A 229,685-nucleotide genomic window follows, 5' to 3' on the forward strand; every position below is an offset into this window, starting at 1 on the left:
ATGACGGACTACCTGTACCGTATGCAGCAGCGCAATGACCGCGCCAAACAGAGCCGCCGCCAGCTTTCCGAACGGGTGCGCAATATCACCTCTGCGTTACCCGACGGCATCATGACACTGACCCCTGACCGTGTTCTGGAATGGTGGAATCCCGCGGCAGAGGCCTTACTGGGCCTGGAAAAGGGGGACCGGGGCCAGTCCATAATCAATATTCTTCGCGACCCACGCTTTGTGGCCTTTATCCAGCACAACGAACTGCCGCCACCTACAGAATTACCCTCCCCGGAAGACCCGAGCAGAACCCTGCTGTTCAGTGCAGCCGAGTTTGGCGACGGGAATATTATCCTGATGGCGCAGGACATCACCCGACTGCGCAACCTGGAACAGATGCGGCAGGACTTTGTTGCCAATATCTCCCACGAACTGCGCACCCCGCTGACCGTACTCTCCGGTTATCTGGAAACCCTGCAAGATAACAGTGATCAACTGCCGGGCACCTGGAAAAAAGCCCTCAATCAGATGGACCAGCAGACCGAACGCCTCAACGCGCTGGCCAACGATCTGGTCATGCTGTCGCAGCTGGAGTCGAACCGAAAACCCCCACCGCGCTCTACCGTTGATATTGCCACGTTGCTGCAACAGGTCGTGCAGGATGCCCGCATGGTCTGCACCGAAAACCACCATATTTCGATGGAGCTGGTGGAAGAAAAACTGGAGGTCAGAGGTGAATACAAAGAGCTGTACAGCGCCATTTCCAACCTGGCCATCAATGCCATCAAACATAATCCCGGTGGCGTGGATGTTAGCCTGACCTGCCGCAGCACCGAAAATGAAGTGATTATTGAGATCTGTGACGATGGCTACGGCATAGATCCCAAACACATTCCGCGGCTTACCGAACGCTTCTACCGCGTCGATAACAGTCGCGCCTCAAGCACTGGCGGAACCGGCCTCGGTCTGGCCATTGTCAAACATGTTCTCATGCGCCACGGCGGCACCCTGCAGATTCGCAGCACCCTGGGTAAAGGCAGCTGCTTTTGCTGCCACCTTCCAAAACCGACTGTAGTAGCATAGTCCCCTGTTGACGATTACCGACCCTATCGGGGTCCGTAATCACTGTCGGTGCCACTCAAGATGGATCAGTTTTTTGGATATTCGGGTTCTAAACAGCATTGATGAATGCGATGCCAGTGTTTGGGATGGGCTATACAACAGCTCTTACCCATTTTTGCAGCATCGTTTTCTCTCGCTTCTGGAACACTCCGGCAGTGCCTCCACCGCCACGGGCTGGCAACCCTGTCACCTGCTCCTTACGGAGAAAAGGCGCACCATTGGTGCCCTGCCGATGTACCTGAAACATCACTCCTGGGGAGAATACGTTTTTGACTGGACCTGGGCTGAGGCCTACCAGCGTCAAAACATGGCGTATTACCCCAAGCTGCTCAGCGCTGTTCCCTTCACCCCCGCGGTGGGGCCCAGGCTGGCCCTGGCACCCAATATCGAGCTTGCCAGGGTAGCGCCGTTGTTGCTTTCCGCCATCCACAAGCTGGCCGACGACAAAGATATCAGTAGCTGGCACCTACTGTTTGCGGAGCCCACTCTGATTCAGGCCATGGGGAAGGCCGGCGCTCTGCTGCGCAGCAATGTGCAATATCTTTGGGAAAATCGGGGTTATCGGCATTTCGATGATTTTCTCGCTGCGTTATCGTCCCGCAAACGCAAAAATATCAGCCGCGAACGCCGCGAACTGGCCAATAAAGGGCTGGCTGTCAGGCGCCTGCGCAACGGGGAAATCACCCCCGAATGGTGGGAGTTTTTTTACCAGGTCTACCACAGCACCTATCACAAACACAGCGGCAACCAGGGCTACCTGACAAAGTCATTTTTTGACCGCCTGGGCGAGGTGATGGATGGCCAGCTGATGATGGCCGTAGCCGAGCGCGATGACGAAAAGGTGGCCGCAGCACTCTTCTTTTACGACGATGAAAGTCTCTACGGTCGCTACTGGGGTTGTATCCAGGAATATGATTTCCTGCATTTTGAACTATGTTATTACCAGGGCATAGAGTTTGCCATTGAGGCTGATCTTGCACATTTTGATGCCGGTGCCCAGGGTGAGCACAAGGTACGCCGCGGCTTTGAACCACGGGAAAACTGCTCGGCCCACTGGATTCGCAATGTGGATTTCGCCATAGCGATCAAACGTTTTGTCACCGAAGAACGACAATATGTGCTGGACTATATTCAGGACACCCGGCGACAGTTACCATACAAAACCGATAACGGTGGTTAGACCCGATTCCGAGGAGGAAGTTAGCCGTGAAGAAGTCCGTTTGGTTATTCATGCTGGGATGCCTGTTTTTCTCTGCATCAGGCCAGGCTGCCACTAAGCTGGAAATCGACCTCTATGTGCAGGAAGCACTGGCCGAGTTACATAAACAGTCTCCTGCCGCCAGGGAACTGACCTCACAGGCCAGAGGTATCCTGGTTTTTCCCAAGGTCTACAAAGCCGGTTTCTGGGTGGGTGGTGAGTACGGCGAAGGCGCGCTGCGCATTAGCGGCAATAACGTCAAATATTACAACATTGCCTCTGCCTCCCTGGGCTTTCAACTGGGCGCACAGATCAAATCTCAAATCATCCTGTTCATGACGGACAGCGCCCTCAACAAATTCCGCAATAGTGAGGGCTGGGAAGCGGGAGTCGATGGCAGCGTCGCCATCGCCAGCTTTGGGGCCGGTGGAGAAATTGATACCCAGACGGCACAGCAGCCTATCATTGGTTTCATCTTTTCCAACAAGGGCCTGATGTACAACCTCACCATCGAGGGCTCCAAAATCACCCCCATTGTTCGCTGATCGTCAAAGCCAGCGACGCACAGTGCCGCAGTAACTCTGGTAACTGTCGCCAAACTGGCGAGTGAGTATCCTCTCCTCGGGAATGATCTGTAGCAGTGTTATCGTCGCGACAAACAGCGGTAATCCCGGGGTCGCGTACAAGCTGTCCAGATACAGGTTCCAGGCCAGCAGCATCACCAGCAGCCCCAGATAAACAGGGTTGCGGGAATACCCGTAAATACCCTGGGTGATCAATCGCACTGTCTTGTGGGGGTAACGTGGATCGATAGTGGTTTTCGCCAGATACAGTGTGAGCACTGACAGGGCGACCACAGCCACACCCGCCACCAAGACCAGTATCACCAGTAAACTCCAGAACGCGCTATAGGAGGTATCGGCTCCAAACCCGCGGGCCAGCAGCCACATTAACACCCCGATCAGAAGCCATTGCGCCAGGGGTGGAATTTTCAATCCGAGGTTGTTGAGCGCTTTTTCCATATCAGTAACCGGTTGTTGGCAGGCATTGCATTGTCCTCTGCCAGCCTAAACCCGGCGGTCTCTGCCAGTCTGTTAACCGCTTCAAAGTCTCGTATGCCCTGGTGGGGCGCCTGCTGTTTCAGCCACTGATCGAAACGTGCGTTGCTGTCACTGGTAAAACGACCCCCGTAGTTGAAGGGGCCATAGATGGCCAGGGTCGCATCTTCAGGCATGAGTATTTCCAGTTCCGCAAACAGGTTTTCCACCGATGACCAGGCCATGATGTGGCAAGTATTGGCCGTGTACAGCGCATCAGGCTGATAATCATCGAGCTGCCAGGGGCGCTGGTCTGCATTGACCAGCAATGGCCGTCTGAGGTTATCCGCGGGGAACTCGTCGATCCAGGCGTTGATGCCTTCGTGATTAACCGCCAGATCTGTGGTTTGCCAAGTTAAGTGGGGCAGACGCGGCGCAAAATACACCGCGTGCTGACCTGTACCACTGCCCAGCTCCAACACCTGCTGGCGGTCTGCAAGAGCCCTCTGCAGAATATCCAGAATCGGCTGACGATTGTTTTCGCAGGCCTGGGAAAAAGGTTTTTCAGGATACATGCTTATTAAATCTATGTTTCATCGCGAGTGAATACCCACTCACGTGCTGAGGACATCGCAGGCTGGTAGGCATAACCCGCCGCATCAAATTCCTTGAGGCGTTCAACATCGTCAATGTGATTTTCGATGATGTAACGACTCATCAGCCCCCGAGCCTTCTTTGCATAAAAGCTGATGATTTTGTATTTACCACCCTTCCAGTCCTTGAAGACGGGGGTGATGACGTCCCCATGGAGTTCTTTCGGTATCACCGATTTGAAATACTCGTTGGATGCCAGGTTGACCAGTACCGGCGTGCTCATAGTATCCAGTTCAGCATTCAGCCCTTCCGTAATTTTGTTCCCCCAGAAACCGTAGAGATCCTTGCCCCGCTGATTGGCAAGCCGTGTGCCCATTTCCAGACGATAGGGTTGCATCAAGTCCAGCGGGCGTAGCAGGCCATAAAGACCGGATAGAATGCGCAGGTGGTCTTGCGCCCATAACAGGTCTGCTTCTGAAAGGGTTTCGGCTTCCAGCCCGGTGTAGACATCACCCTTGAAAGCCAACACGGCGGGACGCGCATTATCGGGAGTAAACGCCTTCTGCCAGTCCTGAAAGCGGCCATAATTGAGCGCACCCAGCTTGTCACTGATCCCCATCAGGGCAGACACTTGCGGTGGTGATAACTGCCGCAGCTCCTCGATCAATACTGCGGAATCATCCAGGTAGTCGGGCTGACTGTACTGGGCAGTATTCAGCGGCGATTCATAATCGAGGGTCTTTGCAGGGGAAATTACTGTCAACATACGTTGTCCAACCGGGTAGTCATTTACACATCAAGGTAGTTCATTATACTCATTTCACCACTGCCGCTTGCCAGGAGTAAACATGCGCCGGTTTCACCGAATTTCATTTCCCCTTCTCGCACTGCTACTGACCCTCACGGGCTGCTCGGTGAACCCGGTCACGGGCCAGAGTGAATTTTCCCTAGTATCTCCCGAGCAGGAAGTGGCGATCGGCGCCAACAACTATGCACCTTCCCAGCAATCCCAGGGTGGCAGGTACTATCTTGATCCGAACCTACAGGTCTATGTCAGCTCGGTAGGCCGGAAACTGGCCGCTGTCAGTGATCGTCCCAATCTGCCCTATGAATTTGTTGTACTGAACAATTCGGTGCCCAATGCCTGGGCACTGCCGGGAGGCAAAATCGCTGTCAACCGTGGCCTGCTCACCTACCTCGAAGACGAATCGCAACTTGCCGCCGTGCTCGCCCATGAAATTGTTCACGCCGCGGCCCGCCATGGGGCTTCTCAAATGACTCGCGGCACCTTGCTGAATATTGGAGCGGCCGCTGTGGGCATTGCCGGCGCCAATTACGGCCTCGGTCAGGCCGGTGCCCAGGTGGCACAACTGGGGGCCGCTGCCTGGATGGCCCGTTACGGCCGAGAAGACGAACTTGAATCTGACCGCTACGGTATGGACTACATGGTCAAAGCTGGCTATGACCCCTATGGCGCCGTGAAGCTACAGGAGACGTTTGTGAAGCTCAGTGAGGGCCGCCAGCAGGATTTCATCAGCGGCCTGTTCGCCAGTCACCCGCCTTCTCAGGAACGAGTCAATGCCAATCAGGCCAAGGCTGCGACTCTCCCCAAAGGCGTAACCAACCGCGATATTTACCAACGAAAAATCTCCCGGCTGAAACGTGACGAACCGGCCTACAAAGCTCAGGATGAGGCCATCAAGGCGCTCAACAACAAAGATGCTAAAGGTGCGCTGGCCGCACTAGACAAGGCGATCGCCATACAACCCGGTGATGGCTATTTCTGGGAGCTTCGCGGCCACGCTTGGGAGATGCTGGATAATGCTGCCAACGCCGAGAAAGCCTTCACCACCGCCATTGGTAAAAACCCTGACTATTTCAGCCATTACCTGGCCCGCGGCATGCTGCGCTATGAAGAGGCGAATAAAACAGGGGCACGGTCTGACCTCGAAAAAAGCTACAACATTCTGCCCACTCCCTATGCTAGTTACTATCTGGGGGAAATTGCCCTGGACAGCGGCGATCAACAGAACGCCATTCGCTATTTTCAGACCGCCGCTTCAGGCAGTGGCGAGATTGCCAAAAAATCTCAGGAGCGGCTAGCGGTACTGGAGTTGGAAACAGCGCCCCACAAATATATTCCCAGCAAGTTGGTACTGGGTGACGACGGCTATCTGATTATCGTCATTAAGAACAACAGCCCGGTGACGGTGACGAATGTAGAGCTGCAACTGACGAAAATGCTCAATTCATTTATCGCCGATAGCACTTCCAGCATCAATGGCCCAAGCAAGCTGGCCCCCGGCCAACAAGTCAGTCTGCAAACCCGTATCGGCCCCTTTAAGGAAAGCGCCGAAGCCAGCGCTTACCGTATCAAAGTGTCCAGGGTACAGATCGCCGCGCAGTAACTCTCACGTATCCGAAAGCCGCTCCGCCAGAAATCGGCTACAGGCCAGCACCCGGGCATTGCTCCGCAAATCCGGGTGCGTCAGTAGCCAGAGCGGCGATTCAAATTGCCGTTCAAACTGACCGATAGGCTGAAGACCGGGTGCGACATCTTCTGGCAAAAAAGCCAGCCCCAAACCCGCACGGGCCAACTCGGCCATACCGATCAGGGTATTGGCGCGGGCAGCCACGGCGAAATGATGAACACACCGACAAACTATGGAACGACGCTACTGCGTATTAGCCTGGGCGTGATCTATATCGCCCACAGCCTGTACCTGAAACTGGTGATTTTTACCCTCCCTGGCACCGCCGCCTTCTTCGAAAGCCTCGGCTTGCCAGCTTTCCTGGCCTACGCAACCTTTGCTGCAGAAGCCATTGGCGGTGTCGCCTTAGTGCTTGGCTACCAAGCTCGCTGGGCTGCACTGGCGCTTTTACCGATAGCTCTGGGTGCTACCTGGGCCCATAGCGGCGCCGGTTGGGTCTTCAGCAATGCCGGAGGTGGCTGGGAATACCCCCTGTTTCTCGCCATTGCGACGGCGGTCATTGCTCTGCAGGGAAACGGCAGCCTGGCATTACAACAGGAAAAAGTTGTCTTAGAGTAAAGGGACTATCTTCGATAGGGGGTGTGCTATGGATAAATTTTTCAAAGCCAAAGAGCGTGGCAGTACCCAACTGCCCTGGCTCAGCAGCTACCACAGCTTCTCCTTCAACCACTATTACGACCCGGCGCACATGGGTTTTGGGCCGCTGCGGGTACTCAACGAGGACCATGTCGCACCCGGCGGTAAATTTGACACCCACGGCCATCAGAGTGCGCAAATTATCAGCCTGGTGACCTACGGCACCATGTACCACGAGGACAGCAGCGGCCATACCTCGCTACTGCAACCTGGCGACTATCAGCTGATGAATGCTGGTAGCGGTATTACCCACAGTGAGGCCAACGCAAAAGGCAATGAGCCGATGGGATTTATCCTGTTGTGGGTGCTGCCCAGACACCATGGTGGACTGCCCAACTACCAGTACAAACGCTTTGAAGAAAGCGCTCCCCTGCAACTGGTCGCCAGTGGTGCACCCGATGCCCAGGCCTTCTTGCTGGATCAGGATATCCATATCTGGCAATTGCGCCTCGCCAACGGCGGTGAGCTGTTACACCCGCTACAAACGGGCTGGATACGCCGCCTCCAACTTATCGAAGGGTCACTGACCATTGACCATCAAACACTAGGTCCCGGCGATGGAATGATTCCCGCGCCCGGAAACGCCACTGAATACCTAGCCGGGCAAGATAGTCTGGCCCTGGTCTTCGACGTACCCCAACATCTTTACCAAGGACATATTGATGAAACCCATTGAACAACACAGCATCGAGCAACTTTTCACAGAAGCACGCACCTACAGCCACTGGCAGGATCGTGGCATTGCCGCCGATACCCTTCGTCAGCTCTACCAACTGGCAGCCATGGGCCCCACCAGCATGAATGCCCATCCGGGACGGTTTGTATTTTTAACCACCCCCGCCAGCAAGCAGCGGTTATTGCCGGCTTTGGCTGAAGGCAATCGGGACAAAACCCTGTCGGCACCGGTCACCGTTATCGTCGCCCACGACCCGACGTTCTACCGCCACCTGCCAGAACTGTTCCCTCACATGGACGGCGCGGAAAAGATGTTTGCCGACAACGAAGAGTTATCCAACAGCACGGCTTTTCGCAACGGCACCCTTCAGGGTGCCTGGCTGATTATGGCCGCCCGCGCCCTAGGGCTGGACTGCGGGCCCATGTCCGGCTTTGATAACGGCAAAATCGATGACATTTTCTTTGCTGAAAACGGCTGGCAATCTAACTTTCTGATCAACCTGGGCTAGGGCGATCACGACGCACTGTATGCACGGGGCAAGCGGCTGGATTTTGAAGAAGCTTGTCTCCTGCTCTAGCGCGTTCTCCTTACACCTCGGCAAACCCTTGGATATCGAGACAACACCCAATCATTTATATTTAAGCGTGATCAATGACTGTGCCACCATTTTGGTGGCACAGTAGCCTAGAAATTTTTGTTGCCATTTCGCTTAAACCAACTACCCACGTTGAATGCCCGTTATGATTTATCAGATTCTCGACCAATCAAACCATGCAGCGATAACTGAACTGTTCACTAGTGTATTCACTGCATCTGAGGGCGAGAAGGAAGGAACATTGATTGGCAAACTTGCTTCAGAGTTGGCATCAACGATCGACAATGACGAAACGATCAGCGTCGGTGCATTTGAAAACAACACTCTCGTTGGCGCTATTTTTTTCACTCGTCTGCATTTTAAGCATGCTATCAGCGTTTATATGCTGGCACCGGTAGCCATAAGTGACGAACACCAAGGCGAAGGGATCGGGCAGGCGCTAATAAAATCTGGACTTAACGAGCTCAAAAAACGCTCTGTTCATGTTGCCGTAACCTATGGCGACCCTGCTTTCTATTCAAAGGTAGGGTTTCAGGCACTTTCAGAAAATGTCCTTCAGGCCCCGCAGAAGCTTTCCATGCCGTTTGGTTGGCTTGGTCAATCTCTGACCTATGAGCCTATCCCAGTAATTAATGAACGTCCCATGTGTGTTAAAGCCTTCAACAACCCTGTTTATTGGTAAGCCTAAAAAATATCTGATTGCCCGATAATTTTCGAAAAAAAACCAGAGTAAAAACTCCGGTTTTCCAATAGCTATTCTCTTTTATTTTTTTATGCAGATTCCAGTTCCTGCGCTTTTAATGTCACATTATCACTACAGCGATTAAGCCCATTAAAGATGGCCTTTATGGCTGCACTGATAATATTGCGGTGCACCCCCACGCCAAACATGGCCGGGCCGTCGTCAATCTGCATTTCCAGATAACAGACCGCCTCCACTTCCGAGCCGGTGCCCAGGGCGTGTTCGTGGTAGTCGATGACGCGGATATTGCCGCCCAGGGCTTTGACCGCCGCGTCGATGGTGCCGTTGCCAATGCCGTTGACGGTTCTGGCTGCGCCGTTCTCCATAAACTGGATCTGGACCTCGGTGGCACCCTTGTTGCCGTGACTGTGGATGGTGACATCCGCGTCGGCCAGGCTGTAGGCACCGCTATCCTGTAAATATTCCTGTTCAAACAGGGCAAAGATATCCGCACTGGTCGCCTCTCGACCTTCCCGGTCGGTAAAGGCTTTTACCACACGGCTGAATTCAATCTGCAGGCGACGCGGCAGTTCCAGGCCATACTGTTGCTGCAACAGGAAGCTCACCCCGCCCTTACCCGACTGGCTGTTGACGCGGACGACAGCCTCGTAACCCCGGCCCAGATCAGCGGGATCAATGGTCAGGTAGGGAAGCTCCCAGATTTCGCCATCCCGCCGCTGTGCAAAACCTTTCTTGATGGCATCCTGATGGGAACCGGAAAAGGCGGTGAATACCAGTTCGCCAGCATAGGGGTGACGGGGGTGCACGGGAATCTGATTGTATTCCTCCACTGTATGCCGAATCGTATCGATACGTGTAAAGTCCAGGCCCGGGTCCACTCCCTGGCTATAGAGATTCAGGGCCAGCGTGACGATATCCACATTGCCGGTGCGCTCGCCGTTACCAAACAGGCAGCCTTCCACCCGGTCGGCGCCAGCCATTTGTGCCAGCTCTGCCGCCGCCACGGCGGTACCGCGGTCATTGTGGGGATGTACACTGATAATAATGCTCTCCCGGTTAGCGAGGTTCCGGTCCATCCACTCGATCTGGTCAGCGTAGACATTAGGCGTGGCCATCTCCACCGTGGCAGGCAGGTTGAGGATCATCCTGTTCTCCGGTGTCGGCTGCCAGATGGCAGTTACCGCATCACACACCTCTTTCACCACTTCGAGTTCTGCACCGGAAAACACTTCAGGGGAGTATTCATACACCCATTCCGTCTCAGGGTACTGGCTGGAGTACTGCCTGATCCAGCGGGTACCCTGCTCGGCAATGGCTTTCACACCGGCGATATCGGTGTTGTAGACAATGCGCCTGAACTGAGGTGCCACGGGGTTATACATATGAATAATCACCCGCCGGGCACCCTGCACCGCCTCAACGGTGCGCGCAATCAAGTCCTCCCGCGCCTGGGTCAACACCTCGATGGTGACGTCTTCGGGGATACGGTTTTCCTCAATCAGGCGACGTACAAAATTAAACTCTGTCTCGGAGGCAGCGGGGAACGCCACTTCAATTTCCTTGAAGCCGATCTCAACCAGCATGTCGAAAAAACGCAACTTGGTTTCCACCGACATGGGGTCAATCAGCGATTGATTGCCATCACGCAAATCGGTGCTCATCCAGATGGGTGGTTTTTCGATGGTGCGACCGGGCCAGCGGCGGTCATGCATTTGTACCGGGTCAAAGGCTCGGTATTTGCTGGCAGGGTTACTGATCATAATGCTCTCCAAAGGCGGTTGTTTAACCCCTGAAAAAAAGCCGGTACCTGATTGCAGGCAAAGCGGGTAACCAGCCATTAACGGTACCGGTGGGCTTCTGGCCCATTTCTTTTTCTCAGGACAGGGTCAGTTTAATGCGCACGAAGAACAATTTTATTGCCATTTATATGTTGATTTATCTTGTTTGCGCAATAATATACTTCATATACAAACTATTGAGCAATTTATGGAATACGATCACTTTGACAGGGCAATTCTTCGCAAGTTACAGCGGGATGGCCGCATCTCCAATCAGGACCTGGCGGAATCCGTTAATCTGTCCCCTTCCCCCTGCCTGCGCCGGGTGCGCCGCCTGGAAGAGGAAGGTGTGATTGTGGGCTATACCGCGCGTCTTAACGCCCGCAAGCTGGGGCTTAAATTGATGGCGTTTATCCAGATCAGCATGGACAAGCACACACCTGAGCGCTTTGCCGGGTTTGAGTCCGCCGTGGCCAATTACCCTGAAGTTCTTGAGTGCCACCTGATCACCGGCCAAGCCGCAGATTACCAGCTGAAGGTGGTAGTGGAGGATATGGATGGGTACCAGCAATTCCTGCTGAACAAGATTACCCGAATCGAAGGCGTTACCGGTGTTCAGTCCTCATTTGTGCTGAAATCACCTCAAAATACCTCTGTGTTACCGGTGTAAGCCAAGAGCATTTGTTCGACTTCTAGCACCGTTTCAAACACTTATAATTTCAGTCTCTTTGGTGTTTCTGCCGTTTATCAAGTGAGTTTTGCCGGTAAATCCTGTCGAAACCTGTCTCAACCCGATCCATACTAAGTTCATGTTACCTGCAAGTATGGGCACGTATGTCTCTCACTGATCTCAGAACCCGGATACAAGCAGCGACCTGTGCTGACGAACAGGCCTGTGTTGATGAGCTGATCGCTTCAACCGTGATGGATGATCAGCAACAGCAGGCGTCTCTGGCCATGGCCCGCCAACTTGTCGCTGCCTGCCGCAAGGATGAACAGCGTAAGGGTACGCTGGAATCGTTTCTTCAGGAGTTTGGGCTGTCAAACCGCGAAGGCATCGCCCTGATGTGCCTGGCCGAAGCTCTGTTGCGGGTTCCCGACGAGGCCACCGCGGATAAATTGATCGCGGAAAAATTGCGAGAAGGGGACTGGGCCAGCCACCGAGGGCACTCCGAGTCCCTGTTTGTTAACGCCTCTGTGTGGGGGTTGATGTTAACGGGCGACGTATTAACCCTGGAGCAAGAGATCACGGAAGATCCACCCGGGTGGCTGAAACGGCTGGTCAACCGCCTTGGAGAGCCAGTGGTCCGGAAAGCCATGGTACAAGCCATGCGGATCATGGGTAGCCAGTATGTAATGGGACGCACGCTCCCGGAGGCCATGTCTCGAGGCCACAGGGAATCATCCGTCTGTGTACGCTTCTCCTTCGATATGCTTGGCGAGGGCGCCAGAACCGAGGCCGACGCCAAGCGCTATTTTGAGGCGTATGCAGAGGCCATTCGGCAACTTGGCGAAGCGAGTGGTGGGGACTCCCCCGACCGGGCAGATGGTATTTCCGTGAAATTATCTGCCCTGCACCCACGCTACCAGTTCAGTCAGCGCCAGACCGTTATGACGGTTCTACTGGATCGCTTGCGCACCCTGGCCCTGGCCGCCAGAAACTACCAGATTGGCCTCAGCATCGATGCAGAAGAAGCCTCTCGCCTGGAGTTATCTCTGGATCTTTTTGAAGCCTTGGCACGGGATCCGGCATTACAGGGCTGGCAGGGTCTTGGCTTTGTGCTTCAGGCTTATCAGAAACGCGCTCCACTGGTGGCCCAGTGGCTGATCCAACTGGCAAAGGATACCCATCGCCAGTTTATGGTGAGACTGGTCAAGGGTGCCTACTGGGATACCGAGATCAAACTCGCCCAGGAAGCCGGCCTCGCTGATTACCCGGTATTCACTCGTAAGGTGAATACCGATTATTGCTATCTGCATTGCACCAACGTGCTGCTGTCCAGCCCCGACTACATCTATCCACAGTTCGCCACTCACAATGCGCAAACGGTCGCAGCCATACTGCAACTGGCGGGTGAGGCTCGATTTGAATTGCAGCGGCTGCATGGCATGGGTGATTTGCTCTACCGTCAACTGCAGCAGCACCTTGAGCACGCGGGAGGCCAGATGCCTCCAGTGCGGGTTTATGCGCCGGTGGGCCAGCACCGGGAATTACTACCTTACCTGGTAAGACGGTTACTGGAAAATGGCGCCAACAGTTCGTTTGTAAACCGCCTGCTCGACCAGAAGGTCCCCGTTGAGGAACTGGTGCAGCCCCTGTTGCCTCAGGTGCTATCGTCGGCCACCCGCAGGCACCCCCATATACCCAGGCCGGTTGACCTGTACCAGAATTCAGCGGCACACCGCAGCAATTCCCCTGGCATTGACCTCAACAATCCCCTGGAAGTTAACGTCCTGCTCGAAGCCATATCAGAGTCAGATACCGTTGATTGGCGTGCCGGACCCATCATTAATGGCCAGCTGCGACCGGGATCTCTGCAACCCCTGCACTCCCCCGCTGATGGAACAACCATTGGTTTCGCCAGCGACAGCACGGGCGAAGATGTCGAGAATGCCCTTGAGTCAGCGCGCCAGGCTCAACCCCGCTGGGACCTTCTGGGCGGCCGGGCACGGGCCGACACACTGGAGCGGGTTGCGACGGTGCTGGCAGAAGCGTTCTATTCTCTGGTGACACTGATCGTGCGAGAAGCCGGTCGAACCCTTGCCGATGCCATTGCCGAGGTGCGAGAGGCGATTGATTTCTGCCGCTACCATGCCCACCAGGCCCGGCAACAGTTTGGCGAACCAGTCACGCTGGCAGGGCCCACCGGCGAGGACAATCGGCTCAGTCTCCATGGCCGCGGTGTGTTTCTCTGCATCAGTCCGTGGAATTTTCCACTGGCCATCTTTACAGGACAGGTTACCGCCGCACTGGCTGCTGGCAACGCAGTGATCGCCAAACCGGCCTGTCAAACACCCTTGGTGGCGGCGCTGGCCACACAACTGTTTCACCGGGCGGGAGTTCCAGGGGATGTGCTTCAGCTATTGCCCGGTGATGGCAAAGCACTTGGCGACCTTCTCTTACCCGACCCGCGCATTGCCGGTGTCGCGTTCACCGGTTCAACGGCCACAGCCCATATCATTCAACGCACACTGGCGGAGAGAAATGGGGCGATTGTTCCCCTGATTGCTGAAACCGGTGGGCAGAATGTCATGCTGGTGGATTCCACGGCGCTGCCAGAACAGGTCGTTGATGACATCATTCGCTCCGCCTTTCTCAGTGCCGGACAGCGCTGCTCAGCACTTCGTGTGCTGTTTGTGCAGGACGATATTGCCGATACGCTTCTGCATACACTGACCGGAGCGATGCAGGAACTGCAGTTGGGAGATCCGAGCTTGCTGTGTACCGATATTGGCCCGGTGATTGATCGGGTGGCCCGGGACAGACTCCAGGCCCACATTGAACGAATGACCAAAGAAGCCAAACTGCTCGCCAGGTTGTCACCCCCATCAAACCTAAGCGGATACTTTGTGGCACCTCACCTGTTCGAGATTGAGCATCTGTCACAGTTAAACGAAGAAGTATTTGGCCCGATTCTGCATGTGATCCGTTACCGGGCAGAAGCACTGGACGAGGTAATCGACCAGATTAATGCCTGCGGCTACGGGCTGACGCTGGGAATCCACAGCCGAATCCGCGGCTTTGCCGAGCAGGTATTCCAGCGCACCCAGGTGGGCAATACCTATATCAATCGTAATATGGTGGGTGCAGTTGTGGGCTGCCAGCCTTTCGGTGGTTGCGGCCTGTCCGGAACCGGCCCGAAAGCCGGCGGGCCTCATTACCTGACTGCGTTCGCCATCGAAAAAGTACGCAGTGAAAATATTACCGCCCGAGGAGGAAATACCGCACTGTTTGGTTTACCCGACGATTAGCTCCGCCCATCAGCGACTGCTAAACGTCGGGTCACGACCCTCGCGACGCGCCAGTAATCCTTCTTTCAGATCACCGGAGGTATGACAGCGCTCAATCTGAATCAGCGCCTTGGCCAGGTCCAGATTGCCATCGGCCATCTGATCACAAAGCTGCTTCATGGTTGCAACGGTCAGCGGGGATAATGGCAACAGACTTTCCACCAGCTTCATGGTTTCCGTCTCCAGCTGATCCTGAAGCACCAGATGGGTGAGGTAACCCACCCGCAGCAGCGTTTCCGACTCCAGTATTTCCGAAGAGATCAGAATGCGCTTGGCCGTGGTCACACCCAGCCGCTTCACATACCGGCGAATACCGTTCATGGGATAGCAGAGGCCGATTTCCGCTGCCGGCACCTTGAGACGCATGCCGTGCACACCGATACGATAATCGCAGCACAGGCCTAGCTCGGAACCGCCACCGTAGACACTGCCGTTAAGCGCACAGACCACCGGCATTGGCATCTCAGCCAATCGATCGGTTAGGGTTTCGAATTTTTCGCCCGTCATATCACCGGAAGACATCTGCCCCAAAGAGGCACCGGCACAGAAGGTTTTTTCACCCTGGCCCGTAATTACCAGCACGCGGATGTTCTTGTTGGCTTCCACACGATTCAGGCAGTCGATAAAGAGGTCAATGCCCTGGGCCGTCAGCGAATTGTGTTTGGCGGGATTGTTGAGAAGGATGCGGGCTACCGCTCCATCCATGGATAATAAAACCGGGTCATCTGAATTACTCATTTTACAGCCTTCCCAATGTAGGATTCAGGAGTGTTCAGCTTGATGTTGCATAGCGGTGTTTAATTTTTTCCACCGCTGCATGGTAGACGCTGCGGATTTCCTCGCGGCAATTAATATTAACTTCCAGATCCCGCAGCAGTCCATCACCAATGCCGTAGATCCAGCCGTGCACCGTCAGTTCCTGGCCGCGTGCCCAGGCATCCTTGATGATGTTGGTTTTGGAAACATTCACCACACCTTCAATCACGTTGAGCTCGCACACCTGGTTGATCATGGCGTCCTTGTCACAACCATCGCTGAGGTAGGTCTGATGGATGTACTGAACATCCTGCACATTCAGTAGCCAGTGGTCGATCAGACCGAGGTGTTGTTTTTCAACCGCCGCTTTAACACCGCCACAGCCATAGTGACCACACACTATCACGTGTTTTACCTTGAGATATTCCACGGCATATTGCATCACTGACAGGCAGTTGAGATCGCTGTGAACCACGATGTTGGCCACATTACGATGGACAAATAGTTCGCCAGGCATCAGACCGACAATTTCATTGGCGGGTACCCGGCTGTCGGAACAGCCGATCCACAAATATTCTGGAGCCTGCTGTTTGGATAGGCGCTCAAAAAACGTGGGATCTGCCTGAGTCATGGCTTCAGCCCACTCTATATTCTTTCTGAACAATTCTTTCAACGGGATTTCTCCAGGCAGGACAATCGATGGGAGGCTCAGTTTACGACCTATTGAAATACAAAAAAACCGGACAATTTGTCCGGTTTTTGTCTGGCGAAAACAGGGTTATTGCTAGGCGTCTGGGCCCCGATGGCGGATATCCCGCCCCTGTACCAGGTAAACAATGTGTTCACAGATATTTTTAGCATGATCACCCACGCGCTCCAGTGAGCGCAAGGCCCACAGAATATTCATGGATCGGGAAATACTGCGAGGATCTTCCATCATATAAGTGATCATTTCCCGCAATGCCGACTTGTAGTCCATGTCCACCTGCCGGTCCTCTTTCATGGTCGCGATAGCCGCTTCGGCATCAAACCGGGAAAACGCATCGAGGGAATCATTAAGCATTTTGCGCACGCAGTTGCCGATATGCCGCACTTCGGTATAGCCCCGGGGGGCCTCACCCTCCTCCGAGAGCTTGATGGCCATTTTGGCAATTTTCTGGGCCTCGTCGCCTATGCGCTCCAGATCACGGATGGTTTTTGATACTGCTGTCACCAGTCGCAGATCGCTGGCCGCTGGCTGACGGCGGGCGATCAGCGTGGTACAGGTTTCGTCGATATCCATTTCCATTTCATCAATGCGTGATTCCACTTCAATCACTCTTTCCGCCAATCGGCTGTCCGCATCTTCCAGAGCGCGGATGGCATCACCCACCTGCATTTCCACCAGGCCACCCATTTCCAGCATGCTGGTTTTGATTTCCTCCAGGTCTTCATTGAATTGCCTGGAGATATGCTGGTCGAGATTTAATTTGTCCATTGATCGCTCCTGTTAACCAAAACGCCCGGTGATATAGGCTTCTGTCAGTGCATGTTCCGGTGCGGTGAAGACTTTTTCCGTGTCGTTGACTTCGACCAAGTGTCCGAGGTGAAAATAGGCCGTGCGGTGGGAAACACGGGCTGCCTGCTGCATTGAGTGGGTCACAATGGCAATGGTGTAATTTTCTGACAATTCGGCAATTAACTCTTCAATTTTTGCAGTGGCAATAGGGTCCAGTGCCGAACAGGGCTCATCCATCAGGATCACTTCCGGGCTGATAGCGATGGCACGCGCAATACAGAGACGCTGTTGCTGACCACCGGACAGGCCTGTGCCCGGTTGATCCAGGCGATCTTTCACTTCTTCCCACAAACCGGCTCGACGCAGGCTATTTTCAACAATTTCATCCAACTCTGCACGCCGACTGGCCAACCCGTGTAAACGAGGGCCATAGGAGACGTTGTCATAAATGGATTTAGGGAACGGGTTAGGTTTCTGGAACACCATGCCGACTCTTGCACGCAGTGCCACCGGGTCCATTTTGGCGGCGTAAATATCTTCTCCATCCAGGCTCAATTCACCATGAACCCGACAGCTTTCCACCGTGTCATTCATACGGTTAATACTGCGCAGGAAAGTGGATTTACCACAGCCCGAAGGACCAATCATGGCAATCACTTCATTCTGGCCAATATCCACATTGACATTGTAAATCGCCTGCTTATCCCCATAGAACACATCCACGTTGCGCATGGACATTTTGGGATTTTTGACGAAAGGCTCACCAATGGCCTGTTCGGGATAATCCATGGCATCCGGCCCGGTCTGCTTGGCTGTAGCCTTTTTTTCTAACATTGTTGCTGTGTCTGTTACCAATTTGCTCACCATTATCAGTCCGTCCTGAATAGGTTACCAGCGGCGCTCAAGTTTTTTCCGAAGCACCACGGCCAGTGTGTTCATCATGATAAGAAATGCCAGCAATACCATGATTGCTGCAGAGGTCTTCTCAATAAAGGCGCGTTCCGGGCTGTCTGCCCAGAGGAAAATCTGCACCGGTAGCACCGTTGCCGGGTCAGTAAACCCGCCCGGAATATCCACAATAAAGGCCACCATACCAATCATTAGCAGGGGCGCTGTCTCTCCAAGTGCCTGAGCCATACCAATAATGGCGCCAGTCAACATGCCGGGCATGGCCAGTGGCAGAACATGGTGAAGCACTACCTGCATCGGAGAGGCACCCACACCAATGGCGGCCTCACGAATGGAGGGAGGCACAGCCTTGATAGCCGCTCGACTGGAAATAATGATGGTAGGCAGGGTCATCAGCGTTAGCACCAAACCGCCCACCAACGGCACCGAGCGCGGCACCTGGAAAAAATTAATGAAAATAGCCAAACCCAGCAGACCAAAAATAATCGATGGGACCGCTGCCAGATTATTGATATTGACCTCAATCAGATCGGTCCAGCGGTTTTTTGGCGCGAATTCTTCCAGATAAACGGCCGCCGAAACGCCGATGGGAAAGGACAGAGTCAAGGTAACTACCAGCGTAAACAATGAACCCATGGCGGCGCCCCAAATACCTGCCTGCTCCGGCTCCCGAGAATCACCGGAGGTGAAAAAGGTGGTATTGAAACCCAGCCTGATAGCGCCATCCTGCTCCAACTGGTCAATCCAGCCCTGGCGCAATTCACTGGTCCGTCCGGTAAAGGCTCCGCCCTTGCTACCGATGCTCTTGTAATAGGTGTCGACATCATCGTCGGCTATCAGCCACAGGGTTTCTGTCTGACCCATCAATTCCGGGCGGCGGAGTAGCCGTTCACGCAGCTCGTAACCGGCACCACTACTTATCAGGGAGAACAGCTCACGCTTTTCCTTGCGCTTGCTGACATCGGGAAACCTTTTCTGTAAGGCTTTTTTCACCAGGCCCTGGAAATCCGCCAGTGCTACCTGCTGCTTGTTCTGCAGGTCCGTGATACCCAGCACTTCCGCGTCATAGGTCACATCAACCTGGATGGAAGTTTCCAGGAAGGCCTTGTGACCTTTGCCAATAATGTCGACGAATAGCAGGGCTACACAGAGCAGACCAAAGGCGATGGCCATCATGCCATAGGCACGAAAACGTTTTTCCGCACGGTAGCGTTTGCTCAGGCTGCGCTGGATGGTTTCAGCATGTGAACGTTTTATCTCAGTCATATTGTTCCCGATATTTCTTAACGACGCGCAGGGCAATGAAGTTGAGCACCAGTGTTACCAGGAACAGCATTAGTCCCAGCGCAAAGGCCGCGAGTGTTTTCGGACTGTCGAATTCCTGGTCACCCACCAGCAACGTAACAATCTGTACCGTTACGGTGGTCACGGTTTCCAGCGGGTTCAGTGTGAGCTGCGCAGCAAGTCCGGCCGCCATCACTACAATCATCGTTTCACCGATGGCCCGGGAAACTGCCAGTAGGACGCCTCCCACGATACCGGGTAGCGCAGCAGGAAATATCACTTGTTTGATGGTTTCCGATTTGGTGGCACCAAGGCCGAGGGAGCCATCCCGCAGGCTTTGAGGCACCGCGTTGATCACATCGTCAGCCAGGGATGAAACAAAAGGAATAATCATCACCCCCATCACCAAGCCCGCAGCTAGCGCACTTTCCGAGGAAACCTGAAGGCCCATACTTTCGCCACTCTGGCGAAGGAATGGCGCCACAGTGAGTGCCGCAAAAAATCCGTACACCACGGTGGGAATACCGGCGAGGATTTCCAGTGTCGGCTTTGCCAGGCCACGAAACTTCGGGGAAGCATATTCCGCAAGGTAAAGGGCTGACATCAGGCCCACTGGCACCGCCACTAGCATGGCAATCATGGAGATCAACAAGGTACCCACAAACAGGGGAATGGCGCCAAAACTACCGGAAGAGCCCACCTGGTCGGCGCGAATGGCCATTTGCGGACTCCACTCGGTGCCAAACAGGAAGTCTGTCACCGGTATACTTTTGAAAAACCGCATGGATTCGAACAACACCGACAGCAAAATACCGAGAGTGGTGAAAATCGCCACGCAGGCGCATGACAACAGCATGATTTTGAACACTTTCTCGACCTGCTGCCGGGCCCGCAGTTGCGGGGAGACTTTTACCCAGCCCCAGCCAAGTCCAAGCACCCCGAGTGACAACACTACGGCCGTTGCCAGATAGCTTCCGATATTGCGCATTTTGGCCAACTGGTCGGCCGCATGTACCAGCACAGGGTCAGCCCCTTCACGGCTCAGTGCACCACTGGCAATATTTTCAATACTGTTAAGCAACAGGTTGTGGTCGGCCACCGTTACCGGTTGGTGGCTTTCCGGCAGACCATTCAGAAGTGCCGCACTGATGACCGGGTCATCGAACATCAGCCATAGTGCCAGCAACAGGATTGCAGGCAAGGCACACCAGATCGTCGCGCGCATTCCGTAGTAAAAAGGCAGGGAGTGCAAATGCCGAATCCCGCCCAAAGGACGAGATAGGGAGACAGAACGGTTGTGAGCCAGTAGGTAGGCCACTGCACTCAGTGCAAGAAGGACAATTACCAGGTTAGCTGTCTGCATAGCGGTGTTACCAACAAGGACCTGTTAAAAAGAAAAACAGGGCCTGACTTGCGCCAGGCCCAAATTCATCAACTTGTGGGAGAAGCCACGTATTGTCGATGTGAAACTTACAAACCATCTGCAGTCATTGGCTTCTGGTTAATCACATCAGCACCAATTGAAGTGCGAAGTGCTGCCGGCATCGGGATCATGCCTTTTTCCGCCAGGTAGCCGTCTTCACCCCAGGCTTTTTCAGATGTAAATTCTGCCAGGTAGCCATCAATGCCGGGGACAACACCGATGTGGGCTTTTTTCACGTAGAAGAACAGTGGGCGTGAGATGCTGTAGGACTTGTCAGCAATGGTTTCAAACTCCGGATTCACACCTTCGATGGTAGAGCCTTGAACCACGTCGCTGTTCTGATCCAGGAAAGAGAATCCGAAGATACCCAGCGCTGCATGGTTGGCTTCCAGTTTCTGGATAATCAGGTTGTCGTTTTCGCCGGCTTCAATGTAGTGACCATCTTCACGGATAGCGTGAGCCACAGCTTTGAATACTTTTTTGCCTTTCTTGTTAAAGGCATTCTCGGGGATACCAAGTTTAGCCATCAGCGATTTGATTTCCGCTTCGTCTTTGGAACCACGCAGAGTCGCCAGATCGGCATACTTCTTCGCACCACCTTCCATTGCCAGCTCGGCAAATGCGTCGCGGGTACCGGAAGTTGGGGGCGGTCCCAATACTTCGATCTTGGTCGCAGGCAGAGTCGGGTTAACCTCTTTCCAGGTTTTGTAGGGGTTGGCCATCAGCTTGCCATCTGGGCCGGGAACTTGTGCAGCCAGCGCCAGGTACAGATCCTTACGGGTCAGATTCATGTGTGGCGCATCAACCGAGTTGGCCACAACAATGCCATCGTAACCAATTTGTACTTCGATAATGTCTTTTACGCCGTTTTCCTGGCACATTTCGAACTCTGATTTTTTGATACGACGTGACGCGTTGGTAATGTCAGCATGCTGGGTACCTACACCGGCACAGAACAATTTCATGCCGCCACCAGAACCGGTGGATTCAACTTTAGGTGTGGGGTTGCCGGTAGACTTGCCAAAACGCTCGGCCACTACAGTGGCAAACGGGTAAACGGTTGAGGAGCCGACTATGCTCACATAATCACGGGCGGCGGCAAACACGGTGGTGCTGGCCATAGACAGTGCCATGACGGCACCGGCAATTGCTAATTTCTGGGTGTTTTTCACTGTTGCCTCCAAGGCTTATCGTTAAACATCGAACGACATGCTATTCCGACTTCGTGACAACTATATGAATACAATATGACAATTATGTTACAGCTGCTTTCTCAGCTCAAACGGGCTTTCTTCGTGTCCCTTTATATATACCCTTATAATGGGCAGCTGTTGCTGGGGAGCTGAAAATTACCATGTCCAAACCGATCCGCTTACTGGAATCAATGGCCAGAGGCATCGACTGCTTTACCGAAAAAACCGGTCAACTGATTGCCTGGCTAACCCTGATCATGATGGTGTTTACCTGTGTGATCGTCGTGATGCGCTACTTTCTGGAAACCGGTTCTATCGCTTTACAGGAGTCGGTGACCTATCTGCACAGCCTGTTATTCCTGCTGGGTGCGGCCTACACCCTGAAACGGGGTGGTCATGTACGGGTGGATATCCTTTATCAACGCTTCAGTGCCCGAACCCAGGCTCTCGTGGATGCACTGGGCACCCTACTGTTTTTGATTCCGGTCTCTCTGCTGATTCTGATCTTTTGCTGGGATTACGTGGCCAGCAGCTGGGCCATTGGTGAGGTGTCAAAAGAAGCCCGGGGCCTGCCCTGGGTCTACCTGCTAAAAACCCTGTTGCTGATTATGCCGGTCACCCTGTTGTTACAGGGCATTGCTGAGTTCATCAAAAATCTGCTCTTTTTCTGTGGTATCGGTGGCGACCATACCGGCACACAGCATGAGGGGATGATCTGATGGCTGAATACATACCGCTGTTCATGTTTGCGGTGGTCTGCCTGGTGCTGATGGCTGGCTACCCCGTCGCTCTCACCCTCGCCGGCACGGCGCTGTTGTTTGCACTGGTGGGCAGCGCCAGTGGCCACTTTGACATGTCCTTTCTGCATGCGCTCCCCAACCGCCTGTATGGCACCATGGACAACACCACTCTGATCGCTGTGCCGTTGTTTGTACTGATGGGGGTGATGCTGGAGAAATCCAAACTCGCCGAAGACCTGCTGGACAGTATGGCCCTGTTGTTTGGCAAGTTTAAGGGAGGCCTGGGTATTTCCGTGGTGATTGTGGGTATGCTACTGGCCGCCAGCACGGGGATTGTCGGGGCCACGGTGGTCACTATGGGACTCATGTCCTTACCCACCATGCTGAAACGCGGTTACGACCCGGCACTGGCAACCGGTGCCATTTGTGCAACCGGCACCCTAGGGCAGATTATTCCACCTTCCATCGCACTGGTTTTACTGGGGGATATCCTCTCCAGTGCCTACCAGCAGGCACAATTGAGCCAGGGCATATTTACACCCAAGACGGTTTCCATTGGCGATCTTTTTGTCGGTGCCATTGTTCCCGGCCTGGTGCTGGTCTCAATGTATATCGGCTACTTGCTGTTTATTTCCCGGCTGAAACCGTCATCCGCTCCGGTAGCGTTTACAACCGACGATCATCAAATTAGCGCCGCCCGGTTACTGCGCAGTCTGTTGCCTCCGGTCATTCTGATTGTTGCCGTGCTCGGTTCTATCCTGAAAGGGGCCGCCACGCCTACCGAAGCTGCAGGTGTCGGAGCAATGGGAGCAACCCTACTGGCCATCTGGCGTGGGCAACTTGACCTGCCTCGCCTTAGGGAAGTGACCCGTTCCACCACAGAAATTACTGCCATGGTGTTTCTGATTCTGATTGGCGCAGCGGTTTTTTCCCTGGTGTTTCGTGGCTTCGGTGGTGAGGAACTGGTAGCACATCTGTTTGATCACATCCCCGGGGGGGTGATTGGCGCGACGCTGGTGGTCATGCTGGTGATTTTTCTGCTCGGGTTTATTCTCGATTTTATTGAAATCACCTTTGTCGTGGTGCCCATCGTGGCGCCGGTTCTGCTAGCCATGGGGCTGGACCCCGTCTGGCTGGGCATTATGATCGCCATTAATCTGCAGACGTCTTTCCTGACACCACCGTTCGGTTTTGCACTGTTTTATCTGCGCGGCGTTGCGCCCGCTTCTGTAAAAACCAGTGATATTTATCGCGGTGTGATCCCCTTCATTATTATTCAGTTGCTACTCTTATTGATGCTCGCGCTATGGCCGGGACTCGCCACATGGCTACCCAATGCCATTTTCAATGGCATTACGTTTGACTTATAACCTATAAAAAGAGGAATTGTCTGTGAGCACCATCAATCAACCGCCCGCTCCCTGCGGGGAATTGACCCTGCAAACCATAGCCATGCCCAAGGATACCAACGCCAGCGGTGATATTTTTGGTGGTTGGCTTATGTCACAGATGGACCTTGGCAGTGCCATTATGGCCCAACGTATTGCAAAGGGCAGAGTCGCCACGGTAGCTATCAGTGAAATGGCTTTTCTACGCCCGGTCCCCGTTGGCGCCATCGTCAGTTGCTACTGTGAGCTGGTGGAAGTAGGGCGCAGCTCCATGAGCATCAATGTGGAAGTGTGGATCAACATCGAATCCACAAACGAACCCGCCAAAGTCACCGAAGGCCAGTTTGTATTTGTCGCCATTGACGAAAATGGAAATACCCGAAAGGTGGATCAACAGCTTTCGGGTAGCAAGGAAGACTAACCAGGCGGTTAATCAGGCCCCGTTTTCCTCTTTCAGGGTCTCCAGGTATTTAGTTAGTTCCTGATAACCGCCAATGTACTCTTCGCCATGAAAGATTTGCGGCACGGTGTTCACAGGTTTGCCGATGGTTTTCGCCAGGTCGGCCGGTGTAATGCCTTCTTCATGAATATTGACATAACGGAACGGCAGCTCTTTGGCCTCCATGACCGCCTTCGCCTGGCGACAGAAACCACATGCGTCATGTCCAAAAATTGTGAAGCGCTGCATGATGAACCTCCTCTTCGTATGTCATCAATAGCTGTCACTATAGAACCTCTGCATTCCATAGTTCCATTTGATTAAATTTATGCTTTTGATAGGCAAGTGCTATTTTTTGCCCGTCGACAGAAAAGCATCCTTAAAAACACCGCCAACCCCAAGGCCACAAACAGATGCTTCAGAGTATGTCCGCTGACGAACCCAGACCATTGGTAAATGTCACGATCGAAAGCCTCAAAGCATTTTGCCAGTAGGTAACAGAAGAGTACCCACACAATATCCCCATACCTGGTGAAGCGGGATGGCTGCATCAACATGATCACCGGTATACCTACCAGAGGAAGAAACTGTACCAGTAGATAGGCACGCAGATCTCCACGACCCATCTGCTCCGTGATATGCCAGTAGCCAACCGACATAACGCCGATCAGAATCAATGGATACAACCACCGCTGCAAGGCGCGATGGCTATGTTCTGACACCAACCCACAGGCCAGAGACATGAATGCAACACTCATGGGCAACCGGTCCCAAACTAATCGATCATTATCTGGCGCTGCATGAAAATAACCGGAACCCAGGCCGATACAAAATACAGCGTAAAAAAAGATCTGGTAAACGGGTGTAGTTGAAAAATTATCGTGAACCAGTTTTCGAGTTTTATCCAAATAAATACCGACCATTCCAATGACTAAAAAGGGTAGGCTGGAAATAATATTCAGAAAATGATTAATCCCAAAAAAATTTCTCTGATCTGAAAAAATATTGTAATTTTCTGGTTGTGGTATTGGATCTGTTGCAGCAAAGAATATGGCTATTATCAGGACAAATATAACTACAAAAAATATTCCTGATAATCGAAGTTTTTCAGCCATTTATTTGCTCAAATTTTTTATCATTAAAATGGCATCACCCGTGTAGTGAATCAGTGGGTGTGGCACTATTTTCTCCCGTTGAACTTCCTTGTAACCAAGCTTTTCGTATAACCTGACTGCATCCGTATTCTCTTCAAATACCACCAGACTCAGGATATTAAACTTGCGTATTTTTGCCTGTTGTTCAGCCAGTTGCATTAGTTCAGTGCCTATACCCAATCCACGATATTCCGAAAAGAGCGCAACTCCACAAATATAGAAACTGTTGTCGAATTCCAGCTGGCTATAGGGTGCCAACACCGGATCATCGGAGACAGCTCCATCACTGATCATTGGAAATGCCACCAACATGCCAATTATTTTTTTATCTTTTTCAACAACAATACAATTTTTATAGCTGAAGACACTGTCTTCATTTTCATAACGCCTCTGTCCGACGTGATAAACATTTTCTTTGTCCTCCGCCAGTTGAGTCCAGATATAATCAGCTACACCATCAGAGGAAATACTGTACAGCTCTGCAATTGTTCGGCAGTCTTCTTTCTTTGCGGCACGAAACTCCAGCATTTTTCTTAATTTCCCAAGCCACTATAAATAATGCCAAGCCATTGTTCCGTTGTCAGGAACTCGTCACCCCACTCTGCTTCGTAAGATTTTATGGGGTGCATGGCTATCACCTCCTGCAGTGATTTTCCCTCCGCTTGCAACGCACTGAGCGTGTTGAAAACACCGACCAGCATATCTCGGTAGGCCATCAGTTCAGCCCTATTCCCCACTGGCCCATGCCCGGGAATGATTTTTGTCTGTGCATCCGAGAGGGCAATGATCTGCTCGGTAGCCGCGATAACTCCTGCCAGGCTGCCGCCGTGTTCAACATCAATAAACGGGTAGAACCCGTTGAACCAGATATCCCCGGCGTGAATCACATTGGACTGCTGGAAGTGCACCACAGCATCGCCATCCGTATGGGCATTGGCCACATGGAAGACGTGGATGGTTTCCTGATTGAGATGAAACGTCGTATCGTGGCTAAAGGTAATCATCGGCAAGCCCTCACTGGAGAGCGCCGGAACATCCCGATTAAAGGCGGAGATATGGTTGTCACGGGAAAGCAGCTTTCTGACATTATCGTGTGCGATGATCAATGTGCCTTCGGCACCCAGGTTTTCATTTCCCCCGGTGTGGTCAAAATGCCAGTGGGTATTTACCAGAAACCTGGGTGTACCACCCCCCAGTTCACCGATCTGCCACAACAGTTTGCGCGTCAGCGGGGCAAACTGATCGTCAATCAGAAACGTGCCATCTTCTCCAATGGACACACCGAGGTTGCCGCCCTCTGCTATCAAGGCATACAGATTTTCACCAACCCTGGTGGTCTCAAAGTTGATGTTTTCCCAGTGATGGCCTGCAAGCGCCATGTTTCCACAACTCACCACTGCCGCCAGTACAAAGGTTTTCAGCACCCTGCTCATAAATCACTCCATTTCCATTAATTGTAGTTGCTGCTTGTCCCAACGATAAAAAAAGCCCCGGGGTTAAGGGGCTTTTTCTTATTAGATTTTAACGATCAGATGGCGGGCGCTAAAAGAGATCTTCTATGGATAGGTAGCGTTCACCGGTGTCGTAACTGAACACCATCACCTGACTACCAGGAGGAATCTCCGCCAGTTTCTGACTGACAGCGGCCAAACTGGCTCCGGACGAGATGCCGACGAAAATGCCCTCTTCCCTGGCACACCGCCTTGCCATTTCAAAAGAATCTTCCTCGGAAACCAGAATCGTCCCATCCAGAATGTCCGTGTTGAGTACTTGGGGAACAAAGCCGGCACCAATACCCTGAATGCGGTGAAGCCCTTTTTCTCCGCCACTGATGACCGGTGATTTCTCCGGCTCCACCGCCAATACCTGTGTATTGGGGAATTTTTCCTTCAGCACTTCAGCGCAACCGGTAATATGACCGCCAGTACCGACACCCGTGATCAGATAATCGATGCCCTCGGGGAAATCAGCGAGAATTTCCTGCGCAGTGGTTTCCCGGTGTACCTTGACGTTGGCGGGATTGTTGAACTGTTGTGGCATCCAGGCATTATGTGTTTCTTCCAACAGCTCGTTGGCTTTGGCAATAGTACCGCCCATACCCAGCTCTTTGGGTGTCAGCACCAGTTCTGCGCCGAGCGCCTTGAGGTATCGGCGCCGCTCAACAGACATGGATTCCGGCATGGTCAGCACCAGGCGGTAACCTTTCACCGCGCAGGCCAGCGCCAGACCAATGCCCGTGTTGCCGGAGGTCGGCTCAATGATCACCGTATCCTTATTGATCAGGCCTTTCTCCTCCGCGTCTTCCAGCATGGCCAGCCCGATCCGGTCCTTGATGCTGGAGCCAGGATTAAAGCGTTCCACTTTCATCCAGACGCTCACATCCCCCGGAAAAAGTTTTCCCAAGCGTACATGGGGCGTATTGCCAATGGTTTCGAGAATGTTGTTGTATTTCATGCCGTGGTTCTCTGCGTTTGGTTATGTCTGGGTTAGTTCTGGATTCTATCTATAAACAGGTTAGCCTCATCGATAGATTTCTGCATATCCAGAATAAGTCGGTTTACATCGCCGCTGATGCTATTCAACTCTCCCTTGAGTGCATCTATCGCTCTGGCGTTCAGGTTGTGCTTGAGATAAAGCACCTGGTCGCGCATGGCAGTTAGCACCGGTTTGATACTTTTCTCGGCGCGACGCATGGCCGCCAGCAGGTGTTTGTATTTATACCGGGTGTCATGCAATTTTTTTGCACTGTCCTCACGCAGTGTCCGGTTCTCAATAAGCTGCAGCTCGTCTTCCCATTCATCAAACAGGTCTTCAGCGACATCTTCCACCGCCGCGATGCGCTCTGAGATCAGGTTCGCGGCTTCCACGCTATCCTGATATTCACTGTCCAGGCGGGTATATTGTTGCTCCAGATCGCCGCCATCAAAGTTAACCACGGCTCGATACTGTTCCAGTGCATCCCGGAATTGTTCTTGGGCATCTTCCTGTGCCGTTCGCGTATCTTCTATCCGATCAACCAGAATATCCCGCTTGTGAACGCCCACCTTTTCCCATGCGCTGTAATAGGCTGACTCGCAACCGAGCAGGGTGAAAAACAGAAAAAAGACACACCAGATTTTTTTCACTCGTCATACTTCCTTGATCTACAGTCCACGTTATTTTCTACCATTACCGAACACCATACCAATCCACCAGCATCAATCCCACATCCGGTCAGCGAACAGGGGGGAAACCCCTTACTATTCGTGGGTTGCAGCCTTATAATTGCCAGCTTTGCACGCCAATAGGGGAAGCCAGGTGTCACAGGCATCAGCGGACGTTTCAACATTTCAGGGGCTGATTCTGGCCCTGCAACAATTCTGGGCTCAGCATGGCTGTGTCATTCTGCAACCACTGGACATGGAAGTGGGTGCCGGCACATTTCATCCCGCTACCTTTTTAAGGGCTATCGGGCCGGAAACCTGGAATAGCGCCTATGTTCAGCCCTGTCGCCGTCCCACCGATGGCCGATACGGTGAAAATCCCAACCGGCTGCAGCACTATTACCAATTCCAGGTAGTACTCAAGCCGTCCCCCGACAATATTCAGGACCTGTACCTTGAGTCGCTTCGCATGCTGGGTATTGATACCGCCATTCACGATATCCGCTTTGTTGAGGACAACTGGGAATCACCAACCCTGGGCGCCTGGGGTCTGGGCTGGGAAGTCTGGCTAAACGGCATGGAAGTTACCCAGTTCACCTACTTTCAACAAGTTGGCGGTTTGGAATGCTACCCGGTCACCGGTGAAATCACCTATGGTCTGGAGCGTATTGCCATGTACCTGCAGGGTGTGGACAGTATCTATGATCTGGTGTGGACCCATGGCCCTGAGGGCGATGTCACCTACGGCGATGTGTTTCACCAAAATGAAGTAGAAATGTCCACCTTCAACTTTGAGGAAGCCAATGTCGATTTTCTGTTCAAGAGTTTCGATGTCTACGAACAGGAAAGTCAGCGGTTGATTGAAAAGGGACTGCCCTTACCGGCATACGAAATGGTTATGAAGGCCTCCCACGCGTTTAACCTGCTGGATGCTCGCCACGCTATTTCAGTCACCGAGCGCCAGCGTTTTATTCTGCGGGTTCGCACCTTGGCCCGCGCCGTAGCACAGGCTTATTTTGATTCACGCCTTGCCCTAGGCTTCCCTCTGGCGCCTAAGGCCCTGGCAGAAGAAGTTACCCGTCTGGCTGCGGAGGTTAAGATATGAGCGCTGATTTTCTGGTTGAAATTGGTACCGAAGAACTGCCACCCAAGGCGCTGCTGAGCCTATCTGAAGCTTTTCGCGATGAAATCCTCGCCCAGCTTTCAGAACGCGAGCTGACCTTTGGAGAGGTAACAAGTTACGCCGCACCCCGTCGACTGGCTCTCTGCATCAAAGCACTGGATGAACAAACTCCGACCCAGGAAATCATCGCCTGGGGTCCACCGGTCAATGTTGCCTTCAAGGATGGCCAGCCAACCCGTGCCGCCGAAGCCTTTGCCAGTAAAAACGGCATTGCTATTGACGAACTTTCCAGCAAAGTGGAGAACGATGGCAAGCAGGACAAGCTATGTCACCGCGCCACCCAGGCAGGCGAAGCCACTGAATCCCTTCTCGGTACTATCGTGGAAAAAGCCCTGGCTGCCCTGCCTATTCCGAAACGCATGCGCTGGGGTGCCCGCCGCGAAGAATTTGTCAGGCCGGTTCATTGGGTGCTGATGTTGTTGGGCGACCGCGTGGTGCCAGCGAAAGTTCTCGGCCTCGATGCCGGGCAGCAAACCCGCGGACACCGTTTTCACGCACCGGCAGCCATTACCATTGATTCTCCCTCAAGCTACGCGGAACAGTTGCGCAGTGCCTACGTGATTGCGGACTTTTCCGAACGCCGTGAACTGATCCGGAAAGGCGTTACTATCGCCGCCAAAGAAGCCGGCGGTAACGCAGTCATCGATGACAGTTTGCTGGATGAAGTCACCGCGCTGAATGAATGGCCGATTCCGCTGGTGGGTCGCTTTGAAGAACGCTTCCTGCAAGTACCGCCTGAAGCACTGATTTCTTCCATGAAAGAGCACCAGAAATACTTTCATGCAGTAGATGCTGAGGATAATTTGCTCCCTCTGTTTATCACGGTGGCAAACATTGAGAGTCGCGATCCCGCACAAGTGGTGGATGGCAATGAGCGCGTGATCCGTCCACGGCTCAGCGATGCCGCCTTCTTCTATGACACTGATCGCAAAACATCTCTGGAATCACGCCGGGATGCCCTCAAGTCCATTGTCTTCCAGGCGCAACTCGGCACGCTGTATGACAAAACAGAGCGGGTAGCCCGACTGGCTGAATCGCTGGCTGGCAGCACCGGTGCCGATCCAAAACTGGCGGCCCGCGCTGCCCAGTTGTGCAAGTCGGATTTGGTCAGCGAAATGGTCGGCGAATTTGATGATTTGCAAGGCATCATGGGGCGCTACTATGCCGTTAATGATGGCGAACATGCCGAGGTAGCGGAAGCATTACTGGAACAGTACCTGCCCCGCTTCGCCGGTGACCAACTGCCGCAAACAGCCACCGGTGCTACACTGGCCATCGCCGATCGCTTGGACACATTGGTTGGCATCTTCGGTATTGGCCAGCCACCGACTGGCTCCCGCGACCCTTTCGCCCTGCGTCGTGCCAGCCTGGGTGTGCTGCGCATTCTGGTTGAGAAAAAACTGGACCTGGATTTGCGCACGGCCCTAACCCTTGCCGCTTCGGCTCACGATTTACCATCAATCAAGACGGGCTCTGATAAAGTCGTAGAGCAAGTACTTACTTACATGGTTGACCGCTTCCGCGCTTGGTACGAAGATGAGTCTATCCCCGTAGAAGTTTTCCTGTCCGTTGCAGCACGCCAGCTCAGTAACCCCCTGGATATTCACCTGCGGGTACAGGCTGTTAATGCCTTCAACCAGCTTCCGGAAGCACAGGCATTGGCCGCTGCGAACAAACGCGTTTCCAATATTCTTACCAAACAGGACACGGCATTTAACAACACGGCCATTGATAACACGCTGCTCAATGATCCTGCTGAGCAGGTACTGGCAAAAACACTGGTGGAACTCAGTAATCAGGTTAAACCTCTACTGAAGACCCGCGACTATACCGATGCCCTGAAAAAGCTGGCCTCCCTCAGGGAACCTGTGGATCGCTTCTTTGATGACGTGATGGTCATGGTGGATGATGTTGCTGTTCGCAATAACCGTCTGGTGTTGCTACAGCAGCTGCGGGAACTGTTCCTGGAAGTGGCAGATATTTCACTGCTGGTTCCCGCCAAGTAAGCCATGAAGCTTATTATTCTCGATCGGGACGGTGTCATTAATCAGGACTCCGACAACTACATTAAATCATTGGAAGAATGGGTGCCGATCCCCGGCAGTATCGAAGCCATCGCTCGTCTTTCCAATGCCGGCTATACCGTGGTGGTTGCCACCAACCAGTCCGGCATTGGTCGCGGCCTGTTTGACCTTGACGAGCTGGAAGCCATGCACGCCCGACTGAACGAGCTGGTACTGGAACAGGGCGGCGAGTTATCCGGCATTTTTTATTGCCCACATACGCCAGATGACCAGTGCCTCTGTCGCAAACCGGCCCCTGGTTTACTGGCTGCAATTGCAGAGGAGTTTTCTACAGACCTCGCTGGTGTGCCATTAATCGGCGATAGCCTGCGGGATCTGCAAGCCGGACTCAAATACCACTGCTCTCCGATTTTGGTCAGAACCGGCAAGGGCGCAGCAACGGAAAGCAAGTTGGCACAACAGCCCGAATCCGAACTGGCAACTGCGCCGGTTTTTGACGACCTGTCGGCTGCCGTCACCAACCTGCTTGAGACAACACAGGACAGCTAACATGAATACACCCATCATGTATCTGCGCTCCATTTGCTTTTATGTGCTGTATTTTCTGATCGTTATTTTTTTCGGTGTTTTGTCTTCCCTGTCTGGACCTTTCCTCAGTTACATAAACCGTCATCGCATGCTGACGACCGCCGGTATGCTGATTGTTCGTTCCCTGAGTCTGACCTGCGGGGTAAAAATCAAAGTAGAGGGCCTGGAAAACATTCCCGATGGCCCCTGTGTTGTACTCAGCAAGCACCAGTCCACCTGGGAAACCTTTTTCCTGCAGCGCCTGTTTATGCCAGTTAGTACCATATTGAAGCAGGAACTGCTGAAAATCCCTTTTTTTGGTTGGGGTATTCGCCTTATGCACCCCATCGCTATTGATCGCAGCAATCCCAGGCAAGCCATGGTTCAGGTGATGCAACAGGGAAAACAGCGTATTTCCGAAGGTAATCGCGTTGTGATTTATCCCGAGGGCACGCGCACCCCTTACGGCAAAGTAGGGAAATACGGACGCAGCGGTGCGGCACTGGCCATTGCCTCCAAGGTCCCTGTCGTCCCCATTGCCCACAATGCCGGATACTGCTGGCCATCTCATCAGTTACTGAAGCGTTCCGGTGTGGTTCATGTCGTCATTGGCAAGCCTATCAGCACTACCGATAAGGAAAGCCAGGCGCTTACCGAAGAAGTGAAAGAATGGATCGAAGGGCAGCAAGACAGGCTTGATGTGCGTTAATAGCCAAGATAACGTTCTGTATATGGCGGGTGTTAGCGGGTTAGCCTAGACTGTATCAATAATATTCAGGGAGAGAAAACCTATGTCACCGTTAGATAATGGTACTTACACAGGCCCAGAACGCCGCTCCGACCAACGTCGAAAAAAAACAGATCGGCGTGAAGATATTCGTTTTGAGCCAAGCAAGGACGATCGCCGGCAGGGTAAGGGTCGTCGTAAATCCGATGGTGATCTCTGGCGTCAGCGTGAAGAGTAATCCTTGCTGACAAGTATACATCCCGTCATAAAAAAACCGGCCTTTAAGCCGGTTTTTTTATTTATATCAATGGGTTAGACGTCAAGATTCGTCACAAGAAGCGCATTGCTCTCAATAAATTCTCGACGCGGTTCTACCTGGTCACCCATTAGGGTATTGAACATCTGATCTGCCGCTATGGCATCTTCCACGGTCACCCGCAACATTCTGCGGGTTTCAGGGTTCATGGTGGTTTCCCACAACTGCTCCGGGTTCATCTCACCCAGACCTTTATAGCGCTGAATATTGTAACCCCTCCGGGATTCCTGCATTAACCAGTTGATCACCTCACTGAAGCTGCTCACGGGTTTACTACGCTCACCGCGTTGAACGTAGGCACCCTCCTCTAACAACCCCTGGAGTTTCTCCCCCAATGATCGAATAGCGGCATATTCGCCGGAAGCAAAAAAGTCATGGCTGATACGATACGTGGTTGGTACGCCATGTGCCGTAATTTCGATAGATGGCCGGTAGATATGCCGTTCAGTATCTTCCTCCACTTCCACTCGATAACGGTGTCCTCCGGCAATATTATCCAGCTCCAAGCTGGCAGACAGCTCACTGCACCACTTTGCAACAGTTGCGCGGTCTGACAGGGCCTGCGTATCCAGAGCCGGCAAGTACACCATTTTGTGTAATACTCCCTCTGGATAAACCCGGGACATTCTCTCAATAATACTCATCACACGGCGGTATTCCGTCACCAGTGACTCCAGAACAGTACCGCTAATTCCCGGCGCCTCAGCACTGACGTGCAAACTGGCATTTTCCAGTGCTGACTGGGTGAGAAAGTCTGTAAGTGCCTGATCATCCTTAAGATATTGCTCCTGCTTACCTTTGCTGATCTTGTAGAGGGGCGGCTGGGCAATGTAGATATGACCACGCTCCACTAGCTCCCGCATCTGTCTAAAAAAGAACGTCAGCAACAGCGTGCGAATATGAGAGCCGTCCACATCGGCATCGGTCATGATCAGAATGGTGTGATAACGAAGTTTTTCTGGGTTAAATTCCTGAGCCCCGATGCCGCAACCCAGAGCAGTAATCAGTGTTCCCACCTCTGCACTGGACAGCATCTTGTCAAAACGGGCTTTTTCTACGTTCAGAATCTTACCTTTCAAAGGCAGAATCGCCTGTGTGCGTCGATCCCGCCCTTGCTTGGCAGACCCACCTGCAGAATCACCCTCCACCAGATAAAGCTCTGACAATGCCGGATCCTTTTCCTGGCAGTCTGCCAACTTACCCGGCAACCCTGCGATATCCAGAGCACCTTTGCGGCGCGTCATTTCACGGGCTTTACGGGCGGCTTCCCGAGCGCGAGCTGCTTCAACCATTTTGGTTACAACACTTTTCGCATCCTGGGGATTTTCCAGCAGGTAATCGCCAAACTGGGCGCCCATTTCCTGTTCTACAGCGGTTTTTACCTCAGAACTGACCAGTTTGTCCTTGGTCTGTGACGAGAATTTCGGATCCGGCACTTTGACAGAGATAATCGCGGTTAAACCTTCGCGTGCATCATCCCCCGTAGTGCTGACCTTGGCATTTTTGCCAATACCTTCCTTTTCTATGTAGTTATTCAGGGAGCGTGTCAGCGCGGCACGAAATCCTGCCAAGTGAGTACCACCATCTCTCTGAGGGATGTTATTGGTATAGCAGAAAATATTTTCCTGAAAGCTGTCATTCCACTGCAGGGCAACTTCCACACCAATACCGTCATCCCGCTGCATATCGAAGTGCATGACTTGGTTGATGGTATTTTTGTTAACGTTCAGGTACTCAACGAAGGCTTTCAGACCTCCCTCATACTCAAACACATCTTCTTTTCCTGTGCGCTCATCCATTAGCACAATGCGCACGCCTGAATTCAGGAAAGACAGCTCCCTGAGCCGTTTAGCGAGCATTTCAAAGTGAAATTTGATGTTGCTGAAAGTCTCTGGTGAGGGGATAAAGTGAATCGCAGTGCCAGTTTCTTTGGTTTCGCCAACAATTTTCAATGGTTCCTGGGGTACGCCGTGATGATAGGTTTGTTCGTAAACATTACCTCCACGACGGATAGTGAGACGCAACACAGAGGACAGCGCATTTACTACCGAAACACCAACACCATGTAAGCCACCTGATACTTTGTAAGTATTATCGTCAAACTTACCACCAGCATGAAGCACCGTCATAATGACTTCTGCCGCAGACACCCCCTCTTCGTGAATCTCTGTGGGTATACCACGGCCATTATCAACCACCGTGACTGACTCATCCGGGTGAATGATAACTCTGATTTCTGTGCAATGACCGGCTAACGCCTCATCGATAGAGTTATCGACTATTTCGAACACCATATGGTGCAGGCCTGTGCCATCATCAGTATCACCGATGTACATTCCTGGCCGCTTTCTTACCGCATCGAGACCCTTTAGGACCTTGATACTGGACGAGTCGTAATTCTGTTCTTCGCTCATGGTTTGTCCTGTAACGACATTAATAGCCCGAATATGGGCTCAATCACCAGCCTCTTCCGTGATTTCACCCTGTTCCACGTGGAACAATTTTATGGCCTGTGGCGGCGACCCTTCCCACAACCCCAACAATACGTGTTTGTCGACACCTGTTATAAACACCTGCGCCCCAAGCCGCCCTAGCAGCCGGGTCACTAACATGCGGTGCCTCAAATCCAATTCCGCTGCTAAATCATCTATTAGATATAAGCCATGCCGCCCCGTTTTCTGGTGGTACAAGTACCCCTGAGCAACCAACATGGCTATAGCCAGTATTTTTAATTGTCCTCTGGACAGTACATCACTGGCATTATGTCTATCTATACGTATTCTCAAATCTGCCCGGTGTGGCCCGTGATGCGTTGTCTTAAACTGCTGGTCTCGACTTCGGTCTTCCAACAGAATCTCTGATAGGGTCTTATCTTCATCCCAACCCTTGAACAGCGCAAACCTGATATCCTGCAACTCTGGCGACAGCTCCTGCAACACATCATTCAACACAGGAAGAAGTCGCTCTAGGTAACCTTCTCTTGCCGCGGTTATCTGCTCCGCAGAATCGACAAGCTCTTTGTCCCAAGTAGCCAGTAAATCAGTGTCTATTCTAACATGCCGAAGGAGTGAATTGCGTTGCTTAAGGGTGCGCTGGAATCGTTGAAACTGTCGCTGATAGCCTTGTTCCACGTGGAACACACCCCAATCAAGGAAGCGACGGCGATGTTGCGGTGAGCCCTCCAGCAGATTAAAACCATCCTGGTTGATCAGCAGAATGGGGAGAGCCTCTGCAAGTGATGATGCCGTATTGACTGATACCCCGCCCACTTTGAAGATTCCACTACCTTGCCGATAGCGTGTTACACCTAGAGGAATTTCCCTGCCACTCGACTCCCTCGACAGACCAAAGACCGTACACTCGGTCTGGCCCTCATTGATCACTGCCTGAATTTGTCGATTTCTAAATGAGCGCCCTCGCCCCAGTAAAAAGGCAGCCTCCAGAAGACTGGTTTTACCACTTCCGTTGCTACCGTAAAACAGGTTGAGTGTTGGGCTGAGATGGAGCTGGATCGGCTTGAGATTTCTCAAGCCGCTAACATCCAGTTTTGTCAGGGGCATAGTGTGCTACACGGACCCACTTTTTTAGAGACGCATGGGCATGACAACATAAGCCGCGCTTTCGTCTTCCGGATCCTGCATCAATGCACTGCTGTTGGCATCTGATAACACGAATCGTACATCCTTGCCTTTCAGCACATTGAGAACATCTATGATATAGCTGACATTAAAGCCAACCTCGAGCTCGCCGGAGTTGTAGTTAACCACCACTTCCTCCTGAGCCTCTTCCTGCTCAGGGTTGTTAGCCGTCATGGTCAATACGCCATCTTCGAGTACTAAGCGTACGCCACGATATTTTTCATTGGAAAGAATGGATGTGCGACTGAAGGCATGGCGAAGATCTTCACGATTACCAGTTAATGGCTTGTCTCCACCCTTGGGTAAAACCCTCTCATAATCCGGATAGGAGCCATCAACCAGTTTTGAAGTAAAACAGCACTCTGGGGTGGTGACACGGATATGGTTATTACCGAGAACTACCGTAACCTCTCCTTCTCCACCCATCAGCCGGGATAACTCTATAACTGCCTTGCGCGGAACAATGACCTGGATCGGGGACTGATCAACTCCCGGCAATGAAGCATCTTTCATGGCGAGGCGGTGGCCATCTGTCGCCACTGCCCTGAGACGGCCGTCGCCCACTTCGAGCAACATGCCATTAAGGTAGTAGCGGACATCCTGCTGTGCCATGGCAAATGCTGTACTGTCCAGCAACTGCTTAAAAAGGCCCTGATCAATGTTGAACTCGCAATTACCTGGACCACCATCAACACTGGGGAATTCGCTGGCTGGGAGTGTGGACAAAGTAAAACGACTGCGACCACTAGTAATGAGCAAACGGCCCGCAGCTTCTTCCTGCAGGGACAACTCACTTCCATCGGGTAGTGAACGACAAATATCCATCAGCTTTCTTGCTGGTACGGTAATTTCTCCCTCGTCGGACATACTCTCCATCTTGAGTTGGCCGATGATTTCCACTTCAAGGTCAGTACCTGTTAAAGATAGCCGACCATCTTTTAAGGAGATCAAAACATTGGACAGGATTGGCAGTGTCTGACGGCGTTCTACTACACCAACTACCAGCTGAAGCGGCTTTAAAAATTCTTCTCGCGATACGCTGAACTTCATCCGTTATTCATCCCAACTATTAGAAGAGTAAAAGTAAAGAGGTTGCTTATTATGAGCGATAAATGTACCAAAGACAGGCGTTAATTTAATCAGCTTTTTAGGTCGTTAATGTTCTCATCAACTGCTTGATATCATCGCTGATTTCTCGACTGGTTTCCTGCAATTCTTTCACCTTGCGGCAAGCATGCAAAACCGTGGTGTGGTCGCGGCCACCAAAAGCTTCTCCGATTTCCGGAAGGCTGTGACTGGTGAGCTCTTTGGCCAGAGCCATGGCAACCTGCCGAGGCCTGGCAATGGAACGACTACGCCTTTTCGATAATAGTTCTGACAACTTTACCTTGTAGTATTCAGAGACTACTCGTTGAATATTATCAATCGTAACCAACTTGTCCTGCAGCGCCAGCAGGTCCCGCAACGACTCCCTGATAAGATCTATATCAATGGGCCTGCCTGTGAAGTGAGCGCTTGCTATCACCCTTTTTAGTGCACCCTCTAGCTCTCGAACATTAGAACGCAGACGCTGGGCAATAAAAAAAGCCGAATCCGTGGGTAGCTCAACTTTAGCCTGCAGCGCTTTCTTGATCAGAATAGCCACCCGGGTTTCCAGCTCGGGTGGCTCTACAGCTACGGTTAGGCCCCAACCGAAACGAGACTTCAGCCGCTCTTCCAAGCCATCTATTTCCTTGGGGTAGCGGTCACAGGTGAGGATCATTTGCTGCCCGCCTTCCAACAAGGCATTGAAGGTGTGAAAGAACTCTTCCTGGGATCGCTCTTTGCCAGCAAAAAACTGTATGTCATCAATTAGCAGCGCATCAACGGAACGGTAAAACCGTTTGAAATCATTGATGGCATTTAACTGCAGAGCTTTTACCATATCGGCAACAAAACGCTCTGAGTGAAGATAAATAATTTTTGCGTTGGGCTTTTGCTGTCGAAGCGCATTCCCTACCGCGTGCATGAGGTGCGTTTTACCGAGCCCAACACCTCCGTAAATAAAGAGCGGGTTATATGAACTACCCGGGTTCTCTGCCACCTGACGGGATGCCGCTAAAGCCAACTGGTTGGATTTACCCTCCACAAATGAAGAAAACGTGAACGTTTCATTTATATTGCTTTGGTGATTTAGCCCACCTTCTACTCCCGAATTTCGGGTGTCAGGAACGACCTGGACGCGAGTTGTACTTTCAATTACGGGCGCATTTACCTTTGGAATGTCCACCGGTGGCAGTTTCACCGCCGGTGAGAGCGTTCCGGATTCCACGGTCACTGAGCAACGCTTACCGCTAATCTGCTGGAATAGCTCAACAATGCGATCAAGGAACTTGTCGGATACCCAGTCTTTGACGAACCGGTTCGGGGCAAGGAGTTGAATGTTGTTTGTGCTGTCTTCGGGTGCGGCCGGTTGGCCATCAGGAATATTCAGCGTCAGGGGTCTTATCCAGGTATTGAATTGTTGGGCGGGTAGCTCTTCCTGCAAGCAACCCAGACATTTTTCCCAAAGTACTTGTGCCAAGCCCAACCCCTTTTTTGTTTTATCCGTTCGATTGTCGCTAACTGCTACGCTCTTTTTTGTGCCGATAGTCTATCGGGAATAACCCTGCTTATCCACACCTGTTCATAATTTTTTCGAAGGAACACAAAATAATAACTTGTTGTTTATCATTGGGTTACCAAATATCAATTGACTTATATTATGCACAGATAAAAATAATTTTTTGATTGTTTTTTGACCACATCCTGTGGATAACCTGTTGGTATCTGGTGGACATGCAGGGGGTTATCTGTCGAGAAACTTCTAAGGTATTGTTCTTGCTAGGTTCTTAGAATTTGGTGACCGAGCCTCTAGCAAGAGTCACTTGCCAATACAAAAACTGGAAAAAATTCTACCCAGCATATCATCTGCGGAGAACTCGCCCGTGATTTCGCCCAGGGCCTGCTGGGCCAGCCTGAGATCTTCCGCCAACAGCTCCCCTGCTCCTGCCTCCTGCAGCTGGGTATGGCCTGCTACCAGGCTGGTTTGTGCCCGGTGCAAAGCATCAAGGTGTCTGCGTCGTGCGAGAAATGTTCCCCCACCTCCACCGGTATAACCCATACAATCCTTGAGGTGGGTAATTAAGGCGTCTAGCCCCAAGCCCCCTTTGGCCGACAACGCTATTACCGGGGTAGCGGCACTTTCATCCAGACCACAGGGTAACCCCGACAGGTCAGCCTTGTTCAGAATAAAACTGATATTGGTTTTATCAGGATAGCGCTCATAAAACTCTGGCCAGATCTGCTTAGCCTGCAGGGAATAGTCTTCCGTACTATCGATAACAAAAAGCACCCTGTCTGCATTTTCGATTTCCTGCCAGGCTCTTCGTATGCCCTCCATCTCGACGATATCCCCTGTCTCCCGCAGGCCCGCAGTATCAATGACATGCAATGGCATGCCATCAATACTGATTTCCTCCCGCAACACATCGCGAGTAGTGCCGGCAATATCGGTGACGATGGCACGCTCCCTACCCGCAAGCGCATTGAGGAGGCTCGATTTGCCTGCGTTGGGTTTGCCGGCAATAACCACGGTCATCCCATCGCGCAATAAACTGCCCTGTTGGGCCTGTTTAAGCACTTCACTCAGCTTTTTATTTAGGACGCAGAGCTGCGTCAATACCTGACCATCGGCAAGGAAATCGATTTCCTCCTCTGGAAAGTCGATAGCGCCTTCAACGTAAATCCGAAGGGATATCAATCCCTCAACCAGTTCATGTATTCGGTTTGAGAAAACACCCTGCAAAGATCGCACAGCGCATCGAGCCGCCTCACTGGAAGAAGCATCAATTAGATCAGCAACCGCTTCTGCCTGAGCCAGATCAAGCTTGTCATTAAGGAATGCCCGTTTAGTGAATTCACCCGGCTCTGCCAATCGCGCACCCAGAGATAGCGCGCGTCTCACCAGAAGGTCGAGGACTACCGGCCCCCCATGTCCCTGGAGTTCCAACACATCCTCGCCGGTAAAGGAGTTTGGCGCCTTGAAATAAATGGCTAACCCCTGATCAATTACCTCTCTACCTGAATCCAGGAAATCACAAAATGTGGCGTTTCTCGGATCCAGATTTTTTCCTACAATAGACGATATAAAAGGCAGGATGTTCTTGCCGGATAGCCGCACAATACCAACACCACCCCTACCGGGGGCCGTGGCAACTGCGACAATGGTATCTTGATCCAAAACCCAACCTCCAAGAAAAAGGGCTCCCGAAGGAGCCCCTATCTTATTTTTTTGCCGGTGCGCCCTCAATCTGCCGTGTGATGACCCACTGCTGAGCAATGGACAGCAGGTTGTTCACCGTCCAATACAAAACCAGGCCGGCTGGGAAGAACATGAAGAAGAAAGTAAATGCTATTGGCATCATCTGCATGATCTTCGCCTGGGTGGGATCCGGTGGCGTTGGGTTCAATCGCATCTGTACAAACATGCTGGCACCCATTAACAGTGGCAGGATGAAGTAAGGGTCTTTGACTGACAAATCACTAATCCAGAGAATCCACGGCGCGTGACGTAACTCAACACTTTCAAACAGCACCCAGTAAAGGGAAATAAAGACGGGCATCTGAACAAGGATAGGCAGGCAGCCACCCATGGGATTTACTTTTTCCCGTTTGTACAGATTCATTGTTTCCTGGGAAAGTTTTTGCCGATCATCTCCATAGAGGTCTTTTAAACGTGCCATCTCTGGCTGCAGCTTCCGCATATTAGCCATTGAACGATAACTGGTTGCCGACAGCTTGAAAAAAGCCAACTTGATAAGAACTGTCAGCAGAATGATCGACCAACCCCAATTACCGATGAGTCCCTGTATATGGTAAAGAACCCAGAAGATGGGTTTGGCGACCCACCAGAGCCAACCATAATCGACGGTGAGGTCCAGGTAAGGTGATATTTCCTCCAACCGATACTGATCCTTGGGACCAGCATAAAAAGAGGCTTTCAGTTCACCTGTTGTGCCGGGGGCTACATCAATCTGCGGAGAGGTAAAACCTAGCGCATAGAGATCCTGATTACCAAGCTTGCGCAGATTAAAGTGGTTGACGGCCGTCTGATCAGGAACCCAGGCACTTATGAAGTAGTGCTGGATCATCGCCACCCATCCTCCGGTCAGGTTTTCCTTGAAAGCCTCTTTTTGCAGGTCTTCAAAATCCAACTTTTTGTAGTTTTCTTCGGTGGTACGCAACGCCGCTCCCAGGTAGGGGCTCATACCCATACCATTAGTGGCCTGGGGTTGATGGCTGTCGCGCTTTATTTGACCAAATAGTGCCGCCTTCCAGGGCTGATCACTCTTGTTGTCCACCAGATAGGAGACATCAAGCAGATAATCACCACGGTTGAGGGTATAGCGCTTGATGATAGAAACGGCACCCTGCTGATAGGTCATATCGACCTGAAGACTTTGTTGATCGGCAGCGATGGAAAAACTGTCTGATGTCGCCGCGAAAATCGGGCGATTTTTACTGGTATCAGTGCCATTGGGACCAATCAGCCCACTCTGGGCAATGTAGGTAGTGGTAGCAGTGCGATTAAGCAGAATAAACGGGTCTGTGCTGTTTTCCAGTTCCGTCAAATGCTTGAGTAGTTCTATACGAACAATATCACCACCATGGGTATCAACGATGACTTTCAACACATCTGTAGTGATGGTAACGAGTCGGCTTTTTGTCGGCTCAACTGAAAGGGTTGGTGTTTGCGGGGTGTTGGAATCGACAACAACCTCCGGCAGGTCACTCGCCGATTCTGCCGCGGGAGTCAGGTCCGGTGTTTCCGGTACCAACGCCTCAACCATACTATTGTCTGGTTGGGGCTTATGGGCTTCCTGAAATGTGTTCCATTCCAGGAACAGCATGTAAAGCACCACGAGCATGGCGCCAATAAGCAGCGAACGTTGCCAATCCATAGTTATTTCAACTCTGAGTTTGTTCTGGTTCTGGTACCGGGTCATAACCCCCGGGGTGAAAAGGGTGACATTTTATAAGCCGACGCAGGGTTAGATAACCCCCTTTTAATGTTCCGTGGTGATTTACTGCTTCAATGGCATAACAGGAACAGGTCGGGTGAAAGCGACAGCGATTACCCAGAAGCGGGCTGACAAGGTATTGATAACCTCTGATTAAAGAGATGATTGCAGCACGTATCATTTTTCCGCTTCCAGCTTTCGGCACAGGCGCTGCCAGCTTTGATTAAGCAAGCTGGTTTGCTCACTGTGTGTCAGTTGATCGAGACCCTGACGTGCTAGAAAAATGATATCAAGTGAATCTAAATAACCTTGGGCAGAGCGAAATGTCTCGCGCGCCACCCGTTTTACACGGTTGCGATCTACTGCGTGACGGATATTTTTCTTGGCGACCACCAGACCCAGCCTGGGGTATGAGAACTGATTGGGCCTTGCCAGCAGCAACAGGTTTGGGTGAGCAACCTTATAGCGCGTGTCACCAAAAACAGCCCGGTAAGACCGGGCTGTCAGTAGGCGTTTATTTCTTCCAAAAGTAAACTCGGGCACATGTCTGCCCTGATAGATGATATCTATCAGGCCGCTAGGCGCTTACGACCTTTTGCACGACGGCGGTTAATCACCTGACGGCCATTTTTGGTGGCCATACGAGCGCGGAAACCGTGAGTACGTTTACGCTTGAGCACGCTGGGCTGAAATGTTCTTTTCATGACTGACTTCCGTTAACTGTGTAATACCTTGCAAAGGGCGGGCGATTTTAATGAAAAACCTGCCCAAGATCAACGAATCATATGGGGTTGGCAAAAATATCTCCTCCACCCTGGTTATACACAAAGTTATCCACATATGAACACAGGTTACCCACACCACTGATTAACTTGTGGGTAATAGGGGGCACAAACCCCTGAATAACCTCAGGATGAAATTGTGTATAACTCTGCATCTGGCTTTTCTGGGGATAAAGTGGCCTTTTATCCACGACTAACTCAAGGGTAAGAGGCAGCTTTCATGCAGGTTACTACGAGGGTTTTAAGTGGGATAAAAGATTGTTTTTATTAGCAAAAAAAGTGTTTTACACAGAAAGTGTTCCCTCTATATATAACTATAAGTTTAAGAACTTATATATCTATACATATATATCTATTTATTTTTCTTTGCTCATAATCTTACTCACATCATCAGTTCATCTCCTTCATACTGAAAAAACCTTCAACGAAAGGCGATTATTTTTTAGTCAATCTTTCGTATAATGGCGCCCCTTTTTCACTTCCCCTTGAGGTGTTACCCACAATGGACTATCCAGACAACTTTGATGTCATTGTCATTGGGGGTGGCCACGCCGGAACGGAAGCCTGCCTTGCAGCAGCTAGAATGGGCTGCAAAACCCTGTTATTGACGCACAACATCGAAACGTTGGGGCAGATGTCCTGTAATCCCGCCATTGGTGGTATTGGGAAGAGCCACCTGGTTAAAGAGGTGGATGCTTTGGGTGGTGCCATGGCGAAGGCCACCGATCTAGGTGGCATACAATTCCGGGTTCTTAACTCTCGCAAAGGGCCTGCAGTGAGAGCAACCCGGGCTCAGGCTGATAGAGTGCTCTACAAGGCGGCTATACGGAGTATTTTGGAAAACCAGCCCAATCTCTGGATTTTTCAGCAGTCAGCCGAAGATCTCATCGTTGACGATCATCGCGTCACCGGGGTTGTAACCCAGATGGGCCTGCGATTTATGGCTCAGGCGGTGGTATTAACGACAGGAACATTTCTGGGCGGAAAAATTCATATCGGGCTGGAAAACTATGCCGGTGGCAGAGCGGGTGACCCGCCATCCATTGGTCTGGCGAAACGACTGCGTGAGTTACCCTTGCGTGTCGACCGGTTGAAAACAGGCACCCCGCCGCGTATTGATGCACGGAGCGTAGACTTCACTGGGTTGCAGGTACAGTGGGGTGACCAGCCGGAACCGGTCATGTCTTTTCTCGGTTCGGTCGATGAGCACCCGGAACAAACCTGTTGCCATGTGACTTACACCAATGATCGCACCCATGACATTATTCGCAGCGGCATGGATCGCTCACCCATGTATACCGGCGTGATCGAAGGCATTGGCCCCCGTTATTGTCCATCCATCGAGGACAAAGTCGTGCGCTTTGCCGATAAGGAAAGCCACCAGATTTTCATTGAGCCGGAGGGTTTGAGTACCCACGAATTGTACCCTAACGGTATTTCTACCAGTTTGCCTTTTGATGTGCAGATGCAACTGGTGCGCTCAATATCCGGATTTGAAAATGCCCATATCACCAGGCCCGGCTATGCCATCGAGTACGATTTCTTCAACCCTCAGGATCTGAAGTATTCTCTGGAAAACAAGTTTATCAACGGACTGTATTTCGCAGGTCAGATCAATGGCACCACCGGCTATGAGGAAGCGGCGGCACAGGGGTTACTGGCAGGCATCAATGCGGGTCTTCTGGTTCAGGGAAAAGAGCCCTGGTGTCCCCGCCGGGACGAAGCCTATATCGGCGTGCTAGTCGATGATCTTATTACCATGGGTACCCGTGAACCCTATCGGATGTTTACCAGCCGGGCCGAATATCGTCTTTTACTGCGTCAGGATAATGCGGATCTCAGATTGACAGAAACCGGGCGGCAACTCGGTGTCGTGGATGACAGCCGTTGGCAGGCCTTTGCAAAAAAACGCGAACAGATAGAGCGTGAGCAGCAACGCCTGCGAACCACCTGGGTACAACCGGGCAGTGAGCAAGCTGGTGTGCTGGAGCAAAAAACAGGGGCAACCTTAAGCAGGGAGTACAGCCTGCATGACTTGCTGAAGCGTCCGGAACTGGGCTATAGCGATATCAGTACAATGAACGAAGAAATGATTCCTGGTGATGTGGCGGAACAGGTTGAAATTGATGCCAAATACGCTGGCTATATCGACCGCCAACAGGAAGAAATCGAACGCATGCAGCGCCAGGAAAATACACCGATACCGGCAGATTTCGACTATGACTCGGTGAAAGGATTATCCAACGAGGTCAAGCAGAAACTGACGGCGGCGCAACCGGATACCTTGGCCAGAGCGTCCAGGATTCCTGGCGTAACCCCAGCGGCCATCTCATTGCTGCTGATTTACCTTAAAAAGAAATCCGTATCCGAGCAGAAAATAGCCTGACGTATGGCTGATTTGGCTTCTAAATTGCGGGCAGGCCTTGATGCGCTTGAACTTCCCCTCTGTGATCAGCAGGTTGCATTACTGCTGGACTACCTGTCGCTGCTACAAAAGTGGAACAGGGCATATAACCTCACGGCTGTGCGAGATCCGCATGAAATGTTATACCTGCATCTACTGGATAGCCTAAGTATTGCCAAATATATTCAGGGCAATGAGCTGATCGACGTAGGGACAGGGCCGGGCCTTCCTGGTATCCCTCTGGCGATCTGTTTTCCAGACCGCAAGTTCACTCTGCTGGACAGCAATGGCAAAAAAACCCGCTTTCTGTTTCAGGCAAGAAATAGCTTGAACCTTGATAATGTCCGAGAAGTGCAGAGCCGGGTTGAAGCTTACCAACCAGATACACACTTTGATGCTGTGATCAGCAGGGCTTTCAGCAGCCTGCTCGATATGGTGGAAAATTGTTCACACCTGCTGGCAACTGGAGGTCGCTATTACGCGATGAAGGGCCAATACCCCCAGCAGGAGTTGAGTGAGTTGCCAAAACACTATAATGTCATTGCCTCACATCGGCTAGAAGTGCCAGGGGTGGAGGGTCAGCGACACCTGGTAGAGATAGCACCTGCTTGAGGACCCCGCTTTGACCAAGACATTTGCCATCGCCAACCAGAAGGGAGGCGTGGGTAAAACCACCACCAGTGTCAATTTGGCAGCATCCCTTGCCACCTTCAACAAAAGAATCTTGTTGGTGGATATGGATCCCCAGGGTAATGCCACCATGGGTTGTGGAATCAACAAAAACCTGCTGGCGATCAGTGTACTCGATGTACTCACGGGCGATACAGTGACAGAAAAGGCCCTGCATCGCTGTGAGTCGGGAGCCTTTGACGTACTGCCAGCAAATGGTGATCTTACTGCAGCCGAGGTAGAGCTGTTGAAACTTCCTAGCCGGGAGAGTCGATTGCGCCACGCCCTGGCTAGAGTGAAACAGAACTACGATTACATCATCGTCGATTGCCCCCCATCCTTGAGTCTGCTCACAGTAAACTCGCTGGTGGCTTGTGATGGCGTGATTATCCCGATGCAGTGTGAGTATTATGCCCTGGAGGGTTTATCGGCTCTTGTAGGAACCATCGGAAAAATAGGCCAGTTCCTAAACCCGGGATTGCAGGTCCAGGGCATACTTCGCACCATGTATGACCCACGCAACAGTCTGACCAACGAGGTGACAGGCCAGTTACGCCAGCATTTTGGCGATCGTGTATACCGCATCGCGATACCCCGCAATGTACGTTTAGCGGAAGCGCCTAGTTACGGACAGCCGGCACTGGTTTACGACAAACATTCAAAGGGAGCGCTGGCTTACCTGGGGCTCGCCGGAGAAATCATTCGTAGAGAAAAAGCCGCCAGGGCGCAAACGGGAACTACAGGTTAAGTTATGGTCAAGAGAAAAGGTTTGGGGCGCGGTCTGGATGCTCTGCTTGGGGTAGAGGAGAGCTCATCCACCAGCGAGGCTGGTCAGGACAACGAGCATCTGAAAGAGCTTCCGGTTGAATTCATGCGTCGTGGCAAGTATCAGCCACGCAGGGATATGCACCCGGAAGCCTTGGAAGAACTGGCAGACTCAATTCGGGCACAGGGCGTCATGCAGCCGATCGTGGTTCGCTCCCTGGGCGAGGACAGCTACGAAATCATCGCTGGAGAGCGTCGCTGGCGCGCCTCGCAACTGGCCGGTCTGGAGACCATTCCCGCCCTGATCAGAAATGTTTCCGACGAATCGGCTATGGCCATGGCGCTGATTGAAAATATCCAGCGCGAAGACCTGAATGCCATGGAAGAAGCCCAGGCGTTGATACGCCTTCAGGAAGAGTTCGGGCTAACACAACAGCAGATTGCACAGGCAGTGGGTAAATCCCGGAGCAGCGTAGCCAACTTTCTGCGACTGACGGCTCTCACAGAAGAAGTACAAAAATTACTGGAACACGGTGATCTGGAAATGGGTCATGCAAAAGTGCTGCTCGGACTGGAAGGAGATCGTCAAATAGAGGCAGCCCGCCAGGCTGTAGCGCGTGGCATGTCTGTTCGACAGATCGAAGACCTGGTGAAGCGCATGCAGCACGAGCAGAACCAGCCGGAAAAAACGAATGACAAGAAAACGGATCCAGATATCAGGCGCCTTGAAGAGCGGCTTGAAGGACAGCTGAGTGTTCCTGTGCGCATTGAACACTCTACCAAGGGAAAAGGTAGACTGGTTTTGAAGTACAACAGCCTCGATGAGCTCGAAGGGATACTCGACCATATCAAATAGTGATCATTGGTGATTAATCATAAGTTACATCAATTGCCATTATTTGCTGCAAAGGTGCTGGAACTGGCCAGTAGTGGCAAAGATTTGTTGAATCTGAAAATTGGACTACCTATAATTGCCGCCCGTTTGGGTCGGTGAAATTATGGGCTCAGGCAAACAACGCGGATGGGGGGTAGCTACTTTATGAAAGCTACCATCAAGGTACCACCGGTAGGGCGCGTAGCGCTGATAGAACTGGCAATACTCATGGTTGCCACGTTGATCACACTACCGATAGATGTAACCTTATCCAGCTCTCTGATGATTGGCGGCATTATTTATGTGTTGCCCCATGCCTACTTCACGCGATGGGCATTTCGTTATCAGGGAGCCAGACAGGCCCCTAAAATACTGCGAGCCATATACTGGGGAGAAACGGGCAAGTTGTTGCTCACGTTGGTTTTGTTTGGCCTCACATTTAAGTATGTTGAGGAATTAAACTTGCCAGCATTGTTTCTCGGGTATGGCGCTATGGTAATAGTGCAGTGGTTTTATGCCGCTAAGGCATTGAACGCTAACAGATAGACCTCGCTGGTTTGAGAGACAAGAAATGGCAGGCGACACGCAACAGACGGGTACAGAATATATTCAGCACCACCTGACCAACCTGACGTTTGGTCATACGGAGCACGGTTGGGGATTTGCGCACAGTGCTGCAGAAGCCAAAGAAATGGGCTTCATGGCAATCAATGTGGACAGCTTGGGCTGGTCAATTGGTCTGGGTTTGGTTTTCGCTTTGTTGTTCCGTTGGGCAGCCAAAAGAGCGACCACAGGTATTCCTACCGGCTGGCAGAATTTTGTAGAACTGATGGTTGAGTTTGTGGATGGGACTGTTAAAGACAGCTTCCATGGCCGCAACCCCTGGATTGCCCCGATGGCGCTGACCATCTTCGTTTGGGTGTTCCTGATGAACCTGATGGACTTGATACCGGTAGATGTTGTGCCGTATTTGATGAGCCTGGCAGGTGTCCACTTTCAGAAAATCGTACCTTCGACTGACCCCAACATCACCCTGGGCATGGCCTTGGCCGTATTCTCGATGATTATCTACTACAGCATCAAAGTGAAGGGTGTTGGTGGATTCCTGGGTGAACTGTCCCTTCAGCCTTTCAGTGCAAAAAACCCACTGGTACAGGCGATATTCGTCCCTATTAACCTGGCCCTTGAGCTGGTTGGCCTGCTGGCCAAGCCCTTCTCTCTGGGTCTGCGGCTCTTCGGTAATATGTATGCCGGGGAAATGATTTTCATCCTGATTGCCATGATGTATAGCGCGGGATTGATACTGGGCACGTTCGGTGGTGTTTTACAGTTGGGGTGGGCGATATTCCACATCCTGGTCATCACCCTGCAGGCATTTATTTTTATGGTTTTGACCATCGTGTACCTGAGCATGGCGCACGAAGATCACTGATTTACGTTTAACTTTATAACTTACTCTAGTATTAGGAGAAAAAAATGGAACTTATCATGATCGCAGCCGCAATTATGGTTGGGTTTGGCGCACTGGGTGCCGCTGTTGGTATGGGCCTCTTGGGTGGCAAGCTGCTGGAAGGCACCGCACGTCAACCGGAATTGGGTCCCATGCTGCAAGGTAAAATGTTCCTGCTTGCTGGTCTGATCGATGCGATCCCCATGATCGGTGTGGGTATCGGCATGTACCTGATCTTCGCTGTTGCTCCAGGTGTCGCAGCTTAATTTTGACATCCCGATTCTTTTACTTAACTCCAAGAACGAGGTGTTGGTGTGAATATTAACCTGACCCTATTCGGGCAGCTGATTTCTTTCCTGTTCTTCATATGGTTCTGCAAGAAATTTGTATGGACTGCCCTTATCGGTGCAATGGAAGAGCGGCAAAAGAAGATTGCTGATGGTCTGGATGCTGCTGACCGTGCCTCTCGAGATCTCGAGCTGGCACAGGAAAAAGCGGGTGAGCAACTCAAGGAAGCCAAGCAAGAAGCGGCGGTTATTCTTGAGCAGGCTAACAAGCGAGCAAGCCAGATCGTAGATGAAGCGAAGCAACAGGCGAAAGCTGAAGGCGATCGTTTGAAAGAAGCTGCTCAGGCAGAGATTGACCAGGAAGTTAACCGTGCGAAAGAAGAGCTTCGCAAACAGGTTTCTGTTCTGGCACTTGCGGGTGCTGAAAAAATCCTGCAGGCAAACATCGACGAAAACGTTAATCGCGAGCTGGTCGATAATCTGGCAGCACAGCTGTAACCGAGGTTTGACATGGCTGAATTGAGCACTCTGGCTCGGCCCTATGCAAAAGCGGCGTTTGAATTCGCCGCCGACGCGGGTGATCTGCAAGGCTGGTCTGACAGCCTTGCGGTTGCCGCTGCCGTAGCACAACAGGATGCAGTGGAAAAACTGCTGAGATCGCCCAGTTATACGGCGGCGCAGCAGGCAGAAAAAATGGTACAGATTTGTGGTGATTCCCTATCGTCAAAAGCGCTGAACTTTGTTCAGGTTTTGGCTGAAAATCGCCGTCTGCAACTACTGCCAAATATTTATCAGCAGTTCGAAGTACTGAGAGCCAATCGCGAGAAAACCCTTGAGGTGACTGTGACCGCGGCTGCAGCTATCAGTAACGAACAACAAGAAAAGCTGGCCAGTGCGCTAAGCGCGAAACTGGAACGTACCGTCAATATGCAGGTGTCTGTAGACAGCAACCTGATAGCTGGCGCAGTGGTACGGGCTGGGGATACCGTCATTGATGGATCCATACGCGGACGTTTGGCTAAACTCGCCGAAGCATTAAATTCCTAGGATTGAGGACCAGAGCAAATGCAGCAACTGAATCCATCCGAAATCAGTGAGATCATCAAGCAGAGAATCGATAATCTTGATGTTTCATCTGAAGCGCAAAATGAAGGTACTATCGTATCGGTATCCGACGGTATCATCCGCATCCACGGCCTTGCCGATGTGATGTATGGTGAGATGATCGAATTCGAAGGTGGTGTCTATGGTATGGCACTGAACCTGGAGCGTGACTCTGTCGGTGCCGTAATTCTCGGTGACTACCAGTCACTGGCAGAAGGTCAGAAAGCCCGTTGTACAGGTCGCATTCTTGAAGTACCGGTTGGTCCGGAACTAGAAGGACGCGTCGTTGATGCACTGGGTAATCCGATTGATGGCAAGGGTCCAATCAACGCAAAAGAAACTGATGCAATTGAAAAGGTTGCTCCAGGTGTAATTGCACGTCAGTCGGTTGATCAACCAGTACAAATTGGTTTGAAGGCCATTGACTCCATGGTGCCGATTGGCCGTGGCCAGCGCGAGCTGATCATTGGTGACCGCCAGATTGGTAAAACAGCGATTGCTGTTGATGCGATCATTAACCAGAAAGATTCTGGTATCAAGTGTATCTATGTGGCTATTGGCCAGAAAGCCGCTTCTATTGCTGCAGTTGTGCGCAAGTTGGAAGAGCACGGCGCCATGGAGCACACCATTGTGGTTGCCGCGACAGCATCCGATCCTGCAGCGATGCAGTTTCTGGCACCATTTGCTGGCTGCTCCATGGGTGAGTACTACCGCGATCGCGGTCAGGACGCATTGATCATTTATGATGATCTGACCAAGCAGGCTTGGGCCTATCGTCAGATCTCCCTGTTGCTGCGTCGCCCTCCGGGCCGTGAAGCATACCCGGGAGATGTTTTCTATTTGCACTCCCGTTTGCTGGAACGCGCAGCCCGTGTAAATGCCGACTACGTAGAAAAATTCACCAACGGCGAAGTTAAAGGTCAAACTGGTTCGCTGACGGCACTGCCGGTTATTGAAACCCAGGCTGGTGACGTTTCTGCCTTCGTACCGACTAACGTAATTTCTATTACCGATGGTCAGATCTTCCTCGAGGCAGATATGTTTAACGCGGGCATCCGCCCTGCCATGAACGCAGGTATCTCTGTATCTCGGGTAGGTGGTGCGGCTCAGACCAAGATCATGAAGAAACTGTCTGGTGGTATTCGTACCGCACTCGCACAGTACCGTGAACTGGCGGCATTTTCCCAGTTTGCCTCTGATCTTGATGAGGCCACCAAGGCCCAGCTGGACCATGGTGAGCGCGTAACCGAGCTGATGAAACAGAAGCAGTATTCACCTCAGAGTGTGGCCGAGATGGCGCTGATGGTATATGCAGCAGACAAAGGCTACCTGAAGGAAGTTGAAGTTAACAAAATCGGTGATTTCGAACAGGCGCTGCTTTCTTACATGAAAGCGGAGCATGGTGATCTGCTGAGCAAGGTTAACGAGACTGGTGACTGGAACGACGATATTGATGCCAGTTACAAGGCGGCGCTCGAAAAATTTGTGAGCACCCAAACCTGGTAATTTCTAATGGGGACAGCGGAAGCTGTCCCCGACTGAAAGGCTTAAATTATGGCAGTCGGTAAAGAAGTCAGAACGAAAATCAACAGTATTCAGAGCACTCAGAAGATTACGAGTGCAATGGAGATGGTTGCCGCCAGTAAAATGCGGCGCGCTCAGGAACGCCGCGAAGTCAGCAAGCCCTACGCCGACCGTATTCGCTCAGTTGTTGGCCATATCGCCAATGCCGACTCCGAATACAAGCACGAATACCTCGAGCAGCGTGAAATAAAACGCGTTGGTTATATTGTGGTGTCTACTGACCGTGGATTGTGCGGCGGCTTGAACACAAACCTGTTCAAGGAAGTTATCCGCTCCATGAAGAGCTGGTCGGAGCAGGGTGTAGAAATCGATCTGTGTGTGCTTGGAAATAAGGCTGCGTCATTCTTTGGAAGTCTGGGTGGTAATATCGTCGCGACAGTGCGTGATCTGGGTGATGAGCCATCTACTCAGGATCTGATTGGTGGTGTGAAGGTTATGCTGGACGCCTACGAAGGCGGAAAAATCGACAAGCTTTATGTGGTTTCCAACGAATTTGTAAACACCATGACGCAGAAGCCGACAGTATTGCAGTTACTGCCACTTTTACCTATCGAAGACGACAAACTGAAGCATCACTGGGACTATATCTATGAGCCCGATGCCAAGGAGTTGCTGGATGGTCTTCTGGTTCGCTATATCGAATCACAAGTCTACCAGGGAGTCGTTGAAAACAAGGCTTGTGAACAGGCCGCCCGGATGATCGCAATGAAAAACGCCACCGAAAATGCTGGCGATCTGATCAACGAGTTGCAACTGCTTTACAACAAGGCACGTCAAGCTGCGATTACCCAAGAGCTGTCAGAAATTGTCAGCGGTGCGGCAGCAGTTTAACGAAAGATTTTAAAGATTAAGTTTAAGAGGAATCGGACATGAGTAGCGGACGTATCGTGCAAATCATTGGTGCGGTAATTGACGTGGAATTTCCCCGCGATCAAGTGCCCAACGTATATGACGCATTGAAGGTTGAGGAGAAAGGTCTGACCCTGGAAGTTCAGCAGCAGCTGGGTGACGGCGTGGTTCGTACCATTGCTATGGGTTCTTCAGAAGGTATGAGCCGTGGTCTCGGTGTCAACAACACCAACGCACCGGTTAATGTTCCTGTAGGTCTTGAAACCCTCGGTCGCATCATGGATGTACTGGGTAACCCCATTGATGAACTGGGACCCATCGGCGAAAAAGAGCGCGCCTCCATTCACCGTAAACCACCGGCTTATGACGAACTGGCGGCTTCAACCGACCTTCTGGAAACAGGTATCAAGGTAATCGACCTGGTATGCCCGTTTGCGAAGGGCGGTAAGGTTGGCCTGTTCGGTGGTGCCGGTGTGGGTAAGACCGTAAACATGATGGAATTGATTAACAACATCGCTACCGAGCACTCCGGCCTGTCAGTATTCGCAGGTGTAGGTGAGCGTACTCGTGAGGGTAACGACTTCTATCATGAAATGCAGGAAGCCGGTGTTGTAAATGTCGAAGAGTTTGCCAAGTCAAAAGTGGCGATGGTTTATGGCCAGATGAATGAGCCGCCCGGCAACCGTCTCCGTGTTGCACTGACCGGCTTGACCATGGCTGAGAAATTCCGTGATGAAGGCAAAGACGTGCTGCTGTTCGTGGATAACATCTACCGTTATACACTCGCTGGTACTGAGGTATCTGCACTGCTGGGCCGTATGCCATCTGCTGTAGGTTATCAGCCGACTCTGGCGGAAGAAATGGGTGTTCTTCAGGAGCGTATTACTTCTACTAAAACTGGATCGATTACGTCGGTACAGGCGGTATACGTACCTGCGGATGACTTGACTGACCCGTCTCCAGCAACCACCTTTGCTCACTTGGATTCGACCGTTGTACTTAGCCGTGATATCGCTTCCAAGGGTATTTATCCTGCGGTAGATCCGCTGGATTCCACCTCTCGCCAGCTGGATCCACTCATTATTGGCCAGGAGCACTACGATACCGCTCGCGGTGTACAGTCAGTGCTGCAGCGCTATAAAGAGCTGAAAGACATTATTGCCATTCTGGGTATGGACGAACTGTCCGAGGAAGACAAGCAGGTCGTAGCTCGTGCTCGTAAGATCGAGCGTTTCCTGTCTCAACCTTTCCACGTGGCAGAAGTATTTACCGGTTCTCCAGGCAAGTATGTTTCTCTGAAACAAACCATTGCGGGCTTCCAGGGCATTCTTAACGGTGATTACGATCACCTGCCGGAGCAGGCTTTCTATATGGTTGGTACCATTGATGAAGCTATCGAAAAAGCCGGGAAAATGAAGTAAACGCGATAATATAGGCGTTAAGATATGGCTATGACTGTACACTGCGATATTGTAAGCGCAGAACAATCCCTGTTTTCAGGTCTTGTTGAAATGCTTGTTGCCTCGGGTTCTCAGGGTGAACTGGGTATTACCTTTGGCCACGCGGCGTTGCTGACAGATCTGAAGCCTGGGCCGGTTCGCATCATCAAACAGGATGGCGAAGAAGAGATTTATTATCTCTCCGGAGGCTTCCTGGAAGTGCAACCCAACAGGATCTCCATTCTTGCGGATTCAGCGCTGCGTGCAGATGATCTGGACGAAGCTGCAGCCCTTGAAGCGAAGAAACAGGCAGAAAGCGATCTCACCAACCAAACTGGAGAGTTCGATTATTCACGTGCTGCTTCACAACTAGCAGCAGCAGCAGCGCAGCTGCGTACGATCGAGCAACTGCGTAAGAAAATGGGTGGCAAGAAATAACACACCCGAAACTCGCTTGAAAAAGGTGGCATATGCCACCTTTTTTTTGCTCAAAAACTATCCACAGAGCTGCCATTTGCCGGGACTGACATGGCAAAGAGCACGACTTCCTGATTAAATACCTGCATTCAAAAAGGGGGGTACGATGGCCACGGACATAATAGTTTTAGCAGCGGGCAAAGGTACACGCATGAAGTCTGCCCTGCCCAAAGTGCTTCACCCTCTGGCTGGCAAGACGCTCTTGCAACATGTATTGGATACCGCTTCTGCTTTGCCGGATAGCAAGATTACAGTAGTGACTGGCCATGGGGCTGACGAGGTTAAAAACAGCGTTGGTCAAGGAGCTGTTACCTTTGTCGAGCAGATGCAACAGCTTGGCACAGCTCACGCCGTGATGCAGGCAGTTCCAAATCTGCGCGATGAGAGTACAGCCCTAATTTTGTACGGCGACGTACCCCTTATCAGCCATGACACGCTGTCATCGATGATTGCAACAGCCAAAGATAGTATCTCCCTGCTGACGGTCATACTGAATGATCCCACCGGATACGGCCGAATACTCCGCGACGATCAGGGTAAAGTGGCAGCCATTGTTGAAGAAAAGGATGCATCGGACGAACAGCGCTTAGTCTGCGAGGTAAATACAGGCGTACTTGCTTTGCCAGCCCGCCAATTAAAATTGTTGCTGCCACAGATCGGTAACAACAATGCACAGGGTGAATACTATCTCACCGATATTATTTCTCTGGCCGTAGAAAAGAGTATTTCCATCAATACCCAGCAGCCGACACTTATTGAGGAAGTCCTGGGAGTCAATGATCGTCAGCAATTGGCATCCCTAGAGCGCTTTTATCAGCGACAGCAAGCAGAACGCCTGATGAAAGAGGGTGTCACCCTGGCGGATCCAACTCGCTTTGATGTGCGGGGTGAGCTAGTCTGTGGTACGGACACATCCATTGATATAAACACCATATTTGAAGGGCAGGTTGTTCTCGGAAGTCACGTCACCATTGGGCCGAACTGCCACATAAGCAACAGTATCATCGCCGATCATGTGGAGATTAAAGCCAACAGTATTCTTGAGGGTGCTGAGGTTGCCATGGGTTCAGTGGTGGGTCCCTTCGCCAGGTTGCGTCCCGGAACGATCCTAGAAGACGGTGCCAAAATCGGCAATTTTGTTGAAACCAAGAAAACCCGTGTGGGGAAAGGCAGCAAGATAAACCACCTGAGTTACGTCGGCGATGCGGAGCTTGGAGAGAGCGTCAATGTGGGCGCCGGAACCATCACCTGCAACTATGATGGCGTCAACAAACACCGTACCGAAATTGGCGATCAGGCTTTTATCGGTTCAAATACCTCTCTGGTTGCACCCGTACGGGTTGGCAATATGGCAACCGTGGGAGCCGGATCGACCATTACGAAAGATATTCCCGACGGAGAGCTGGGCTTGACCCGAGCTTTGCAGAAAAACATTACAGGCTGGCAGCGTCCGGTTAAGAAAACCTAAAGTCAGGGAAGTCATAGCGGATAACAGTATGTGTGGAATTGTTGGCGCCCAGGCGCAGAGAAACGTCACCGGAATTCTGATTGAGGGGTTAAAACGTCTCGAATATCGTGGTTATGACTCAGCCGGTATCGCTGTACTAGACAAAAGCGACAGCCTTCAGGTGCGCAAAAAGGTTGGCAAGGTTGCTGGACTAGTTGACTGCATCGTCGAACAACCGGCACGTGGCTCACTGGGCATTGCCCACACCCGCTGGGCAACCCATGGCGTCCCCAATGAAAAAAACGCCCACCCACACATCTCGGGAGGCGTTGCTGTTGTACACAACGGTATCATCGAAAATCACCAGCAATTGCGTCAGGAACTCACCGAGCAGGGTTACGATTTTGTTTCGGATACAGATACGGAGGTGGTTGCACACCTGATTCATCACCTGTTGCCTTCAGCAAGTTCACTTAAAGAGGCCGTGCAGCGGTCCGTGCAGCGGCTGGAGGGTGCGTATGCGCTGGCTGTGATCTGTACCACAGAACCCGATGTGCTGATTGGCACGCGCAAAGGCAGTCCGCTGGTGGTGGGTGTCGGTATTGAAGAAAATTTCCTGGCTTCTGATCAGATGGCCTTGCGTCAGGTTACGGATCGCTTTGTGTACCTGCTTGATGGCGATCTGGTAGAGCTGAAAGGAGGCAAATACAGTATTTTCGATCAGAAAAATACCGTAGTAGAGCGTGATATTGTGAAACTATCCGGCGACGACACGGCTACGGACAAGGGTGGGTATCGTCACTATATGATGAAAGAGATCTTCGAGCAGCCCGCTGTCCTGGAGGGTACTCTGCAAGGTCGAATCAGTGACAGCCACGTGCTCCCGGAAGCCTTTGGTACACACGCCAGTGCCATATTTCCTAAAGTGCAGGGAGTTCATATCGTGGCCTGTGGTACCAGTTACCATGCTGGACTGGTAGCGCGTTATTGGCTGGAGGAATGGGCTGATATTCCCTGTCAGGTGGAGGTCGCCAGCGAGTATCGCTATCGTCAGGTGGTTGTGCCAGAAAACACACTGTTTGTCACCATATCCCAGTCCGGTGAAACGGCAGATACCCTGGCAGCGCTGTCTGCAGCTAAACAGGCTAATTATCTGGCGAGCCTGGTGATTTGTAATGTGGCCAACAGTTCTCTGGTGCGGGAGTCGGATATGTCGCTGATGACCTACGCTGGCCCTGAGATCGGTGTAGCATCAACCAAGGCATTTACTACCCAGTTGGTAGCACTGCAATTGCTGTGTATTGGCCTTGGTAAACAGCGAGGGCTGCCTACAGAGAAAGAAAAGCAACTGGTACAGGCATTACACCAATTGCCTTCCCTGTGTCGTGAAACGCTGGCGCTGGATAAGGATATTGAGCGGACTTTTGAATGTTTTGCAGAGAAGCACCATGCGCTCTTTTTGGGACGCGGGGTTCAGTATCCGGTAGCTCTCGAGGGGGCGCTGAAGCTCAAGGAAATTTCCTATATACATGCCGAAGCCTACCCCTCCGGTGAGCTAAAGCATGGGCCGCTGGCACTGGTTGACAATGATATGCCGGTGGTGGCAGTCGCACCCAATAACGAACTCTTGGAAAAACTGAAGTCGAACCTTCACGAAGTAAAAGCTCGTGGCGGGCAGCTGTTTGTATTCGCTGACAAGGCGGCTGGTTTTGAAGATGAGGACGACGTTACCGTGATGAGCATCCCCCATGTGCCGGAAAGCCTGGAGGCCATCATCTATACCCTGCCCCTACAGTTGCTGTCCTATCATGTTGCCGTACTGAAGGGCACGGACGTTGATCAGCCCCGTAATCTTGCCAAATCGGTGACAGTCGAATAAGCCGTCAACGCACGGTTTGCTTTAGGTGACCCGGATGCAGAAGTCGTGGCTTACGGAGCACATTGGTTATAGATGACCTACATCATCGGATTTTGTATTGGTGCCATTCTCGGCCTAACGGGTGCAGGAGGCTCTGTGGTGGCCTTGCCGTTACTGGTTGGGTTACTTGCACTACCCGTACAGACTGCAGCAGGAATGTCTCTGGGTGCAGTCGCCATGGCGGCGATCATTGGCCTGATGGCCCGCCTGCGCAGCGGAGAAATTGTCTGGTTGCCTGGACTGTATTTTGCGCTGATCGCCATCGCAGCCCTTCCCCTGGGCAGCTATCTGAATCACCGCTTACCGGAAACCCTGTTGCTCGGCCTATTTGCTCTACTGGTTATTACGGTGGCAGTCCGCCTCTGGCGCCAGGCCACTGATCAGCCTGAGGCCACTGCAGTGGTCAGGGCTGGTGGTGGCAGCGCAGAGGTGAAGCCACCCATTTGTCGTTTTACCCATGGAAAACCCGGTCCCCGCTGTTTTCTGCAACTCGGACTAGCTGCCATCCTGGCAGGTGTGTTATCCGGTGTGTTCGGCGTCGGTGGTGGTTTTGTTATTGTGCCGGTGTTGATTTTTCTCACCGGAATCAGTGTCCATCAGGCGGTGGCAACTTCAATACTGGTAATTTCACTGGTGGCGGGGTCAGGTTTTGTGCTTTTTGTTGTCAGCGGAGGGTCCACCGACCTGAACCTGTTACTCCCCATCGCCGTTGGCGGCATTGTTGGTATGCTCGCGGGCACCGGGTTGGCGCGCTATTTGGCAGGGCCGACATTACAGAAACTATTTGCTGTGGTAATGGTGTTACTCGCGATCGGCGTTCTAATACAGACTCTAGTGAAAGGATAAGTCATGTTATTAAGACAACTGTTTGATCGGGAGACCTGGACCTACACCTACCTCGTTGCTGATGAGAAAAGCCGCGAATCGTTGCTGATCGATCCGGTGGTAGAGCGGATGCCTTGCTACCGGCAACTGTTAAAAGAACTGAAGCTGAAATTGGCGTATGCACTGGATACCCACGTTCATGCTGACCATGTGACAGCTCTGGGTAGTCTGAGGGAAGAATATGGTTGTGAGACCCTGATCAACGACCATGCATTGATGAACTGTGCATCGAAAAAAATCACTGATGGCGACCAGATCCCCTTGGGTGAGTTGGCATTCACTTCTATTTATACGCCCGGCCACACAGACGATTCAATGTGTCTCTACGTTAAAGCGGATGAAGAAGGCTATCTCTTTACGGGGGATACGCTGTTTATCCGCGGTTGTGGCAGAACGGATTTTCAAAATGGTGATGCAGGTCAACTTTATGACAGTCTTCAGACTTTGCTGGACAACTACCCGGAAGATACCTGGGTGTATCCGGCCCACGATTACAAGGGCTGGACTCGCTCTACCCTGGGCGAAGAGCGCCGCTTCAACCCTCGCCTTCAGGTGGCAGATAAATCAGCATTTATAGAGCTTATGAACAACCTTGATCTGCCAAACCCCAAGTTCATGGATGTGGCGGTGCCAGCTAACCTCAGTTGTGGAAAATCTCGGCCAACAAGCACCGACTAAGCTTCCGGAGATTCCCGCAACTCTTCCAGGCCGCGTTGCATTTCCAGCAGGTGCTCCTGCAGCTGGCCACCCTTGTGCTGGGCAATGCCAATAGCCAGTACATCAATCAGGACAAGGTGGGCAATCCGAGACGACAGGGGCGTGTAGATCTGGAAATCTTCCTTGGCATCCACGGTCAGTGGAATGGTGGCGGCATTGGCCACCGGCGAATCGGATGGTGCGATAGCGATCACCACAGCGCCGCGTTTTTTTACCAGCTCGATGGCATTCAGCAGAGTAGTAGTGCGGCCGGATTGGGATATGGCAATCACCACGTCGCCAGGGGACATAAAGGTGGCTGACATATTCTGTAAATGGGGGTCGGCATAGGCAGAGGCAGATACCTGCAGCCGGAAGAACTTGTGCTGACCGTCGAATGCTACCGCAGCAGAGGCACCAAACCCGTAGAACTCGACACGATTGGCGGCGCAGATGGCTTTTACTGCTCGGTCCAGCATCACCAGGTCCAGGGAATCCCGAACTTTGAGCAGCGTATCTACGGTGGAATCAAATACCTTGAAGGTATATTCGGCGATGGAATCCTTGTCGGTGACGGCAATCTGTCCGTAGCTGGGACTGGAGGCCAGTTGCTGGGCCAGTGCTAGTTTGAAGTCCTGGAACCCCTCACAGCCCACAGCGCGGCAAAAACGCACCACGGTGGGTTCGCTGACTTCCGCTTTTTCTGCCAGGTCTACAATGCGCATACGGATCACATCGGTCAGGTTGGCCAGAATATACTCGGCGACCTTGCGCTCTGATTTGCGCAAGTTTGGCAGGCTGTTACTGATGGCCCAGGTGAGTTCGGCGGGTTTCATGGCAGTTACCAATAGGTCAGGAACTGTATTGTAAATAATTTACAGAAAATTGGAATTTTTGTAGTAAAAACGCCGGTAACTCCTTAACCGCCCGAAGGGGCCATCTGGTAGAATCTTCGGCCATGGATGTAACAGCAATACTTGATCCCCTGAACTCTGCACAACGTGATGCGGTTTCCAGCCAAGCAAAGCATTTACTGGTGTTGGCGGGTGCTGGCAGCGGCAAAACCCGTGTGTTGGTTCACCGCATTGCCTGGTTGATCCAGGTGGAACAGATCTCCCCCTACAGCCTGCTGGCAGTGACCTTTACCAACAAGGCAGCCCGGGAAATGCGCGCGCGCATAGAGGACCTTCTGGGATATTCCGGGCAGGGTATGTGGGTGGGTACCTTCCATGGCATTGCACACCGCCTGCTTAAAATGCACTGGCAGCAGGCCGGACTGCCCGAAAATTTTCAGATACTGGATTCCGATGATCAGTTGCGCCTGGTGAAAAGGGTCTATCAGACCCTTGGCATAGATGACAGTCGCTGGCCATACCGTCAGGCGCAGGGATTTATCAATGCACAAAAAGATGAAGGGCTACGTGCAAGGCACCTTCAGCCTGCACAGGACCCCTATCAGCGCACGATGCAACAGATCTACACCGCTTACGAGGAAGCCTGTGAGCGTGGCGGCATGGTGGATTTTGGTGAATTGTTACTGAGAGCCCATGAACTCTGGTTACAACAACCGGAACTGCTACAGCATTATCAGCAGCGTTTCCGGCATGTGCTGGTAGATGAGTTTCAGGACACCAACGCCATTCAGTACGCCTGGCTGAGAATGTTGGCTGGCAATCAGGTACCGTTAATGGCGGTAGGTGACGACGATCAGTCGATCTATGGTTGGCGCGGTGCCAAGGTGGAAAACATCCTTAATTTTTCCCGCGATTACCCGGATACCCAGACTGTTCGCCTGGAACAGAATTACCGGTCCAGTAAAAATATCCTCGATGCAGCCAATGCGGTCATTTCACGCAATGTTGATCGCCTGGGTAAGAACCTGTGGACTGACGATCCAGACGGTGAACCCATCGCATTGTACGCTGCATTTAACGAGCACGATGAAGCACGCTTTATTGCTGACCGTCTACAGGACTGGACATCCCAGGGAAACCTGAGGGAAGAAGCGGCGATACTCTATCGCTCCAACGCCCAGTCCCGGGTACTGGAAGAAGCATTGTTACGCGCCGGTATTCCTTACCGCATTTACGGCGGTCAAAAATTCTACGAGCGACAGGAAATTCGCAATGCCCTCGCCTATCTCCGTTTGCTAGTAAATCGAAATGATGATGCCGCGTTTGAGCGTGTGGTAAACACCCCGACCCGAGGCATCGGGGACAAGACTGTGCAGGGCCTGCGAGAGCTGGCTCGGGACGAGGGCATGTCATTGTGGCGGGCTGCGCAGAAAGCCGTTGATGAAAGCCTACTGCCCGGTAGGGCCAGCAATGCTGTCGCCGGTTTTCTGGCATTGATTGATGAACTGGAAGAAGGCGTCGTCGAATTGCCACTGGCGGAGATTGCCGATCACGTCATAGCTCGAAGCGGACTGATTGATTTTCACCGTCGTGAGAAGGGTGATCGTGGGGAATCCCGAGTGGAAAACCTACAGGAACTCATCACTGCTTGCCGGGGCTTTGAGCCGGAAGACAAAGCGTTATCGGCCCTGCCCCAGTTTCTTGATCAGGCGGCGCTGGATGCCGGTGACCGTCAGGCAGATGCGGGCGCGGATGCGGTGCAGCTGATGACCCTGCACTCCGCCAAGGGGCTGGAATTCCCGCTGGTGATTTTGGCCGGCATGGAAGAAAACCTCTTTCCCCACCGCATGTCGGTGGAAGAGCCAGGGCGCCTGGAGGAAGAGCGTAGACTCGCCTATGTAGGCATCACCCGGGCTATGCAAAAACTGTATCTGACCTTTGCCGAATCCCGTCAGCAGTACGGGTCCGAAAGTTACAACGCGGTATCTCGTTTTGTGCGGGATATTCCCGCAGGTTTGATTGAAGAAGTTCGTTTGCGAACCCACGTCCAGCGTCCGACCAGTTATGCACAAAAACCCACTGTATCCCTGAGCGATAGTGGCGCGGATACAGGGTTGTCACTCGGCCAGCGGGTGACACACCACGTATTCGGCGAGGGAGTAGTGTTAAACTTTGAAGGCAATGGTGCCCATGCCCGGGTGCAGGTCAATTTTGATAACGAAGGCAGCAAGTGGCTGGTGTTGAGCTATGCCAAACTGACCCCGCTGTGTTAAGGAAAAAGGCAAAATGAAACTGACTCGCGTATTACCTTTAATGGCTTGCTTGTTGCTGGCCGCCTGCGGTGGCGGAGAAAGTGCCGATGAGGCATCCGTTCAGGTGGAAAAGGCTAAGACCTATCAATGGAAGCTGGTGACCACCTGGCCGAAAAATTATCCCGGCCTGGGCATGGCGGCTGAAAATTTTGCCGTGATGGTGGACAAAATGAGCGCTGGCCGACTCAAGGTAAAGGTTTATGGCGCGACCCAGCTGGTACCGGCACTTGAAGTGTTTGATGCGGTCTCCCAGGGCACGGCGGAAATGGGCCATGGCGCTGCCTACTACTGGAAGGGCAAAACACCGACGTCGCCGTTGTTCACCAGCGTGCCCTTTGGTCTCAATGCACAGGAGATGAACGGTTGGCTGCATTATGGCGGGGGTATGGAGCTATGGCGCGAACTCTATGAGCCTTTTAACCTGGTACCGTTGGCCGCAGGGAATACCGGTGTCCAGATGGCGGGGTGGTTCAATCGTGAAATCAATTCCCTGGAGGACTTGAAAGGGCTAAAGATGCGTATTCCCGGCTTAGGCGGGGAAGTGATGAGCCGGGTTGGTGTCGAGGCGGTCAATATCCCCGGCGGCGAGCTTTATACTTCCATGCAGACTGGGGTGATCGATGCCACCGAATGGGTTGGACCGTACAATGACCTGGCATTTGGCTTCCACCAGGTCGCCAAGTATTACTACTACCCCGGGTGGCACGAACCCGGTCCAACGCTGGAATTGATCGTTAACAAACCCGCCTATGAATCATTACCCGCTGACTTGCAGGCAATTGTGGAGGCCGCGGCGCGGGCAGTAAATCAGGATATGCTCGATGACTATACGGCGCGTAACAATGCCGCACTCAATGAGTTGGTGAATACCCATGGTGTGGAATTGCGTCAGTTGCCGGACGATGTGTTGGCCGAACTTAACCGTGTAACAGATCAGGTCCTGGACGAGATTGCTGAAAGTGACCCGATGTTCAAGAAGGTCTATGCCTCACAGAAAGCCTTCAAGACAGAAGCTATGCAATACCACAAAATTTCAGAAGAGGCTTACTATCGGGCTCGCGAACTAAAATAGTTTCGGTAAAGTACGACCCCAAATTAAAGGGGTTCCTTGAAGTTCTCGGGTTCCGGCTCATTATCAAAATGCTCGCGAAAGGCCTCAACACTGTCGGAGGCCTTCCTCAGCGTGCTGAATTCTGCAATATGGAAAAGAGCCTCACCCTCATTCACCAGAGGTATTTGTGAGACGGCAATCACGATGCCGTCACCTCGGGACTTAAGCGCCTTCTCGGAACCACCAAAAGGTGATGCCAGGTTAGCCAGCAACTGCCCCTCCTTGACCTGCTGCCCCAACTTTATTTTGGTGCTCACAATGCCATCCCGCTCGGCCCGCAGCCAATAACTGCGTTTCGCCTTGACCGGCACCAACTTGCGAGGAGTAGTGACCTTTTTGGTTTCCGGCAACATTGCCAGGTGACGCATCACGGCAATAATTCCCCTGACGCCCGCCCGAATCGAGCGCTCATCAAAGCGCAAAGCCTCACCGGCTTCATAAATGATGGCGGGTATACCCAGCTCACTGGCGGCAGCTCGCAAAGAGCCATCGCGTATTTTGGCATCCATAATCACCGGGGAGCCAAAGGCCTCGGCCATGCCCAGTGTGGCTGGATCATCCAGATTGCCCCGCACCTGGGACAAGTTTTTGCGGTGAATGGCACCAGTGTGGAGATCGATAACATGGGTGCAGTGGCTGAGCAGTTCATGATGAATCAGATACGCCAGACGACTGCCCAGTGTCCCCCGAGGAGAACCGGGAAAGCAGCGATTAAGGTCTCTTCGGTCCGGTAAATAGCGGGACTGCTGCAGGAAGCCAAACATATTAACAATGGGAACAATGAGTAAAGTTCCCTTCAGGCGTTTAAGTAAACGCTTACCAACTATGCGACGGCAGATTTCGATGCCATTGATTTCATCGCCGTGAATGGCGGCGCAAACCAATAGAACCGGACCTGGACGACGGCTGTGAATGACCTCTACCTGGAGGTCCACAGGCGTATCGGTATACAGCCGCGCAGCAGGTATGGAAATGAGTCGCGTTTCACCGGGTTTTACAGTTGTTCCCGCCAGGGTGAAAGCGTCAACAGTCACTGTCTAGCCCCTGCCCCGGGTTTTGGTTCGTGACTGGCGGGCATTTTTTTCGATAAAACTAATGATGGCACCCGCCACATCCTTGCCGGTGGCAGTTTCAATACCCTCCAAACCCGGCGAAGAATTTACTTCCATCACCAATGGCCCATGGTTTGAGCGCAGGATATCGACACCGGCGACATTCAGCCCCATGGTCTTAGCTGCGCGTACAGCGGTGGCCCGTTCCGCAGGAGACAGGCGTACCAGTGATGCTGTGCCGCCGCGGTGGAGGTTGGAGCGAAACTCGCCGGGGGCGGCCTGGCGCTGCATCGCGGCGATTACCTTGTCGCCGATGACAAAGCAGCGGATATCTGCACCACCAGATTCACCAATATATTCCTGAACCATAATGTCGGCTTTTAATCCCATAAATGCTTCGATGACGCTTTCCGCCGCTTTGCGGGTTTCTGCCAGTACCACGCCAATGCCCTGTGTTCCCTCCAGCAATTTAACGACCAGTGGTGGGCCGCCGACCATATCAATAAGGTCGGGGATATCGCTGGGCTTGTTGGCGTAGCCGGTGACAGGCAGGCCGATGCCCTTGCGAGAAAGCAGCTGCAGGGAGCGCAACTTGTCCCGGGAGCGGGTGATGGCCACGGATTCATTGAGTGGGTAGACCCCCATCATTTCAAATTGGCGCAGTACGGCTGTGCCATAGGTGGTCACCGATGCGCCAATCCGGGGAATCACCACATCGAAGGCAGGTAGTTCGGCCCCCTTGACATGAATACTGGGGTTTTGAATATTGATGTTCATGTAGCATTTCAGAACATCAATGATTTTCACCTCATGTCCCTTTTCCATGGCGGCTTCTTTGAGACGGCGCGTGGAATAGAGATCCGGGTTTCGGGAAAGAATGGCAATTCTCATTAAAGTTTTCCGCAACAGTAGGATCGGCCGGGATCGACAGTAAAGCGGTCAACCATGGCTGACCGGCCCAGCAACATCCTGAATTTCATAGCATCCCTGTTGGTCAGGGTCATTTCAATAGGCCACTCTTCCGTGCCCAGAATCGCTGTGGTCTGAATGACCAGGCGACGTTCCCGGTGTCCTCCGGAATCGGAGACCACGCGTTCATCCACAATGGGTGCAGCACAGCAAAGGCTTTGCGTACTACGTTGCAGGGGGTGTACCCAAATCTGGACCCAGGGCGCGCCACGCTCAGTGAAAGGTTCTAGTCGGTGAGCATGCAGGCAGGAGGTGCGGGCGCCAGTATCTACCTTGGCCTTGATCCGGGCAATACCCAAATCAGGCAGTGACAACCATTCCCGCCATCCAACTAATAACGACATTCTGTCCTCGATGATTGATTGGTTAACCGTGAAGCCTACGCTTCATTCTTTTTTAGAAATGTCCGAATTTCACGCTCAATCTGCTTGTCACCGGAAGCCAGCGCTTTTTCCAGACCGATTTGCAGCACGTCATAAGCCTCTTCAGGCTGCCCCTGTTTTTGCAGTGAGCGACCGAGCAATTTGTAGGCGGCAGTATAGCCGCTGTCCAGGGTCAGGCAGTGTCGTAGGTGGGGGATAGCCTCATCGTAACGGCGCTCATTGAAATAGGCGCTGCCCAGCCCAAAACGTAACATGGCGGAATCCTTACCCTGGGCCAGCATGGCCTCCAGATTTTCAATCAGGGCCATGGTCGGTCAGTGAAAGATCATGAGCGGGGTTTGTTCATCCATGGCAATACTTTAACGGCGCCAGAACATGGGTGTAAACAAAACGAGAACGGTGAAAATTTCAAGGCGGCCGATAATCATCGCCGCTGAAAGCAGCCATTTGGCCGTACTGTTAATTTCACCGTAGTGAGCGGCAGCATCGCCCAGACCAGGGCCCAGGTTGTTGAGTGCCGCTGCTGTACAGGACCACGCTGTGAGGTAATCGAGACCGGTAAACTGCAGCAGCATGACCAGAAAGTAAAAGATGGCCAGATAGATACCAAAAAAAGCCCAAACACTGTCTGCAACCCGTTCGGGTACGGTGCGGTTGCGAAGTTTGATGGGAAAAATCGCACTGGGGTGGATTAGCCGATAGATTTCCCGCAGCGACTGCTTGGCCAGGATCAGCATCCGTCCCACCTTGATGCCGCCGCCAGTAGAGCCCGCACAGGCACCAAAGAAAGACAGCACAATCAGGAACACAGGTAGGAAGGTGGGCCAGTTACTGAAATTGGTAGTGGCGAAACCGGTGCTGGTCATAATGGAGACCAGTTGGAACACCCCGTGTAACAGGCTGTCGGTCAAAGACAGCGATCCGCTCAGAAACAGGTAACCACAACAAATGATGCTGCCGCCAATAATCATGTTGAGGTACATCTTTGATTCGGAATTGTGCCAGTAATGGAGGACACTGCCCTTCACCCAGGCATAGTAGTGCAGGCCAAAACTGATGCCGGAGATGATCATGAAAAAGACAGCCAGCATCATGATGGTGGGGCTGTTGAAGTAGCCAATACTGGCGTCGTAATTGGCAAAGCCGCCGGTAGCAATGGTAGAAAACGCATGGGTGATGGCATCGAACGTGTTCATGCCAGCCAACCAGTAGGCGAAAGAACAAATGATGGTCAGTGACAGATAGATGGTGAACAGTGCCTTGGCGGTTTGGGTAATGCGCGGCGTCATTTTATTGTCTTTGACCGGGCCCGGGGTTTCCGCCTTGTAGAGCTGCATACCACCGACGCCCAGCATTGGCATGATCGCAATGGCAATAACAACAATTCCAATACCGCCCAGCCAGTGAAGCTGTTGTCGATAGTAGAGAATAGACTTGGGCAGGTAATCCAGCCCGGTAATTACCGTCGCCCCGGTGGTGGTGAGGCCGGAAATAGACTCAAACACTGCATCCGTAAAATGCAGGTGGATGGCGTCCACCAGAATAAATGGCAGGGAGCCCACCAGGCTGAGGACTGTCCAGAACAGCGTGGTGATCACAAACCCGTCTCTGGTGCGAAGATCACCCTTCATGCGGCTGTAAGGAAGCCATAGCAACATGCCAAGGGAAAAAGTGATGGCAAAAGAGAAGAAAAATGCCTGGTGGGTATTTTCGCCGTAGATGGCTGCTATGGCGATGGGTGTCAACAGCGTCAGGCTGAAGATCATCATCATCAGCCCGAGTACTTTTGAAATAATCCGAAATTGCATCGCTGTAAACCAGGCCCCTAGAAAAAGGTAAAGCCGACAGAGAACAGTTTTTCAACTTCCCGGGTTCGGCGCTTATCCACCACAAAAACAATGGCGTGGTCATTGTTTTCCACCACGGTGTCGTGGTGGGCGATCAGTACTTCGCCATTCCTTACCAGGGCTGCCAGCGTGACTCCCGGCGGCGATTTGATCTCTTCAATGGCGCGACTCACCACCTTGGATGTTTTACTGTCGCCATGAACAATAATTTCCATGGCTTCAGCTGCGCCGCGCCGCAGAGAGTGGGCGGATACGGTATCACCGCGTCGCACATGGCCAAGCAGGGTGCTGGTGGTTGCCTGCTGCGGGGAAATAGCGATGTCGATTTCACCACCCTGCACCAGATCGGCGTACACCGGGTTATTGATCAGCGTCATGACCTTGGCCGCTCCCAAACGCTTGGCCAGCAGGGAGGCCATGATATTCACTTCATCGTCGTTGGTGAGCGCCAGGAAGACATCAGTTTTCTCGATGTTTTCTTCCAGCAATAGATCCTGATCGGTGGCGGAGCCATTCAAAACTACGGTTTTATTCAGGCGTTCAGAGATATATTCGCAGCGGGTCGGTGAAAATTCGATGATCTTGATGTTGTAGCGATCTTCAAGGGCTTTTGCCAGGCGATAACCGATATTGCCACCCCCGGCAATCACCAGCCGGTTGTAGGGTTTTTCGAGGCGTCGCAATTCTCCCATCACCTTGCGAATATTTTTCTTGGCGGCGATGAAGAAAACCTCGTCATCCTCCTCGATCAGTGTATTCCCTTCGGGGAAAATCGGGCGGTCGCGCCGGAAAATGGCAGCTACGCGCGCCTCCACATTGGGCATGTGTTGTTTGAGAAAACGCAGCTCCTGGCCTACCAGGGGGCCGCCTTTAACGGCCCGAACCGCAACCAGCTGAGCGAGTCCGTCTGCAAAATCCAGTACTTGAAGCGCACCCGGCTGTTCAACCAGGCGGTAAATATAGTCGGTGACCACCTGCTCAGGAGTAATCAGATGATCCACCGGAAAATTGTTCTCGCCAAACAGGCGTTCACTCAGTTTTCCAGAGGTGTAGGCGCGGTTGCGTATGCGGGCGATCTTGGTGGGGGTGCGGAATAGGGAGTAGGCGACCTGGCAGGCGACCATGTTTATTTCATCACTGTTGGTGACCGCCACCAGCATGTCGGCATCTTCAATGCCTGCACGCAATAGTACATCCGGGTGAGATGCCATGCCCTGTACGGTACGAATATCCAGTCGATCCTGGAGTTCCCGCAGGCGCCGTTCATCAAGGTCTATGACCGAAATATCGTTAGCTTCACTGGCCAGGTGTTCTGCCAGTGTGGCCCCTACCTGTCCGGCCCCTGTGATGACAATTTTCATAGCTGACTTGTATTCTCAGTTGGTTAGTAGCACTTCTGCCCCCGACGGGTCAGGGTCATCATCATTAAGCTTTAGCTTGTTTTTTCAGTCGTGAAAAGTAAAAACCATCATGACCGCCAGGCTGTGGGAGCAGTTGTCTGCCGACAGGGGTTTCCATTCCTGCCTCAGTGGGAACAGGTTCAACTATGACATCATCGGCATCGCGGATAAAAGCCGTGATTACATCATCGTTTTCCATAGGCAGTACCGAGCAGGTGGCGTAGAGCAAGATGCCATTCTCTGATAGCAGCGGCCACAGGGCGTTAAGCAGGGCTAACTGCAATTCCGCAAGCTTAGCAATATCCTTGGGAGCACGCAGTAGTTTCACGTCCGGATGGCGGCGGATAACACCGGTGGCGGAACAGGGGGCGTCCAGCAGTATCCGGTCAAAGGGGCGACCATCCCACCAGGCGTTTGTATCCAAGGCGTCCGCAGCAATAAGTGCAGCATGCAGGCCCAGTCGCTCCAGGTTTTCCTCCACCCGCTGCAATCGCTGTGCGGAGAGGTCGAGTGCTACCACGTCGCCACCGTTGGAGAGGCACTCCAGTATGTGGCCAGTTTTTCCTCCGGGTGCACAGCAGCTATCCAGTATGTGTTGTCCGGGGGCAACTGACAGTGCTAACGCCGCCAACTGTGCCGCTTCGTCCTGTACGCTGACATCGCCAGCGGCGAAGCCGGGCAGGGCAGAGACATCACAGGGTTGGTGCAGTGTCAGGCCGGTCTGACTGAACGGTGTCGGTGTGGCATCAATACCCGCTGCCAGGAGCCGAGCTAGGTACTGGTCGCGGCTGTCATGGCTGAGGTTGACCCGCAGAGTCATGGGGGGCTGAAGATTATTGGCGTTGACCAGATTATCGAGCTCCCCTGGCCAAGCTTTATCCAGTACATTCAGCAGCCACTTTGGGTGGGCGCTGCTAAAGACCGGGTTGCTGGCGAGCTTTTCAGACAGGGCATCCTGCTCACGCAAAAAGCGTCGAAGCACGGCATTGATTAGCCCTTTTGCCCAGTTTTTCTTCAGTGCCGCTGCTGTGGCAACAGCTTCGTTGACAGCGGCGTGGGGGGGTATGCGTGTTTCCAACAGTTGGTATAGAGAGCAGGCCAGGGTCGCCTCAATATCCAGATCTTTGGACTTGAACGGTTTTGCCAGCAGTTCTCCGAGATAGAGCTCAAGGCGTGGATAGAAACGCAGTGTGCCGTAACAGAGCTGCTGTAACAGGCCGCGGTCTCTTTCCGAGACTTTTCCCAGGTAGTTGGGCAGCAGGCTGCTCAGTGATCCGTCATCACGGAGGATGGCGGAGATAATTTTGGCGGCAGCCACCCGAACGTTCACTGGCCGAGAACCTTGCCGGGCGCAAACATTTCCCCGTAGGCATTGAGAACGTCAGCAACCTGCAACGGTTTTTTCCCGGGCAATTGCAGGTGTGTGATGCGCAGTTGACCATTGCCGGTCTGAACCCATATGCCTTCACGATCAGCATGGTTGATGGTGCCAGGAACTGCTGCCGGTATGTTTTCTGTTTCAGGGATGGCGCGCCAGATCTTGATACGCTCGCCGGACAAGGAGGTATAACAAACGGGGAACGGGTTGAGTGCACGAATTTTTCGGTCGAGCTCGGTGGCGGTATCAGACCAGTTTAGCAGCGCTTCTTCCTTGCTGATTTTGGGTGCGTAGTTGCTCAGGCTGTTATCCTGTTTTTCTGCTACTGCTGTGCCGTGGACAAGTTCTCTCAGGCAACTTAACAGAGCAGATGGCCCTATTCCTGCCAGCTTGTCATGCAAGGTAGCAGCAGTGTCGTCGGCTTCGATGGTGCAGTGAGCCTTAAGCAGCATGTCGCCGGTATCCAGTCCAACATCCATTTGCATGATGGTCACACCGGTTTCAGTATCACCTGCCTCAATAGCGCGCTGAATGGGTGCCGCGCCGCGCCAGCGAGGTAATAGGGAGGCGTGCACGTTGATGCACCCTAATCTTGGAGTTTTCAGCACTTCTTTGGGGAGGAGTAGCCCGTAGGCCACCACGACCATGATGTCTGCCTGGTAACTGGCCAGTTGAGTCTGGGCATCGATGTTTTTCAGGCTTTGTGGCTGCTCAACAGGCAATTGATGCTTATCAGCCAATTGCTTGACCGGGCTGGCGGTGAGTTTTTTGCCACGGCCTGCCGGGCGATCGGGCTGGGTATAGACGGCAACCACTTCAATCTCCGTGGCAGCGATCAGTGCCTCTAGATGAATGGCAGCAAACTCTGGTGTGCCAGCAAAAATAACGCGCAATGGATTATCCTCAGCGCCAGCCAGAAGCTAGTCGGCGTGGCGGCTCAGTTTTTCAAGTTTCGTGCGGATTCGTTGCCGCTTGACCGGCGACAGGTAATCCACAAAAAGTTTGCCGTCCAGGTGATCAATCTCGTGCTGGATACAGACAGCTAACAGCCCGTCCGGCAGAAGCTCAAAGGCGTTGCCATCACGATCCAGCGCAGTAACACGAATATGCTCTGGGCGCTGCACGGTCTCGTAGAAGCCTGGTACAGACAGACAACCCTCCTGGTGGGGGCATGTCTCGTCACCGAGCACCTCAATTTGAGGATTGATTAATACCATGGGCTGGTCGCCAGCTTCCGACAGATCCATGACAATGACTCGCTGATGGACATTTACCTGTGTGGCAGCCAGGCCTATCCCCTGAGCGTGGTACATGGTCTCGAGCATGTCATCCACAAGAGAACGAATTCCATCATTAATATCGTCGACTGCTTTTGCTGTTGTTCGCAGGCGGGGATCGGGGAATTCAAGTATGGTAAGTAATGACATTTGTTTGTGACGGGTTTCTAGCAATCTGGCGTAAACCACTGCTAACATAGGGCCAATGGTAGGGTATTTTTCACAGAATACCGCCGGGTGGGAAGTATACACACAATCGGGATATAGCACACAGGACGGCCAGAAGATGAAAAAAACATTGTTGGGAGTAATAGCAGCATGCGCTATTACCATGGCAGTAATCGCTGCTGAAGCACCCTTTAATGACAATGTGCCCGACAAATACACAGTCAAAAAAGGCGATACACTTTGGGATATCTCCGAGCTTTATCTTCGCGACCCTTGGCTGTGGCCGGAAATCTGGTACGTTAACCCCCAGATTCGCAACCCCCACCTGATCTATCCGGGCGATATTATTTCCCTTGTCTATATTGATGGTCGTCCCCGCTTGACTCTGCAGCGTAGCCGCGATGTGAAGTTGTCCCCAGATGTCAAAGTCCTCCCCCATGAAGCAGCAATTCCTACACTGCCTCTGGATGTGATTAATAATTTCCTGTCGCGCAACCGAGTGGTGACTGAAGATGAAATTGAGGGCTCACCCTATGTTGTGGCGGGCTATGAAAAGCGCATTCTTACCGGCTTCAATGACACGTTCTATGCCCGGGGTGAATTTGATGAAACACCGGCCTATGGCCTTTACCGTATTGGTGAGCCGTATGTCGACCCGGAAACTGAAGAGGTGTTGGGGATTCGTGCCCAGGATATCGGTTCAGCGAAAGTCAAAACCGTAGATGCTGACATTGCCACACTGCAGGCGACACGTGTTGTTGAAGAAGTTCGCATTGGTGAGCGTCTGCTACCTCACGAAGAGCGCCGCCTGGAGTCCAACTTCTACCCCAGCAGCCCCGAAGGAGATATAAAGGGCGTCATCATGGCAGTGGAAGGCGGTATTACCCAAGTTGGCCATCTTGATGTTGTTGCGATCAACCGTGGCGAGCGTGAAGGCCTGGTGGCCGGTAATATTCTAGCGATACATAAACGTGGTGAAACCGTTAAAGATCGCGTTGCCAAGGAACAAATCACATTGCCCAGTGAGCGTGCCGGTCTGGTCATGGTTTTCAGAACCTTCGAAAAAATGAGTTATGGTCTGGTGATGAGCGCTGATCGGCCGTTGGCAGTGAACGATTTGGTACAGAACCCCTGATCGGAAACGGTTTCAGAAAACGCCGACATTGAGTCGGCGTTTTTTTTGATTAAAATTTGGCATATTGAGGTGTTCAAGGATGAACAGCATGGATAAGGATAGGAGCGCCTGCCTTATTTTGGCCATGGCCAAAAGCATTCGCGCCAGCGATATCTGGATGTTATTGCGGCATGGCGTATCACTATCAGCAGTGGTGGCCGAGCCCGAAAGTATTACCAGTGTGATAGCAGACCAGAAGGCAGTCAGGCGATGGTCCGAGCTGAGACCGCAACTGCCACAACTCGAAGATCGCGCCGATGAGGTTTTAAACTGGTGCGTTCGTCATCAGGTCAATTGCATTACGGCCCTTGATGGGACATACCCGCCTCTACTCAGAGAAATCTCCGTGCCTCCCCCGCTGTTGTTTGTGCGGGGAGAAAGTTCCTGCTTGTCGATGCCACAGATTGCCGTGGTCGGGAGTCGCAATGCAACACCCCAGGGCCTCAGGAATGCTGAAAGCTTTTCCCGATATCTGGCCAGCGGTGGATTTGTGATCACCAGTGGGTTGGCATTGGGTATCGATGGGGCTGCGCATCGAGGCGCTCTTCAAAGTGGAAAAACAGTGGCGGTATTGGGGGCTGGTGTGGATGTGGTTTACCCGAGACAGCACCAGGATATTTATCAGCGTATTCTTGAGGGTGGTGGTGTTGTGGTCAGTGAATTTTTACCGGGAACCTCACCCCTGCCATCGCATTTTCCTCGCCGCAATCGCTTGATCAGTGGGTTGAGTTCCGGCGTGCTGGTCGTTGAGGCGGCGCTAAAAAGTGGTTCGTTAATCACGGCTCGATATGCTCTGGAACAGAATCGGGAAGTCTTTGCCATTCCTGGATCCATCCACAATCCCATGAGCAGGGGAAGCCACCTTCTCATCAAGCAGGGGGCGACACTGGTGGAATCACCACAGGAGGTTGTCGAACAGTTGGGCGGCATGCTTGAATATTATGCTGAAACGGTCGTCACGACGGCGCCCGAATGTTCGGGCGAGGAGAAGAGGCTGTTATCCGCCATGGGGTTTGATCCTGTGGACGTGGATAGTCTGGTGATATCGACCGGAATGCCTGCCAAGCATGTGATGCAAATGCTGATGTTATTGGAATTGGATGGAAAAGTTGTTTCCATCAACGGTTCATTTCAGCGACTGGAATGATTTCCAAGCTGTCCATAAAATGACCGGCAGACGGATTTTAGTAACAAAACCAATCTGTTATCGCTATTTTTTCGGTTGCGAAAGCCGGTTTGTTCCGGTAGCCTGCGCTGCTTTTCAAAAGGGAGTAAAAAATGAGCAAGCCCTTTGTTGCTATTCTTATGGGTTCTGATTCTGACTTGCCGACCATGGAAGCCAGTTTTGAAATACTGAAGAAATTTGACGTTCCGTTCGAAGTGAAGGTGCTGTCTGCACACCGCACACCTGAGGCCACACACAGCTATGTGCAGGGCGCAGACCAGCGTGGTTGCGCCGCATTCATCTGTGCGGCCGGCATGGCGGCGCACCTGGCGGGAGCCGTTTCTGCCAACACACTGAAACCGGTTATTGGCGTGCCCATCAATTCTTCCCTGGATGGATTGGATGCCCTCCTCTCCACGGTGCAAATGCCCGGTGGTATTCCCGTGGCCACCGTAGCCATTGGCAAAGCTGGCGCTAAGAATGCCGCTTATCTGGCAGCACAGATTATCGGTGTCAGTGACAGTGAGCTGCATCGCAAGCTGGTTGAAGAGCGTGCCGCCAATGCCCAGGCCATCCTAGATAAAGATGCCGCGTTACAGGAAAAGCTGAACAACGCTTGACCGGCAATTTGAATCCCATGCTCCTCCCAACCCTGCACATTGCCGGGGCTGTAAAAGCCTTGCGCAATGGTGGGGTTATTGCCTACCCCACGGAGGCAGTTTGGGGTCTTGGTTGTGACCCTCTGGATCAGTCAGCCGTTCACCGTATCCTTGCCATGAAACATCGGCGCCAGGATATGGGGCTGATCATGATTGCTTCAAATATTTCCCAGTTTGAGCCGTTTTTAAGCGGCCTGCCTACACCTTACCTGCAGAGACTTGAAGACAGTTGGCCCGGGCCGCAGACTTGGCTGGTACCCAACAATGGAGCTGCTCCCTGCTGGGTTACCGGGGGACGTGAGACGTTGGCGCTGCGGGTGACCAGCCACCCGATTGCCGCGGCCCTTTGCCAGAAATATGGTGGGCCGTTGATCTCTACTTCCGCGAATCCCCATGGTCGTCCACCCGCAACGTCCCGGCTCAAGGTCGAGCTGTATTTTCATTCTCTGCTTGATGCTGTGGTGCCTGGCCCTCTCGGTGGTATGCAAAAACCAACGCCAATTATCAACCTGTTAACCGGTGAGACGATCCGCACCGGTTGATGTACCTGCTTTATCCTTTTTTCAGAGTGTTGCGGTTGTCATTGCCGTCCTGGCAAAGCAAACTTGCGCATCCTGCATTGATGTCCAGCGAGTAAAAACCATGACCGACAAGCTAGCCGTTAAAAATTACCTGCTTGAATTGCAGAATCGCATTTGCGAGGGTTTGCAGGCAGAAGATGGCGGCAGTTGTTTTCAGGAAGACAGCTGGGTTCGTGAGGAAGGGGGTGGCGGTCGCAGCCGGGTGATTACTGGCGGCGCGGTGTTTGAGAAAGGAGGTGTAAATTTCTCCCATGTGCACGGCAACCAGCTCCCCCCGTCAGCTACAGCGGCGCGGCCGGAACTGGCCGGACGCTCCTTTGAGGCCATGGGTGTTTCCCTGGTGATGCACCCGGAAAATCCCTACGTGCCGACCTCGCATGCCAACGTACGTTTTTTTATCGCCGAAAAAGAGGGAGAACAACCCGTCTGGTGGTTTGGCGGCGGCTATGACCTGACTCCTTACTACGGCAACCAGGAGGACTGCCAGCATTGGCACAGAACGGCCAAGGCAGCCTGTGAACCCTTTGGTGAAGAAATTTATCCTCGCTTCAAACAATGGTGTGACGATTACTTTTATCTTAAACACCGCAGTGAGCCGCGTGGAGTTGGTGGCCTGTTTTTTGATGATTTCAATGAGCCCGGCTTTGAGCAAAGCTTTGCCCTGATGCGTGCGGTGGGAGACAGCTATCTGGATGCTTACCGACCCATCGTTCAGCGTCGCAAGGGTGCTACCTGGGGAGAGCGTGAAAGAGAATTTCAGCTCTACCGTCGAGGGCGCTATGTAGAGTTCAACCTAGTCTATGATCGGGGCACGTTATTCGGCTTGCAGACCGGCGGCCGTACCGAGTCTATCCTGATGTCGCTACCACCCCTGGTTCGCTGGGAGTACAACTGGCAACCGGAACCGAACAGTCCCGAAGCAGAACTATATGAGATTTATTTGCAGCCCAGAGACTGGGTTTGAAGGAAAAGAGAATGACTGATCGCTACGCAGTTTTTGGTAACCCTGTTGAGCAAAGTAAGTCCCCTACTATTCATGCAGCGTTTGCCGCCCAGACTGGGCAGACGATGACCTACAGTAAACAGCTGGTTGCGCTGGATGGTTTCAGTGAGGCTGCGGAAGCCTTTTTCGCCGCAGGTGGTAAGGGCTTGAACATTACCGTGCCCTTCAAACAGGAAGCCTACAGTTTTGCGGCACGATTGACTGCGCGGGCACGGCATGCCGGTGCTGTAAACACTCTGGCGTTACAGGATGACGGCACAATTCTCGGGGACAACACTGACGGTGTTGGGATGGTGCAGGACCTTCTGGAAAACCTTGGCTGGCAGATTCGTGGCAAGAAAGTACTGGTGCTGGGTGCCGGTGGTGCCGTACGCGGTGTACTCGAACCCCTCTTGGAGCAACTGCCACAGCATGTGGTGATTGCCAATCGTACCATCGACAAAGCTCTACAGCTGGCCAAGGGCTTTGCTGAAATGGGTTACCTGCTGGGCTGTGGTTTTGACATGCTGGAAGGGCAGCAATTTGACCTGGTCATCAATGGCACCAGCGCCAGCCTGGCAGGAGAAGTGCCACCCCTGCCAAATGATTTGCTCACCGCCGATGGTCACTGTTACGACCTGATGTATGCGGCGCAACCCACGCCTTTTCTCGTCTGGGCACGGCAGCATGGGGCGCGAGCCGTGTCCGATGGCCTGGGTATGCTGGTTGAGCAAGCGGCGGAATCCTTCAAGCTCTGGCGTGGGGTCAAACCGGAGACTAAACTGGTGATATCGGAATTAAGGGACAACCTGACGTAAGGGAGTGGATCGGTGATGAAGCATATTCTGAAAGTAGTAGCTGCGGCGATCTGTTGTCAGTGGCTAAGTTTGGCAGCGAATGCATCTGAAGGCTTGTGGATCGATGTGCGATCGGCAACCGAGTATGAACAAGGTCATTTGCCTGGGGCAATCAATGTTATCCACACTGAAATCGGCTATGCCATTAACAGTCTCGCGCCAGATAAAAATCAGCCTATCAGGCTGTATTGCGGCAGCGGTCGTCGCGCGGGTATAGCGTTGCAGACCCTGGAAAATATGGGCTATACCAAGGTCAGCAACGAGGGTGGTTACAACGAGCTAATCAATAGCCAGTAAACCAGAAGGGTTTATTCGGCGTCGTTGCGCCAGTCACCGGAGGCCTCTGCCAGATACTGATCTTTCAGTTTGACGTAATTGCCGGGTGAATAAGTGAAAAACTCCCGCTCCTTGTCGCTGACGGCCCTTAATAATCTGCAGGGGTTGCCCACGTAAAGGTTGCCGCTCTCAAGGCGTTTCCCCGGCGGTACAACGGTACCCGCACCAATAATGACTTCGTCCTCGACGATAGCGCCATCATTCACGATGGCACCATTCCCAACCAGAATACGATTCCCCAGGGTGCATCCGTGAAGAATCGCGCCGTGTCCAACAATGACATCATCACCGATGGTCAGGGGCCAGCCGCCTGGATTGAAGTGGCTGGCGTGGGTGATGTGAAGAACGGCCGTGTCCTGTACATTGGAGCGATTGCCAATAGTGATACGGTGCATATCACCGCGAATCACGGCACCGGGCCATACGGACACATCATCGCCCAGGGTGACATCGCCTATCACCGTGGCGGCCGGGTCCACATAGACGCGGGCTCCCAGTGTTGGGGTGATGTCTTTATGAGGGCGAATGTTGTCGGTCATACTATTTTCTCGCAAAGTTGCTGTTGATATGAAGTTATAATAACGCCCATCCGGGCACTCTCAAACCTCTCTGTGGTGTGTCTTGTGTAGTTCAATCAATATCAGCGGGCAAGTGGATTCTGTCGCCATGTACAGTCAAAAAAAACGTTTTATCGCCGGAGCTGTTTGCCCGCGCTGCAATGCAATGGATAAGATCGTTGTGTTTTCAGAAGATGGAAAAGACTACCGGGCCTGTGTCAGCTGTGATTTCAGAGAACAAATGTTTTTGCAAAGCGCTCCCCGAGAACTCGAGACGCGCGTCAATCGTACCGAAGCTGAAAAGCAGGCAGAAGTGCAACCGGTCAAGCTGATCGATCCAGGCAAGTAAAAAACGTAATTAATTGATCAACACCCGGGCAGACTGGCTGTTGAGCAGAAGATTGACCGATAGGTTATCCACCAGGCAGGGCCAGCGTTGCAGGTCGCTAGCCCAGCGACTGCTCCGATCCACCTTGCATGCCTCGGGCACCAACACCAGATCCCCTCCCTGAAGATGATCCGCAATGATGTGGACAGCATGGTCGAGCTGGTTGGCGAAGGGCTCGCCAATGAGGTGATGAATGATCAGGTTGGAGCGTGTCATGTCCATGGGAACCAGTGGCATATTATAGCGGGACATGAAGCGGTCATTGACCTCCTCAATCAGCCGGTGAGCCAGGTAGGACTCATCCATCAGTGCGTTGAGCCCATCATGGCCGTCAATGAGGTTCGGAGGCTGGATAAAAAATTCCTTGGCAATTTGCATGACCGGCTCAGTGTAGTCGGTAATGTCACACTCGCTGGCAATAGTATCCACCGCATCAATAAACTCAGGCACCTGGTCAATGTAGTGAATAATAAAATTGAGCAGGGCTGGCACAATATTTTCTGGAGGCAGCTGAATGGTGTGATGGAGCCTGGAAACTCTGGCCTGCATCAGGCGTGCAAGCTGGCCAGTGGCTTGTTCATGTGATTTGGCGGCGGCGATGGCCTGGCGGATGTTGACGGTATCCATACACAAAAACTAGTTGAGAGAAATGAAAAGGCAAAGAACATCTTGGCATAAGACATCGTCAATCCTGGTCTATCAGGTTTTGTGTGCTGTCCATTGATGCCGTCGAGTGTACCGATAGAACAACCACCCCATTAGCAGGCTGCGCGACGCCAGAAAGGAGAGGTAGGCGAGCCACAGCCCGTGGTTGCCCATGGGCCGGGCAAAAAACCAGACGGGTAAAAAAACCAGTAGCACGGCTGCGAACATGGTCTGTTGCATGGCGTGGGTTTTTCCACTGCCGATAAACACGCCATCGGCCATAAAACAGATAAGGCCAACCAGCGGCAGAGCAACCAGCCAGGGCCAGTAAACCAGGGCTGCCGAAGTCACTGCGGGCAGACTGGTAAACAAACTGACAATGGTGTGTGGTAACAGCCAGTAGAAAGCCGTAGCCACTAAGGCGATAACGAATCCCCAGAACGTGCTGTTGTAGCAGAGTTGCAGAAAGCGTTCAGTTTGCCGGGCACCAATAGCCTGGCCGGTGAGAGACTCCGCGGCGTGGGCGAATCCGTCCTGTGTAAATGCCACCAATAATAGTAGTTGCATCAGGATGGCGTTAGCGGCCAAAACAGCATCACCCTGCCGGGCGCCTTGGGCGGTAAAGAAAGTCATGGTAAATAACAGCAGGGCAGTTCGCACAAATAAATGGCGATTGACGGTGAAAAATTCACGGTATTGATGCCAACTGCCCAACTGGCGCCACTGCCAGTTGTGGTCAAGGGTACGAAGCTTGATGGAAACCAGAGCCAGTGCGGTGAAGACGCCCAGATACTCGGCTGTGAGTGATGCCAGTGCGGCCCCCCGGCTGTTCCAGTCAAAACCAATGATGAACAGGAAATCCAGCACAATGTTGGCCAGGTTGACAATCAACATCACGGCCAGGGTGGTTCGTGCCTGTTGCAGGCCCAATAGCCAGCCGATGGTGCAGTAGGTCATGAAGGTGGCTGGTGCGGCAAAGATTCTGATCAGGCAGTACTCGGTGGCTAGGGGCATGACTTCTGCTGAGGGGCTGATCAGGTGAAGGACGAGGCTGACAATCGGCGTACGAAAGATGATAAGCCCCAGCCCCAATAACAGAGCCAACAGCAAAGACTGGAAGAGCAGTTCCTTGCATCGCCGACCATCGTTGGCACCCCATGCCCTGGCAGTCAGGCCCGTGCTGCCCATGCGGAGGAAGGCAAACAACCAGAACAGCAGGGTAATCACACTGCTGCCTGCGGCGACAGCAGCTAAAAAATTATCAGATGAAAGGTGGCCGAGGATTCCGGTGTCCACCAAACCTAGCAAAGGTACACTCAGGCTGGCCAGTGTCATGGGTAAGGCGATCTGAAAAACCTGACGTGTTATTTGGGGGTTTAACATGGCCGGGTGCCGGAAAAAAGACTAGTTTGACAGAAAACCCCCACGTTCAGGAGGGTGAATACTCTGGAGCGAAGCAGAAAAAGTCTGATATACTCGCGCGGTTTTCCCTGTCCAATACTGGGTGCCCGGTTGCGGCTGGGAAAACGTATTACTTAAAACTAAAAACTTAATGACTGGAGATAGGGCGATGTCAAGAAGAGCACGTATGCTTTTCGCGCTTGTGTTTGCCCCTGTAATGTCCCTGGCCTTTATGGGCAAGGCATTGGCAGAAGATGCACAGCGTTGGGCCGTTAATATGCCCAAGGGGGTAACCCCCGTAAGCAACGCAATCTACGATATTCATATGATCATTTTTTGGATCTGCGTGGTAATCGGAGTAGGCGTTTTCGCAGTAATGTTCTACAGCATGTTTGCACACCGTAAATCAAAAGGTGCTGTAGCGGCTAACTTCCATGAAAACACCACCGCAGAAATAGTCTGGACAGTGATTCCCGCGTTGTTGTTGATCGTTATGGCGGTCCCTGCAACAACAGCTTTGCTGGATGTTTATGACACCACAGAAGCTGAAATGGATATCAAGATCACTGGCTACCAGTGGAAGTGGCAGTATGAATATCTTGGTGAAGATGTCGCCTTTATGAGCGAACTGACAACACCCGAAGAAGAAATCTACAATACCGCTCCCAAAAGCCAATACTATCTCCAGGAAGTCTCACAGGCACTTGTTCTTCCCGCCAAGACGAAAGTCCGTTTCCTGATTACCGCTAAAGATGTTATCCACTCCTGGTGGGTGGTGGATCTCGGTGTCAAGAAAGATGCGATCCCCGGGCTGGTTAACGAAACCTGGGCGTATATCGAAGAACCTGGTATCTACCGCGGTGAATGTGCTGAACTTTGCGGTAAAGGCCACGCCTTTATGCCGATTGTGGTGAATGTACTGCCAAAAGAAGAGTACAACGCCTGGTTGGCCAAGAAGAAAGAGGAAGTGGCAGCGGAGCGTGAGCTGGCCAAGAAAACCTTTACTCTTGATGAGCTGATGGCTCAGGGTGAAGCTGCTTACAACCGGTCATGCGCTTCCTGTCACGGTAGCAACGGTGAAGGCATTCCCGGCGTGTTCCCGGGTCTGAAAGGCTCTGCGATTGCAACCGGTGATGTTGCCGCACACCTGGATATCGTCGTCAACGGTAAGGCTGGGACAGCCATGCAGGCCTTCGGTGGCCAGCTGTCTGAAGTAGATCTGGCGGCCATCATTACCTACGAGCGTAATGCTTGGGGTAACTCGACTGGCGACCTGGTACAGCCCCTTGATGTTCTTAAATTCAAGCAAGGCCAATAAGGAGGATTAAGTCATGGCACACGGTCCCGCTAAAGGTATTGGCCGCTGGCTCTTTACCACAAACCACAAGGACATCGGCACGCTTTACCTCTGGTTCAGCTTCGCTATGTTTTTATTGGGTGGCTTCTTTGCCATGGTGATTCGCGCTGAGCTATTCCAGCCCGGTATGCAAATTATCAAGCCCGAATTTTTTAACCAAATGACTACCATGCATGGTCTGGTGATGGTGTTTGGCGCCATCATGCCGGCCTTTGTCGGTCTCGCCAACTGGCTGATTCCGATGATGATCGGTGCGCCTGATATGGCCCTGCCGCGCATGAACAACCTGAGCTTCTGGATTTTGCCTTTCGCGTTCACGCTGCTGGCATCCACGTTGTTCATGGAAGGAGGTGCGCCTAACTTTGGCTGGACCTTCTATGCGCCGCTGTCGACCACTTATGCCCCCAGCACGGTGAACTACTTCATTTTTGGTGTTCACATTATGGGTGCGTCGTCGATCATGGGTTCCATCAATATCATTGCCACCGTGCTGAACATGCGCGCACCGGGCATGACACTGATGAAAATGCCGATGTTCGTCTGGACCTGGTTGATTACAGCATTCCTGCTGATCGCTGTTATGCCGGTATTGGCTGGCGCGGTTACCATGATGCTCATGGATGTTAACTTTGGCACCAGCTTCTTTGATGCTGCTGGTGGTGGTGACCCGGTACTGTTCCAGCATGTGTTCTGGTTCTTCGGACACCCAGAGGTTTACATCATTATTTTGCCGGCGTTTGGTGTGATTTCTCATATCATTCCAACCTTTAGCCGCAAACCGCTGTTTGGTTACAGCTCCATGGTTTATGCGACAGCTTCCATCGCCTTCCTGTCATTTATTGTGTGGGCTCACCACATGTTCATGGTGGGTATGCCGATTGGCGGCGAGTTGTACTTTATGTACGCCACCATGCTGATTGCTGTACCAACTGCTGCTAAGGTCTTCAACTGGGTAACCACCATGTTCCGTGGTTCCATCAGCTATGAAACACCGATGCTGTTTGCCATTGCCTTTGTGGTTCTCTTCACCATTGGTGGCTTCACCGGTCTGATGCTGGCGATTGCTCCCTCCGATGTGCAGTACCACGACAGTTACTTCGTAGTAGCCCACTTCCACTACGTCATGGTGGCGGGCGCGGTATTCTCAGGTACCGCAGCCGTTTACTACTGGCTGCCGAAATGGTGTGGTCGTATGTACAGCGAAACCATGGGTAAAGTGCAATTCTGGATTTCCTTTATCGGATTTAACATCACGTTCTTCCCGCAGCACTTCCTGGGTCTGGCCGGTATGCCCCGTCGCTATGCCGACTACGCTCTCCAGTTCTCGGATTGGAACATGATTTCCAGTATTGGTGCCTTTATTTACGGTGCTTCTCAGTTACTGTTCATGTTTAACGTGATTCGTACTATCAGATCCGGTACGCCCGTTAGTGAACCCAAAACTTGGGAAGGTGCAGAAGGCCTGGAGTGGACAGTTGCCACCCCCGCGCCTTACCACACGTTCGCAACGCCTCCGGAAGTGAAGTAAGGGATAGAGATAGAAACATGTCTGCTGCACCGAACAACAGAAAATTGCTGGTCAAGCTGTTATCCGGTGCAGTGTGCATGTTCATCTTTGCGTTATTTGTGATGCCGCCGCTATATAACATGTTCTGTGAAATTACAGGCATCGGTGGCAAAACAGGTGGGCCCTATGTGGCCTCTGAAGCTGGTGTGGATACCAGCCGTAAGGTGAAAGTACAGTTTGTGGCAACCAATAATGGTGCCATGCCCTGGCAGTTCGGCCCTAAGGTGTTTGAAGTGAGTGTGCACCCGGGTGAACCGACGGAGGTGGCGTTTTACGCCAAGAACAGTACACACCGAAATATGGTGGCACAGGCAATACCGAATGTGACGCCATTCAATGCGGCAGAGTACTTCCACAAAACAGAATGCTTCTGTTTTAACCAGCAACCGCTGAAAGCGGGAGAGGATGCCGAGTTGCCCCTGGTCTTTATCGTTGACCGCGATTTGCCAAAAGCGATAACGACCATAACGCTGTCCTACACCTTATTTGATATTACGAATCAAAGCGACGATTCGTTGGCACAAGTGAATTGATAAAAGTGCTGTGCGGTAACGCATGGCGATGATGGAGAAAACCAATGTCAACTGATAGCAACTATTACGTACCCGAGAGTAGTCGCCTGCCAATTTTTGCGGCTACTGGAATGGGTGTGATGGCCTACGGTGCAGGCTCCTGGGTACAGGGTGGTAGTGCGGCATTTTTCCTGGCCGGCGCCCTGATCATGGCCTTTACCTTGTATACCTGGTTCAGCACAGTCATTAAAGAAAATATGGCTGGCATGAACAGTGATCAGCTCAAGCGTTCCTATGTTTGGGGCATGAGCTGGTTTATCTTTTCCGAAGTAATGTTCTTTGCCTGCTTCTTTGGCGCCCTGTGGTACGTACGCGTACTGGTGCTTCCCTGGCTTGGTGGTGAGGGTGGACACCCGAACAGCACGCTCATATGGGAAGGCTTTACGCCTGAATGGCCGCTGATGACCACTCCGGATATGGTGGTAAATGGCGAAGCAGCAAAGTTCAAGGGCCCGGACGAGAACATGAGCTTCCCTGGCTGGGATAAGCTGTTCAGCTGGTTGCCACTGTGGAATACCGTCGTACTGCTGACTTCCAGTGTCACCGTACATATGGCGCACACCGCCCTGAAAAACCACAACCGTACCAAGTTCAATGCCTGGTTAGGTCTGACTGTTCTGCTGGGTGCTATCTTCCTGGTACTACAGGCTGAAGAATATATTCACGCCTACCAGCACATGGGCCTGACTCTGGAGTCCGGCATCTACGGAACAACGTTCTTTATGCTGACTGGCTTCCACGGTGCTCACGTTACCATGGGTACAATCATGCTGCTGATCCAGTTCCTACGTGGTCTGAAAGGTCACTTCAGCCATGACGATGCGTTTGGCTTTGAAGCGGCATCCTGGTACTGGCACTTTGTTGATGTGGTCTGGGTAGGCCTGTTCATCTTCGTTTATGTGCTGGCTTGATCTGCCAATCCATAGACTGTTTGTTCCATAAAAAAACGGCCAGGATTTTCCTGGCCGTTTTTATCTTAGGGGTTCGGTATCAATCAGCTTTGATCTAGGGTTGCGTTGCTGGTTGTTGCGGGGCAAGACGTTCAGGGTGTAGCTGCCTATCCCATGGTGCCTTGCTGGTCAGTTGGCCGGAATAAATCCCCCAGGCAATGGTGCCAACGAGAGCGGTGGCCAGAATAACCCTTAAACCCAGTGCATAGAGGGTTCTTTTTCTTGGGTTGCCGACATCTTTCATCAGGAACACCAGCGCACTGCTAAGACTGATTAATACAGCAATAAAGAGTATGACGATGATGGCTTTAAGCAACATGTGTTCAATTTCTCGTCGATCGAAAAATTGATTTAAACACAGATGTCACAACAGGCGCAGCAACAATCCCGTGTTTCTTTCCGATGGCAGCTCAATTGGAAAGTATTGCTGTTTACAGCATTTTTTCTACCCGTCACGGTCAACCTGGCTATCTGGCAACTGAACAGGGCGGAGGAAAAACAACAACTGCTGGAAGATTATCAGCAGCGAGATGTTGCGCAGCCTGTAGCGCTTGTTTCTCTGGGAGGGCAGCCAGATAAACAATATGTGCGAGTCCGGGTTAGGGGTGAATATGACAACCGCTCTCCCCTGCTTTTGGATAACCGCGTCCGCCATGGTCGACCAGGTTTTGAGGTCATCTCGCTTTTTCAGACGCTGACAGGCCAGTGGTTGCTGGTCAACCGTGGCTGGTTACAGGGCAGTATGGATAGAACCGAGCTTCCCCCTATTGATGACGTTGTTGGTGAGGTGGAATTGACGGGCTATCTGTATCAGTCACCGGGTGAGCAGATCATGCTTGGTGAAGATCGCTGGGCGGTTGAGGATGGACCAAAAATTATTCAGAATGCGGCACCGGAAAAAGTCGCTGAAAAACTGTCGATCCCGATATACAGCTATACCCTGAGGCTCGATGATCAACAACCTGGAGCTTATGAAACGGGCTGGGATGTGGTCAATTTAATGCCAGGTAAACATACCGGTTATGCCGTGCAGTGGACTGCGCTAGCCATAGCGCTGGTGGTTCTAACGGTGTTCGCCAACTCCAATTTGGGTGCAGTGATTAAAAGCCGCCGTCGTCAACAAATAAGAGAGGAAGGCTGATGACTCAGCAGGAAAAAACACGCAGTGGCCAATGGCACCTTTGGTTGATGATTATCATCCTGGGAGGTGTTATCAGTGCCGGTTTTCTAATGTTTCCGAAGACAGAAGAAGCACGCGAAAAATTACTGGGTAGTTTAGGTACCACGAATCATGGTGTGTTTGTTTTGCCTGCAGTCTCCATGAAATCCCTTCAGCTAAAGAACGCTGATCAAACTCCATGGGTGTTTGATGAACAGAAAGTGAAATGGCGGATGATCATTCCCGGTTATAGCACCTGTCATCAGGAGTGTCAGGATATGCTTTACCTGACTCGCCAGGTTCATATCAGCTTGGGAAAATACAGCCGTCGTTTTGAGCGCATTTACATCAATTTTGATGGACAGCTGGACTCCGATACCCAGGAATATTTAAAGCTGCACCCCTTTTTACACGTGTTGAATGGCAGTCAAAGTGAGCTGACGGAGATATTGGCAGAAACCAATACTCCGCTAAATGTTAAAGACGCCCCACTCCGTGCCTACATGGTCGACCAAAACGGTTTGATTATGATGAGCTACACGTTGGCCGATGATGGACACGAGATCATTGAAGATATAGAGCATCTGATGAAGTACTCACCAGGTTGATCCCGGCAAACCAGAGGCACTACTGACAGCGCAATGATCAGATTCAGCAAACCCAAGCACCAGAAGGCCGGTTTTTCTTTAGCGCTCGTCGCCACGGTGGTGGCGGCCTTGGTGCTGTTGCTCGGTGTGCTGACACGACTGTCTGATGCAGGGCTGGGGTGTGAGGGCTGGCCGAGTTGTTATGGATCATCCCTACAGGCCGGTAGTATGGATACAGCGCCGGAATCGGTGCTTACATCGACTGCAGAGATAGAGATTTTTCACCGTTACCTGGCGGCGGTATTGGGGCTGATGGTAATTATGCTGGCGATTATCTCCTGGCGTCGGCGGGAAATGGAGGAGTATCCCTTTCGGTTGCCGACACTGATACTGTTTCTGGTGGCTTGGCAGGCCGTGTTCGGCATGTGGTCGGTCACGCTGAAGTTGCTCCCCCAGGTAGTTACCTTTCACTTGATAGCGGGAATGGTGACGTTCTCACTGATCTGGTTGTTGACGTTACGCCTGGGGAGTCGACCCTGGGAGCTGAATGAGAAGACAGACCTGCAGTTGCAGCGACTCAAGCCCTGGCTGTTGGTATTGATGGCAGCATTGCTGCTACAAATTGGCTTAGGGGGGTGGACCAGTGCAAATTATGCTGCCTTTGCCTGTAGCGATTTTCCCACCTGTCAGGGAGAGTGGTGGCCTGACATGGATTTCCGGCAGGGTTTTGATTTTACTCAACCAGTTGGTCCCAGCTACCTTGGCGGCAAGCTGGAAACAGAGGCTCGGGTTGCTATACATGTCACTCATCGCATTGCGGGGTTGGTATTAGCGGTTTTGACCGTCATAATTGCCACCCCTTTGCTGAGAATAAAAAATAGTCAGGTTCGAGTGCTGACGGCAACGTTCGTCATGCTCATGCTCACAGAGCTGCTGCTTGGTGTGGCCAACAATCTGTTGATGGCCCCCATGCTGACGGCATTGCTGCACCACCTGATCAGCGCATTGTTATTACTTGTTCTAGTGGCCCTGATGACCGGAATCTGGTTGGCCAAACCGAGATATCAGAGGCAGGAGTCCTGAAATGATGAATGAAGCAGAACTCAAGATGGAAAAAGCCACCTGGAGAGATTACCTGGAATTGACCAAGCCCAATGTTGTGGCCTTGATGATTCTGACCACGGTCATTGGTATGTTTCTGGCGGTACCGGGTATGGTGCCAGTGGATGTGCTGATTTTGGGCAATCTGGGTATTGCTGTTTGCGCTGGTGCGGCAGCCGTTGTCAATCATGTCGTGGATCGTCAAATTGATACCAAGATGGCGCGTACCTTCAACCGCCCGGTCGCCAAAGGCCGTGTTGAGCCAGTTCAGGCTATGCTGTTTGCCGTCGTGCTGGGCGTGGTGGGGATGGCGATTCTGCTAATTTATATCAATGCCCTGACAGCGTGGCTGACATTGGCATCGCTGGTGGGTTATGCGGTGATCTATACCCTGTTCCTGAAGCGGGCTACACCTCAGAATATTGTGATTGGAGGTCTGGCCGGTGCGGCCCCTCCCCTGCTTGGCTGGACTGCGGTCACCGGGGAAATTCACGGTCATGCCTTGCTGCTGGTGCTGATTATTTTTGCCTGGACACCGCCACATTTCTGGGCGCTGGCAGTTCATCGCAAGGATGAGTACGCCAAGGCGGATATCCCCATGCTGCCTGTTACCCATGGTGAAAAATACACCAAGCTGCATATTTTCCTGTACACCTTGATTTTGCTGGTGATCAGTGTCCTGCCCTTTGTGACGGGTATGAGCGGCTGGTTGTATCTGCTGGGTGCGGTCGTCCTCGGCATCGGCTTTATCTATTGGGCCATCGTGATGATGATCGGTAAAAAGCCCGATGCGGGCATGGATACTTTCAAATATTCCATTATTTACCTGATGGCGCTGTTCGTCATTATGCTGGCCGACCATTATCTGGTGACCGTGCCGACCTTTATCCAGTAGCTTTTATCTAGAAGAGACAAAGCCTGAGGGAGGCTAGACATTATGGCGCCAATCAAGGCTTTAAATACCGGCAGTGTCCGTTTAACACTCGTGGTTGTACTGGTGTTTGTGGCATTGGTGCTAACCGGGTTTGTTTACAAAATGAATCAACCTCGTATTCTCAATAAATACGAGCTGCGGGCAAATGGTGCCGTTGAACTGGATACCCCGAGAAAATTTTCTGATTTTCAGTTAACAGATCACCATGGTCAGCCTTTTACACAGGAAAACTTGAAAGGCAAATGGACGCTGATCTTCTTTGGCTTCACACACTGCCCGGATATTTGTCCGACAACCATGGCTGCCGCCGCCAGAATGTACGCTGCGCTGGATGAAGATGAGCGGGAAAATCTTCAGGTTGTGCTGATTTCTCTCGACCCGGAACGGGATACGCCAGAGCAGCTGGCCAAATATGTGCCCTACTTCAACAGCGATTTTATCGGTGTCAGTGGCAACCAACACGTGCTGTTAAAGCTTGCCACCGAGTTGAATGTCGCCTTCAGCAGGGTGGATCTCGACAATGGTGATTACACCATTGATCACAGTGGTAACCTGGTTCTGATCAACCCCTACGGGCATTACCATGGGTTTATGAAGCCGCCTTTTGAAGAAGGCAGCATGCGTCTTACCTGGCGTTCCATTAACGCCAGTTTCTGATTTATTCCCGTTTCAGCAGTGACAGTGCAAAGAGTATCGCCGCGCTGAGCACAATAGATGGTCCGGCGGGTGTATCGGCGAACCAGGAGGCCGATAAGCCTATGAGGACGGCCAGGCTGCCAGTCAGGCTGGCATAAATTGCCATCTTTTCTGGAGTGTTAGCAAAGCGCCTGGCAGTAGCCGCCGGAATCACCAGTAAAGCTGTGATCAACAGCACGCCCACGACCTTCATAGCAATAGCGATTTCCAGTGCAATAATCAGCATCAGTGCAGTGCGTACGGCCGTCACAGGCACACCTTCAACCCTTGCCAGCTCCTCATGGATCGTCATCGTCAGCAAGGGTTTCCACAGCCAGATGATCAGTCCAATCGCAATGGTGCCTATAAGGTAGATGGTGATTACATCTCTGGGGGTGACTGTCAGCAAGTCCCCAAATAGCAAACTCATCAGGTCGATACGCACATCGGGCATGAGTGCCATCGCCACCAGGCCTATGGCTAGCGACGAATGCGAAAGGATGCCGAGTAATGTATCAGAGGCCAGGGTTTGCTGTTGCTGCAGCATAACCAGTAACAAGGCCAGTAACAGGCAGATCACGACTACGGAGAGCGTGAGGTTCACCGATAATAACAATGCCAGTGCAACACCGAGCAGTGATGAGTGAGCGAGCGTATCGCCGAAATAGGCCATGCGACGCCAGACAATAAATGCGCCCAGGGGGCCGGTGACTGCGGCGACACCAAGCCCGGCAAGCAAGGCGTACAAGAGGACATCAATCATGGCCGCAAGACCTGTCGTGTTGATGAGCTTTACCGGCAGTGACCACGTCACCACGTAGATCGTGCTGGTGGTTGTGGTGGTGGGTGTAGGGTGCTGTTTTAGTCCCAAACAGCTCAATGAAGGCTGGGTTGCTACTGACCTGATCCGGATGGCCGTGGCAGCAAATATGCTGGTTTAAACAGATAACTTCGTCGGTGGCAGACATCACCAGGTGAAGGTCGTGAGACACCATAAGGACGGCGCAATCGAGACGATCTCGCAATTGGCCGATCAGGCGGTAGAGACTCTCCTGCCCTACTACATCAACACCCTGCACGGGTTCATCCAAAACCAGAAGATTTGGTTTGCGCAGAATGGCTCTTGCCAGAAGCGCCCGTTGCATCTCACCCCCCGACAGGGATTGCAGGGGTTGGCTGCCCGCCGAAGGGTCAATACCAACCTCCCCCAATGTAGCCTGACACTTTTGTTTATCCGGTTCAGAGAGGGCAAGAAAGCGGTCGAGGGTGATCGGTAGCGTGGGATCAATCAGCAGCTTCTGTGGCATGTAGCCAATACACAGGTTTGAGGCCAGATAAAGTTCGCCAGCATCGGGTTTGAGCAGTCCCAGCACCAGTTTTACAAGGGTGGTTTTACCGGCGCCATTGGGGCCAATCAGAGTAATGATCTGGCCGGGCATCACTGTCAGATCGATGCCGGATAACACCGAATTGCCTCGAAAGGATTTACAAACCCCAGTCAATTGAATCAGGGGATTGCTCATGCCTGGCACTCCGGACAGAGGCCAACAATTTCAATCACTTGAGATTCGACCTGGAAGTTGGCACGTTGGGCCGTCTGTTCCACGGCCGTCGTCAGGTAATCAGCACTGCATTCAGCGGCTGAGCCACACTCACGGCAAATCAGAAAAACGTCATTATGATCATTTCCAGGGAACGGGCAGCCGATATAGGCGTTCAATGATGCCAACCGATGAATCAGGCCTTGCTCAAGCAGGAATTCTATCGATCGGTACACCGTTGGTGGCAAGATGCGTTTCACCGGGGAGGTGGCCAGGGTCATCTGGTCGACAATATCGTAAGCGCCCAAAGGTCGATGACTGGCCCATATGGTTTTAAAGACAGCTTCCCGAATGGGTGTTAGCCTCACTTGGCGATCGTCGCAGAGCACCTTGGCGCGTTGCATGGCTGCCGTAACACAGCGTTTATGGTCGTGATGGTGGTAGGCCACCTTGGAATTTGTCCACATACAAATATGCTTGTAAAAATAAAATGTTATTTTATATCATTTGTGGTGGTAGGCAATCAGTAATGACACAATGATTGTTGATGGCATAATGGTAATACTGTGCAATACACAACCTGGATAATTGCAATAATATAACATAATGAAAAAATACACTTTTCTAACGATCGTTATTGTGAGCTTCTGGATGGGGGCATCAGCGGCCATGGCCGACACGAAGGCTACCGTGCTGGTAACGATTAAACCCCTGGCAATGTTGGTGAAAGGGGTCGTGGGCGATGAATTGACTGTGCAGCAGTTGTTGCCTGGCAATATTTCACCCCATGACTATGCGTTGAAATTCTCGGATGTCCGTGCCATCAATGAGGCCGCGCTTGTGGTTTGGGTGGGCCCGGAACTTGAGTCGGCGTTTAGTAAGCCGTTAACGGGGAACGGGAAAGAGGTACTGACGCTGATGAATCTTCCAGGTCTCATCTGGCCAGTCATATCCCAGGCAGAGGAAGAGGAGCATGGTGAGCACGACGCCATGCATGACCACCACAGTCACCCTGCACATGACAGGGACCCACATCTCTGGTTGAACCCGGTGAATGGCCAAATGGTGGCGCATGCAGTGGCAGAACGATTGGCAGAACTGTTTCCCGACAAGAAGGGGGCTTTTGACGAGAACTTAAGCAGGTTTTCCAAGGAGATCGAGGCATTAGACGGGCGGGCAAGAAGTGCGTTGACCCCTTTGCGTGAACGGGGTTTTGTGGTGACTCACGATGGCTACGGACATTTTGTGCAGCATTATGGTTTGAAGCAGTTGGCATCGGCGCAGGTAGTTGCCGGACGTCAACAGGGCGCCAAACACGTGGCGGAGATGCTGGCACTGGGCGAACAGGTGCAATGTGTGTTTACAGAGGTGCAGCTCAACAACAAAACTGCTGAGCAGCTGGCCAGAAAGCTGGGAGTAAAAACGAGTGAACTTGATCCTATCGGACGCGATGTCCAGTCAGATGAAAACAGTTATCTGACCTTTATGGAAAACCTGATAACAGCATTTACTCAAGGATTGACTGGCAGCGGTGAATAAAAACAAATCAGAGGGGCAAGGGGTAGTAGCTCATCAATCGTCGTTCCAGTTTTTGCAGGTACTCTTCGGGATCTTTATGTGATGAGCTGCCTTCAGAGGTATATTTGCTGAGCAATCTCGAGACCCAGAAGCGGGTCGCTGAGAAACAGAGAATATCCTGCCAATATTGGCTTTCGGTGTGGTTAAAGGGGCGTTTGGCCGCATAGGCGTTTAATAGGGCGCTGCAGAGGTGTTTGTCGAGCTCACCATGGGGGTCGCAACACCATTCGTTAACAGCCTGTGCCACATCCAATAAAAACCAGTCGGTGCAGCTGAAATAAAAGCCAGTCACTGCAGATAGCTGGCCTTCCGAAAAGAACAACTGGTCAGAAAAGAGGCTGCCGATCAGCGGGCCGCTGGGAAGGTTTGGCCTGGCATCGATGGTTCGCTTGAAGCGATTGAGTTGCTCCTCGAGTAGAGACAGATCACCAATAGAAAGGTGGGGTGCCAGCTCTTTGGAGGCAAAATTTAACCATAACAGACTTCTTGGATTGTTATAACTGGCGGCGAAATGTGCTGAACTTGCGTGCATTTCGCCCAAAAAATCACCTATTTGCCTACAAATATCCGCGCTCTGGTGTTGTGGTGAAGAACCCTCGGGAATATGGAAAAGCAGGGCAGGGTTGTCGTGATACCAAGCAAGGCTGTTGCCTGAAATGGTGCGGATAACTGGTGTGACCCGCTGCCCCACGCTGATCAGGTGCTCAACCAGTGCGGCAGAGAAAAGCAGACGTTCTTTTGCACCGGGAACGGCCGCGACCATGAGGTAGTGGGCTCGCTGGGGTTGACCGCAGTGAAACCTGCATGTCATATGGTTTTTGGCAATATAGGTAGCATCAATGCAAGCATCACCCAGATGAGGGTACTGCTCCAGAAAATGTGAAATAACGTGGTTATCTGGTGCTGGAAATGACGACATATGGGAGTCCACACCCCTGATTGTTTTATCCAAGAGTAACCCCTTGGTAAGTGGAAAGAAACAATTTGCGGTATCCTTCGCCACTTCAGAGACGGTAAAAAAATAGCCATGAATAATAAAGCTCCACTGGTGTTGGTCGACGGATCATCCTATTTATATCGCGCGTTTCATGCCTTGCCTCCGCTGACGACATCCAGCGGGCAACCCACCGGTGCGGTGAAGGGCGTGATCTCAATGGTTCGACGTCTCCTAAAAGATTACCCGGGTAGCCCGGTTGTGGTCGTTTTTGACGCCAAGGGCAAAACCTTTCGGGATGAACTGTTTGAGGCATACAAATCCCATCGTCCGCCCATGCCGGACGAACTCAGGGCGCAAATTGAGCCCATTCACAAGATTATCCGCGCCATGGGTTTGCCGTTGCTGGTGGTTGATGGTGTAGAAGCGGACGATGTTATTGGCACATTGGCGATAGAAGCTGCCGCAAACCAGTATCAGGTCATTATTTCTACGGGAGATAAGGACATGGCGCAGCTGGTGTGTGATCAGGTGACGCTGGTAAATACCATGACAGACACGGTGCTCGATCGGCAGGGTGTCGTGGACAAGTTCGGTGTGCCCCCTGAGTTGATTATCGACTACCTGGCCTTAATTGGTGACAAAGCCGATAACATTCCAGGGGTTCCGGGTGTCGGTGAAAAAACGGCATTGGCCATGTTGCAAAACCTGGGGGGACTGGATTCAATTTTCGGCGACCTGGAACAGGTGCGAGAACTGGAATTTCGCGGTGCCAAGAAAATGCCGGAAAAACTGGCCGAACACGAAGAACAGGCCCGTTTATCCTACCAGCTGGCCACCATCAAAACCGATGTCCCATTGGATATGGCGGCGGCAGAGTTGAGAAATGGCGAACCCGACCAACAACAGCTGCTGGACTGGTTTCGGCAATGTGAATTCAAGACCTGGACAGAAGAGCTACTCAAAGAGGACTCTGCCCCGCAGCAGATTGACAGCCCCGAAGTGGAAAAGGACTACCAGGTGGTGCTCGATTTGGAGCAATTTAAGGGTTGGTTGAAACGTCTGGAAGACGCGGAATTATTTGCCTTTGATACGGAGACCACCAGTCTCGACTATATGCAGGCAGATGTGGTGGGCATTTCCTTTTCGGTACAGGCGCATGAGGCGGCCTATGTGCCATTGGCACACGATTACCTCGGGGCCCCTGCGCAGCTGGATCGGCGCGAAGTACTGGATGCTCTCAAACCTTTGCTTGAAGATCCGACCAAGGCCAAGTTGGGTCAAAACCTGAAATATGACATGAGCGTATTGGCTAATCAGGGTATAGCGATGCGGGGCATTGAGTTTGACACCATGCTCGAATCCTATGTGCTGGATTCCACTGCAACGCGTCATGATATGGACAGCCTTGCACTCAAATATCTGGGCGAGAAAACTATCCATTTTGAAGAGATTGCCGGCAAGGGGGCAGGGCAGTTGACCTTCAATCAGATCGCGCTGGAGCAGGCCGCGCCCTACGCGGCTGAAGATGCCGATATTACCTGGCGGTTGCACCAGACACTTTGGGGAAAAATACAGCGAGAGAGCGGGCTGGATAAGGTCCTAAAAACCATTGAGATTCCCCTGATTCCCGTGTTGTCGCGCATTGAGCGCAATGGCGTAAAAGTGGATGCCGAGCGTTTGCGAAAGCAGAGTTCACAATTGGGTGAGCGGCTGGCAGAGTTGCAAACACAGGCCTTTGAAATGGCTGGTGAAGAATTCAACCTCGCGTCGCCCAAACAGCTTGGCTATATCCTGTTTGAAAAGCTGCAAATTCCTGTTCAGAAAAAAACGGCAAAAGGTGCTCCGTCCACTAAGGAAGAAGTTCTGCAGGAGCTGGCGCTGGATTACCCGCTGCCAAAGCTGTTGTTGGAGCATCGCAGTCTGTCAAAACTAAAAGCCACCTACACGGACAAATTGCCGGCATTGGTAAACCCTGTCAGCGGTAGAATTCATACCTCCTATCACCAGGCAGTCACGGCCACTGGCCGCTTATCCTCCTCCGACCCCAATCTGCAAAACATACCCGTTCGCACAGCTGAGGGGCGTCGTATTCGTCAGGCTTTTGTGGCGTCACCGGGTTGCAAGATAGTGGCCGCAGACTATTCGCAAATTGAACTGAGGATCATGGCACACCTGTCGGGTGATAAAGGCTTGAGGGATGCCTTTGCAAAGGGGCTGGACGTGCACCGTGCCACCGCAGCAGAAGTTTTTGATGTCGATGTGGAGAAAGTGACGGATGAGCAGCGTCGCAGTGCCAAAGCGATCAATTTCGGGTTGATTTATGGCATGTCGGCCTTTGGTCTGGCGCGTCAGTTGAAAATTGGCCGCAATCAGGCGCAGGAATATATTGACCTCTACTTTGAGCGGTATCCCGGAGTTCAGGCCTATATGGACCGCATCCGGCAAACTGCCGCTGAGAAAGGCTATGTGGAAACCCTTCTCGGCAGGCGCCTGTATCTGCCGGAAATCAAGTCCAGCAACGGCATGCGGCGACAGGCTGCCGAACGCACGGCTATTAATGCGCCGATGCAGGGGACGGCGGCAGATATTATCAAGCTGGCGATGATTGCCGTCGATCAATGGCTGACTACAGAGGGGCTCCGCAGCAAAATGATCATGCAGGTACATGATGAACTAGTACTCGAAGTGCCAGAAAATGAGCTGAACATCATCGAAGTCGGGCTTAATGAGCGTATGGCCAATGCAGTCAAACTGGAGGTGCCGTTGATTGTGGATGTGGGCATTGGAGACAACTGGGATGAGGCCCACTAGGCGTGCGGTCTCTTCCAAAAAGTCAGTGGCGGGACTTTTGGAAATAAAAAATTTTTAGTTATAAAAAAAAGCTATAGAAAACCTGAAAAAAAAGTAATTTCCTAGTGAACTAACGCGTTGCAGATATGCCTAACAAGTACGCAAGCAACATTGCTGCTTTCTCCCCAAACTAGATGCAACGCTTGATAATCCCCAAGCAACAGCAAAGCAAGCCCTGATCACTTTGATACAGGGCTTTTTTTTGTCCGCCATGGACCCTGGGTCAGGAAAGAAAAATTTTTCTACAATTTCCGGAACTAAATATCGTGTGCTTTGCCTAACCTAGTGCAAGCAACATTGCTACTTTCTCCCCAAACTAGTTGCAATGCTTGATAATCCCCAAGCAACAGCAAAGCATACCCTGACCAGCGATGGTCAGGGTTTTTTTTAGTTCGTATCCAAACTAGTCAATCGATAGTGATTCTGAAGCGGACAGCCATTGCATCAGTGTGGTTTCCAGCTCTTCGAGCCCGGTCTTCTTCAGGGATGAAAATGTTTGCAGGCTCACATGTTCGCTAAATCCCGCTGCCTGCAGTTCTCGTTGTACCTTGAGTAATACCGACTTGGCGGGTCCGTTGTTCAGTTTGTCGGCTTTGGTCAGCAGAATGTGGACAGGCATTTCCGAAAGGCTTGCCCAGCGAATCATCTGCCAGTCGTAGTCCTGTAAGGGGTGACGGATGTCCATTAACAACACCAGGCCCCGTAATGACTGTCGTCTTTGCAGGTATTCAGCCAGATGTTGGTCCCATTCCTTTTTCATGGCTTTTGGCACTTTTGCAAAGCCGTAACCGGGTAAATCCACCAGGCGGCACTGTTCTGTCAAAGAGAAAAAATTCAGCAATTGTGTCCGGCCCGGTGTTTTACTGGTTCTTGCCAGCTTGGCGTTATTCGTTAACGCATTGATTGCGCTGGACTTCCCGGCATTGGAGCGCCCGGCGAAGGCCACTTCACAGCCGCTATCGTCGGGGCACTGTGACAAGGTGGGGGCGCTCATCAAAAATTGTGCTTTGCGGAAAGAAATGACATCTGACATGGGAAACCTGTGCGAGTAAGCTGAGATCAACTATTAAGATCGGGGAGGACTTGGTATATAATGCCCCCGCTTTTTAGAAGGCAATAAAAGTTTCCTATTGTAGCGGAATGCAGAGAGCGGATTAACCAATGAAAAAAATCATTCTAGGAATGGCTGCCATGCTGGGTTTGACCCTGGCCTCTTCACTGGTCTTTGCTGGCGGCGATGCCGCAGCTGGACAGGCTAAAACAGCAATGTGTGCAGGTTGTCATGGCGCAGACGGCAATAGCCCGGCACCAAACTTCCCTAAACTGGCTGGTCAGGGAGAAAAATACCTTACCAAGCAATTGCAGGACATCAAATCCGGTGCACGCCCAGTTCTGGAAATGACCGGCATGCTCAATGCCTTCAGTGATCAGGATCTGCAAGATATCGCTGCCTATTTTGCGTCGAAAAACATCCAGATGGCTGGCGCCAAAGAAGAAAATCTGGCGTTGGGTGAGAAGGTTTACCGCGGCGGTAACCTGGAAACCGGTGTCCCGGCTTGTACTGGCTGTCATTCACCGGCAGGTAATGGCAATGCACCGGCGGGCTACCCTGCGTTGGGCGGCCAGTTCGCTCAATACACAGCGAAGCAACTGCGAGCCTTCCGCACCGGCGCCCATGATCCAAAAAATCAGGCTGCACGCACTAACGATGGCGATGCTGCCATTATGCGGGGTGTTGCTGCCCATATGAGTGATATCGAAATTGATGCAGTCTCAAACTTCATTGCTGGCTTGAAGTAACAGCTCATCACGGAAAAGGCGGCGTAAGCCGCCTTTTTTATGGTTGCATTTTAGGGAACCTGAGAGATGATAGTGGTCTATCAGGTATCGCCTTTTTATAGCCAAAGGATTTAAGCATGCGTCACTACATCTCTAACTTTTTGTTTGCTCTGGTTTTTCTGCCTCTTGTGGCTTGTCATGCCGAGGTGGCTGAGCCCTACAAAGCAGGCGTTAACTATGAAGTGCTACCCGAACCCGTTGCCACAGCGGACCCCTCCAAAATCGAGGTGGTGGAAGTGTTCTGGTATGGATGCAGCCACTGCTATGCGTTCGAGCCCAAGCTGAATCCCTGGGTGGCGGCACTGCCTGAAGATGTGAACTTTGTTCGTGTGCCTGCAGTTTGGCACCCCACCATGGCACTGCACGCCAAGGCGTACTTCACGGCGCGGGCCCTGAAGGTGGTGGATGACCTTCACGAACACATCTTCGAAGCCATGAACCTGAAAAAGCAGAAACTGAAAAATGAAGATGAAATTGCCAAACTGTTTGAAGGGCAAGGCGTGGACCCGGAGCGCTTCAGCAAGGTCTTCAATTCCAAAGGTATTGAAATGGCTGTGGATCTGGCGACCAGTAAACAGCAGCGCTACCGCATTCAGGGCACACCGGAAATGGTAGTTAATGGCAAGTACCGAATTTCCTCCAGGGAAAATGGCAGTCAGGAGGGCATGCTTAAAGTCGCTGCGTATCTGATCAAGAAAGAAAGAGCCGCCATGAATCATTAATTCCCCTTGGGTTGCGGGGCTTGCTAAGCCTCGCAACCATGAGCGCGGCAGCCATCGTTCTCAACTCCAATCTAACCTCCAGCGCTACATAACAAAAAATTCCCAAAGACGACTTTGCGATCCAAGAATTCCCACTTAGAATGTTGCGCTTCTTTTTATCCATGCAGGCAGAATAGTAATGAAACCGACACAAAAGCCGGCCAACCCCAATTTTTCTTCAGGCCCCTGTAGCAAGCGACCCGGTTACGATGTTTCCAAACTGGATGTAAGCACCCTGGGGCGTTCACATCGAGCCGCTATCGGAAAAGCAGCCCTTGGCAGGGTGTGCGAAGAAACCGCTGAAGTGTTGGGTTTGCCAGAAGGCTATCGGGTGGGTGTCGTACCAGCTTCTGATACAGGCGCTGTGGAAATGGCGCTTTGGTCCATGTTGGGAGCAAGACCAGTCGATATCTGTTACTGGGAGTCTTTTGGGCAGGGCTGGCTGACAGACGTTGTTAAACAACTGAAGTTGGAACAGACCAACGCCTATGGCGCTGACTATGGCCTGCTACCCGACCTGGGTCAGACTAACCCAGCCCACGATATCGTCTTTACCTGGAATGGCACCACGTCCGGTGTCAAAGTCCCTAATGGTGACTGGATCAGCGATGATCGAGAAGGCCTGACTATCTGCGATGCCACCTCTGCGGTATTTGCCATGGAGATGCCCTGGGAAAAACTCGATGTGGTGACGTTCAGCTGGCAGAAAGTGCTTGGTGGTGAAGGTGCCCATGGCATGCTCATACTGAGCCCCCGCGCTGTCGAGCGACTGGAGAGTTATACCCCGCCGTGGCCTCTGCCGAAAATTTTCCGCATGACAAAAGGCGGCAAACTGATAGATGGTATTTTCCGGGGTGAAACCATCAACACTCCTTCCATGCTCTGTGTAGCAGATTACCTTGATGCCCTGGACTGGGTAAAAGCGCTGGGTGGTGTGGATGCTGCGATTGCCAAGTCCCGTGCCAATCTTGCTGTCATTGAAGACTTTGTGGCGGCCAATGAATGGATCAGTTTTCTGGCCCAGGATGATGCCACCCGTTCCAATACCAGCATCTGCCTGAGTTTGGATCTGGATGCGGATCAGGTTAAACAAGTGGTGAAGTTGCTTGATGCTGAAGGCGTTGCCTACGATATCGGCGCCTATCGGGATGCACCTGCCGGGCTGAGAATCTGGGGTGGTGCTACTGTTGAACAGTCCGACCTGGAGGCATTGATGCCCTGGATCGAATGGGCCTACCAGGAAGTTTCAAAATAATAACAGGTACCGATAATGTTTAAGGTAAGAACCTACAACCAGATATCCGCCAAGGGGCTGGATCGTTTTCCCCGTGAGAACTATGAAATAGCCAGCGAATTCAATACACCGGATGCGATTCTGTTGCGCAGCCAGAAAATGCATGACGAAGTGGTTGCAGACAGTGTCAAGGCTGTGGCCCGCGCCGGTGCTGGCGTGAATAATATCCCTGTCGCGGACTATACCCATCGAGGCATCGTGGTGTTCAACACCCCTGGCGCCAATGCCAATGCCGTGAAAGAGCTGGTCGCTTCTTCGTTGTTCCTTTCTTCCCGGGACATTTTCGGTGGCATGAGCTATGTGCAAGGTCTCACCGACATGACCGATGCTGGCGAAATGGCCAAGCTGCTGGAAAAACAGAAGAAACAGTTTGCTGGTTGTGAAGTGGCAGGTAAGCGCCTTGGCGTGGTGGGCCTCGGTGCCATTGGTGCACTGGTGGCGAACATGGCAGTCGAGCTCGGCATGGAAGTATTCGGCTACGATCCGGCGATTTCGGTGGAGGCTGCATGGCGTTTGTCACGGCGTGTTCAAAAAATGGAAAACCTGCAGAGCCTGCTGGCCCAGTCAGATTTCATTACTCTGCACGTTCCGGCCATTGATGCGACACATCACATGATCAATGCGGAGATGCTGCGCTGCGTTAAGCCCTCGGCGACATTGCTTAATTTTGCCCGTGAAGAGGTGGTAGATGTCGATGCCGTTATTGCCGCTCTTGATGAAAAACGTCTTGCCAAATATGTGACGGATTTTCCGGTTCCTGCTCTGCTGGGTCGGCCCGATGTTCTGTTGATGCCTCACATTGGTGCCAGCACGGCAGAGGCAGAGGAAAACTGTGCGGTGATGGCAGCCGACCAACTCATGGATTACCTGGAAAACGGTAATATCCGCAATTCTGTCAATTTTCCAGCGACAAAAATGGAGCGCAACGGCGGCTACCGCATCACCTTCTGCAATGAGAATGTGCCCAGGGTACTCGGCCATGTGCTGTCATTGCTTGCAGACCGTGATCTGAACGTCATTGATATGGTCAATCAGAGCCGAGATGATATTGCCTACAACATCATTGATGTTGCCAGCGAACCTTCGGACGAACTGTTGGCCGCAATTCGTGAAGTTGATGGCGTAGTCGCGGTACGCAGTCTCTAGTGAATAATCCTCTGAACATCGTTTTGCGATGTTCAGAGGTCAATGCATTGCGATTCTTCATCTAGTGCATTAAGTAGATCAGGCACCTGATCGAGACAATGATTTTTTATCGCGGTGTGCAGCTCGCGCACCCGGGTTTCAAGCCCTTTCAGCTGAAATACGCCGGCAATCCCCAACAGCTGGTGGACGCTCTCCCGCAAGGCTTCAATGTCATCCTGTTGCAAGTAATCTCTGGATTGCATCAGCAAACTCTTCACTTCCTGCTTGAATAGTTCTGTGGACAGGTCTGTATCGACAGCGGCGGGAGGTTCGGGAAGAGCCTTCAGTACCTGTAAATTCAGCAGTTCGCAAATATGGGTAAGCAGTTCATTTTCATTCAGTGGTTTCAGTAACAGGCCGTTGGCCCCTGCTTTAAAGAGTGACTGTTCTTCCTGTTGCAGAATGTCGGCGGTCAACGCCAGGGCAGGAATATTGGCATTGATATTGTTGCTGTTGCGTAAGGTTTTCAGGGTCTCAATGCCATTTTTCTGCGGCATGTGCACATCCACCAATAACAGGTCGAAACGGTCCTGCTGACAGGCGGCGAGGGCTTCTTTGCCGTTACTGGTCAGGGTGCAATAAGCGCCAAACCGACTGAGCAGTGTGTCCAGTAGCAGGCGGGTAAACTGGTTATCTTCGGCAATCAGAATCTTGATGCCATCCAGCACATGCTCGGTATCCATAGTTGAATTGACGGCTGAACTAGCGGACGAAACGGTGTCCAGTGCGCGGTGGAGTTCCGACAGGGGGGGTGGCATCGCCAAAAAGGAGACCGGATGCAGCTCGATACGTTCCCGCGCGTTGAATTGTTGATAAAAGTTGAACTGGGCAGCCAGCAGAATCAACTTTGCCGGGCTGCCTTCCCTGATTTTGAGGATAATATCAGCCGGATTATTCTCTGTTGTTTGCAGTGCGGAGGCACAGATAATCACCGCATCGCCCTTTTTCAGGGATGCACTTGCCTCAACGAGATTTTCGAGGGATGCGAAGGTGACATCATTGATCCCGAAGCGGGTCATGGCATTTTGCAGGGACTGGTCCGTCAAGCTGTCTGTTTGGAAAATGACAACCCGTTGGGAGGGTAGTTGCCAATCATCAGTTTGGGTCGAGCAAATCAGCGGCAGCAAAATCGAAAAAGTAGTGCCTTTGCCCTCGCCACTTTGAAGGCATATATCGCCTCCCATTAGATCCACCAGGCTTTTGACAATGGACAGTCCCAGTCCGGTACCACCGTAGCGGCGCGAAATGGAGGTGTCTGCCTGGGCAAAGGCGTTAAAGAGCTGTGCCTGGGCCGCTTCTGGAATACCAATGCCCGTATCTCTGACGTCAATGATTACATCCCGGTCATCGTTGCTTTTCAGGGAGATATATACGCCCCCTTCATCCGAAAACTTGATGGCATTGGCTATCAGGTTGCTGAGTATTTGCTGAATGCGAATAGAGTCCCCAACACGGTTCAGTGACAGCTCTGGCGCATAATCCACCACCAGATTGAGACCCTTGTGCTGCGCCTGGGGTGTAAACATGGCAATGACCTGTTCGACACATTCAGCAAGGTCCAGAGGCTGCTCGGCCAGCTCGACGGTATCGGACTGCAGTTTGGAAAAGGCGAGAATATCGTCGATCAGTGTCAGGAGCTGCAGGGCGGCTTGATCAATAATCTGGCAGTAGTGCCGCTCGTTTTCGGCGAGCCGGGTGGTGTCCAGAAGTCGGATAAAGCCCTGAATAGATGTAATAGGTGTCCGCAATTCATGACTCATTCTTGCCAGAAAACCGCTTTTGGCCTGGTTGGCAGCCTCTGCTTTCTCGCGGGAAATTTCCAGCTCACGGTTTTTGATCTGCAAGTGATCTAGTGTTTCCTGTAACTGGCGGGTGGCAAAGCGGATGCGATGCTCCAGAGTTTCCTTACCTTCGGCGACGGATGCCGCCAGTTGGTTAATACCGGCGGCCAGAACGGCCAGCTCATCATCCGTTCCGGTTTCTGCGCGGGCATGCAGGTTGCCACTGGCCATTTGTCGGATGGTAGCGGTCAGCTGCTGAATGGGAGCAATAAGCGCGAGACTGAGGTAATAGGTAACGACCACTGCGATGATAAGGCCGAACAGAAACAACAGTGCTGACGTGGTGAGAATAGTTTTCTGTTTGTCGAGCATCGCCGTGCGGTCAATGGCTAGTAACACCCAGCCCACAAGCTCCGGACCAGCCATTTCTGTCGGTGATTCCTCCTGGTAATCACTGACATCAATTCCCGACAGGAAAACGGGTTTTTTGAAATACAGGTATTGGTCTGTTTTCATGGGTCCGAGATGATTGATCCCGGGTAGTATCTGCTCTAGCAAAGAGCTTTCGGCATCCTGATGCTCTTCCTGGGGCTCATCACTGTAACCTTGAGACAGGTGGCCAGCGGTTAACACCGGCTCACTGTTGCTATCAAGGAAAGCCACACCGGCAACGTTGGGAATCTGCAACACGGAAGAGGCGATTTCCTGCAGCAATTTTTGATTGCGGGAATAGAGAGAGAAGTCAGAAATGGTTGCCAGGTAGTTGGATGACGATTCGCCGGATTGCACAAGATTTTCGATTAGATCGGTTCGTCTCGACTCAATGGTAAACAGAGTCAGTAGCGTAATAATGAGCAATAACGGTAGCAGTGCCACTGCTAGAAAGCGCTGATGTATGGATTTGCTCAGCAGTTATTTTTTGCTCATGGCAGTGTCGTCTCTTGTTGTTCGAGACTACGGTACAACTCATTGTCTGGGGGTAAATGGATACCCAGCGATCCTGCGACAGTGAAATTGGTGCTGATGGTGAAGTATCGGGGATATTGTGCCTGCGGCAGCGTGGTATCACCTTCAATTAGCCGGGCGACAATAAACTGACCTGCCTGCCGACCTATATCCTCAGGTGAAGAGTAAATGGAGGCCAGTGCGCCGGCATTGGTGTATGCCTTGGAAAAGCCAATCACTGGAACCTTTTGTTGAAAACTCAGATGCAGAATCCACTTGGCAACGGCCCGGTTCAGGGGTGCATGATCAGGCAGGGCGATAAACAGGTCGCTGCCCCTGACCAGCGGGCGCAACACGGCCACGGGGTTGTCTTCAGGTGTTAAATGAGCGCTATTGAGGGCAATGCCTCGCTGGCTTGCCAAGGATTTAAGTCCGTCTTCCCAGGTTTTTGAAATAGGACCAAAAACTGCGCCAAGCTGTTTGGCCTCGGGCATCAGCCGGGTGGCGAGATTAACCACGCGCTCCAGAGGCTGATCGAGGTAAATGACGGAAACTGACCTCGGGCTCCCGGCATCCTCACGCACCTTGATATTTTCGAATGCATTTTTGGGGGTAAAAATACTCAGCACAGGGGAATTGCCCGGTTCGGACAGCACTTGCTGGGTGGCTTTACTGCCGATGGCGACAATCAGCTGCCAAGTCTGTGTTAGTGCCGTATCTGCTTCTGGGCTTTGTAGGGTCAACACCCTGAAAGTCAGTGCGTTTGCCGAATCCTCGCCAGCTGCAGTTTGAAGGCTATCGGCGGTTTCCCCGTAATAGGGAGCATCACTGGATAGCAGCAATAACACTTCCGCCTGTGCCGAGTGGCCCAGCAAACAAACAAAAAGCAACACTCCTCTGCTGAGGAGTGTTCTAGTGGCTTGGTGCACTCGCTGATAGAAACTCAATGCCCTTCCTTTGGCTTTGTTTGTATTTTTGAATCTACATTCAATTATTATCGAACACCGTTAAAAAAATGAAAAGTTAATTAAAGTCCATGGTGAGTTTTAGGAAATAACGGGTATCAAACACATTGTTCCGGGCGTGTTCTTCGTAGTCGTCCCCCAGATTCTGGGCAATCAGAGACAGGTTCCCTGAGCTTTTGCCGATGCGAAAGTCGTAACCCAGCACGGCGTCCGTGCGAACAAACTGGTCTACGTCATTACCATCTCGCCAGTTGGCATCGGTCATGTGGTAGAAGTTGATGCTGCCTGAAAGGCCGCCGGCAATTCTCTGGTGAACCAGTAACCCGGCCTTGTGTCGGGGCACCCGGTCATTGTGATCATTGGTGGAAAGTACCGGGTCGTATGTAAACACGTAGCCGCTATCGACATCCGTGTAGGCGTAGTGTGCATTGATTAGTGTACGGTCTGAGGGTTGATAGCGAAGTTGTAGTTCCACCCCGGTCATGTCCGATTCCAGGATGTTGTCCCGCACGGCAAACCGTTCGTCGGGAAACAACACCGGAATACCGAGGTTGACGGGTTCCTGGTAGTTTTCCAGGCCATCGCGAATTTCCTCGCGGAACAGGCGCACATCAAAGGTGATTCCCATGGAGGGATATTGGGCGAGGTAGCCCAGCTCGTAACTGCGCAGACGCTCCTCTTCAATATTTTCCGACGTTCTGCGGACGGCGGTGACCAGAATCTGCTGATCCAGAATGTCGGCATTGAATTCCTTGGCCTCAGCCAGAGAGGGTGAACGTTTGCCCAGGGCATAACCTACTCTGAATGTATTGAACTCATTGAGGTGGTAGTTGATGCCGATACGGCCCGAACCGATGGTATCGACAATGCTGTTATCTTCTACTGTCAGGCCAGCGTTCAACGTCCAGTAGCGGGATGGCCGCCATTCCATATGGCTGAACAGGCGGCGGCTGGTGAGGGAAGACTGGTCATCATGGCCCAGCACCGATTCGCCCTCGATACGGTCATAGCGAATGCCTGCGCCCCAAGTGGTGCGCAAGCTATTGGTGAGTTGCAGGTGGTGTTCCAGTTCAATATCGTAGCGTTCGGACTCAATGCCGCGAAAGCCCGTGATATAGCTCTGGTCCTGAATGTTCAATCCAGGGTCAATCATCTGAAAGAATGCTGGAACCTGCGCTGGCGTAATGGTGGTATTCAACGCATCCGAGAGCAGATCGGAAACCAGCCCCAGGTTTACATAGTTCTCTCCTTCGATTTTATTGCGGAAGAAGTGCATCTGGAGGTAGTCGGTGGCGTTCAGGTCACGGTTCCACTTCAATGACTGGAACTGGTTTTTAAAGTTAACCCGAGAATATTCATCAGGGTGGTCGGCGTCTCCCCAGCCCATATTGCTATGGCTGAAACCGACCTGGGCATCAAAGGTATCGCTGATATTCGGTGTATACATACCGCGGAGGGTCAGTGCGATTTTTTCCTTTCCGTCTTCCATGGGGCCCAGATCATCCCCGGAGCTGACGGAGGGGAAGCCTTCATTGTGCTCGTAATCAAGGCTGGCTCGGTAATCCAGCTTGCCTGTAGACCCGCTATAACGAATATTGCTGTTCCGCGTACTTCGCTCGCCGCTGGTGGCGCTCACATGCAAGCCCTGATCCTGTACCGGTTTGCGGGTAATAATATTCACCGCACCGAGAAACGCATTGGAGCCGTAGGCCGGGGCATTGGAACCGCGGACAACTTCAATGTGGTCGATGTCGTCCAGGCTGATGCCCAGCGAACCCCACTCAATGGTGGCAAAGATTGGGTCATAGATAGACCGGCCATCTACCATGATTTCCAGATGATTGGGAAACTCACGGCCATAGCCGTGGGTGGAGATACCGTAACGGTTACCATTGATGGAGTAGGATTCGAAACCGGGAACCAGTCGAAAAATATCCACCCAGGACAGTGCGCCAGATGCCTTGATCATTTTCTGATCGATAATGGTAACGCTGGCGGGAACGTGGGACAGTGGTTGTGACATCCGCGAGGCGGAGGTTACCGCCGGCAAATCACCTAATAAATCATCTTCAGTAATAAAACCTTCGTGATTGCAGTACAGTAGCGGACAGTAAAACAGACATACCGCAACCGTCAGGTGTTTCTTTCGGGGCATTTTCTGCTCTCCGGGGAATAAATAACCTGGTTCAATATTTTATGCTGGAGGGTCTGGAATAGCATCTCTTTGTTTTTTTGCCAAATCTGTTAATCGAAAGGAGCAGATGGCAAGGGGACAGCCGCTGGGGGTGGCGGCTAAAATACCGCCTTGACCGGAGCTTAAACTATGTCGCTGGAAGATACCCGTCGGGAATACCAATATGGCCGACTGAACCGGGAGTCCTTAAAGGATTGCCCTTTTGATCAGTTCGCCCTGTGGATGGAGCAGGCTGCCCAGTCGGACTTGTCTGACCCGACCGCGATGTGCCTCGCCACCGTGGATGCCAGCGGCAAGCCTTGGCAGCGCACGGTTTTGCTGAAAGGATTCGACCGACAGGGATTTCTGTTTTATACCAACCTCGGTAGCCGTAAGGCCAAAGAAATGGCGGGGAACCCCAATGTTTGTCTGATATTTCCCTGGATGCGCATGGACCGCCAGGTGATCATTGGTGGACAGGTAGAAAAACTGACTAAAACAGAAGTACTGAAATATTTCCTTAAGCGCCCCCGTGGTAGTCAATTAGCTGCCTGGGCATCAAAACAGAGCTCCCGAATTAATTCCCGCCAGGCCCTGGAAACCCAGTTCCTACAGATGAAGGACAAATTTGCTGCCGGTGAGGTACCGGTGCCGGATTTCTGGGGCGGTTTCCGGGTAGTGCCGAGGGAGTTTGAATTCTGGCAGGGGGGTGAAAACCGCCTCCACGACCGCTTCCAGTATTTATTTGAGAATGGTGACTGGAATATTTCCCGGCTGGCGCCTTGAGGTATCAATAGGTCGCTAGAAACTATAGCGAATCGCCGCGTAGAAACTACTCGCTTCCTCGAACTGGCCGAAGAATGTAGTTTCCTCGCTGCCGCCAAAGCTGTTGAAGCCAGTTTCCAGCAGTAACTGATCGGAGGCTTTCCAGCTCACCTTGGGTCTGGCGTACCAGTCCTTGTCGGTGGGGGAGTAGTACACAAATAGCGACCAGGTAACATTCTGGTTGTGGGTCAGCCAGGTCAGTCGGTTGGTCAGCAGTTGCCGGTATTTGTCCCGTTGGGGCATGCCCGCTGGAAGACTGTCCCGGTAGTTGTCGTAATCCTCGAGCCGTTCCACGTAGTACTGCAGCGCCCCGGTCAGGTTGGGTACCAGCTCCTGTTCGTAGGCCAACAGCAGCCGGGATTCGCTGTTGTTGATCAGCGGATTGTCGCCGTTGCGGTCGTCCCGGGAGTCGTAATAACCCACTTCGCCGCTGGCGATCCCCTTGCCCAGATTACCGCGCAGACTGGCGCCCCATACCCGCAGTTCCGGGAAGGTATTCTGGCCCTTGAAGGGATCGAAACCGTTGGGGCTTTTCCAATAGCCATCGTAGCCGTAAAAAGCCACTTCAGCGCCTGCCAGATTTTTGTAGAGTCGCAGTGCCAGTTCCCGGCCATGGGGAAAGTCAGGGTTCACCGGCATGTCGCGGCCGGTATGATCGCCGATCAGCGGGTTATAGAAGGAGATGCGGCGGCCATCGATAAAGCGATCGCTGTCGAATTCTGGCACATATACCACATCCAGATTGGCGGGCTCAAAATAGAAAGCCAGCTTCACAGCATCCGATGGGGCTTTCAGGTACTCGGTATCCCGGCCGCTGAAGAAGCTGTTCCAGTCTTTGGGAAACAGGTCGTTGATAAACAGCAGGTCCCCGACCCCCCAGGTAAGAATCTGGCGCCCGGCTTTCACATCCAGGTGCTGGTTGACGGGCATCTGAAACCAGGCTTCCCGCAGGTCGAACGGGCCGCGACCGCGGTCGAGCTGCACCGATTCATCTCGCTGCACGTCGTCAAACAGGACATCGCCTGTAACGCGGGCGGTAACTGTTTCCCCGGCATAGTCGAGGGTCAGCTGTGCTCGCCCCTCGCCGATTGAGGTGTTCCGTTGATGTTCGTCGTCGTGGGTCCGCTGGCCGACTCGAGCCTCGGCAAAACCGTACACGGAGAAGGGGCTGTAGCTTTTCTCAGTATTTATGAAGCTGGTGTCATCGCCCAATCCTGAGGGGAGTGAGGGTTCCGGGGCAGCGCTGCCGGGGAGTCCCAGTCCGCTGGGTAGGGCAGGCCCACTTGATGTCGGTGCTTGCTTTGTCGGTACGCTTGGCTCAAGCCCACCGGGTAGGGGTGGCTCTGCCGTCGCCGACAGGACGGTGAGCATGGTGCCGGAGAACAGCAGGGTGAGGAGCGCGCTTTTCATCAATGACGTTTCCGGTTAACGCAGGTATTTCACCGGTGCCCGGCGCAGATAGCGTTCACTGAAAATCTCTTCCGGCAAATCAACATTGTAGGTGACCGAACTGTATGTCATCAGGGTTTTACTGCCACTGCGCAGGTCTTCCATACTGGCCTTGGTGACAGTGGGATAGCCGTCGATATTATCGACACCCAGTGCCGTGGCCACCCGGTATTTCTCGCCATTCTTGTCAAAGTACTCTGTCTGCACCGGAATGAAACTGGTCTTGTGCACATACATCACGTAGTGGGAAAACTCCACACTGTCCGGATCCTTGGGGGTGTGTTTCAGCACATAGTAGTTGTCGGTCATCTCCACAAGCTCGTGACTGTCGGCGTTGATATCGCGACCGCTGACATCTTCATAAAAGTAGTCGGAACCCACAAAGCTGGTGCGCTGGTCGGAGGCGGCAATGCGTTTCACCAGGTCCAGGGCGGGCAGGTAAAGCCAGCGGTCATCGTCGCGATCCAGATGCTTCCAAACCAGGAAGGCCATTTTGTTGACGTCCGCAGGGCGCTGGAAGAACACGTAAAATTGCTGGTCGCCGTTGTAGGCTTCACCGGCGATGTCATCGCTGTCGGAAACATCCCGGCGCAGGATAGTAAAGCGGCGTTCCCGCTCGCGGCCCTGCTTGTCGGTGATACTCATCAGCACCTGGGCGCGGCCGTCCTTGCCTTGGTAGTAGGCGGTCTGGTTGGTGCGGTGAACGATCTCGTCAACACTGGGGGTGTCTGCCGCGATGGTTCCTGAAAGCCATAGTGAAGCAAACAGGCCAATCGCCGGGGCTATGGCAAGGGAAAGGGTTCTGTTCAGTTTCATGGCGTTACTCCTCTACCTTGAAAATCAGTTTTTTCATCAGTGTCAGGATGGCTGGCAGAATCAGCAATGTAGCGGCACCGGCGCAAAGAATAATCGAGGCGATAAATAAACCTACCGTCTGATAGGGCACCAGTGGCGCGGCTAATAAAGGCAGGAACCCTGCACCAAGAATAATGGCATTGCGGGAGATGGCCCGTGCCGGCTCGCCGAACACCAAGGGGACAGCCGCCTGCCAGCTACCGGCCTCTTCAACCAGTGAGCGCGAGCGGGCCAAAAAGTGAATCGCATAATCCACCGCCAGGCCGAGACTGAGAGCGCTTAATACCGCCACCGGCATATCATAGTCCTTGCCGATCAGGCCGATAATGCCGTAGATCAGGCCTACGGTAACGGCTAGTGGAATCATCGCCAGCACGCCGAGTATCAGTGAGCGGAACAACACAATCATCATCACCAGTACCACCAGAAATGAACCGAGGAAGGCTTCTAGCATCCCGGACACCATCTTGCCCTGCCAGACTACGTTGATATAGGTGAGCCCAAACCATTGGCTGTCGATAGCTACTGGCGGCGGATTGTTGGTCAGGAAGTCATTCAGGCTTTGCACCACGGCTTCCATGTCCTTGTTGTCACCACTGCTTAATTGCAGCCACAGTACGGTGCGGCGGTAATCGGGGGTGACAAAGTGCCACAGATCGTGGGGACGGTGACTATTCTGATAGGTGATCAGTGTCTGGGCCACAGCGTTGGCACTGTCCGGAATGCGGAACTGTGATTGTTCTCCCAGTTGCAGTTCCCGGTAGACGGTTTTCACCACATCTGTCAGGGAGTTGACCTTGCCCACTTTGGGGTTGTCCAGCAGGTGTGCCTGCAGATCTTCCATCCAGCGAAGGGCCTCGGGCTGTTTAAATAGCTCCTTGCGTTGCTGCTGCTCTTCCAGAAACAGTTGGATGTCGTCCCAGCTGTAGTAGTCGTCATCGCTGGCACTGGCCAGGCCCTGTTCTGCGCGCTCGGCCAACACATCCATAAAACTGTCAGCAGTGCTGGCATCTGCCTGCTCAATGGCTGCGGCAAATTGTTGGTAGGGTGCGGCAGTGTTGCCCGAAGCTTCACCCGCTGCCTGGCGTTCTCCCAGTTGCTGTAACAGAGTTTGCTTGTCCACAGTGCCAGCCTGATCCGGTGCGGACAGTTCCAGGTAGGCCATATAGGTGCCACCAAAGTGATCGTTCAGCACCCGGTCGGCGACCCGGATCGGGTGTTGCGCTTCGAACCAGCGGGTGGGGTTGTCATTGACCACAATTTTGCTGATGCCGTAACCGGCGACCACCACGGCGGCGAGTGTGAACAGCAGGATGATTCGGGGGCGGTGTGTGGTCAGTCTGCCGGCAGCGGTAAGTGTCCGCCCCAGCATGCTGTGGTCTTCCTCACCAACATGATGACCGTATCCCTCCAGGCGCTTTTCATCGATGAGCATGATATATGCCGGGATAAAGAGCATTGTCCACAGCCAGGCCAGGAAAACACCGATAGCAATAAACAGTCCGAAGACTTGCACCGGGGGAATTGGGGTCAGCATCAGCGAGCCGAAACCAGCCATGGTGGTCAGGGTGGTGAACAGCATGGGTGAAAACAGGGTGGTCATCACCTCTTCAATGGCTTTGCGCCGGTCCTTGTGGATCGGGTAGCGGTCAAAAAACTCGGACAGGATATGCACCGCATCTAGCACCGCAATGGGCATGATAAAGATCGGAATCATGGAGCTCATGATGTGGATGGTATTGCCGGTGGCAATGAGCAGCCCCATGGTTACCAGGGAGCTGACCATGGCGATGATCATCGGTGATACCACCAGAATCAGTTTCTTGAAAAACCACCACAGCAACAGGAAGATCACCAGCATCGCCAGCGGTGCAGAGATGGCCATCTGGATAAACATTTCCACGCCAAAGGTATCTTCGGCCACGGGCAGGCCGGTGATATGTACCTCATCGCCGTGCTCGGCCCAATTCTTAGTAAATTCCAGCAGCTCAGAACGAATGCGATAGGACAGTTCTTTTTTGGTAATCGGCAGGTACAGTGCCAGTGCCTGACCGTCTTCGGAAACCAGAGTCCCTTCCAGGAAAGGAATGCGTTTGGCCCGCTCAAGCACCTGCTGGGCAGCAATGTCATCAGCCGGAGCAGTAGGCATTAGCCAGGAGAAATTGACGCTGCCTAGCCCCCCCTGTTCGATATTGTCGACGGTGGAAGGCGCGATAAGGTCAATACTTATCACGCCTTCGCCGTCCCATTGCAGGCGTTTGGCAAACTCCGTCAGTTCATAAACGCGGCTAAGCGAAGCAGCGTTGAACACCCCCATGGGGTGTCGATTATTCACGATGCCGACGACGACCATATCGTTGAGATCGAAGCGCTCCTTGGCCTCGTGGTGAAACACTCTCACTGGCTCATCCTGAGATAGCATGTTCTCTGGATCCGTATCGACAGTGATGTGGTGAAACTGCTGAAATTTCTCCGGCCATATGGAGGGGACTGCGGCCACAGCGATAACCAGCAGGGTGGTCAGTGTCATAAACCAGGCCACCCATTTGGAACGGTTCAGTGCCAGATGCACCATTCCTGCACAGAGATTTTTCATCATAGTGGTTCTACTTCCTCGCCAGTTGCCACTTCATCACAGACTTCGGTTGACTAATATATTAGTTTTTGCTTATATTAGAGTCAACTAATATATTGTTGTCTGCCAAGAGCTGTTTATGAATAAAAGCATGGATTTGGAAACGTTGCAGGAAAATGCCACCAAAGCGTCTGCCCTGCTCAAATCGTTGGCAAATCCGTCTCGCTTGATGGTGCTTTGTGCGTTGGTCTCGAGGGAGCATACCGTCACAGAGCTGGAAACGCTGACCGGACTGAGCCAGTCCGCCCTGTCACAGCACCTGGCGAGGTTGCGAGATGAAAAGATTGTCACTACGCGCCGTGACGCGCAGCGCGTGTTCTATCGTTTATCCAATCCGAATGTAACGGCCATACTGGAAACGATGTATGGCATTTATTGTGGTGTGGATAAGCAAGGTTAACGATTCACTGAGCGAGGGCTGAGTCATGGCTAAAATTGTGATTATGGGGGCGGGTATTGGCGGTGTATCGCTGGCCTATGAACTGCGTGAAGCGCTGGGGGCAGAGAATGACATCATGGTGGTTTCTGATTCCCCGGAGTTTCAATTTGTCCCGTCAAACCCCTGGGTGGCTGTGGATTGGCGCAAACGCAAAGATGTGGTGATCGAGATCGAGCCCTGCCTGAAGCGTAAAAAAATCGATTTTTCCCCAGTGGGCGTCAGAAAGGTACACCCACAACAAAATCAGATAGAGCTGAACGACGGCTCAATGATGGATTATGACTACCTGGCCATTGCCACTGGCCCGCGATTGGCCTTTGATGAAATCGAGGGCCTGGGCCCGGTGAACGGCTATACCGAGTCTGTGTGTCATGTGGACCACGCAGTGACCGCACGGGAAAAGTGGGAGGAATTTATCAAGGAGCCCGGCCCTGTGGTTATTGGCGCTGCGCAGATGGCCTCTTGCTTTGGCCCAGCCTATGAGTTCTCTTTTATCGTTGATGCGGATCTTCGCAAGCGCAAGCTGCGCCACAAAGTGCCTATTACCTATATCACCTCTGAACCCTATGTGGGTCATATGGGGTTGGACGGTGTGGGTGACTCCAAGAGCTTGATGGAAAGCGAGTTTCGCGATCGCCATATCGACTGGATTACCAATGCCAAGATTGTGAAGATTGAAGACGGCTCCATGATCGTGGCGGAACACAACAATGATGGCGAGGAAATCAAACGCCATGAGTTGCCCTTCAAATATTCCATGATCCTGCCAGCCTTTACCGGCATTGTAGCGGTCATGCGTGTGGAGGGCCTGGTCAACCCTCGGGGTTTTGTCCTTGTTGACGACCAGCAGCGCAATCCTACCTACCCGAATATCTATGCTGTTGGCGTTTGTGTCGCCATCGCACCCCAGAAAGTTACGCCCGTTCCCACTGGCGTACCGAAAACCGGTTATATGATCGAGTCCATGGTGGCCGCCACGGTGAAAAACATCCGATCCTGTATTGCCGGAGAGCAACCGGTGGCAGAGGCCACCTGGAATGCCATCTGTCTGGCGGACATGGGGGACACCGGCATGGCCTTTGTTGCGCTTCCGCAAATCCCGCCGCGCAACGTTACCTGGGCGAAAAAAGGGAAATGGGTGCACCTGGCGAAAATCGGCTTTGAAAAGTACTTCATGCGCAAAGTGCGTAAGGGTGATACGGACCCCATCCATGAGAAATTTATTCTCAAGATGATGGGCATTGAAAAATTGAAGTAACAGGAGTGGTTGCTATGAACGTTGATCGACTGGTGTTTCGCATTGCCGGCTTGTTTGTTCTGGCAAGTCTGCTGCTCAGCCAGCTGCACTCTATGTACTGGCTGTGGTTTACCGCCTTTGTGGGAATCAATATGTTCCAGGCGTCATTCACAGGGTTTTGTCCCATGGCGATTCTGTTGAAAAGAGTGGGCATTGAGACAGGCTGTGCATTTAAATAGGTCGCAGTTCAGCCCATAAAAAAGCCCGGCATCTGCCGGGCTTTTTTGTTGAAGTAACGGTGCTTATTTGCGCTTCATCGACATAAAGAATTCGTCGTTGGTTTTGGAGTCTTTCAGCTTGTCGATCAGGAACTCGATAGCATCCGCGTCTTCCATGCCATGCAGGAGCTTGCGCAGAATCCATACCCGTTGCAGCTCTTCCTCACCCATCAGCAGGTCTTCACGGCGAGTGCCGGAGCGGCGGATATTGATAGCCGGGTAAACGCGTTTTTCCGCTACCTTGCGGTCCAGGTGCAGCTCCATGTTACCGGTGCCCTTGAACTCCTCATAGATCACTTCGTCCATTTTGGAGCCGGTTTCCACCAGTGCGGTGGCAATAATGGTCAGGCTGCCACCCTGCTCGATATTACGTGCGGCCCCAAAAAAGCGTTTTGGACGCTCCAGGGCGTGGGCATCCACACCACCTGTCAGCACCTTGCCTGAGGAGGGTTGCACAGTGTTGTATGCGCGCGCCAGGCGGGTGATGGAATCGAGCAGAATCACCACATCCTTCTTGTGTTCCACCAGGCGCTTGGCTTTTTCTATCACCATGTCAGCAACTTGCACGTGGCGGGCCGGGGGTTCATCAAAGGTGGAGGCGATCACTTCGCCACGCACAGAGCGTTGCATCTCGGTCACTTCCTCGGGACGCTCATCGATCAGCAGTACGATGATGTAGCACTCGGGGTTGTTGCGGATGATAGCCTGCGCGGTGTGCTGCATGAGGATGGTTTTACCGGCTTTGGGCGGTGCCACAATCAGGCCACGCTGGCCTTTGCCGATGGGGGAAATCAGGTCGATGATGCGTCCGGTGAGGTCTTCGGTAGAGCCGTTGCCCGCTTCCAGTACCAGTCGCTCGTCAGGGAACAGTGGGGTCAGGTTTTCAAACAGGATCTTGTTGCGGGCGTTTTCCGGCTTTTCAAAATTGATTTCATCCAGCTTGAGCATCGCAAAGTAACGCTCTCCCTCCTTCGGGGGCCGGATTTTTCCGGAAATACTGTCGCCGGTACGCAGGTTGAAGCGGCGAATCTGACTGGGGGAGACGTAGATGTCATCTGGCCCGGCCAGGTAAGAGCTGTCTGCTGATCTCAAGAACCCAAAACCATCGGGTAGAATTTCGAGTACCCCATCGCCGTAGATATCTTCGCCGCTTTTGGCATGTCGTTTGAGGATGCTGAAAATGACATCCTGTTTGCGGGAGCGGGCGAGATTGTCGAGGCCAATGCCTTGGGCAATTTCTAAAAGTTCATCAATGGGTTTGGTTTTGAGTTCGGTTAAGTTCATAAATACTGACATGGTAATTGTAGGGATTTGGACAGGCTGATTGCCGGTCGAGAAATGAGCTGGTGTCCTGGAAGGGCTTGCCGGAATTATTAGTTTAGTTGTTTTTTCTCGTCGAAGGACATCGACGTGGTTGAGATGCAGTATAGGCGGGGCCAGATTAAAGCGCAATAACTGTTGCGGTGGTAAACGCTACCACCGCAACGGTTTTATTAAAGGCTTGCGTCAATAAACTCTACGAGCTGTGTTTTCGACAGTGCGCCGACCTTGGTGGCCTCAATATTGCCGTCCTTGAACAGGATCAGCGTCGGAATACCACGAACATTAAACTTGGCAGGGGTTTCCTGGTTGGAATCCACATCCATTTTGCAGATTTTTACTCTGCCAGCGTATTCATCTGCCAGTTCGTCCAGAATGGGTGCAATCATTTTGCAGGGACCACACCAGGCAGCCCAGAAGTCGACCAGTACCGGGGTGCTGACATCCAGCACTTCGCTGGCAAAGCTGCCGTCGGTAATGTGAACGATGTTGTCGCTCATGGAATTCTCCAGATTAATGTGTATTAAAGGATTAGGGGGTAGAATTTGTGAAATCATACCACCCGCATAAGGCGAGTAACAAATGCCTGGTGGACAAAGAAACCCGCAAAGGTAATTCGTGAATAATATTTCAGATAGCGGCCATACGTTGGCGGCCATTGATCTAGGGTCCAACAGCTTTCACATGATAGTGGCCCGTGTAGCCCACGGCGAAATGCGCCCGATTGAACGGTTCGGGGAGCGGGTCCAGCTGGCCGCTGGCATGAAATCCAATCGACTCGCTGAAGACGCTATCGAGCGCGGCCTCAATTGTCTTGCCCGTTTTCGCCAGGTGATTGAAAAACTGCAACCCTCGGCCGTGAGGATTGTGGGCACCAATGCCCTGCGTGCAGCCAAGAATGCCAAAGCGTTTATCAAGCCAGCGGAGGCACTGATCGGTTTTCCGGTAGAAGTCATCTCCGGTCGAGAGGAGGCGCGGCTTGTCTATCTGGGTGTGGCTCATACCCTTGCCGATGACGACAATTCGCGGCTGGTAGTGGATATTGGCGGCGGCAGTACGGAGTTTGTGATCGGGCAGCGTTTTGAATCGAAGCTGCGCGAGAGTCTGCACATGGGTTGTGTGACTTATCGTGACCGTTTTTTTCCGGGCGGAAAAATTTCCGAAAAACGCTTTGCCAAGGCCTACCAGGCGGCGTATCAGGAAGTGTTGTTGATCCGCAAAGCCTATAAACAGCATGGTTGGGACAACGCGGTCGGTTCTTCCGGCACTATGCGCAGTGTCGAAGCAATTCTGATGCAACAGGGTTGGTCAGCGGAGGGTTTCGATGCTTCCTGCCTGACGGGCCTGCGCAAGTTTCTGTTGTCCCATAACCATATTGATGAACTGACGGATCTGCCAGGTCTGAGTGAGCGGAGGCGCGGCGTGATTGTGCCCGGTGTGGCGATTATCTGTGGCGTTTTCGATGCCTTGGGGGTGGCACATATGAACACCTCGCCCGGCGCACTGCGGGAAGGGGTGATCTACGAAATGATGGGCCGCGAAGTCCATGAGGATGTTCGGGAGCGAACCGTCTCTTCCCTGATGCGCCGTGCGGAAGTGGATCAGCAGAATGCCGACCAGGTGGAGTCTATGGCCATGCTGCTGTTTGAGAAAGCGGCGCAGGAATGGCATCTAACTGAGACGGATAGGGACCTGTTGCGATGGGCATCCCGTTTACACGAGGTCGGGTTGAGTGTGGCGCACACACAGTTCCACAAGCATGGGCAGTATCTGATTGAGCATTCGGATCTGCCTGGCTTCAGCAAGCAGATGCAGTGGATATTGGCACTACTGGTGCGCAGTCACCGCCAGAAATTCCCGACGGAAAACCTAGTCGGCCTTGATAAGGCACAAGTACTGTATCTGAAAAAGCTTTGCGCGATCATGCGCCTGGCGGCTGTGTTCAAATACGTGACTGCCGTGGAAGGGGAGCCGCTCTTTTCCACCACGGTTCAGGGCTCCGAGATCGTGCTCGGTTTTGATGAAGGCTGGCTGGAGCGTCACCCCCTGACCAGCGATGCATTGTCTGCCGAGCGCCAGGTGCTGAAAAAAATTGGCTTCCAGCTGCGCTTCAATGGAATCTGACAGGAGCTGTCAGTCGGTCAGTTTGCTGAGCAATTCCATTTGTGCAGACAGTCTCGGCTGGTTTTTTTCGGGCTGGTTGAGAAGGTAGCTGCCATCCGATTGCATTTCCCAACTCTGGCAGTTGTCCTGTAAGTAACTTTGCAGGTCGCTGCGGATTCTCGCCTGCAGGCGACCACTCAGAATCGGAAAGCAGATTTCTACCCGGTGCATCAGGTTGCGCTCCATGACATCGGCGCTGGCACAGTAGATTCTCGGCGTGGCATTGTGGAAATAGTAAACCCGGGAATGTTCCAGAAAACGGCCAACAATTGAGCGTACGCGAATGTTTTCTGAAACCCCTTCCAGGCCGGGGCGCAGGCAGCACATGCCGCGGATAATCAAATCAATTTGTACGCCGGCCATGCTCGCTTCGTAAAGCGAGGTGATAACTTTCGGTTCTGTCAGGGCATTGACCTTGATGATGATATGGGCCTCTTTGCCCTGACGGGCAGCTTCCGCTTCTTCTTCAATCAGTCTCAGCAGGTTTTTCTTCAGGGTGAAAGGGGCGCTGAAGAGTGTTTTGATGCGTTCCGCTTTGCCCATGCCGGTGAGCTGTTGAAAAATCTTGTGTACATCATTACTGAGGTCAGGGTCGGCACTTAACAGGCTGTAGTCGGTATAGAGGCGAGCGTTTCCAGCGTGGTAATTGCCGGTTCCAAGGTGCACGTAGCGGCGCAGTTGTTGGTTTTCCCGTCGCACAATCAGCAGAGCCTTGGCGTGGGTTTTATAGCCCACCACCCCATAGGTGACCACTGCCCCGGCTTCCTGCAGGTGTGTTGCCAGCTGCAGGTTATCCTCTTCATCAAACCGTGCGCGTAGCTCAATCACCACGGTGACTTCTTTCCCGGCCCGGGCGGCTTCTGCCAATGCATCCACCACTTCCGACGAGGAACCGGTCCGATACAGTGTCATTTTGATGGAAAGTACATCGGCGTCTTTGGCTGCCTGGCGCAATAGGTCAATGATCGGTGTAAATGACTGAAACGGGTGATAGAGGAGAATGTCTTCTTTTCTCACCGAGTCGAGAATGTTGTGATCGGAGCCGCGCAGTGATTTGGGGATTGACGGGATAAAACTGGGAAATACTAATTCGCTGCGATTCAACATTTGTCGCAATTGCATCATGCGACCGAGATTCACGGGGCCATCGACCTGGTAGAGTTCATTCTCGGTCAGGTTGTACTGATCCAGCAGAAAGCTGATCAGCTCCTCCGGACAGTGCTTGTCGACCTCGAGCCGCACAGCGCTGCCAAAGCGACGCGAATGCAACTCCCCGCGCAACGCCCGGGCAATGTCTTCAACCTCTGCGGCATTGAGATCCAGGTCGGCATCCCGGGTGATGCGGAACTGGTAGCAACCGGTAGCCGTCATGCCGTTAAAAAGGTCGTCGATATGGGCGTGCATCAGGGAAGACAACAGGACAAAATTATCGCCGTCGTCACAGAGTTCGTCGGGCACGCGAACCAGCCGGGGCAGGGAGCGTGGAGCTGGCACGATGGCCATGCCGCTATCCCGTCCAAAGGCATCTTTGCCCTCCAACGACACAATAAAATTGAGACTCTTGTTCACAAGGCGGGGAAACGGGTGTGCCGGGTCCAGTCCGATCGGGCTGATAACGGGCATTACCTGGTGGCGAAAGTAATCTTCTGCCCAGTTGGCAATTTCCGGGCTCCAGCTTTGCCGGTTGAGTACACGGATTTTCTGGGACTGGAGTGCCGGCAACAGAACCTCGTTGAGGATCTGGTATTGCTTCTCAGTAGCTAATTTGCACTGTTCGCTCAGGGTGTCCAGCACATCCTTGGGGCGCATGCCGTCAATGCTGACAGTTTCCCGGGAAAAGCTGATCTGACGCTTGAGACCCGCCAGGCGGATTTCGAAAAACTCATCCATGTTGCTGTTGAAAATCATCAGAAACAGGAACCGCTCCAGCAGCGGGTACTCTTCATTGAGCGCCTGTTCAAGAATCCGCAGGTTAAACTGCATCATGCTGATATGACGGTTGATGAAAAAGTTGGCGCTGTTGAGATCCGGCTTGTTAGCGTCCACGTTTGGCTCCTGTACAGAATGGTTCTGCGGCTGAGTCACATTGTCCATAGGAAAGCGTCCGGGCGAAAAGCGTTATTTTCTGTCTCTTATATGACACTTCTTTGACATTTTTATGACGTTGCTTCCCGATAGGGGAATGACGGTCATACTGAACCCTAATGTCATTACAGCCTCTAAGCAGACTGAAAAACATAAAACCCTGGACAATTCATGCCCATAAAAAAAATAGCCATCCTGATAGTTATAGCCCTGGTTGTGGCGGCTTACCTGCTTTTAGATGGTCAGCAATATCTGCATCCTCACTTTTATCAGGCACTCTATGCCGAGCAGCCGAGACTGACGGCGGCGGTCTATTTTGTCATCTATGTGGTAGCCACCGGCTTTTCACTGCCGGGGGCGGCACTGCTGACAGTGATTGGCGGTATGATCTTCGGACTCTGGACGGGCGTGCTGCTGGTGTCCTTCGCCAGTTCGCTTGGCGCCACACTGGCATTTGTAGTGTCGCGGCTGTTGTTGCGTGACTGGGTACAGGCTCGTTTCAGCCGCTACCTCGGTGTGGTCAACCGTGGCATTGAGAAAGACGGTGCTTTCTACCTGTTTTCCCTGAGGCTGATACCGGTCATACCCTTCTGGGTGATCAACCTGGTGATGGGGCTGATGCCCATCCCCGTATGGCGCTTCTACTGGGTCAGCCAGTTGGGGATGCTGGCGGGCACCATTGTCTATGTGAATGCCGGCGCTGAAATTGGCTCCATAGAAGAGTTGTCGGCAGCCTCTATTCTGACACCGGGCCTGTTGCTGTCCTTTTTGTTGTTGGCGATGTTCCCCTATGTGGCTCGTGCGCTGCTGGATGCCATCAAGCGCCGTCGGGCTTACCGCGGTTATACACGTCCGGCCAACTTCGATCGCAACCTGGCGGTCATCGGTGCGGGTAGCGCCGGCTTGGTGAGCGCATATATCGCCTCTGCTCTGAAGTCGGGGGTCACACTGATTGAAAAACAACGCATGGGTGGTGACTGCCTGAATACCGGCTGTGTGCCCAGCAAGTCCCTGATACGTGCCTCCCGCGCGGTAAAAGAGATTCAGCGTGCGGCAGCGTTCGGGATTGATGTCGGCACCCCTAGTGTCGACTTCGCCCGGGTCATGGGCCGGGTAAAAAAAGTGATACGACAAGTAGAACCCCATGACTCTATTGAGCGCTATTCCTCCCTGGGAGTGGACTGTGTTCAGGGCGACGCCAGCATCTGTTCACCCTGGGAGGTGATGGTCAATGGTCAGGTCATTACCACAGCAAATATTATTATTGCCTCTGGTGCGAGCCCTCGTATTCCGCAAATTCCCGGTCTGGACCAGATCAATTATCTGACTTCCGAAACCATCTGGGAGTTGGAGGCATTGCCGCAACATCTACTCGTTATGGGTGCTGGCCCCATTGGTTGTGAGCTGGCACAGGCGATGCAACGCCTTGGCGCCAGGGTGACGCTGGTTGGTCCGCACCTTCTGCCACGTGAGGATGAAGATGCCGCCCAGCAGGTGTTGGCAGTTTTACAGGATGAGGGTGTGGAGGTATTGCTCGGATACCGGATTGGAGAATTCGATACCCGTGGCGGCGAGCAGGTGGCACTGGCCACAGACTCAGACGGTAATCGCCGTGAAATCGTGTTTGATCAGGTTCTGGTTGCGCTGGGTCGGCAGGCCCGCACCGGGAATATGGGGCTGGAAAAGCTGGAGATCGAGCGTAACCCGGATGGCACATTGGTGGTGGATGAATACCTTCGCACCCGATTTCCAAATATCTATGCCTGTGGCGACGTTGCCGGACCCTATCAATTTACCCATGCCGCTGCCCACCAAGCCTGGTATGCAACAGTGAATGCACTGTTTGGTCGCTTTAAAAAATTCAAGGTGGATTACCGGGTGATGCCGCGGGTGACATTTACAGACCCGGAAATCGCACAGGTCGGCTTGACGGAAAAAATGGCCAGGGAGCAGGGCATTGAGTATGAAGTTACCCGCTATGGGTTGGATGACCTGGATCGAGCGATGGCAGAAAACAGTGCCAGTGGTTTTGTGAAAGTGCTCACGATGCCGGGCAAGGATCGCATTCTTGGTGCCTGCATTGTTGGCGCCCATGCGGGCGAACTGATTGCCGAACTGGTGCTGGCCATGAAGCAGGGGATTGGCCTGAAAAAAATTCTCGGTACCATACACAGTTACCCAACCATGAGTGAAGCCAACAAATTTGCAGCGGGTAACTGGCAGAAGGCCCATAGCCCAGAGCGATTATTGCGCTGGGTTGAAAAATTCCATCGCTGGCAGCGCCATTAACAACAACTCCGCCCTTACAGGTGGTACTGGAAGAACGATGTACGACACGGTTAAAGATTATTACGGCAAAGAGCTGCAGAGCTCGGCGGATCTGAAAACAGATGCCTGCTGCACGGTGGACAGTGTTCCCCAGCACCTAAAGCCGATCATGGCGAAAATACACCCGGAGGTTACAGGTAAATACTATGGCTGCGGCCTGGTGGCTCCCCAGCTGCTGGATGGTTTGCGGATTCTGGACTTGGGCAGCGGCTCAGGGCAGGACTGTTATGTGCTGTCCGCTATGGTCGGCGAACAGGGCGACGTGGTGGGCGTGGACATGACGGACGAACAGCTGGCGGTGGCCAACCGGCACATCGAGTTCCACCGCCAGGCATTCGGGTTTTCCCGGCCCAATGTGCGCTTTATCAAAGGCTATATCGAAAAGCTCGATGAATTGGGTCTCGAAGACAACAGTTTTGATGTCATCGTCTCCAATTGTGTGATCAACCTGTCTCCGGACAAGCGGGCGGTACTTGAACAGGCCCACCGATTGCTTAAGCCGGGCGGTGAACTATATTTTTCCGATGTGTATGCGGATCGCCGAGTGCCTGAGTCCTTAAGCCATGATCCTGTGCTCTATGGCGAATGCCTTGCGGGTGCACTGTACTGGAATGACTTTGTGCAGTTGGCCAAAGCAGTGGGCTTTGCCGACCCGCGCCTAGTGGAAGATCGCCCATTGGCAGTTAATAGTGATGACATCCGCAGAAAATTGGTGATATGCAGTTTTATTCCGCCACCTATCGCCTGTTTAAACTCGATCAGTTGGAACCCGCCTGCGAAGATTACGGACAGTCTGTGACATACCTCGGCACCATTCCCAATGCGCCAGAATTATTTATGCTGGACAAGCATCATATTATAGAGACAGGAAAACCTTTTCCCGTGTGTGGTAACAGCTATCGCATGTTAAATGAAACCCGATTTAAAAATCATTTTAAGTTTTTCGGAAATTTTGAAAGTCATAGGGGTATTTTTAAAAATTGCGGAACAGATTTGCCATTTGACAGTAATAAAAAAATATCGGGAAGTTGCTGTTAGATTGTCAGGACAATTTTTCTAAAACAGAATTAAGAAATCGATGACCTTTTTTTGTGGTGCATATTTTTTCAGGATTATTTTCGATTAATCCCATGGCAATAAGTTCGTGGTATTTCTGTTCAATATGGCTGAATGCAGTGCCTGTTCTATCTGGATAAAATTCTCTTTCTACACCGTCAGTTAGGCGCAGGGCGTTCATCATGAATTCCAGCGGTAATTCGTCTGTCGAAATATTATTACATTTGGCAATAAAAGAATTTTCCCTGCCTAAATAATCTGAAGGGTGGCGCGTTTTTGAGAGGCGAATAATTCGTTGTTCATCAGGCAGTGTGATTTTTCCATGTGCCCCTGCACCTATCCCTATATAGTCGCCAAAAGCCCAATAATTGACATTGTGAACAGATTTTTTATTGTCTCGACAAAAAGCCGATATTTCATATTGAAAATAATTTCTGCTTTGTAATTTTTCTAGACCCTTTTCATAAATATTTTCCAGGATATCTTCTTCAGGCAGCGTCGGAGGGTGTCGATAAAATTCCGTATTCTGCTCAATGGTTAACTGATACCAGGATATATGAGTGGGCTGTAATTCAATGGCCTGTTGCAGGTCGTTAAGTGCTTCAGATTCGGTCTGCCCGGGCAAGCCATGCATCAGGTCCAGGTTGAAATTCTCGAATCCGGCCTGCCGAGCCATGCCGACCGCGTTGATCGCCTGCTCTGCACTGTGAATACGACCCAGTCGTTGCAGGTGGAGATCGTTAAAACTTTGAACACCAATGGACAGCCGATTAACGCCGACACTGTGAAAGGCGCTGAATTTTTCCTGCTCAAATGTACCGGGGTTGGCTTCCAGGGTGATTTCGATAGCATCCTCAAAGCCAATACGCCGCCGGGCGGCCTGAATGATGCGACCGATGCTTTCTGCGGAAAAAAGGCTGGGCGTGCCGCCCCCGAAAAAGATGGATGTCAGGCGGCGGCCCTGGGCATAGGGTTGCTCGCTATCAAGATCGCGAATCAGGGCCTGCACATAGGCTTCTTCGGGGAGAGATTCCCCGGCGGCATGGGAGTTGAAATCACAATAGGGGCATTTGCGCACACACCAGGGAATGTGAACGTAGAGCGCAAGGGGTGGCAAAAAAAGTGGTGTGTGTTCCATGGGGCGGATTTTAGCACCCCGCCGGGTCGATAGTGGGCTTTACCTGCTCATATCAAGGGCGGTAACTGGCGATGCTAGAAGGAATAGGAGATCGACAGCGAACCGTATTCATGGGGGTCCTGCTGTTCCTCAAATTCACGGGTGCGGAAAACCTTGGCGTAAGAGATTTTCCAGCCATCCACCAGGAAACTGAAACCGATGGCGGCATCGGAAACCACGGGTCGACGGTCAACGCTGTGGCTGCTCTCAAAGGTATTACCGTCCAGAAAAATATCTCTGGCTACCAGGCGGGTATCAAAAGAAATGAATGCGTGTAGACCACAGATCAGGCGCTGGCAGTACCGGGCATCACCCCTGCCGGGGGAGCTGTTATCACCGCCGGGGCGCAGTGAGGCCGTGCCAAAATCCTCGGGTAATTGCCAGCCAATGCGGTATTCCCCACCCAGATTGAGATAGGTGGCGATATTGCCAAGGCTGACACCGCTGTGGGCGATGAAGTCCTGGTGGGGCCATTGGTGGGTGAGCTTAAAGCGGTGCTTGTGCTCGTAAACCAGCTGTAATCCCAGTTCGTTTTCAAGCTGGTTGTCCCAGCCATTGAATTTATCGATATTGCGAATATCGTGAACCAGGTCCTGGGCATTTTCTGCCAGCGAGGCTGGGCCCACCATGCCGAGGTTCATTTCCAGGCTGTCCAGTTGCTCCTCGTCGCGAATATGGTAGGCAAAGCCGAGATACAGGAAGCCCGCATAGGGCCGGTCATCCTCGATGAGTTCGCTGGCGTATTTGTCGGATGGGGTAAACATGGTTTGCCCGAGACTGATGACCAGGTTGCGCTCCAGTTCCTGCTGATCTTTCAGCCCATGAAAAAAACGCAGTCTGCGGTTGGTTTCTTTTACCCATGCCGGCAGGCTGGGATCTTCCAGGTAGGATGTCAGGTCGGCGGAGATGCAGGATAAGCGGATGCCATTGGTATAGTGGCGATCGGTTTCGCCAAACATGTCATTCTCCAGGTATAGGTTAAATGTCTGGCAAAACCGTGGGCGTTCTTCCTCTGCCAGCCCCAACAGTGGCATGAGAATGACGAGCGTTAAAAACCAATATTTCATACAGATTCCTGCCTTGAGATTTCCATTATGGTTGCCGGGGGCAATGCGGGCAATGTCATTGAATAATGCTCTGCACAGCGTCAAGATGCAGTTTTGCTGGCCTGGGGACACACAGTGAAGGGAATAAAGACCGCGGACTTGCTGGCGTCAAAACGCTTTTTGCCCCTGTTTCTGACACAGTTTTTCGGTGCCCTCAACGATAATCTGTTTAAAAACGCCCTGCTGGTGATGATTGTCAGTGCCAGCATTGTCAGTGCCGAACAGGTAAACACGGTGGTAAATCTCGCTGCCGGGTTATTTATCCTGCCCTTTTTTCTGTTTTCTGCCCTGGCCGGTCAGCTGGCAGACAAGTTCGAAAAATCCCGTATCATTCGCGCCATCAAATTTGCCGAAATTATCATCATGTTGGTGGGAGCCCTGGCGTTCTATTTGGGTATGCTCTGGCTGCTGTTGGCGGTTCTATTTTTCATGGGCACCCAGTCGGCTTTTTTTGGTCCGGTCAAGTACGCCATTCTGCCGCAGCACCTGGGCAATGATGAGCTGATTGCTGGCAATGCCAGGGTGGGTATGGGCACCTTTGTGGCCATACTCATTGGTACCATTGTCGGCTCCCTGATTGGGGGTTCAGCCCAGGTGCAGTGGCTTGCTGGGGGAGTGGTTCTGGTAGTTGCGCTTGTGGGGTGGTTGAGCAGCCGGAAGATCCCATTGGCAGAACCGTGGGCCAAGGGATTGAAAATTGATTGGAATATCCCCCGTGTCAGCTGGCAGCTGATTCGCCTGGCGACAGAGAAGCAGACGGTATTTCTGGCCATACTGGGCATCTCCTGGTTCTGGATGTTGGGGGCGACCTACCTGACCCAAATGCCGAATTTCACCAAGACCGTGCTGAAGGGTGAGCCGGGGGTTATTGCCCTGGTGCTGTCGGCCTTTACGGTCGGTGTGGCCATGGGTTCCATGTTGTGTGACAAACTCAGTGGGCCTCGGGTGGAAATTGGCCTGGTGCCCCTCGGGGCGCTGGGTTTGAGCCTGATGGGCATCGATCTGTACTTTGCGGCCGAGTCCTATCAGGTGGACGCAGTGGTCAGTCCCATGGTGTTTCTCGCTAGTGGCGACAGCTGGCGGGTAATGGTGGACATTTTGTTGCTGGGTCTGTTTGGAGGGCTTTATATCGTCCCTCTTTACGCGATGGTTCAGGCCCGCACCGCCCCGGAAAAAAGGGCGCGTATTATCGGCAGCAACAATATTCTCAATGCCTTCTTTATGGTGCTGGCCAGTGTGTTGGGCATTCTCTTTCTGGGCGTCGCGAAATTCAGTATCGCCGAGCTCTATCTGACCGTCGCCTTTATGAATATTGCCGTGGCGCTGTTTATTTTTTTACAGGTACCAGAATTTACCATGCGCTTTCTGGTGTGGTTAATGGGGCACAGCCTTTACCGGGTCAGTCACAGTGGTCTTGAGCAGATTCCTCCCCGCGGCGCTGCGATCATTGTCTGTAATCATGTCAGTTATGTGGATGCCCTGTTACTGGCGGGCGCGGTGCGTAGGCCCATCCGCTTTATCATGTACAAACCCATTTATGAGTTGCCGGTACTGAATTTTATTTTTCGCACCGGCGGTGCGATTCCCATCTGTTCTCAAAAGGAAGATCCCCAAGCTTACGAGCAGGCCATGCAGAGTATTTCAGATGCTCTGAAGCAGGGGCAGTTGTTGTGTCTGTTCCCGGAGGGCAAACTGACCGGGGATGGCGAGATCGACGTGTTCAAACCGGGCATTGAACGTATATTGGCCCGGGATCCGGTACCGGTAGTGCCAATGGCCCTCAAGGGCTTGTGGCGGAGTTTTTTCAGTCGCAGTAACGGTGGTGCCTTTCGCAAGCCCTTTCGACCAGGTTGGAGGCAGGTTTCGGTACTGGCCAGCGCCCCGCTGTCACCGGAATCAGCCACTGCGGAGACTTTGCGAGCAAAGGTGATGGCGTTGCGTGGTGCGGACCAGTAATGCTGGATGAACCAGCATAAAGGAGAACAGAGATGGGTAAACTGAAACTGCACTGGCAAATGTTAATTGCCATTGTCGCCGCGATTCTGGTGGGGCTACTGGCTGGGCAGGAAAGCGCTCTGTTGGGCATCCGCTTATACGACCTGTTCGGCTTTGTCGGCACTTTGTTTCTCAACGCCTTGAAAATGATCATCGTACCGCTGGTCATGTCGTCGATCATTGTCGGCATTGCCGGCCTCGGAGGCAGTGAAAATCTTGGGCGTCTGAGCGCCAAAACCCTGGGCTTTTACATGTCGACCAGCCTGTTGTCGATTACGGTGGGATTGTTGCTGGTGAATCTTCTGACTCCCGGCATTGTCGATGGTGAAGCAGCGGGTAGCCGCCTTAACCTCAGCGAGCCCCAGGCGGTTGAAGAACAATTATCACGGGTGGATGGTCGTGGGGCGGGGGATATCACGGCGGTATTCTTACGCATGGTGCCCCCCAACATCGTCAAGGCGGCCGCCGATGGCCAGATGCTCGGGCTGATTTTCTTCAGCCTGCTGTTCGGCGTCTTCATGACGCGGATTACGCGGGAGCACAGTCAGACCATGTTGAGCTTCTGGAACGGCGTATACGAAACCATGATGCAGGTCACTCTGTTTATCATGAAGTTTGCTCCACTGGGGGTGTTCGGCCTGGTGGCCAAAACGGTGGCGGCGACTGGCTTTGATGCATTTCAGCCGTTGCTGGTGTTTTTCATTACCGTGGCATTGGGGCTGGCCATCCATGTGTTCATCACCTTGTCGCTGATACTGCGTGCTGCGGGCATTCACCCGGTACGACATTATCGGGCCATGCTGCCGGCGATGTTGACGGCATTTTCCACAGCCTCATCTTCCGGCACACTGCCGGTCACCATTGAGTGCGTGGAAAAAAATGCCGGTGTCTCCAACCGCACCAGCTCTTTTGTGTTGCCGCTGGGCGCCACCATCAACATGGACGGCACGGCACTTTATGAATGTGTAGCCGCCATGTTCATTGCCCAGGCCTATGGATTGGAATTGAGCTTTGCAACGCAGTTTGTGATTGTGCTGGTTGCCTTGCTTACTTCCATTGGTGTCGCAGGTATCCCTGCTGCCAGCCTGGTGGCGATTACCGTGATTCTGGGGGTGATCGGTTTGCCTCTGGAGGGTATTGGTATGTTGCTCGTAACTGACCGCATTCTGGATATGATGCGCACCGCTGCCAATGTTTTCAGTGATTCCTGTTGTGCGGTGGTGATTGCCAGATCTGAGGGCGAAGACAATGTGCTGAGTGGGTAAGCGATGTATCCTTTATGAAGATATACCCTGCATAAAAAAAAAGCCCGGCATTAGCCGGGCTTTTTTATGGCGGTCATGTTTAAGAACTTCAGCTGAAGATACCCTTGAAGAAATAGAAAAACAAAATGGCCAGGCCGGCTCCGGCGGGTAGGGTGACCAGCCATGACATAAAAATGGTACCGACAATACGCAGGTTTAGAGCGGCGATGCCGCGGGCCAGGCCGACGCCCAGGACAGCACCCACCAGTGTGTGGGTGGTAGAAATAGGCAATCCGGTACCGGAAGCTAAAACCACAGTGGCAGCGGCACCGAGTTCGGCAGCAAAGCCGCGACTAGGGGTTAGTTCGGTAATCTTTCGGCCGACGGTACCCATCACCTTGAAGCCGTACGTTGCCAGACCGAGAACGATCCCCACGCCACCCAATAATAAAATCCAGTGTGGCATGACGCTTTTGGCTTCGACGGTACCTGCCTGCACGACATTGACCACGGCGGCCAGAGGACCTACCGCATTGGCGACGTCATTGGAGCCGTGGGCAAAGGCCATGGCACAGGCGGTGAACACCATCAGGATGGCAAATACCCGTTCCACGTTGGCGAAACGGTTATCCTTTTCAGCGGCCTCGTCAGCTTGCACGCGGCTCAACAAGATCGTACCCAGTGCCATCACCACCAGGCCTATCACTAATGCAATGAGAGTGCATTCGCCGAAGCCTAGTTTAATGCCGAAGTCTTTGAAAACGTGTTTCAGTCCTTTCAGCATGGTGACCATGGCGATCAGAAAGCCCACTGCAAACATGTAAAAAGGAATGATTTTTTTGGCCCGGACGAAGGGGTTGTCCTGGGTCAGAATCAGCCTCTGTACACTGCGGAAAAGCATGTAGGAGATGGCACCAGCCAGTAGTGGCGAGACGACCCAGCTGGCAACAATGCTTCCCACCTTACCCCAGTTGACGGCGTCGGCGGAAATACCCACCGCTGCAAAACCGACAATGGCGCCGACGATGGAGTGGGTGGTGGATACGGGCCAGCCCATGACACTGGCCAGTAGTAACCAGGTGCCCGCTGCCAACAGAGCTGACATCATGCCGAACACCAGTAGGTCCGGGGAACCGGCCATGACAGCCGGGTCAATGATGCCCTTGCGGATGGTTTCAGTGACCTCACCTCCAGCGAGGTAAGCCCCGGCAAACTCGAATATCATGGCGATCAGGATCGCTTGCTTGACAGTCAGAGCCCTGGAACCCACCGAAGTACCCATAGCGTTGGCGACATCGTTGGCACCAACTCCCCAGGCCATGAAGACCCCGAATATACAGGCCAGAATAATCAGTATCTGGCCGTACTCAGCAAATAACGTCATGGGTTGTTCTCGTTAATTGTTGTTATAGGTTTAGCGGGCAAGCAGCAGTTGCAGTTTGCCACCCACACTTTGGGATAGGTCGGCTACTTCGCCAATGATATCGATCACCTGGTATAGGAACATGGCATCAATGGGCGGTAGCTGTTTTTCTTTTTCGAAAAGACTGTGACGAATATCCTGTTCGAGTTGGTCTGTGCGGTCTTCAAGAACATCCAGTTCGCGGATAAGTTTTTCCACAAAATCCACTTCCTTGCCGATAAAGCCGACTTCGAGCAGCTCATCAAGCTCGTTAATGGCTTTATGTGCCTGACGGCATGCTTCCACAGAAGTAGTGACAAACTCGGTCATCTGGCTTTCAAGTCCTTCCGGAATGGACATTTTTCTGCCCAACATGAGCCCGGCAATATCCTTGGAGCGATTGGCGATACGGTCTTGCTGGCTGAGCATATTGAGCAGATCGCTGCGGTCCATAGGCATGAACAAGCTTTTTGGCAGGTGCAGGCGCAGCTTGCGCTTCATGGCATCCGCTTCATGTTCCAGCTCGGACATGCGATCAAAAATCTGTTCAGCCTGTTGCCAGTCGTTGGCAATGGCGGAGGACATGAAGCTGCAAAGGAGTTCGGTGCAGGAAACGACTACGGTCATGTGGGATTGCAGGGGACTGATAGGTGACTTACCGAAAAGACTGGAAAGCGGGTTATTGAAAACCATGGAGCGTCCTCCTTAATGTGTAGGGCGCGAGTATAGGTAGCTGAAACAAAAATGTCACATATAGGGGGTGGAAACCGGTAATTTCTTATACTCGAAGTAACGTTGCTCAGACTTGGCCATAGCGTTCACCGTCTCCCAGCCAGCGCTGGATAATCAGGTTGGTAGTGTGCGGCGAAGTTTCCAGCAATTGCCTGGCCAGGCGTTTGACCTCCGGCAACAAGTGGCTATCCCTTTGCAGGTCTGCGATACGAAGTGACATCTCACCGGTTTGACGGGTGCCGAGAACTTCACCTGGGCCGCGCAATTCAAGGTCTTTTTCGGCGATACGGAAACCGTCGTTGGTTTGTCGCATGATACTCAGGCGCTCACTGCCCTGTTTTGACAGCGGTGGGCTGTAGAGCAGCACGCAGTGACTTTCCAACTTGCCGCGTCCGACGCGGCCGCGGAGTTGGTGTAGTTGCGCCAGGCCAAGACGTTCCGGATCTTCGATGATCATCAGGCTGGCGTTGGGCACATCGACACCGACTTCGATCACCGTGGTAGCAACCAGCAGCTGGATATTTCCCTGCTTGAAGCGTTCCATGGTTGCTGCTTTTTCTGCGGGTTTCTGGCGGCCGTGAACCAGGCCAATTTGCAGTTCCGGTAACAGCAAATGCAGCTCGTCCGCGGTGGCTTCCGCCGCCTGAGCCTCCAGTACATCGGATTCCTCAATCAGGGTGCAGACCCAGTAGGCCTGTCGTCCGTTGGCGCAGGCGCTGCGGATGTGGTCGATGATTTCCGGACGGCGATTCTTCGCCAACACCACGGTGTTGACCGGGGTGCGTCCTGGGGGCAGCTCATCAATAGTGGAGCAGTCCAGGTCCGCATAGGCACTCATTGCCAGAGTTCGGGGAATGGGAGTGGCGGTCATGATCAGCTGGTGGGGCAGCACATCGCCCTTACCCTTTTCGCGAAGTGCCAGTCGTTGGTGAACCCCAAAGCGATGTTGCTCATCTACGATGGTCAGGCCCAGCCGGAAGAAAACAACACCCTCCTGGAACAGGGCGTGAGTGCCAATGACAACGCGTGCACTGCCGTCACCAATCATTTGCAGTTGCCTTTCGCGGGCTTTGCCTTTGACCTTGCCAGTCAGCAAGGACACCTCTATCCCTAAAGGCTCCAGCCAGGACTGAAAATTAGTGCGATGCTGCTCGGCAAGAATTTCCGTGGGCGCCATGATTGCTGCCTGGTAGCCGCTAGCTACGGCCTGTAGTGCAGCCAGAGCCGCCACCACGGTTTTGCCGGAGCCTACATCACCCTGCACCAGGCGCAGCATGGGATGTGGTTTGGCCAGGTCAGCCATGATGTCTGCCGCCACCCTGAGCTGTGCGGCGGTCAAAGCAAATGGCAGTGAGGTCAGAAACTGTTGTTGCAGTGCTTGGCCGGCACCTAGGCTGGGTGCCGGGTGGCGCTGGATCTGTTGTCGCAATTGCACCAGGCTCAACTGGTGGGCCAGTAGTTCTTCCAGGGCCAGCCGTTGTTGTGCCGGGTGGCTACCGGTCAGCAGCTGATCCATGGGTGCCGTGGCAGGGGGCTTGTGAATAAACTGTAGTGACTCAAGCAGAGAAAGCTCACTACTGTCTGGCAGCAGCTCCTGAAGTGAGTCTTCACTTACAAGCAGTAGTGCTTGTTCAATAACAGTTCTTAATCTTGCCTGGCTAATGCCTTCAACAGCGGGATAGACAGCAGTGAGATACGGTTGCAGGGGTGGCGGCTGGTGCTGGTCGAGAAACTGGTACTCGGGGTGGTACAGCTCAAGACCGGATCTGCCACGCCGGACATCACCAAAACAGCGCAGGTGTCCGCCCCGGGTAAGATTTTCCCGTTGGGCATTGGAAAAATGGAAAAAACGTAATGTGACTGTGCCGGTGTGATCCTGCAGGCGACACATCAGGCTACGGCGTCGCCCCTGGACTACATCGCAACCACGCAACTGCCCTTCTATCACGACATCGGAGTTGGGTTGCAGGGCGCCGATGGGGGTGATGCGGGTGCGGTCCATGTAGCGAAGGGGCAGGTGAAACAGCAAGTCCTGAACAGTTGCAATGCCAAGCCGGGCTAGCTTGCTGGCCAATTGGGTACCGACACCCCGCAGTGTGGTGACGGGCATGGTGGCAAGACTGTTTTCTGTCATGCGCAGGTGGTACAGCTCGGCAGGGAGTTTTGCTTGATGGCATCTCGCAGTGCATCAATGGCTTTGTGGCGTGGAAAACTGGCCCGCCAGGCCAAAGCTACTGTGCGGCAGGGAGATGGAGCTACAAACTCCCGTGTGACCAGCAAACCTTCCTTGTATCCTGCACCAATCGCTGCGGATAGAGGCAAAATGGTGATGCCGAGGTGGCTGGCCACCATGTGGCGTAGGGTTTCCAGGGAGCTGCCTTCACTGTGGGTGCGTATTTGCTGTTGGCTCTCATCCAGGTGCTGGTTGAGGTTGGGCAGGGCTTCCCGCACCTGGTCGCCAAAACAGTGGCCCTCACCGAGCAGCAGAACATTTTCATTATCCAGGTCTGAGGGTTTGATAAAGTCCTTTTTCGCCAATCGGTGATCGGTGGGTACCAGAACCACAAAGGGCTCAGTATAAAGAGGCTGAGTAACCACGTCGGGCTCTGTAAAAGGCAGTGCTACGAGGATGACATCAAGTTCACCCTTGCGTAGCCTTTGGCGCAGCGTGGCGGTGAAACCTTCCTCGACAACCAGCGGCATCTGGGGTACGGATTGCCGTAGTGCTGGAATAAAACTGGGAAACAGGTAGGGGCCAATGGTGAAGATGGCTCCGACATGTAAGGGGGTCTTGAGCTGATCCTTGCCCGCGGAAGCGATATCGCGGATGGAGGCGCTTTCTTCCAGAACCCGCTGTGCCTGCGCCACGACCTGTTCACCAATGGGCGTGGGGCGCACGCTGTTCTTGGAGCGTTCAAATAGCTCTACCCCCAGCTCCTGCTCTAGTTTTTTGACAGCAATGCTGAGAGTTGGCTGGCTGACATGGCAAAGCTCAGCAGCCTGGCCAAAATGTTGCTGCTGTGCCAATGTCACAATATAGCGAAGTTCGGTGAGCGTCATGGTATTACCTCCTGACCAAATAATAGCTAAAACAAATCAAAAAGGTAAAGTTAATTGAAAGTATTGTTCTTGGGTTGTGGCGATATTGGGCTGCGCGCCATAGACCAGTTGCAGGAAAAAAACCGTCAACAGGGAGCAGGCTTTGTCTGCCATGGGGCGCGACGGCAGATCAATCGGTTGCCTGAAAGCCTGTCTCGTAGCTCTGTGGATATTTGCGACAGTGAGAGCCTGACGACATTGCTGGATGAGCACAGGTTTGATGCGGTGGTCGTCACCCTGACACCTCTGGCCATGAGCGATGAAGGGTATCGCGACAGTTATGTGGCAGGGGCCCGGTCGCTGTCACTGGCTGTTCAGCATGCCGTACACCCTCCGGGTCTGGTGGTTTGGATTTCAAGTAGTGGTGTCTACGGGCAGGATCAGGGAGAGTGGGTCGATGAAGAGAGTGCTACCCGGCCTGTCAGCTACCGGGGAAAGCGTCTGCTAGAAGCGGAGGACATCATTCAGGCGTTGCCTATTACCAGTTGTATTGTGAGGTTTTCCGGTATTTACGGGCCTGGTCGTGGTCGATTGCTGCAGCAGGTGAGGGAAGGCCGTCTGGCCCCGCCACAGCCCGTACAGTGGAGTAATCGTATCCATGCCGATGATGCTGCGGGGGTGCTGGTGCACCTGTTAGGCAAGTATAAACATGGCGAGAACATTGAGCCGTTGTATCTGGCCACGGATAACGAGCCTATTGTTATACATGAGGTGCATGTTTGGCTGGCTCGGGAAATGGGGGTGGATGGATTGTCACCAGCGGCGGAGAAAACATCGCTCGTGGTACGTGGTGGCAACCGGCGCTGTAACAACCAGCGCCTGAGGGATAGCGGATTTGTGTTTCGCTACCCCACATTCCGGGAGGGTTATCGGGAGCTGTTATCTCCTACAGATGGTGAATAGTCTCAGATCACCATAATGCCATCCATTTCCACACCTACACCTTTGGGTAATTCCTTGACGCCGATAGCGGCACGGGCAGGGTACGGCTCGGCAAAATAGCGCGCCATGATTTCGTTGACGGTGGCGAAATTGCTGAGATCGGTGAGAAAAATGTTGAGTTTAACGATGTCTTTCAGGGCTCCGCCAGCTTCCTCGCACACTGCTGTGAGGTTTTTGAATACCTGCTCAATTTCCGCGGCAATGCCACCTTCGACGACGGTCATGCTTTCAGGGTCCAGGGGGATCTGGCCAGAGAGGTAAACGGTATTGTTAACCTTGATCGCCTGTGAATAGGTGCCGATGGCAGCAGGTGCGTTGTCTGTGTTGATGACAGCCTTGTTTAGCATGGAAATTCCTCGATATTAATTTTTGGTGCGATACACGCGTTGTACTTGTTTCAGGCCGCGGATACGCCGCATGACATTGGCCAGGTGCACACGATTTTTTACATCGATGACCAGGTCGACAATGTTGGAATGGGCGTCGCGCTCTTTAACACTGATTTGCTGGATAGTTGCCTCACTTTCGGAAATGCGGGAAGCGAGGGTGGCAATAATGCCCCGCTCTGCGACCAGCTCAACTTTGAACTCGACGGGAAATTCACCTCGGACATTGGGTGACCAGTTGAGGATGATGCACTTTTCAACATTGGTGCGAATTTCATTGAGATTCTTACAGGAGTCTCTATGCACCACCAGCCCACGACCTGGACTGAGATGGCCCATGATGGGGTCACCGGGGATAGGGTGGCAGCAGCGAGCATAATTAATCACCAGCCCGTCACTGGTGTCGATCATGATGGGAGAATCAAACTCTTCCGGTGTCACTTCCTTGCGTAGCGACGGCGGTGCCATCAGGTTGGCGACTGCGTAGGCAAGTCGGTTGCCGAGGCCAATTTGTTCCAGCACTTCCTCAAAGGAGTGGGCGCCAGTTTCTGTGAGAAGACGCTTGATCCATGATTTGCGAATGCTCTGGTAACTGGTGCCGAAATTGTCCAGCGCACGGTCCAGCAGTCGCTTGCCAAGTTCGACCGATTCCTCGTGCTGCTGATGTTTCAGGAAATGGCGGATGGCGCTGCGGGCTTTGGCAGTGACCACAAAGTTTAGCCAGGAAGGGTTCGGTTGTGCATCTCTGGCAGTGATGATGGATACCTTGCTGCCACTCTGCAGGGGTTCCGACAGTGAAGTCAGCTGACCATTGATCTTGCTGGCGACACAACTGTTGCCGACATCGGTGTGAACCGCATAGGCAAAGTCCACGGGTGTGGCGCCGGAGGGCAGGGAGACAATCTGTCCCTTGGGGGTAAATACGTAAACTTCGTCGGGGAACAGGTCTGTCTTGACGTGTTCGATAAACTCCAGAGAATTACCTGCCTTCTGCTGAATTTCCAGCAGCCCCTGTACCCAGCGGTTGGCGCGAGGATTGCCATCCTCACGGGATTTATAGAGCCAGTGGGCGGCAATGCCGAAATTGGCCATGGCATCCATATCACGGGTACGAATCTGCACCTCAATGGGGACGCCGTGCATACCCAGCAACACGGTGTGTAACGACTGATAGCCGTTCACCTTGGGGATAGCAATGTAGTCCTTGAATTCTCCGGGAACCGGTTTGAATAAATTATGGATGACGCCCAGTGTGCGGTAACAGTCGTCTACGGACTCCACCACAATACGGAAGGCAAACACATCCATGATGTCGCGGAATGACTTCCGCTTGCTCTTCATCTTCTGGTAGATACTCCAGAGGTGCTTTTCGCGGCCGGTGACTTCAGCGCTGATCAGTTCTTTGGCAAGCCGAATCTCAATACTGCTTTTAATGTCTTCGACGATTTCCTTGCGGTGGCCTCGTGCAGCCTTGAGAGCCTGTCGCATGCGCTGGTAGCGCATCGGGTGCATGGTGGCAAAGCCCAGGTCTTCAAATTCGATACGGATATCGTTTATCCCCAGGCGCTGGGCAATGGGCGCGTAGATTTCCAGGGTTTCGCGGGCGATTCGACGTCGTTTGGCGGCACTCAGTACCTTCAGGGTGCGCATGTTGTGCAGGCGGTCTGCCAGCTTGACGAGCATGACGCGAATGTCCTTGGCCATGGCCAGGGTCATTTTCTGAAAGTTTTCCGCCTGTTGTTCTGCCTTGGAGGCAAATTCGATCTCGGTCAGTTTGCTGACACCGTCAACCAGTTCCGCCACCGTGGGGCCAAACCGTTCCGCCACATCCTCTTTGCTGACGTGGGTGTCCTCAATCACGTCGTGCAGCATGGCAGCCATCAGGCTCTCGGCATCGAGATGCATGTTGGCGAGAATGATGGCAACTGCTACCGGGTGGGTGATGTAGGGCTCACCACTCTGGCGCGTCTGGCCCTCATGACATTGGGCCGCGAACTGGTAAGCGTTGAGAATTTCCTGGACTTGGGCGGGTTCGAGGTAGGAGGAAAGCTTTTCGCTCAGAACATCAAGAGTTTTGGCTTGCAAGTTTTCCCCCGTTGCACGGATTACTCAGCCTCTGGGGCCGCAGGCTGTTCGGGAGGGGTGGTGCCCTCTTCTTCTACTTCTGCAGATTCCATTAACAGAGAGGTTTCGGGCTCTTCTTTCTCGTCAAGGATGCTTGCATTCACAAAACCGCTTTCGATTTCGCGCAAAGCCATCACCGTCGGCTTGTCATTTTCCCAGGGCAGGTGAGGCTCTTTGCCGCCCACCGCCAGTTGACGGGCGCGTTTTGAGCTGACCATAACGAGCTCAAAGCGATTGTCGACATGGTCGAGGCAATCTTCAACAGTAATACGGGCCATAGTTAATTCCGTTGTTAACGTGTTTAGTACGGCGCAGTTGCCTGCAACCGCCAGAGACAAAATCCCGCGGCGAGCCGCGGGACCAAAGAGTTTACAAAATTGCGCTAATCAGGACAACAAATCGCGGAGTAAATTCGCGTTGCGCTGGCGTTGATTTTCCTGCCGCAGGCGGTTGGATGTCACGATGGCCTGCAGCTCTGATAGCGCAATATCAAATTCATCATTGATGACTAGATAGTCCGCTTCGACATAATGGGACATTTCCAGTTGTGCTTCTGCAAGCCGGTGCTGTATCACCGAGGGATCATCCTGCCCGCGACCGGTGAGTCGCTGTTCCAGTATCTCAAGTGATGGCGGCAGAATGAAAATACTGACGCACTCAGGCACAAGCCCGCGAATTTGTTTAGCACCCTGCCAGTCAATTTCCAGGATCACATCCTGTCCGCTGGCGAGTGTCTGTTCGACCCAGTCCCTGGATGTTCCGTAATAATTGTTGAAGACGCGGGCGTGTTCGAGAAACGCCTTCTGCTCCAGCATGGCGGTGAATTCAGACTCATCGACAAAGTGATAGTTGATGCCATTCACTTCGCCGGGGCGCATGGGGCGGGTAGTGTGGGAAATGGAAACGGTAAGGTCGGCACACTGTTGCAGCAGGGCGTTGACCAGACTGGTTTTCCCCGCACCGGATGGCGCGGAGACAGTGTAAAGCGTACCTCGGATTGACATGGGGTGTGCTGCTTACTCGTGGTTGATCACTCGGTTGCCGAAGGCTCCTATCAGGATGTCTACCATAACGTAACTCCCTGCCAGCTGCATTACTCATCCCGGTATTTTAATCATTTCCGGAACCCTGCCTACAGGTTAAATGGCACGCGATAGCCTCTCTGGGGTGGTGGGCTGATGAAAAACATCTGCGGGCATTTGCATCGTTAAAAAGAAGTTCAACAGCCTGTTAGCTCCGGTTAACCGGAATGAATTTTATTCTATGTTTTGGATCTGCTCACGCATCTGCTCGATCAGAACTTTCAGTTCGACAGCCGAGTTGGTGGTATCGGTGGCGATGGATTTTGACGAGAGCGTGTTGGCCTCCCGGTTCAGCTCCTGCATCAGGAAGTCGAGCCTGCGGCCAATGGGTTCTTTGCGTTTCAGCACACGGCGAATTTCGCTGAGGTGTGTATCGAGCCGGTCAAGCTCTTCGTCCACGTCAGCTTTTTGTGCCATTAACACCAGTTCCTGTTCGAGGCGGTCATGATCCAGGCTAACCTGCAGTTCCTCCAGTCGTGCAAGAATTTTATGGCGCTGAGCTTTTAACAGTTCCGGCAGGTTGTTGCGGACAGATTGCACTTGCACAGCAATGGCATCCAAACGTTGCTCGATTAACTGCCCGAGTTTTTCGCCCTCGCGCTGGCGGCCTTCCAGCAATTGAATCAACGCCTGTTCAAACAGCTCCAGCAAGGTCTTGTTGAGTTCGTCGCGGTTAATTTCCGGTTCTTTCAACACACCGGGCCAGCGCAGAATATCCAGTGGTGAGATAGGGGCTGGAGTAGCCATCATGCCTGCGAGTTGTTGGCTGGCGTCGATGTATTGGCGGGCCAGTGACTGGTTCACAGCAATATCCCCGGACTCCTGGGCAATATGCAAATGAAGGGTGCAGTCCACCTTGCCCCGTTGCAGGTATTTACGAGCCATTTCCCGCAACGGCATTTCAATATCTCTGACGGTTTCCGGCATGCGGAAACCGGGTTCCAGATAGCGATGATTCACGGAACGCAGTTCCCAGGAAGCGGTACCCCAGGGGGCCTCGATGGTTTGGCGAGCAAAAGCGGTCATGCTGCTGGGCACTATGAACTCCATGGTATTGAAATGAGGGGGCCATATTAACACGCAGCTCCGCAGTGCCATTAATTCCGGTAGAATACGCAGCCTCTATTTATCTGGTTAATAGGAAATTACCATGTCCCGTCCCAGTGGCCGCCGACCCGAGCAGCTTCGCGCCGTGAAGTTAACCCGCAACTACACCAAACACGCAGAGGGTTCTGTGTTAGTCGAGTTTGGTGAAACCAAAGTGATTTGTACCGCCAGTGTGGAAAACTCTGTTCCGCGCTTTTTGCGTGGAAAAGGGCAGGGCTGGGTGACAGCCGAGTACGGCATGTTGCCCCGTTCCACGGGCGAGCGTATGGCCCGTGAAGCGTCCCGCGGCAAGCAGGGTGGCAGAACTCTGGAAATCCAGCGCTTGATCGGACGCTCCCTGCGGGCGGCCGTAGACCTGGCAGCGCTGGGAGAAAATACCATCACTGTGGATTGCGATGTCATACAGGCTGACGGTGGCACGCGCACCGCATCGATTACCGGTGGCTGTGTGGCGCTGGCAGATGCTGTGCAGCACCTGGTAGAAACCGGTGCCATCAAGCAAAGTCCCATCACCAACATGGTGGCGTCGGTATCCGTGGGGATCTTCAAGGGCGTGCCAGTACTCGATCTGGATTACGCTGAAGACTCGAATGCTGAAACCGATATGAATGTGGTGATGAACAGCGCGGGTGGCTTTATTGAGGTACAGGGAACTGCCGAGGAAGCTCCCTTCTCTGAAGAAGAATTTCAGCAGATGCTGGCTCTGGCCAAACGCGGTATTGCCGACCTGGTCAAAGTGCAGAAAATGGCGTTGGCCCAGACGCCAAGTTAGTTACTGGTTGCAGGGCTGGCAGTTAATTAGCATCCCCTACGGCTGCTTCGCGGGGAATCTTCTGCGGAGCGTCGATGGTCAATGTTTTTTGCCTGCCGCTTTCCCCCCGCACGATCGATACCCGGCTTTTAGCAACGCCGAACCATTTGGCCATCAGCGCAACCAGATGTTGGTTAGCCTTGCCATCCACGGGCGGAGCGGTGATACGAATTTTCAACCTGTCGCCCTGAATGCCAACAATCTCATCGTTTGCCGCTCGAGGCTGTAGCTGGCAGTGCAGCAGCAGCGTCTTCCCCTGCCACTGGTAGTGATCTGGCATCAGAAGCCGGGAACCAGGCCTGCCGGTGTGTGCAGGCTGCCGGCGATGCCGTTGAGAAAAATCTGTAGCATATTGATCACCAGGAACATGAAGATGGGTGACAGGTCGATGCCCCCCATTGGCGGGATGATTCTCTGGAATGGCTCCATCGCCGGACGTATCAGCTGATTCAGCAGAATCAATGCAGGGTGCTGGCTCTGGGGTGCGACCCAACTGACAATAATGATAATCAGCAGGCCATACAGATAAAGGTTCAGCATCAGGGATAGCATGCCGATCGTGCCCCAGGACAGCGCGTACAGTATGTTGACCATATCAAAGCCGTTGACCAGTGCAGTGATTTCAATGGCCAGTAGCTGACTCAGCAATGCCAGCACCAGACTGGCGAGATCAAAATTGCGGTAACTGGGAAACACCTTGCGCAAAGGTTTGCTGGGCAAGTGCGTGGCCTTGATCAGGAATTGGGAGATGGGGTTGTAAAAATCGGCCCTGGCCAGTTGTAACAGAAATCGCAACATGACCACTGCCAGATAAAAGCTACCTAGTGACTGGATTAGAAATGTTCCCGCCTGGGCGAAAGTCGTACTCATGTTTTGTCCTGTCTTCTGGTTTAATCTGCCAGTTCGCTGGCCATTTCTCTGGCTCGCTCTGCTGCACCATTCATGGCTTTGCGGAACAGTGCTTCCAGGTCGCCTGACTCAAAGGTTTCAATGGCGCGCTGGGTGGTGCCGCCGGGCGAAGTGACACGGCGTCTCAGTTCGGCACTGTCTACATCGCTTTCAAGGGCCATTCTTGCTGCACCCAGTGCGGTTTGCAAGGTGAGCTGTCTGGCAACTTCCTCAGGCAAACCCAATTCCTCCCCAATGCGCTGCATAATCTCCATGACCAGAAAATAATAGGCGGGCCCACTGCCGGAGACGGCGGTGACCACATCGATATCCGCTTCATTTTCCAGCCAGCAGACAATACCGACAGCCTGGAGAATCTGCTCGGCCAGGGCTTTTTGCTCTGCGCTTACCTGGCTATTGGCATAGAGTCCGCTGGCACCGGTTTGCACTAGGGCGGGGGTGTTGGGCATACAGCGAACAATGGGTAGCTCACCGCCAAGCCAGCCTGCAAGGGAATCCATGGATATGCCCGCAGCAATGGAAATGATCAGAGGGCGATGGTTGAGTGCACCGGCCAGTCCCTGCAGTACGCTCTTCATCACCTGTGGCTTAACCGCCAGTAAAATCACATCTGCATCGGCGCAGGCCTGCGGGTTGTTGTCGCTGGTGTTGATGCCAAAGCTCTGGGCCAGTTTCAGGCGGCTCGCCTCGAGAGGGTCGGTCGCAGTGATGGCATTGGCCGGGTAGCCTTTGTCCACCAGTCCACCGATCAGGCTGGTGGCCATATTGCCGCCACCGATGAAAGTCAGTTTGGGTTTGCTCACTATGATTCCTTGGTCGATTGCTGTCACAAATTCTCTTGTTAGGTTTGGGGTTGCCGGGGGCCAAATATGCCAGTTCCAACCCTGACAATGGTTGCGCCTGCTGCGATGGCCGCCTGCAGATCATTGCTCATCCCCATGGAAAGTGTATCCAATGTTGCAAGCTGGGTGGAGCTTTGCAGCTCGCGCATCAGTTTGGCGACTTGGGTAAAGGAGCCCAGTTGAACGGCATAGTCATCACTTTTAACAGGGATCGCCATCAGGCCTCGCAGTTTCAGGTTGGGCAGCGCCATAATGCTTTTCGCCAACGGTGCCACATCCTGTAATGCCACGCCGGATTTGCTGTCCTCATCCTGGAGGTTGACCTGAATGCAAACATTCAGGGGTTCGCAGTTTGCAGGTCGCTGTTCACTCAGTCGCTCTGCGATGCGTTGGCGGTCAATACTGTGAACCCAGTCAAACTGCTCAGCGACTTTTCGTGTTTTATTTGTCTGTAGTGGGCCGATAAAGTGCCAGCACAGGTCCGTGAGGTCTGCCAGAGCCTCCTGCTTCAAGAGGGCTTCCTGCAGGTAGTTTTCACCAAAGTGACGTTGGCCTGCTTTGTAGCATTCGCGGATGGCACTGGCGGGGTGAGCCTTACTAACAGCCAGCAAATGAATCCCCTCAGGATTCCTGCAGGCCAGCTTGGCTGCTGCGTGAATCTGTTGGTAAACATGTTGAAGATTGTCGGCTATAGTAGGCATATGCTTGCTCAAGGCCGTCCTGCGGCTCCCGGAAGAGCGGTAGGTTAACCCAGAATTACAGGAATAACTCATGGATATTACGGAATTGCTGGCGTTCAGCGTTAAACAGGGTTCATCGGATTTGCATATCTCTGCCGGGTTGCCCCCGATGATCAGGATTGACGGTGATATGCGAAGAGTGAACTTGCCTCCCATGGAGCACAAGGAAGTTCACCAGTTAATCTACGACATTATGAACGACAAGCAGCGTCGCGATTATGAAGAGTTTCTGGAAACAGACTTTTCATTTGAAGTGCCCGGCGTTGCGCGTTTCCGGGTTAACGCATTCAACCAGAACCGCGGTGCGGCGGGGGTATTCCGTACCATTCCCTCCCGGGTGCTTACCCTGGAGGACCTGGGTTTTGGCCAGGTTTTCAGAAGCCTGTCCATGTTGCCACGTGGTCTGGTGCTGGTCACCGGCCCTACCGGTTCCGGTAAATCAACCTCCTTGGCGGCCATGGTGGATTACGTCAACGAGAACCGCTACCAGCATATCTTGACCATTGAAGACCCCATCGAATTCGTACACGAGAGTAAAAAATGCCTCGTTAACCAGCGAGAAGTACACCGTGATACCCACGGTTTTAGTGAGGCGTTGCGTTCAGCCCTGCGGGAAGACCCGGATATTATCCTGGTGGGTGAGATGCGTGACCTGGAAACCATTCGCTTGGCACTGACGGCCGCGGAAACCGGTCACCTGGTATTTGGCACCCTGCATACCACGTCGGCGGCAAAAACCATCGACCGGATTGTCGACGTATTTCCCGCTGCGGAAAAACCCATGGTTCGTTCCATGTTGTCGGAGTCGCTGCAGGCAGTGATCTCCCAGACGCTGATGAAAAAAATTGGTGGCGGCAGGATTGCCGCCCACGAAATCATGATCGGTACACCGGCCATTCGTAACCTGATTCGTGAGGACAAGGTGGCGCAGATGTACTCAGCCATTCAGACGGGGGCATCACACGGTATGCAGACCATGGACCAGAATCTGCACCGCTTGGTTAGCCAGAAAGTGATCACCACTGAAGTGGCTAAAGAAAAAGCGAAGATGCCGGATGAGTTCTGATCGGCAGATAGCTTGTCGCTAATCAGTAGGCCGGGGCCTGAAAAATAGCAGTTTGGGAGAAAATAATGGATTTTGATGTACTGTTGAAATTAATGGTCGAGAAAGAGGCATCCGACTTGTTTATCACCACTGGCGTTGCGCCCAGTATCAAGGTCAACGGTGTTATCGTCCCAGTGGGTAAAACACCGCTGACGCCTGAAAAGGCGCATCAGGTGGTCGAAAGCATCATGGATGAGAAGCAGCGCAAAGAGTACCGCGAAAAGAAAGAGCTGAACTTTGCGATCGGTCGTCCCGGCGTTGGGCGGTTCCGTGTAAGTGCCTTTGTGCAGCGCAATGAATGCGGCATGGTCTTGCGCCGCATTGAAACTATCATTCCGACCGTAGAACAGTTACAGCTGCCTCCCATTCTCAATGAGCTGGTGATGACCAAGCGCGGCATCATTATTTTCGTGGGTGCCACCGGTACGGGTAAGTCCACCTCACTGGCAGCGATGATCGGTCACCGCAATCGCACCAGTCGCGGCCACATTATCTCTGTTGAGGATCCGATCGAATTTGTGCACCAGCACGAAGGCTGTATCGTGACCCAGCGCGAGGTGGGTGTGGATACGGAATCCTTTGAAGTGGCTCTGCGCAACACCTTGCGTCAGGCCCCGGATGTGATTCTGATTGGTGAGATCCGGACACCGGAAACCATGGAGCACGCTATTACGTTTGCGGAAACCGGTCACCTGGTGCTGGCGACACTGCACGCTAACAACGCTAACCAGGCGCTGGATCGCATCCAGCACTTCTTCCCGCCCGAGCGCCATGGGCAGTTGTGGATGGATCTGTCACTCAACCTGAAAGCGATGGTTGCGCAGCAATTGATTCCCCTGGCTGATGGCAGCGGCCGTCGGGCAGCCATTGAAATCCTGATCAACACCCCGCTGGCGGGGGATATGATCCGCAAAGGTGAAGTCCACAAACTCAAGGAGTTGATGACGCGCTCCACAGAACACGGTATGCAGACTTTCGACCAGGCCCTGTACAAGCTCTATGAAGAAGGGTTGATTACCTACGAAGATGCCATGCTGCACGCAGATTCGAAAAACGACCTGAGGCTGCTTATCAAGCTACAGTCGGATAGTGATGCGGGTTATTTGTCTAATGCAGCGGATGAGCTCCAGGTGGAGGAAGATCAGGAAGACCGTATCAACCGTTTCTGATCCCTGGCTACACGGCTGTTGTCAGGGTGCTGTGGCGATAGCGGGGTCCGAAAGCCAGTCTTGCAGGATGATGACTGCCGCCAGGTCGTCCACCGGGTTCTGTTTGTAGCTGCTTGAACGTTTCCCTTGGGACTGCAGCTGGCCTTTCGCGGCGAAGGTGGACAGGCGTTCATCAACCATGCTGACGGGCAGGCCAAAGCGACCATGCAGTCGGCGTGCAAACTTGCGTGCGCGCTGGCAGAAGTCGCTTTCTGTGCCGTCCATATTCAGGGGTAGGCCCACCAGTAATTGGTCGGGCCGCCATTCCGATAGTAACTGTTCAATGTGTTCCCAGTTGGGTATGCCATCCCGGGCCTTTAATACGGCGAGGGGGTTAGCGCTGTTGGTCAGGGTCTGGCCCACGGCCACGCCAATCTGGCCAGTACCAAAATCAAAGGCCAGCAGGCAGCGGGGACGAGTAGGGTTGTCAGTGGTATCAGGCGTGCCCGGCATTGGAGCTCAACAGGTTGAGGTCGATGCCGATTTTGGCGGCAGCGGCGTTGGCGCGTTGCTCGCAGGGCACGTTGAAAATGATGTCGGCATCACCGGGTACGGTTAACCAGGCATTATTGGCCAGCTCTTCTTCAAGCTGACCGGGACCCCATCCGGCATAACCCAGGGTCACAAGCATGTCGTCGGGCCCCTGCTCTTCAGCAATATCAGTGATGATATCCCGTGATGAGGTGAGGCAGATCTCATTGGAAATTGGCAAAGTAGCTTCCCACTCCCGTAAGACTTTCCGGTGCAGGACAAAACCGCGGTCGATCTGTACCGGGCCGCCTGACATCAGGGGCGCCTCTCCGACTCTGGGGGAATAGGTGAGTTCAAATTGCTCAAATATCTGACTCAGGGGAATTTCCAGGGGGTTGTTGATCACCAGCCCCATGGCGCCATCTTCCGAGTGATCGCAGATGTAGATAATAGAGTGGGAGAAATTGGGATCATGCAAACCCGGCATGGCTACCAGAAAGTGATTGGCCAAGCTTTGGTAATCTTTCTCACTAACACTGTTTTCCATAGGGTTAGTATGGGCCTGATAGTTGGGATTACAAGTCTCTTCAGCGCAAATTCAAGCCGTTTAATTCTCGGTATTCAGGCGATGACCCGGCTCAAAGCGCCAGGTACGGATAATCTCCAGTTTGTCCCATTGCGCCATTTCCGGAGGAAAGGGTGCAAAGGGTGAGGCGAGCCTTACCGTGCGAACGGCTGCCAGATCCAGCACTCTCTGGCCTGAGCTGAGCAGAATCTCAATGCTGTCTACCGAGCCGTCGGGCAACAATGTCACTGCCAGCCTGAGGTCACCGTAAATGGCATTGCGACGGGCTTCTTCCGGGTAATTTTTGTTTCCAACCACTTCGATGCGGTCAATCCAGTATTGCAGGTAGCCCGCATGTTCTGCCGCCATGGTGCTGGCGGAGGTGACGCGCAGTACCCGGGGGAGTTTGCTGTACTGTCGCTGCTGCTGGTCAAGTTTTGCCTTGAGACTGGCAAATTCCATCTGTGCTGCCGGGGGAAGAGAGGGGGTCGCCGGCGTTTCTCTGGTTTCCTTTACTTCCTGCTCGCTGGATGAAGCGCTGCTGCTTGCCGTGGTACTGATGACAGGGTTTGCCCCTGTTTTCGCTTGCTGCTGGTGCTGCTGAGGTTGTGCCCCTGTCTTTTTAAGTTGGGAGTCCACGAGTTCCGGAATGCGATCGGTGGTCAGTTCCTGTGCTTCCTGCTGGTCTCCACTGCCCTGTTGATTGTGTTGTGCCAGAAAGTCCGCTTTTTCGGGTTTTTCTTCAACCCGGTGCTGGGCAAGAGTGACTTCCAGTGTCGGCGCCTGGGCATTGTGCTGGTAGAGCTTGAAGCCGATACCAAAGATCAACAGTGCATGAATGGCAATGGCGAGAAACAGTGAAAACCCCATGCGATCTGGCTGGTCTTCATTGCGTGTGTGTTCAAAGCTGATTGCCATCAGGAAAGTCTCTTGGCGATGGCGTCCATCAGCTTGCCGCCAATATCGGTATCCTGCTCACGGTTGATCTCCCGGGCACAGGTGGGGCTGGTGATATTGATTTCTGTCAGGTAGTCACCAATCACGTCGAGTCCGGCAAACAGGATGCCCTTGTCTTTCAGGACAGGACCGATCTGAGCGGCAATCCAGCGGTCGCGATCGCTGAGGGGGCGAACCACACCGGAGCCCCCGGCCGCCAGGTTGCCGCGCAGTTCGCCTTTTGCTGGGATGCGGGCCAGGCAGTAGGGGATGGGTTCGCCGTCCACCATCAGGATACGTTTATCGCCGTTGCTGATATCGGGAATAAACTTTTGCGCCATGATGGTTTGCTGACCGTGTTGCGTGAGCATCTCGATAATCACACTGAGATTGGGGTCGTCGGGGCGCACTCGAAAAACGGCCGTACCGCCCATGCCGTCGAGGGGCTTGTAGACCACATCGTCATGCAGTTGGCGAAATGCCTTTAGTTGTTTTGGGTCACGGCTTACCAGCAGCGGGGGAGAACACTCCGGAAACAGGGTGGCAAATACTTTCTCGTTGCAGTCCCTGAGACTCTGGGGTTTGTTGACCACCAGTGTGCCGAGCCTTTCAGCCGCCTCAAGAATGTAAGTGGTGTAGATATACTCGCTGTCAAACGGCGGGTCTTTGCGCATGATGATGGCGTCGAGAGAAGCCAGTGGCTCCTGGCGGCGCTCATCGAGCTTGAACCAGCTTTCAGGGTCGTCATACACCTCCAGAGGTGCCATGCTGGCAGTGGCTTCGCCATTCTCGATGGCCAGCCAGGACTGTTCCATGTACATCAACTGCCAGCCCTGTTGTTGGGCAGCCAGCAGCAGCACCAGTGTGGTGTCCTTCTTCGGGTTGATTTTTTCGATGGGGTCCATCACAACCCCAAGAGTTCTCGTCATAACTGTTACCTTTGTCACGCCACGAAAAAGGACTTGTTCTATAAGATGTCAAAGCAGTGGCGGATTTATCGACTAAAGGTAAGGGCACCGGTGTGCAAGCGCAACTGCCAAACGTAAAAACTGTGTTCAGTGTTTTATGGCGGCGGGCTGTTATAGATAAAACCAAGTGATTGTGTTACATAATCCACTGCCTTTTTTGAAAGGCTGGCGTATTCACAACATAACGGGGCAAGCAGCAATGGAAGAACAATACAGTGGTTTGAAAGTCATGGTCATTGATGACAGTAATACCATACGTCGGACTGCGGAAACCCTCCTCAGTAAGGCCGGGTGTGAAGTTATCACCGCCATTGACGGTTTCGATTCACTTTCCAAAATTGCCGACAACATACCCAGCGTTATTTTCGTGGATATCATGATGCCGCGATTGGATGGTTATCAGACCTGCGCCCTGATCAAGAACAACAGCCAGTTTAAACATATTCCGGTAATCATGCTTTCAAGTAAGGACGGTCTTTTTGATAAAGCCAAAGGCCGTATTGTGGGGGCAGACGATTACCTGACTAAACCTTTTAGTAAAACAGAGTTGTTTGAAGCGTTGGACAGGTTCTCCAATAGCGAGGCAGCTGATGAAGTGCCGGAAAGCATGGATAGTCCAGCCGGGGGGACAGATGGCGAGAATATTGATCGTTGATGATTCACCAACAGAAACCCATCAACTTGCGGGTCTGTTGCAAAAAAATGGCTACGAGGTACTGGCGGCCATAAGCGGAGAGGATGGCCTGGTGCTGGCAGCAAAAGAACAGCCGGATGCCATTCTCATGGATATTGTCTTGCCGGGAGTGAACGGTTTTCAAACCACGCGGCAATTAAGCAAGGCGAGTGAAACCGAGCATATTCCCGTGATTATTGTTACCACCAAAGATCAGGATACCGATAAGGTATGGGGTATGCGTCAGGGGGCCAAAGCCTACCTGACCAAACCTGTCAGTGAAAAAAGCCTGATCAGTGTTCTCAAGGAAGTGATCAGCTAAATGTTAGTCACTGTCTGGCCATGACAAATCAGCGCACGCCGTTCAAGGTGTTGGTTTCACTTGCCCAGCGTTATGCTGAAAATGCTAGAAGCCTTCCCGCCCAACAGGATATTGTCGCAACGCGCAAGGTGGTGTGTTTTTCACTGCTCGGTCACAACTTGGCCATGCCTCTGGAAGAACTGGTCGAAATTATCGAAATGCCACAGTACACCTCGCTGCCAAGGGTGAAGCCCTGGGTGATGGGTATGGCAAACCTGCGGGGCCGGTTGTTGCCGATTATCAACCTGGCGGCATTTCTTGGCAGTCAATTATCCGGAACAACGAAAACCCAGCGCGTCATTGTGATCGAGATGTTCGGTGTTTTTCTGGGGCTGGCGGTAGATCAGGTGCATGGAATGCGGCACTTCAAGGTGGACACCTTTACCCGTCGGGCAGCATTGGTTCCCGAGCCAGTGGTGCTTTATGCAGAGGGCAGTTTTGTGCAGCCGGACAGTACCTGGGTATTGCTGCGGCTGGGACCGCTTCTGAGTGACCCTCGTTTTATGGCGGTGGCAGCTTAGACTGCAATCGAATTGTAATCGGCATGTACACCACCAAGCGGCGTGGTGATGAATTGCCCGGAGTGATATAGACATGACCTCTAACAAGAAATCAAAGACCAGTTCATCGATCACGCTGTTGACAGTGGCGTTGATCGCCGTCGTGGCCTTTCTCGGGTTTAACCTATTGCTGGTTTTCAAACAGACGTCGAAAGATCAGGAGAGTCTGCAACTGATGTCCGAGTTGCGCGCCCAGTCCTATCGGTTGGTGACCCTGTCCAAGGCATCCGCTTCAGGTGATGAGGCCGCATTTGGCGAGCTGCAGAACCTGGTGGATCAGATGAAAGGCAGCTGGAATCAGTTGAACCACAACCTCGAGGGTGAGGTAGAGGGTGCCCAGTTGAGCCATTTGCAGGACGCCTGGTTCCAGGCTCATAGCAATGCCCAGATCATTATTGATAATAAACAGCCGGTTATCTTCCTCAACCAGGTTGCCAAAACCCTGAACCGCACCTTGCCGGACCTGCAGCAGGAACATACCAAGGTTGTCGAATTGCTCTTGGCCAATGCTGCCCCTGCCTCTCAGTCAGCTTTTGCCCAAGCCCAGTCCTGGAGGGCCGAGCGCATTGGTCGCAACGTCGATCGTATGCTGGCGGGTGGTGCGGATGCGGAGAGAGCGGCTGAACAGTTCTCCCGGGATATCAAGCTGTTCGGCCAGGTGCTGGATGCGATGAAAAACGGCGATGCCACCATGGGACTTAGCCGTGTCACGGTCCCTGCAGTCAGGACCAGCCTTGAACAGATTACCGAACAGTTCGGTTTTGTCAGCACCTCGATGCAGGAGATTTTTGATGCCACCCCGGCACTGTTTAATACCATCAAGGCCACCAATACCATCCTGGACAAGTCACCACAGCTGCAGGAGCAACTCAGTGAGATGTCCGACACCATTGCTAAACTGCCGGAAACCCGTGACCTGAGCTACACCACAGCCCTGTATGCGGGTGTGTTCGGTATTCTGCTGTTGACCCTGATGGCCTTTAAAAATTCTGCTGAGACCCGTCGTCGTCTGCGGGATTCGGCCACGGACAACGAGCAAAACCAGCAGGCCATTCTTCGCTTGCTGGATGAAATCGCCGGTCTCGGTGAAGGTGACCTGACCAGTCATGCCACGGTGACCGAAGACTTTACCGGTGCCATCGCGGACTCTATCAACTACGCCATCGACCAGCTGCGGATTCTTGTGGCGCAGATCCAGGACACGTCCGAAAACGTGTCTGCTGCTGCCAACGAAACACGTGCCACAGCGTTGCAACTGGCCGAAGCATCCGAGCATCAGGCGCAGGAAATAGCCGGTGCTTCAGCGGCCATTAATGAAATGGCCGTCACCATCGACCAGGTGTCATCCAACTCCGCAGAGTCTGCCAACGTGGCGGAAAAATCGGTGTCCATCGCCAAGAAAGGCGCCGGCGTGGTGCAAAACACCATTGGCGGTATGGATACTATTCGCGAGCAGATTCAGGATACCTCCAAACGCATCAAGCGCCTGGGTGAAAGCTCCCAGGAAATTGGCGACATCGTATCGTTGATCAATGACATTGCCGATCAGACCAACATCCTCGCATTGAATGCCGCGATCCAGGCCTCCATGGCGGGTGATGCCGGCCGGGGTTTTGCGGTAGTTGCGGATGAAGTGCAACGACTGGCGGAACGCTCCGCAGGAGCAACCAAGCAGATTGCCTCGCTGGTGAAGACCATTCAGACGGATACCAACGAAGCTGTGAGCTCGATGGAGCAGACCACCGCTGAAGTGGTGAAAGGTGCTGAACGTGCCCATGCGGCGGGTGTGGCATTGGAAGAGATTGAAGCCGTATCTGCTGATCTGGCTGAATTGATTCAGGATATTTCCACTGCGGCCAAACACCAGGCGACTACCGCGGGCCATGTGTCACGAACCATGAACGTGATTCAGGATATTACGTCCCAGACCTTGTCCGGCACCAACAATACCGCCCAATCCATTGGCGAGCTGGCGGAGCTGGCCGTAGAGCTGCGCAACTCGGTTTCCGGCTTCAAGTTGCCGGCATCTATGGAGCGCGAATTGCCTGAATACTCCCTGCCGGTGGATGATGAGAGCAGCATCGATGAGGCCGGAGTTGAGGAAGAGGAGTGGTCTGAGCCCACCGATTATGTCGAAGCCGAGAGCCTCCGCGGGCTGAGCCTCCAAGATCCTGAGGGGGATCACAGTGCTTCGCCGTTGGCACCAATGGAGAGCTCTGTGGCACCGAAGCCCAAGCCGCAAGCGGAGCGTCAGCCGATGCGCGGCACAATGCTTTCAGACGACGAGTTTGACCTGATTGACCAAGCTCTGCACAAAGGGGGTGATCAGGCGGCAGCGGATACCGTTGAAAGTGTGTTGCAGGATGCAGAAGCTACCCGTGATGAGCTGACCGAAGATACTCCTGTGGAACAGAAGCAGAGCTACAGTGATGATTACGACGAGGAGGCACTGCTCAAATCGCTCCAGGAAACGGATCCCGATGATGAGTTGGACTTTGATGCACTGACAGAAGATTTCTACAGTGAGGATGAGGCCGAAGAGGAAAAATCGAAACAGACGACTTCAACCCTGTAATACACCTGAGTACCTGACGGGGAGTGCTAGATGGAACAACAGGGAAAATTACAGGGATTGTCCTGGTTGACGGATGAAGTCGAGACCAGCCTGAATAATGCGGCTGAGGCGCTGGAAATTTATCTCGACCATCCAGACAACGACGAACCTATGCGCCGTTGTCTATCTCTGATACATGAAGTTCACGGTTCCCTGAAAATGGCGGAGTGCCATGGCCCGCTGCTGCTGGCTGATGAGATGGAACAGGTGGCCCAGCGCATTATCAACCGGCGCGTCATGAATGTCGCCGAGGCAGGTGCAGTGCTGGTGCAGGCTATTCTAACCCTGCCCGGCTACCTGCGGCAGCTGCTTAACACGCGTCAGGATCAGCCGGAAACGCTGCTGCTGTTACTTAACGAACTGCGAGCCATAAAATCAGAGCCGCTGGTATCGGAAACCGCTTACTTCACGCCCCAGATGCTCGCTTCAGAGCAGCTCAGCAAATCCTACAATCGGCAACCTGATCCGGTGGCCATGACGAATTTGTTACGCAAGCTGCGGCAAATGTATCAGTACGCCCTGCTGGGGGTGGTCAAGGGCGAGAAGGTTGAAGAAAACTTCGGTTACCTCGATAAAGTATTTTCGCGGCTTCGCGAGCTGAGCAAAGGTATGCCACGGGAGCCACTCTGGAATGTGGTGCTGGCTCTTCTGGAGGGTATCGCCGGTAAAGAAATCAAATTGGGTCAGGCAGTGCAGATGCTGCTGCGACAGCTGGAGGTGGAAATTCGCCGCCTCTCCCAGGCAGGCTATGACGGCCTCATGCAGCCCATGCCGAAAACCCTGCTAAAAAACCTTCTGTTTTATATTGCCCACGGTAAAAGCCAGGGCCCACGTTCTACCCTGGTCAGGGAGTTGTATCATCTGGACCAAGCGCTCCCCGATGTGCTGGTTGAAGAGGCGGACAACAACTTTTCAGCGCTGTATCAGAACGATACTGCCAAAGCCATGGTGGCCGTGCTTGAGGAAGAGTTCAGTCGGCTCAAGGAAGCATTGGCACAACTGGTGGAAGTTCCCGGTGACCATAAGGGGTTGAGGACAGAAACCGATGAGCGCCTGAAACGCATTTCCGATTCCATGCTGATGTTGGGCAGGCAGGAGCTATATCAGCAGATTGAGGAGGCCCGATCGCTCTGGTCTTCATTTCAGCAGCATCCCGAGGACCGTAGTGGATTGCTGGCAATGGCAGACAAACTGGTATTGGCCGAAAACGGCCTGCAGGGATGGCTGGAACAGAACAGACAGCTGATTGAAGGAATTACCACCAACAATGCCATGCAGGTGGAGCTGAACCGCGCACAATTGGCACTGCTGACTGAAGCCAAAAGCGGGCTTGAGAAAATCAAGGATGTCATTGTCGATTTCATTGCCTCGCAATGGCAGCGTGACAAGCTGGCCGATGTGTCTCAGTTGCTGATGGATGTCAAAGGGGCCCTGGCCGTGCTTGAGCAGGATAGGGCTGCCCGTGTGATGACAGCCTGCCAACGCTTCCTTTCTGAGGAAGTGCTGGCCGAACAAAGCGTGCCCAACTGGAATATGTTGGATTCACTCGCTGAAGCCTTGACCAGTATTGAATACTTTCTGGACGTTCTCGATCAGCGGGATGCCGATTCCGAGGACATGATCCTGTCCCTGGCAGAAAAAAGTGTCGCAAAACTGGGGTACCCGGTTACAGCGCTCAACCAGCCTGACTCCCCCACGGTTATCCCGATCTTGAAACCTGATACAGGCGGTTCGGTTGACCCAGTTGAAGAGATAACACAGAGCGAACAGGCATACGAAGAAGCCATTGCACCTGCCGAATCCGTGGATGAGATATCGGCCGAGCCGACATCAGAAAAGCATGACGAGTCGCAGGTCGATGACGAGATCGTTGAGGTATTCCTGGAGGAAGTCGATGAAGTCATGGCGACCCTCAGGGAACAGTACCAGTTGTGGGTTGAACAGCCTGACAGTGAAAAGCCGCTTACAGAGGTTCGCCGGGCCTTCCACACCCTCAAGGGTGGCGGTCGCATGGTGGGAGCAGAGACTCTGGGCGAGCTTGCCTGGCAACTGGAAAACCTGCTCAACAAGGTACTTGAAAAGCGCGTGATGGTTACTCCCACCCTGATGGCCGTGGTGGAACTGTCTCTGGAGGTCATGCCCGAGGTCAGCGAAGCATTTCGTCTGCGCCGCAAACCGAAAAGAGCGGGATTTGTCGGTCAGCTGATGATTGCAGCAGAGGCGCTTGCCAAAGGTGAAGAGGTTGCCCTGCCACAGTTTGAAACCCATGACGCCGATACAGAGCAGGGCCGTGAAACACAGCCCGCTGTTGAGAGCAGTGATGCCGTGGAAAGCGACATAGCGGAAGCATCGCTCGAATCACCAGCAGAATTGGCCATTGATCCGGAAGAAATGGAACTGTTGTCCATCTTTTCTGAAGAGGCCACGCAGCACCTGTCGACAATAGCCCGGTTTGTAGAAGATCAGCGTCAGGCGGCACCGGTTTATTCGCCGCCAAGCAGTGATCTTCAGGCCGCCCTGCATACTCTGAAGGGCAGTGCACGTATGGCTGGTGTGGAGTCCATTGGTGATCTCGCCACGCCTCTAGAGAACTTTATTAAAGAGCTGTACACCTACCAGCTCAACGTCGATAGCGACATTATCGACTTGCTCAGCGATGCCGATACCTATTGCCGTTTGTCCCTGTCGACAATCCCAAGCCTTGGCCGTGTCGAGGAAATACCAGAACTGCCGGGATTCCTGGAACGTCTGTCCGAGCTCCGTGATCGGGCCATGGCCGTGGTACTGCACAGTGAAGAAAAAGCGTCGTCACATCAGGTCAGTCCAGATCTGCTAAACCTGCTGATGACAGAAGGCATGCAGGCATTGCTGGATGCTGAAGATATGCTGCGTCACTGGCAGCAAGCCCCAGAAGATCAAACCATCGTCGGGCAGTTTGGTGATGAATTGTCCAAAGTGGCTGAGGCGGCCGAGCGAGCGGGTGTGCAACCCATGCAGCAACTGGCCCAATTACTGGGTGCCGCTTATGAGCAGATATTATCAACCAGCCGACCGGCTGACGAAGTATTGGTAGCTACCCTAGTTCAAGCGCACCACGAGTTGCTGGGCATGGTGGATGCGGTTGCTGCAAACCAGGATCTGACACCCTGCTCCGATTCACTGCAGCAGGCTTTATCTGATATTGCTACTCAGCCACCGACACCGGCTATCAGTGAAGCGGGTGAGGCACCTCTGGATATCTCCGAGATGTTCCAAGAGAAGGTTGTTACTTTGACCGAGGTCGAGCCGCAAATTGAGGCCGGCATGACACCGGAGCCGGTTGCCTACTCCCCTGTTGAAGAAAACGACGAAGTGTTGGAAGAGCCACAGGAATTCGCACCAGAGTCCGCGGAGGTTTCTCCACCTGTCTCCGAGGCTGAACTTGAGCAGGCTGCGGATAGTGTTCATGAAGATATCAACGAAACCATAGAGGAGCCTCAAACTTCTCCTCAGTGGTTTGAAGCATCACAGCCAGTTTCCGATGCCGAGTCAGAGCAAGTTGCCGAGACCCCTGTTGAAGAGGCCAATCTATCTGAGGAATTGCCCGCTGAAACCCAGGATCTGTCTGAGAGCAGTGAACTACCTGCGGGCGAAGCCGATCAGGAGGCTGCGGCTACCGATGAATTCCAGGTGGTTGCAATCAACCGGCAAGATATTGACCTGGAAATCCTGGAAATTTTCATCAGTGAAGCAGATGAATTACTGGAAGATATTGACCGGGGCCTGCAACAGTGGGCTCAGGATTGGCAGGATCAAGACAGCATCGAGTCCCTGAAAAGGGCGCTACACACCTTCAAGGGCGGGGCGCGAATGGCGAGCCTGCAGCAGCTTGGTGAGCTCAGCCACGATTTTGAAACCGAAATTCTCACCCTGGAAAGTCATCGAGACCAACTCAACGAGGATGTTTTCCGAGGACTGATGCGTCGTCAGGATCACCTGTTGGCAGCACTGACGGCTGCCCGGCAGTTGTTTGCCGAAGCAGGGTCGGCAGCGCCGCAGCCGGAGTCCGTCACCGAATCCCCAGTTCCGCTGGTAACAGAAGTTCAGGAAACATTGCCAGAGTCGGATCAATCCTCGGCAGAGGACAGCTTTGCCGAAATACACCCTGAGGTATTTGCCGAGCCAGCGCCTGAGAGTTCGATTTCCGATGCGCTGTTGCCGGAAATTATCGAACCTGTCGCGCCTCAGCAACAGCGGCAGCTAACGGGTCAGCAGGATACGATCAAGGTCTCGGCGCCACTGTTGGAAAGCCTGGTAAACCTCACTGGAGAAACCAGTATTTCCCGTGGTCGAGCGGAGCAACAGGTTAACGATTTTGCCTATACGCTGGATGAAATGCAGTCCACCATCGCTCGTCTCAAGGACCAGGTGCGCCGTATTGGCATGGAAACGGAAGCCCACATGATGTTCCGCCAGGAACAGCTGGAAGCGCTGAATACCCCCGAGGGTTTTGACCCTCTGGAAATGGACCGCTATTCCCACTTACAGCAATTGTCTCAGTCACTGCTTGAGTCTACTTACGACCTGCAGGACCTCAAGGAAACCCTCGCAGAAAAAGCCCGGGGTGCTGAATCACATCTGATAGGGCAAGCACGCATTGTCACAGACTTGCAGGAGCGGCTGATGCGCATGCGCCTGGTGCCGTTCACTCGGATCGTACCCAGACTGCGCCGCATCGTGCGCCAGGTTAGCGATGAGCTGGGCAAGAAAGTGGACCTGAAGCTGGTCAACATCGACGGGGAAATGGACCGCTCGGTGATGGAACAGATGCTGGCACCACTGGAGCATATGATCCGCAACTCCATCGACCATGGCATGGAGCCCGGAGCAGAGCGCCTGGCTGCGGGTAAGCCGGAAACCGGCACCATCTTCGTGGGGTTGGTGCGTGAGGGCGGTGATATCCTGTTGCAGCTGTCCGACGATGGCCGCGGGTTGAACACCGAGGCCATTCGCCAGCGAGCGATAGAACGTGAGCTGATTGCGGTGGACAACAGTCTCGAAGACCAGGATATCATCCAGTTTATCTTTGAACCGGGGTTCACCACCGCCGAAAAAGTCTCCCAGGTGTCCGGGCGCGGCGTCGGCATGGATGTGGTCAACAGCCAGGTCCGTGAACTGGGCGGCACCATCCAGATTCATTCACACCCGGGTCAGGGCACAGAGTTTATTATCCGGTTGCCGTTCACCGTTTCCGTCAACCGCGCGTTGATGATCGAAATGTACGGGGAGCTTTACGCCCTGCCATTGAGCAGTGTCGATGGTGTGGTTCGTATGAGCCCCAGCGAGCTGGAGCAATACTACCGTCACCCGGACTCACGACTCGAGTATGCCGGTGAGCAGTATGAAGTGCGCTATCTAGGCAGTCTGATCAAGGAGGGTGCGGCTCCCCGCATTGATACCTCGCTACAATCGGTATTTATGGTGCTTGTGCACTCGGAAACCCGCCGCTATGCGGTGCAGGTTGACGGCCTGGCAGGCAGTGCTGAAATTGTGGCGAAAAGTCTCGGGTTGCCCTTCAGTAAGGTGCCGGGACTGTCCGGTGCGACGCTGATGGGCGACGGTCGCGTGGTGATTATTCTCGACATGCTGGGACTGCTACGTGCCGAAGTGGTGGCGAGAGCAGGGGTCGAAGTACACGACTCCAAACAGGAGCGCGATCAGTCCAGCGCCATCTGCGCCATGGTGGTAGATGACTCTGTGACCGTGCGCAAGGTCACCAGCCGGTTCCTGGAACGGGAAGGTTTCGAAGTGCTGACGGCGCGGGACGGGGTCGAGGCCATGAAGTTGTTGGAAGATCGTCACCCCGACGTCATGCTGCTGGATATCGAGATGCCGCGCATGGATGGCTTCGAGGTGGCAAAGCGGGTCAAGGGCAGTAATACGTTGCGCTCTATACCCATCATCATGATCACCTCCCGCACCGGCGACAAACACCGTGACAGAGCCTTTGCCCTGGGCGTTGAACGTTATATGGGCAAACCCTATCAGGAAGATGAGCTGCTCACCGCCATGTCCGAAGTGATACAACTGGCCGAGCAATAAGTGCCTGGATAGAAAGCGGGGTTGGAGACTAGCCACATGAACGAGTTACAGACAGACAGCGGGTTACTGCAGACAGAGGTAGACAGCCTTTTTGTCTCCATTCAAGGGCACCGCCTGCTGGTACCGGCGGCTGGTGTTGCCGAAGTGGTTCAGCAGGTGGTCTGTGAGCCTGCTGACGAGCCAGACTGGTTGGTCGGCTGGATGGAATGGCGATTGCAACGCATTCCCCTGGTTTCCTTTGAGAGGCTGGGTGAAAACGGTGGCAGCCAGTCACCGGGTCGTATGGCGCTGGTGCTGCACGCCATGACCGATAACCAGAAATTCAATTTCTTTGCCTTGCAGATACAGGGTTTTCCACACTTGATGCGCATGACCCCCGCAGACCTGATGCAGGAAATGAGTACAGAGAGTCACCCCTTTGCGATCATGGCCGTGGCCATGGATAGCTGGCAGGCATTGATTCCGGACCTGGAAAAGTTGGAACACTACCTTTCCGAACAGCTTTACCCCTGAGATTGACAGACAAAGACCGCTTGCCCTCCGCCGCTACTTGGATCGCAGAAGTGCTATGCTTACCGAGAACCCTGCAAGGCGGGGGTCGTTTCACAAACAAGCCATACTTTGCGATGCCGCCTGCAGGTGATAGAGTTAGTCGGAAGATCAACCGATCTCCTCTCCCCTTCCCGCTCCTGGTACAACCTTTTTCCTAGGGTGAACGTATGTCCGAAAAGAGCAAAAAGTCTGCAGCACAGATTCAGGAAGAGCTGCTGGCTAAAGCGATCGAGAACACTGTTGCGCTCAATCCTCTGGTGGGCGTTAGTACGGATGACATCAAAAGCGCGGTGAAAAAAACCGCGAAGCAGGCCGCCGCGCAGCCGTCAAAAGTATTGCGCTACAGCAAGCGCTTCGGGCGGCGGGTCGCCGATATTTTGAAAGGCACGGACGAGTATGATGATGCCATCAAGGACCGTCGTTTTTCCGATCCCTCCTGGGAAGAAAATGTTATCTACCGAAAACTGAAACAGGCGTATTTTGCCTGGGATGAATCCCTGGACGAGCTGGTGGATGATCTTGATCTGGATGGGCTGGATCTGCGCCGGGCCAAGTTCGTCAAGGAAGTGCTGACCACCTCCATGTCACCCACCAATTTTCTGCTGGGCAACCCTAAGGCACTGCGCAAAGTGGTTGAGACCAAAGGCAACAGTCTGATCAAGGGACTGAAAAACTACGTTAACGATCTGCAGCACAACCACGGCATGCCTTCCCAGGTGGATAAAAGCAAATTCCGTGTGGGCGTCAATCTGGCTACCACGGAAGGGTCCGTGGTGTACCGCAATGAGCAGTTGGAACTCATCCAGTACCGCCCCCGTACATCAAAGGTGTATCGCCGCCCGCTGTTAATTGTCCCGCCGCAGATCAACAAGTTCTACATTTACGACCTGACACCGGAGAAGAGTTTCTTCCGTTTCTGTCTTGAGCAGGGTTTTCAGGTGTTTGTGATCAGCTGGCGCAATCCGGTGGCGGAAAACCGCGATTGGGGGCTGGATGAGTACGTCACTGCCGCCAGTCAGGCCATCGGTGTCATTCTCGACATCACCCGCAGTAAAGACCTCAACGTGGTGGGAGCCTGCGCTGGAGGTATCACCTCTTCGATCCTGTCGTCCTACCTGAAGGAGACAGGCCGCAATGTGGTCAACAGTCTGAGCTTGTCGGTGTGCATGTTGAGCATGAAATCAAAGGACACGGAAATGAGCGTGTTCACGTCGCCATCATCACTGCAGGCAGCCCGTATCCGCTCCCGCGAGAAAGGTGTGCTGGAAGGCCCTGAGCTATCCCGTGTGTTCAACTGGATGCGTCCCAACGACCTGGTCTGGAACTATCACGTCAACAATTACCTGATGGGAGAAGCGCCCCCGGCGTTTGATATTCTGTTCTGGAACAGTGATTCCACCAACTTGCCGGCCCAGCTGCACTGTGATTTCCTCGACCTGTTTGAGCATAACCTGCTGGAAGAGGGGGAGATGGAAGTACTCGACACCACCATCAACCTGCGCACGCTGGATTGCGACAAATATGTCACGGCGGGGCTGTCCGACCACATCACTCCCTGGAAAGTCTGCTATCAGACGACCCAGTTCGTCGGTGGCAATATCAAATTTGTGCTCAGTTCCAGCGGTCATATCCAGAGTCTGGTGAATCCCCCCGGAAACACCCGGGCAAGGTACTACTGCAATGAAGAGTTGCCCGAATCGCCCGATATTTGGCTGGAGCATGCCGAGCAGCTCGAAGGCTCCTGGTGGACCGACTGGTCAGAGTGGCTAAAAGAGCGCTCCGGAGAACGGAAAACGGCACCGCGCAATCTGGGTAATCGCAATTACCCTACCATGGAGGCTGCCCCGGGCACCTATGTCTACAGCTGAAATGATCCTTGATGAGGTTCAGGATGCACCACATATTGCCAGTGGACTGGAGATCTACTGGCTGACTATCATGGGATTGAATATCCGCGTGGGTATTCGCCGTGGTTTGCGGCAGGGCAAACCCCTGCTGCTGCTCAATGGTATTGGCGCCAGTCTCGAAGTGCTGGAATCCTTTATCAATGCCATGGAAGGGACGGAAATCATTATTTTTGATATGCCCGGAGCCGGAAAATCTGACACCCAGACCTTACCTTGGCTTATGCGTACCTATGCCAAGCTGACGGCAACACTGCTGGATCAGCTCGGTTACACCACCGTGGACGTACTGGGTTTGTCCTGGGGCGGGGCGCTGGCCCAACAGTTTGCCAAGCAATACCCCAATCGCTGCAATAAACTGGTGCTTTGCGCCACCGGTTCCGGGTCCTCCATGTTTCCAGGAAAGCCCGGCACGCTGTTAAGAATGATGAGTCCACGACGCTATCTGGACAAACAGTACATGGCGAAAATTGCCGGGGATCTGTATGGCGGGCGCATGCGATCTGATCCGGCCATGGTGGAAGAACACGCTGGCAAGGTACAGAGCACCAGCAGCCGGGGCTACTATTACCAGGTGCTGGCGTTGGCGACCTGGTCCAGTCTTCACTGGTTGCACCGCATAACCTCGCCGACACTGATTATTCACGGCACCGATGACCCCATTATCCCCCCGGTCAACGCACGCATTATGGCCAGTCGCATTCCCAATGCGGAGCTGTGGCTAATGGACTGCGGACACCTGTTTATGCTCACCATGGCCGACGTTGTCTCCCCCGAAATTATCAACTTTCTGCGCCGATAGCCGTAGTTGTCACGTTCTTGCCATGATCTCCCGATAAAAATTTCTCCCTGTGCAGGCAATAATTCCTCGTATTTTCTGCTGTTGTTGATTGAACAAGGATTCCCCCATGAATGAATTGCCCCGTGGTCTTTCCAATTGGTACACCATTACTCAGCAGCAGATTGACCAGTTTGCCGATGCCACCTACGACCATCAGTACCTGCATGTGGATAGGGAAAAAGCCGCAGCAGGCCCCTTTGGCAAAACCATTGCCCACGGCTTCCTGTACCTGTCCATGGTTTCCCACATGATGCTGGATGATTTGTTGGCGATCATTGGCGAGGGCACCGTACTGAATTACGGCGTCAACCGCCTGCGTTTCGTGTCGCCGGTGACAGTGGATAGTCGAATCCGCCTCCATTGGCAGGTGACCTCAACGGAAACCCAGGGAGAGGGAACCCGGTATACGGTGGATCTGCTGATGGAAATCGAGGGCAGTGACAAGCCGGCCATGGCTGCTGAATGGTTGCTGTACATACTCTAAGTGGTCACGGTTCCACCCTGAAAAAATCCCCTTGACGAACATCGCTGTCAGCACAGATAGTGGTTTCCGCATGGAAAGCCGCCAGCTAGACTAAGGTTATGGCTTTCCTTTTCCCTTTCATTCAGGAACACACGTCATGGACCCGCTAAAGTACCGTGCCGGGGTAACCGACGACCAGTTCAACGCCCACTGGATGCCGTTCACCGGTAACAGAGAATTCAAACAGAACCCGCGCATGATCGTGTCGGCGGAAGGTACCTGGTACACCAGTGCCGATGGCCGTCAAATCTACGATGGCTTGTCCGGGTTATGGACCTGCGGGGCGGGCCACTGTCGTACAGAAATTGCCGAGGCTGTCAGTCGCCAGCTCTCTTCGCTGGATTATTCGCCCGGCTTCCAGTTTGGCCAGCCGCTGTCTTTCCAGCTTGCCGAACGCATTACCGGGTTTATGCCCGAGGGCTTGAATCGCGTGTTCTTCACGGACTCCGGATCAGAGAGTGCGGATACTGCCCTGAAGATGGCTCGCGCCTACTGGCGCAAGAAAGGGCAGGGAACAAAAACCCGGCTGATCGGCCGCGCCAAGGCCTATCACGGCGTGAATTTTGGTGGCATCAGCGTTGGCGGCATTGTTGGCAACCGCATGCTTTATGGTCAGGGAGTGGAGGCCGATCATCTGCCCCACACCTTGTTGCCAGAAAATGCGTTCAGTCGCGGCATGCCGGAGAACGGCGCATACCTTGCCGATGAACTTTTAAACCTGATTGCCCTGCACGATGCCTCCACCATCGCTGCCGTGATTATCGAGCCCATGGCGGGCTCGGCGGGGGTGTTGCCACCGCCGGTGGGCTATTTGGAACGTATTCGCGAGATCTGCGATCAGCACGATATCCTGTTAATTTTCGATGAAGTGATCACCGGCCTCGGTCGCCTCGGAGCGCCCACAGCGGCAGAGTTGTTTGGCGTGGTGCCGGATATCCTCAACCTGGCCAAGCAGCTTACCAATGGCGCAATACCCATGGGCGCTGTGGTAGTGAAACAGGAAATCTATGACACCTTTATGGAGCAGGGGGGCCCCGATTACATGGTGGAATTCCCCCACGGTTACACCTATTCCGGTCACCCGGTGGCCTGTGCTGCGGGGCTGGCTGCCCTGGATATTCTTGAGCGGGAAAACTTGTTTGAGCGGGTTAAAACCCTGGCGCCGGTGCTGGAATCGAAAATTCATAGCCTGAAAGGCACGAAACATGTCGTGGATATTCGCAACTTCGGCCTGGCGGCGGGTATCACCATTGCAGCGGTACCGGGCGAACCCCTGAAGCGCCCCTGGCAGATTGGTATGAAATGCTGGGAGAAGGGATTTTACGTTCGCTTTGGCGGTGACACCGTGCAGCTGGGGCCACAATTTATGGCTACCGAAGCAGAGCTGGATTCACTGGTTAATGCACTGGGTGAAGCTATTAATGAAACCGAGTAAACAGGAACATGACAGCTAAACAGCAGTTAAACATCGAGGAAATTGCCCACTGGATAAATGGCTCAGTGGTGAAGGGCGGCGGTCGCAGTCAACCGGTTTACAACCCGGCCACCGGAGACGTCATCTCCCATGTTTCCCTGGCAGACAGGGCCGTGGTCGAACAGGCCATTGCCGCTGCCGAAGCAGCCTTTCCCGCCTGGCGCGATACTCCGCCGGTGAAGCGCGCCCAGGTGATGTTCCGTTTCAAGACGTTACTTGAGCAGCACAGCGAACGCATCGTCGCCGCCATTACCCAGCAGCACGGTAAGGTGTTGCATGATGCCGCGGGAGAACTCGGGCGCGGTATTGAAGTGGTGGACTACGCCTGCGGTGCACCGCAGTTGCTGAAAGGGGAACACAGCAAGAATGTCGGTGCTGGTATCGACAGCTGGAATGAGCAGCAACCGCTGGGGGTGGTGGCGGGCATCACCCCGTTCAACTTCCCCGCCATGGTGCCCATGTGGATGTTTCCCATGGCTATCGTTTGTGGCAACTGCTTCGTGCTGAAACCCTCCGAGCGCGACCCCGCCCCGGCGCTGATACTGGCAGAACTACTCAAGGAAGCGGGCCTTCCGGATGGTGTTTTTAACGTGGTGAATGGTGACCGCGAGGCGGTGGATACCCTGTTACATGATGCCCGTGTTCAGGCCATCAGCTTTGTCGGCTCCACCCCGGTGGCAGAAAGCATTTACCGAACGGCTACCGCCAATGGCAAACGTGTGCAGGCCCTGGGTGGTGCAAAAAACCATGCCGTCGTCATGCCGGATGCTGACCTCGACAACGCTGTCAGCGCCCTGATGGGTGCCGCCTACGGTTCCTGTGGAGAGCGCTGCATGGCTATCTCCGTAGCGGTGGCGGTTGGCGATGACGTGGCAGATCAGTTAGTCGCCAAACTGCAAAAACAGCTGGGCGTACTCAAAGTGGGGCCGGGCAGCGATAACAGCAACGACATGGGACCACTGATCACCGCCGAACACCTGGCCCGGGTTCGTAGTTACGTTGACCTTGGTCTGCAAGAGGGTGCCGAACTGGTAGTGGATGGTCGCGGCCTGACTGTCCCTGGTAGTGAAAACGGATTTTTCCTGGGTGGTTGCCTGTTCGACAGAGTGACGCCAGAGATGCGCATTTACCGTGAGGAAATCTTTGGCCCGGTACTGTGCGTGGTGCGAGTGACCAGTCAGGAAGAGGCGATGGAACTGATTGATCGCCACGAATACGGTAACGGCACCTGTATTTTCACCCGCGACGGCGAAGCCGCACGCTATTTCACCGACCGTATTCAGGTGGGGATGGTAGGGGTCAATGTTCCGCTACCGGTACCGGTGGCCAGCCACAGTTTTGGCGGCTGGAAACGCTCCCTGTTCGGCGACCTTTACGCTTATGGCCCCGATGCTGTGCGTTTTTACACCCGCCGCAAAACCATCACCCAGCGCTGGCCTTCCAGCAGCGTGCGGGAAGGTGCCAAGTTTTCATTTCCCTGAACAGCCTTCCGCGCTGCCACTGAAGAGTTATTCGTTCAGTGCGTCACCTTGAGCTGGCACCTCTTCTCCACCTGATGAGGATTGGGCGTCCAGGTGAAGGGTAAATACCCTGAAGCAAAAAATGGTGGTGCAGGCAGAAATAATTGAGGCCAACAGGTTTGAGATAAAGGTATAAACAGTGCCGTTCAGGCCGACTGCTGCCACTAACCTTTCCAGAACAGCGAAAGGAATAATGATGGCCAGCGCAATCACCAGCAGACCGCCGAGAATTTTCCACTGGTATTCGCGGCTTTGCTCCCAGCTGGACTTGAAGGCATCCAGCGGAGCTTCTTCATGCAGTAGACAGTAAAACTCTGCAAAAGCCACGCGGGCAGCGACGATAAGCCCCGGCAAAATCAACAGCATGCATCCGCCCATTATGGCGAGACCCATCAGCAGGTAGAGCACCAGGAGTGGGAGCCAGAATTTCATCGATTGTTTGTAGTATTGGCCTACGTTCTGGTGTTCGTCTTTGATCACTGCGGCGAGAAAGAAAATCAATGCGCCCTGGTAAAGCGGGAAGGCAAAGAGTTCCAGTAACAGGGCGGGCCATAGGATCTGTGCTTCGTCATTGGAATAAAATCCAGCCGCCATACTGATTAGGTTCAGGGGTATCAACAGTGGCAACAACACCGCACAAAGGCCAATAAAATGGGTGGTGAAAAAATACCAGGTGTCCTTTAGAAGGGTAGAGAGGGAGAAGTCAGCGTGCTTGGTCATGTGCAGTCCTTGTCAGTTGTCATCAATTCCGTTACTCATCGCGTGAGTGATATAAGGCGTTTTGAAACGATCAGTACAAATTCTGCATGAATTTACCTCGCTTGCATAACCACAATACTATCGCCGGTAAAGATAAGAGCATGAAGGGCTTTGGCTGAATCCGGCCTAGAGGTAAACCGCACAAAAAAGGGTCCATATGGACCCTTTTTTATGGCTGCCAGAATGGCAGTTACCAACGCATCATCCGCCGCACAATGCCGTCATTGCGGAAGGCGTGGTAAATCGCGCCGCTCACGTGCACAGCAATAATGCCCAGCAATGCCCAGGCCACCCAGATATGAATTTCGCCCCAGAACTCGTTCAGTTCCTCGCTGGGGGCCGCAATGCGCGGGAATTCAATGGTCCACCAGTAAACCGTATCCCAGCGGGTGTGTGCCGATGACAGGTAACCGGTCACGCACACCGCCAGTATCAGCACATAAACGGCCACGTGGGCGGCGATGGCCGTTACGTTCATCCACGGCGTCATATCCGTTGAGTCAGGGGGTGCTGGCCGGTGTCGCAGGCGCACATACAGCAGCATAAAAACAACAATCACCAATGTGATGCCGATATTCTTATGCAGCTGGAAAGGGAACGCGCGGAACTGTAATTCCCGCGAGGGCAGCGGCAGCCCCATCATCCACCAGCTTGAAATAAATAAGAAGAAAATCGAAACAGCCAGCAACCAGTGCAGGGTGACCGCCGTTCTATTAAAGCCTTGTCTTTGCATAGCAGAGTCCGTTTATTATCGTTGTGGCAGTGGGTTGTTTATTGCGCTTCGGCTTCGGTGTGTCGGCCAGCCAACGCCCCGGCCACCAGCATAAGATGCAGAATAAACCACAGCAGAATTCCACCCAGGTAAACATCGCGCAGGGTGGGACCGGTATTCACCACAACAGCAAACTGCAACAGGTCGATGGCTGCCAGGCCGCCGAATACCACCAATGCTGCCTTCGACGCCCAGGGGGTGTAATTCACTAAAGCACCGCCAATGATAATGGAGCCAAACGCCAGCACTGTGCCAATGGCCGACAGGGTGATCTGTGCACTGGGGAACCAGTCCGGTGCCGACAGTGCAATGCCCCTCACATGTTGAATCAGGTACTCACACTCCGCCACGCTGATGCCTTCCTCTTCCAACTCTTCTTCCGGGCAATCGGGCTCTGGCATCACGCCATCTGCAGGCATGTTGTTGGTGATCACCACCTGTTTCATCACCTCGTTGCCATGCACGGCGGTCAGGAATACTCCGAGCATAATGGCCACTACCCCGAGGATACTGGCCCAGTGCGGCATAAAAGTTGTGTTGTTAGGGTTAGGCATGCAACACCTGTCCTTTTTTATAGTTAGTTAAGTTGCGCTTTCCATGGCCAAATCCCACGGCTGACAGGCTTTTCAGCTTTAGATCTGTATATTTAACAGATTAGACAACGCTAACAAGTTAGCACTATCAAAACGAGAAACAAACTGATCCTGACATCACCACTGACCTTTGCTCACCAGATTATCCATGGCAGAAAAAAATAACAAGGCAGCGTTGATACCCTGAATACGCCAAGTGTGAACTTCAGCCTGAAGCTTTCCACTCAAAGCCAGTGGTCGTTGCGATCCAGCGATCGTTCATATGAATATTGATAGCTAAAGCTCTCAGACTTGCTTCGGCAATGGGAAGACCAACTGTTTGACAACATCGTCCATAGAACGATCGCCATTGCCCGCTGCCTCGAGTTCGGCGGCGTCTAGAATCGACTGTTCATGTACGACCATTGAGTTTGCCAGTTGCTGGTATTCTGGAGGCGCCAACTCGGCGATCTGACGGTAGCGTTGCACAAATGGTTTGACGACTGTTGCCAGATGCCCCATTGCAGCCTCCCAATCCATGCCTTCAAAAGTTTGATAGAAATCATTTCCCTGATTACGCGACTCATCAAGCTCAATGAGGTCGAGACCGAGCTGCATAAGAGCCGGCCGGAGGCGAGCCTTGGCTTCGGTCTCGAGTTGAAGCAACGTTCCAAGCTTGTACAGTTGGTCTGCACTACCGTAGTGCTCGAGCATTCGAGAAAACAATACCTCGCCGATCACCTCACCTTGGTACAGCTCCACTAACCCGACCTTGAATTCCTGTAATGACATTTGATGTCTCCCTTCTGGTGTTACACGTCGGCCCACTGGAGCCTGTCACCATTCTTCTGTGGCTGAGGCTCTAACGCCAGCCGTAACCGGCGCATTTGCAGTGAGCGCAGCGAACGAAAAATGCGTCCGAGTTTACGGCATTGTTAGGGGTAATCTGCATCGGGCTTCAACGCCTGTGACACATAATTAATTAGCGAAATAGCTTTCAAACTGTTGATGTTGCTTCCGTAATCTAATGACTCTCCATGCAAAACCATATGCCTATTGAGTAGATTGAAACCCTCTTCTCGTTCATGCTCAGAAGCACTTATTGGTGTGCTGGCAGCCAGCGGGCTTAATAATGCTGCCTTGTATGTGTCTGCCGCTACTTGTTCAACATAAATCGCAGTTCGAGGCTTTTTATGTTTTTTTATGAATAAGTATTGATCTACCACTTCTTTACAAACCCCGTCTGTTTGCGCTAGCAACACAGGGATTGACAAGTAATATTCGCCGTTACGATGTGCTTTGATAGCGGAGCTGATGATATGCGACCTATGGGGAAACTGAGCAGTAATTGTTTTTTCAATTTCATCCAGTTGACTTTCAAAATACTCTACTAGAGCCTCCTCAACCTCCTCAATTTCACCGCTGGATATTGCCTTCTTAATTTCCCAAAGACTTGGTAGTGGCATATTAAAATCTAAATACCAACCGTGCTGAGCAAGTAAAAGTAGAGCTTCTTGAATTTTTGGAGGCAACTCTCTAAAAGAGCGCTGCAATTCCTCAAAGGCTGGACTAATAATGCCACTGAGAGATTTTTGGTATTGTTCAATTTGTTTTGTAAAAGGGTTTAAGTCTGGCAACTGATAGTTGGGTAACTTTATACTTTCGAAGGCTTTTTGAAGTTTTCTTTGCTCCTCTAGGAAGGGGTCTATTGGTGATTTGAGAGCTTTTTGCAGTTCAAGAGTTGGGCGCAAGGCTTTTTCTATCGCCTTCTGCGCTTCCATAACTGGCCCTAACTGGCCATGTAATCGATTAGATATTTGCTTCCATTGTTTCAGGAGCTTTTCAAAATCGTCCATCCCGTTTCCTTTCATTGCCTAGAACCCTAATTGACCCCTAACAGTCTGTTAATGAGGCCTTCGGCCTCATAATCATTATTATCGGGGGGCCCTTATAATAAGTTATCGGGGCAATGCCGGGTTTCTCTATCGCAATGATATTAAAAGAATAATTATGTTTCCCCTCGTTTGGGATCAGGATTATCAGGGCATTTTTCTGCCTGATATTAAAAAAAGACTGGGATGGGGTGAAAACTGTGTTGGGGGAGGTTGAATAGCCCACGATAGCGCTTCCTTTGCGTTCAATGCGTCCTTGTTTGGCGTCTGCACAGTATTCCATTGCAGGTGTTGAGAGGCAATCTCACAACAGACCCAGAATAGGCTCAATGCGCACTAAACAACTTTGCCCTCACTGTCTCCCGGTATTTCATGGGCGAGGTGCCAAATTGGCGATGGAAGATTTTGCTGAACGCCGCCGCATCCTGGTAGCCGCAGTGAACAGCAATTTCCGAGATCGATAAATTCGATTTCTGTAAAAGCTCCCGGGCGTTGTTAAGGCGGGTGCGCTGTAAATATTGCAGCGGGGTTTTGCCAAGGGCGTTTTTAAAGCGCCGGTCGAAGGTGCGCATGCTGAAGCCGAACTGTTTGGCCACGTCGCTGATTTTGATGGGCTTGCTGAAGTTGTCTTCGAACCAGATTTGCGCCTGCACCACCTGTTCGTCCGGGTGATATTCCACGTTGTCCGAAAAATAGCTGGTGGGTTCAAAGGAGCTGCGGATTTCGTGAAAGAAGTTGCGCTCCACCTGGGTGGCAGCGTGGCGACCGTAAAGCCGAGCCACAAGGTGCACCATCAGTTCTGCCATGGCGTTCACGCTGGCGGCGCAATACAGGTTGCCTGCCTGGGTGATGAAGTACTGGCGCTTCAGGTCCACCGCCGGGTAGTCCTTCTGGAACTGGTCGAAGTAATGCCAGTGGGTGGTGGCGGGCTGGTTGTCCAGCAATCCCGCCTCCGCTAGAAAACAGACCCCGGTACCAACGGCGATCATCACTGCGCCCTGTTTTGCCTGCCGTTGCAGCCAGGGTACGTAGGCGCGGTATTTTTTCAGGGCTGGTCGCGGGTTGCGCCACAGGGCGGGCAGACAGACGATATCGCAGTGTTCAATTTCGTCCACGGTAGCAAAGGGCTGAATGGCAAAACCGGAGGGGGAGTCCACCGGTTCCCGGTCGATGGACAGGGTGCAGGCGGCTATGGTTTTTGCCTCGGGGTTAATGGCGCGCTCGGCAGCCTCTGCGGTACGCAGCATTTCTACGGGAAGTGTAGCGCTGGTGCCGAGCAGGTTGTGGTACAGCAGAGTGCAAACCTGTAGAGGTTTTGGTGGATTAATGGGTTTTTTGGCCATAATGGGAAAATATATGGCCATAATGAACAAAAATCAATGACGGATGATTGATAGACTGCGTCAATCAATTGATTCATGCAGTTCTACAGGACCCCGTTTCCTATGCAAGCTTTACCCGTTATTGTCGGTTTTGGTGGCTACAATGCCGCCGGTCGCAGCTCTTCCCACCAGGCGTTTCGCCGCATGGTGCTGGATTCCCTTCCGGCACAAGAGCGTGAAGAAACCATTGCCGCGCTGGCCTGCCTGATGTCGCTAGTGAGCTGGGACGGTGAATGCTACCGGGATGGCGATGGCAATAGCCTCGACCTTGCTGCTGTAGCGGCCAAATATGCCGGACAGGTGCTCGACGGAACCCTGATCCGCCGTCTTGAAACTTCTCTCTATGATCCCGACCAGGTGCTGGCTCACAAACGTGTGAAGGTGCAGCCGGGTGACGATGGCCAGGTCAGTTTCAAGCTGGGTCGCCGCGATATGCCGGGAAAAGTCCCTGGCCACTGGCAGGTAGAACCCGAAAACGGCAGCTTCGAGGTGCGCAGCAAGGATAACGGTGAATTCCTGGTTCCTGTATACGATAGCCAGGCTGCTCAGGCCGCCGGTCAACTGCCTTCCGGTTTTGATCCTGCCGAACAATACAATTCCCGTTTTCATCCCCGTGGTCTGCAAATGGCCCTGCTCGGTGCCAGCGATGCGCTGCATTCCGTAGGCGTGCCCTGGGAAACCATTGCCGCTTCGGTGCACCCGGATGAAATTGGTGTTTACGGTTCCAGCGTGTTCGGTCAGTGTGGCCCCGAGGGTTTTGGTGGCCTGCTGCAAAACCGTCTCAAGGGTGAGCGCACTACCTCCAAGCAGCTGGCGCTGGGTCTGAATACCATGCCAGCAGATTTTGTGAATGCCTATGTGCTGGGCAGTGTTGGCCACACCGAGGCCATCACCGGTGCCTGTGCGTCGTTTCTGTACGTGTTGCAGGCAGCGGTCAAGGATATTCGCAGTGGTCGCCGCCGGGTGGCCATCGTTGGCAATGCCGAGGCCAGCCTGACACCGGAAATTTTCGAAGGCTTCACCAATATGGGTGCTCTGGGTACCGATGAGGGGCTCTGTAAGCTCGACGGCTCCAGTATCCCCAACTGGCGACGTGCCAGTCGCCCCTTTGGTGACAACTGCGGCTTTACCCTGGCGGAGGGCACCCAGTTTGTGGTGCTGATGGACGATGCCCTGGCGATGGAGCTGGGTGCCGATATTCACGGTGCCGTGTCCGATGTGTTTATTAACGCAGATGGCCTGAAAAAATCTATTTCCGCCCCCGGTGCCGGTAACTACGTGTCATTTGCCAAGGCGGTGGCTTCCGCCGTGGCGGCCTTCGGTGAAGAGGTGGTTCGAGAGCACAGTTTTATCCATGCCCACGGTTCCAGCACGCCAGCCAACCGGGTTACCGAGTCGGAAATATTTGATGCGGTGGCAGGGGCGTTTGGCGTATCCGATTGGCCGGTGGCCGCGGTGAAGTCCTATGTGGGCCACACCATTTCTTCCGCCAGCGGCGATCAGATGATGGCGGCGTTGGGCACCTTTAAATACCAGCTGATACCCGGTATCAAAACCATTGATGCCGTCGCCGAGGATGTGCACCAGAAACATCTTAGCTATCCGCTGCAGGATCTGGATACCAGCGAGCGCGGCATGGAGCTGGCCTTTATCAACTCCAAGGGTTTCGGCGGCAACAATGCCACCGCGGTAGTGGTAGCACCCCAGAAAGTTGAGGTCATGCTGGCCCGCCGTTATGGCGATGCCATGGCGCAATACCAGAAACAGCGCGAAAAAACCCGTGAGGCCGCAGCTGACTATGCCGCCAGGGCGGATCGCGGTCAGTTGGATGTCATCTACCGCTTTGGCGAGCCAGTGATTGAGGAAAATGGCATCAAAATTACCCGTCAGGGCATGTCTGTGCCGGGTTATGAGCTTGATGTGGTGTTCGATCAGGCCAATCCCTGGCCGGATATGGCGTAACGCCGTCATTCAAAATCGGCTTGTTTGCTGGCCGCTGGCATCAGCGGCCGGGCTCAGCGGGCAATTCAATGTGACCCCGAGAGACTGGCGGGTCGGAATTTATTTTTTCCTGTTCTAGAATTGTCTTTTCACGTTCATATTTTTTTGTGAAAGTGGCGCCCCCCTGCGATTTGTCTCAGACTGCAGCGGGTAACAATTTTGCCGTTGTGGCTCGGGTTCGGAGACTGGTTTCTCCGGATGGTGGTACTACTCTTCTATCTGTTTTTCTGGGGGTACTTATCATGAACAGGATGATGACGTTTTTTCTGCCACTGCCGCCTGCCGGCGTGGACAACCCGGGGATACAGCATTGAATGCCCCCGAGCAAAAAGGGTGGAGTACAGCTGATTCAGCCATTCTCTACGGCGTCAACGATTGGGGTGCCGGTTATTTCGACCTGAATGACAGGGGCGAAATGTCGGTGCTGATTCCCCGCAAAAAGCGCCCCCTGAGCATATCCCTGATGGATATCGTCGCCGGTCTGGAAGATCGCGGCCATGCCATGCCCGTGCTGCTGCGCATTGAAAACCTGCTGGACGATCGCATCGCCTGCCTCAACGAGAGCTTTGCCGCGGCCATCAAACAGCAGGGCTATCGAGGCGAGTACCGCGGCGTGTTCCCCATCAAGGTGAACCAGCAGTGTCACGTGGTGGAGGAAATTGCCAAATACGGTGGTCAGTATCACCACGGCCTGGAGGCGGGCAGCAAGGCGGAGCTGATTATCGCCATGTCCCACTTGCGGGACCGCGAAGCCTGTATTGTCTGTAATGGCTACAAGGATGCGGAATTTATCGAGCTGGGTTTGCACGCGCGCAAACTCGGCCTGAAATGCTTTTTCGTGATCGAGACACCCTCGGAACTCGCCATCATTCTGGAACAGAGCAAGCGACTCGGCATTGAGCCGCTGATCGGTGTGCGCGTGAAACTGGCTGCCAAGGTGGAAGGCCACTGGTTTGAAGACAGCGGTGAACGCTCGCTGTTTGGCCTGACTATTACCCAGCTGATTGAGGTGGTGGACCAGCTGCGCGAAGCGGACATGCTGCATTGCCTGCAATTGATGCACTATCACATCGGTTCACAGATCCCCAATATCCGCAATATTCGCGACGGGGTACAGGAAGCCTGCCGCTATTTTGTGGACCTGGTGAAGGAGGGTGCGCCCCTCGGTTACCTCGACCTCGGCGGCGGCCTGGCGGTGGATTACACCGGCGCCAACACCAACGAAACCCACAGCAAGAACTACTCTCTGGAAGAGTACTGTGTGGACATCGTCGAGACCATCAGCGAGGCGCTGGACAGTTACGATGTGCCTCACCCGACCATCATTACCGAGTCGGGCAGGGCTACGGTCGCCTATTCGTCCTTGCTGCTGTTCAATATTCTCGATGTCAGCTATTTCAAATCCAACGGTCTGCCTGAGGCTCTGCCCGAAGATTGTGCGGAGTCCCTGACCAACCTGTGGGCGACACTCGACCTGCTGGGTGAAGACAATGTTCAGGAGTGCTGCAACGACGCGGCCCACTATCGTGAGGAAATGCGCCGTATGTTCCGTCAGGGGCAGGCAACCTTGCGTGAGCTGGCACTGGCGGAAAATCTCTACCTGGAAATTCTGCAACGGACCCGTCAGCTGTTGCCGAAGTTACGGCGTATTCCTCCGGAACTACAAAACCTCGACGAGGCACTAGCCGATATTTACTACGGTAATTTCAGTTTGTTCCAGTCGCTGCCGGATTCCTGGGCCATTGACCAGATTTTTCCGATCATGCCCATTCACCGACTGGATGAAGAGCCCAAAAACAAGGCGGTGATCGCCGACCTGACCTGTGATTCCGACGGCAAGCTGGACCTGTTTGCCAATGCCGACGGGGAAACCCGCACGCTGCCCCTGCACGATCTGAAAGAGGGTGAGGAATATTACCTGGGGGTTTTCCTGGTGGGTGCTTACCAGGAAACGTTGGGTGATTTGCACAACCTGTTTGGCGATACTCACGTGGTCAGTGTGCGCATTGATGGTGATGGCGACTTTGAATTTGTGGAAGAAATCCAGGGCGACACTATCGGTGACGTACTCAGCTACGTAGAGTACAACCCCAAGGAGCTGTACGAGCAGTTCCGGGTGGGCGCCGAGGCGGCGGTCAAGTCCGGTAATATCAGTGTCACAGAACGTCGTAAGATGTTGCAGACATTCAGTAATAGTCTGAACGGTTACACTTATTTCGAGCGAGATTAAAAGGGTGTTTTTTCGTGATGGCTTCCGTGCACTCACAAAAAATTCATCATTTTTAAATTAATCCTTAGTTATTGAAGGAATCAGTTATGGCAAAAGTACTGATTATTGGTGCCGGCGGTGTCGGTGGCGTGGTAACCCACAAGTGTGCACAACTTACCGAGGTGTTTGAGGAGATCGTGCTGGCCAGTCGCACCGAGGAAAAGTGCCGACACATCGCCGCTCAACTGGATCGTCCCATTGAGACTGCCCAGGTGGATGCCGATAACGTGCCGGAGCTGGTGGCGCTGATTAATCGCGTCAAGCCGGACCTGGTGATCAACGTGGCGCTGCCCTACCAGGATCTGACCATTATGGACGCTTGCCTGGAAGCGGGCGTCAACTACCTGGATACCGCCAACTACGAGCCGCTGGATACCGCCAAGTTCGAGTACAGCTGGCAGTGGGCCTACCAGGACAAGTTCAAGGAAGCAGGGCTGATGGCGCTGCTGGGTTCCGGCTTTGATCCCGGCGCCACCAACGTGTTCACTGCGTACATCGCCAAGCACTACTTCGATGAAATCCATACGCTGGACATTATTGACGTTAATGGCGGCGACCACGGTTACCCGTTTGCCACCAACTTCAACCCGGAAATCAATATCCGCGAAGTGACCGCCGAGTGCCGTCACTGGGAAAACGGTGAGTTTGTTACCACCCCGGCGATGTCCACCAAGCAGTCCTTCACCTGCCCGGACGGAGTGGGTACTTACAACATCTACCGCATGTACCACGAAGAGCTGGAGTCGCTGGTGAAAAATTTCCCCAGCCTGAAACGCGCCCAGTTTTGGATGAGCTTCGGCGAAAGCTACCTGAAGCACCTGGAAGTGCTGGGCAATGTGGGCATGACCGGCATCGAACCGGTGGAATTCAATGGCCAGCAGATTGTGCCGATTCAGTTCCTGAAGCGCCTGCTGCCTGACCCGGCCAGCCTCGGTCCGCGCACCAAGGGCAAAACCTGTATCGGTTGCGTGGTAACAGGCGTGAAAGACGGCAAACCGAAAACTGTTTACCTGTACAACATCTGCGATCACCAGGCATGTTATGCCGAGGTTCAGTCCCAGGCGATTTCCTACACCACCGGCGTGCCGGCCATGATCGGCGCCAAGATGATGCTGGAAGGCAAGTGGCAACAGGCTGGTGTCTGGAACATGGAGCAGATGGACCCCGATCCGTTCATGGAAGACATGAACAAATACGGTCTGCCCTGGGCAGTAATCGAAGAACCCGGTTTCGACCTGGTCTGATTCGGAAAGAACCCATTGGCTAACAATCCCTTTGACGGCTTTGATGCCCGCCGCGTGCCTTCGCCCTGTTTTGTGGTGGACGAGGCCGCGGTGGAACGCAACCTGCAGATTCTTCACCGCGTGCAGGAGGAGAGCGGCGCCAAAGTGCTGGCGGCGCTAAAGGCATTTTCCATGTGGAGCCTGGCACCGTTGGTGTCGAAATACCTGTCTGGCACCTGTGCCAGTGGTCTGCATGAGGCGCGTCTGGGGTATGAGGAGTATGGCGGTGAAGTACATGTGTTCTCCGCGGCCTACACTGAACACGACCTGGCAGAAATCCTCAAGATCGCTGACCACGTGGTGTTCAACTCCTTTGGTCAGTGGCAGCGCTTTCAGCCGCTGTTGCAGCAGGCGAAACAGGAAAGACCGCATTTAAAGTATGGTCTGCGGATTAACCCCCGCCACTCCGAGGGCGAGGTCGCCATTTACGACCCCTGTGCGCCCTGTTCGCGGCTGGGTATCCCTCTGTCGCAATTCGAGGGTGAGTCACTTGAGGGCATCAGCGGCCTGCATTTCCATACCCTCTGCGAACAGGATGTGGAGCCGTTGAAGCGCACGCTGGCAGCTGTTGAGGCGCAATTCGGCGACGTGCTGCATACCATGGAATGGGTCAATTTCGGCGGCGGCCACCACATTACCCGACCAGATTACCAGGTGGATGAGTTAATCGAGCTGGTGAAAACCTTTAGTGCCAAATACAACGTGCAGGTATTCCTGGAGCCCGGCGAGGCGATTGCTATTCATACTGGCGTGCTGGTCACCGAGGTGCTCGACCTGACCTGGAACGATATGGATCTGGCGATTCTCGATACCTCTGCCACCTGTCATATGCCGGACACCCTGGAAATGCCCTATCGACCCCACGTGCTGGGGGCGGGTCAGCCCGAAGAAAAGGCCCATACTTACCGTCTCGGTGGCATGACTTGCCTGGCGGGGGATGTCATTGACGATTACAGCTTTGACCAGCCCTTACAGGTGGGCCAGCGGTTAGTGTTTGACGACATGAGCCACTACACCATGGTGAAAACCAGTACCTTCAACGGCATTAATCTGCCCGCCATCGCCATCTGGAATTCCGAAACTGATGAATTGCGTGTGGTAAAGCAGTTCGGCTATGAAGATTTCAAACAACGGCTGAGCTAAGCTCGGTTGCACAGGCATTCAAAACAGCCCGGCGGGAAACCGTCGGGCTTTTTTTGTGGTGTGAGATTGTCAGAGGTGGCGGGCTTTCATCGGAGTTCTGATCAGGGCCATAGCCAGAATCAATAGGCCACCTTATTGCAATATGCGTCGCCGATGGCTACTTTTGAAGAACGTTATCAGTATCAAATATTAGATAAAGGAGTTCGAGTATGGCCAACGAAGGTTACCATGAGCCCATTGATGAATTGAGTAATGAAACCCGGGATATGCACCGGGCCATTACCTCGCTGATGGAAGAGCTGGAGGCGGTGGACTGGTACAACCAGCGGGTTGACGCTTGCAAGGACCCTGAGCTGAAGGCCATCCTGGCGCACAACCGCGACGAGGAAAAGGAACACGCGGCCATGGTGCTGGAGTGGATTCGACGCCGTGATCCTGCCTTTGACCATGAGCTGAAGGATTTTCTGTTTACCGACAAGCCCATCACCCACGGATAGGTATTTCTCAGCGGGAAGGGGATCGCTTACCAGTCTGTTAGCTGTCGATCCCCAGTGAGTCCCAAATCTCGTCTATTCTCGCTTTGACCTGTGAGTCCATGGTGATGGGTTTGCCCCATTCACGGTTGGTTTCACCGGGCATTTTGTTGGTGGCATCGAAACCGATCTTGGAGCCGAGTCCGGATACCGGGGAGGCAAAATCCAGGTAGTCGATGGGGGTGTTGTCGATGATCACCGTGTCCCGCCGCGGGTCCATTCGCGTGGTCATGGCCCAGATCACATCATTCCAGTCACGGGCGTTGACATCATCGTCGGTGACCACCACAAACTTGGTGTACATAAACTGCCGCAGGAACGACCACACGCCCATCATCACCCGCTTGGCGTGGCCCGGGTACTGCTTCTTCATGGTCACTACCGCCATGCGGTAGGAGCATCCCTCCGGCGGCAGGTAAAAGTCGACTATTTCCGGAAACTGCTTGCGCAGGATCGGCACAAATACCTCGTTCAGTGCCACCCCGAGAATGGCGGGTTCGTCCGGCGGCCTACCGGTGTAGGTGCTGTGGTAGATGGGATTCTTGCGGTGGGTGATGCGCTCCACAGTAAACACCGGGAACTGATCCACTTCGTTGTAGTAACCGGTATGGTCGCCAAACGGACCCTCGTCGGCCATCTCGCCAGGGTATAAATGGCCTTCCAGAATAAACTCGGCGCTGGCGGGCACCTGCAGGTTACTGCCAAGACACTGGGCGACTTCGGTGCGCTCACCGCGTAGCAATCCCGCAAAGGCATATTCGGACAGGCTGTCCGGCACGGGCGTGACCGCACCGAGGATGGTGGCCGGGTCGGCACCCAGTGCCACTGCTACCGGGAACGGTTCTCCGGGATGTTTGAGTTGCCAATCGCGGAAATCCAGGGCGCCGCCTCGGTGGGACAACCAGCGCATAATCAGTTTGTTTTTGCCGATCACCTGCTGGCGATAGATGCCGAGATTCTGACGTTCCTTCTCGGGCCCGCGGGTGATTACCAGCGGCCAGGTGACCAGCGGGCCGGCGTCTTCGGGCCAGCAGGTCTGGATCGGCAGTTTGCCCAGATCCACGTCATCCCCCTCAATAACCACTTGTTGGCATGGAGCTTTCTTCACCAGCTTGGCGGGCATATTGAGGATAGGTTTGAATTGGTGACGTTTTTCCCAAAGGTCTTTCATGCCCTTGGGCGGATCGGGTTCCTTGAGGAAAGCCAGTAATTCACCGACTTCCCTCAGCGCTGAAATGTTCTCCTGACCCATGCCCATGGCGACCCGCTCGGGGGTGCCGAACAGGTTGCCGAGCACAGGGATGTCAAAACCTTTGGGGTTTTCGAACAGCAGCGCCGGGCCCCCCGCGCGGAGGGTGCGGTCACAGATTTCTGTCATTTCCAGGTGAGGGTCGATCTCGGCGCTGATGCGTTTCAGCTCGCCGCGTTGTTCCAGAAAATCGATAAATTCCCGCAGGTCGGAATGCTTCATAGGGTCGCTCTTTTGCTCGGTGTGCCAAGTGTTACGGCATCGGCCAGCGAATGCAACAAGTGCGGGCGGGCGCTGTGTTGGCAGATGCAAATGGATGGTATTGGAGTTACATTAACGCCATGGTTTATCCCGCCCTGATTCTGATCATCGCCCTGATTCATTTCGGCTTTGTGCTGTTTGTGATTGCCGGTGGCCTGCTGGCATTTCACTGGCCGTCGCTGATCTGGGGTCACTTCCTCTGCGCCGTTTACGGTGTTTCCATCATGCTGATTGGTTGGCGCTGCCCGCTGACTGAACTGGAGGTATGGTTGCGGCAGCAGAAGGGGGAATCCATCGTTGCTGGGGAATGGGAGTTTTTGCGCCACTACATCTGGTCGCATTTGGGGCTGGATGGTAATGAGTGGTTTATTACGGCAGCCCTGCTGTTGGCACTTTTGCTGTTTAATTTCCAAGCCTATCAGGCTGTGGCGTTCTGGAGTTAGTTGTGGAAGGGTTGGGTAAAATTTTCCTGTTTAACTCTGCTGTGGTTGGCATTGCCGTACTGATTCTCTACGAGGCATTGTACCGGCTGGCCCTGTTGCTGCCGAAGCTGGGTATAGCGCCGCGCTTTCGGGTGTTGTGTGGCATCTGCGGGGCATTTCTCGCCCACGTAGCGGAAATCTGGCTATTTGCCTTCGCCTATTACCTGTTGCTGCAGATCGGGGGATCAGGTTCCCTGGGCGGCAATTTCGACGGATCGATTCTCGACTGCAGCTATTTCTCTTTCAGCAACTACACCTCACTGGGCTACGGGGATATTGAACCGTTCGGGCATATTCGATTCCTGGCCGGGCTGGAGGCGCTGACAGGACTTATTCTGATTGGCTGGACAGCATCTTTCATGTATATCGAGATGCAGAAATTCTGGGTAGCCGGTAAGGGCAGGCGCTAGCGCAGCCGTCTATTCAAAGACAATCGTCTTGTTGCCGTGTAGTAGTACCCTGTCTTCCAAGTGATAGCGCAGGCCCTTGGCCAGCACGGTCTTCTCCACATCTTTACCCTTGCGAACCAGGTCGGGAATGCTGTCGTGGTGGCTGATGCGCACCACATCCTGTTCAATGATCGGCCCGGCATCCAGATCACTGGTGACATAGTGACAGGTGGCGCCGATCAATTTAACACCGCGTTCCGCCGCCTGATGATAGGGCTTGGCGCCGACAAAGGCGGGCAGGAAGCTGTGGTGGATATTGATGATTTGACCCGGATACCGGGCACACAGTGCCGGGGGCAGAATCTGCATGTAGCGGGCCAGCACAATCACATCGGCCTGGCTCTGTTCGATCAGCTGTTCTACCTCGCCGAAATGCTGTGCCTTGTTGTCCGGGTCAACCGGCGTGTGGTGGTAGGGAATGTTGTGCCAGTTGACGTAACTGCGCAGGTCATCGTGGTTGGAGATGACGCAGGGTATATCAAACTGCATTTCCTTGCTGCGCCACCGATACAGCAGGTCCGACAGGCAGTGGGCCTGTTTGCTGGCCATCAACACAACGCGTTTTGGGGTGCCGGTATCGGTCAGTCGCCATTGCATCTGGTACTGCTCGGCCAGCGGGGCAAAGCGTGCGCAGAGTTCCTCGGCATCGTATGGGAGCGAGTCCGCGGCAATCACCTGTCGCATGAAGAACCAGTTGCTCTCGGGATCGCAGTAATAGTTGGCCTCGGTGAGCAATCCGCCCTCCTGTGCCAGAAAGGTACTGACGGCAGCCACCAGACCAACGCGGTCAGGGCAGGAAATGATCAGGCGATAACTGTGCTCACTCATGGTTTGAGGGTGTCCGATAACGTGTCCATTCTTGAATATGACGGGTTGCCGTAGGCGACCCGGACTGGGATTATACTGTGGTTTTGATATCAAGTTTGACAAAGGGAATTGAGATGATAATCAGGCCTTGGATCGGGATTTTTCTGGCGATGGTTTTTCTGGGGTTTTCACCGGCTCAGGGGGAAATCTATTCCTGGAAAGATGCCAGTGGCCGTACGCACTTCAGTGATCAGAAGCCGGAAGATGTTTCCGCGCAATCCCTGGAGTTGAAGATCAACACCATTAACGCGCCCTCGGTATCCGATAGTGACTTTCTCGATGCGAGAGAGCGAGGCAAGGTGGTGATGTACAGCGCCGTGTGGTGTGGTGTTTGCAAGAAAGCGCGGCGCTACTTCCAGCAGGAAGGTATTGCCTTTAACGAATACGATATCGAGACTTCCCGTAAGGGGCGCCGGGATTATGAGGCGCTCAATGGTCGAGGCGTACCCATTATTCTGGTGGGCAGCAAGCGGATGGACGGGTTCAGCACAAAACGTTTCATGTCTCTTTATGAGGGGAACAAGTCGCGCTGACAGCAGTTACTTGATCAGCCGTAACACATCCCGGAACCGGGGATGATCGGCACTGCCCAACCACTCGAATAGCACCATTTCCGTGGAGACGATTTCCACGCCGTTAGCCGCCATGCGCCGCAGAGCGGCATCGCGGTTTTCCGCTGTGCGTGAGCCAATGGCATCGCTGGTGACGAACACCTGTTTTCCCGCTTCCACCAGCCCGAAGACAGTTTGTAGTACACAGACGTGTGCTTCACAGCCTGTCACGATCAGTTGTTTGGCCGTCGGTATCGCCATATCAGCCCCAAGGGCGCGGCAGGCGTCGAACGTCATTTTTACAAGGACCGGTTCATCTGACTGTAGGTCAAGGCGTTCATCGGTGCGACCTAAACCCTTGGCATTGTGTTCCGTGAATAGGCGGGGAATATCCAACAATCGGGATGCTTGCAGCAGCCTCTGAGTGTTCCGGATCACGGTATCAGCATTGTGGATCACCGGCATCAGACGGCTTTGAATATCCACAACCATAAGGGCGCAGTGGCGTGGATCGATAAGTTGCATGTGCTATCCCAGAGCAGCCTGGTTGGCCAGAGCAGTTGCGTAATCCTGCATCATGACCTCGGCGTTAGCACTGAATATGCGGATGCGGCCAGTGTGGGCAAGTAGGAGCAGTCCTGTGGCATGGGCAAACAGGCTGGCGGTAATTTCCCGGGCGTTACTTTCAGAGGCTCCCAGGGCCAGGGCGGCATTGGTAATGGGGAGCAGACTGTCATGCAGCTGCTTATTGAGCTCGAGATTGCGCTCCTTTCCCAGGCCTGTAGGTTTCATGCCACCGCGAAACAGGTAGAAACCCAGGTCAAGATCCCCCGGGTTATCGCGGTAGTAATGGAAAAAAGCCATGGCGGCGCTTTTCAGCCGTTCTGCGGGGTTGGCCTCGCGGGCGATCGCTTCTTCTGTGGCGCTGCACAAGGCATTCAGGGATTGGGATAATAACTCTGCATAAACAGCTTCCTTTGAGTCGAAGTGGAAATATAGCGCGGCCGGTGTGTATCCGGCAGCCTTGGCAATGGCTCTCAGGCTGGCTCCTTCAAGACCCTCCTGCTCAAAAACCAGACGTGCGGCGTTGAGGATAATATCCCGTTTCAGCTCTTTGGTAGCAGGGCGTCGTTTATTCAAAATCATTCCTGGCCATGGAGTATGGCGACTAGGTTGGGGGCTTGAACAAAAATTCTAACAGCGTTAGATTGTTCGTCAATTATTATTTCAGGGCGTTTCATCATGTTGATGGATAGTGCGGAATACCGGGAATCATTAAGGCGATATCAACCCAGGGTGTTCCTCAACGGCCAGCGCGTGGCCAGTGTCGCCGACGAACCTCTGTTGGCGCCGGGAGTGGCCGCCGTTGGGGTGACCTACGATTTCGCCCACAAACTCCAATATGCGGAGCTGATGACGGCGACCCAGAAAACCTCCGGGAAGCTGGTCAACCGCATGTTGCATATCAGCGAGGACAGCAATGACCTGCTCAACAAGCTGGAGGCAGTAAGACTGGTGTGTGCGGAATCCGGTTGTGCCCAGCGCTACCTGTCTCACGATGCCCTGAATGCTCTCTTCCAGTCGACCTGGCAGACAGATGAGCTTCATGGAACCGACTACCATCAGCGATTTTTGAATTATTTGCACGATGTTCAGGATCAGGACCTGACCTTGGGTGTTGCCATGACGGATGCCAAGGGAGATCGCTCCCTCCGTCCGGGTCAGCAGGCCAACGCGGATGTGTATGTGCACATCAAAGAGCGTCGTGCAGATGGCATTGTGATCAGTGGCACTAAGGCGATTGTCACTGGTGCGCCCTACATGCACGAATTTCTGGTCATGCCCTGCCGCACCCACCGCACTGAGGATGCTGATTATGCTGTGGCCTGTGCGGTTCCGATCGATGCCACGGGGGTGACGATTGTTGCCCGTCCCGCTGGACGGCCCGGAGAGAGTGCGGCCAAGTTCTCCGCCAAATACGGACAGTCCACCGGCGTGGTGATTTTTGAAGATGTGTTTGTTCCCCATGACCGGGTGTTTTTGGCCGGGGAGTGCGAGGAGGGCGGGTTTCTGACCACCAGCTACGCCACACATCATCGGCATTCCTGTATCGGTGCTCGGGCAGGATTTGGTGACCTGCTGATCGGTGCCGGTGCGATGGTCACCGAGGCCAATGGGCTCGACCCCGATCGCCACGGCCATATCCGCGACGCAATGGTGGACCTGATTACCATCACAGAGGGTTTTTATGCTTGTGGCGTGGCTGCATCCGTTTATTGCCAGGAAGATCCAGCAGGCGTGGTTATGCCTGATGCCGTCTTTAGCAATATCGGCAAGTTGCTGCTGGCCAATAAGATCTATGACATGCACCGCCTGGCCCACTACGTATCGGGTGGCATGATTGTCGCGCTACCGGGTCCCGACGAGGATCACAACCCGGAGACAGCCGCGTCCCTGGCAGCGGTACTGGGTGGGCGTCAGGATATTCCTGCGGATAAGCGCCTGGAAGTGGCGCGCTTTATCGAGGATCTGACCGCTTCTCACCAAGGCGGTTGGTACTCGGTGATCTCACTGCACGGGGGCGGTTCACCGGAGGCGATGAAGCGGGAGATCTGGCGCAACTATCCCACCTACGAGAAGCGGGAGTTGGTTGAGCGCCTGTTGGACCGGGGCGTGTTCGATGAAGGAAAACGCACCTCCCGGCAGCCGGGTCGATGCTGTGCCCGGGGTTGCCAGGCGCCGGAGAGCATGGCAAAGCCTTGATCCATAGAGGCCCGGATTGCAGCCCCGGCGGTTCTGCGGCATAGTACGCCGCAGTTAAACGGAGCCGGAAAATACCATGACAGACTACCTGATTGCGCCCTCTATACTCTCAGCGGATTTTGCCCGGCTGGGTGAAGAGGTGAATGCGGTTCTGGCAGCCGGTGCCGATGTGGTGCACTTCGATGTGATGGATAATCACTACGTACCCAACCTGACAATTGGCCCCATGGTGTGCAAGGCATTGCGCAATTACGGTGTCACCGCGCCCATTGATGTGCACCTGATGGTCGACCCGGTGGATCAGTTGATCGGTGACTTTGCCGATGCTGGTGCCAGTTGGATCACCTTTCATCCGGAAGCCTCCCGCCACGTTGACCGTTCCCTGCAACTGATTCGAGATGCGGGCTGCAAGAGTGGACTGGTTCTGAATCCTGCCACTAGCCTGGAGCAGGTCAAATATGTCCTCGACAAGATTGATGTACTGTTGCTGATGTCCGTAAACCCGGGTTTCGGGGGGCAGAAGTTTATTCCGGCCACCCTCTGCAAGTTACGGGAAGCTCGGGCATTGATTGATGCCAGTGGCCGCGATATCCGCCTGGAAATCGATGGCGGCGTCACTGCAGATAATATCCGCGAGATTGCCGATGCCGGTGCCGATACCTTTGTTGCCGGCTCGGCAATTTATGGCAAGGCTGACTACAGTGCAGCCATAGGTGCAATGCGCACGGCCCTTGCTTAGGCTGCAGGCAGGCCCCGAGTGCTTGACTTTGCAGCAACGGTTGAATGAATTAGAATGCGCCCTCTGACAATTGGAGGCTTTTGTGGCATTCGGTAATTGCCCATCTCTCATTTCTGCTCAACTCGGCTGGCGATGGCGCGGCTGCTGATCCCTGCTGCCTGAATGGCGGCCACTTTTTTGCCCCTTTTTTGTCTGAACAATCTGCGCTTGTAAGCGCAAGGGAAGAACCATGACCCCGAATGAATTTGCCGAGCTGGCCGAGCAGAACTATAACCGTATTCCTGTGATGCGAGAGGTGCTGGCCGACCTCGAAACTCCCCTGTCCTGTTACCTGAAGCTGGCCCGAGGGCCCTATTCCTATCTGTTTGAATCTGTCCAGGGCGGTGAAAAATGGGGGCGTTATTCCCTGATAGGTTTGCCAGCTTCCACTGTTCTCAAAGTCTATGGCGACCAGCTCACCATCGAGACCAATGGTGTGCAGCAGGAATGTCGGACTACCACTGATCCGTTGCAGGATATCGAAGCGTTTCACGCCACCTACCGCATGCCTGAGCTACCACAGTTGCCCCGTTTCACCGGTGGTCTGGTGGGTTATTTCGGTTATGACACGGTGCGCTACGTGGAGCCAAAGCTGAAAAACTCTACGCCACCTGACGAGTTGGGCAACCCGGATATCCTGCTGATGGTGTCTGACGAGGTGGTTATTTTCGACAACCTGCTGGGTAAGCTGATACTGGTAGTACATGAAGATGCCAAGGCACCCAATGCCTGGTCACGAGCCCAGGAGCGGCTCGACGATCTGGAAGCTAAGCTGAAATTGCCGGTGCCGGAAATGCCCGGGCTCAACATGGCAGGCAGCGGTTTGCAGGAGTCCGCGTTTGTCTCCAGTTTTGGTGAGCAGAATTACAAGGATGCGGTGAATATCATCAAGGACTATGTTCTGGCGGGGGATGTGATGCAGGTTGTCCCTTCACAGCGGCTGTCCATGGATTTTACCGCTGAACCGCTCAACCTTTACCGGGCTTTGCGCTGCCTGAACCCCTCGCCCTACCTGTATTTCCTGGATCTCGATGATTTTCATATTGCGGGGTCATCGCCGGAAATTCTGGCTCGCCTGGAAGACGGCGAAGTGACGGTTCGTCCCATTGCCGGGACCCGTCGCCGCGGCCATACCGAGGAAGAGGACAGGGCGCTGGAAGCCGAAATGCTGGCCGACCCCAAAGAAATTGCCGAGCATCTGATGCTGATTGACCTCGGTCGCAATGATGTCGGCCGGGTGGCACTGACAGGTTCAGTGAAACTCACCGAAAAGATGTCGGTGGAGCGTTATTCCCACGTGATGCATATCATCTCTAATGTCACCGGGCAGGTGCCACCGGAGACCAGTGCGATTGATGTGTTGCGGGCGACGCTGCCTGCAGGCACCTTGAGTGGTGCGCCCAAAATTCGCGCCATGGAAATTATCGACGAGCTGGAGCCGGTGAAGCGCGGTGTCTACGGTGGCGCCGTGGGCTATATCGGCTGGAACGGTAATATGGACACTGCCATTGCCATTCGCACCGCAGTGATCAAGGGCGGCAAGCTTTATGTGCAGGCTGGTGCCGGTATTGTGGCGGACTCGATTCCCGAGCTTGAGTGGAAAGAGACCATGAATAAGGCGCGGGCCATATTCCGCGCTGCCGACCTGGTACTTTGAGGAGTTGTGCCGTGATATTGATGATTGATAACTACGACTCCTTTACCTACAACGTGGTGCAGTACCTGGGTGAGTTGCATGCTGAAGTAAAAGTAGTACGCAACGATGAGATCACTCTGGATCAGGTTGCCGCGCTGGCACCAGAGAAAATTGTGATTTCTCCCGGGCCCTGCACGCCCAATGAAGCCGGTATCTCCGTCGCGCTGGTGACGGAATTTGCCGGGAAAATCCCTATGCTGGGTATCTGTCTTGGCCACCAGAGTATCGGTCAGGCCTTTGGTGCCAAAGTGGTACGCGCCCGACAGGTAATGCATGGCAAGACGTCGCCGGTCTATCACAATAATTCCGGCGTGTTTCGAGGCTTGGCAAATCCCTTCGAGGCCACGCGTTACCACTCACTGATCCTGGAGCGCGAGTCACTGCCGGACTGTTTCGAAGTCACCGCCTGGACGCAGGATGAAAACGGTGGTGTCGATGAAATTATGGGCGTGCGCCATCGCGACTTTGCGATTGAGGGCGTCCAGTTCCACCCGGAATCCATTCTTACCGAGCATGGCCATGACCTGCTGGAAAACTTTTTAAAGAGTTAAGCCATGAATATTCAACAGGCCATAGCGGCAGTTCTGCAAAGACAGGATCTCAGCATTGAAGATATGCGTGAGGTGATGCGGCAGATCATGACCGGTGACGCAACCGATGCTCAGATCGGCGGTTTTCTGGTGGGATTGCGCATGAAGGGTGAAACCGTTTCGGAAATAACCGCAGCGGCACAGGTTATGCGTGAACTGGCAGCGCCCGTGAGTGTCGGTGGCGAACATCTGGTGGATATCGTTGGCACGGGTGGTGACAGCGCCGGTATTTTTAATGTATCCACTGCCAGCACCTTTGTGGCCGCAGCGGCAGGCGCCAGGGTTGCCAAGCATGGCAATCGATCGGTGAGCAGTAAAAGCGGTAGTGCCGATTTGCTGGAAGCAGCCGGTGTTTGTCTAGACTTGTCCCCGGCTGAAGTGGCGCGGTGCGTCGAAGAAGTGGGTGTCGGGTTTATGTTTGCGGTCAATCACCACAGCGCCATGAAGCACGCGATTGGCCCCCGTCGGGAGCTGGCTGCAAGGACACTCTTCAATTTGCTTGGACCGCTGACCAATCCGGCACGTATTCCCAATATGCTGCTGGGAGTCTTTGACCGCGAGTGGGTAAGACCGGTTGCGGAAGTAATGCGTGAATTGGGCGCTGAGCATGTACTGGTGGTCCACTCGGCAGATGGCCTGGATGAGATCAGTATTGCTGCCGAGACATGGGTGGCAGAGCTTTTAAATGGAGAAATACTGGAATACACGGTTGTTCCGGAAGATTTCAATATTGCCCGTGGCCACTTGCAGGACTTGAAGGTGGTGGATGCGGACGAGAGCCTGGCCATGGTGAAGCGGGCGCTTTCCAAAGATGGCGGTACTGCATCAGATATGGTGGCGCTAAACGCCGGAGCTGCACTCTATGCGGCAGGTGTCGCCACCAGCTTGGCAGAGGGCGTGGGTATGGCCCAGGACGCTATTGGTAGCGGTTTGGCGAAAGCCAAGCTGGATGATCTGGCAGCATTTTCGCGCTGCCTAAAAGAACTGGATACAGAATGATGAATTCCGCGATAAATACACCCACTGTGTTGAAAAAAATTCTTGAACGCAAGGCCGCGGAAGTTGCCCGGCGCAGCCAACAGGTTTCCCTGGAGCAGCTGCAGGAGCAGTGCCGTGACCCTCGTGAAATCAGGGGGTTCGCCTCTGCGCTGCAGTTCAAGATTGACCAGGGGCTGGCCGCTGTGATTGCCGAAGTAAAAAAGGCGTCACCCAGTAAAGGAGTGATTCGTGAGGATTTTGATCCGGTGGGTATTGCCCGCAGTTATGAAAAGGGAGGCGCTGCCTGCCTGTCCGTGCTGACAGAGGAAGAGTTTTTTCTGGGCTCCGACGAATACCTGAAAATGGCCCGTGAAGCCACACGCCTGCCGGTGTTGCGTAAGGATTTTGTGATTGAGCCTTACCAGGTATACGAGTCCTATGTGTTGGGTGCCGACTGTATTCTGCTGATTGTGGCGGCCCTGGAGCAGTCTCAACTGGAAAGCCTGCATGACATCGCTCGGCAACTGGGGTTAGACGTGTTGATCGAGGTGCACAACGCGCAGGAGCTCGACCGTGCCATGGTCATCGAAAACCCGATGATCGGTATCAATAACCGCAATCTGAATACGTTTCATACGACGCTGGATACCACCTTCAGTTTGCTGGGAAAAATTCCCGAAGATAGGATTGTGATTACCGAAAGTGGCATTCTCACCATTGATGATGTGGCGGCCATGCGCGGTCACAATGTCAATGCGTTCCTGGTGGGCGAGACATTTATGCGTGCTGAAGAGCCCGGCCTGAAATTGGTAGAGATGTTTAATTGATAAGCAGGTCTCCCTGCTGCCGTTTGTTAACTATCAATCAACCTTGTAGCCTGGGTTTGGATTCGATTGTGAGCCCCGCGAATGCGGGGCTTTTTTGTGTGCCTGTGGCCGGGCTAACGCCGGTGGCACGGAGAGAGCTACCAGGGTTGTGTGGGGTGTTGCTCCACGCCTTCCGGGATCTGGAACCAATCCTGTTTTTCGCTGACCCATACGTGCAAAGTCGGTTGAATGACCCGGGTGTCCGCTAATGTGCTTGGTTTGAGTTTAAGGACTTCCGGCTGTTGCGGGTTGTAGTGGTAAATGCGATTGCCGCAGCCAGGACAAAACTCCGCACAATTGGTATTGCCGCTGTCCGCCGGCCTCTCCCAGTGTTTCAGTGGTCCGTGGAAGCGGATTGAGGATGCATTTACCATGGCTGTCAGACTAAAAGCGCTGGTAGAGAGTTTTTGACATTCGCGGCAATGACAGGCGATAACCCGCAGGGGAGGCTCCAGTAGTTCATAGGTGATCAGCCCACATTGACATGAACCGCTGATGGGGTAATGAATACTTTGCATGGGAATTCCTTTGCAGTGAAGTCAGGTATTCTCATGATAAGAGTGGGCAGGAGAAGTGTACAAGCTGAATGCAGGCAATAAAAAAGGCCTCATGGAGGCCTTCGGGTAAAACCACTATCCGGTTAGCGCGTACCGAAGACCACCATGGTTTTTCCTTTCACAGAAACTAGACCCTGATCTTCCAGGGTTTTCAAAACCCGGCCTACCATCTCTCTTGAGCATCCGACAATGCGGCCAATTTCCTGGCGGGTGATTTTGATCTGCATACCATCTGGGTGTGTCATGGCGTCCGGTTCCTTGCAGAGGTCTAGTAGAGTGCGTGCTACGCGCCCCGTCACATCGAGAAAAGCAAGGTCGCCCACTTTGCGGGTGGTATCCCTTAAGCGTTTCGCCATCTGAACGCCGATAGCGAACAGGAACTCTGGGTGCTCACGGGAGAGTTCCTGAAACTTGCTATAGTTGATTTCGCCAACTTCACATTCTGTTTTGGCGCGAATCCAGGCGCTGCGGTCCGGTTGCTGGAAGAGACCCATCTCGCCGAAAAAGTCACCTTCGTTGAGGTAGGCAACAATCATTTCCCGGCCATCGTCATCTTCTATGAGTACGGTGACGGAGCCTTTAACAATATATGACAGCGTATCGCCTTCATCACCGGCATAGATGATGGTGCTTTTTGCCGGGTACTTGCGTCGGTGACAGTGAGCCAGAAATTCTTCCACGTTGGGAATGTGGGGGGTTATCGGTGCCGGTGCCAACTCGGGTTCCTCCCTTTTGTGACTTTTTTCAAATAATGCCCCCATTATGGGCACAAAGTCCTCTTTGGCCAAGTTGGTATTTGTCATGAGCTCTACTCCTCATTTGAGTGGCTAGTCGTACTGAATTGGCAATTCTAAAGGTAACTGGGTATCAATTATGTTAGGCTCTCGACACTTTTGAGCACGAGGACGACATGAAAACCAAGATTTCCTGGGGCGGAGACGCCAAATTCATCGCAGAGACGGAAAGCGGACATCAGCTCGTGATGGATGGTCCTCCAGATCATGGGGGCAAAAACCAGGGTGCTCGACCAATGGAGGTTGTGCTCAGTGGCATGGGGGGATGTTCTGCTTTTGACGTGGTGCATATCCTTAAAAAAAGCCGTCAGGATGTCGTCGGTTGCGTTGCTGAAATCGAGGCGGAAAGGGCAGATGAAGTGCCCTCAGTGTTTACTAAAATTCACATCCACTTTGTTGTGTCTGGCAGGAATCTTCGAGAAAACCAGGTGGCGAATGCCGTCAAACTGTCAGCCGAAAAGTATTGTTCAGCATCCATCATGCTCTCTCGCGGTGGTGTGGAAATCACCCACAGTCACAGTATTGAGGCGGTCGACTAAATTCGATCAGGCAGCGATGCTGTCTTCCTCCCCCTTTCTAATAATTCGCAGACAAAAAAATGGGCAGCTTGTGAGCTGCCCAAAGGGATATTAAGAGGGGTAGAAAGTGTCAACTAGGAGGTATAACCCTTGGCGTTGGTGCTTCTCCAAAGTTCATCCAGCGCCAATGTATGGGTGCTACTCTAGTGATCCTCCTGCCATAATTAAAATGTATTATTTTTATTTTCTATATAATTTGAATTCATGTTTTTGTGTGCCGGGCAGCACTGGCTAAAAAAAAAGGCAGCTTGCGCTGCCTTGAAAAGATCTAGAGGGAGTAAGAGGTTTGAAGCCTGGTCAACGGGAAAATCCGAGAGCTGGATTACATTACCTGTCGGTCATGAAGGGCTAAAACCGCGGTTACCCGAATGGTGAGAGAGGGAGGGGGTAGACCCTAGAAATTCTCGGTTTCAGAACACCTTTGCTTCGATTCAAACTATAAGTATCGACAATTCATTACTCAAATGTATTAATATAATGCCAGACATGAATCAGGGTAATTTATTGTGGTTACAAAACATCTGGCTCGAATGGATCTCAATTTGCTGGTTGCTCTTCAGGTGTTGATGGAGGAGCAAAGTGTTACCCGGGCAGCAGAGCGGCTTTACATCACCCAGCCTGCAATGAGTAAAACTTTGCAGCGACTGCGAGAGCTTTTTGATGATCCGCTCTTTATCCGCAGTGGTCGGGGTTTGATCCCTACACCGCGAGCCACAGAGCTGGCTGTGCAGTTGCCAACTGTTCTTTCCAGCGTTTCCCAATTGGTAGAAAAAACGACGTTCGATCCCCAGGTTTACGATGGGGAGATGCGTATCATGACTGCAGAGTTTATAGCTGTTCAGGTTATTCCAACGCTGACTCGGCATGTGATAGCAGAGGCTCCTCACATGTCACTGACATTGACCAGCGAGGCTGGCGAGGAAGCCCGGGCGCTGGAAGATGGTAACCTGGATTTTGCTATCGAGATTGCCCGTCCCTACGGCAGTGAATTTCATGTTACCCCCCTGGGTAATTTTACCCCGGCGGTGTGGATGCGTACCGGTCACCCGCTTGCCGATAGGGAAAAACTGACACTGCGGGAAATGCTGGAATACCCCTTTATCCAATATTACCTGCTGCTTTCGGGAGAGGTTTCCGCATCGGTGGAAAGTCGCTTTGACCGAGAGCTGGCCAAGTTAGGTCTATCCCGTAAAAAGACGTTGGTAACCACCCAGTTGATGACGGCCATGGATGCGCTGTGGCAAACCGACTGCCTGATGATGGCCACCATGCACGACCTGAAAATGGAAGGTGAGACCTATGGCATTGTTCGCAAGGCCTACCCTGAAGAACTGGAGTTTGATAACACGGTGCCTGTCGTGCTGGTACAGCATGCTCGCACAATCAAGTCGCCTGCCCACCAATGGGTCAAGGACCAGATCATAGGAATTGTTCAGGAGATCAAGGAAAAGGCCAAGCAGGCCGCTCGGGCTCGCTAGATTCGGTAGCTGCTTTTGGTCATTGCCTTGGACACCAGGCTCATCAAAGTTTTTACTGGCGCTGGAAACTCAATGCCGCCAGCCTGCAGGGCGGCGTGCGCGTGCCTGGATTCGTCTTCCAGCATCTTGTCAACAATGGCGCGGCTCTTGCTGTCCTTGGGTGGCAGCTCTTGCAGATGGTTTTGTAAGTGTTTGCAGACCTGATCCTCCGTGGCGGAGACAAAACCCAAGCTTAACTTATCGCTGATCAGTCCCGCAGTGGCACCGATACCAAAGGAAAGTCCGTACCAGAGGGGATTGAGCACGCTGGTATGGCTACCCAGTTGCTTCACCCGTTCTTCACACCAGGCCAGATGATCGATTTCCTCGTCCGCTGCCTGCTCCATGTCCTCGCGCACAGAAAATAATTTTGCTGTGAGGGCCTGACCTTGATAGAGGGCCTGGGCACAGACCTCTCCAGAATGATTGACTCGCATCAGCCCTGCAGCATGCTTTTTTTCAGCGTCACTCAACGGTTGCTCCGCATTCCCGGCAGCGGGAGAGCTGCGTTCGGGAGACGGCGCATCTGCCACCAATGTTCTCAGGGCCTTATCGGCCTGAATCAGTAATCCGTCAAAGAATGAGTGTCGTCTGGCGTTCATTGGTCTAATGTTCTGCTGGTTGGAAGGTAAGTATTGTAACAAACTTGTTGCAGCTGCAAGGGGGTGAGCATGATAGGCGCGACAATCGAAGATCTTGGCTACGGTATCTACTGTCTGGACGCCCATTACATCAAGGAGGGGGTAGCATGCTGCTACCTCCTGATTGAGGGTTCGCAGGTGGCCATTATCGAGACGGGGACTGCTCATACAGTCGAAGCTATCCAGGCAGCACTGGGTTCCCTGGGATTGCCGCTGGATGCAGTGCGTTATGTGGTTCCGACCCACGTACATCTCGATCATGCCGGGGGTGCGGGGGTGCTGATGGCTCGGTGCAGAGAAGCTACATTAGTTGTTCATCCCAGAGGCGCACGGCATTTGATAGATCCAAGCCGGCTGATTGAAGGGGTAAAAGCGGTTTACGGAGAAGAAGCTTACAGTGAGCTCTACGGTGAGCTAGTTCCTGTAAAGGAAGAACGGGTTGTTGTTGCAGAAGATGGTGCGGTCATTGAGCTGGGTGGGCGATCACTGCAAATTCGCCATACCCCCGGCCATGCCGAGCACCATTTTTGTGTCTGGGATACCCGCAGTCAGGGCTGGTTCACAGGCGACACCTTTGGCCTGAGTTACAACTTTGAAACCCTGGCTGACGAAAGACTTATTCTGCCAACCACAACCCCTGTTCAGTTTGATCCGGATAAACTGCTCGATTCACTGGATTTGTTGATGAGCTATGATCCCCGGCGTATGTATCTGACCCATTATGGTGTGCTGGAAGCCCCGGCAAACTATGTGCAAAGCCTGAAACATCAAATCAGGAGCTGGAGCCAGATGGCATTAAACTTGGCGTTGGAAGATGACAGGGAGCAAGCCATTGCCGAGAAATTGTCTGAATCGCTCAGGCAGCAAATTCTGGAACAATGGCCAAATGTCGACGCCGCTGAAATTCTCAATGATCTGGCGATGGATATTGAGCTCAATGCCCAGGGCATTGAGGTGTGGTTAAAACGCAACGAACAATAGGAAAAAAGATATGCAGGATGCTCATGACCTGGGGGTGATTGTTGACGCTCGGGTACCCCTGGTGGTGCTGGAGACCCACGAAGAAACTCGCGCGATTGATTTGCTGTTACGGGTAGCGCGTCAGCGGGACAAACCGCTATTTCAATGGACGCTGACCGACGGGCTACGGCGAGCGGACTTTGGCTTGCAGCTGGCAGACAACAGTCAGCATGCGGAACCTGAAGCCGTCTTGTCTTTTTTGAAAGAGCGGGCCGAACCGGGCTTTTACGTACTCTGTGACTTTCATCCCTGGTTAAGTGATGAGCCAAAAAATGTGCGCTTGCTGAAAGACATTGCGCTGCGCAACAGCGGTGGTCAGATTACCGTGATTCTGGTGAGTCATCGCCTGCAATTACCCCCGGAACTGTCCAGGCTTGGGGCGAGTTTTAGTATGTCCTTGCCTGGCGATGACCAGATTCATACCCTGATCCGCGATGAGGCGAAACTCTGGGCCCAGGGCAACGGTGGTCGCAAGGTCAAAACCGATAACGGTACGCTGCAAAAGCTGGTGGCCAACTTGAAGGGGCTAACCCAGAGCGAGGTTCGACATCTGGTACGCGGGGCTATTATTGACGACGGCGCCATTACTGAGTCAGATCTGCCGGAGGTGAATCGTGCCAAGTTTCAGCTGATGGACCTGGAAGGCGTGCTCAGCTACGAGTATGACACGGAAAAATTCGCATCTGTCGGTGGTATGGATAACCTGAAAGCGTGGCTGGAAGCGCGTCGGCAAGTGTTTGCGGGTGAGAACAATATGCCTGGGATTGAATCCCCGCGAGGTATTCTTCTGCTCGGTGTTCAGGGTGGTGGCAAGAGCCTGGCGGCCAAGGCGGTAGCCGGGTTGTGGCAGGTACCACTGTTGCGTCTCGACATGGGCGCGCTGTACAACAAATTCCATGGTGAAACAGAGCGTAACCTTAGGGAGTCTCTGGCGCTGGCCGAGAAAATGTCGCCCTGTGTGCTCTGGGTGGACGAGATTGAAAAAGGCGTGACAGGAGATAGTTCAGATTCGGGTACCTCCCAGCGTGTGTTGGGAACCTTGCTCACCTGGTTGGCGGAAAAACGTGAGCCGGTGTTTGTGGTGGCGACAGGTAATGATATTTCTCGGCTGCCACCAGAGCTGGTGCGCAAGGGCCGCTTTGATGAGCTGTTTTTTGTCGACCTGCCGGATAAGAGTACACGGGAAGATATTTTTGCCATTCACCTAGCCCGGCGGGAACTGGACGTTGCCCAGTTCCAGTTGACGGCATTGGCGGCAGCTTCAGAGGGCTTCACCGGAGCAGAAATTGAGCAGGCCGTGGTATCGGGCCTTTATAGTGGTTTGGCGCAAAATGAGGTGCTTAATCAATCGCTCCTGCTGGCAGAGTTGGCAAAAACCAGTCCATTATCGATGGTTATGGCTGAAAAGCTGGCGCTGTTGCGGCAGTGGGCAGAAGAGCGAAATTTGGTGAGAGCCTGACCGATAATGAACTATCAAATGTAGAGAGCTAGCCCATAAAAAAGCCCGGCATATGCCGGGCTTTTTTGTGTGAGAACAAGCATTAGTTGCTGCCTTGTTCTCGGGCCACGGCTCGGTAGCCAATATCCGTGCGGTAATACACCTTGTCCCAGCTGATCTGCTCGACCAGCTGGTAGGTGCGCTGTTGGGCACTGGTGACACTGTCCCCCAATCCGACGGCGCAGAGCACTCGGCCTCCGTTGGTGGTCACCGCACCATCGATCATTTTGGTGCCCGCATGAAACACTTTCTGGTCACCAGTCTCTTGATCTGGCAGGCCGGAGATAATGTCGCCTTTGGGATAGCTGTTTGGGTATCCGCCAGCCGCCAGCACAACACCGACTGCAGCGCGCTGATCCCACTGGGTTTCACATTGGTCCAGAGTTTTGTCCAGTGCGGCATTGCACAGGGCCACCAGATCCGATTGTAGGCGCATCATGATTGGCTGGGTCTCGGGGTCGCCGAAGCGGCAGTTGTACTCGATCACTTTGGGGCTGCCATCGGGCATGATCATCAGCCCCGCGTAGAGGAAACCGGTGTAGCTGTTGCCTTCGGCTGCCATGCCGTCAACGGTTGGTCGAATTACTTCAGCCATGATGCGATCGTGGATATCCGGGGTGACCACCGGTGCCGGTGAATAGGCGCCCATGCCGCCGGTATTGGGGCCCTTGTCGCCGTTATCACGGGCTTTGTGGTCCTGGGAAGTGGCCATGGGCAAGATGTGCTCACCGTCCACAATAACAATAAAGCTGGCTTCCTCGCCGGCCAGAAACTCCTCAATCACCACCCGGTGACCCGCTTCGCCAAAGGCGTTGCCGGCCAACATATCGCGGACGGCATTTTCTGCTTCTTCCAGAGTCATGGCGACGATCACGCCTTTACCGGCAGCCAACCCGTCTGCCTTAACCACGATTGGGGCACCTTTTTCTTGAAGATAGGCTAGTGCCGGTTCAATCTCGGTAAAGTTCTGGTAATCGGCTGTCGGGATGTGATGGCGGGCCAGGAAGTCCTTGGTGAACGCCTTGGAGCCCTCCAGTTGTGCGGCACCCTTGCTGGGCCCAAAAGCGCGCAGGCCCCGCTCGGCGAAGAAATCGACAATACCGTCCACCAGGGGTTGCTCCGGGCCGACGATGGTCAGGGCAATGTTATTTTGCTCGGCGAAATCGGCCAGGGCGGCAAAGTCGTCGACGCCGATATCGATATTCTGCAGCCGGGGTTCCAGTGCTGTGCCGGCATTGCCGGGAGCAACGAAGACAGTTTTGACCCCTTCACTTTGAGCCGCTTTCCACGCCAGTGCGTGTTCCCGTCCACCAGAGCCGATGACCAGAATATTCATGGGAGATTCTCTTGCCTGAAATGAAAGCGGCGATTGTACCGGCAAGGCACAATCGCCGCAAAATCAAAGCCCTGAAATTATGTTTGGGGCGCTATTAGTGACGGAAGTGTCGCATGCCGGTGAAGACCATGGCCATGCCATGTTCGTCGGCTGCGGCAATCACTTCGTCATCGCGAATGGAGCCCCCAGGCTGGATCACACAGCTGATCCCCACCTTGGCAGCATTGTCGATGCCGTCCCGGAACGGGAAGAAGGCATCGGAAGCCATCACTGCACCTTTCACTTCAAGGCCCGCATGCTCTGCCTTGATGGCGGCGATTCGGGCTGAGTTAACGCGACTCATCTGGCCAGCACCGACACCGATAGTCTGGTTGTTTTTGGCGTAAACAATGGCGTTGGACTTGACCATTTTTGCCACTTTCCAGGCAAACAGCAGATCGGTCAATTCCTCGTCTGTGGGTTTGCGTTCTGTAACCACCTTCAGGTCGGATGCCGTCACCATGCCGTTATCGCGATCCTGTACCAGCAGGCCGCCGTTGACACGTTTGAAATCAAAATCTTGAGGACGACGGTCGCCCCACTGGCCGCACTCCAGTAGGCGAACATTTTTCTTGCTGCTGACAGCTTCTACCGCCGCTGCAGAAACGCTTGGCGCGATGATGACTTCCACGAACTGGCGTTCGCAGATGGCTTCAGCCGTGGCAGCGTCCAGCTCGCGGTTAAAGGCAATGATGCCGCCAAAGGCAGATTCCGGGTCAGTGGCAAACGCCAGGTCGTAGGCTGTGCTGATATCTACTGCAACAGCGACGCCGCAGGGATTGGCGTGTTTGACAATGACGCAGGCCGGGGCATCAAACTGCTTGACGCATTCCAGTGCTGCATCGGTGTCGGCGATATTGTTGTAGGACAGTTCTTTACCCTGCAACTGACGGGCAGTGGCAACACCGGTATCCGCCGGGTTGGCTTCGACGTAGAAGGCCGCCTTTTGGTGTGGGTTTTCACCGTAGCGCATTTCCTGGGTTTTCAGGAATTGCGTATTAAAGGTGTCGGGGAAGTCGCGCTTCTCGTTGGCCGTATTTCTTGCGCCAAAGTGGTTGGCAATCATGCCGTCATAGGCTGCGGTGTGCTCGAAGGCTTTTACCATCAGGCCGTAGCGGGTGTCATAACTGAGCTGCCCGTTATTGCCCTGAATTTCGTCGAGTACCGCACTGTAGTCGCTGGCGTTGACCACGATGGCGACATCTTTGTGGTTTTTCGCTGCGGAGCGAACCATGGTGGGGCCACCGATATCAATATTTTCGATGGCGGTGGGCAGGTTGCAGTTGGGGTCTGCTACTGTGCTGGCAAAGGGGTACAGATTTACCACCACCATGTCGATGGGCAGGATGCCGTGTTCATTCATCACCGCGTCGTCAGTGCCGCGACGGCCAAGAATGCCTCCGTGTACCTTGGGGTGCAGCGTTTTGACGCGGCCGTCCATCATTTCCGGAAATCCGGTGTAGTCGGAGACTTCGCGAACAGGGATACCGCTCTCGCTCAACAGGCGGAAAGTGCCGCCGGTGGAAAGCAGTTCTACCCCCTGGTCAGCCAGGGCTCGTGCAAAATCGGCAATTCCAGTTTTATCGGAAACGCTGATCAGGGCGCGGGAAACTTTACGCAGGTCGCTCATCTCGTCCTCTATGTCTTACAGCAGGTTGTATTGTTTGAGTTTTTTTCTGAGGGTGCCGCGGTTAAGCCCAAGCATTTCCGCAGCCTTGCTCTGGTTGTTACGGGTGTAGGCCAGCACGGCTTCCAGTAGTGGTACTTCTACTTCGCTCAGCACCAGTTGGTAAAGGTCGTTGGTGGGTTGTCCATCCAGATGCAGAAAGTACTGTTCCAGGGCGTTAGCAACGCACTGGTGTAGAGATTCGTGTTGATGGCCGTTATCCAGAGATTCGGTGTTCATTTCCGCCTGGATAGTAAAGGTGTCAATGGCGCTCATGCGGCTGTATCCCATTCTTCTTGTCTCGTCAAAAAGAGTTTCAAACTTTGTTGTTGTTGGCTGGGCGTGTCCAGCAGATTGAAGTACTTCCGAAATGTCTCACCGCTCGGCAGGCTGTCAACGTACCAGCCTATGTGTTTGCGGGCAATGCGTGTGCCAAGATAGTCGCCATAATGTTCATGTATGGCTTGCAGATGTTCACTGATGACAGAGATCCGTTCCTCGGTGGTGGGAGCCGCCAGCAGTGTTCCGGTTACCAGGTAGTGGTTAATTTCGCGGAACAGCCAGGGGTTTCCCTGGGCGCCCCGGCCGATCATGACGGCGTCAGCACCGGTGTGCTCTAGCACTAGTCTGGCTTGCTCGGGAGAGCGGATATCGCCATTGGCAAACACGGGAATATCGACAGAGGCCACCACTTCGGCAATGGTGTCGTATTCCGCATCCCCTTTGAAGCGACAGGCGCGTGTGCGACCGTGAACGGCAATTGCCTGGATGCCGGAGTTTTCTGCGATTCTGGCGATTTGCACGGCATTGCGGGATTCAGTGTCCCAGCCCGTGCGAATCTTCAGTGTGACCGGGACCGGAACCGCATTGACCACGGCACAGAGGATGTCTTCCACCAGGACTTCATCCTTTAATAGCGCCGATCCTGCTGCGCGTTTGCAGACTTTTTTTGCCGGACAACCCATGTTGATGTCGATGATCTCGGCGCCAAGTAGGAGGTTTTGCCGGGCGGCTTCCGCCATCATCTCGGGGATGCTACCTGCGATCTGCACGGACTTCGGTGTTGGCTCATCTTCGTGGGGAAGGCGCTGCTGACTTTTTCGGGTATGCCAGAGGCTGGTGTCAGAAGTGACCATTTCCGATACGGTCATACCGGCACCCAGTCGCTTACACAGTTGGCGAAATGGCCGGTCAGTCACGCCGGCCATGGGGGCCAGAATGGTGCGCGATGCCAGAACGTGATTGCCAATGGTAACCAAGTTGAGTTGCCTTTAAACGATGTCAAAAAAGGGGGGTGGCTATAATACCCGCACTTGAGATAAGGAATAAAGGCTATTCCTGGATGAATAATGAGTAACTGACGGCCTGCTCTCCCGGGTCGACCAGTGTTAGTCCCAATCGGACCGGTTGGTTCGGGGGCATCATTCTGACACCGGACATTTCGCCGGAGAGGTAGTCGGCAGGCTTCAGATGCCTCTGAGCCACGGCTTCTCCCTGCAGATCCTCAAAGCGAAGCAGAAGGTCCGGAAAGGGTTGGGCAAAGTCGGCATGGTTGATAATGACGGCGTCCACGGAGAGTGCGCCGGGTATCTCGGGTTTGCTGTAGACCAGTAAAGATTCACTGCGGATCTTGTCAATGTCGCGGATGACCGGGACCGTGCAGCCGGTGAGTTCACAGTAGCGCAAAACCCAGGGCCGATAGTCTGGGTTTTTGCCCAGGACATCTGCATAGAAAAAACCATATTGGGCAACAATACAAAGCGCGGCAAATAGGGAAAGGATGCTCCATTGCCAGGGAAAGGGATGATGCCGGGTTTGTGCCACCGGAATATCTGTAGCAAGGGTTGCGTCAAAGCCTTCAGGTAACGCCACACTGACTTCGGCTTCGGCTTCGGCTTCGGCTTCGGCTTCGGCTTCGGCTTCGGCTTCGGCTTCGGCTTCGGCTTCGGCTTCGGCTTCGGCTTCGGCTTCGGCTTCGGCTTCGGCTTCGGCTTCGGCTTCGGCTTCGGCTTCGGCTTCGGCTTCGGCTTCGGCTTCGGCTTCGGCTTCGGCTTCGGCTTCGGCTTCGGCTTCGGCTTCGGCTTCGGCTTCGGCTTCGGCTTCGGCTTCGGCTTCGGCTTCGGCTTCGGCTTCGGCTTCGGCTTCGGCTTCGGCTTCGGCTTCGGCTTCGGCTTCGGCTTCGGCTTCGGCTTCGGCTTCGGCTTCGGCTTCGGCTTCGGCTTCGGCTTCGGCTTCGGCTTCGGCTTCGGCTTCGGCTTCGGCTTCGGCTTCGGCTTCGGCTTCGGCTTCGGCTTCGGCTTCGGCTTCGGCTTCGGCTTCGGCTTCGGCTTCGGCTTCGGGCAGGCTGATGTCGATGATTTCCAGATTAAGTAGGCTGCTGTCTTGTGCTACCGGTGGCGCTGTATAGGGGGCCGCAGTTGAGGTTGGATACTCCTCGGGTTCTGGCGTAGTTAGGTCAATCCCGGCGGTCAGGTCTACCCCTGTGACTGTTTCTTCTTCCCAGGCCGAAGCGGGGGTTGGTTCTGGCTCCGGCATTCCATCGGCGGGATCGCCTGAGAGCAGGTCGGCATCCATATCATCGTGGATAAGGAAGTCGTCTGCGTTATCGTCGGTTTCAGTTTGGGATTCGGGCGTGTCGGGTAGGCCGAATAACGGGTTTTCAACCAGGTTTTCTCTGGCATTAAAGACCAGTAAACAGGCGCCGCAGCGAACCAGGCCATTGGCGGCTTGCAGTTGGGCTGGCATGGCGCGGAAGGAAACCGAGCAGCCCGGACAGCGAGTGATTATTTCATTCATCGACGGCAGGTTGTCCGGAAAATGTCAGCCTATTCTATCGACATGGCTCAGCGCTTGACAGCCGTAAGTCGGACCCATTGTTCCTGTTGTGCGGGTGGGTCGAAGTCAAACCAGTCGGCATAGCTGGCCATCACTTCTTCAGCCTGCTGTTCTATCAGGCCTGACAGGCAGAGTCTGCCACCCGGGTTGGTGCGTTCTGCGAGCTTGGGAGCTAGCTCAACCAGGGGGCCTGCGAGAATATTGGCGATGACGACATCGGTGGGCTGTTGTGGAGCCTGCTCGGGTAAGAATACAGCCACTTTTCCGGGTTCAAGGTGATTGCGCTCAGTGTTGTCGAGGGTCGCGCTCAGCGCCTGAGGGTCGATATCGACACAGGTTGCAGATGAGGCGCCCAGTAGCAATGAGGCGATGGCAAGAATCCCCGAGCCACAGCCGTAATCGGTGACGCTCTTTCCTTTTAGATCAAGGCTGTCGAGCCACTGTAGGCACAGAAAGGTGGTTGGGTGGGTGCCTGTGCCAAAGGCCAGCCCCGGATCAAGCAGCAGATTTACAGCGCCGGGGTTTGGTGGCGCAATCCAGCTTGGGCAAATCCACAGGTGCGAGCCGCATTGAATGGGCTGGTAGTGTTTCATCCACTCCCTTTCCCAGTCGCGGTCTTCCAGGGGGGACCAGCGATAAGCTAGCTCCGGAAGATCTAACTGTTCTTCGAGAAAGGAGATGACGGCGGCTGTATCAACGCCGGCATCAAATAATCCGGTGATCCGGGTTTGTTGCCAGAGTGGCGTTTCGCCGAGCGCGGGCTCAAGAATGGGTTCGTCGGCATTGTCCTCGAAGGTGACGGATGCTGCGCCTGCGTCAAGCAGGGCATCTTCTATGTGTTCGGCAGATTGGCGATTGCTGTCGATGCGCAGTTGCAACCAGGGCATGGGTTCTCCAAAAGAAAAAGCCCCGTAATGGCGGGGCTTTGTCGTGTTAATCAGTGCTTGTTACAGACCCAATTTCTTCTCCAGGTAGTGGATATTCACACCGCCCTTGCGAAATTCAGGGTCACTGACCAGTTCGCGCTGTAAAGAAATGTTGGTCTTGATGCCTTCAATATGCAGCTCGTCCAGGGCATTTGCCATGCGTGACATAGCGGCATCCCGTGTCTGGCCGTAGGTGATGATTTTCCCTACCAGAGAGTCATAGTAAGGGGGTACTGTGTAGCCTGCATAAATGTGAGAGTCGACGCGGACACCGTTACCTCCCGGGGGGTGGTAGGCGGTAATTTTGCCGGGACTTGGCATAAACGTTTTCGGATCTTCGGCATTGATGCGGCACTCAAAGGCGTGACCCCGGAAGATGATGTCGTCCTGGCTGAGGCTGAGTTTTTCGCCACTGGCGATCAGCAACTGTTGTTTGACAATATCGACACCGGTAATCATCTCTGAGACCGGGTGCTCAACCTGAACCCGGGTATTCATCTCAATAAAAAAGTAGTTGCCGTCCTCGTAAAGAAATTCGAAGGTTCCGGCACCCCTGTAACCGATTTCGATGCACGCGTTGACGCAGGCCGTGAAGACTGCTTGTCTGGCCTCGTCAGGGATGTTGGGGGCGGGAGCTTCTTCCAGAACTTTCTGGTGGCGGCGTTGTAATGAGCAGTCCCGGTCGCCAAGATGGATGGCATTTCCCTGGCCGTCCGCAAGAACCTGTACTTCCACGTGACGTGGGTTTTCCAGGTATTTCTCCATGTAAACCGTGTCGTCACCAAATGCTGCTTTGGCTTCCGAGCGAGTGATTTGAATGGCTTTTAGCAGCTCATCTTCCTCTCGTACCACTCGCATACCTCGACCACCACCACCTGCGGCAGCCTTGATGATCACCGGGTAGCCCACTTCACGGCCCAAGGCTTTACTGCGATCTTCATCGTCATTCAGCGGGCCATTTGAGCCCGGTACCGTGGGAACGCCGGCGGTACGCATGGCTTCGATGGCGGCTACCTTGTCGCCCATCATGCGAATTACATCCGCAGTGGGGCCAATAAAAATAAAGCCGCTTTTTTCCACCTGTTCGGCAAAGTCGGCATTTTCTGCCAGAAAGCCGTACCCGGGATGAACCGCCTGGGCATTGGTTATTTCCATGGCGCTGATAATGGCTGGTACGTTCAGATAGCTTTGCGCAGAGGAGTTGGGCCCGATGCAGACGGTTTCATCTGCGAGCAATACATGTTTCAGGTTGGCGTCGGCCGTTGAATGCGCGGCGACAGTGGTAATGCCGAGTTCTTTGCAGGCTCTTAAAATCCGCAGCGCAATTTCACCGCGGTTGGCAATGAGCACTTTTTCCAGCATTGCTGATAATCCTCCGGGCCGCAGTTTAGATGATCATGATCATGGGTTGATCGAATTCCACTGGTTCACCGTCTTCCACGAGAATGGCGCCAATGGTGCCAGACTTGTCGGCCTCAATCTGGTTCATCATTTTCATCGCCTCGACAATACAGAGGACGTCTCCGGCTTTTACCTGATGCCCTACTTCGATAAATGCCTTGGCGCCTGGTGTGGGCGAGCGGTAGAAGGTGCCTACCATGGGCGATTTGATGGCGTGGCCTTCCTGTTCGACAGGAGCTTCGGCGTCAGCCGGAGCTGGTGCCGCGGCAGCAGGGGCAACGGGTGCCGCCATGGGTGCTGGCATCACAAAAGGTGTGGCGGCAGCGGGGCCATTGCGGCTGATGCGAACGGACTCTTCGCCTTCCTTAATCTCGATTTCGCCGATGTTGGATTCTTCGAGTAACTCAATCAGTTTTTTGATTTTGCGGATATCCATCTGTGGTTGCTCCAAATGGTCTGATCAGGATTGTGTTTCAAGTTGTTGTAGTGCAGCCCGCAGGGCAAGCTGATAACCGATGCTGCCGAGGCCGCAGATCACGCCTTGTGCAATGTCGGAAAAGTACGAACGGCTGCGAAAGTCTTCTCTGGCATGCACGTTTGACAGGTGCACCTCAATAAAAGGGATTTCCACGGCTAGCAAGGCATCGCGCAGGGCAATACTGGTGTGGGTAAAGGCCGCCGGGTTAAAAATAATGAAGTTGACCCCTTCTTTTTTTGCGTCGTGGATGCGATCCACCAGCTCATACTCGGCATTGCTTTGCAGTGACAGCAGGTGATGCCCCTGTTGCAGGCAAAGGTCAGTGAGTGACTGGTTGATGTCTTCCAGGGTTTCACTGCCGTACAGGCCGGGCTCGCGAGTACCGAGCAGATTCAGGTTGGGGCCGTTGAGTACCAGTATGGTTGCCATGATGTCCCCACTAGCAGTGTGTTGGGTTATGTCGCGATCCCGCAGGATCAGGGGGTTGATGAGAAGTCTGCCTCAAAATGGCAAAACTGTCCAATTTTTTATTTTTTGCAGATTTTAGCGACTTTTTCCCGTAGTTTTCGCAGAAATTTTCGCTCTTGAGGCGTCGTTTTTAACGTGGGGATGCGCTGAGGCGGGATGTTGCGGCCCTTTTCCCTGAGAATGCCGACAAAATCAGAGAAGTTGGTGCAAAATTCAAAAAATTGATGGTTTATTTGTCTATCTTCCGAGAAATAGCCAATAAAACGGTATTTTTTGTCAGCAGTTGGGGGAGGATGACGGGATCTTTCTGGCCTGCAGGGTAAAAGAGGTACAACGGGACCCCCGAGCGGTGGTGTCGATTGAGCAGTTGCGTGATTTCCGGGTTGTAATTGGTCCAGTCTCCCTTGAGGTAGGTGACCTGCTGTTCACGAAAGGCATCGAACAAGCTGGGAGAACTCAGCGCAATTTTTTCATTGGCAAGGCAGGTGATACACCAGTCGGCAGTAAGGTTAACAAACACGGCATCACCCTGGGAAAGCAGTTCCTGCAGGCGCGCTTCGGTATAGGGCTCCCAGGGTTGGTCGTTGGAATCGCCGTTTTGGTGAGCCTGCCAGGGCAGAAGAATAGCGATGAGCAGACTCAATACGGCAAGAGTTCGGGTCAATGCTGTCTTGCGTATGCCCAGTAGCCAAAAAGCAAATAAAAGCATCACCACACCAGCTATGATCGCAGCTACCGGGTCGCTGCCCACCTGTCTTCCCAGTACCCAGAGAAGCCAGACGGCACTTAAATACAGCGGAAAGGCGAGAAAACTTTTGAAATGATCCATCCATGGTCCGGGGCGAGGCAGGCGCTTGGTCAGGCCCGGCCACCAGGAAAGCGCAAGCAGAGGTAGTGCCATGCCAAATCCCAGGGCACAGAATATGGTCATGGCAACCCAGCTGGGTTGGGCCAGGGCGAAACCCAGCGCGGTCCCCATAAACGGAGCCGTACAGGGGCTGGCCACAACAGTAGCAAGTAGTCCGGTCATAAAGGTGGCTGTGAGGCTGTGGCCTTGTGTGGTTGTCTGGCCAACGTTCATCAGGCGAGAGCCGAATGAAATCAATCCGGAAAAGCTCATTCCCATCAAGACAAACAGGTATACCAGCAATCCAACGAAGACGGGAGACTGTAGCTGAAATCCCCAGCCTACAGCCTCGCCCGCCCGGCGCAGTGAAATCAGTAGTGCCGCAATGGCCATAAAGCTGAGCACAATACCCGCCGTATACGCTGCTCCGTGCAGGTGTTTGTTATGGGGGCCGAGGTGCGCTTTTGCCAGGCTCAGCGCCTTGATGGAGAGAATGGGGAAAACGCAGGGCATCAGGTTGAGGATCATGCCTCCCAGCAGGGCAAAAACCAGCATGAGTATCAGGTTCGGTTTGCCAGGCTGGGGCTGTGTCGGGTTTAGAGATGCTGGTGAAAGGGCGCTGGCCTCCGATACTGTGTAACTGTGATTGTCAGGGTTGAAATCGAGCTTTTGGCTGCGTGGCGGGTAACAGAGTCCGGCATCGGCACAGCCCTGGGACTCAATGATTAGTGAGGTGGGTGCAGAAGGTGTCGGCACTGTCAGCTGGGTGTTGGAATAGTAAACCGTTAGCTCTTTTTCGTAATAATCGTCATAAATCGTCTTTCCAGGGAGGAAAGTCGGCGATTGAGTGATGGGTTTGTGATCTGTATCTAGAATTTTGAAGCGATGTTGGTAAAGGTAATAGCCTGGAGCAATCTGCCAATCCAGGATGAGCTGTTGATGCTCGTGGCGGGCAGACAACTGGTAGGCTTCTTCTACCGGCAGAAAGGTCGCTGCCGGGCTTGAGAGGGGGTCATTGCCGTTTGATTGCTCGAATAGCGTGTCAGCCGTTGCCGACAGACAAAAGAGGAACAATAGGGTCAGAAGATTGCCGGCAAGACGATTGCGCATGGGTGCTGCTCGTAAATACAAAAGTGATGGGTTTTGAGTTAATGATGCACGGTTGGTTCAGTATTGTACGGAGGGCAGCCGGTTGGCGCGAGAATCATTTTCCGCTCCCAGTGGCAATGTTATAGTCTCTCAGGTATTCGGGAAGAGCATGTTCTATGTATAAAAGGTTGTTGGTCGCAGTTTTGGCAATACTTGCGGTGCCGGTGATTGCCGGAGAGTTTGTGGTCCGTGATGCCTACATTCGCGGTTTGCCTCCGGGCCAGACGGTGACGGCTGCATTTATGACGCTGGATAATGGGCTTGATAGTGACTGCAAGCTGGTGGGGGCGTCCTCACCGCTGGCGGGAAGTGCCGAGGTGCATGCCCACAGTCACCACGGTGGCACCATGTCCATGCGGCCAGTGCCATCGCTGCTGATTCCTTCGGGTGAGCTGGTGCGACTGGCACCCGGGGGCTACCACCTGATGTTGTTCGGTGTTCAGGATGGACTCAAAGATGGCGATGAATACAGTATCCGTTTGTTGTTTGAAGGTTGTTCGGAAGTGGAGATCAAGGCACCTGTTCGCAGCGTGCTGAGTGAGGGCGATAGTCGATGAAAATGCCTCGTTGGGCAAAAAAATGGTCACGCAAGGTGTCGGATGTGGGTGATGCACTGGTAGATGATTACACCGGTCCCCATAACCCCCTCTGGGTGCGTGCGAGCGTGACGGTGGTGTTGGTTTATTTGCTGACCATTCTGATCCTATGCTGGTATTGGGATAAAGAACCGGCGTTGTTTGACGTTGCGGAAAATGCTCAGTCCCGTGCCACAGCGCAAGTCGTGGGTGGTGTTTCCACCGCGACACTGATCGGTATTGTGGATACTCTGCTTACAAAGCGTGGCGGTTATCTCAGTAATGATATTGCGCCACCGGGAATGCTGATGGATAACATTCCCAATTGGGAATACGGTGTGGTGATTCAGGTGCGGGATTTTAACAAGGCCCTGCGCGAGGCGTTTAGCCGCTCTTTATCCCAGTCCACCGAAGATGGAGATCTCGCATTGGCGGAATCCAGATTCAATTTTGACCACAATAGCTGGATTGTGCCTGCCACGGAATCCGAATACCGGGAGGGCATGCAGTACCTGGAAAGCTATCTGAAGCGCCTTAGTGACAGAGCCCAGTACGATGCACAATTCTACGCCCGGGCGGATAACTTGCGGTATTGGCTGGGCACAGTGGAAACTCGGTTGGGTAGCTTGTCTCAGCGTTTGAGCGCCAGTGTCGGGCAGCGGCGTATCAATACTGACCTGGCGGGTGAGGCCGCGAGTCAGCAGTCCACCAATACGCCGGGTGAGCTGGTGGTAAAAACGCCTTGGTTGGAACTGGACGATGTATTCTATGAGGCTCGAGGTAGTACCTGGGCGCTCATCCAGCTGTTAAAGGCCATCGAAATCGATTTTGATGAGATTCTGCGTAAGAAAAATGCGCGGGTCAGCTTGCAACAGATTATCCGGGAGCTGGAGGGTACACAGCAGGCGGTATTTCCGGTCATACTGAACGGCGGTGGGTTAGGGCTGCTGGCCAATCACTCGCTAGTGATGGCCTCTTACATCAGTCGTGCCAATGCGGCCATTATTGACCTGAGGGAATTGCTAGCCCAGGGCTAGCATGGTTGAAAGGTGGCAACAGGAATGCCAAATAGGGGGAACAAGCGGTGGCTCAGACGATGAACACAGATATTCCCTCCAGCGTAAAGCTGGTGCCGGCGGCTGACTATGACTTGCTTCTGGCCGTTCTGGAGCACCAGGAACTAGGCATCATGCTATTGGATTCACGCTTGCGGATCCGCTTTTGGAACCAGTGGCTCGCCGACTGGACCGGGATGCCGGCAATGGATGTGGCAGACCGGGCATTTGATGGCCTTTTCCCCAGCCTGGTTGGTACTGCCTTTGCAATCGCTGTTGATGATGCTCTATTTCAGGGTAGGGATACCAGGTGGGATCAGCAGCGTGACCCGGGTCACCTGGACAGTGTGGAAGTGTTGATGTCGGGGGGGCCCCGTCAGATGCCACTGCACCGTATTCAGTTCACCGCAGTGGCTATTCCTGACATTGGTGACTGCTGCTTGGTGCAGATTGATGAAGCGCCGTTTAACAGTGTGGCCTCAGCTCCGGTTCAGCACGACAGGGCTTCTCCGCAATTGGAGGCTGAACGTTGCCCAGCCTACATGGAAACATCGCGCACGCCCATGTTGGTGGTGGACAATCAGAGCCTGATTCTTGATGCCAATGATGCCCTGCAGTCACTGTTTGGTTTTAGTCTGGAACAACTTCAGAATCGTCCGCTGAGGGTGCTGTTGCCCGGGCTGGATACAGATAGTAGTGATATCAGGCAGGCCCTGGAAGGCTCTGATGATGCTGAGGATGTTTTTGTCCTGGAGGGTGCCACTGCCAGCGGTGAAAGTATAACCCTGAGTGCCACATGCTTTCAGTCGGCAGCCAAGCGAGAAGGCTGGGTGGTGCTGTTTCGAGATGTCACGCTAGACTCGGCAAACCTGGAGGCGTTATTTCACCAGCGCAAGCTGATCAGCACTGTTTTTTCGCAGGTGGTGGACGGTATTTTATTGACAGATCGTCATGGCCTTGTAGAGCACCTAAACCCGATCGGTATGGAGCTGTTGGGTTTTCATGATCCACAGCCCAACCGTTATGTGGATGAACTGCTACCGCTAGTGAATGAGGCCGGTGAAGTGGTGGAGTCGCCCTGCCTGAGTGCGCTGGCAAGGGGAAAGGCGGTTTCGGTTCCGGAAAACACATTATTAAAAGTGCCCGGCCAGGAACCTCTGCAGATTGTGGCGACGGCGACACCTCTGCGTAATCGGCTCAATGATATTTCCGGCACCGTGCTGGTGTTTCGCTCCATCAGTGAGGCGCGTCGTGTTTCCACACGACTCACCTGGCAGGCCACCCATGATCCGTTGACTCAGTTGGCGAACCGCCGGCTTCTGGAAAATGAGATTCTAAAATCCATTGACGATGCGCATTCGGCTGAGCATACCCATACGCTGCTATACATCGACTTGTATAACTTCTCGGTCATCAATGATACCTGTGGTCACAATGCCGGTGACGAGTTGCTCTGCCAGTTTGCACGCATGCTTGAGAAGCAGGCGGAGCCAAGGGATGTGGTTGCCCGCATTGGCAATGACGAGTTTGCCTTGCTGCTCAACCAGCGCACGGTGGAGGAAAGCCGTGAGGTGGCAGAGCAGTTGCTGTGGCAGATCAAGGAATTCAGTTTTCCTTGGGGAGAGCGGCGCCTGAAAGTCGGCGCCAGTATTGGCGCTAAGGTGATTGACCGCAGTACCACTTCTGAAATTGATGTGCTGGTGGCGGCGGGGACCTCCTGCGCCACGGCCAAGGAGTCGGGGCGCAACCGCATTCACTTCAATTACCGCAGTGTTGAGGTGGCCCAGCGCCAAAGTGTTGCGGAGTGGATTCCAATTATTACCGATGCGCTGGAGGAGGACCGCTTTGTTCTCTATTGCCAGCCCATTGTGCCTGTGACCGAAAGCCGGGCCAGCAAGGTGCGGCATTATGAAGTGTTGGTGAGAATGGTGGATCGCCAGGGCGAGATTGTCCCGCCCGGTAAATTTATTCCAGTGGCGGAGCACTACGGATTGATCGAGGATATTGACCGCTGGGTCCTGAACCGTATCTTTGACCACCTGCAGTATCATCCGAACAAAGAACAGCGGTTTGCCGTCAACCTCTCGGGTAACACTATCAGTGACGAAGGGTTGAAGGACTTTATCATCAACAAGTTTAAGTCCACGGGGGTCAGTCCCCAACGACTGCAGTTTGAGGTGACGGAAACTGCGGCAATACGCCATTTTGATCGCGCTATGGACTTCATTAACGCGCTCAAAGATCTCGGCTGTTATTTTTCCCTGGACGACTTTGGCAGCGGCCTGTCATCCCTCGGCTACCTCAAGGAGTTGCCCGTCGATTACCTGAAAATTGATGGCAGCTTTATCCGCAATATGGAGTTGAATGAAGTTGATTACTCCATGGTCAGCACCATTAATCACCTCGGACATATCATGGGTATTTCCACCATTGCCGAATGTGTCGAGAACAGCAGCCAGCTCTCCATGCTTCAGGAGATCGGCGTCGATTATGCGCAGGGCTTCCTGATTGCCCGCCCCATGCCCCTCGATAATCTGGGTTAATGACTGGTAGGCAGCGTGCTCTCGAAGGCGCTCAGTATTTCCGGGTAAGCATTCAGATCCAATCTTGGCCCAAACTGGCTGACAATGTTGGCCGAAGCGAGGCTGGCTAGTTGCCCCGCCATGGGGTAATCCAGACCGTGGGTGATGCCATAAAGAAAGGCACCGGCAAACATGTCGCCGGCACCATTGGTGTCAACAGCGGTAACGGCATGGGGCGGGATGCGGTAGAACTCATTGCCATCACAAACCAGTGCGCCTTCGGCACCTAGCGTTACGGCGAAACTGTTGCTGATCTCAAGTAATTGCCTGGCGGCACTGTCTATATCATCACAACCGGTCCAGCCCAGCGCTTCTGCCTGATTGCAGAACAGTAGGTCGACACGCCGTCCGATCATCTGCTGCAGTCCGTCCTTGAAATAGGTGACCATGCCCGGGTCGGAAAGGCTCAGAGAGGTTTTCACGCCATGTTGTTCAGCAATCTCTCTGGCGCGTATGGCAGCCTGACGCCCACTGTCCGAGGTGACCAGGTACCCTTCCAGATAGAGATATTCAGAATTGGCAATGGCCTCCGGGTGTAACTCCTGTTCAGATACGGTTTCGCTGACACCGAGGTAGGTGTTCATGGAACGTTCCGCATCCGGTGTGATCAATACCAGGCACTTGCCGGTAATACCGTCGGCGAGTTTGCCATTATGGTGGTAGTCTACGCCCGCATCCGCCAGGTCATCGAGGTAAAAGCGGCCATGTTCATCATCGGCCACCTTGCAGGAATAGAAGGCTTTGCCCCCGAAGCTGCTGACCGCAATGATGGTGTTGGCAGCAGAGCCACCGCTGGCCCTTTTGGAGGCGGTGAGGTGATCCGAGAGGTGTTCAAGCAGTTCATGATGACGCTGTTCGTCCACCAGTGTCATCAATCCCTTGTCGACCTGTAGCTTTTGCAAATCCTGGTCTGTGACTTCAATTTCGGTATCAACCAGGGCAGCACCCAGGCCATAAACATGGTATTTGGTCATCGTAAAAGGCATTTATGAAAAGGAATGAGGGGGCTATTATGCCCGGCGCCCTGTCAGAGTAAAGAAGGGGTTCAGGCCTATAGTATTGCTGAATCCCCAAGGAGAGTTTTTTGGCGAGAAAGACGAGAAAAAAGAAACCGCGTACCCGGAGTAGATCTTCCCAGGGTCGCCGTTGGTTGTGGCGGTTATTGCTGCTTGGCCTGGTGGTTTCGTTGCTGGCGCTGCTGGTGCTTGACGCTGTGGTGTACCAGAAGTTTTCCGGCAAGAAATGGTCGTTGCCTTCCCATGTTTACAGCCGTGCTCTGGAGCTATATCAGGGGCAGTCTTTGGGGCGGGAACAATTGCAGTGGGAGTTGGGCAACCTGGGTTACCACCGGGTTTCAGCTGCAAAAAAACCGGGGGAATACAGTGTCTCCAGCAATCGTGTGGAACTTTATTCCCGGGGATTTGAGTTCTGGGATGGCTCAGAGCCTGCACGCCTGATGCGGGTTGCTTTCCAGGGCGACAGTGTGCTCGGCTTGACGGACAGCCGCGGGGCACAGCTACCGCTGGCCCGGCTGGAGCCGACGGTCATCGGCGGTATTTACCCCGCGCACAAGGAAGATCGTGAGCTGGTCAAACTGGAGCAGCTTCCCCCCTCGCTGGCGGATGGGCTTATCGCGGTTGAAGACCAGCGTTTTTACCAGCACCACGGTTTGTCTTTTCGGGGGGTGGCCCGTGCCATGGTGGCAAACCTCAAAGAAGGGCGCCTTGCCCAGGGGGGCAGCACGCTTACCCAGCAGCTAGTGAAAAACTTTTATCTCAACCAGCAGCGGACCCTGTCGCGCAAATTGCTGGAAGCCCTGATGGCCGTCATGCTGGAAATGCATTTCAGCAAGCAGGAAATTCTTGAAACCTATATTAATGAAGTTTACCTGGGCCAGGCAGGCGACCGGGCGGTGCACGGTTTTGGTCTCGCCAGTCGGCATTACTTCCAGCGATCCGTTGAAGAGCTCGAGCTGCAGCAGGTAGCGCTGCTGGTTGGGATGGTTAAAGGGGCTTCCTATTACAACCCGTGGCGCCAGCCGGAGCGGGCCCTGCAACGCCGCAACCTGGTGCTGACACTGATGGCGGAGCAGGGTGTGATTACACCGGATGCGGCGCGTCGGGCTCAGCAGAAACCACTGGGGGTGTTGCCCCAGCAGCAGGGGCGTGGAGGCCGCTGGCAGTATCCGGCGTTTTTGGATCTAGTGAAAAGGCGGCTGCGTGAGCAGTACGACGAAGAAGACCTTCAGACAGAGGGGTTGCGGATCTTCACCCGTTTCGATCCGCAAGTGCAGCGCAAGCTTGAGGCCCGAGTGGCCAGCCGGATTGATAATCTGGAGCAGGGGTATCGGATTGAAACCGGAAAACTACAGGGTGCTGCCGTCGTTGTCCGGGTTGGCTCCGGAGAGGTGGTGGCCATGGCCGGAGATCGCCAGGCGGGGTATGCAGGTTTTAATCGGGCCCTGGACGCCCGGCGTCAGATTGGTTCGACGGTAAAGCCTGCCGTGTATTTGGCGGCTCTGGAAAGGCCGTCACAATATACGCTGGCCTCCCTGATCGATGACTCTCCCCTTGCCGTAAAGGCGAAGGATGGTGATGTCTGGGAGCCCCGCAATTTTGGTCGCGAAAGTCATGGCCCGGTGCCCCTCTATGAGGCTCTGGGTCAGTCCTATAACCAGGCGGCAGCGCGCCTGGGGCTGGAGTTGGGTGTCGACAAAGTCGTGGATGCGTTGCAGCGGCTGGGTTACGAAGGGCATCTTCCACCCCTGCCATCGTTGATGCTGGGTGCGGTATCCATGTCTCCGGTTGAGGTGGCACAGCTTTATCACACCATTGCCGCCAATGGATTTTATACTCCCTTGCGCGCCATTGACTCGGTATTTACCTCTACCAATACGCCTCTGCAGCGTTACCCCTTTGAGAGTGAACAGCGTTTTGACCCCCGTGCAATGCACCTGCTGCACTATGCCATGCAGGTCGTATTGCGGGAGGGAACCGGGAAAAGTGCCTACCGGCGACTACCCGAGTCGTTGGTGTTGGCGGGCAAAACCGGCACCACCAACGATCAGAGGGACAGCTGGTTTGCCGGTTTCAGTGGAAATTATTTAAGTGTGGTGTGGCTCGGGCGTGATGACAATGGAAAAACACCCCTCACCGGTGGTACTGGTGCTCTGCAGTTGTGGACGGATATCATGGCCAGCCTGGATAACCGTTCTATGGTGTTTAACCAGCCGGATGGTGTCAGTTACTATTGGGTCGAGCCCGCAAATGGTTTGTTGAGTCGCGAAGGTTGCGCGGGTGCCCGATATCTTCCATTTATAGATGGCAGTGAGCCGCGTCAGCAGAGTGGCTGTCGCCCGGACACGCTTGAGGGAGTTATAGATTGGTTCAAGGGTAAATTCGGATGGTGATTAACGGACGGCTTTTTCTAGCCATTCTGCTGTGTAGTTTGCTGGCAGGTTGTGCGCAGGTATATGTGCCGGTCAGTGAATCCAAGTCGCCGCCCAGTAACTTGCCCAGCACTTTTCCGCCACCGGAAACCCAGGCGCCTCCGGCCTCACCCCCTGTGGCGACAGAGTCAGAGCCAGCGAAACGCATTGAGCCAACAACCTCCAGTGCTCCGGTCAAGGGCAACAGTGCAGTGGCCTCATTGCTGGATGAGGCCTGGCGCCTCAACCGGGCCCGTGAATATGATCGCTCCAACGCGGTGGCAGAGCGAGCCATGCGTATCGACCATGCCGAGCCGGAAGTTTACTTGGTGATGGCCACTAACTATGTCGCCATGACACAGCTGCAACTGGCCGAGCAGCTGGTGCGCCAGGGGCTGCCGTTGGCAGGTCAGAAGCCGGGTGTAAAGGCCGAGTTGCAGTCCTTGCTGACGCGGATCAGGAGTGGCTATTAGCAAGTGAGTGGCTGGTTGTCGGATGGCTTGTCATAGCACTTGTAATTCTGTGGAATTCGTCACACTATGCATTTTTATTTCTTCAAATGCAGTCTTATTTTCAAGGCTGGGGGTGCGACGGGTAAATGAGCAATTGGCATGGACTTTCCGACCGGGGAGTAGCCATGATCCGCGAACTGGTTCTTGAAACGTCGCGGACAGCTTTCAAGACCTTCTTGCACACCGTTCACGACCGCCTGATTGACTACGCTCAAAAACCCACTGAGGGTGATCAGGGTTTTGAGTTTCTTCATGCTCGTTCGCAGATCAGTGCCCGCCACAATGAAATTTTACGCATTTTTCTGCGCTCTTTGGATGAAGCTTTTGATCGCTTTGCCGAGCAGGAGCAGAAGGGTGGCATAGGTGCTGTCGATGCCGGGTCGCCCGCTGGTAAAAATGCCGCAAACATCTCTCTGATGGAGGACGCAGATGTTGAGGAAGACCTGGCTCTTTCCTCCATTCGCAAGCGTGCTGAAGTGGATAATACGGAATGGCTTTGGGCGTTGGGTCGGCGTATGAGTATGCTGTCTTCACGGCAGATTGACGAAGAATTGCAGTTGCCTTTGGCGCCAGGCAGCTTTTGCCAGGCGATCAAGCAGTCCATGGCCGTCGCCATGATTCCGTTGCAGGCCAAGCTGGTGATCTACAAGCTGTTTGAACGGCAGTTTATACCGGGGCTCAGTGAGCTGTACCAGCAGGCCAATGCCAAACTGGTGGAGCTTGGCGTTTTGCCACACCTCGATTATGAGGTGGAAAAGGCGAAGTTGGGAGACACGGGCCGGTTTACTGGGGCGGAACCCAGAAAGCGCACGCAATCTGCCGCGGAAGCCCGAATTCCCGTGTTACAGGATGTGGTGACCACCGGAATACATCCTGTAGCTGCCCCTTCAAAGGATTTGCCAGCCGGGGAATATCAGAGTCAGCTTCTCGACAGTATCTCCCAATTGCAGCAGCAACTGCTGGCCGCAGCCCCCCAGCACCGGGTGGCCAGGCCGGGCCAGCCGGTGCAATATACCGAGCGCCAGCTGGTAGAAGCCGCCGTTCAATTACAGCAATTTGACCAGGTGATCGCGGCAGATATTCTGGCCGTTGCCAGCCAGATCAAGCCGCTGGATATTGTCCGTGCCAGAGACAACCTGCTACACCAATTACAGCAGATTACCCACGCCGAGGAAGCGCCGGCACTGGGTGACAAGGACGTGCGTACCATTGAGCTGGTGGGTATGCTGTTTGAATACATCCTCAACGATGAGCAGATACCCGATTGCGTCAAAGCGCTGTTAAGCTACTTGCACACCCCAATTCTCAAGTTGGCGTTTGTCGAATCCGACTTTTTCCGGCACCAGGAACACCCTGCACGGTTGCTGCTGAATGCCATGGCGGACGCCGGGTCCCAGTGGGTTAGCAATGACGGCTCCTGCCAGTTCGATATGCTTGAGCAGATAAGGAAGACAGTGCGCGAAATACTCGGCAGTGAAGAGTTGGATACGCGGAAACTGGCGGCGCTGTTGATAGCCTTCAACGGTTATGTGCAGAAAGTGGAAATGCGCATACGGCTGTTGGAAAAGCGCGCTATGGAGCGCGCCCGTGGAGAAGACCGCCTGATCGAGGTGAAGCAGCGAGTCAACCTGGAAATCCACAAGCGCATTGCCGACCGGGAGATACCCTCGGCGATGTTGCTGTTCCTGCTGCAGCCATGGTCTGATTACATGGCCCACCTGTTGTTGCGCTATAGCGATGACTCTGAACAGTGGCGGCAAGCCCTTGGGCTGGTGGAAGATATGCTTTGGGGTCTGGAGCTAAGTGGTTCGGCCGGTGAGTGGCTGCGTTGGCGCCAGAATTACCTGTGGATGGAGTCCCTGATTGATAAATGTTTTGATGTGATCGGTTACGACACAGACAAGGCGTTAAAGCTGAAACGCTCCATTAGTCGTATTTATCAATTGCGTGAACGCAATCTGAAACCGGAAGCGGCCACCGAGGATATTCGCAAGCGTCTGGTTCAGATGTCTGAGCGCAGAGCGGGTCAACGTGCCGATATGTCGCACCTGAGCAATCAGGAAAAAACCATTATTGAAAAGCTGCGCCTGATGGAATTTGGCACCTGGTTTGAGTACAAAAATGGCCGTCGTGAAAAGGTAGCCTGGTTTAATCCTAATAGCCTACAGTTCCTGTTCGTCGATCAAAGTGGTAAGCGTTCCGGGATGAAAACCGGCAACGAGCTGGCGCGGGCCATCAGCAATGGCGACCTGCGCATGATTGGTGCCAGTGACAAGCCGCTGGTAGAGCGCTCCATGGAATCCATCTTCACAGACCTTAATGGCCGCGCCCATGCCAGGGCTTCCGGTGCACAACATGTCGGCTGACAATGAACGCCGGCGTCTGCCGCGACTTCAGCTCGACCTGCAGGTCGAGCTGGTGGATCAGGCCAGCGGTGAAACGTTGGGTGTGCTGGTGAACGTGCATCTGGAGGGCTTCCTGATGATGGGAGGATTAACCCTCAAGCCCGACCACCTGTATACCGTGGAATTAAGGCCAATTACACCTGTGCCATCACTTGAACCTGTTACCCTGACGATGGACTGTCTGTGGACAAGGGCTATGGGTCAGCAGGACCGTGTATGGGCAGGCTGCCAGATTGTTGATTTGGCTCCTGATGAAAAGCAAAAATTGGCTGCGATGATTGAGCAATTTACCCATGAAGCGGCCGAAGAAGAGCAACATCAGCGCATGGCCTAGACGCTGGTTGAAAAACTATTTGTGCATCGTCCTTGTCAGGACCAGAACCTTAAAGCTTTGGTCTTCTGCCACCAGTTCAACCGTTAATCCTTCCTTTTCAGCACAGTTTTCCAGTGGCACAAAACGGTTCACCACGAACAGGGCCTTTCCGCCGTGTTTCAGGTGTTGGTGGCAACTGGCTACAAACTGGCTGGTCAGATCGCCATCGGTGACAAAACCCTGGTGAAAGGGCGGATTGCAGAGCACCACGTCAAAGCGTTCGGCAATGCTGCTGCCACAATCAGCAGCAATCACATCTCCTTTGATGCCCAAGGCTGCAAAGTTAGCCTCGCAGCTTTTGATTGCTGCCGCATTGTTGTCGGTGGCAACGATACGGGCGCTGCAGTATTGCGCGGCCATGCAGGACAGGAAGCCGTATCCGCAACCCAGGTCGAGGAGCGTGTCCTGCTCGCCAATGCCGGCCAGGAAAGTTTTGAGCTGGGAAGCCAGCAGGGCACTGCCCTGGTCCACCTTGTTCCAACCGAACTGTCCGGGTTTGCTTTGTAATGTTAGCCCGTCGGCTTTGATGCAGGCACGAAGGTGGCGGTAATTGTTGTCTTCCAGCGGCGGGTTATCTGCATCTAACTTTTGCAATGTGGCGAGATACAGGGTGCCATGCTTCTCCGGTTTGCGGGGGTTTCCCAGGTAGCGGCCAGCTTTGTCCGCATAGGTTTTTATGCCGTCACCTTTTTCACCGATTAGGGCGAGGGTGCCATTGGCCCCTAGCAGTCTTCGGGATTGATTAATGATGTGGTGGCTGAGGGCCTTCTCCTTGGCGACACGAAACAGGATTTGCGCAAATTCCCCTGATGCCAGGGCATCGAGATCAAAGTCGTTAAATTGACAGTTAAAGCCAGCCTTGAGTGCGCTCTGGTAAAGGTTGTAGCGGTTGGTGACAATCATCAGGTTGTCAGGTTGCAATTGGTGTAATGGGGCGGAGCCAAGATTTTCATCCGCCACCAGTAACTGGGGGCCGTTGCAACGCCGCTGCTGTTGCGCCAGCAATGCCATACCTGAATTATTCATGAGCCCCCACGCTATCGATCTCTTCCTGTGTCAGAGCCCGGTACTCACCTGGAGCGAGTGCCGGGTCCAGTACGATATCGCCCATCTGCTCGCGGTGCAGGGCCGTCACCAGGTTGCCTACGGCAGCGAACATGCGTTTGACCTGATGATATTTGCCCTCGCTGATGACCAATAGCGCATGATGAGTGTCCATGATGGTGAGTTGGGCTGGCAGGCAACGGCGTTTTTCCCCTTCCAGCCACAGGCCGTCGGCAAACTTTTTAATCAACGCCTCGTCGAGGGGTCGATCGACCGCTACCCGGTAGGTTTTGAGGCAATGGCTGCGGGGTGAGGTGACGCGGTGATTCCACTGGCCGTCGTCGGTGATCAGAAGCAGGCCGGTGGTGTCGAGGTCAAGGCGACCTGCAATCTGCAGTTGCTCCGGACGAGGCTCGTCCAGTAAGTCGATGGCGGTGGGATGATCGCTGTCCTTGCTGGCGGAGACAACGCCAGCGGGCTTGTTCAGCATCAGGTAACGGGGTCCTGGGGTGTGGATGGCAATGCCGTCCACGCAGACCTGATCGTTGTCGCTAACAATTTCTCCCGGGTTACTCGCAGGCAAGCCGTTCAGCTCCACCAGCCCCTGGCGAACCAGTTGTTTTACCTGGGAGCGAGAATAGTCTGAGGCGTTGCTAATGTAGCGGTCCAAGCGCACGGGCAATATTCCGGGTTTGTGTCAGGGCGAGTTTGCGCCATGGGATCGATGCGGACAATGCCCTTCATAGGCATTAGTCGCGAAGACTGATGATTTCCCACTGCCGCTGTTCGGCGACGGATCGTAATTTCGGGCAGGGGTCAACGGCCACGGGCCGGTCAACAATCTCCAGTAAAGGCAGGTCATTGATGGAATCACTGTAAAAGCTGCTGCCATCGAGATTCTTGCCGGTTTCCGCGAGCCAGGCATTCAGGCGTACGACCTTGCCTTCCTTGTAGCTCGGAACGCCGCTGACCCGTCCGGTGTAATGCCCGTTGAGTTGCTCCGGTTCGGTGGCGATCAGCACATCGGCTCCCAGCTTGTTGCTGATGGGTTCAACCACAAAGCGGTTGGTGGAGGTGATGATGATGATCAGGTCGCCTTGGTCACGGTGCTGCTGTAACAGTTGCTCGGCTCGAGGCAGCCACATGGGTGCAATCACTTCCTGCATGAACATGTTGTGAAGTGTCAGTAGCTCCCCCTTGTCCAGCTCTGCCAAAGGTTGCAGGGCAAATTCAAGATAGGCGTTCATATCCAAATTGCCGGCTAGATAGTCCCGGTAGAAGCGGTCATTCATTTCGCTGTAATAGGCCGGGTCTACCCTGTTTTGAGAGACCAGAAATTCTCCCCAGCCGTGGTCGCTGTCCCCGGCGATAAGGGTATTGTCGAGGTCAAACAGGGCAATGGACATGGCTAAATGGTCTCATTTGGAGCAAAAGGCGGCATAGCTTAACGAGAGATGGGACTGTCCTCAACTGCGTATTTAGGGTAACTTTGCCTATTGGCATGAATATAAATAAGAAAAAATCCAGGGTTTAAATTGTGGTAGATCGCGAAGGGTTTCGGCCCAACGTAGGTATTGTGATTTCCGATGGCGTAGGCAAATTGCTCTGGGCCAAGCGTATTGGCCAGGATGCCTGGCAGTTCCCCCAGGGTGGTATTAACCGTGGGGAAAAACCTGAAGATGCTCTTTATCGTGAGCTTTTTGAAGAGGTCGGACTGGAACCGGAGGATGTAAAAATCCTGGGTTGTACCCGGGGCTGGCTGCGTTACCGCCTTCCCAAGGCTATGCAACGGCGCAACAGTAAACCTCTGTGTGTCGGCCAAAAACAAAAATGGTTTTTATTGCAGCTGGTGGGTGAAGAAACCCGTATCCGTCTGGACCTTAACGTTAAGCCGGAGTTCGATCACTGGCAGTGGGTCAACTACTGGTATCCAGTTGGCCAGGTCATTGACTTCAAAAGAGATGTATATAGAAAAGCGCTCAAAGAGCTGGCGCCTTTGCAGTGTGAGATGGAGCGTAGGAACTAAATGCTCGAATCGCTCAGAAACATTGTTCAGGAGGTCAACGCCGCCAAGGATTTTGGCGAAGTCCTCCGTCTGATTGTTCACCTCGTGAAGCAGGTGATGAATACAGGTATGTGTTCTGTATACCTGTACAGCCCGTCGACGAATACCTATGTGCTGATGGGCACAGATGGTCTCAACCCCGATTCGGTGGGCAAAGTGCATTTGTCGACCCGTGAGGGCCTAGTGGGTCTGGTCGCCTCCAGAGCTGAGCCCATCAATCTGGAAGACGCGGAGACACACCCCAATTTTGCTTTTTTCCCGGAAACCGGTGAGCAGCGCTACCGTTCGTTTCTGGGTGCTCCCATTATTCATCACCGTAAGGTACTCGGCGTGCTGGTGGTCCAGCAGCAGGACCGTCGTCGCTTTGATGAAAGTGAAGAATCTTTTCTGGTAACAGTTTCTGCGCAGCTCGCGGGTGTCATTGCCCATGCTGATGCCACCGGTGAGTTGGACCGCCTGCTCAATCCTCGCGAGGTGGCGATTCACGAACGTATCTATCCCGGCGTGGCGAGCGCCCCCGGTGTTGCCATTGGCACGGTGGTGGTGGTGGCGCCTTCTGCCGATCTGAATGCTGTTCCCGAACGCCGGGCAGTGGACATCGAAGCGGAACTCTGCCAATTCCGGCAGGCGATGGAGCAGACCAAGCGGGATATCCGCGCTCTCGATGCCAGTATGGTTGGCAAGCTCAGTGATGAGGAGCGGGCATTGTTCGATGTGTATTTACGCATGCTCGACGATCACGCAATGGGCGGAGAAGTGATCGGCATGATCAAGGAAGGGTTGAGTGCACAAAGCGCTTGGGCACAAGTGGTGTTGGGCCATGTGCGCATGTTTAAAAGTATGAAAGACAGCTACCTGCGCGAGCGCGCCTCCGATGTCGAGGATCTGGGTCGCCGGGTATTGGCTAATCTGCAACAGGGTGAAACCAAGCGCACTTCGTTTCCCGAGCACATGGTCATGATGGGTGAAGAGCTGTCTGCGGCTTCATTCGCAGATGTGCCTCTGGAGAAGGTCGCCGCGATTGTTTCCGTGAAAGGATCGCGCAACTCCCATATGGCGATTCTGGGCAGAGCCATAGGTATCCCCACCGTGATGGGAGCAGTGGATCTGCCCTGGGGTCGCCTGGAAGGGGAGGAAGTGATCGTCGATGGCCATACTGGGCAGGTCATCGTGTCTCCCCGGGAAGAGTTGCGCCAAACCTACATGCAACAGATCTATGAAGAGAAGTTGCTGGCAGCAGACCTGGAAAAACTGACGGACGAACCCTGTGTTACCGCCGATGGACACCATTTGTCCCTGTGGGTAAATACCGGCTTGCGGTTGGACTCTCAACTATCATTGGATCGCGGTGCGGAAGGTGTGGGACTTTATCGCACAGAAATCCCGTTTCTGATGCTGGATCGCTTCCCTTCCGAGGAAGAGCAGCGCAAAGCCTATCGGGAACATCTGGAAATGTTTGCGCCCCGCACGGTTACCATGCGCACCCTGGATATTGGTGGCGACAAGGATTTGCCCTATTTCCCCATCGAAGAGGCCAACCCGTTTCTTGGGTGGCGAGGTATACGCATCTGTCTCGACCACCCGGAAATTTTTCTGGTGCAGTTGCGTGCCATGATGCGTGCCAGCGAAGGGCTGAATAACCTCAGTATTCTGCTGCCGATGATTTCCAATGTGCCGGAGCTGGAGAGTGCCCTGCAGCTCATTTACCAGGTTTACGACGAACTTACCGAGGAAGAGGGCTACCAGATTGAAATGCCCAATGTCGGCGCCATGATCGAGGTGCCCGCGGCGGTGTACCAGATTCGTGAATTGGCCCGGCGGGTAGATTTTCTCTCGGTGGGAACCAATGACCTGACACAATACTTGCTGGCAGTGGATCGCAACAACCCTCGCGTGGCGGAGCTTTACCACGCCTGCCACCCCAGCGTACTGCGTGCCCTCTGGGCGATAGCCGAAGGCGCCCGCGGTGAAGATACCCCGGTCAGTGTGTGTGGCGAAATGGCAGGCGATCCCATTGGTGCCGTGTTGTTGATGGCACTGGGTTTCAGGGTGCTGTCCATGAGCGCTACCAACCTACTCAAGGTGAAAGCCATTCTCCGGCAAGTCAGCCTTTCCGAGGCAGAACAACTGCTCGAGGAAGTGATGTTGATGCCCGATGCCGGTTCGGTGTGGCGGCACATGGAAAAAGCACTTAAAAAGCCGGAAGTGGCAGCACTGTTTCGTGGCAGTAGTAATGTTCACTGATCCTTTTGTGTGAAGTGAAACTCCTTTAACTCCCCCTTGGCGCCACCCTGCTGATAGCTCTGCTCCAGGACGTGACACTGGCCGTTGCGGTCTTTCATGAAAACAGTGGTGCTGCGTGTGCCATAGTGTTTGGAGTGGATGAATGGTGGCGACAGTAGGCGTTCCAGTTCAATGCCCACGCCGGTATCTGGCAACAATTCATCGTCATACGGCGTATCTCTCTGTAACGCTTTCAGCAGCAGTCCTGGATCGGGCTTTTGGTCTCTGATCAGGACCTGCAAGGCATCCCTGGCATGGTTGGCCTTGGGCCAGGGGGTGTCCAGAAGATGATTGGACAGGGTGAAAATTCCAGCCTCCAACGTTTGCAGCCTCCCCGTGCGGTTGGAGCAGTACAACAGGCTTTGATCATCACCAAGCAGCAGGTTGAAGGGGCTGTAATCATTGCTTTCCGCAAGTACCCTGTTGCCGTAGTCAACCAGACTGCCAGCATGCTCGAGGCACCCGGTGGTCAGTGCCCCCCTGGAGCGTGGTGCATTCTCCGGGTGGGACTCCCGGTAGTTGGTGACTGCACTCCAGCGACCGTCCCGGCGAATACCCAGCCAGGTGCCACCAGCCAGCAGATCTCGACCACCAAGAATGTCCGGATTGTCCTCCCAGAAATGTGCTGCTGCAGTGGGGCGCTCATAGAACTCGTCGCGATTGGCCACCAGAATCAGTGGGTAGCGAGGGTGGGTTTGCCAGGCAAAGGCGATCAGACACATGGCGTTATTGTAGCTCACCAGTCGACAAGCTATGATCCCTGCAAACATAGCTGTTGTACATTGCCTCCATGCTGACTTACCCCGCCATTGACCCCGTTGCATTTTCCCTTGGCCCTTTTCAGGTGCACTGGTACGGCTTGATGTACCTGATCGGCTTTCTCGCCGCCTGGCGCCTGGCGCTAAAACGCAGCGAACGCCCCTGGTCTCCGGTGCGTCGCAAGCAGGTAGAAGACCTGGTGGTGTATTGCGCCTTCGGTGTGATTCTGGGTGGCCGGTTCGGTTATGTCATTTTTTATAACCTAGAAAAATGGCTGTCAGATCCACTCTGGCTGTTCCGGGTGTGGGAAGGTGGCATGGCTTTCCATGGTGGCTTAATTGGTGTTCTCATTGCGCTGTGGCTCTACGCACGTCACATTCAGGGGTCTTTTCTGGCGCTGGGCGATTTCGTGGCGCCCATGGTGCCCATCGGATTGGGCCTGGGGCGTCTGGGTAATTTCATTGGCCAGGAGTTGTGGGGGCGTCCCACCGACAGTTTTCTGGGTATGGTGTTTCCCAACGACCCGTTACAGCTGCCCCGTCATCCGTCCCAGCTGTACGAAGCGCTGCTGGAAGGCTTGGTGCTGTTTCTGGTGCTGATGTGGTTTTCCCGCAAGCCCCGCTCTGCGGGGATGGTGGGAGGCTTGTTTGTGAGTCTTTATGCCGTTTTCCGTTTTGTGGTGGAGTTTGTACGCTCCCCGGACAACCACATCGGTTTTGACCTGTTTGACTGGATGACCCGGGGGCAGTTGCTCTGCCTGCCCATGTTCGCGCTGGGGGGCGGCGTTATGCTGTGGGCGTGGTGGCGTGGGCGAGCCACATCGACAGCCGTATAACTTTGTTAAAGGACAGACCATGAAGCAATACCTGGATCTGATGCGCCATATCCGCGACTGCGGTGTGAGCAAGGAAGATCGCACCGGTACGGGCACCCGCAGCGTTTTTGGCTATCAGATGCGTTTTGATCTCGCCGAGGGATTTCCTCTGGTGACTACCAAGAAGGTGCACCTGAAATCCATTATTCACGAGCTCTTATGGTTTATCCGTGGTGATACCAACATCCGTTACCTGGTGCAAAATGGGGTCAATATCTGGAATGACTGGCCGTTTCAAAGTTGGTTGAACCAGACTGGTCAGGCGGACGACTTCCCGATGTATACCCCGCTGTGGCGGGAACAGATGAAAGTTTTTGTTGAGCGAATCAAGGAAGACGAAGAGTTTGCCTCCAGTTACGGAGACCTGGGGCCGGTGTACGGACACCAGTGGCGCAACTTTGAAGGCGTTGACCAGTTGGCGCAGGTGGTTGAGGACATCAAGGCAAACCCGGACTCACGTCGTCTGTTGGTTTCTGCCTGGAACCCCAAGGATCTCCCGGTGATGGTCAAGTCGGGGTTGCCTCCCTGCCATAGCCTGTTCCAGTTCTACGTCACTGAAGGCCGTTTGTCCTGTCAGCTCTATCAGCGCAGTGCCGATGTGTTTCTGGGCGTGCCATTCAATATCGCCTCCTACGCACTGCTTACCATGATGGTGGCGCAGGTAACCGGTTTGAAGCCCGGAGATTTTGTTCATACCTTTGGCGATGCGCACCTGTATTCCAATCACCTTGAGCAGGTTGAGGAGCAGTTGGGGCGGCAACCCTTTCCCCTGCCGACGATGGCGATTAACCCGGATGTAAGCGATTTGTTCGCGTTTCGGTTTGAGGATTTTGAATTGCAGGGTTATCAGGCGCATCCCCATATATCAGCTCCGGTGGCGGTGTAAGCCCATGGCCGAATTGACGCTGTCTCTGATCGTGGCGATGGACCGCAACCGGGTGATCGGTTGTGATAACGCCTTGCCATGGCATCTACCGGAAGATCTCAAATATTTCAAATCGGTCACCATGGGCAAGCCCATTGTCATGGGTCGCAAAACCTTTGAATCCATAGGTCGGCCCCTGCCGGGGCGGCTTAATGTCGTGATTACCCGCAATCCGGGCTGGCAGCATCCGGGAGTGGTTGTGGCCCATTCTCTCAGTGAGGCGCTGGTGCTGGCGGGCAATGATCCCCCGTCCAGGGAAGCGGGAGAAGTCATGGTGATAGGCGGGGAACAAATTTATCGAGCAGCCATCGAACAAGCATCACGCCTCTATATCACCCGGGTAGATACCGAGGTGGAAGGAGATGCATTCTTTCCCGACATCACAGAAGGCCACTGGCGGGAAGTGGAATGCCAGCAACCAGCCCAGCAGGGTGACACACCCTATTGCTTTCAGGTGCTGGAGCGTAGGCGCTGAGATAAGCCGGCTATGCAGGGGCCGTTTGCCTCTGTGGTAGGTGGCTACGATAATGACAGCCTGGGTAACACCGGGAAGCGGGCGTAACAGGAATTCCAATGATGAATAAAAAGCGTACCGATGCCAGAAACACCAGTTTCAGGTGGCGGCTGCTGCCGGCACTGCCGTTGTTGGTAATGGCGTCTTTGTCGCTGCAGGCGGCGGATGTTGACACCGTGTTAAAGGCGGAAAAGGACAAAACCAGTGCGGCCCAGGCTTCACAGAAACGTGTGGATGCTCTGGCAGATCAGGCCGATGAATTGTTCCAATCCTTCAAGCAGGTCAACAAACAGATAGAAAATCTGCAGGTTTACAACGCCCAGTTGGAGGCGCAGCTGGCAGACCAGCGCAGCACTCTGGCAGACCTGGCATCATCCATTGACAGCGCTGCCCAGATGGAGCGCCAGTTGGCACCCCTTACCCTGAAGATGATCGCTTCATTGGAGCAGTTTGTCGCACTGGATATGCCATTTCTGGTGGAGGAGCGCCAGGCTCGCTTGGAGCGCCTGCGCAGCAATCAGTCCCGTGCGGATCTGAGCAGTGCCGAGA

Annotated in this window: 217 protein-coding genes (2 of these 217 cut by a window edge); 115 read left to right on the top strand and 102 right to left on the bottom strand. The window is 53.4% G+C overall.

Annotation, left to right across the window (positions count from 1 at the left end; translation table 11 throughout):
* The 3 genes from phoR to Q8A57_RS07040 all read left to right on the top strand — a co-directional run.
* Positions 1-1,074 carry the 3' portion of a phosphate regulon sensor histidine kinase PhoR gene (gene phoR, locus Q8A57_RS07030; protein WP_305170287.1) on the top strand. It extends 216 nt beyond the left edge of the window, so the window shows 1,074 of its 1,290 coding nt (coding positions 217-1,290); the start codon falls outside the window, past its left edge; its stop codon occupies positions 1,072-1,074.
* A 73-nt stretch (positions 1,075-1,147) separates the two neighbouring features.
* Positions 1,148-2,293 (top strand): GNAT family N-acetyltransferase, encoded by a 1,146-nt coding sequence (locus Q8A57_RS07035; RefSeq protein ID WP_305170288.1) that lies wholly within the window; start codon positions 1,148-1,150, stop codon positions 2,291-2,293.
* A gap of 26 nt (positions 2,294-2,319) precedes the next feature.
* On the top strand, positions 2,320-2,856 hold the full coding sequence (locus Q8A57_RS07040) for a BPSL1445 family SYLF domain-containing lipoprotein (RefSeq protein WP_305170289.1): 537 nt from the start codon (positions 2,320-2,322) through the stop codon (positions 2,854-2,856).
* Positions 2,857-2,859: 3 nt separating this feature from the next.
* Here the strand turns inward: Q8A57_RS07040 and Q8A57_RS07045 are convergent, their stop codons facing one another.
* Genes Q8A57_RS07045 through yaaA form a run of 3 tightly spaced genes read right to left on the bottom strand, consistent with a single transcriptional unit; the run spans position 2,860 to position 4,708 of the window.
* The gene (locus tag Q8A57_RS07045) at positions 2,860-3,333 is read right to left on the bottom strand and encodes a methyltransferase family protein (RefSeq protein ID WP_305170290.1); all 474 of its coding nucleotides are present in this window, start codon (positions 3,331-3,333) and stop codon (positions 2,860-2,862) included.
* Positions 3,303-3,923, bottom strand: coding sequence for a DUF938 domain-containing protein (locus Q8A57_RS07050; RefSeq protein WP_305170291.1), 621 nt, complete (start codon positions 3,921-3,923; stop codon positions 3,303-3,305). Before Q8A57_RS07050 ends, Q8A57_RS07045 begins: the two co-directional genes overlap by 31 nt.
* A gap of 11 nt (positions 3,924-3,934) precedes the next feature.
* Complete coding sequence (gene yaaA, locus Q8A57_RS07055; protein ID WP_305170292.1) at positions 3,935-4,708, bottom strand: peroxide stress protein YaaA; 774 nt, start codon at positions 4,706-4,708, stop codon at positions 3,935-3,937.
* Positions 4,709-4,790: 82 nt separating this feature from the next.
* On the opposite strand from yaaA, the gene Q8A57_RS07060 reads away from it, so the two are divergent.
* A complete protein-coding gene (locus tag Q8A57_RS07060) occupies positions 4,791-6,350 on the top strand; it encodes a M48 family metalloprotease (protein WP_305170293.1) in 1,560 nt (519 codons plus the stop codon).
* 3 nt (positions 6,351-6,353) lie between these two features.
* Here the strand turns inward: Q8A57_RS07060 and Q8A57_RS07065 are convergent, their stop codons facing one another.
* Positions 6,354-6,578, bottom strand: coding sequence for a type 2 periplasmic-binding domain-containing protein (locus Q8A57_RS07065; protein WP_305170294.1), 225 nt, complete (start codon positions 6,576-6,578; stop codon positions 6,354-6,356).
* Between the two features lie 6 nt (positions 6,579-6,584).
* Between Q8A57_RS07065 and Q8A57_RS07070 the strand changes: the two genes are divergently transcribed.
* The 4 genes from Q8A57_RS07070 to Q8A57_RS07085 all read left to right on the top strand — a co-directional run bounded on the left by Q8A57_RS07070 (position 6,585) and on the right by Q8A57_RS07085 (position 9,023).
* A complete protein-coding gene (locus Q8A57_RS07070) occupies positions 6,585-6,992 on the top strand; it encodes a DoxX family protein (protein ID WP_305170295.1) in 408 nt (135 codons plus the stop codon).
* 28 nt (positions 6,993-7,020) lie between these two features.
* Positions 7,021-7,746, top strand: coding sequence for a pirin family protein (locus Q8A57_RS07075; RefSeq protein WP_305170296.1), 726 nt, complete (start codon positions 7,021-7,023; stop codon positions 7,744-7,746).
* Positions 7,733-8,254, top strand: coding sequence for a malonic semialdehyde reductase (locus tag Q8A57_RS07080; protein ID WP_305170297.1), 522 nt, complete (start codon positions 7,733-7,735; stop codon positions 8,252-8,254). Before Q8A57_RS07075 ends, Q8A57_RS07080 begins: the two co-directional genes overlap by 14 nt.
* 232 nt (positions 8,255-8,486) lie before the next feature.
* Positions 8,487-9,023, top strand: coding sequence for a GNAT family N-acetyltransferase (locus tag Q8A57_RS07085; protein ID WP_305170298.1), 537 nt, complete (start codon positions 8,487-8,489; stop codon positions 9,021-9,023).
* Positions 9,024-9,112: 89 nt separating this feature from the next.
* On the opposite strand, the gene leuA is transcribed toward Q8A57_RS07085, so the two are convergent.
* The gene (gene leuA / locus Q8A57_RS07090; protein ID WP_305170299.1) at positions 9,113-10,804 is read right to left on the bottom strand and encodes a 2-isopropylmalate synthase; all 1,692 of its coding nucleotides are present in this window, start codon (positions 10,802-10,804) and stop codon (positions 9,113-9,115) included.
* 226 nt (positions 10,805-11,030) lie between these two features.
* On the opposite strand from leuA, the gene Q8A57_RS07095 reads away from it, so the two are divergent.
* Both Q8A57_RS07095 and putA read left to right on the top strand, forming a co-directional pair.
* Positions 11,031-11,492, top strand: a complete 462-nt coding sequence (locus Q8A57_RS07095; protein ID WP_305170300.1) for an Lrp/AsnC family transcriptional regulator — start codon at positions 11,031-11,033, stop codon at positions 11,490-11,492.
* A 164-nt stretch (positions 11,493-11,656) separates the two neighbouring features.
* The gene (gene putA, locus Q8A57_RS07100; RefSeq protein WP_305170301.1) at positions 11,657-14,794 is read left to right on the top strand and encodes a bifunctional proline dehydrogenase/L-glutamate gamma-semialdehyde dehydrogenase PutA; all 3,138 of its coding nucleotides are present in this window, start codon (positions 11,657-11,659) and stop codon (positions 14,792-14,794) included.
* A gap of 9 nt (positions 14,795-14,803) precedes the next feature.
* On the opposite strand, the gene Q8A57_RS07105 is transcribed toward putA, so the two are convergent.
* The 7 genes from Q8A57_RS07105 to Q8A57_RS07135 all read right to left on the bottom strand — a co-directional run bounded on the left by Q8A57_RS07105 (position 14,804) and on the right by Q8A57_RS07135 (position 21,836).
* Positions 14,804-15,571: an enoyl-CoA hydratase/isomerase family protein gene (locus tag Q8A57_RS07105; RefSeq protein ID WP_305170302.1), complete on the bottom strand. Its 768-nt coding sequence runs from the start codon at positions 15,569-15,571 to the stop codon at positions 14,804-14,806.
* Between the two features lie 34 nt (positions 15,572-15,605).
* The gene (can, locus tag Q8A57_RS07110) at positions 15,606-16,262 is read right to left on the bottom strand and encodes a carbonate dehydratase (RefSeq protein ID WP_305170303.1); all 657 of its coding nucleotides are present in this window, start codon (positions 16,260-16,262) and stop codon (positions 15,606-15,608) included.
* A 111-nt stretch (positions 16,263-16,373) separates the two neighbouring features.
* Positions 16,374-17,066 (bottom strand): phosphate signaling complex protein PhoU, encoded by a 693-nt coding sequence (phoU, locus tag Q8A57_RS07115; RefSeq protein WP_305170305.1) that lies wholly within the window; start codon positions 17,064-17,066, stop codon positions 16,374-16,376.
* Positions 17,067-17,078: 12 nt separating this feature from the next.
* Positions 17,079-17,876 (bottom strand): phosphate ABC transporter ATP-binding protein PstB, encoded by a 798-nt coding sequence (gene pstB / locus Q8A57_RS07120; protein ID WP_305170545.1) that lies wholly within the window; start codon positions 17,874-17,876, stop codon positions 17,079-17,081.
* Positions 17,877-17,975: 99 nt separating this feature from the next.
* The gene (pstA, locus tag Q8A57_RS07125; RefSeq protein WP_305170306.1) at positions 17,976-19,262 is read right to left on the bottom strand and encodes a phosphate ABC transporter permease PstA; all 1,287 of its coding nucleotides are present in this window, start codon (positions 19,260-19,262) and stop codon (positions 17,976-17,978) included.
* On the bottom strand, positions 19,255-20,643 hold the full coding sequence (pstC, locus tag Q8A57_RS07130; protein ID WP_305170307.1) for a phosphate ABC transporter permease subunit PstC: 1,389 nt from the start codon (positions 20,641-20,643) through the stop codon (positions 19,255-19,257). The genes pstA and pstC overlap by 8 nt, the downstream gene beginning before the upstream one ends.
* A gap of 107 nt (positions 20,644-20,750) precedes the next feature.
* Positions 20,751-21,836 carry a substrate-binding domain-containing protein gene (locus tag Q8A57_RS07135; protein ID WP_305170546.1) on the bottom strand — a complete coding sequence of 362 codons (1,086 nt, stop codon included), beginning with the start codon at positions 21,834-21,836 and terminating at the stop codon, positions 20,751-20,753.
* 221 nt (positions 21,837-22,057) lie between these two features.
* Between Q8A57_RS07135 and Q8A57_RS07140 the strand changes: the two genes are divergently transcribed.
* From Q8A57_RS07140 to Q8A57_RS07150, 3 genes are read left to right on the top strand one after another with little or no spacing between them, the layout of a single operon-like run.
* Positions 22,058-22,615, top strand: coding sequence for a TRAP transporter small permease subunit (locus tag Q8A57_RS07140; RefSeq protein WP_305170308.1), 558 nt, complete (start codon positions 22,058-22,060; stop codon positions 22,613-22,615).
* Positions 22,615-24,006 (top strand): TRAP transporter large permease, encoded by a 1,392-nt coding sequence (locus Q8A57_RS07145; protein ID WP_305170309.1) that lies wholly within the window; start codon positions 22,615-22,617, stop codon positions 24,004-24,006. Before Q8A57_RS07140 ends, Q8A57_RS07145 begins: the two co-directional genes overlap by 1 nt.
* A gap of 22 nt (positions 24,007-24,028) precedes the next feature.
* Positions 24,029-24,445 carry an acyl-CoA thioesterase gene (locus tag Q8A57_RS07150; RefSeq protein WP_305170310.1) on the top strand — a complete coding sequence of 139 codons (417 nt, stop codon included), beginning with the start codon at positions 24,029-24,031 and terminating at the stop codon, positions 24,443-24,445.
* Between the two features lie 12 nt (positions 24,446-24,457).
* Here the strand turns inward: Q8A57_RS07150 and Q8A57_RS07155 are convergent, their stop codons facing one another.
* The 6 genes from Q8A57_RS07155 to Q8A57_RS07180 form a co-directional block, all read right to left on the bottom strand.
* Positions 24,458-24,712, bottom strand: coding sequence for a GrxA family glutaredoxin (locus Q8A57_RS07155; protein WP_305170311.1), 255 nt, complete (start codon positions 24,710-24,712; stop codon positions 24,458-24,460).
* 77 nt (positions 24,713-24,789) lie between these two features.
* Complete coding sequence (locus Q8A57_RS07160) at positions 24,790-25,578, bottom strand: ceramidase domain-containing protein (RefSeq protein ID WP_305170312.1); 789 nt, start codon at positions 25,576-25,578, stop codon at positions 24,790-24,792.
* Entirely contained in the window at positions 25,579-26,145 is a 567-nt protein-coding gene (locus Q8A57_RS07165) for a GNAT family N-acetyltransferase (RefSeq protein ID WP_305170313.1), read from the bottom strand.
* A gap of 5 nt (positions 26,146-26,150) precedes the next feature.
* On the bottom strand, positions 26,151-27,050 hold the full coding sequence (locus Q8A57_RS07170; protein ID WP_305170314.1) for an MBL fold metallo-hydrolase: 900 nt from the start codon (positions 27,048-27,050) through the stop codon (positions 26,151-26,153).
* A 109-nt stretch (positions 27,051-27,159) separates the two neighbouring features.
* Positions 27,160-28,071 (bottom strand): cysteine synthase A, encoded by a 912-nt coding sequence (cysK, locus tag Q8A57_RS07175; protein WP_305170315.1) that lies wholly within the window; start codon positions 28,069-28,071, stop codon positions 27,160-27,162.
* Positions 28,072-28,103: 32 nt separating this feature from the next.
* Positions 28,104-28,742, bottom strand: a complete 639-nt coding sequence (locus tag Q8A57_RS07180) for a DUF2959 domain-containing protein (RefSeq protein WP_305170316.1) — start codon at positions 28,740-28,742, stop codon at positions 28,104-28,106.
* 172 nt (positions 28,743-28,914) lie between these two features.
* On the opposite strand from Q8A57_RS07180, the gene glyQ reads away from it, so the two are divergent.
* The 5 genes from glyQ to Q8A57_RS07205 all read left to right on the top strand — a co-directional run bounded on the left by glyQ (position 28,915) and on the right by Q8A57_RS07205 (position 33,499).
* On the top strand, positions 28,915-29,865 hold the full coding sequence (glyQ, locus tag Q8A57_RS07185) for a glycine--tRNA ligase subunit alpha (protein WP_305170317.1): 951 nt from the start codon (positions 28,915-28,917) through the stop codon (positions 29,863-29,865).
* Positions 29,862-31,949: a glycine--tRNA ligase subunit beta gene (glyS, locus tag Q8A57_RS07190; RefSeq protein ID WP_305170318.1), complete on the top strand. Its 2,088-nt coding sequence runs from the start codon at positions 29,862-29,864 to the stop codon at positions 31,947-31,949. Before glyQ ends, glyS begins: the two co-directional genes overlap by 4 nt.
* A 3-nt stretch (positions 31,950-31,952) precedes the next feature.
* Complete coding sequence (gene gmhB, locus Q8A57_RS07195) at positions 31,953-32,516, top strand: D-glycero-beta-D-manno-heptose 1,7-bisphosphate 7-phosphatase (protein ID WP_305170319.1); 564 nt, start codon at positions 31,953-31,955, stop codon at positions 32,514-32,516.
* Between the two features lies 1 nt (position 32,517).
* The gene (locus tag Q8A57_RS07200; RefSeq protein WP_305170320.1) at positions 32,518-33,243 is read left to right on the top strand and encodes a lysophospholipid acyltransferase family protein; all 726 of its coding nucleotides are present in this window, start codon (positions 32,518-32,520) and stop codon (positions 33,241-33,243) included.
* A gap of 82 nt (positions 33,244-33,325) precedes the next feature.
* Positions 33,326-33,499 carry a hypothetical protein gene (locus tag Q8A57_RS07205; RefSeq protein WP_305170321.1) on the top strand — a complete coding sequence of 58 codons (174 nt, stop codon included), beginning with the start codon at positions 33,326-33,328 and terminating at the stop codon, positions 33,497-33,499.
* Positions 33,500-33,573: 74 nt separating this feature from the next.
* On the opposite strand, the gene gyrB is transcribed toward Q8A57_RS07205, so the two are convergent.
* The 9 genes from gyrB to rpmH form a co-directional block, all read right to left on the bottom strand.
* Positions 33,574-35,991: a DNA topoisomerase (ATP-hydrolyzing) subunit B gene (gene gyrB / locus Q8A57_RS07210; RefSeq protein WP_305170322.1), complete on the bottom strand. Its 2,418-nt coding sequence runs from the start codon at positions 35,989-35,991 to the stop codon at positions 33,574-33,576.
* Between the two features lie 39 nt (positions 35,992-36,030).
* Entirely contained in the window at positions 36,031-37,137 is a 1,107-nt protein-coding gene (gene recF / locus Q8A57_RS07215; protein ID WP_305170323.1) for a DNA replication/repair protein RecF, read from the bottom strand.
* Positions 37,138-37,161: 24 nt separating this feature from the next.
* Positions 37,162-38,265, bottom strand: a complete 1,104-nt coding sequence (dnaN, locus tag Q8A57_RS07220; RefSeq protein ID WP_305170324.1) for a DNA polymerase III subunit beta — start codon at positions 38,263-38,265, stop codon at positions 37,162-37,164.
* A gap of 97 nt (positions 38,266-38,362) precedes the next feature.
* Positions 38,363-39,778, bottom strand: a complete 1,416-nt coding sequence (gene dnaA / locus Q8A57_RS07225; protein WP_305170325.1) for a chromosomal replication initiator protein DnaA — start codon at positions 39,776-39,778, stop codon at positions 38,363-38,365.
* A 339-nt stretch (positions 39,779-40,117) separates the two neighbouring features.
* On the bottom strand, positions 40,118-41,476 hold the full coding sequence (mnmE, locus tag Q8A57_RS07230; RefSeq protein WP_305170326.1) for a tRNA uridine-5-carboxymethylaminomethyl(34) synthesis GTPase MnmE: 1,359 nt from the start codon (positions 41,474-41,476) through the stop codon (positions 40,118-40,120).
* A 43-nt stretch (positions 41,477-41,519) separates the two neighbouring features.
* Entirely contained in the window at positions 41,520-43,196 is a 1,677-nt protein-coding gene (gene yidC, locus Q8A57_RS07235) for a membrane protein insertase YidC (protein ID WP_305170328.1), read from the bottom strand.
* 7 nt (positions 43,197-43,203) lie between these two features.
* Entirely contained in the window at positions 43,204-43,437 is a 234-nt protein-coding gene (gene yidD / locus Q8A57_RS07240) for a membrane protein insertion efficiency factor YidD (protein WP_305170329.1), read from the bottom strand.
* Entirely contained in the window at positions 43,434-43,799 is a 366-nt protein-coding gene (gene rnpA / locus Q8A57_RS07245) for a ribonuclease P protein component (RefSeq protein ID WP_305170330.1), read from the bottom strand. The genes yidD and rnpA overlap by 4 nt, the downstream gene beginning before the upstream one ends.
* A 26-nt stretch (positions 43,800-43,825) precedes the next feature.
* The gene (gene rpmH / locus Q8A57_RS07250; RefSeq protein ID WP_305170331.1) at positions 43,826-43,960 is read right to left on the bottom strand and encodes a 50S ribosomal protein L34; all 135 of its coding nucleotides are present in this window, start codon (positions 43,958-43,960) and stop codon (positions 43,826-43,828) included.
* A 580-nt stretch (positions 43,961-44,540) separates the two neighbouring features.
* Here rpmH and mnmG point away from each other — a divergent pair.
* The 17 genes from mnmG to Q8A57_RS07335 all read left to right on the top strand — a co-directional run bounded on the left by mnmG (position 44,541) and on the right by Q8A57_RS07335 (position 60,868).
* On the top strand, positions 44,541-46,424 hold the full coding sequence (gene mnmG, locus Q8A57_RS07255) for a tRNA uridine-5-carboxymethylaminomethyl(34) synthesis enzyme MnmG (protein WP_305170332.1): 1,884 nt from the start codon (positions 44,541-44,543) through the stop codon (positions 46,422-46,424).
* Positions 46,425-46,427: 3 nt separating this feature from the next.
* Complete coding sequence (gene rsmG, locus Q8A57_RS07260; protein WP_305170333.1) at positions 46,428-47,054, top strand: 16S rRNA (guanine(527)-N(7))-methyltransferase RsmG; 627 nt, start codon at positions 46,428-46,430, stop codon at positions 47,052-47,054.
* Between the two features lie 10 nt (positions 47,055-47,064).
* A complete protein-coding gene (locus tag Q8A57_RS07265; protein ID WP_305170334.1) occupies positions 47,065-47,859 on the top strand; it encodes a ParA family protein in 795 nt (264 codons plus the stop codon).
* A gap of 3 nt (positions 47,860-47,862) precedes the next feature.
* Positions 47,863-48,732, top strand: a complete 870-nt coding sequence (locus tag Q8A57_RS07270) for a ParB/RepB/Spo0J family partition protein (RefSeq protein ID WP_305170335.1) — start codon at positions 47,863-47,865, stop codon at positions 48,730-48,732.
* Positions 48,733-48,915: 183 nt separating this feature from the next.
* Positions 48,916-49,296: an ATP synthase subunit I gene (locus Q8A57_RS07275; protein ID WP_305170336.1), complete on the top strand. Its 381-nt coding sequence runs from the start codon at positions 48,916-48,918 to the stop codon at positions 49,294-49,296.
* Positions 49,297-49,321: 25 nt separating this feature from the next.
* Positions 49,322-50,182: a F0F1 ATP synthase subunit A gene (atpB, locus tag Q8A57_RS07280; protein ID WP_305170337.1), complete on the top strand. Its 861-nt coding sequence runs from the start codon at positions 49,322-49,324 to the stop codon at positions 50,180-50,182.
* A gap of 44 nt (positions 50,183-50,226) precedes the next feature.
* The gene (gene atpE / locus Q8A57_RS07285) at positions 50,227-50,466 is read left to right on the top strand and encodes a F0F1 ATP synthase subunit C (RefSeq protein WP_305170339.1); all 240 of its coding nucleotides are present in this window, start codon (positions 50,227-50,229) and stop codon (positions 50,464-50,466) included.
* A 48-nt stretch (positions 50,467-50,514) separates the two neighbouring features.
* Positions 50,515-50,985 carry a F0F1 ATP synthase subunit B gene (locus Q8A57_RS07290; RefSeq protein ID WP_305170340.1) on the top strand — a complete coding sequence of 157 codons (471 nt, stop codon included), beginning with the start codon at positions 50,515-50,517 and terminating at the stop codon, positions 50,983-50,985.
* Between the two features lie 12 nt (positions 50,986-50,997).
* Positions 50,998-51,534 (top strand): F0F1 ATP synthase subunit delta, encoded by a 537-nt coding sequence (locus tag Q8A57_RS07295; RefSeq protein WP_305170341.1) that lies wholly within the window; start codon positions 50,998-51,000, stop codon positions 51,532-51,534.
* An 18-nt stretch (positions 51,535-51,552) separates the two neighbouring features.
* Entirely contained in the window at positions 51,553-53,097 is a 1,545-nt protein-coding gene (gene atpA, locus Q8A57_RS07300; protein ID WP_305170342.1) for a F0F1 ATP synthase subunit alpha, read from the top strand.
* A gap of 48 nt (positions 53,098-53,145) precedes the next feature.
* Entirely contained in the window at positions 53,146-54,006 is an 861-nt protein-coding gene (atpG, locus tag Q8A57_RS07305) for a F0F1 ATP synthase subunit gamma (protein ID WP_305170343.1), read from the top strand.
* Between the two features lie 38 nt (positions 54,007-54,044).
* Positions 54,045-55,445 carry a F0F1 ATP synthase subunit beta gene (gene atpD / locus Q8A57_RS07310; RefSeq protein ID WP_305170345.1) on the top strand — a complete coding sequence of 467 codons (1,401 nt, stop codon included), beginning with the start codon at positions 54,045-54,047 and terminating at the stop codon, positions 55,443-55,445.
* A 24-nt stretch (positions 55,446-55,469) separates the two neighbouring features.
* Positions 55,470-55,901 (top strand): F0F1 ATP synthase subunit epsilon, encoded by a 432-nt coding sequence (locus Q8A57_RS07315; RefSeq protein WP_305170346.1) that lies wholly within the window; start codon positions 55,470-55,472, stop codon positions 55,899-55,901.
* A gap of 145 nt (positions 55,902-56,046) precedes the next feature.
* Positions 56,047-57,408: a bifunctional UDP-N-acetylglucosamine diphosphorylase/glucosamine-1-phosphate N-acetyltransferase GlmU gene (gene glmU / locus Q8A57_RS07320; RefSeq protein WP_305170347.1), complete on the top strand. Its 1,362-nt coding sequence runs from the start codon at positions 56,047-56,049 to the stop codon at positions 57,406-57,408.
* A 28-nt stretch (positions 57,409-57,436) separates the two neighbouring features.
* Complete coding sequence (glmS, locus tag Q8A57_RS07325; RefSeq protein ID WP_305170348.1) at positions 57,437-59,266, top strand: glutamine--fructose-6-phosphate transaminase (isomerizing); 1,830 nt, start codon at positions 57,437-57,439, stop codon at positions 59,264-59,266.
* Positions 59,267-59,338: 72 nt separating this feature from the next.
* Complete coding sequence (locus Q8A57_RS07330; protein WP_305170349.1) at positions 59,339-60,151, top strand: sulfite exporter TauE/SafE family protein; 813 nt, start codon at positions 59,339-59,341, stop codon at positions 60,149-60,151.
* A gap of 3 nt (positions 60,152-60,154) precedes the next feature.
* Complete coding sequence (locus Q8A57_RS07335) at positions 60,155-60,868, top strand: MBL fold metallo-hydrolase (protein WP_305170350.1); 714 nt, start codon at positions 60,155-60,157, stop codon at positions 60,866-60,868.
* Here Q8A57_RS07335 and Q8A57_RS07340 read toward each other — a convergent pair.
* Complete coding sequence (locus Q8A57_RS07340) at positions 60,865-61,722, bottom strand: SIS domain-containing protein (protein WP_305170351.1); 858 nt, start codon at positions 61,720-61,722, stop codon at positions 60,865-60,867. The genes Q8A57_RS07335 and Q8A57_RS07340 overlap by 4 nt on opposite strands.
* A 122-nt stretch (positions 61,723-61,844) precedes the next feature.
* Between Q8A57_RS07340 and uvrD the strand changes: the two genes are divergently transcribed.
* Positions 61,845-64,013 (top strand): DNA helicase II, encoded by a 2,169-nt coding sequence (uvrD, locus tag Q8A57_RS07345; protein WP_305170352.1) that lies wholly within the window; start codon positions 61,845-61,847, stop codon positions 64,011-64,013.
* A gap of 13 nt (positions 64,014-64,026) precedes the next feature.
* On the top strand, positions 64,027-65,124 hold the full coding sequence (locus tag Q8A57_RS07350) for a TRAP transporter substrate-binding protein (RefSeq protein WP_305170353.1): 1,098 nt from the start codon (positions 64,027-64,029) through the stop codon (positions 65,122-65,124).
* 23 nt (positions 65,125-65,147) lie between these two features.
* On the opposite strand, the gene Q8A57_RS07355 is transcribed toward Q8A57_RS07350, so the two are convergent.
* From Q8A57_RS07355 to def, 9 genes are all read right to left on the bottom strand, one after another.
* On the bottom strand, positions 65,148-66,197 hold the full coding sequence (locus Q8A57_RS07355) for a succinylglutamate desuccinylase/aspartoacylase family protein (RefSeq protein WP_305170355.1): 1,050 nt from the start codon (positions 66,195-66,197) through the stop codon (positions 65,148-65,150).
* 3 nt (positions 66,198-66,200) lie between these two features.
* The gene (rimK, locus tag Q8A57_RS07360) at positions 66,201-67,106 is read right to left on the bottom strand and encodes a 30S ribosomal protein S6--L-glutamate ligase (protein WP_305170357.1); all 906 of its coding nucleotides are present in this window, start codon (positions 67,104-67,106) and stop codon (positions 66,201-66,203) included.
* Positions 67,106-67,528 carry an ATP-dependent zinc protease family protein gene (locus tag Q8A57_RS07365; RefSeq protein ID WP_305170358.1) on the bottom strand — a complete coding sequence of 141 codons (423 nt, stop codon included), beginning with the start codon at positions 67,526-67,528 and terminating at the stop codon, positions 67,106-67,108. Before Q8A57_RS07365 ends, rimK begins: the two co-directional genes overlap by 1 nt.
* A 35-nt stretch (positions 67,529-67,563) precedes the next feature.
* Positions 67,564-67,875 carry a tetratricopeptide repeat protein gene (locus tag Q8A57_RS07370; protein WP_305170359.1) on the bottom strand — a complete coding sequence of 104 codons (312 nt, stop codon included), beginning with the start codon at positions 67,873-67,875 and terminating at the stop codon, positions 67,564-67,566.
* Positions 67,876-67,926: 51 nt separating this feature from the next.
* The gene (locus Q8A57_RS07375; protein WP_305170360.1) at positions 67,927-69,375 is read right to left on the bottom strand and encodes a TrkH family potassium uptake protein; all 1,449 of its coding nucleotides are present in this window, start codon (positions 69,373-69,375) and stop codon (positions 67,927-67,929) included.
* Between the two features lie 17 nt (positions 69,376-69,392).
* Positions 69,393-70,775, bottom strand: a complete 1,383-nt coding sequence (trkA, locus tag Q8A57_RS07380; protein WP_305170362.1) for a Trk system potassium transporter TrkA — start codon at positions 70,773-70,775, stop codon at positions 69,393-69,395.
* A gap of 64 nt (positions 70,776-70,839) precedes the next feature.
* Positions 70,840-72,144, bottom strand: a complete 1,305-nt coding sequence (gene rsmB, locus Q8A57_RS07385) for a 16S rRNA (cytosine(967)-C(5))-methyltransferase RsmB (protein ID WP_305170363.1) — start codon at positions 72,142-72,144, stop codon at positions 70,840-70,842.
* Positions 72,141-73,085 (bottom strand): methionyl-tRNA formyltransferase, encoded by a 945-nt coding sequence (gene fmt / locus Q8A57_RS07390; RefSeq protein WP_305170364.1) that lies wholly within the window; start codon positions 73,083-73,085, stop codon positions 72,141-72,143. The genes rsmB and fmt overlap by 4 nt, the downstream gene beginning before the upstream one ends.
* Positions 73,086-73,112: 27 nt before the next feature.
* Complete coding sequence (def, locus tag Q8A57_RS07395; RefSeq protein WP_305170548.1) at positions 73,113-73,619, bottom strand: peptide deformylase; 507 nt, start codon at positions 73,617-73,619, stop codon at positions 73,113-73,115.
* A gap of 136 nt (positions 73,620-73,755) precedes the next feature.
* Between def and Q8A57_RS07400 the strand changes: the two genes are divergently transcribed.
* From Q8A57_RS07400 to Q8A57_RS07430, 7 genes are all read left to right on the top strand, one after another.
* On the top strand, positions 73,756-74,772 hold the full coding sequence (locus tag Q8A57_RS07400; RefSeq protein WP_305170365.1) for a LysM peptidoglycan-binding domain-containing protein: 1,017 nt from the start codon (positions 73,756-73,758) through the stop codon (positions 74,770-74,772).
* A gap of 88 nt (positions 74,773-74,860) precedes the next feature.
* A complete protein-coding gene (gene dprA / locus Q8A57_RS07405; RefSeq protein WP_305170366.1) occupies positions 74,861-75,958 on the top strand; it encodes a DNA-processing protein DprA in 1,098 nt (365 codons plus the stop codon).
* 131 nt (positions 75,959-76,089) lie between these two features.
* Positions 76,090-76,596, top strand: a complete 507-nt coding sequence (purE, locus tag Q8A57_RS07410) for a 5-(carboxyamino)imidazole ribonucleotide mutase (RefSeq protein ID WP_305170367.1) — start codon at positions 76,090-76,092, stop codon at positions 76,594-76,596.
* Between the two features lie 17 nt (positions 76,597-76,613).
* Positions 76,614-77,177, top strand: a complete 564-nt coding sequence (locus Q8A57_RS07415) for an L-threonylcarbamoyladenylate synthase (RefSeq protein WP_305170368.1) — start codon at positions 76,614-76,616, stop codon at positions 77,175-77,177.
* 100 nt (positions 77,178-77,277) lie between these two features.
* Positions 77,278-78,180: an oxygen-dependent coproporphyrinogen oxidase gene (gene hemF, locus Q8A57_RS07420; protein ID WP_305170369.1), complete on the top strand. Its 903-nt coding sequence runs from the start codon at positions 77,278-77,280 to the stop codon at positions 78,178-78,180.
* 11 nt (positions 78,181-78,191) lie between these two features.
* Positions 78,192-79,016: a shikimate dehydrogenase gene (gene aroE, locus Q8A57_RS07425; RefSeq protein WP_305170370.1), complete on the top strand. Its 825-nt coding sequence runs from the start codon at positions 78,192-78,194 to the stop codon at positions 79,014-79,016.
* Between the two features lie 15 nt (positions 79,017-79,031).
* Positions 79,032-79,352: a rhodanese-like domain-containing protein gene (locus tag Q8A57_RS07430; RefSeq protein ID WP_305170371.1), complete on the top strand. Its 321-nt coding sequence runs from the start codon at positions 79,032-79,034 to the stop codon at positions 79,350-79,352.
* A gap of 11 nt (positions 79,353-79,363) precedes the next feature.
* On the opposite strand, the gene Q8A57_RS07435 is transcribed toward Q8A57_RS07430, so the two are convergent.
* Positions 79,364-79,930 carry a gamma carbonic anhydrase family protein gene (locus Q8A57_RS07435; RefSeq protein WP_305170372.1) on the bottom strand — a complete coding sequence of 189 codons (567 nt, stop codon included), beginning with the start codon at positions 79,928-79,930 and terminating at the stop codon, positions 79,364-79,366.
* Positions 79,931-80,057: 127 nt separating this feature from the next.
* On the opposite strand from Q8A57_RS07435, the gene Q8A57_RS07440 reads away from it, so the two are divergent.
* Positions 80,058-80,297 (top strand): YheV family putative zinc ribbon protein, encoded by a 240-nt coding sequence (locus Q8A57_RS07440; protein ID WP_305170373.1) that lies wholly within the window; start codon positions 80,058-80,060, stop codon positions 80,295-80,297.
* Between the two features lie 9 nt (positions 80,298-80,306).
* Here Q8A57_RS07440 and Q8A57_RS07445 read toward each other — a convergent pair whose 3' ends face one another.
* Positions 80,307-80,963 carry a hypothetical protein gene (locus Q8A57_RS07445; protein ID WP_305170374.1) on the bottom strand — a complete coding sequence of 219 codons (657 nt, stop codon included), beginning with the start codon at positions 80,961-80,963 and terminating at the stop codon, positions 80,307-80,309.
* 72 nt (positions 80,964-81,035) lie between these two features.
* On the bottom strand, positions 81,036-82,364 hold the full coding sequence (locus tag Q8A57_RS07450) for an MATE family efflux transporter (RefSeq protein WP_305170375.1): 1,329 nt from the start codon (positions 82,362-82,364) through the stop codon (positions 81,036-81,038).
* Positions 82,365-82,569: 205 nt separating this feature from the next.
* Between Q8A57_RS07450 and coxB the strand changes: the two genes are divergently transcribed.
* From coxB to Q8A57_RS07470, 4 genes are read left to right on the top strand one after another with little or no spacing between them, the layout of a single operon-like run.
* Positions 82,570-83,700 carry a cytochrome c oxidase subunit II gene (gene coxB, locus Q8A57_RS07455; protein WP_305170376.1) on the top strand — a complete coding sequence of 377 codons (1,131 nt, stop codon included), beginning with the start codon at positions 82,570-82,572 and terminating at the stop codon, positions 83,698-83,700.
* A gap of 13 nt (positions 83,701-83,713) precedes the next feature.
* Positions 83,714-85,267: a cytochrome c oxidase subunit I gene (gene ctaD / locus Q8A57_RS07460; RefSeq protein WP_305170377.1), complete on the top strand. Its 1,554-nt coding sequence runs from the start codon at positions 83,714-83,716 to the stop codon at positions 85,265-85,267.
* Positions 85,268-85,284: 17 nt separating this feature from the next.
* Entirely contained in the window at positions 85,285-85,839 is a 555-nt protein-coding gene (locus Q8A57_RS07465) for a cytochrome c oxidase assembly protein (protein WP_305170378.1), read from the top strand.
* Between the two features lie 44 nt (positions 85,840-85,883).
* Positions 85,884-86,789 carry a cytochrome c oxidase subunit 3 gene (locus Q8A57_RS07470; protein WP_305170379.1) on the top strand — a complete coding sequence of 302 codons (906 nt, stop codon included), beginning with the start codon at positions 85,884-85,886 and terminating at the stop codon, positions 86,787-86,789.
* A gap of 94 nt (positions 86,790-86,883) precedes the next feature.
* Here Q8A57_RS07470 and Q8A57_RS07475 read toward each other — a convergent pair whose 3' ends face one another.
* Positions 86,884-87,147, bottom strand: coding sequence for a twin transmembrane helix small protein (locus tag Q8A57_RS07475; protein ID WP_305170380.1), 264 nt, complete (start codon positions 87,145-87,147; stop codon positions 86,884-86,886).
* Positions 87,148-87,189: 42 nt separating this feature from the next.
* Here Q8A57_RS07475 and Q8A57_RS07480 point away from each other — a divergent pair, with 42 nt between their 5' ends.
* The 5 genes from Q8A57_RS07480 to Q8A57_RS07500 are packed head-to-tail and all read left to right on the top strand — an operon-like array spanning position 87,190 to position 91,266.
* A complete protein-coding gene (locus Q8A57_RS07480; protein WP_305170381.1) occupies positions 87,190-87,969 on the top strand; it encodes an SURF1 family protein in 780 nt (259 codons plus the stop codon).
* Entirely contained in the window at positions 87,969-88,595 is a 627-nt protein-coding gene (locus Q8A57_RS07485) for an SCO family protein (protein WP_305170382.1), read from the top strand. The genes Q8A57_RS07480 and Q8A57_RS07485 overlap by 1 nt, the downstream gene beginning before the upstream one ends.
* A gap of 33 nt (positions 88,596-88,628) precedes the next feature.
* Positions 88,629-89,657 carry a COX15/CtaA family protein gene (locus tag Q8A57_RS07490; protein ID WP_305170383.1) on the top strand — a complete coding sequence of 343 codons (1,029 nt, stop codon included), beginning with the start codon at positions 88,629-88,631 and terminating at the stop codon, positions 89,655-89,657.
* Positions 89,658-89,661: 4 nt separating this feature from the next.
* Entirely contained in the window at positions 89,662-90,570 is a 909-nt protein-coding gene (gene cyoE / locus Q8A57_RS07495) for a heme o synthase (RefSeq protein ID WP_305170549.1), read from the top strand.
* Between the two features lie 42 nt (positions 90,571-90,612).
* A complete protein-coding gene (locus Q8A57_RS07500; protein WP_305170385.1) occupies positions 90,613-91,266 on the top strand; it encodes an SCO family protein in 654 nt (217 codons plus the stop codon).
* A gap of 1 nt (position 91,267) precedes the next feature.
* On the opposite strand, the gene znuB is transcribed toward Q8A57_RS07500, so the two are convergent.
* From znuB to Q8A57_RS07515, 3 genes are read right to left on the bottom strand one after another with little or no spacing between them, the layout of a single operon-like run.
* Positions 91,268-92,047 carry a zinc ABC transporter permease subunit ZnuB gene (gene znuB / locus Q8A57_RS07505; RefSeq protein WP_305170386.1) on the bottom strand — a complete coding sequence of 260 codons (780 nt, stop codon included), beginning with the start codon at positions 92,045-92,047 and terminating at the stop codon, positions 91,268-91,270.
* Positions 92,040-92,807 (bottom strand): ATP-binding cassette domain-containing protein, encoded by a 768-nt coding sequence (locus Q8A57_RS07510; RefSeq protein ID WP_305170387.1) that lies wholly within the window; start codon positions 92,805-92,807, stop codon positions 92,040-92,042. The genes znuB and Q8A57_RS07510 overlap by 8 nt, the downstream gene beginning before the upstream one ends.
* A complete protein-coding gene (locus tag Q8A57_RS07515; RefSeq protein WP_305170388.1) occupies positions 92,804-93,292 on the bottom strand; it encodes a Fur family transcriptional regulator in 489 nt (162 codons plus the stop codon). Before Q8A57_RS07515 ends, Q8A57_RS07510 begins: the two co-directional genes overlap by 4 nt.
* Positions 93,293-93,431: 139 nt before the next feature.
* Here Q8A57_RS07515 and Q8A57_RS07520 point away from each other — a divergent pair, with 139 nt between their 5' ends.
* Positions 93,432-94,364, top strand: a complete 933-nt coding sequence (locus Q8A57_RS07520) for a zinc ABC transporter substrate-binding protein (RefSeq protein WP_305170389.1) — start codon at positions 93,432-93,434, stop codon at positions 94,362-94,364.
* Between the two features lie 7 nt (positions 94,365-94,371).
* Here the strand turns inward: Q8A57_RS07520 and Q8A57_RS07525 are convergent, their stop codons facing one another.
* Positions 94,372-95,322: a phosphotransferase gene (locus Q8A57_RS07525; protein ID WP_305170390.1), complete on the bottom strand. Its 951-nt coding sequence runs from the start codon at positions 95,320-95,322 to the stop codon at positions 94,372-94,374.
* 108 nt (positions 95,323-95,430) lie between these two features.
* Here Q8A57_RS07525 and polA point away from each other — a divergent pair, with 108 nt between their 5' ends.
* Entirely contained in the window at positions 95,431-98,151 is a 2,721-nt protein-coding gene (gene polA / locus Q8A57_RS07530) for a DNA polymerase I (RefSeq protein ID WP_305170391.1), read from the top strand.
* 442 nt (positions 98,152-98,593) lie between these two features.
* Here polA and yihA read toward each other — a convergent pair whose 3' ends face one another.
* Positions 98,594-99,223 (bottom strand): ribosome biogenesis GTP-binding protein YihA/YsxC, encoded by a 630-nt coding sequence (yihA, locus tag Q8A57_RS07535; RefSeq protein ID WP_305170392.1) that lies wholly within the window; start codon positions 99,221-99,223, stop codon positions 98,594-98,596.
* A 128-nt stretch (positions 99,224-99,351) separates the two neighbouring features.
* Between yihA and Q8A57_RS07540 the strand changes: the two genes are divergently transcribed.
* The 4 genes from Q8A57_RS07540 (at position 99,352) to Q8A57_RS07555 (ending at position 103,230) form a co-directional block, all read left to right on the top strand.
* The gene (locus Q8A57_RS07540) at positions 99,352-99,990 is read left to right on the top strand and encodes a c-type cytochrome (protein WP_305170393.1); all 639 of its coding nucleotides are present in this window, start codon (positions 99,352-99,354) and stop codon (positions 99,988-99,990) included.
* A gap of 116 nt (positions 99,991-100,106) precedes the next feature.
* Entirely contained in the window at positions 100,107-100,751 is a 645-nt protein-coding gene (locus Q8A57_RS07545) for a thiol:disulfide interchange protein DsbA/DsbL (protein WP_305170394.1), read from the top strand.
* 178 nt (positions 100,752-100,929) lie between these two features.
* Positions 100,930-102,045, top strand: a complete 1,116-nt coding sequence (locus Q8A57_RS07550) for a phosphoserine transaminase (protein ID WP_305170395.1) — start codon at positions 100,930-100,932, stop codon at positions 102,043-102,045.
* 15 nt (positions 102,046-102,060) lie between these two features.
* Positions 102,061-103,230 (top strand): phosphoglycerate dehydrogenase, encoded by a 1,170-nt coding sequence (locus Q8A57_RS07555; RefSeq protein ID WP_305170396.1) that lies wholly within the window; start codon positions 102,061-102,063, stop codon positions 103,228-103,230.
* A 32-nt stretch (positions 103,231-103,262) separates the two neighbouring features.
* Here Q8A57_RS07555 and Q8A57_RS07560 read toward each other — a convergent pair whose 3' ends face one another.
* From Q8A57_RS07560 to Q8A57_RS07570, 3 genes are all read right to left on the bottom strand, one after another.
* Complete coding sequence (locus Q8A57_RS07560) at positions 103,263-105,926, bottom strand: ATP-binding protein (protein ID WP_305170397.1); 2,664 nt, start codon at positions 105,924-105,926, stop codon at positions 103,263-103,265.
* 47 nt (positions 105,927-105,973) lie between these two features.
* Positions 105,974-106,888, bottom strand: coding sequence for an ABC transporter substrate-binding protein (locus Q8A57_RS07565; protein WP_305170399.1), 915 nt, complete (start codon positions 106,886-106,888; stop codon positions 105,974-105,976).
* A gap of 130 nt (positions 106,889-107,018) precedes the next feature.
* Entirely contained in the window at positions 107,019-109,115 is a 2,097-nt protein-coding gene (locus Q8A57_RS07570; protein ID WP_305170400.1) for a TonB-dependent receptor plug domain-containing protein, read from the bottom strand.
* A 168-nt stretch (positions 109,116-109,283) separates the two neighbouring features.
* Here Q8A57_RS07570 and pdxH point away from each other — a divergent pair, with 168 nt between their 5' ends.
* Entirely contained in the window at positions 109,284-109,919 is a 636-nt protein-coding gene (gene pdxH, locus Q8A57_RS07575) for a pyridoxamine 5'-phosphate oxidase (protein ID WP_305170401.1), read from the top strand.
* Between the two features lie 15 nt (positions 109,920-109,934).
* Here pdxH and Q8A57_RS07580 read toward each other — a convergent pair whose 3' ends face one another.
* Genes Q8A57_RS07580 through Q8A57_RS07590 form a run of 3 tightly spaced genes read right to left on the bottom strand, consistent with a single transcriptional unit; the run spans position 109,935 to position 114,861 of the window.
* Positions 109,935-111,368: a hypothetical protein gene (locus tag Q8A57_RS07580; RefSeq protein ID WP_305170403.1), complete on the bottom strand. Its 1,434-nt coding sequence runs from the start codon at positions 111,366-111,368 to the stop codon at positions 109,935-109,937.
* A gap of 15 nt (positions 111,369-111,383) precedes the next feature.
* Positions 111,384-112,223, bottom strand: a complete 840-nt coding sequence (locus Q8A57_RS07585; RefSeq protein WP_305170404.1) for an outer membrane lipoprotein-sorting protein — start codon at positions 112,221-112,223, stop codon at positions 111,384-111,386.
* Between the two features lie 4 nt (positions 112,224-112,227).
* Positions 112,228-114,861 (bottom strand): efflux RND transporter permease subunit, encoded by a 2,634-nt coding sequence (locus Q8A57_RS07590; RefSeq protein WP_305170405.1) that lies wholly within the window; start codon positions 114,859-114,861, stop codon positions 112,228-112,230.
* Positions 114,862-114,976: 115 nt separating this feature from the next.
* Here Q8A57_RS07590 and Q8A57_RS07595 point away from each other — a divergent pair, with 115 nt between their 5' ends.
* From Q8A57_RS07595 to Q8A57_RS07605, 3 genes are read left to right on the top strand one after another with little or no spacing between them, the layout of a single operon-like run.
* On the top strand, positions 114,977-115,297 hold the full coding sequence (locus Q8A57_RS07595) for an ArsR/SmtB family transcription factor (protein ID WP_305170406.1): 321 nt from the start codon (positions 114,977-114,979) through the stop codon (positions 115,295-115,297).
* Positions 115,298-115,322: 25 nt separating this feature from the next.
* Entirely contained in the window at positions 115,323-116,594 is a 1,272-nt protein-coding gene (locus tag Q8A57_RS07600; RefSeq protein ID WP_305170407.1) for an NAD(P)/FAD-dependent oxidoreductase, read from the top strand.
* 14 nt (positions 116,595-116,608) lie between these two features.
* Positions 116,609-116,812, top strand: coding sequence for a YgaP family membrane protein (locus Q8A57_RS07605; RefSeq protein ID WP_305170408.1), 204 nt, complete (start codon positions 116,609-116,611; stop codon positions 116,810-116,812).
* A 63-nt stretch (positions 116,813-116,875) separates the two neighbouring features.
* Here the strand turns inward: Q8A57_RS07605 and rho are convergent, their stop codons facing one another.
* Positions 116,876-118,135, bottom strand: a complete 1,260-nt coding sequence (gene rho, locus Q8A57_RS07610) for a transcription termination factor Rho (RefSeq protein ID WP_305170410.1) — start codon at positions 118,133-118,135, stop codon at positions 116,876-116,878.
* Positions 118,136-118,344: 209 nt separating this feature from the next.
* Complete coding sequence (gene trxA, locus Q8A57_RS07615) at positions 118,345-118,671, bottom strand: thioredoxin TrxA (RefSeq protein ID WP_305170411.1); 327 nt, start codon at positions 118,669-118,671, stop codon at positions 118,345-118,347.
* Between the two features lie 118 nt (positions 118,672-118,789).
* On the opposite strand from trxA, the gene ppx reads away from it, so the two are divergent.
* The gene (gene ppx / locus Q8A57_RS07620; RefSeq protein ID WP_305170412.1) at positions 118,790-120,295 is read left to right on the top strand and encodes an exopolyphosphatase; all 1,506 of its coding nucleotides are present in this window, start codon (positions 118,790-118,792) and stop codon (positions 120,293-120,295) included.
* Between the two features lie 9 nt (positions 120,296-120,304).
* Here the strand turns inward: ppx and ppk1 are convergent, their stop codons facing one another.
* A complete protein-coding gene (ppk1, locus tag Q8A57_RS07625) occupies positions 120,305-122,380 on the bottom strand; it encodes a polyphosphate kinase 1 (RefSeq protein WP_305170413.1) in 2,076 nt (691 codons plus the stop codon).
* Positions 122,381-122,590: 210 nt separating this feature from the next.
* Here ppk1 and Q8A57_RS07630 point away from each other — a divergent pair, with 210 nt between their 5' ends.
* Together Q8A57_RS07630 and Q8A57_RS07635 are read left to right on the top strand one after the other, a co-directional pair.
* Positions 122,591-124,708 (top strand): FAD-dependent oxidoreductase, encoded by a 2,118-nt coding sequence (locus tag Q8A57_RS07630; protein WP_305170414.1) that lies wholly within the window; start codon positions 122,591-122,593, stop codon positions 124,706-124,708.
* A 37-nt stretch (positions 124,709-124,745) separates the two neighbouring features.
* The gene (locus Q8A57_RS07635; protein WP_305170415.1) at positions 124,746-125,546 is read left to right on the top strand and encodes a methyltransferase domain-containing protein; all 801 of its coding nucleotides are present in this window, start codon (positions 124,746-124,748) and stop codon (positions 125,544-125,546) included.
* A 243-nt stretch (positions 125,547-125,789) separates the two neighbouring features.
* Here the strand turns inward: Q8A57_RS07635 and hemW are convergent, their stop codons facing one another.
* Together hemW and Q8A57_RS07645 are read right to left on the bottom strand one after the other, a co-directional pair.
* On the bottom strand, positions 125,790-126,941 hold the full coding sequence (gene hemW, locus Q8A57_RS07640) for a radical SAM family heme chaperone HemW (RefSeq protein WP_305170416.1): 1,152 nt from the start codon (positions 126,939-126,941) through the stop codon (positions 125,790-125,792).
* Between the two features lie 74 nt (positions 126,942-127,015).
* A complete protein-coding gene (locus tag Q8A57_RS07645; RefSeq protein ID WP_305170417.1) occupies positions 127,016-128,047 on the bottom strand; it encodes a lipid A deacylase LpxR family protein in 1,032 nt (343 codons plus the stop codon).
* Positions 128,048-128,161: 114 nt separating this feature from the next.
* On the opposite strand from Q8A57_RS07645, the gene Q8A57_RS07650 reads away from it, so the two are divergent.
* Together Q8A57_RS07650 and Q8A57_RS07655 are read left to right on the top strand one after the other, a co-directional pair.
* On the top strand, positions 128,162-130,042 hold the full coding sequence (locus Q8A57_RS07650; RefSeq protein ID WP_305170419.1) for an MFS transporter: 1,881 nt from the start codon (positions 128,162-128,164) through the stop codon (positions 130,040-130,042).
* 32 nt (positions 130,043-130,074) lie between these two features.
* Positions 130,075-131,346 (top strand): dicarboxylate/amino acid:cation symporter, encoded by a 1,272-nt coding sequence (locus Q8A57_RS07655; RefSeq protein ID WP_305170420.1) that lies wholly within the window; start codon positions 130,075-130,077, stop codon positions 131,344-131,346.
* Positions 131,347-131,434: 88 nt separating this feature from the next.
* Here Q8A57_RS07655 and Q8A57_RS07660 read toward each other — a convergent pair whose 3' ends face one another.
* From Q8A57_RS07660 to Q8A57_RS07675, 4 genes are all read right to left on the bottom strand, one after another.
* On the bottom strand, positions 131,435-132,709 hold the full coding sequence (locus Q8A57_RS07660; protein WP_305170421.1) for an inorganic phosphate transporter: 1,275 nt from the start codon (positions 132,707-132,709) through the stop codon (positions 131,435-131,437).
* A gap of 30 nt (positions 132,710-132,739) precedes the next feature.
* Entirely contained in the window at positions 132,740-133,420 is a 681-nt protein-coding gene (locus Q8A57_RS07665) for a TIGR00153 family protein (RefSeq protein WP_305170422.1), read from the bottom strand.
* 106 nt (positions 133,421-133,526) lie between these two features.
* Positions 133,527-135,593 carry an ATP-dependent DNA helicase RecG gene (recG, locus tag Q8A57_RS07670; RefSeq protein WP_305170423.1) on the bottom strand — a complete coding sequence of 689 codons (2,067 nt, stop codon included), beginning with the start codon at positions 135,591-135,593 and terminating at the stop codon, positions 133,527-133,529.
* Positions 135,590-136,519, bottom strand: coding sequence for a hydrogen peroxide-inducible genes activator (locus tag Q8A57_RS07675; protein WP_305170424.1), 930 nt, complete (start codon positions 136,517-136,519; stop codon positions 135,590-135,592). Before Q8A57_RS07675 ends, recG begins: the two co-directional genes overlap by 4 nt.
* A 54-nt stretch (positions 136,520-136,573) precedes the next feature.
* On the opposite strand from Q8A57_RS07675, the gene Q8A57_RS07680 reads away from it, so the two are divergent.
* The gene (locus Q8A57_RS07680; protein WP_305170425.1) at positions 136,574-137,461 is read left to right on the top strand and encodes a sugar nucleotide-binding protein; all 888 of its coding nucleotides are present in this window, start codon (positions 136,574-136,576) and stop codon (positions 137,459-137,461) included.
* Positions 137,462-137,463: 2 nt separating this feature from the next.
* On the opposite strand, the gene Q8A57_RS07685 is transcribed toward Q8A57_RS07680, so the two are convergent.
* The 5 genes from Q8A57_RS07685 to Q8A57_RS07705 all read right to left on the bottom strand — a co-directional run bounded on the left by Q8A57_RS07685 (position 137,464) and on the right by Q8A57_RS07705 (position 142,130).
* Complete coding sequence (locus Q8A57_RS07685; protein ID WP_305170426.1) at positions 137,464-137,847, bottom strand: RidA family protein; 384 nt, start codon at positions 137,845-137,847, stop codon at positions 137,464-137,466.
* A gap of 15 nt (positions 137,848-137,862) precedes the next feature.
* Positions 137,863-139,971 (bottom strand): RelA/SpoT family protein, encoded by a 2,109-nt coding sequence (locus tag Q8A57_RS07690; RefSeq protein WP_305170427.1) that lies wholly within the window; start codon positions 139,969-139,971, stop codon positions 137,863-137,865.
* A gap of 20 nt (positions 139,972-139,991) precedes the next feature.
* A complete protein-coding gene (gene rpoZ, locus Q8A57_RS07695; protein WP_305170428.1) occupies positions 139,992-140,288 on the bottom strand; it encodes a DNA-directed RNA polymerase subunit omega in 297 nt (98 codons plus the stop codon).
* Between the two features lie 108 nt (positions 140,289-140,396).
* On the bottom strand, positions 140,397-141,014 hold the full coding sequence (gene gmk / locus Q8A57_RS07700; protein WP_305170429.1) for a guanylate kinase: 618 nt from the start codon (positions 141,012-141,014) through the stop codon (positions 140,397-140,399).
* Between the two features lie 252 nt (positions 141,015-141,266).
* Positions 141,267-142,130: a YicC/YloC family endoribonuclease gene (locus Q8A57_RS07705; protein WP_305170430.1), complete on the bottom strand. Its 864-nt coding sequence runs from the start codon at positions 142,128-142,130 to the stop codon at positions 141,267-141,269.
* 112 nt (positions 142,131-142,242) lie between these two features.
* Here Q8A57_RS07705 and rph point away from each other — a divergent pair, with 112 nt between their 5' ends.
* Positions 142,243-142,971 carry a ribonuclease PH gene (gene rph, locus Q8A57_RS07710; RefSeq protein WP_305170431.1) on the top strand — a complete coding sequence of 243 codons (729 nt, stop codon included), beginning with the start codon at positions 142,243-142,245 and terminating at the stop codon, positions 142,969-142,971.
* A gap of 22 nt (positions 142,972-142,993) precedes the next feature.
* Here the strand turns inward: rph and Q8A57_RS07715 are convergent, their stop codons facing one another.
* From Q8A57_RS07715 to Q8A57_RS07730, 4 genes are read right to left on the bottom strand one after another with little or no spacing between them, the layout of a single operon-like run.
* On the bottom strand, positions 142,994-143,290 hold the full coding sequence (locus tag Q8A57_RS07715) for a DUF167 family protein (protein ID WP_305170432.1): 297 nt from the start codon (positions 143,288-143,290) through the stop codon (positions 142,994-142,996).
* The gene (locus Q8A57_RS07720; RefSeq protein WP_305170433.1) at positions 143,290-143,880 is read right to left on the bottom strand and encodes a YggT family protein; all 591 of its coding nucleotides are present in this window, start codon (positions 143,878-143,880) and stop codon (positions 143,290-143,292) included. Before Q8A57_RS07720 ends, Q8A57_RS07715 begins: the two co-directional genes overlap by 1 nt.
* A 20-nt stretch (positions 143,881-143,900) precedes the next feature.
* Positions 143,901-144,728, bottom strand: a complete 828-nt coding sequence (gene proC / locus Q8A57_RS07725) for a pyrroline-5-carboxylate reductase (RefSeq protein WP_305170550.1) — start codon at positions 144,726-144,728, stop codon at positions 143,901-143,903.
* Positions 144,729-144,760: 32 nt separating this feature from the next.
* Positions 144,761-145,462: a YggS family pyridoxal phosphate-dependent enzyme gene (locus Q8A57_RS07730; RefSeq protein ID WP_305170434.1), complete on the bottom strand. Its 702-nt coding sequence runs from the start codon at positions 145,460-145,462 to the stop codon at positions 144,761-144,763.
* Between the two features lie 70 nt (positions 145,463-145,532).
* Here Q8A57_RS07730 and Q8A57_RS07735 point away from each other — a divergent pair, with 70 nt between their 5' ends.
* Both Q8A57_RS07735 and Q8A57_RS07740 read left to right on the top strand, forming a co-directional pair.
* A complete protein-coding gene (locus Q8A57_RS07735; protein WP_305170435.1) occupies positions 145,533-146,567 on the top strand; it encodes a type IV pilus twitching motility protein PilT in 1,035 nt (344 codons plus the stop codon).
* Positions 146,568-146,632: 65 nt separating this feature from the next.
* A complete protein-coding gene (locus tag Q8A57_RS07740; RefSeq protein WP_305170436.1) occupies positions 146,633-147,775 on the top strand; it encodes a PilT/PilU family type 4a pilus ATPase in 1,143 nt (380 codons plus the stop codon).
* Between the two features lie 21 nt (positions 147,776-147,796).
* On the opposite strand, the gene ruvX is transcribed toward Q8A57_RS07740, so the two are convergent.
* Genes ruvX through gshB form a run of 4 tightly spaced genes read right to left on the bottom strand, consistent with a single transcriptional unit; the run spans position 147,797 to position 150,715 of the window.
* Entirely contained in the window at positions 147,797-148,267 is a 471-nt protein-coding gene (ruvX, locus tag Q8A57_RS07745) for a Holliday junction resolvase RuvX (protein ID WP_305170437.1), read from the bottom strand.
* Entirely contained in the window at positions 148,251-148,832 is a 582-nt protein-coding gene (locus Q8A57_RS07750) for a YqgE/AlgH family protein (protein WP_305170438.1), read from the bottom strand. Before Q8A57_RS07750 ends, ruvX begins: the two co-directional genes overlap by 17 nt.
* 60 nt (positions 148,833-148,892) lie before the next feature.
* Complete coding sequence (locus Q8A57_RS07755) at positions 148,893-149,768, bottom strand: energy transducer TonB (protein WP_305170439.1); 876 nt, start codon at positions 149,766-149,768, stop codon at positions 148,893-148,895.
* The gene (gene gshB, locus Q8A57_RS07760; protein WP_305170440.1) at positions 149,768-150,715 is read right to left on the bottom strand and encodes a glutathione synthase; all 948 of its coding nucleotides are present in this window, start codon (positions 150,713-150,715) and stop codon (positions 149,768-149,770) included. The genes Q8A57_RS07755 and gshB overlap by 1 nt, the downstream gene beginning before the upstream one ends.
* Before the next feature lie 238 nt (positions 150,716-150,953).
* Between gshB and Q8A57_RS07765 the strand changes: the two genes are divergently transcribed.
* From Q8A57_RS07765 to Q8A57_RS07815, 11 genes are all read left to right on the top strand, one after another.
* Positions 150,954-151,409 (top strand): response regulator, encoded by a 456-nt coding sequence (locus tag Q8A57_RS07765; RefSeq protein WP_305170551.1) that lies wholly within the window; start codon positions 150,954-150,956, stop codon positions 151,407-151,409.
* Positions 151,387-151,749, top strand: coding sequence for a response regulator transcription factor (locus Q8A57_RS07770; RefSeq protein ID WP_305170441.1), 363 nt, complete (start codon positions 151,387-151,389; stop codon positions 151,747-151,749). The genes Q8A57_RS07765 and Q8A57_RS07770 overlap by 23 nt, the downstream gene beginning before the upstream one ends.
* A gap of 20 nt (positions 151,750-151,769) precedes the next feature.
* Positions 151,770-152,309 carry a chemotaxis protein CheW gene (locus tag Q8A57_RS07775; protein ID WP_305170442.1) on the top strand — a complete coding sequence of 180 codons (540 nt, stop codon included), beginning with the start codon at positions 151,770-151,772 and terminating at the stop codon, positions 152,307-152,309.
* A 73-nt stretch (positions 152,310-152,382) separates the two neighbouring features.
* Positions 152,383-154,923, top strand: a complete 2,541-nt coding sequence (locus tag Q8A57_RS07780) for a methyl-accepting chemotaxis protein (RefSeq protein ID WP_439651651.1) — start codon at positions 152,383-152,385, stop codon at positions 154,921-154,923.
* Between the two features lie 30 nt (positions 154,924-154,953).
* A complete protein-coding gene (locus Q8A57_RS07785) occupies positions 154,954-161,043 on the top strand; it encodes a hybrid sensor histidine kinase/response regulator (RefSeq protein WP_305170443.1) in 6,090 nt (2,029 codons plus the stop codon).
* Positions 161,044-161,079: 36 nt separating this feature from the next.
* Positions 161,080-161,556, top strand: coding sequence for a chemotaxis protein CheW (locus Q8A57_RS07790; protein WP_305170444.1), 477 nt, complete (start codon positions 161,080-161,082; stop codon positions 161,554-161,556).
* A 206-nt stretch (positions 161,557-161,762) separates the two neighbouring features.
* Positions 161,763-163,463: an alpha/beta fold hydrolase gene (locus Q8A57_RS07795; protein ID WP_305170445.1), complete on the top strand. Its 1,701-nt coding sequence runs from the start codon at positions 161,763-161,765 to the stop codon at positions 163,461-163,463.
* Positions 163,450-164,301: a poly(3-hydroxyalkanoate) depolymerase gene (gene phaZ, locus Q8A57_RS07800; RefSeq protein ID WP_305170447.1), complete on the top strand. Its 852-nt coding sequence runs from the start codon at positions 163,450-163,452 to the stop codon at positions 164,299-164,301. Before Q8A57_RS07795 ends, phaZ begins: the two co-directional genes overlap by 14 nt.
* A 106-nt stretch (positions 164,302-164,407) precedes the next feature.
* Positions 164,408-164,824 carry a MaoC family dehydratase gene (locus tag Q8A57_RS07805; protein ID WP_305170448.1) on the top strand — a complete coding sequence of 139 codons (417 nt, stop codon included), beginning with the start codon at positions 164,408-164,410 and terminating at the stop codon, positions 164,822-164,824.
* 136 nt (positions 164,825-164,960) lie between these two features.
* The gene (gene aptA / locus Q8A57_RS07810) at positions 164,961-166,298 is read left to right on the top strand and encodes an omega-aminotransferase AptA (RefSeq protein ID WP_305170450.1); all 1,338 of its coding nucleotides are present in this window, start codon (positions 164,961-164,963) and stop codon (positions 166,296-166,298) included.
* Positions 166,299-166,306: 8 nt separating this feature from the next.
* Complete coding sequence (locus Q8A57_RS07815; RefSeq protein WP_305170451.1) at positions 166,307-167,818, top strand: CoA-acylating methylmalonate-semialdehyde dehydrogenase; 1,512 nt, start codon at positions 166,307-166,309, stop codon at positions 167,816-167,818.
* Between the two features lie 27 nt (positions 167,819-167,845).
* Here Q8A57_RS07815 and Q8A57_RS07820 read toward each other — a convergent pair whose 3' ends face one another.
* The 6 genes from Q8A57_RS07820 to Q8A57_RS07845 form a co-directional block, all read right to left on the bottom strand.
* Complete coding sequence (locus Q8A57_RS07820) at positions 167,846-168,577, bottom strand: YciC family protein (protein WP_305170452.1); 732 nt, start codon at positions 168,575-168,577, stop codon at positions 167,846-167,848.
* A 229-nt stretch (positions 168,578-168,806) separates the two neighbouring features.
* Complete coding sequence (locus Q8A57_RS07825) at positions 168,807-169,349, bottom strand: cytochrome b (RefSeq protein ID WP_305170453.1); 543 nt, start codon at positions 169,347-169,349, stop codon at positions 168,807-168,809.
* A gap of 38 nt (positions 169,350-169,387) precedes the next feature.
* Positions 169,388-169,942, bottom strand: a complete 555-nt coding sequence (locus Q8A57_RS07830) for a hypothetical protein (protein WP_305170455.1) — start codon at positions 169,940-169,942, stop codon at positions 169,388-169,390.
* Positions 169,943-170,266: 324 nt separating this feature from the next.
* On the bottom strand, positions 170,267-170,752 hold the full coding sequence (locus tag Q8A57_RS07835; RefSeq protein ID WP_305170456.1) for a hypothetical protein: 486 nt from the start codon (positions 170,750-170,752) through the stop codon (positions 170,267-170,269).
* Positions 170,753-170,895: 143 nt separating this feature from the next.
* On the bottom strand, positions 170,896-171,816 hold the full coding sequence (locus tag Q8A57_RS07840) for a hypothetical protein (RefSeq protein WP_305170458.1): 921 nt from the start codon (positions 171,814-171,816) through the stop codon (positions 170,896-170,898).
* Positions 171,817-172,178: 362 nt separating this feature from the next.
* Positions 172,179-173,216, bottom strand: a complete 1,038-nt coding sequence (locus Q8A57_RS07845) for a GlxA family transcriptional regulator (protein WP_305170459.1) — start codon at positions 173,214-173,216, stop codon at positions 172,179-172,181.
* Positions 173,217-173,297: 81 nt separating this feature from the next.
* On the opposite strand from Q8A57_RS07845, the gene Q8A57_RS07850 reads away from it, so the two are divergent.
* The 5 genes from Q8A57_RS07850 (at position 173,298) to Q8A57_RS07870 (ending at position 180,427) form a co-directional block, all read left to right on the top strand.
* Entirely contained in the window at positions 173,298-175,196 is a 1,899-nt protein-coding gene (locus tag Q8A57_RS07850; protein WP_305170461.1) for a beta-ketoacyl synthase N-terminal-like domain-containing protein, read from the top strand.
* 349 nt (positions 175,197-175,545) lie between these two features.
* On the top strand, positions 175,546-177,465 hold the full coding sequence (gene speA, locus Q8A57_RS07855) for a biosynthetic arginine decarboxylase (protein WP_305170463.1): 1,920 nt from the start codon (positions 175,546-175,548) through the stop codon (positions 177,463-177,465).
* 86 nt (positions 177,466-177,551) lie between these two features.
* Positions 177,552-178,748 (top strand): saccharopine dehydrogenase family protein, encoded by a 1,197-nt coding sequence (locus tag Q8A57_RS07860; RefSeq protein WP_305170464.1) that lies wholly within the window; start codon positions 177,552-177,554, stop codon positions 178,746-178,748.
* A 15-nt stretch (positions 178,749-178,763) separates the two neighbouring features.
* Positions 178,764-179,930 carry a carboxynorspermidine decarboxylase gene (gene nspC, locus Q8A57_RS07865; protein ID WP_305170465.1) on the top strand — a complete coding sequence of 389 codons (1,167 nt, stop codon included), beginning with the start codon at positions 178,764-178,766 and terminating at the stop codon, positions 179,928-179,930.
* 209 nt (positions 179,931-180,139) lie between these two features.
* Positions 180,140-180,427 (top strand): ferritin-like domain-containing protein, encoded by a 288-nt coding sequence (locus Q8A57_RS07870; RefSeq protein ID WP_305170466.1) that lies wholly within the window; start codon positions 180,140-180,142, stop codon positions 180,425-180,427.
* 37 nt (positions 180,428-180,464) lie between these two features.
* Here Q8A57_RS07870 and ubiD read toward each other — a convergent pair whose 3' ends face one another.
* Positions 180,465-181,934 (bottom strand): 4-hydroxy-3-polyprenylbenzoate decarboxylase, encoded by a 1,470-nt coding sequence (ubiD, locus tag Q8A57_RS07875; RefSeq protein WP_305170467.1) that lies wholly within the window; start codon positions 181,932-181,934, stop codon positions 180,465-180,467.
* A 50-nt stretch (positions 181,935-181,984) separates the two neighbouring features.
* Between ubiD and Q8A57_RS07880 the strand changes: the two genes are divergently transcribed.
* Both Q8A57_RS07880 and Q8A57_RS07885 read left to right on the top strand, forming a co-directional pair.
* Positions 181,985-182,416 carry a DUF2784 domain-containing protein gene (locus Q8A57_RS07880; RefSeq protein ID WP_305170469.1) on the top strand — a complete coding sequence of 144 codons (432 nt, stop codon included), beginning with the start codon at positions 181,985-181,987 and terminating at the stop codon, positions 182,414-182,416.
* Between the two features lie 2 nt (positions 182,417-182,418).
* Positions 182,419-182,865, top strand: a complete 447-nt coding sequence (locus tag Q8A57_RS07885; RefSeq protein ID WP_305170470.1) for an ion channel — start codon at positions 182,419-182,421, stop codon at positions 182,863-182,865.
* Between the two features lie 9 nt (positions 182,866-182,874).
* Here the strand turns inward: Q8A57_RS07885 and purU are convergent, their stop codons facing one another.
* Entirely contained in the window at positions 182,875-183,732 is an 858-nt protein-coding gene (gene purU / locus Q8A57_RS07890; RefSeq protein WP_305170473.1) for a formyltetrahydrofolate deformylase, read from the bottom strand.
* A gap of 113 nt (positions 183,733-183,845) precedes the next feature.
* On the opposite strand from purU, the gene Q8A57_RS07895 reads away from it, so the two are divergent.
* Positions 183,846-184,304: a glutaredoxin family protein gene (locus tag Q8A57_RS07895; protein WP_305170475.1), complete on the top strand. Its 459-nt coding sequence runs from the start codon at positions 183,846-183,848 to the stop codon at positions 184,302-184,304.
* 6 nt (positions 184,305-184,310) lie between these two features.
* On the opposite strand, the gene Q8A57_RS07900 is transcribed toward Q8A57_RS07895, so the two are convergent.
* Positions 184,311-184,847, bottom strand: a complete 537-nt coding sequence (locus Q8A57_RS07900; protein ID WP_305170476.1) for an isochorismatase family protein — start codon at positions 184,845-184,847, stop codon at positions 184,311-184,313.
* 3 nt (positions 184,848-184,850) lie between these two features.
* Entirely contained in the window at positions 184,851-185,462 is a 612-nt protein-coding gene (locus Q8A57_RS07905) for a TetR/AcrR family transcriptional regulator (protein ID WP_305170478.1), read from the bottom strand.
* Positions 185,463-185,564: 102 nt separating this feature from the next.
* Here Q8A57_RS07905 and Q8A57_RS07910 point away from each other — a divergent pair, with 102 nt between their 5' ends.
* From Q8A57_RS07910 to trpC, 6 genes are all read left to right on the top strand, one after another.
* Entirely contained in the window at positions 185,565-187,085 is a 1,521-nt protein-coding gene (locus tag Q8A57_RS07910; protein WP_305170480.1) for a 4-hydroxyphenylacetate 3-hydroxylase family protein, read from the top strand.
* Positions 187,086-187,161: 76 nt separating this feature from the next.
* Complete coding sequence (gene rpe, locus Q8A57_RS07915; protein WP_305170481.1) at positions 187,162-187,824, top strand: ribulose-phosphate 3-epimerase; 663 nt, start codon at positions 187,162-187,164, stop codon at positions 187,822-187,824.
* A gap of 229 nt (positions 187,825-188,053) precedes the next feature.
* A complete protein-coding gene (trpE, locus tag Q8A57_RS07920; protein WP_305170482.1) occupies positions 188,054-189,520 on the top strand; it encodes an anthranilate synthase component I in 1,467 nt (488 codons plus the stop codon).
* A gap of 11 nt (positions 189,521-189,531) precedes the next feature.
* Positions 189,532-190,110: an anthranilate synthase component II gene (locus Q8A57_RS07925; protein ID WP_305170483.1), complete on the top strand. Its 579-nt coding sequence runs from the start codon at positions 189,532-189,534 to the stop codon at positions 190,108-190,110.
* A gap of 3 nt (positions 190,111-190,113) precedes the next feature.
* Complete coding sequence (gene trpD, locus Q8A57_RS07930; protein ID WP_305170484.1) at positions 190,114-191,148, top strand: anthranilate phosphoribosyltransferase; 1,035 nt, start codon at positions 190,114-190,116, stop codon at positions 191,146-191,148.
* Positions 191,145-191,954: an indole-3-glycerol phosphate synthase TrpC gene (gene trpC, locus Q8A57_RS07935; RefSeq protein WP_439651653.1), complete on the top strand. Its 810-nt coding sequence runs from the start codon at positions 191,145-191,147 to the stop codon at positions 191,952-191,954. The genes trpD and trpC overlap by 4 nt, the downstream gene beginning before the upstream one ends.
* Positions 191,955-192,091: 137 nt before the next feature.
* Here trpC and Q8A57_RS07940 read toward each other — a convergent pair whose 3' ends face one another.
* On the bottom strand, positions 192,092-192,511 hold the full coding sequence (locus Q8A57_RS07940; protein WP_305170485.1) for a GFA family protein: 420 nt from the start codon (positions 192,509-192,511) through the stop codon (positions 192,092-192,094).
* 122 nt (positions 192,512-192,633) lie between these two features.
* The gene (gene crp, locus Q8A57_RS07945) at positions 192,634-193,311 is read right to left on the bottom strand and encodes a cAMP-activated global transcriptional regulator CRP (RefSeq protein ID WP_305170553.1); all 678 of its coding nucleotides are present in this window, start codon (positions 193,309-193,311) and stop codon (positions 192,634-192,636) included.
* Positions 193,312-193,460: 149 nt separating this feature from the next.
* Between crp and Q8A57_RS07950 the strand changes: the two genes are divergently transcribed.
* Both Q8A57_RS07950 and Q8A57_RS07955 read left to right on the top strand, forming a co-directional pair.
* On the top strand, positions 193,461-193,883 hold the full coding sequence (locus tag Q8A57_RS07950) for an OsmC family protein (protein ID WP_305170486.1): 423 nt from the start codon (positions 193,461-193,463) through the stop codon (positions 193,881-193,883).
* 545 nt (positions 193,884-194,428) lie between these two features.
* Complete coding sequence (locus tag Q8A57_RS07955) at positions 194,429-195,400, top strand: LysR family transcriptional regulator (protein ID WP_305170487.1); 972 nt, start codon at positions 194,429-194,431, stop codon at positions 195,398-195,400.
* Here the strand turns inward: Q8A57_RS07955 and coq7 are convergent.
* Positions 195,397-196,041, bottom strand: coding sequence for a 2-polyprenyl-3-methyl-6-methoxy-1,4-benzoquinone monooxygenase (coq7, locus tag Q8A57_RS07960; protein WP_305170488.1), 645 nt, complete (start codon positions 196,039-196,041; stop codon positions 195,397-195,399). The genes Q8A57_RS07955 and coq7 overlap by 4 nt on opposite strands.
* Before the next feature lie 69 nt (positions 196,042-196,110).
* Here coq7 and Q8A57_RS07965 point away from each other — a divergent pair, with 69 nt between their 5' ends.
* Positions 196,111-197,061: an MBL fold metallo-hydrolase gene (locus tag Q8A57_RS07965; RefSeq protein ID WP_305170489.1), complete on the top strand. Its 951-nt coding sequence runs from the start codon at positions 196,111-196,113 to the stop codon at positions 197,059-197,061.
* 10 nt (positions 197,062-197,071) lie between these two features.
* A complete protein-coding gene (locus Q8A57_RS07970) occupies positions 197,072-198,559 on the top strand; it encodes an AAA family ATPase (protein WP_305170490.1) in 1,488 nt (495 codons plus the stop codon).
* An 82-nt stretch (positions 198,560-198,641) separates the two neighbouring features.
* Here the strand turns inward: Q8A57_RS07970 and purD are convergent, their stop codons facing one another.
* From purD to Q8A57_RS08020, 10 genes are all read right to left on the bottom strand, one after another.
* On the bottom strand, positions 198,642-199,934 hold the full coding sequence (gene purD, locus Q8A57_RS07975) for a phosphoribosylamine--glycine ligase (RefSeq protein ID WP_305170491.1): 1,293 nt from the start codon (positions 199,932-199,934) through the stop codon (positions 198,642-198,644).
* A gap of 94 nt (positions 199,935-200,028) precedes the next feature.
* Positions 200,029-201,603 carry a bifunctional phosphoribosylaminoimidazolecarboxamide formyltransferase/IMP cyclohydrolase gene (gene purH, locus Q8A57_RS07980; RefSeq protein ID WP_305170492.1) on the bottom strand — a complete coding sequence of 525 codons (1,575 nt, stop codon included), beginning with the start codon at positions 201,601-201,603 and terminating at the stop codon, positions 200,029-200,031.
* 15 nt (positions 201,604-201,618) lie between these two features.
* Positions 201,619-201,879 (bottom strand): DNA-binding transcriptional regulator Fis, encoded by a 261-nt coding sequence (gene fis, locus Q8A57_RS07985; protein ID WP_305170554.1) that lies wholly within the window; start codon positions 201,877-201,879, stop codon positions 201,619-201,621.
* 32 nt (positions 201,880-201,911) lie between these two features.
* Positions 201,912-202,898 (bottom strand): tRNA dihydrouridine synthase DusB, encoded by a 987-nt coding sequence (dusB, locus tag Q8A57_RS07990; RefSeq protein WP_305170493.1) that lies wholly within the window; start codon positions 202,896-202,898, stop codon positions 201,912-201,914.
* A gap of 73 nt (positions 202,899-202,971) precedes the next feature.
* Positions 202,972-204,435 carry a zinc-ribbon and DUF3426 domain-containing protein gene (locus Q8A57_RS07995; RefSeq protein WP_305170494.1) on the bottom strand — a complete coding sequence of 488 codons (1,464 nt, stop codon included), beginning with the start codon at positions 204,433-204,435 and terminating at the stop codon, positions 202,972-202,974.
* Positions 204,436-204,482: 47 nt separating this feature from the next.
* Positions 204,483-205,361 (bottom strand): 50S ribosomal protein L11 methyltransferase, encoded by an 879-nt coding sequence (prmA, locus tag Q8A57_RS08000; RefSeq protein ID WP_305170496.1) that lies wholly within the window; start codon positions 205,359-205,361, stop codon positions 204,483-204,485.
* A gap of 60 nt (positions 205,362-205,421) precedes the next feature.
* Positions 205,422-206,762 carry an acetyl-CoA carboxylase biotin carboxylase subunit gene (gene accC, locus Q8A57_RS08005; RefSeq protein ID WP_305170497.1) on the bottom strand — a complete coding sequence of 447 codons (1,341 nt, stop codon included), beginning with the start codon at positions 206,760-206,762 and terminating at the stop codon, positions 205,422-205,424.
* Positions 206,763-206,787: 25 nt separating this feature from the next.
* Positions 206,788-207,237, bottom strand: coding sequence for an acetyl-CoA carboxylase biotin carboxyl carrier protein (accB, locus tag Q8A57_RS08010; RefSeq protein WP_305170498.1), 450 nt, complete (start codon positions 207,235-207,237; stop codon positions 206,788-206,790).
* 24 nt (positions 207,238-207,261) lie between these two features.
* Positions 207,262-207,708: a type II 3-dehydroquinate dehydratase gene (gene aroQ / locus Q8A57_RS08015; protein WP_305170499.1), complete on the bottom strand. Its 447-nt coding sequence runs from the start codon at positions 207,706-207,708 to the stop codon at positions 207,262-207,264.
* Positions 207,709-207,976: 268 nt separating this feature from the next.
* Positions 207,977-209,704 (bottom strand): protein-disulfide reductase DsbD family protein, encoded by a 1,728-nt coding sequence (locus Q8A57_RS08020; protein WP_305170500.1) that lies wholly within the window; start codon positions 209,702-209,704, stop codon positions 207,977-207,979.
* A 155-nt stretch (positions 209,705-209,859) separates the two neighbouring features.
* Here Q8A57_RS08020 and Q8A57_RS08025 point away from each other — a divergent pair, with 155 nt between their 5' ends.
* The 3 genes from Q8A57_RS08025 to Q8A57_RS08035 are packed head-to-tail and all read left to right on the top strand — an operon-like array spanning position 209,860 to position 213,916.
* Positions 209,860-210,300, top strand: a complete 441-nt coding sequence (locus tag Q8A57_RS08025) for a copper chaperone PCu(A)C (protein WP_305170501.1) — start codon at positions 209,860-209,862, stop codon at positions 210,298-210,300.
* Between the two features lie 2 nt (positions 210,301-210,302).
* Positions 210,303-211,355, top strand: a complete 1,053-nt coding sequence (locus Q8A57_RS08030) for a DUF2333 family protein (protein ID WP_439651657.1) — start codon at positions 210,303-210,305, stop codon at positions 211,353-211,355.
* Between the two features lie 59 nt (positions 211,356-211,414).
* Positions 211,415-213,916, top strand: coding sequence for a putative bifunctional diguanylate cyclase/phosphodiesterase (locus Q8A57_RS08035; RefSeq protein ID WP_305170503.1), 2,502 nt, complete (start codon positions 211,415-211,417; stop codon positions 213,914-213,916).
* Here Q8A57_RS08035 and Q8A57_RS08040 read toward each other — a convergent pair.
* A complete protein-coding gene (locus tag Q8A57_RS08040; protein ID WP_305170504.1) occupies positions 213,913-214,929 on the bottom strand; it encodes an adenosine kinase in 1,017 nt (338 codons plus the stop codon). The genes Q8A57_RS08035 and Q8A57_RS08040 overlap by 4 nt on opposite strands.
* A gap of 110 nt (positions 214,930-215,039) precedes the next feature.
* Here Q8A57_RS08040 and mrcB point away from each other — a divergent pair, with 110 nt between their 5' ends.
* The 4 genes from mrcB (at position 215,040) to Q8A57_RS08060 (ending at position 220,633) form a co-directional block, all read left to right on the top strand.
* The gene (gene mrcB / locus Q8A57_RS08045) at positions 215,040-217,364 is read left to right on the top strand and encodes a penicillin-binding protein 1B (protein ID WP_305170505.1); all 2,325 of its coding nucleotides are present in this window, start codon (positions 215,040-215,042) and stop codon (positions 217,362-217,364) included.
* The gene (locus tag Q8A57_RS08050; protein ID WP_305170506.1) at positions 217,358-217,855 is read left to right on the top strand and encodes a hypothetical protein; all 498 of its coding nucleotides are present in this window, start codon (positions 217,358-217,360) and stop codon (positions 217,853-217,855) included. Before mrcB ends, Q8A57_RS08050 begins: the two co-directional genes overlap by 7 nt.
* 125 nt (positions 217,856-217,980) lie before the next feature.
* Positions 217,981-220,260: a DUF1631 family protein gene (locus tag Q8A57_RS08055; RefSeq protein WP_305170507.1), complete on the top strand. Its 2,280-nt coding sequence runs from the start codon at positions 217,981-217,983 to the stop codon at positions 220,258-220,260.
* Positions 220,250-220,633, top strand: coding sequence for a PilZ domain-containing protein (locus Q8A57_RS08060; RefSeq protein WP_305170508.1), 384 nt, complete (start codon positions 220,250-220,252; stop codon positions 220,631-220,633). The genes Q8A57_RS08055 and Q8A57_RS08060 overlap by 11 nt, the downstream gene beginning before the upstream one ends.
* 15 nt (positions 220,634-220,648) lie before the next feature.
* On the opposite strand, the gene Q8A57_RS08065 is transcribed toward Q8A57_RS08060, so the two are convergent.
* The 3 genes from Q8A57_RS08065 to Q8A57_RS08075 form a co-directional block, all read right to left on the bottom strand.
* A complete protein-coding gene (locus tag Q8A57_RS08065) occupies positions 220,649-221,698 on the bottom strand; it encodes a methyltransferase (protein WP_305170509.1) in 1,050 nt (349 codons plus the stop codon).
* A complete protein-coding gene (locus Q8A57_RS08070; RefSeq protein ID WP_305170510.1) occupies positions 221,691-222,392 on the bottom strand; it encodes a pseudouridine synthase in 702 nt (233 codons plus the stop codon). Before Q8A57_RS08070 ends, Q8A57_RS08065 begins: the two co-directional genes overlap by 8 nt.
* A 73-nt stretch (positions 222,393-222,465) precedes the next feature.
* On the bottom strand, positions 222,466-223,122 hold the full coding sequence (locus Q8A57_RS08075; protein ID WP_305170511.1) for a histidinol-phosphatase: 657 nt from the start codon (positions 223,120-223,122) through the stop codon (positions 222,466-222,468).
* 131 nt (positions 223,123-223,253) lie between these two features.
* Here Q8A57_RS08075 and Q8A57_RS08080 point away from each other — a divergent pair, with 131 nt between their 5' ends.
* On the top strand, positions 223,254-223,742 hold the full coding sequence (locus tag Q8A57_RS08080; protein WP_305170512.1) for an RNA pyrophosphohydrolase: 489 nt from the start codon (positions 223,254-223,256) through the stop codon (positions 223,740-223,742).
* Positions 223,743-226,025, top strand: coding sequence for a phosphoenolpyruvate--protein phosphotransferase (ptsP, locus tag Q8A57_RS08085; RefSeq protein ID WP_305170513.1), 2,283 nt, complete (start codon positions 223,743-223,745; stop codon positions 226,023-226,025).
* On the opposite strand, the gene Q8A57_RS08090 is transcribed toward ptsP, so the two are convergent.
* Positions 226,019-226,804, bottom strand: a complete 786-nt coding sequence (locus tag Q8A57_RS08090; RefSeq protein WP_305170514.1) for an NRDE family protein — start codon at positions 226,802-226,804, stop codon at positions 226,019-226,021. The genes ptsP and Q8A57_RS08090 overlap by 7 nt on opposite strands.
* A 50-nt stretch (positions 226,805-226,854) precedes the next feature.
* Here Q8A57_RS08090 and lgt point away from each other — a divergent pair, with 50 nt between their 5' ends.
* The 4 genes from lgt to Q8A57_RS08110 all read left to right on the top strand — a co-directional run.
* Entirely contained in the window at positions 226,855-227,658 is an 804-nt protein-coding gene (gene lgt / locus Q8A57_RS08095) for a prolipoprotein diacylglyceryl transferase (RefSeq protein WP_305170515.1), read from the top strand.
* 40 nt (positions 227,659-227,698) lie between these two features.
* Positions 227,699-228,583 carry a thymidylate synthase gene (gene thyA / locus Q8A57_RS08100; RefSeq protein WP_439651658.1) on the top strand — a complete coding sequence of 295 codons (885 nt, stop codon included), beginning with the start codon at positions 227,699-227,701 and terminating at the stop codon, positions 228,581-228,583.
* A gap of 4 nt (positions 228,584-228,587) precedes the next feature.
* Positions 228,588-229,097 (top strand): dihydrofolate reductase, encoded by a 510-nt coding sequence (locus Q8A57_RS08105; RefSeq protein WP_305170517.1) that lies wholly within the window; start codon positions 228,588-228,590, stop codon positions 229,095-229,097.
* Positions 229,098-229,195: 98 nt separating this feature from the next.
* Positions 229,196-229,685: the 5' portion of a DUF3450 domain-containing protein gene (locus Q8A57_RS08110; RefSeq protein ID WP_305170518.1), read on the top strand. It continues 314 nt past the right edge of the window; the window shows 490 of its 804 coding nt (coding positions 1-490); it begins with the start codon at positions 229,196-229,198; its stop codon lies off the right edge, out of view.

This window comes from Porticoccus litoralis (assembly GCF_030676955.1).
In the GTDB taxonomy this organism is placed as follows: domain Bacteria; phylum Pseudomonadota; class Gammaproteobacteria; order Pseudomonadales; family Porticoccaceae; genus Porticoccus; species Porticoccus litoralis.

Excerpts from the sequence above, each read along its gene's own strand:
- Q8A57_RS07630 (WP_305170414.1), top strand. The coding sequence starts at position 122,591 with ATGCCCATAAAAAAAATAGCCATCCTGATAGTTATAGCCCTGGTTGTG.
- Q8A57_RS07510 (WP_305170387.1), bottom strand. The coding sequence starts at position 92,807 with ATGAGCAATCCCCTGATTCAATTGACTGGGGTTTGTAAATCCTTTCGA.
- Q8A57_RS07970 (WP_305170490.1), top strand. The coding sequence starts at position 197,072 with ATGCAGGATGCTCATGACCTGGGGGTGATTGTTGACGCTCGGGTACCC.
- Q8A57_RS07900 (WP_305170476.1), bottom strand. The coding sequence starts at position 184,847 with ATGCAACTTATCGATCCACGCCACTGCGCCCTTATGGTTGTGGATATT.
- Q8A57_RS07350 (WP_305170353.1), top strand. The coding sequence starts at position 64,027 with ATGAAACTGACTCGCGTATTACCTTTAATGGCTTGCTTGTTGCTGGCC.
- Q8A57_RS07135 (WP_305170546.1), bottom strand. The coding sequence starts at position 21,836 with ATGGCACTGTCTATGGCCAGCACCACCGTGTTTGCCGCCGCCCGTGAT.
- Q8A57_RS07475 (WP_305170380.1), bottom strand. The coding sequence starts at position 87,147 with ATGTTGCTTAAAGCCATCATCGTCATACTCTTTATTGCTGTATTAATC.
- gshB (WP_305170440.1), bottom strand. The coding sequence starts at position 150,715 with ATGACGAGAACTCTTGGGGTTGTGATGGACCCCATCGAAAAAATCAAC.
- Q8A57_RS07140 (WP_305170308.1), top strand. The coding sequence starts at position 22,058 with ATGTCCAAACCGATCCGCTTACTGGAATCAATGGCCAGAGGCATCGAC.
- Q8A57_RS07520 (WP_305170389.1), top strand. The coding sequence starts at position 93,432 with ATGAAAAAATACACTTTTCTAACGATCGTTATTGTGAGCTTCTGGATG.
- thyA (WP_439651658.1), top strand. The coding sequence starts at position 227,699 with ATGCGCCATATCCGCGACTGCGGTGTGAGCAAGGAAGATCGCACCGGT.
- gmhB (WP_305170319.1), top strand. The coding sequence starts at position 31,953 with ATGAAGCTTATTATTCTCGATCGGGACGGTGTCATTAATCAGGACTCC.
- Q8A57_RS07555 (WP_305170396.1), top strand. The coding sequence starts at position 102,061 with ATGTTTAAGGTAAGAACCTACAACCAGATATCCGCCAAGGGGCTGGAT.
- Q8A57_RS07665 (WP_305170422.1), bottom strand. The coding sequence starts at position 133,420 with ATGGTTTTCAATAACCCGCTTTCCAGTCTTTTCGGTAAGTCACCTATC.
- mnmG (WP_305170332.1), top strand. The coding sequence starts at position 44,541 with ATGGACTATCCAGACAACTTTGATGTCATTGTCATTGGGGGTGGCCAC.
- Q8A57_RS07545 (WP_305170394.1), top strand. The coding sequence starts at position 100,107 with ATGCGTCACTACATCTCTAACTTTTTGTTTGCTCTGGTTTTTCTGCCT.
- Q8A57_RS07095 (WP_305170300.1), top strand. The coding sequence starts at position 11,031 with ATGGAATACGATCACTTTGACAGGGCAATTCTTCGCAAGTTACAGCGG.
- Q8A57_RS07805 (WP_305170448.1), top strand. The coding sequence starts at position 164,408 with ATGAATGAATTGCCCCGTGGTCTTTCCAATTGGTACACCATTACTCAG.
- aroQ (WP_305170499.1), bottom strand. The coding sequence starts at position 207,708 with ATGGCAACCATACTGGTACTCAACGGCCCCAACCTGAATCTGCTCGGT.
- Q8A57_RS07470 (WP_305170379.1), top strand. The coding sequence starts at position 85,884 with ATGTCAACTGATAGCAACTATTACGTACCCGAGAGTAGTCGCCTGCCA.
- rho (WP_305170410.1), bottom strand. The coding sequence starts at position 118,135 with ATGAACTTAACCGAACTCAAAACCAAACCCATTGATGAACTTTTAGAA.
- purD (WP_305170491.1), bottom strand. The coding sequence starts at position 199,934 with ATGAATATTCTGGTCATCGGCTCTGGTGGACGGGAACACGCACTGGCG.
- Q8A57_RS07525 (WP_305170390.1), bottom strand. The coding sequence starts at position 95,322 with ATGTCGTCATTTCCAGCACCAGATAACCACGTTATTTCACATTTTCTG.
- Q8A57_RS07075 (WP_305170296.1), top strand. The coding sequence starts at position 7,021 with ATGGATAAATTTTTCAAAGCCAAAGAGCGTGGCAGTACCCAACTGCCC.
- glmU (WP_305170347.1), top strand. The coding sequence starts at position 56,047 with ATGGCCACGGACATAATAGTTTTAGCAGCGGGCAAAGGTACACGCATG.
- Q8A57_RS07950 (WP_305170486.1), top strand. The coding sequence starts at position 193,461 with ATGAAAACCAAGATTTCCTGGGGCGGAGACGCCAAATTCATCGCAGAG.
- rpoZ (WP_305170428.1), bottom strand. The coding sequence starts at position 140,288 with ATGGCCCGTATTACTGTTGAAGATTGCCTCGACCATGTCGACAATCGC.
- Q8A57_RS07785 (WP_305170443.1), top strand. The coding sequence starts at position 154,954 with ATGGAACAACAGGGAAAATTACAGGGATTGTCCTGGTTGACGGATGAA.
- Q8A57_RS07940 (WP_305170485.1), bottom strand. The coding sequence starts at position 192,511 with ATGCAAAGTATTCATTACCCCATCAGCGGTTCATGTCAATGTGGGCTG.
- rpe (WP_305170481.1), top strand. The coding sequence starts at position 187,162 with ATGACAGACTACCTGATTGCGCCCTCTATACTCTCAGCGGATTTTGCC.
- ctaD (WP_305170377.1), top strand. The coding sequence starts at position 83,714 with ATGGCACACGGTCCCGCTAAAGGTATTGGCCGCTGGCTCTTTACCACA.
- Q8A57_RS07910 (WP_305170480.1), top strand. The coding sequence starts at position 185,565 with ATGTTGATGGATAGTGCGGAATACCGGGAATCATTAAGGCGATATCAA.
- Q8A57_RS07590 (WP_305170405.1), bottom strand. The coding sequence starts at position 114,861 with ATGATGAAAAATCTCTGTGCAGGAATGGTGCATCTGGCACTGAACCGT.
- Q8A57_RS07715 (WP_305170432.1), bottom strand. The coding sequence starts at position 143,290 with ATGCCAGATCACTACCAGTGGCAGGGGAAGACGCTGCTGCTGCACTGC.
- Q8A57_RS07160 (WP_305170312.1), bottom strand. The coding sequence starts at position 25,578 with ATGGCTGAAAAACTTCGATTATCAGGAATATTTTTTGTAGTTATATTT.
- purH (WP_305170492.1), bottom strand. The coding sequence starts at position 201,603 with ATGAGCGACCTGCGTAAAGTTTCCCGCGCCCTGATCAGCGTTTCCGAT.
- Q8A57_RS07080 (WP_305170297.1), top strand. The coding sequence starts at position 7,733 with ATGAAACCCATTGAACAACACAGCATCGAGCAACTTTTCACAGAAGCA.
- coxB (WP_305170376.1), top strand. The coding sequence starts at position 82,570 with ATGCTTTTCGCGCTTGTGTTTGCCCCTGTAATGTCCCTGGCCTTTATG.
- purU (WP_305170473.1), bottom strand. The coding sequence starts at position 183,732 with ATGAGTGAGCACAGTTATCGCCTGATCATTTCCTGCCCTGACCGCGTT.
- Q8A57_RS07770 (WP_305170441.1), top strand. The coding sequence starts at position 151,387 with ATGGCGAGAATATTGATCGTTGATGATTCACCAACAGAAACCCATCAA.
- Q8A57_RS07755 (WP_305170439.1), bottom strand. The coding sequence starts at position 149,768 with ATGGCAATCAGCTTTGAACACACACGCAATGAAGACCAGCCAGATCGC.
- pdxH (WP_305170401.1), top strand. The coding sequence starts at position 109,284 with ATGTCGCTGGAAGATACCCGTCGGGAATACCAATATGGCCGACTGAAC.
- Q8A57_RS07445 (WP_305170374.1), bottom strand. The coding sequence starts at position 80,963 with ATGGATACCGTCAACATCCGCCAGGCCATCGCCGCCGCCAAATCACAT.
- Q8A57_RS07200 (WP_305170320.1), top strand. The coding sequence starts at position 32,518 with ATGAATACACCCATCATGTATCTGCGCTCCATTTGCTTTTATGTGCTG.
- Q8A57_RS07070 (WP_305170295.1), top strand. The coding sequence starts at position 6,585 with ATGATGAACACACCGACAAACTATGGAACGACGCTACTGCGTATTAGC.
- pstB (WP_305170545.1), bottom strand. The coding sequence starts at position 17,876 with ATGGATTATCCCGAACAGGCCATTGGTGAGCCTTTCGTCAAAAATCCC.
- Q8A57_RS08035 (WP_305170503.1), top strand. The coding sequence starts at position 211,415 with ATGAACACAGATATTCCCTCCAGCGTAAAGCTGGTGCCGGCGGCTGAC.
- Q8A57_RS07365 (WP_305170358.1), bottom strand. The coding sequence starts at position 67,528 with ATGTCGTTATTAGTTGGATGGCGGGAATGGTTGTCACTGCCTGATTTG.
- yidC (WP_305170328.1), bottom strand. The coding sequence starts at position 43,196 with ATGGATTGGCAACGTTCGCTGCTTATTGGCGCCATGCTCGTGGTGCTT.
- phaZ (WP_305170447.1), top strand. The coding sequence starts at position 163,450 with ATGTCTACAGCTGAAATGATCCTTGATGAGGTTCAGGATGCACCACAT.
- atpE (WP_305170339.1), top strand. The coding sequence starts at position 50,227 with ATGGAACTTATCATGATCGCAGCCGCAATTATGGTTGGGTTTGGCGCA.
- Q8A57_RS07430 (WP_305170371.1), top strand. The coding sequence starts at position 79,032 with ATGAAGCATATTCTGAAAGTAGTAGCTGCGGCGATCTGTTGTCAGTGG.
- atpA (WP_305170342.1), top strand. The coding sequence starts at position 51,553 with ATGCAGCAACTGAATCCATCCGAAATCAGTGAGATCATCAAGCAGAGA.
- dprA (WP_305170366.1), top strand. The coding sequence starts at position 74,861 with ATGGATAAGGATAGGAGCGCCTGCCTTATTTTGGCCATGGCCAAAAGC.
- Q8A57_RS07370 (WP_305170359.1), bottom strand. The coding sequence starts at position 67,875 with ATGGCCCTGATTGAAAATCTGGAGGCCATGCTGGCCCAGGGTAAGGAT.
- Q8A57_RS07845 (WP_305170459.1), bottom strand. The coding sequence starts at position 173,216 with ATGGCCATATATTTTCCCATTATGGCCAAAAAACCCATTAATCCACCA.
- Q8A57_RS07315 (WP_305170346.1), top strand. The coding sequence starts at position 55,470 with ATGGCTATGACTGTACACTGCGATATTGTAAGCGCAGAACAATCCCTG.
- prmA (WP_305170496.1), bottom strand. The coding sequence starts at position 205,361 with ATGCCCTGGTTGCAACTGCGCATCGACAGCAATCGCCAATCTGCCGAA.
- trpC (WP_439651653.1), top strand. The coding sequence starts at position 191,145 with ATGATGAATTCCGCGATAAATACACCCACTGTGTTGAAAAAAATTCTT.
- fis (WP_305170554.1), bottom strand. The coding sequence starts at position 201,879 with ATGAACACCGAATCTCTGGATAACGGCCATCAACACGAATCTCTACAC.
- znuB (WP_305170386.1), bottom strand. The coding sequence starts at position 92,047 with ATGATTGATGTCCTCTTGTACGCCTTGCTTGCCGGGCTTGGTGTCGCC.
- gyrB (WP_305170322.1), bottom strand. The coding sequence starts at position 35,991 with ATGAGCGAAGAACAGAATTACGACTCGTCCAGTATCAAGGTCCTAAAG.
- polA (WP_305170391.1), top strand. The coding sequence starts at position 95,431 with ATGAATAATAAAGCTCCACTGGTGTTGGTCGACGGATCATCCTATTTA.
- yihA (WP_305170392.1), bottom strand. The coding sequence starts at position 99,223 with ATGTCAGATGTCATTTCTTTCCGCAAAGCACAATTTTTGATGAGCGCC.
- aroE (WP_305170370.1), top strand. The coding sequence starts at position 78,192 with ATGACTGATCGCTACGCAGTTTTTGGTAACCCTGTTGAGCAAAGTAAG.
- phoU (WP_305170305.1), bottom strand. The coding sequence starts at position 17,066 with ATGGACAAATTAAATCTCGACCAGCATATCTCCAGGCAATTCAATGAA.
- Q8A57_RS07820 (WP_305170452.1), bottom strand. The coding sequence starts at position 168,577 with ATGACCAAGCACGCTGACTTCTCCCTCTCTACCCTTCTAAAGGACACC.
- Q8A57_RS07840 (WP_305170458.1), bottom strand. The coding sequence starts at position 171,816 with ATGGACGATTTTGAAAAGCTCCTGAAACAATGGAAGCAAATATCTAAT.
- Q8A57_RS07050 (WP_305170291.1), bottom strand. The coding sequence starts at position 3,923 with ATGTATCCTGAAAAACCTTTTTCCCAGGCCTGCGAAAACAATCGTCAG.
- Q8A57_RS07490 (WP_305170383.1), top strand. The coding sequence starts at position 88,629 with ATGATCAGATTCAGCAAACCCAAGCACCAGAAGGCCGGTTTTTCTTTA.
- gmk (WP_305170429.1), bottom strand. The coding sequence starts at position 141,014 with ATGTCAATCCGAGGTACGCTTTACACTGTCTCCGCGCCATCCGGTGCG.
- Q8A57_RS07895 (WP_305170475.1), top strand. The coding sequence starts at position 183,846 with ATGATAATCAGGCCTTGGATCGGGATTTTTCTGGCGATGGTTTTTCTG.
- Q8A57_RS07580 (WP_305170403.1), bottom strand. The coding sequence starts at position 111,368 with ATGAAAAGCGCGCTCCTCACCCTGCTGTTCTCCGGCACCATGCTCACC.
- Q8A57_RS08020 (WP_305170500.1), bottom strand. The coding sequence starts at position 209,704 with ATGCGCAATCGTCTTGCCGGCAATCTTCTGACCCTATTGTTCCTCTTT.
- Q8A57_RS07275 (WP_305170336.1), top strand. The coding sequence starts at position 48,916 with ATGAAAGCTACCATCAAGGTACCACCGGTAGGGCGCGTAGCGCTGATA.
- Q8A57_RS07815 (WP_305170451.1), top strand. The coding sequence starts at position 166,307 with ATGACAGCTAAACAGCAGTTAAACATCGAGGAAATTGCCCACTGGATA.
- Q8A57_RS07550 (WP_305170395.1), top strand. The coding sequence starts at position 100,930 with ATGAAACCGACACAAAAGCCGGCCAACCCCAATTTTTCTTCAGGCCCC.
- leuA (WP_305170299.1), bottom strand. The coding sequence starts at position 10,804 with ATGATCAGTAACCCTGCCAGCAAATACCGAGCCTTTGACCCGGTACAA.
- trpE (WP_305170482.1), top strand. The coding sequence starts at position 188,054 with ATGACCCCGAATGAATTTGCCGAGCTGGCCGAGCAGAACTATAACCGT.
- Q8A57_RS07830 (WP_305170455.1), bottom strand. The coding sequence starts at position 169,942 with ATGCCTAACCCTAACAACACAACTTTTATGCCGCACTGGGCCAGTATC.
- Q8A57_RS07685 (WP_305170426.1), bottom strand. The coding sequence starts at position 137,847 with ATGCTAAACAAGGCTGTCATCAACACAGACAACGCACCTGCTGCCATC.
- Q8A57_RS07860 (WP_305170464.1), top strand. The coding sequence starts at position 177,552 with ATGGCAAAAGTACTGATTATTGGTGCCGGCGGTGTCGGTGGCGTGGTA.
- Q8A57_RS07205 (WP_305170321.1), top strand. The coding sequence starts at position 33,326 with ATGTCACCGTTAGATAATGGTACTTACACAGGCCCAGAACGCCGCTCC.
- yidD (WP_305170329.1), bottom strand. The coding sequence starts at position 43,437 with ATGATACGTGCTGCAATCATCTCTTTAATCAGAGGTTATCAATACCTT.
- ubiD (WP_305170467.1), bottom strand. The coding sequence starts at position 181,934 with ATGAAGCATTCCGACCTGCGGGAATTTATCGATTTTCTGGAACAACGC.
- Q8A57_RS07400 (WP_305170365.1), top strand. The coding sequence starts at position 73,756 with ATGAAAAAAACATTGTTGGGAGTAATAGCAGCATGCGCTATTACCATG.
- Q8A57_RS07170 (WP_305170314.1), bottom strand. The coding sequence starts at position 27,050 with ATGAGCAGGGTGCTGAAAACCTTTGTACTGGCGGCAGTGGTGAGTTGT.
- Q8A57_RS07435 (WP_305170372.1), bottom strand. The coding sequence starts at position 79,930 with ATGACCGACAACATTCGCCCTCATAAAGACATCACCCCAACACTGGGA.
- coq7 (WP_305170488.1), bottom strand. The coding sequence starts at position 196,041 with ATGAACGCCAGACGACACTCATTCTTTGACGGATTACTGATTCAGGCC.
- Q8A57_RS07790 (WP_305170444.1), top strand. The coding sequence starts at position 161,080 with ATGAACGAGTTACAGACAGACAGCGGGTTACTGCAGACAGAGGTAGAC.
- yaaA (WP_305170292.1), bottom strand. The coding sequence starts at position 4,708 with ATGTTGACAGTAATTTCCCCTGCAAAGACCCTCGATTATGAATCGCCG.
- ptsP (WP_305170513.1), top strand. The coding sequence starts at position 223,743 with ATGCTCGAATCGCTCAGAAACATTGTTCAGGAGGTCAACGCCGCCAAG.
- Q8A57_RS07780 (WP_439651651.1), top strand. The coding sequence starts at position 152,383 with ATGACCTCTAACAAGAAATCAAAGACCAGTTCATCGATCACGCTGTTG.
- putA (WP_305170301.1), top strand. The coding sequence starts at position 11,657 with ATGTCTCTCACTGATCTCAGAACCCGGATACAAGCAGCGACCTGTGCT.
- Q8A57_RS07570 (WP_305170400.1), bottom strand. The coding sequence starts at position 109,115 with ATGCCCCGAAAGAAACACCTGACGGTTGCGGTATGTCTGTTTTACTGT.
- recF (WP_305170323.1), bottom strand. The coding sequence starts at position 37,137 with ATGCCCCTGACAAAACTGGATGTTAGCGGCTTGAGAAATCTCAAGCCG.
- Q8A57_RS07045 (WP_305170290.1), bottom strand. The coding sequence starts at position 3,333 with ATGGAAAAAGCGCTCAACAACCTCGGATTGAAAATTCCACCCCTGGCG.
- Q8A57_RS07480 (WP_305170381.1), top strand. The coding sequence starts at position 87,190 with ATGTCACAACAGGCGCAGCAACAATCCCGTGTTTCTTTCCGATGGCAG.
- Q8A57_RS07465 (WP_305170378.1), top strand. The coding sequence starts at position 85,285 with ATGTCTGCTGCACCGAACAACAGAAAATTGCTGGTCAAGCTGTTATCC.
- lgt (WP_305170515.1), top strand. The coding sequence starts at position 226,855 with ATGCTGACTTACCCCGCCATTGACCCCGTTGCATTTTCCCTTGGCCCT.
- Q8A57_RS07645 (WP_305170417.1), bottom strand. The coding sequence starts at position 128,047 with ATGAAATATTGGTTTTTAACGCTCGTCATTCTCATGCCACTGTTGGGG.
- Q8A57_RS07880 (WP_305170469.1), top strand. The coding sequence starts at position 181,985 with ATGCAACAAGTGCGGGCGGGCGCTGTGTTGGCAGATGCAAATGGATGG.
- Q8A57_RS08050 (WP_305170506.1), top strand. The coding sequence starts at position 217,358 with ATGGTGATTAACGGACGGCTTTTTCTAGCCATTCTGCTGTGTAGTTTG.
- trpD (WP_305170484.1), top strand. The coding sequence starts at position 190,114 with ATGAATATTCAACAGGCCATAGCGGCAGTTCTGCAAAGACAGGATCTC.
- Q8A57_RS07335 (WP_305170350.1), top strand. The coding sequence starts at position 60,155 with ATGTTATTAAGACAACTGTTTGATCGGGAGACCTGGACCTACACCTAC.
- Q8A57_RS07595 (WP_305170406.1), top strand. The coding sequence starts at position 114,977 with ATGAATAAAAGCATGGATTTGGAAACGTTGCAGGAAAATGCCACCAAA.
- Q8A57_RS07500 (WP_305170385.1), top strand. The coding sequence starts at position 90,613 with ATGGCGCCAATCAAGGCTTTAAATACCGGCAGTGTCCGTTTAACACTC.
- accB (WP_305170498.1), bottom strand. The coding sequence starts at position 207,237 with ATGGATATCCGCAAAATCAAAAAACTGATTGAGTTACTCGAAGAATCC.
- trxA (WP_305170411.1), bottom strand. The coding sequence starts at position 118,671 with ATGAGCGACAACATCGTTCACATTACCGACGGCAGCTTTGCCAGCGAA.
- Q8A57_RS07375 (WP_305170360.1), bottom strand. The coding sequence starts at position 69,375 with ATGCAATTTCGGATTATTTCAAAAGTACTCGGGCTGATGATGATGATC.
- Q8A57_RS08065 (WP_305170509.1), bottom strand. The coding sequence starts at position 221,698 with ATGAATAATTCAGGTATGGCATTGCTGGCGCAACAGCAGCGGCGTTGC.
- aptA (WP_305170450.1), top strand. The coding sequence starts at position 164,961 with ATGGACCCGCTAAAGTACCGTGCCGGGGTAACCGACGACCAGTTCAAC.
- Q8A57_RS07450 (WP_305170375.1), bottom strand. The coding sequence starts at position 82,364 with ATGTTAAACCCCCAAATAACACGTCAGGTTTTTCAGATCGCCTTACCC.
- rimK (WP_305170357.1), bottom strand. The coding sequence starts at position 67,106 with ATGAGAATTGCCATTCTTTCCCGAAACCCGGATCTCTATTCCACGCGC.
- Q8A57_RS07585 (WP_305170404.1), bottom strand. The coding sequence starts at position 112,223 with ATGAAACTGAACAGAACCCTTTCCCTTGCCATAGCCCCGGCGATTGGC.
- Q8A57_RS07440 (WP_305170373.1), top strand. The coding sequence starts at position 80,058 with ATGTACAGTCAAAAAAAACGTTTTATCGCCGGAGCTGTTTGCCCGCGC.
- Q8A57_RS07540 (WP_305170393.1), top strand. The coding sequence starts at position 99,352 with ATGAAAAAAATCATTCTAGGAATGGCTGCCATGCTGGGTTTGACCCTG.
- Q8A57_RS08025 (WP_305170501.1), top strand. The coding sequence starts at position 209,860 with ATGTATAAAAGGTTGTTGGTCGCAGTTTTGGCAATACTTGCGGTGCCG.
- Q8A57_RS07155 (WP_305170311.1), bottom strand. The coding sequence starts at position 24,712 with ATGCAGCGCTTCACAATTTTTGGACATGACGCATGTGGTTTCTGTCGC.
- trkA (WP_305170362.1), bottom strand. The coding sequence starts at position 70,775 with ATGAAAATTGTCATCACAGGGGCCGGACAGGTAGGGGCCACACTGGCA.
- Q8A57_RS07660 (WP_305170421.1), bottom strand. The coding sequence starts at position 132,709 with ATGACGTTATTTGCTGAGTACGGCCAGATACTGATTATTCTGGCCTGT.
- glyS (WP_305170318.1), top strand. The coding sequence starts at position 29,862 with ATGAGCGCTGATTTTCTGGTTGAAATTGGTACCGAAGAACTGCCACCC.
- atpG (WP_305170343.1), top strand. The coding sequence starts at position 53,146 with ATGGCAGTCGGTAAAGAAGTCAGAACGAAAATCAACAGTATTCAGAGC.
- Q8A57_RS07165 (WP_305170313.1), bottom strand. The coding sequence starts at position 26,145 with ATGCTGGAGTTTCGTGCCGCAAAGAAAGAAGACTGCCGAACAATTGCA.
- pstC (WP_305170307.1), bottom strand. The coding sequence starts at position 20,643 with ATGCAGACAGCTAACCTGGTAATTGTCCTTCTTGCACTGAGTGCAGTG.
- Q8A57_RS07105 (WP_305170302.1), bottom strand. The coding sequence starts at position 15,571 with ATGAGTAATTCAGATGACCCGGTTTTATTATCCATGGATGGAGCGGTA.
- Q8A57_RS07870 (WP_305170466.1), top strand. The coding sequence starts at position 180,140 with ATGGCCAACGAAGGTTACCATGAGCCCATTGATGAATTGAGTAATGAA.
- atpD (WP_305170345.1), top strand. The coding sequence starts at position 54,045 with ATGAGTAGCGGACGTATCGTGCAAATCATTGGTGCGGTAATTGACGTG.
- uvrD (WP_305170352.1), top strand. The coding sequence starts at position 61,845 with ATGGATGTAACAGCAATACTTGATCCCCTGAACTCTGCACAACGTGAT.
- rpmH (WP_305170331.1), bottom strand. The coding sequence starts at position 43,960 with ATGAAAAGAACATTTCAGCCCAGCGTGCTCAAGCGTAAACGTACTCAC.
- glmS (WP_305170348.1), top strand. The coding sequence starts at position 57,437 with ATGTGTGGAATTGTTGGCGCCCAGGCGCAGAGAAACGTCACCGGAATT.
- Q8A57_RS07330 (WP_305170349.1), top strand. The coding sequence starts at position 59,339 with ATGACCTACATCATCGGATTTTGTATTGGTGCCATTCTCGGCCTAACG.
- atpB (WP_305170337.1), top strand. The coding sequence starts at position 49,322 with ATGGCAGGCGACACGCAACAGACGGGTACAGAATATATTCAGCACCAC.
- Q8A57_RS07720 (WP_305170433.1), bottom strand. The coding sequence starts at position 143,880 with ATGAGTACGACTTTCGCCCAGGCGGGAACATTTCTAATCCAGTCACTA.
- Q8A57_RS08105 (WP_305170517.1), top strand. The coding sequence starts at position 228,588 with ATGGCCGAATTGACGCTGTCTCTGATCGTGGCGATGGACCGCAACCGG.
- Q8A57_RS07765 (WP_305170551.1), top strand. The coding sequence starts at position 150,954 with ATGGAAGAACAATACAGTGGTTTGAAAGTCATGGTCATTGATGACAGT.
- Q8A57_RS07795 (WP_305170445.1), top strand. The coding sequence starts at position 161,763 with ATGTCCGAAAAGAGCAAAAAGTCTGCAGCACAGATTCAGGAAGAGCTG.
- rsmG (WP_305170333.1), top strand. The coding sequence starts at position 46,428 with ATGGCTGATTTGGCTTCTAAATTGCGGGCAGGCCTTGATGCGCTTGAA.
- Q8A57_RS08040 (WP_305170504.1), bottom strand. The coding sequence starts at position 214,929 with ATGACCAAATACCATGTTTATGGCCTGGGTGCTGCCCTGGTTGATACC.
- Q8A57_RS07085 (WP_305170298.1), top strand. The coding sequence starts at position 8,487 with ATGATTTATCAGATTCTCGACCAATCAAACCATGCAGCGATAACTGAA.
- Q8A57_RS07295 (WP_305170341.1), top strand. The coding sequence starts at position 50,998 with ATGGCTGAATTGAGCACTCTGGCTCGGCCCTATGCAAAAGCGGCGTTT.
- cyoE (WP_305170549.1), top strand. The coding sequence starts at position 89,662 with ATGAATGAAGCAGAACTCAAGATGGAAAAAGCCACCTGGAGAGATTAC.
- pstA (WP_305170306.1), bottom strand. The coding sequence starts at position 19,262 with ATGACTGAGATAAAACGTTCACATGCTGAAACCATCCAGCGCAGCCTG.
- purE (WP_305170367.1), top strand. The coding sequence starts at position 76,090 with ATGAGCAAGCCCTTTGTTGCTATTCTTATGGGTTCTGATTCTGACTTG.
- recG (WP_305170423.1), bottom strand. The coding sequence starts at position 135,593 with ATGACAGAAAACAGTCTTGCCACCATGCCCGTCACCACACTGCGGGGT.
- Q8A57_RS07145 (WP_305170309.1), top strand. The coding sequence starts at position 22,615 with ATGGCTGAATACATACCGCTGTTCATGTTTGCGGTGGTCTGCCTGGTG.
- crp (WP_305170553.1), bottom strand. The coding sequence starts at position 193,311 with ATGGGGGCATTATTTGAAAAAAGTCACAAAAGGGAGGAACCCGAGTTG.
- accC (WP_305170497.1), bottom strand. The coding sequence starts at position 206,762 with ATGCTGGAAAAAGTGCTCATTGCCAACCGCGGTGAAATTGCGCTGCGG.
- hemF (WP_305170369.1), top strand. The coding sequence starts at position 77,278 with ATGACCGACAAGCTAGCCGTTAAAAATTACCTGCTTGAATTGCAGAAT.
- def (WP_305170548.1), bottom strand. The coding sequence starts at position 73,619 with ATGTCATTACTTACCATACTTGAATTCCCCGATCCCCGCCTGCGAACA.
- cysK (WP_305170315.1), bottom strand. The coding sequence starts at position 28,071 with ATGAAATACAACAACATTCTCGAAACCATTGGCAATACGCCCCATGTA.
- Q8A57_RS07730 (WP_305170434.1), bottom strand. The coding sequence starts at position 145,462 with ATGCCTACTATAGCCGACAATCTTCAACATGTTTACCAACAGATTCAC.
- ruvX (WP_305170437.1), bottom strand. The coding sequence starts at position 148,267 with ATGCCGGGCACGCCTGATACCACTGACAACCCTACTCGTCCCCGCTGC.
- rph (WP_305170431.1), top strand. The coding sequence starts at position 142,243 with ATGTCCCGTCCCAGTGGCCGCCGACCCGAGCAGCTTCGCGCCGTGAAG.
- Q8A57_RS07825 (WP_305170453.1), bottom strand. The coding sequence starts at position 169,349 with ATGCAAAGACAAGGCTTTAATAGAACGGCGGTCACCCTGCACTGGTTG.
- Q8A57_RS07415 (WP_305170368.1), top strand. The coding sequence starts at position 76,614 with ATGCTCCTCCCAACCCTGCACATTGCCGGGGCTGTAAAAGCCTTGCGC.
- Q8A57_RS07270 (WP_305170335.1), top strand. The coding sequence starts at position 47,863 with ATGGTCAAGAGAAAAGGTTTGGGGCGCGGTCTGGATGCTCTGCTTGGG.
- Q8A57_RS07485 (WP_305170382.1), top strand. The coding sequence starts at position 87,969 with ATGACTCAGCAGGAAAAAACACGCAGTGGCCAATGGCACCTTTGGTTG.
- Q8A57_RS07675 (WP_305170424.1), bottom strand. The coding sequence starts at position 136,519 with ATGACGCTCACCGAACTTCGCTATATTGTGACATTGGCACAGCAGCAA.
- Q8A57_RS08030 (WP_439651657.1), top strand. The coding sequence starts at position 210,303 with ATGCCTCGTTGGGCAAAAAAATGGTCACGCAAGGTGTCGGATGTGGGT.
- Q8A57_RS07835 (WP_305170456.1), bottom strand. The coding sequence starts at position 170,752 with ATGTCATTACAGGAATTCAAGGTCGGGTTAGTGGAGCTGTACCAAGGT.
- Q8A57_RS07655 (WP_305170420.1), top strand. The coding sequence starts at position 130,075 with ATGGGTAAACTGAAACTGCACTGGCAAATGTTAATTGCCATTGTCGCC.
- Q8A57_RS08075 (WP_305170511.1), bottom strand. The coding sequence starts at position 223,122 with ATGTCCATTGCCCTGTTTGACCTCGACAATACCCTTATCGCCGGGGAC.
- Q8A57_RS08055 (WP_305170507.1), top strand. The coding sequence starts at position 217,981 with ATGAGCAATTGGCATGGACTTTCCGACCGGGGAGTAGCCATGATCCGC.
- Q8A57_RS07515 (WP_305170388.1), bottom strand. The coding sequence starts at position 93,292 with ATGTGGACAAATTCCAAGGTGGCCTACCACCATCACGACCATAAACGC.
- Q8A57_RS07635 (WP_305170415.1), top strand. The coding sequence starts at position 124,746 with ATGTACGACACGGTTAAAGATTATTACGGCAAAGAGCTGCAGAGCTCG.
- dnaN (WP_305170324.1), bottom strand. The coding sequence starts at position 38,265 with ATGAAGTTCAGCGTATCGCGAGAAGAATTTTTAAAGCCGCTTCAGCTG.
- Q8A57_RS07340 (WP_305170351.1), bottom strand. The coding sequence starts at position 61,722 with ATGAAACCCGCCGAACTCACCTGGGCCATCAGTAACAGCCTGCCAAAC.
- hemW (WP_305170416.1), bottom strand. The coding sequence starts at position 126,941 with ATGGAACACACACCACTTTTTTTGCCACCCCTTGCGCTCTACGTTCAC.
- Q8A57_RS07850 (WP_305170461.1), top strand. The coding sequence starts at position 173,298 with ATGCAAGCTTTACCCGTTATTGTCGGTTTTGGTGGCTACAATGCCGCC.
- Q8A57_RS07605 (WP_305170408.1), top strand. The coding sequence starts at position 116,609 with ATGAACGTTGATCGACTGGTGTTTCGCATTGCCGGCTTGTTTGTTCTG.
- Q8A57_RS07600 (WP_305170407.1), top strand. The coding sequence starts at position 115,323 with ATGGCTAAAATTGTGATTATGGGGGCGGGTATTGGCGGTGTATCGCTG.
- Q8A57_RS07965 (WP_305170489.1), top strand. The coding sequence starts at position 196,111 with ATGATAGGCGCGACAATCGAAGATCTTGGCTACGGTATCTACTGTCTG.
- Q8A57_RS07775 (WP_305170442.1), top strand. The coding sequence starts at position 151,770 with ATGACAAATCAGCGCACGCCGTTCAAGGTGTTGGTTTCACTTGCCCAG.
- Q8A57_RS07060 (WP_305170293.1), top strand. The coding sequence starts at position 4,791 with ATGCGCCGGTTTCACCGAATTTCATTTCCCCTTCTCGCACTGCTACTG.
- Q8A57_RS07750 (WP_305170438.1), bottom strand. The coding sequence starts at position 148,832 with ATGGAAAACAGTGTTAGTGAGAAAGATTACCAAAGCTTGGCCAATCAC.
- Q8A57_RS07735 (WP_305170435.1), top strand. The coding sequence starts at position 145,533 with ATGGATATTACGGAATTGCTGGCGTTCAGCGTTAAACAGGGTTCATCG.
- Q8A57_RS07740 (WP_305170436.1), top strand. The coding sequence starts at position 146,633 with ATGGATTTTGATGTACTGTTGAAATTAATGGTCGAGAAAGAGGCATCC.
- Q8A57_RS08060 (WP_305170508.1), top strand. The coding sequence starts at position 220,250 with ATGTCGGCTGACAATGAACGCCGGCGTCTGCCGCGACTTCAGCTCGAC.
- Q8A57_RS07995 (WP_305170494.1), bottom strand. The coding sequence starts at position 204,435 with ATGAATGAAATAATCACTCGCTGTCCGGGCTGCTCGGTTTCCTTCCGC.